We start from the raw sequence: 222,277 nt of genomic DNA on the forward strand, positions 1-222,277 counted from the left end.
CACCGCTGACCTATCGCCAACCTGGCGCACTGGAGATCGCCATCGGCGCCTTCGACGACCGCTCCGATCTGGCGCCGCAAATCCAGGTCAACTACGCGGTCCGATTGCCTTGGGTGGAAACGATCTTTGACCAGCCCGTGCATCAGGATCCGGATTTCTACTCCCGCCAGGAGCAGATCATCTCGTTCCAGCATCCCGACCACGAAACCACGGACTGGCCCGCGCACGGCCTGAAGATATGAGCAATGAAATGAACAGTGAACTTCGTACTCTTTATCCCGAGATCGAGGCCTTCGAGTCCGGCATGCTCGATGTCGGCGACGGCCATCATATCTATTGGGAGCGCTCCGGCACCAGGGGCGCCAAGCCGGCCGTGTTCCTGCATGGCGGTCCTGGCGGCGGCTTCTCGCCAAAACATCGGCAATTGTTCGACCCGAAGCTTTACGACGTCATCCTGTTCGACCAGCGCGGCTGCGGGAAATCGACACCCAACGCCTCGCTCGAGGCCAACACCACCTGGCACCTGGTTGCCGACATCGAGCGGCTGCGTGAGATGTGCGGCTTCGAAAAATGGCTGGTGTTCGGCGGCTCGTGGGGCTCGACGCTGGCGCTGGCCTATGCCGAGACGCATCCTAATCGCGTCAGCGAGCTTGTCGTGCGCGGCATCTACACGCTGACCCGGGCCGAGCTCGAATGGTACTATCAGTTCGGCGTCTCCGAGATGTTCCCCGACAAATGGGAGCGTTTCCTGGCGCCAATTCCTGAAGCCGAGCGCGGCGACATGATGGCCGCTTACCGCAGGCGGTTGGTCGGCGCCGATGGCAAGGCGCAGCTGGAAGCCGCCCTTGCCTGGAGCCTGTGGGAAGGTGAGACGATCACGCTGCTACCGGAGCCGGAGACCAGCGACAAGTTCGGCGAGGACCACTTCGCCATCGCCTTTGCCCGCATCGAGAACCACTATTTCGTCCACGCCGGCTGGCTGGAGGAGGGGCAGCTTCTGCGCGATGCCCATAAGCTCGCGGATATTCCCGGCACAATCGTCCACGGCCGCTACGACATGCCGTGCCCGGCGCGCTATGCCTGGGCCCTGCACAAGGCCTGGCCGAAGGCGGATTTCCACCTCATTGAAGGCGCCGGCCATTCCTATTCGGAGCCGGGGATTCTGGATCGGCTGATACGCGCGACGGATGGGTTTGCGAGGAAATGACAGCGCGTGGCACCCCCCTCTGTCCTGCCGGACATCTCCCCCTCAAGGGGGGAGATTGGCTGTCATCGGCGCTTTCGCAAATCTTCATCGCTGCAGGAAACGATCCGACGCTAAAGCTGCCGATCTTCCCCCTTGAGGGGGAGATGGCCGGCAGGCCAGAGGGGGGTGCTCGCGCGCCAACAGAACAATGACCAAACAACGCCTCTATCTCTTCGACACAACCCTCCGCGATGGCCAGCAGACGCCGGGCATCGACTTTTCCGTCGAGGACAAGATCGCGATTGCCAAGCTGCTCGATGAGTTCGGCATGGACTATGTCGAAGGCGGCTATCCCGGCGCCAATCCGACCGACACCGCCTTCTTCCAGCAGAAGCGCACGGCGAAGGCAAAGTTCGTCGCCTTCGGCATGACCAAGCGGGCAGGCGTGTCGGCATCCAACGACCCGGGCCTGGCAGCGCTCGTGCAGTCCAAGTCCGACGCCATCTGCTTCGTCGCCAAGAGCTGGGACTATCATGTCCGCGTCGCGCTCGGCTGCACCAATGAGGAAAACCTCGACTCCATCAAGGCTTCGGTCGAAGCAGCAATCGCCGCGGGCAAGGAAGCGATGGTCGATTGCGAGCATTTCTTCGACGGCTTCAAGGCCAATCCGGACTACGCACTGGCCTGCGCCAGGACTGCCTATGAAGCCGGCGCGCGCTGGGTGGTGTTGTGCGACACCAATGGCGGCACGCAGCCCTCGGAAGTGCGCGCCATCGTCGACAAGGTCATTGTTTCAGGTATTCCGGGCGGCCATCTCGGCATCCATGCCCATGACGACACCGGCCAGGCGGTGGCCAATTCGCTCGCCGCCGTCGAGGCCGGCGTGCGCCAGATCCAAGGCACGCTGAACGGCATCGGCGAGCGCTGCGGCAACGCCAATCTGGTCTCGATCGTACCGACGCTGGCGCTGAAGCCGGCCTTCGCCGATCGGTTTGAAACCGGCATCTCGGCCGAGGCGCTGACCGGGATATCCCGGCTTTCCCGCGCCTTCGACGAATTGCTGAACCGCGCTCCGGAAGCGCAGGCGCCCTATGTCGGCGCCTCGGCCTTCGCCACCAAGGCCGGCATCCATGCCTCCGCACTGGCCAAGGAGCCGGCGACCTATGAACATGTGCCGCCCGAGGCGGTAGGCAACCGCCGCCGCGTTATGGTTTCGGACCAGGGCGGCAAGGCCAATTTCCTCGCCGAGCTGAAGCGGCGCGGCATCGATGTGCCCAGAGACGACCATCGTCTCGATGCGCTGATCTCGGTGGTCAAGGAGCGCGAGGCCGAGGGCTACGCCTATGAGGGCGCCGATGCCTCCTTCGAGCTGTTGGCGCGCAAAATGCTGCACGGCCTGCCGGAGTTCTTCAACGTCACTTCGTTCCGCTGCATGGTCGAGCGCCGCTTCGATGCCAACGGCCAGTTGAAGACGGTCTCCGAAGCCATCGTCAAGGTGATGGTCGAGGGCGAGGAGAAGATGTCGGTGGCCGAAGGCCACGGCCCGGTCAACGCGCTCGACATCGCGTTGCGCAAGGACCTCGGCAAATTCCAGAGCGAGATCGCCGACATGGAGCTCGCCGATTTCAAGGTGCGTATCCTCAATGGCGGCACCGAGGCGATCACCCGCGTCCTGATCGAATCGCATGACGGCACCGGCGCCCGCTGGTGGACGGTCGGCGTCTCGGAAAACATCATCGACGCCTCCTTCCAGGCGCTGATGGATTCGATCGTCTACAAGCTGATGAAGAACCGCGACATGGCGGGATTGGTGGCGGCGGAGTAAGCTTGCAGGACTTGGGTTCCTCGCCCCTCGAAGTGGGGCGAGGAACTGCCGGCGCCCCTTGAACCATCAGCGGAAGTCCATTGATCCATCATAATTTTGCGATGGTTTTGGATGGCCCACTGGGCCATAGCGTTTGCCATGGCCAGCAACACGATCCAGCCCGACGCCGACTCCAAAGCCCGTAGCGGCTTTCTCCTCGCGCTCGGCGCTTATCTGCTATGGGGGCTGTTGCCCTTCTACATGAAGGCGGTTGCGCATCTGCCGCTGATCGAGGTGATCGCCCACCGCATCGTCTGGTCGGTGCCGATTGCTGCTGCAGTGCTGGTCTGGGCCGGCCGCACAGCCGATTTCAAGGCGGCGATCCGCTCGCCGCGCAGCATCGCCATGGCGGCGCTGACGGCGACCCTGATCTCCGTCAACTGGGCCATCTATGTCTGGGCGATCTCGGTCGACCGCACCGTCGAGACCGCGCTCGGATACTACATCAACCCATTAGTTAGCATCGTCGTCGGCGCGTTGTTGCTCGGCGAGAAGCTCGACCGGCTGCAGATCGCGGCCGTGTTGCTGGCGGCGGTCGCCGTTGCCGTTCTGACCGTCGATGCCGGCAAATTGCCTTGGGTGTCGTTGGCGCTGGCGTTTTCCTTCGCTGCCTATGGGTTCTTCCGCAAGACGCTGCCGATCGGCCCGAGCCAGGGCTTTCTGCTCGAAGTGCTTTTGCTGTCGGTGCCGGCGCTTGCCTACATCGTCTTCCTGGTCGTCAACGGCCAGGACCATTTCATCTCCAGCAACGGCACCGATATGGCTTTGCTCATCGGCTGCGGCCCAGTCACCTCGGTGCCGCTGCTTCTGTTCGCCTTCGGCGCCAAGCTTCTGCGCCTCTCCACCATCGGCATCATGCAGTACATCGCACCGACCATGGTGTTCCTGATCGCCGTGCTGATTTTCGACGAGCCGTTCGGCACCACGCAAGCAATTGCCTTCGCGCTGATCTGGGCGGCATTGGCGATGTATTCCTGGTCGATGTTTCGTGGCCGTGAAATCAGCCCGGTGGCGTTGGCCCCGAAGTAGGGAGCCTTTCGATGTACGTGCTGCATATCGCCAACAAGAACTATTCGTCATGGTCGCTGCGGCCATGGGTGCTGATGCGCACCCTCGACATTCCGTTCGAGGAGCAATTGACGCCGTTTCCGACCGGGCCCAGTTTCGATCTTTACCGGGCGTTCTCGCCCAGCGGGCGCGTGCCTTGCCTGGTGGATGACGGCTGGGCTGTCTGGGATTCGCTGGCTATTGCCGAGTATCTCGCCGAGCGCCACCATGGTGTGTGGCCTGCCGAGGCCAAGGCGCGAGCCTGGGCGCGCTCGGCCGCCGCCGAAATGCATTCTGGTTTCACGGCCTTGCGCGGCGCATGCCCGATGAATTGCGGCTTGCGGGTGAAACCGTTGCCGATGTCGGACGCGCTGAAGCAGGATCTGTTCCGTTTGGGCGATCTCTGGAACGATGGCCTTGCCCTGTTCGGCGGGCCGTTCCTTGCCGGCGGCCATTTTACCGCCGTCGACGCCTTCTTTGCTCCGGTGGCGTTCCGTGTGCTATCCTATGGGCTGTCTTTCGAAGGGGCAGCTGCAGCCTATCCCCCGCAATTGCTTGGCCTGCCGGCCATGCAGGAATGGTATGCGGCGGGTCTCGCCGAGACCTGGCGGGAGCCGGACCATGAGGCGGAGGTCGCTGCCGCCGGCACCATCGTCGAGGATCTTCGCGCTACGGCGTGATGGGCATTCCAGGAAAAGCGCGCCGCGTTCCCTTGGGAATTGCGTGAAAACAAAGGGATCGGGGCGTTACGTCCGCCCGAGCCGCCTTACGAACATGTAGGTCGCCGCGGCGATCACGATCGAAACCGCCGAGACCACCCAGAAGCCCATCGGCGTATTGACCATGGGCAGGCCACCGACATTCATGCCGAACAGGCCTGATATGATGGTCATCGGCAACAGCACCGCCGTCATCACCGACAGCACATAGAGCAGCTGGTTGGACTGCATTGTCAGCTTGGCCATCAACTCGTCCTGCAGCAACCTTGCGCGTGCCTGCAACTGCTCGCCGTCGTGATAGAGCGTGTGTGCCCGGTGCGAGAGCCTTGTCGCCATGTCATTGATCCGATCGGGCAGCTCATTGCGATGCGAATGGTCGAGATGGCGAAAAAGGTTTGTGAGCGTCGCCATCTGCCGGTGGATGACCACCAGTTGACGGCGCGCCTCGACCAGCGACTGCCGCTCGCCGTGCCAGGCATCGCGCACGATACGGTCCTCGATGCCGTCCAGCGTATCGCCAAGACCGTGGAGCTCGGCCGCCATGCCGTCGAGCGACTGGCCCATGACCGCTTCGACCAGGTCGGCGGGGGAGCGGAATTTGCGCGAGCCGCTCTCCACCGCCTTGCGGATGAGATCGACCGATTCCAGTGGCTGCTTGCGCGCGCCGATCAGCGTGTTATCGTTGAGCGCAAAACGGAAATGGCCGAGCCCGCGCGCTTCCGCCGAATAGTCGTGGCGCAGATCCGGCAGGTCGCCATAAAGCCAGGCATCCTCGAGATCGATGTGGCAACCCTGGCTGGCGCCGAGGAAAGCTTCGCGAACCGGCCCGGGCAGAGCCTGCTCGGCGGCGATCTCATGACGGGCGCGCAGGTCGGACAGCTGGTAGCTGCGCCATGTCCATGCAACCTCGGCCGCGTCCTTGGTGCGCAGGCCCTCGGCGGTGAAATGGTAGATGAAGAACAGCCCGTGCTCGTCGGGCAGGCAAGGCGACAGGCCTTCCGTGTTGAGAGCAATGTTCACGGCTCGCCTCGCCAAGAAATTTCGACCAGGTTCAGATTTCGACTATGCCGACGCGCGGATGCCGACCCGTCCTTCGTAACACGAGTGAGGCGGGTTCCGTGTGACGGTTTCTTGACAGGCGATCACAGTTTGTCGAGCAGCGTTTAGAGTGTTTGCTGCTATCGCCGACGAATGGAGCTCACCCATCGCAACGGTCCGGTCAATCGCCAGCCGCGTGACGCAAGCGCCGCATCGCGCTCCGCCACCAGGTCGTCTCGGATCCTGGCCAGCGCGCTACGCTCGGCTACGAGGCCGTCTTGGGCCAGGGCGAGCGCGTCACGCTCCGCCATGAAGCTGTCTCGGGCTTGGATGAGGTCCTGCTGGGCGTGAGCAAGCGCATCACGCTCCGCCATGAAGCTGTCTCGGGCTTGGATGAGGTCCTGCTGGGCGTGAGCAAGCGCGTCACGCTCCGCCATGAAGCTGTCTCGGTCTCGGATGAGGGCCTGTTGGGCGTCAGCGAGGGCGTCACGCTCGACGATGCCCTTTTCCAGTTCGCCGTGTAGCCGTTTAGCGGCCAGGTTCCCTGCGGCAACGGCCTTGCCAACCACATCGCAGCTCTCATCGAACGTCGCCCGCACCCTGTCGAGCTGGTCGCGCAAGTCCTGGCTGTCGCCTTCAGACGCCATACTGCGCAAAATGGCATAGGCACTGCGGACTAACGGCGTGGCATCCGGATGGTTTTGCAGATCAGCGACCGAGGCCCGCTGATGATGCAGATCCTTGTCCAGGAACTCGGCGATTGCGGCGTCGGCGTGATCGGACGTGACAGGCCAGACGATTCCGGTCTCCCTGGCCGCGCGGTCCATCTGATGTCGCCAGTCGCTCAACAGGTCTTCGTGGCGCAGGATACAGCGCGGCATGTGTCGCGAATGATGCTCCGCTTCGAGCACGTGCCTGAGCCACAGCATGAACGCTGTCGGCAGTGCCATTTGATCCCGTTCCTGCAGCGAACAGGCGACTTCGAGCGGGTTGCGAACAGGCAGAAATGCGATCGGGTCAATCCTGAGATCGGCCAGGATCGAGGCTATGAAGGGAAGGAACCGGCAGATCCGCGGATCCTTGACGAAAAACAGGGGGGCATCGCCGAACTCGCTGGCAATGATCGCCGTCATCATGGGCCGAAATCGCTCGGCTGCCGGCGACTGCAGCCACTGCCGATCTAGCGGCAGCCAATCTTGCCAGGAGGAGGCCGCCGCCGTGAGCAGGTGGTCGTCGGCGATGGTGAGTGGGGTACTTTCCCAATGTCCCTTGGGATTGTGGAGGCTCCCGGGCAGCAGATGTTTCGGCGGCGTGGCTCCATGCGCGGCGACGAGGGCGCCGAGCGCCGAGGTGCCGCTGCGGTGCATTCCGAGGACCAGGATCGCCGTCCTTGGTTCCGACGCGATCTCGCCCTTCGCGGCCGTCAATCGCTCGCGCGGATTCATCTCCCCTTTGTCTCGCTCTCCAAATTTCCGTTCCCGCCCAATGTTCTCCGATAACCAACTGCGAAGCGGGCTGCAAATGGAAATCGTCGCCAACGTGCTTACATTGCGCACAAGACGGAGCTCAAGAAAAGCTGGACAGATCGAAGTCAGCTGCCCCAACGCTACAGATCCTTGCCAAGCAGATGCAGTCGATCAGTGGCTTCGCATTGGACTTCTGCTTCTGGGCCAGGCTGGCCTTGTTGCTGTCGCCGATCCAGGTGTTGCCCAGTGTTTCGTAGCCGGCAGCCTTGAGCGCCAGCACGACGCGGCGCAGTTGGTGCGCCAGGCCGACGACACCAACCGGGCTCAATTCCTGGCCGCCTGCGCCAAGGCCGGCTTCGTCCTCACATCTTGTCAATTACAGACTGCACGCCTTCCGTCGGCGCATCGACCGACGACCCCGCCACCATGATGGCGGCGACGATGGCCTCGGGGTCTTCGACCACCAGCGGCTTGACCCGTTGCGCGGTGTGGATGAAGCCTTCGCTGGCCATATGGTCGAGCAGCGCCAGCATCGGATCCCAGAATCCTTGAACGTTGGCGAAGACGATCGGCTTGCGGTGATGGCCGAGCTGGCCCCAGGTCATGATCTCGACGATTTCCTCGACCGTGCCGATGCCGCCGGGCAGCGCCACAAAGGCGTCGGATTTCTCGAACATCTTGTGCTTGCGCTCGTGCATGTTGTCGGTGATCAGCAACTCGTCGAGCCGGTCAAGCGCGGTTTCGGTCGCCTCCTTGTTGATGAGGAAGCGCGGAATGATGCCCGTTACCTTGCCGCCGGCCTTGAGCGCGCCTTCGGCGACTGCGCCCATAATGCCTTTGGTGCCGCCGCCATAGACCAGCCGCAGGCCGGCTTTGGCGAGCGAGCGGCCAAGCAGGTGCCCGGCCTTGGCATAGATTTCATCGCGGCCCGGAGACGAGCCGCAATAGACGCAGACGGATCGAATCGTGTTCATTCGTGATTGGTGATTGGGTCTGAATGCGGGGTCAAGCCCCAAGGGCTGACAAGCCCGGGCTTTTTCTTGTCGGTGCCGGCAAAACACGCTAGACCGGCTTCAGGTGGCTAAGGGGTAGGGGAAATATGGCTGGTAATCCATTGAAGGCGTTTCTGTTCGCGGCCGGTGGGACCGTCGCGGTCGTCGGAACCGCCTATGTATCGGGCGCACTCGACCCGTATCTGAATCCCACGCCGCCTGCGGCGATTGCATCGCTGACGCCGCCGGCTGAAAAGCTGGCCGATCCGGGGACCGAGGGAAGGCTGCCGCCGGCGCCCGCCGCGCCCACCGATGCCAAGGCTCCCGCAGCACCCGCGCCTGCCGACGCAACGGCTCCCGCGACCGAAGCTGCGGCTCCGGCGGCACCTGCCGCGCCCGCTGCTGCCCCAACAACCCCAGCGCCGGCCGCGGCCGGCCCGGTTGCGCCGAGCTTCGACGTCGTGCGCGTCGAAAGCAACGGCTCGATCGTCGTTGCCGGCAATGCTGCGCCCAATTCGAAGATCGAGATCCTCAACGGCTCCTCGGTGCTTGGCTCGACTGTCGCCGGTCCGGACGGCGCCTTCGTCATCGTTCTCGACGATCCGCTGAAGCCCGGCGACTATACGATTGCGTTGCGCGCGACGGCCGGCGATGTGGTTACCCCTTCCGTGCAGACCGCCGTCGTTTCGGTTCCCAAGGACGCCGCCGGCCAGGTGCTGGCGATGGTCGAGGAACCCGGCAAGCCGGCCGAGCTGCTTAGCGTCCCGGCGCCTGAGACCAAGCCCGCGGCACCGGCCGCCGGCGATCAGGCCGCTGCCCCAGCCGCTGAGGCGCCTGCTACGGCTGCGCCTGCCGTGGCCGCTGAAACAGCACCTGCTGCTCCGGCTGTGGAAGCCGCAACTGCCCCTGCAGCGCCAGCAGTACCTGCAGCGCCGCCGGCGGCAGGCGTGGCTGCACCCAAGATCGTCGTCGAGGCGGTCGAGATCGACGGCAACAAGATCTTCGTCGCCGGTCTGGCTGACGCCGGCCGCAAGGTGCGCGCCTATGCCAACGATATCCTGCTTGGTGATGCGGTGACCTCGCCCGACGGTCATTTCCTGGTCGAGGCGACGCGCGACATCCCGGTCGGCAGCTACACCATCCATGTCGACGGTCTCGACGCCGACGGCGTGAAGGTCGTGGCCCGCGCCGCCGTGCCGTTCGAGCGCGAACCCGGCGAAGCGATCGCCGCCGTGGCGCCCGCGGAGGCCAAGCCCACCGAGACCAAGCCCGCCGAAGCAAAGCCTGCTGAGCCGGCCGCACCGGCTGCTGCCGAAGCACCGGCCGCTCCGAAGCCTGCGGCGCCAGCCACTATCGCGGCTGCCCCTGCGAAGCCCGCACCAGCTGCTGCCGCGTCCGCACCAGCCGCTGAAGCGCCGGCTCCGGCTGCCCCGGCGGTTGCCGGGGCACCTGCGGCACCGGCAGCGCCTGCCGCTGAGGTTCCAGCCGTCGTCGCGGCGGCAACGCCCGATGTGCCAGAGACGGTGGCGCCAAAGCTTGAACATGCCGACGGCGCGGTGATCATCCGCAGACACGACACCCTGTGGCGGATCTCGCGGCGCGTCTACGGTCACGGCGTGCGCTTCTCGACCATCTATCTCGCCAACCAGGACCAGATCAGCGATCCCGACCGCATCTGGCCCGGGCAGGTGTTCAAGGTTCCGGAAAAGTCCAAGGAAGGCGAAGCCGCCGACCTCAAGGCGATGGGCGAGCAGGTGACAACGGCGCCGGTGAAGACGCAGTAGCGGCCGAGCGCTTGATCTCCCCCCTTGAGGGGGAGATGGCCGGCAGGCCAGAGGGGGTCGCCGCGCATAGAACGCCGACCTTCTCTTTGCTGCAAACGACGTTGCGTCAGGACGTACCGACCCCCTCTGTCGCCTTCGGCGACATCTCCCTCTCGAGGGGGGAGATTAGGTCGCTCTACCCATCGGGTTAGCTTGCCACGCACCCGTTCATCGTCTATCGCCGATGAACGATGGCAGACTCGCTCGCTGAACCAGACCACGCAAACTGCGCACCGCCCCAAAGCCGCGCCGTTGCCGCCCGCTTCGCGGCACTCTCGCATCCGGCGCGCATCGAGATCCTTAGACATCTCTCGGCCAGCAATTCCTGCTGCTGCCGCGAGGTGGTCGATCATCTCGATCTGGCGCAGTCCACCGTGTCCCAGCATCTGAAGATCCTGGTCGAAGCCGGGCTGGTCCGCTTCCAATCCGACCGTCAGCGCTCGCGCTACGAAGTCGACCGCGCCGCGCTCGCCGACGTTTCCGCATCGCTGACCGCACTCGTCAATTCCTGCTGCTCCGGCCGCTGACCTCTCACCCCAAAGGCAAGACAAGTGGCAGAAAAAACCGTTTCCGATAGCTCGACCTTCGGCACCTTGCGCAATCTGTGGCCCTATATGTGGCCGGCCGACCGCCCCGATCTCAGGGCACGCGTCACCTGGGCGACGCTGCTTCTGGTTGTTGCCAAGCTGACGCTGGTTGCCGGGCCCTATTTCTTCAAATGGGCGACGGATGCCCTAGCCGGCGACGCCAAATCGCCGCCGCCGCTGCCATCCTTCCTGCTGGCGCCGGTGATGCTGGTCGTCGCCTACAATGTCGTGCGGCTGGTGCAGCTTGGCTTCAACCAGCTGCGCGACGCGCTGTTTGCCCGCGTTGGCCAATATGCGGTGCGCCAGCTCGCCTTCCGCACCTTCGTTCACATGCACCAGCTGTCGCTGCGCTTCCACCTCGAGCGCCGCACCGGCGGCCTGTCGCGCATCATCGAGCGCGGCACCAAGGGCATCGAGACGATCGTGCGCTTCATCATGCTGAACACGGCGCCGACCATCCTCGAATTCGCGCTGACCACCGGTATCTTCGCCTACACTTATGGCTGGAAATATGTGGTCGTGGTGGCAGCCACGGTGTGGCTCTACGTCTGGTTCACGGTTCGCGCCAGCGACTGGCGGATCTCGATCCGCCGCGACATGAACGACAGCGACACCGACGCCAACACCAAGGCGATCGACTCCCTGCTCAACTACGAGACGGTCAAATACTTCAACAACGAGGGTATGGAGGCTGAGCGCTTCGACCGTTCGATGGCGCGCTATGAAATGGCGGCGACCAGGATATGGACCTCGCTCGGCTGGCTGAATTTCGGCCAGGGCATCATCTTCGGTCTCGGCACCGTCATCGTCATGTGCATGTCGGCGCTGGAGGTGCAGGCCGGCACGCAGACGGTCGGCGATTTCGTCTTCATCAACGCCATGCTGATGCAGCTTTCGGTGCCGCTCAATTTCATCGGCTTCATCTACCGCGAAATCCGCCAGGGGCTGACCGACATTGAGCAGATGTTCGACCTGCTCGATGTGCCGCAGGAAATCACCGACAAGCCGGATGCCAAGCCGCTCACTGTTACAGCCGGCAAGGTCGAGTTCCGCGACGTGCACTTCGCCTACGACCCCAGCCGCAAGATTCTGAAGGGCGTCTCCTTCGAGGTTCCGGCCGGCAAGACGGTGGCCATCGTGGGCCCGTCCGGCGCCGGCAAGTCGACGATTTCGCGGCTCTTGTTCCGCTTCTACGACGTCCAGGGCGGTCAGGTGCTGATCGACGGCCAGGATGTCCGTGATGTGACGCAGGCGAGCCTGCGCGGCGCCATCGGAATGGTGCCGCAGGACACCGTGCTGTTCAACGACACCATCGCCTACAACATCCGTTACGGCCGCATCGGCGCCAGCGAGGAAGACATGCAGAAAGCCGCCGAGCTTGCCCAGATCGGCCCGTTCATCGAACGACTGCCCGAAGGCTACCGCTCGATGGTCGGCGAGCGCGGGCTAAAACTGTCGGGCGGCGAAAAGCAGCGCGTGGCGATCGCCCGCACCATCCTGAAGGCGCCGCCGATCCTGATGCTCGACGAGGCGACCTCGGCGCTGGACAGCCACACCGAACAGGAGATCCAGGCCGCCCTCGACCTGGTCAGCAAGGGCCGCACCACCATCGTCATTGCCCATCGCCTATCGACGGTGATCACGGCCGACGAGATCATCGTACTCAAGGACGGCGAGATCGCCGAACGCGGCACCCATGCCGAGCTGATGCAAAAGCATGGCCTCTACGCGTCGATGTGGGACCGCCAGCGCGAAGCGACAGAAGCCGAAGAGAGGCTTCGAGTTGCACGCGAGAGCGATGAGCTGGGTGTGGTTGTGCGCAGGCGGACTTCGGAGGTGAGCTAGGCGGCGGAGCGCCGATCTCCCCCCTTGAGGGGGAGATGTCGCCGAAGGCGACAGAGGGGGTCACCGCGCGTGGAGCGCTAACCTTCATCGGTCGCAAGGGGGGCGCATCCAGTCGACCGACCCCCTCTGGCCTGCCGGCCATCTCCCCCTCAAGGGGGGAGATATGCAGCGTCGTCGCCATCATCACCACCGAAAATTTCCCCTTGACCTCAACCTAAGTTGAGATCGCAAACCCTTTCCTGAGCCACCGAACCCAAGTCGTTCAAGAACGGAGACAGATTCAAATGGATAAACTTGCCGAGGCAGCCGTGTTCAGGGTCGACAAATTCGTCGTTCCTGCCGAGGCCCGTGAAGAAATCCTTCGCAAGGTCAGGGCGACTCATGAATTGCTGCGTCTGCAGCAAGGCTTCGTCTAGGATTTCGTGCTCGAGCAATTTTCGGGCCCGGGCGAGTTCAACCTGGTCACCATTGTCGAATGGGAAAACCAGGCGGCCGTCGACAATGTCGTGCCGATCGTCAAGGCAGCCCATGAGCGGGCGGGCTTCAACCCGCAGGAGACCATTGCCCGGCTGGGTGTGAAGGCCGATATCGCCAACTATCAGCGTCTACCCGAGATGTAAGACGGCCAGCCGACGCCATGTGCGGGCGCTTCGACGCTCAGCACCTGGCCAGTGCGGGCATCGCTGATCATGTTCTCGAAACCACGCCATTCGGCGGCGACGATGAACAGTGTCGTGCCATCCGGCCCGCCCAGCATGCAGGCAAAGCAGCCGCGATCGGCATCGACTGTCTGCAACACCTCGCCACCTTCGCGCACCCGCACGCAGCGCTTGTTGGGAACATCCGCGTACCAGGCAGCCCCTTCGGCATCGAGGCAGATGCCGTCGGGAAAGCCATCGAGATCGGCCCAGACCCGGCGGTTGGAAAGCCCGCCATCCTCCGCGATATCGAAGGCGGTCAGCCGGTTGGCATGCGACTCCGCCACGATCAGTGTCCTGTTGTCCGGCGTCACCGCCATGCCGTTGGCGAAAGCGATGTTCTCGGCCACTTGTCGAACCGAGCCGTCCGGCGTGATCAGCACGATGGTGCCGGGCCCGAAATGCTCGCCCGGTGCAGGCGCCGACCCGCCGCCATTGACATAGATGTTGCCGCGCCCGTCGACGACGATCTCGTTCCACGGGCTGTTTGACAGTTCTCTCAAATCGGCATGGGTGGCGAGCGTGCCATCCGCCTCCTGTCGCAGCAACAAGCCATCCCGACCCGAGACGATCAGCAATCGGCCATCCGGCAGCCAGTCGATGGAATAGGGCAGGGTGGCTGGTATCTTGAGCAGGATCTCGCTGTCGCCGTCTGCATCGACGGCGACGATCTCGCCGGTGCCCCAATTGCAGAGCCACAGCCGTCCGTCATGCCAGCGCGGCGACTCCCCGAACGCGAGGCCGGCGGCAACGAGACGCGTCTGGTTCAGCATTTTGGGGTAACTCCTTGTTGGGTGCGCAATCATGGCAAGGAACCATGATCGCCGTCTCACCAAGGACGGGTGAGGGGTGGTTTTGCCGACAGCAAGCCTACTTTTTCTCCGTCAGGAAGAACGTGCCATCGGCATGGCCGTTGGCACCGCATGACAGGGGCTCCGATCTGCCATCCTTGCCGGCGCCGCTCTGCTCGACGACAAGCGCATCGCCGTCGCGTCGGAAGGTAAAGACAAAACCGGTTGGGTTGTCGTTGTCGACGGCACGGTCGACCAGCCGCAGAGTGTTGCGCTCCTCGACCGTGCCGTCGATCTCGCATGACCCACTTCCCGAGACTGGATTGGAAACGACATCTTCCGAGATTTCGACCTTGCCTCCGCCAACAGCCTTGATGTCGACGCTGCCGCGCACGCTGCTCCATGTGCCGATCAAACCTGCATCGGGGGGCTTGCGTATGCCGGACAGGAAGGTTGCGCGGTCGCGCAGGAATTCGCCGAGATCGAAAGTCTGCTGGTCCTTGGGCGTGTTCTCGTTGAAACCGGCGATCTGATCGCGATAGGCGATGAAATCGCTTTGGTCGTCCCGCAGCGCCTTGCCGGCATGAGCATCGAGCCTCTTCAGCAGCGCGGCATAATTCTTCGCGAGGTCGGCATCGGCTTGCGCCAGGACCGGATCGGCGCAAATGGCCTTTTCCGCCACGCTGGCGGCCTTGGCGCAGTCGAAGGATGGCTTGCCTTGCGCAACTGCGTGGTCGCTCGCTGCCACAAGTACGGTCAAAACGGCACCCACGGCTGACGATCGTATGGCAACAAGATACGTTTTGCCTGAATTTGGCGCCATGGCAGTCGGCCTTTTCGCCGCGCGTTCAGCCGGCGTTGGCCCGAATTCTGGCGGCAAAGCAGCCGACAGGCAAGCACGTCACCGTTCCTGCCGGCTGCGGACGATGCGGCCTTGCCCAATGTTGCGTTGCGGCAGCGGAGCCTTTCCGGTATTGAGGCCGGACCTGAAACAGGGACCGCCCCATCCCATGAGCCCCATCCGATGAGCCTTGTCGATTCGATCAAGAATGCCTTCGTTCCGATCCATCGCGAGGGCTATCCGTTCATTGCCGCCTTTGGTGCGGGCACGCTGTTCCTCGGCTATTTCTCCTCGGTGCTGTTCTGGATCGGCCTGATCCTGACCGCCTGGTGCGTCTATTTCTTCCGTGACCCCGAGCGTGTCACCCCGGTCGATGACAGGCTGGTGGTCAGTCCCGCCGACGGCGTCATCTCGGCGGTCGGCCCGGCCGTGCCGCCGCGCGAGCTTGGCCTCGGCAACACCGAGATGACCCGCATCTCGGTGTTCATGAACGTCTTTTCCTGCCATGTGAACCGCGCTCCGGTGCGCGGCCGCATCACCAAAATCGAGCACCGGCCGGGCAAGTTCCTCAATGCCGAACTCGACAAGGCAAGCTCGGAGAACGAGCGCAACGGGCTGGTCATAGACAGTCCCAACGGCATCGTTGTCGCCGTGCAGATTGCCGGCCTAGTGGCGCGCCGCATCGTCTGCTGGGCCGAGACCGGCGGCTCCATTGCCGTCGGCGAACGCTTTGGCCTGATCCGCTTCGGCTCGCGCGTCGATGTCTTCCTGCCGTCGACCGCGGTGCCGCGCGTCGCCGTCGGCCAGACGGCGGTCGGCGGCGAAACCGTGCTCGCCGAATTCGGCGGCGTCGCCGCAACCCCGCTCGTCAGGATTTCGTAAGCGGTGGGCGCGCCGTTCAAAAAGTTCGAGGCCCATGGCAGCGGCGGCCCGCGCATCCGCGAAATTCCGATGCGCATGGTCCTGCCTAATCTGGTCACCGTGCTTGCCATCTGCGCCGGCCTGTCCGGCATCCGCTTCGGCTTCGAGGGCCGTTTCGAGCCGGCCGTGGTGATGGTGCTGCTCGCCGCCTTCCTGGACGGCATAGACGGGCGCCTGGCGCGCATGTTGAAGGCGACATCCAAATTCGGCGCGCAGATGGATTCGCTGGCCGACATCGTCAATTTCGGCGTCGCGCCGGCACTGGTGCTCTACGCCTTCCTGCTCGACCGCGCCGGCTCCTTCGGCTGGATCGCAGCTCTTCTGTTCACCATCGCCTGTGGCCTGCGGCTGGCGCGCTTCAACGTGCTCGACGAAGACCATGACCGGCCGATCTGGCAGAGCGAATACTTCGTCGGCGTGCCGGCGCCGGCCGGCGCCGTGCTGGTTATGCTGCCGCTCTATCTGTCCTTCCTGCGGCTCGGTCTCGAGCCGGACCGCCTGACGGCATTCGTCGCCACCGGCTTCACTGTGCTGGTCGCTTTCCTGCTGGTCAGCCGGCTGCCGGTCTATTCCGGCAAAAGCCTGAAAGTGCCGGGCGACAAGGTGCTGCCGATCATCCTGGCGGTCGTTCTCTACGTCCTGCTGTTGATGACCTATCCCTGGTACACGCTGACCGCCTCTGTCGCAGGCTATCTCATCTTCCTGCCTTTCAGCGTGCGGGCGTATTCGAAGCGCGCCAAGCGCGAGGGCGAAAAAGTGCCGCCGTCGGATATTGGGTAGTTGTTATCTCCCCCCTTGAGGGGGAGATGTCGCCGAAGGCGACAGAGGGGGTCGGTACGCCCCGGACGCGACCTCGTTTGAGCGAAGAGGACGTCGGCGCTTCACGCGAGGCGACCCCCTCTGGCCTGCCGGCCATCTCCCCCTCAAGGAGGGAGATACGCTAAGCCGCCAGGCCCAGCCCCAGCTTCTCGATCGCCAGGTTCCGCGTCGAGACATAATCCGTCTTACCGGAACCCAGCACCGGGATCTCCTCGACCTTGACGATGTCGTTGGGCACCATCAGTTCGGCCGCACCTGCCTTCTTGCCGAAGGCGCGCAGTTCTTCCGGATCGGCGTCGTCGGCGGTGGTGACCAGCACGATGCGCTCGCCGCGCCTCTTGTCCGGCACCGCCACCGCGGCGTGGCGCTCTTCCGGCCACAGCGACTGCACCAGCATCTCGACGGCGCCCAACGACACCATCTCGCCAGCGATCTTGGCGAAGCGTTTTGCCCGGCCGCGAATGGTGATGAAGCCTTCGCGGTCGACCGAGACGATGTCGCCGGTGTCGTGCCAGCCGTCCAGCGGCTGCAATTCGCCGGGCCGGTCAGCGGTCATGTAGCCCATCATCAAATTCGGCCCGTCGAGCCACAGGCGGCCGGCACCCTCGATACCCTCGACCAGTTCGAGCTTCATGCGCATCGCCGGCAACAGCCGTCCGACCGTGCCGTCGCGACCATGGATGGCGGTGTTGACGGCGACGACGGGAGCGGCCTCCGTCAGCCCGAACCCCTCGATCATCGAGGCATCGAAGCGCTCGCGATAAACGCGCCGCGTCTCCGGCTTCACCGCTTCCGCGCCGGCGACGACGAAGCGCAGGCTGGAGAAATCGCCATCCTTGGCGGTGCGGGCATAGTTGGCGAGGAAAGTGTCGGTGCCGAACATGATGGTCGGCTTCACCTTGCGGGCGATCTCCGGGATGATCTTGTAGTGCAGCGGTGACGGGTAGAGGAACAGTTTCACCCCGGTCACCAGCGGCAGGATGGTACCGCCGGTCAGGCCGAAAGAGTGAAAAACCGGCAGCACGTTGAGCAGGATGTCGGACGGCGAAATGGTAATGCGCGCCTCAGCCTGCATGGCGTTGGCGTGGAGATTGCGATGCGACAGCACCACGGCCTTGGGCGTGCCTTCCGAGCCTGAGGTGAACAGGATTGCGGCGGGCTTGGCCGCATCCTGTCGCTGCAGCGGGAACCGCCAGAGCACCGCTGCTGCGAGCTTTTCCAGCGTCGTGACGCTTGCGCGCACATCCTCCAGCCACAGCATTTTGGCGCCGCCGGCCTCGATCGCGGCGATGATGTCGGCAAGCGCCGCCTTCTCGACGAACGCGCGCGAGGAAACCACCGTTCGGATGACTGCCGTGCGCACCGCGGCGGTTACGCTGGCCGGCCCTGCCGTGTAGTTGATCATCGCCGCTACCCGGCCGGCCGAGAGCAGGCCGACGAAGGACAGCACCACGCCATTGGCGTTGGGCAGCAAAACCCCGACCGCTTCGCCGGGCGCCGCCACCGCCTCGAAACGGCGGCCGAGCACGCGCGCGCCGATGAACATTTTTCGATAGCTGAGCGAGCCGCTGATCACATCCTCGATGATCGGATGCGAGGCGCCGGTGCGATCCGCGGCATCGCGCATGGCCAGGAACAGGCCGCGATCGAGGTTGCTGCCATAAAGCCGCGCCTCGGCGATGCGGTCGAACAACGCATTTGTGTTGGAAGCCTGGTCGGGGTTGCGCGCCACCAGTTCGGCAATCGTCATTGACTCCAGCACGCTGATCGAGAGTTTTGGGAACCAGTGGCGCGGCGCCCGGTTCTTTGGCGTCAAGGAAACCGGCAGGTCGCGCGAGCCGGTGACGAATATCGGCACGATGCGGGCGTCGGCCTGCATGGCGATGCGGGTGACGGCGCGGAACAGGCGAAACGTCTTCACATCGGGCTCGACGTCATCGGGCAGATAGACGGCAAGCCGGCCTTTACCCTTCAGCACCCTGACCAGCCGCCGGCTGACGAAGAGATGCTCGGCGTTGAAGGCGATGGTGCGGCCAAGCTCGCGCCAAGGCTCCATCCAGGGCGAGCGCGCCGAGGCCTCGTCGAGAATGTGCAGCGTGTCGTCGGGCAGCAGCGACAGCATCAGCGCCGGCTCGAAGCGTGACTGGTGCGAGACCACATAGATCACCGGCGTCGGCGCGTTGCGGGCAATGCGGATGCGCCGGTCATCGATCCGGTAGGCGAGCTTGAACGGCACATAGAGCAGCGCCTGGGTAAAGCGCAGGTCGAGACGAAACGTCTCGATAGCGCCAATCAGCAGCCAGGCCAGCACGAGGCCTGCAAGCAGCGCCAGTGTCAGGATCATGCCGCGTCTCTCCCAACGGTCCGGTATGCGGCTCTTCGTCCGCTTCGAGAGCAGAGGGTAGCGCAATGGGGAGCAAGGTCAATGCGCGGGTGCGAGGGAGCGGTGTTCCACCTGACCTCACCAGGCAATGACCCAAACGCAGGCCTTGAAATGTTGCGACACGTGTCGTAAATAGAGCGACACGTGACGGAGAGGTAATATGGCCAGTTCCCCGCTGGGTTTTGCCGAGGCACCACATATGGAGCCGGAGTTCGAACGAATGGTCGACCTGTTTGGTGGACGGAAGGTTCTTGGATTCTCGGTAGCCAGTCCTCTTGAGGCACATGAAATGATCCTGCATGGAATTCCGGGCCAGGCGCTCGAAAGCCTCGTCAGGCATCTGATGGTCATTGATCCCGCCGATGCGTTTGAGACCGCATTCGGCATGAGCGAGCGGACATTTCAGCGGCACAAATCGGATCACTCCAAGACCCTCAGTCGGGAGCAAGGTTCCAGAACCTGGAACTTCGCCAAGCTCCTGACAAAGGCCACGTCCGTGCTCGGGACTCAGGAAGACGCGGAAAAATGGATGATCGAGTCTGCCATGGGTTTGGACAATCGCCGGCCGATCGATCTGCTGGCCACGGCGGCGGGCACTGCGCTTGTGCAGGAGTTTCTTGAGCGGCTCGACTATGGTGTCTACGCGTGACGCCTTTGCCGGGCTCCCTCGGAACAGGGCAGTTGTTGGGCTGGAGGCTTGATCACAGACGCTTCAAGGCGAGCTGGGACAGTGGCGAAGGAGCCTTCAAGCTTGGGGGAAGGTGGAACAGCAAAGGGATCAGAGCCGTATATGCGTCCATCGACCCATCGACCGCCATTTTGGAGGTGGCGGTCCACAAGGGGTTTCGCACGCTGGATACTGTCCCTCACGTGCTGACGGCATTCGACATCGTCGATCCATCAGAGATTTATGTGGTCCAAACCGACGATATTCCGAACGCGAACTGGCTGCGTCCCGGCATCCCGGGCGCGGGACAGCAGCAGTTCGGCGATGGTCTGCTGGCAAAGCATCCGTTCTTTCTGATCCCCAGCGCGGTATCCCAGCACAGCTGGAACCTGGTGTTCGATCCCAACCGGGCGGCAGGCCTTTATAGCTTGCATCTCCGGGAAGATTTCGCGCTTGATACAAGGCTTCATCCTCCCGCTGGGTAGCAATCAGGCCGTGGCCTTCAGCCGCCCACTGATGAACCGGAACTCCTGCGACTTGCCGCCATAACCGTAAGCAGCGGCCGGGACTTCATGCACGAAGGCATAGCTTTCCTCGTGCACACCACCCAGCAACTTACCAAAGGCCTCAAAGATCGCCTTCAGATAGGCTTCCAGCTCCAGCTTGGTGTTGGTGCCGTCGACCACCTTGATGTCGAGCCAGAACGTATTGGCGCCATGCTCTGCCAGCGATTTGCCGCCGGCGAACCAGTGCTGCGGGTCGATATAGGTGACAGCGACGGCGGTGATCGTCGGGTCCTTGCGCAGATGGGCTGCGGTCAGGCCGGTGATTTCCTTGGCGATTGTGGCGGACAGCTTGGCGTCGGGCTTGCCGGTGACGCTGATGTTGATGATGGGCATTTTTCTCTCCTTCGTTTGAGCGGCGTCTGTTTGCCGTTGGAGAGACAGTGCCACCGTCTTTAAATCAAAAAAATCGAATTGTTTCGAACAAAAGGTTCTGTATTATCGAAGTATGCAAGCTCTCGATCCCGATCTGCTCAAAACCTTCCTTGCCTTTGTCGATGGCGGCTCGCTGGCTCAGGCTGCGTCTGTTGTCGGCCGCTCGCCCTCGGCGGTGACCGCGCAGATGCAGCGTCTGGAGGAGATCGTCGGCGAACCGCTGCTGGTGGCGCAGGGGCGCGGGCGCGGGCTGACGCCGGCCGGCGAGGATCTTGTCGGTCATGCCCGCCGCATTCTTGCCGTGCACAGCGAGGCCTGGCTGGCGCTCAAGGGCGCGCGTGCCGCCGGTCGCGTCGCTATCGGCACGACACAGGATTTCGCCGATAGCGGCCTGCCGGAGCTGCTGCGCGCGTTCGCGACCAGCCATCCACGCGTCAGGGTCGAACTCCGCGTCGGCCGTTCGGCCGAGCTTGGCGAGGCGCTGCAGGCCGGGCAGCTCGATCTGGCCGTTGTCATGCGCAAGACGCCGGCCAATGACGAAGTCGGGCTGTTCAGTGAGCCGATGCTGTGGCTGTGCTCGCAAAAAGGGCTTGCCGTGCGGGAAGAGGAATTGCCGCTGGCGCTGCTCGACCCCTATTGCGGCTTTCGCGAAGCAGCACTCGCGGCCCTCGATGCTGCCGGCCGCCGCTACCGCATTGCCGCCGGCAGCGCCAGCCTTGCCGGCTTGCGCACGGCGGTCAATGCCGGCATCGCGCTGACCTTGCGCACCGCCCGCTTTGCCCATTCAGGCATTGCCGAAGCACCGCGCGAATTCGCCCTGCCGCCGGTGCCGACAGCGCAATTCGCGATAAAACTCGGCCAGGGCGCCGAGCGGCCGGCGCGCGATCTTGCCATCCTGCTCAGCGACAACCTCGCCTTGCCCGGCTTTGCCGGCTGATGTCCAAAGAAAAAGCCGACCTTTACGGTCGGCTTTGAGGAAGACGGGTCGAGGGGTTTGGGGGGACTTGGGGGGTGACCCGTCGCACATAAAACTGCCTGATCCGCATGATGGTTCCATGACTTGGAAAATAATTATTGGGTTGCCGCACTTTTTCTCGCGGCCAGCCAGTCGCGCACCGCATGGGCGAAAACCGCGCACAGTACTATGGCGCCGCCGATCAGGCTGGCGGCCGGCGCGATCTCGCCGAGGAACAGGAAGGCGAACAGGATCGCAAACGGCACTTCGGCGGCACCGAGAAGGCCGGACTCAGGCGCAGGGATCAGCCGCGAGCCTTCCGTCCACAGGATCGACGCCGCTGCGAACGATCCTCCGAAGGCGACGAGCAGCACGGCGTCGGGAGCAGAAATCGCCAGGGGGTCGGTGACGAACCAGCCGAGCACGAACAGCAGAAGCGCCGAGACTGCGCCCGCCCACACCACCGGCGTGTCGCGGAAGGCGCGCACCATGATCATGTAGAGCGCGCTGCCGGCGGTCATCAGCAGCGCGAGCCCATCGCCAAACAGATGACCGCTGCCGAAGCCGGAGCCGACCATGATCGCTACGCCGCACAGCGAAACGGCGGCGGCGGCAAGCGTCTGCGCCCGGAACGGCTCGCGCACCAGCACGAAGGCGAGCAGCGCGGTGATGAAAGGCGCGGTGGCGTAGATGACCGCGACATTGGCGACATAGGTGAATTTGAACGCCGAGATGAAGGCGATGCTGGCCGCGGCGCCCTCGAGGGCCAGCAGCCAGCCGCGCCAGCCAAGCCGCAAGCTTTCCCGCCCGCCGGAGCGGCGCCGGCGCCACAGCACATAAAAGGTGATCAGGATCGCGCCGACAAAGCCGCGCCAGCAGGTGATGGTCAGCGGGTCGGCGTGGATCGATTTGGTCAGCACGCCGGTGAGGGCGAAGAAAGCCGCCGAGGCCGCCACCAGCATGATGCCGAGCGTACGCTCGGCAGCGGTATCTGTGGTGCCTGGGCCGTCGAGCGCTTCCGTCATCTCAGCAGCCTATCCGTCTTCTCCTGCCACCATGCTGTCAGCACGGGGGTACTCATAGCCGCTTGCGGAAATGCTCGTTGCCGATGATCAGCAGGCCGGCGCCGACGATCAACGCCGCCCCCAGAAACACCTCGCGACGCGGCACGTCGCCCCAGATCGCAAAGCCGAGCCCGAAGGCCCAGACCAATGAGGTGTATTCGAACGGCGCCACGATCGACACCGGCGCCCGCTTCATGCCTTCGAACAGCATAAATTGCGCCACGCCGCCGAGCGCGCCGACGCTGATCAAAAGCAGCAACTGGCGCCAGTCCGGCATCTGCCAGACCAACAGCACCGGCACCGTGGAAAACACCAGGAAGTAGAAATTGTTGAGCACAAGCTGGATCAGCGTACGCTCGGCCAGCGCCGTCTTGCGCAACAGCACCACGGCAATGCCCCACAGCACTGCCGCAGCCAGTACCAAGAGCATCGGCACGGACAAGCCGAGACGAGTGGGATCACAGGCGATGAAGACGCCGACGAAGCCGATGAACACCGCCAGCCAGCGCAACAGCGGCACCTTTTCGCCAAGCATCACCACCGACAGCACGGTGACGATGATCGGGGCGGCGTAATAGATGGTGGTGAGTTCGGCCAGCTGCAGGGAGCGGGCCGCGTTGTAGTAGCAGAGCCAGGCGCCGAGCGTGAAGGCGCTGCGCACCAGCATCGGCCGCACGATGGGCGAGCGCATTGTGTCGGCAAAGATGGGCGGTCCGCCGATTGCAGCACAGCCGATAAGCACAGCGATCGAGCGGAAGAACATGATCTGCCAGACGCTGATGCCGACGACCAGAAGCTTGATCGCGGCGTCCTGCGTCGAAAACAGGAAATAGGCGCAGCCGGTGAACAGGATGCCGGCAAGCACCCTTTCGCGGGTTTCCAGAATGGCAATATCGGCCATGCGGCGTGTCCGGCGCTGTCAAGAGGACGAAGAAGAAGCCTGCCCCAATCAGGCTCCCATTGCAGGCTATACGGGCGAAAGCCTGCGGGGCGCTACGCCAGTGGCAAGCTTGCGTTGGCGCAGCCGCCTGGCCGACAGCGTGGGCACGCCGTTCACTGTGTTGCCTGGTAGAGCTGTGAAGCGGCCTCCTTCAGGGCGCGCCGGCCGCCCGGCCTGAGATACATCATGTGGCCGCCTTCGACGACGTCGAGACGGATGGGTTTTGCCGCGCCCAGCGTCGGGATTTGGCTCACCAGATAGCGTGAGGCCAGATAGGGCGTGACCAGATCGGTGTCGCCGTTGACGATCACCACGCCGAGCCCCGGGTTGAGCGAGCGCGCCCGCTGCAGATCGTCCATCACCCCGGCATAGCCTTGCCGCGAGCCGCCATAGTCCCAGGCGTGGGTCACATCGCCATTGAGCAACCTGTAGCTGACATCGGTGCGAAAATTCAGCTCGTCGCGCGCATAACCGACAAAGGCCGAGGTCAGCGCCGGCACGCTGCGGTCGAGCACCGGATCCGGGCCGGCGCTGCGGGCGCTCTCCGGGGCGATGTCGCTGGTGGCGATGGTGCCGTCATACGGGCTGAGCACTTTTCCACTGGGGCGCTGGAATTCGCGCGCGAACAGGGCGGTCGGGATGCGGGCGAAATTGCGTTGCACGAGGTCGAGCGGCAGGCCGGTGATCTCGGCCACGCGCTGGCTGGCCAGCCGCCCACCCTGTTCCAGCCCGCCGGCCAGAGCGGTGAGGTAGTCACCCATAGCATAGTGTTCGACCTCGGCGAGCTTTTCGCGCAGCGCCTCGCCGCTGAGGCCTTCGCTGCGCAGGCGCACCGCCGCCAGCGAGGGCAGTTCCAGCGCCCAATGCAGTGGCTGGAATTCGTCGGGCAGCACCAGCGTGAACTCCAGTGCAGGCGAGATCAGCACGATGCCGTTGGGGCTCAGGCCGACATCTTCCTGCAGGGTCCTGGCGAGAAGTGCCGCGCGGAACCCGCCATAGCTTTCGCCGGCAAGGAAGAGCGGCGATCCGGTGCGGCCGTTCTGGGCGAGATAGAGCCGGATGAAAGCGCCGATCGAACTGGCGTCCTGGCTGACGCCCCAAAAATCTTTCGTGTCCTGGCCGGGGGCCTCGCGGCTGTAGCCGGTGCCGACCGGATCGACGAAGACGAGGTCGGTCATGTCGAGCCAGCTGTCGGGATTGTCGATCAGCTTTTGCGGCGGCGGCAGGAATTGGCCATCGGCGCCGGTCGCGACGACACGCGGGCCGAGTGCGCCGAGATGCAGATAGGCGGATGCCGCGCCCGGGCCGCCATTGAAGACGAAGGTGATGGGGCGAGCCTTCTCCGCGCCCGCCAGTGGCGGCAGCGTATAGGCGACATAGAAGATTTCCGCGGTGACCTCGCCCTTGCCGGATAGCAGTGACAGCGTGCCGGCCTTAGCCTGATAGTCCAGCTTGCGCCCGGCAATGGTGATTGAATGGCTGGTCGTCTGCGGTGCCGGCAGCAGCGACAGCACGCCGCCTGCCGGTGCGGGGCGCTCGGGCGTTTCGGCGAGGACTGGCTGCGCGAAGGCTGCAAGCACCAACAGGGTAAGCGAGATCAGTTTCAGCTTGAACGGCATGATGTCTCCGCGGGAATGACTCTGCTTAGGTATGGCCGGGGCGGTCGAAGTCAAAGTAACTCTTCGTGAGGTAGCATTCCTTCAGCCCCCTCTGTCCTGCCGGACATCTCCCCCCACAGGGGTGGAGATTGGATGTCGCGACCGCCTTCGCTAATCGCCGGCGTAGAAAGCGCCATCGGCGAAGCTGCAGATCTCCCCCCTGTGGGGAGGTGGCCGGGCCAGAGGGGGGCGCTGTCTCGCTGGCATATCAGTGCTATCAAAGCGCGACGGACTCGAAAAGGAATGCAACATGGACGCCACCGCACTCAAGGCCATGCAGGCACCGATCAAGGAGGCTTATCGCGACGATTCCTCGCGAGCGCTGATCACGCTTCGCGCCAAAGGCTCCATCGACGACCAGTCGATTGCCTGCAAGGTCGAGACGGGCAGGGCGCTGGCGGTCGCCGGCCTGCATCCGGCGACCGGCGGTTCCGGGCTCGAATTGTGTTCGGGCGATATGCTTTTGGAGGCGCTGGTGGCGTGCGCCGGCGTGACGCTGAAGGCAGTGGCGACGGCGCTGGAATTCAGGCTTGGCGCAGCCACCGTCGAGGCCGAAGGCGATCTCGACTTTCGTGGCACGCTGGGCGTGGCCAAGGACGCCCCCGTGGGCTTTCGCGCCATCCGGCTGAATTTCAACCTCGACACCGACGAACCGCAGGAGCGCATCGATGCGCTGATCAAGCTTACGGAACGCTATTGCGTTGTGTTCCAGACCATCAACAGCAAGCCGGAACTGACGGTGAAGGCGCGGCGTTGACGCTGCCAATCTCCCCCCTTGTGGGGGAGATGCCTGGCAAGGCAGAGGGGGGCGCTGTCCCGCCGGCCTTTCAAATTTCTGGAGGCCAAGCTCTATACGTTCGGATCGGCAGATAGGCAAAGTAGCCAAGGTTAGCGTTCCTTCGCGCCCCCCTCTGGCCTGCCGGCATCTCCCCCACTTGGGGGGAGATCAGCAGCGTCGATGCCTCGCCCTACTGCGCCGCCGGCTCTTCCGCATCACCCTCATCGGTGAAAGGCGAGGCGCTCGGCACGCAGTTGACCGCCCAGCCGGCCGGCGTCGGCTGCTTCTGATATTCGGTAATCGCGTTTGTGCACTGTTCGCGGGTGTCGAAGGTGCTGGGCAGCACCACCATGCCGCCTTGCGGGCCGGCGATCACCAGGTACCAGACCAATGCTACGCTGGGAGCAGCCATGGGAATTCCTCGCTTTGCTGGGTGTCGGAGTCGGGTCGACCCTAGCAACTCCCGGCTGATGGCGAAAGCAGGGCGATGGGGGAGGGACCTGCCGGACCATCACAGACCCGTGAACGAACCGCTCCCAGACGTCTCTCAGTTCGCGGCAAAGCAGTAGAACAGGCCGTCGCCGCCGGTGCCTTTCAGCGCCTCCTGGCTGCAGCCGCCGCGCGAGGCATGCGAGGAGTTCCAGGATTTCGCCGCCGCCGACTCATCAAGGCCGGTGCGGTCGTGATGGCCCATCATCGCCGCGCCCTCCGCCCCGCTCAAGGTCCAGTCGCCGCAGGTCTGGTCGGCGATCTTGGTGCCGTCAGGCTTCGAGCCGGTCAATATGTCGTGCCGGTTCGGCTTGTCGCCGCGGCCATTGACCACTTGGCCCTTCTCGGTCAGCGCCGTCTGCTTGTTGATGGCGTTGGCGTCGCTGTGCAGCGAGGCGACGTCATCGGCAATCTTCTCGCCCTTGGCGTTGACCCAGGGACCCTTGCCGATACGGTCGCGCGCATCGACATTGGCGCTCGAGAGATAGGCGTGCCATTCCTTGCCGGTAACCCCAGCCGCTTCCGCCAGCGAGGCGCAATGCGCGTCGGCACCCTTGAGACCGCCGAGATCGGCGCCTTTGCCGGAACCGACGCTGGTGACGAAGAAACTCATCTTTGCGTCTTGCGCCAGCGCCACGCCGGCTGTGGCGGCAATCGCGGCGGCGGCAACGAGAAGAAGTCTACGCATGTCGGTCCTCCGGTTTCGAATGTCCTACATTCGAAGAAACGTAACTGGAGGCCTGTTTAATCCCGCTACAACCCGGTTTATTCCGGCTGCCGGTAGGCGACGAAGCGGTTGTTCTTGACCTGGAAGATCAGCCCCGTCTCTTTCATCTCGGGGCTCGCCAGCGGCACGATGCGTTTTGCCACCTCTGAGGGGTGCGGCAGCGTTTCCGGATCCTCGCCGGGCGCGGCCTGCGCACGCATGGCGGTGCGGGTGGCGCCGGGGTCGACGGCATTGACGCGGAGCGGCAGGCTCTGCGTCTCATGCGCCCAGGAACGCGTCATGGCTTCCACCGCCGCCTTCGACGCCGCATAGGGCGCCCAGAAGGCGCGCGCCGAATGCGCGGAGCTGGAGGACATGAGAATGGCGCGGCCGGCGTCGGACAGCCTGAGCAGCGGGTCGACCGAGCGGATCAGCCGCCAGGTCGAGGTGACATTGATGGTCATTACCTTCTCGAAGGTTTTGGCCTCGACATGGCCGATCGGCGAGATGACGCCGAGCACGCCGGCATTGGCCACCAGAATGTCGAGCTTGCCCCAACGCTCGTGAATGGCCCCGCCCAACCGGTCGATGCCGGCCATGTCTGAGAGGTCGAGAGGCACCAGCGTCGCTTCGCCCTTGCCGGTTTTCGCGCGTTCGGCCTTGATCTGGTCATCGAGTTCTTCCAGCCCGCCGACGGTCCGGGCAACCGCAATGACATGGGCGCCAGCGGCGGCAAGTTCCCTGGCGATGAAGTAGCCGATGCCGCGCGAGGCGCCGGTAACGACCGCGACGCGGCCGGAGAGGTCGAGGGTCATGCGAGCGCTTTCAAGGATAGCAGTTGGGCTTTACGCCCCGTTGTTCGCCAGCAGCGACAGCGTGCGCACATTGTCGTGGCCTTCGAAGTCGAGCAGGCGGGTCGGGTACTGGCCGGTGAAACAGGCGTCGCAGAATTGCGGCTGCTCATTGTCGCGGCTGGCTTCGCCGACGGCGCGGTAGAGCCCGTCAATGGTGAGGAAGCCGAGCGAATCGACACGGATGAACTCGGCCATTTCCTCGATCGACATGCGCGATGCCAAAAGCTTCGACTTCTCCGGCGTGTCGACGCCGTAGAAGCACGACGCGCTGGTCGGCGGCGAGGCGATGCGCATATGCACTTCCTTGGCGCCGGCGTCGCGCACCATCTGCACGATTTTCTGGCTGGTGGTGCCGCGCACGATCGAATCGTCGACCAACACCACGCGCTTGCCCTCGATCATCCGGCGGTTGGCGTTGTGCTTGAGCTTGACGCCCATATGGCGGATCGAATCGCCGGGCTGGATGAAGGTTCGGCCGACATAGTGGTTGCGGATGATACCGAGTTCGAAGGGGATGCCTGCCGCCTGGGAGAAGCCGATTGCCGCCGGCGTGCCGGAATCCGGCACCGGCACGACGATATCGGCCTCGACCGGGCTTTCCTGCGCCAATTCGGCGCCGATACGCTTGCGCACTTCGTAGACATTGCGGCCTTCGACCGAGGAGTCCGGGCGGGCAAAATAGACATATTCGAAGATGCAGAAGCGGGTCTTCTGCGGCTCGAAGGGGAACAGGCTCTCGATGCCCTTCGAGGTCACCACGACCATTTCGCCGGGCTTCAGGTCGCGCACGAAGCGGGCGCCGATAATGTCGAGCGCGCAGGTTTCGGAGGCCAGGATCCAGGCGCCGTCGAGGTCGCCGAGCACCAGCGGGCGGATGCCGAGCGGATCGCGGCAGCCGATCATCTTCTTGGAGGTCATCGCAACCAGCGAGAAAGCGCCTTCAACCTGACGCACGGCGTCGATGAAGCGCGAATTCAAATCGCGTTCCTTGCTGGTGGCAACGAGATGCAGCAGCGTCTCGGTGTCGGAGGTCGACGAGAAGATCGCGCCCTGTTTCTGCAGCGCGCGCTGCACGGTCATGGCGTTGGTGAGATTGCCGTTATGGGCGACGGCAAAGCCGCCATCGGCGAGTTCGGCGAAGAAGGGCTGGATGTTGCGCATGCCGGCGCCGCCCGTCGTGGCATAGCGCGTGTGGCCGATGGCACGGTTGCCTTGCAGGCTGTCGATGACGTGCTGCTTGGTGAAGGTGTCGCCGATCAGGCCGACATGGCGTTCGACATGGAACTGCGTGCCGTCATAGGAGACGATGCCGGCCGCTTCCTGGCCGCGATGCTGCAGCGCATGCAGGCCTAGTGTGACGATGGCCGCAGCGTCCTGCCGGCCGAAAATGCCGAACACCCCGCATTCATCGTGGAAATGATCGTCTGCTTCGGCGGAAAGGACGTCGTCCGCGTCTGCCTTCGAAACTGCCATGGGGCTCAAGCTCCGCTAAAATGGCCATATAGTGCGATAGCACCGCGAAAGCAACGTAGTCAGGCCGGAACTGCCGGGATGGCGCCTGTCCGGCACCATCCGTCCGTATCAGTTTGCCGGCGCGGCCGGAGCCGGAGCAGCGGGCGCGGGTGCGTTATCGGCTGGAGCGTCGGTCTCGTCGTCGGGCGCGGGAGTATCGTCACCGGTTGCCGGAGCATCCGCCGCCGGTGCATCTGCCGCCGGAGGCGTCTCGGCTGCCGGCTGATTCGGATTGAGCTTCTTCAGGATGGCGTTTTCCGGATCTTCGGGCAGCAGGCTTTCCAGCTTGGCGCCGATGGTCTCGAGCAGCGGCTTCGACTTGGCGTTGGCGATCCAGGCAGGCGCCTTGGCGCCGGCCAGCCAGTTGAAGAACAGCAGCGCCACGGCGACGACGAGGACGCCGCGCGCGGCGCCATAGAGGAAGCCCAGCGTACGGTCGAGCGCGCCGATCCTGGAATCGATGATCCAGTCGGCTAGCTTCATGGTGATGACGGAAACGACGATAAGCGCGATGAGGAAGACGATGCCGGCGGATGCCGCCATGGCGATCTTGTCGCTTTCGACATAGGGCTGAACGTAAGGCAGCACCGGCTTGTAGAAGAAGAATGCCGCCGCGGCGGCAGCCGCCCAGGACACGACGGACAGGATTTCGCGTGACAGGCCGCGAACCATGGCGAGCATCGCCGAGACCAGGGTGAAGCCGACGAGAATTCCGTCCAGCAGCGTAATCGGCATGTCTTTCGCCCCACTCAGATTGTCTTTTCACGGCTCGGGCGAGCCGCGTCAATCTTCCACGTCGACACGGCTGCGCCGTGAGCCGGCTATGCGTGCGACGAGATCGGCAAGTTCGGTCGGCTGGAAAGCGCCGGCCCCGATCCCCCCGACAACCTCCTCGCTGCCCAAGGGCAGAACCGCACTTCCAAAACCCAGCTTTTCGGCCTCTTTAAGGCGCTGCTGCGCATGCGCAACCGGCCTCACTGCGCCCGACAGGCTGATTTCGCCGAAATAGACGCAATCGGCGGGAAGGGCAAGACCGGTGAGCGACGAAACCAGTGCAGCGGCAACCGCCAGATCGGCCGCCGGCTCGGAAATCCGGTAGCCGCCGGCGACGTTGAGGTAGACATCGTGGGTGCCGAAGCGCACGCCGCAATGGGCTTCGAGCACGGCAAGGATCATCGACAGCCGTGCGCCGTCCCAGCCGACGACGGCACGGCGCGGCGTGCCCAATGTGGACGGCGCCACCAGCGCCTGGATCTCGACCAGCACCGGACGTGTGCCTTCCATGCCGGCAAATACCGCGGCACCCGGCGATTTTGCGTGGCGTTCGCCGAGGAACAGCTCCGACGGATTGGCGACCTCGCGCAAGCCCTTGTCCGACATCTCGAAGACGCCGATCTCGTCGGTCGGCCCAAAACGGTTCTTCACCGTGCGCAGGATGCGGTAGTGATGGCCGCCTTCGCCTTCGAAATAGAGAACGGCGTCGACCATGTGCTCGACGACGCGCGGACCGGCGATCTGGCCTTCCTTGGTGACATGGCCGACCAGCACGATGGCAGCACCGGTGGATTTGGCGTAGCGGATCATCGCTTGCGCCGAGGCGCGCACCTGGGTGACGGTGCCGGGCGCCGAGTCGGCCATGTCGGTCCACAGCGTCTGGATGGAATCGAGGATGACGAGGTCCGGCCTTCTGCCGTCGGCTATTGTTGCCAGGATATCCTCGACATTGGTCTCGGCGGCAAGTTCGACCGGCGTGTCGGCGACGCCAAGCCGCTGCGCCCGCAGCCGGATCTGCGCGACAGCCTCTTCGCCCGAGACATAGACGATGCGGTGGCCTTTTGACGCCAATGCTGCTGCGGCCTGGGTAAGCAGCGTCGACTTGCCGATGCCGGGATCGCCGCCGACCAGCAGCGCCGAGCCGCGCACGAAGCCGCCGCCGGTGGCGCGGTCGAGTTCGCCAATGCCCGAGATGATGCGCGGCGCGTCCTCGATGTCACCGGACAGGCTGGTCAGCACCACGGCGCGGCCCTTGCGCGCATTGCGCGTGTTGGCCGGTCCCGAGCCTATGCCGCCCGAGGTGCCTTCCTCGACCAGCGTGTTCCACTCGCCGCAGGCATCGCATTTGCCGGCCCAGCGCTGATGCACCGACCCGCAATTCTGGCAGATGAACTGGACGCGCGATTTAGCCATCAGGCGCCGCCTGCTTCGAGCGTTGCTAGAAAGGCTGGTGGGGCACCACCCCCCTCTGGCCTGCCGGCCATCTCCCCCTCAAGGGGGGAGATCAGCAGCTTTGGTCTCGGCGCCCACCGTGCCACGTTGATAATTGGCGAAAGCCGACATGACATCCAATCTCCCCCCTTGAGGGGGAGATGTCCGGCAGGACAGAGGGGGGTGCGAAGGAATGAGGCCTTTCTCAACAGACTACTCGAACCTCTCCGCAATATGATGCTCTTCGGCGAGGTCGGAAAACCGTGTGAACTCGCCATGGAAGGCGAGGCTCACCGAACCTGTCGGGCCGTGGCGCTGCTTGGCGACGATGACTTCGGCCTTGCCGCGCATCTCGTTCATCTCGTGTTCCCACTTGATGTATTCGTCGGTGCCGGGCTTCGGTTCGCGGTTCTTCAGATAATATTCCTCGCGGTAGACGAACATCACCACGTCGGCGTCCTGCTCGATCGAGCCGGATTCGCGAAGATCGGACAGCTGCGGGCGTTTGTCTTCGCGGCTTTCGACCTGACGCGACAGCTGCGACAGCGCGATGATCGGAACGGAGAGTTCCTTGGCTAGCGCCTTGAGGCCGGTGGTGATCTCGGTGATTTCCTGCACCCGGTTCTGCGACGATTTCGCGCTCGACCCCTGCATCAGCTGGATATAGTCGATGACGATGAGGTCGAGGCCGCGCTGACGCTTCAGCCGCCGCGCCCGCGCCGACAGCTGCGCGATCGAGATACCGCCGGTCTGGTCGATGAACAGCGGGATCTTCTGCATGGTCTGCGAGCAGGCGACCAGCTTTTCGAAATCCATCTCTGAAATCTCGCCGCGGCGGATTTTTGACGACGAAATTTCCGTCTGTTCGGAAATGATGCGGGTGGCGAGCTGCTCGGACGACATTTCCAGTGAGAAGAAGCCGACGACGCCGCCGTTGGCTGCCTTGAACGAGCCGTCGGCCTGTTGCGCCGGCTCATACATCTCGGCGATGTTGAAGGCGATGTTGGTGGCGAGCGATGTCTTGCCCATGCCCGGACGGCCGGCAATGATGATCAGATCCGACGCCTGCAGGCCACCCATGCGGCGGTCGAGATCGCGCATGCCGGTGGCGAGGCCCGACAAATGGCCGTCGCGCATATAGGCGGCGTTGGCCATGTCGACGGCGGTCTTGACCGCATCGGTGAAGCTTTCGAAGCCGCCATCGTAACGGCCGGTTTCGGCCAGTTCGAACAGCCGCCGCTCGGCATCCTCGATCTGTTCGGACGGCGCCATGTCGACCGGCGCGTCATAGGCGATGTTGACCATGTCCTCGCCGACGGTGATCAGCGCGCGGCGCGTGGCCAGATCGTAGATGGCGCGGCCATAATCGGTGGCATTGACGACGGTGACGGCTTCGACCGCCAGACGAACCACATATTGCGCCACCGTCATGTCGCCGACCTTCTCGTCAGCCGGCAGGAAGGTTTTCAGCGTGATCGGCGTCGCCACCTTGCCCATGCGGATGAGCTCGGCCGCGACCTCGAAGATTTTCCGGTGCAGCGGCTCGTAGAAATGGCCGGCCTTGAGGAAGTCGGAGACGCGGTAGAAGGCATCGTTGTTGACGAGGATGGCGCCGAGCAGCGCCTGCTCGGCCTCGATGTTGTTCGGCGCTTCACGATAAAGCGGTTGCTGCTCCGCCACGCCGAATTTTCGCGCTGCCTCTGCCATGATGTCCCCGATTTTGATCCCGGCTTCTCGATATCAGAACGAGATAAATCGGTGCTGACCTTTCTGCATCACCGCACGACCAATCAACCTCGATGCCCCGTTGTTCACAGGGGCGGCAAACCGTCCACAGAAGAGTGTTTCCGCGCCCCGATTCCGGTTGACTCAGAAAGGCGCTGACTTTTATCCGAGTCGTTGGAACAGAGCAAGAACAATCTCGGTGATTATCCGCTTCTTCCGTCCAATGTATCGCCCCAGTCCAGTCGCCGCGCTGCCTTGAACAACTCGCCCTCGCGCTTGGTGAAAAGTGTCTCGCCGGCGCCGCCATCCGGCTGGCACAGTTTGAGCAGCACCTTGCCGGAGCCCGATTTCGGCGGCGCAATCACGCGCGGCTGACGTACAGGCGCGGCTTGCCGCGACGCCGCGACGTAGATGAATTTCTCGTCCTCCCACGGCACGTCGGCGTCTTTGGCCAGGCGGTGCAGGCGCGAGCGGGCGACGCGGCGAGAAAAATGGCACCAGTCGGGCGGCTCAAGCGGGCAGGGCGCCTCATGCGGACAAGGCGCCAGCACATGCGCCCCGGCCTCCAGCAATTGCCGGCGCACTGCCAGGATGCGCTGCCAGCCTGCCGGTGTGCCGGGCTCGACGATCAGCAGTGTGTCGCCGGTCAACTGCCAGAGCCGGCCGACAAGCTTCGGCAGCGATGCCGGCGCGATCTCGTCCAGCACATAGGCGCAGGTGACCAGATCGGCAGGCTTAAGATCGGCAAGGTCGATGGTCACGTCGCCGGCGCGCCAGTCCATCCTGGTGGCGATGGTATCAAGGGCGAGCGACTGGCCAACCTTGCGCACCGCGGCGCTTGCTTCAATCAGAACCGCCTCTTCGAGGTCGGGCCACAGGTCTGTAGTGGCCCAAAGCACCGTGCCAGGACCGGCGCCGACATCGAGCAAGCTCGTTGGCTGGAAATCGGGCCGCGCATAGGCGAGTTCGTCGAGACCGGCCCGTACCGCCGCGTAGGTCGCCGGCAGCCGCGTCGCCAGATAGGCTTTTACCGCCATCTCTTCGGCCATGTGCAGGCGGCCGTCGCGCAATTCGGCGCGGTAGCGGTCGGACAGCGTCTTCGCCGCCTGGCGCAGCACCGCCAGCGGTATCGTTTCGAGCAGGCGCTCGACGCCTTGTCGCAGCGAGGCGGGGAGTTCCACGCTCAGGCTCCGCGTGGCGCGAGCACCGAGGCGCCGGCGAACTCGACAAGGGTGGTGGCTATGGTGGGCAGGCAGGTCATTAAAAAAGGTCTCGCGAGAACGAGACCTTTTTTCAGTGTCAGAGCCGTCAATGGCAAGCGGCAATCGCAATCGAGGCGTTATTCGCGATCCGCCACCTTGCGACGGCGCGCTGGCTTGGCCGCAACGGACCTGACAGCAACGGACCTGGCAGGCACAGACCTGGCGACAGCAGGCTCGGCGCCCGCCGTCTCCTGGCGATGCCCCATTTCGCGCATTTCGAGCGCCTTTTCACATTTGGCCATGTAGTCGCGCGTCATCGGCAGCGTGTCGTTCTTCTTGGCGATCTGGATCTGGAAGATCACCAGATCCTGCCAGCGGAAGGCGGCTTCCGAAGCCGCCAGATAGAACTCCCACATCCTGCAGAAGCGCTCGTCGTAGATGGCCTTGGCCATGTCCCGGTTGGCGGCAAAGCGCTGGCCCCAATGCTTCAGCGTATCGGCATAGTGCAGCCGCAGAATCTCGATGTCGGTGACTACAAGGCCCGACTTCTCGATCGCCGGCATCACCTCCGACAGCGAAGGAATGTAGCCGCCCGGAAAAATGTACTTGCGGATGAAGGCGCTGGTCGCCCACGGCACGCCGGAGCGGCCGATCGTGTGCAAGAGCATGACGCCGTCGGGCTTCAACAACGTCGCCGACTTGTCGAAGAAAGTGCGGAAGTGGTTGACGCCGACATGCTCGAACATGCCGACCGAGACGATGCGGTCGAAGCGTTCGTTGAGTTCGCGGTAGTCCTTGAGGTCGAAATGCACGCGGTCCTGCAAGCCTTGCGCATGCGCCCGGTCGGTGGCGACGCCGTGCTGCTCGGTCGACAGCGTCACGCCTTGCACGTCGACATCGAAAGCCTTGGCGAGATAGAGGCCGAGCCCACCCCAGCCGGAGCCGATATCGAGCACGGTCTGGCCGGCCTTCAGCCTGAGCTTGGCGGCGATATGGCGTTTCTTGGCCATCTGCGCCTCGTCGAGCGTCATGTCCGGCTGTTCGAAGTAGGCGCAGGAATACTGCATGTCGTCGTCGAGGAAGAGCCGGTAGAGGTCACCCGACAAATCATAGTGGCGCTGCACGTTGCGGCGCGCCCGTGATGCGGTGTTGATCTGCTGCAGGCGGCGAAAGGCGTGGCGCAGACCCTCGATGGCCTTCGACCAGGTGGCGTCGATACCGCCACTGCCCATGTTCTGGAAGGCGATGCGCATCATACCCAGTACGCCGCCCTCGATGATGTCGAGTTCGCCGTCCATATAGGCTTCCGGCACGGCCAGCATCGGATCGAAGGTAATGGCGCGCTCGGCATGCGCGGTCTTGATGTGCATATGCACCGGCTCGCCGCTGCCGTCGCCGAAAACCACTGTCGAGCCCTTCGGGCCGGTGACTTTCAGATTGCCCGTACGCACCAGGCGGTCGAGAACGCGTTTCAACAGAATATTCATCACCAAATGTCCCCTCACGGTCAGACTGGCGGACCAATTCTGCAACAATATATAGGGGTTCGAAAAGTTCCATTTGGCACAAAAATGCCCGGGCGAGAGGCCCGGGCATTGGTCCAGAAAGGCTGGATGACGACTTGGAGCGCTGCTCCGCTCGCTTCCTGTGCGATCAGGCCCGTGCGAGATCAGGCGTTGTCTTCTTCGCCGCCTTCGAACTCGGTGTTCGGGTCGAAGAAGTTCTCCGGCCGTGCGTTGTCGTTGATGTCATCGCCATAGATGGCTTCGGCGGTGGTCAGCGTCTCGCCCTTGGCCTGGCGTTCGGCTTCGTCGGCCGTGCGGGCGATGTTGAGGCTGATGGTGACCTCGACTTCCGGATGCAGCGCAATCGCCACATTGGTGACGCCGATGGTCTTGATCGGCTGGTTGAGCTGGATCTGGTTGCGGTTGACCGAGAACCCTCCGGCGGTCAGCAGGTCGGCGATGTCGCGGGTCGACACCGAACCGTAGAGCTGGCCTGTCTCGCCGGCCGAACGTACGGCGATGAAGCTCTTGCCGTCGAGCTTTTCGGCAACCTGGCTGGCTTCCGACTTGCGCTCGAGGTTGCGCGCTTCGAGCTGCGCGCGCTGCCCTTCGAACTTCTTCTTGTTGGCTTCGTTGGCGCGCAGCGCCTTGCCCTGCGGCAAGAGGAAGTTGCGGGCAAAGCCGTCCTTGACCTTGACGGTATCGCCCATCTGGCCGAGGCGGGAAACGCGTTCGAGAAGAATCACTTGCATGGTTTTGTTCCTTCGTCTGGGCACCGACCGCGGGATCGGCGCCGAATTGAATGGAACAGGTCAGGAAGCTCTGAGCGCCTTGGCGCCGGTGTCGCTGTCCTGCCTGTCGCGGCAGTTAGAGGCTTTTCACCTCAACTCGGGATTTCAATGCATGTCGCCAAAAGTGGTCCCGGTTTTGGGACAACGACATGCATCATCAAATTACCCCTGCGGCGCCCGTCGCCGTGGGAGAAGGAAGCAGGCGGCGAACCGCCCGCTCGAAAGTCTTAGCGAACCACGTAGGGCAGCAGGCCGAGGAAGCGGGCGCGCTTGATCGCCTTGGCGAGTTCGCGCTGCTTCTTCTGGCTGACGGCGGTGATGCGCGACGGCACGATCTTGCCGCGCTCGGAAATGTAGCGCTGCAGAAGACGCACGTCCTTGTAGTCGATCTTGGGCGCGTTGGCGCCGGAGAACGGGCAGGTCTTGCGGCGGCGATGGAACGGGCGCCGGGTCGGGATCTGATTGATGTCGACCATTATTCTGCACCTCCTTCAACGCCTTCGCGCGGACGGCGCGGACCACGATCACCACCGGCGTCGCCAAATGAGCGCGGCGGACGATCGCCACGGTCGCCGCGATCACGGTCGCCGAACGAGCGCGGACCACGATCACCACGGTCGCGGTCGCCGAAGCCGCCGCGTTCCGAGCGCTCTTCGCGCTTCTGCATCATGGCCGACGGGCCTTCCTCATGCGCCTCGACCTTGACGGTCAGGAAACGCAGCACGTCCTCGGACAGGCCCATCTGGCGCTCCATCTCGTTGAGCGCTGCCGGCGGGCAGTTGAGGTCCATAAGCGTGTAGTAAGCCTTCCGGTTCTTGTTGACCCGGTAGGTGAGGGACTTCAGTCCCCAGTTCTCGACCCGGCCGACGGACCCGCCATTTGCGGAGATGACGCCCTTGTACTGTTCGACAAGCGCATCGACCTGCTGCTGCGAGAGGTCCTGCCGGGCAAGGAACACATGTTCGTATAGAGCCATAGTGGTTCAGTGCCTTTCTTCGTTTCTCTCCCGGATCCTCGCGGCAAAAGCCTCTGCAACTTCTCTGACCCGCTGATCCCGAGGGGGCGGGGAAGAAAGGAGCATTTCGAGACGGTCGAGAGCGGAGACACGGGAGGCGGAAGCGCTTCTGGCTTCACACGAAGGTTTTGGGTAAAACCTCCGGCCCTCCGTTCAGCCCCCAGCAAGGACCGGCAGATTGCGGGCGTCTATATAGCAAATTGGCTGGAAGGCAAGGGTAACGCATGCTCCGGACAGCGTCCTAGCGTCGCAGGGTTGGATAAAGAAGGCATCAACTCGTATGCGGGGTACGACCGTTGATCGTTTCGGGGAAGAAGTCCGGAGCCGCCTTACGCTTGCCGAACATCATATCGTATTGCAGCAGGCGGAAGTCGTTGATCGCCGGATCAACGTCCTTCTGCCGCGCCCAGTCCGGCGTGGCCTCACCTGACGGTGTCAAAAGCAGATTGCGGTCGACGACGCGATAGCGTTCGCGCAGCGCGCCCAGGAAGCCGGTGTAGTAGGGGTGCGTGATCCCGGCCGTTGTCAGGATGTGGTAGGGCAGGAAGGCCGGGCTCACGGCGCCCATATCCTGCGCCGGACCGGTGCGGTTAGACCAGATGACCAGCGGCGTCTGATGATGCTCCAGTGCCGCCGCCGGCGTCGGTTCCTTGCGCGGCGCGACATTGTCCTTCAGGTAACCGGTTTCGACATAGACGGGGCCGAGCGGCGGCAGATGGTCGCCGAAGAAGGCGATGACCGTCGGCCGGTCGCGCTTCTTCGCCCATTCGATCAGCCGCTCGAGGCCGCGATCGGCATCGGCGGAGCCTTCGGCATAGCTGAGCAGCGATTCCCGCGCCCATGTGCTGATCGGCGCCGCGACCTTGTGGGTCGGATTGTAATAGCGGTACGGCTCGTAGGGACCGTGGTTCTGCAGGCTGACGGCGAAGAAGAACACCGGCCGCTCGCTGGCGTCGGCCTCTGCGATGATCTCGTCGGTCATCGACGCATCGGAAGCCAGCGGCCCGCGCTTTTCCAGTGGCGGCAGCGTCTCTTCCGAGCGGAAATCGTTGAAACCGAAATCGGCATAGACGGCGCCTCTGTTCCAGAACCAGTTGGTGCCCGGATGGATGGCGCGCGCCCGGTAGCCCTCGCTTTTCAGGAAGGTCGCCAGCGACGGCGTCGGCGTGCGCACATATTGCTGGTAGGGGATCGAGCCCGCCGGCAGGAAGGCATTGGAAAAGCCGGTCAGCGCCTCGAATTCGATGTTGGCGGTCATGCCGCCGAATTCCGGCGAAAACATATAGCCGGAACGCAGCGCCCGCACATTGGGGATCGGGTCAGGCGTGATTGTGACGCCGGGCAGCTTGGTCGGATCCCAGAAAGATTCGCTCATCACCACGATGATGTCGGGTTTCTCATCCGGTACCGAGGCCGCCACAGCAGGCCTGTCGATCGCGTCGATCGCCTTGTCGGAATAGCCCGCCGGCGCCGAGACATGCGCCATCGGCACGTTGAGTGCGAAGGCCAGCGCAAACCCGTTGGAGGCGTAGTTCTCCTTCTGGTCCCACATGATCGGGATGATCTGCAGCCGGTCGCGGGTCCACGAGAAGGTGGCGTAGTCCATTATCGAGACGAAGAAGGCGAGCAGCGGCACTGCCAGCGTCAGCCGCGCCAGCCGCCCTTTGCGGCTGAGGATCGGAACCTTGCGGCGCCACAACCGCCAGCCATAGATCAGCAGCGACAGGCCGGCGACGATGCCGACCGCCATGGCGAGCGCCGTCCAAGGCCGTTCGCGCACCAGGAGCGGCATCAGTGCCATGATCTGGCGCGAATAAAGAAAATCGGTTGGGTAGAGCGGATCGCCGAGATAATGCGACTTCTGATGCCCGACAAAGGCCAGCGCCAGCGTCAGCGGCGCCACGATCATCAGGCTCTGGTGACTGCGGCCAAGCACGGCGTCCAGTCCCATCAGCACCAATGCAAAGACAATGATGGTGGTCCAGCCCGGCTTGATTGGCTGCAGGAAGAAGTCGACTGTGCCGAAGAAGTCGCCGCGCACGATCCATTCGATGGCGAACACCAGGATGGCGGAGGCAAGCAGCGTGACCAGACCGTAGCGGATGACCGGCCATCTGCGCCCCGGCAGGTAGCCGGTGGACGGATCGTCTTCCAAGAACTGTGGCGCGGGTACGGCCGCGCCCTTCCTGATCCTAGCCACGTCTCTTCCCCCGGCCCAAGCAACGCGCATTTCCACTCGCGCCACCGTTCTGTCATAGAACTGTCATGCAAAAGCTAGCGCCTGTGGCGAAAATAAGAAGAGCCAGCAAACGATTCGTGAGCGGTTTTCATCAGGTGTGATCGGCAAAAAGCCTTTGGGAACAGGGACTCGAGGTCAGCTCCGGTTCAAGCGAGAGCGGAAATGCCGCCTCCGGGCTTGACTTGACGGTCCGCCTTGCGTCACAGGCAGGAAAAATCAGCCGCTGGAGAGCGCCCAAATGGCCGTCGCATTCACCTTTCCGGGACAGGGCAGCCAGGCTGTCGGCATGGGCAAGGACCTCGCCGACGCCTTCCCCGAGGCACGCAGGGTGTTCGAGGAAGTCGATGATGCGTTGGGCGAAAAGCTGTCGAAACTGATCTGGGAAGGCCCGGAAGAGGCGCTGACCCTGACTGCCAATGCCCAGCCGGCGCTGATGGCGGTCTCGCTGGCGGGAATCCGCTCGCTGGAAGCGCGCGGCTTTTCGCTGAAGGACAAGGTTGCCTACGTTGCCGGTCATTCGCTCGGCGAATATTCCGCCCTTGCCGCGGCCGGTTTCGTTTCGGTCGCCGATGCTGCCCGGCTGCTGCGCATCCGCGGCAACGCCATGCAGGCGGCGGTGCCGGCCGGCGAGGGCGCCATGGCGGCGATCATCGGACTGGAACAGCCCGACGTCGAAGCCGCTTGCACCGAGGCCGCAACGGGATCCGGCAAGGTCTGCCAGATCGCCAACGACAATGGCGGCGGCCAGCTGGTGATCTCCGGCGCCAGGGCGGCGGTGGAACTCGCCGCGAAACTGTGCACCGAAAAGGGCGCCAAGCGGGCGCTGATGCTGCAGGTCTCCGCACCCTTCCATTCGGCGCTGATGGCGCCGGCGGCCGATGTCATGCGCGAGGCGCTGGCCGGCGTGACCAAGAATGCACCGGTCGTGCCCGTCGTCTCCAACGTCACTGTAGCCCCGACCAGCGACCCCGACGAGATCGCGCGCCGCCTGGTCGAGCAGATCACCGGCCGCGTGCGCTGGCGCGAAACGGTGGAGTGGTTCGGCGCCAATGGCGTCGCCACGCTCTTTGAGATCGGCGCCGGCAAGGTGCTTTCCGGCCTGGCGCGGCGGATCAACCGCGACATCGCCACATCGGCCGTCGGCACGCCGGCCGATGTCGAGGCGGCGCTGGCCGCGCTTGCATAATCCACTGGCGATTCAACCCCTCCCGTGGGAAGGGTGTTCTCTTAAGATCAGGAGACGAAAATGTTCGAACTGACCGGCCGCAAGGCGCTCGTCACCGGCGCATCCGGCGGCATTGGCGAGGCGATTGCCCGGGTGCTGCATGCGCAAGGCGCCATTGTCGGCCTGCACGGCACCCGCATCGAGAAACTGGAGACCCTGGCCGGCGAACTCGGCGACCGGGTAAAGCTGTTCCCGGCCAATCTTGCCGACCGTGACGAGGTCAAGGCGCTTGGCCAGAAGGCCGAAGCCGAACTCGAAGGCGTCGACATACTGGTCAACAATGCCGGCATCACCAAGGACGGCCTGTTCGTGCGCATGGCGGACGCGGATTGGGACAGCGTGCTGGAGGTGAACCTCACCGCCGTGTTCCGGCTGACCCGCGAGCTGACCCATCCGATGATGCGCCGCCGCCATGGCCGCATCATCAACATCACCTCGGTGGTCGGCGTCACCGGCAATCCTGGCCAGACCAATTATTGCGCCTCCAAGGCCGGCATGATCGGCTTTTCGAAGTCGCTGGCGCAGGAGATCGCCACCCGCAACATCACCGTCAACTGCGTCGCCCCGGGCTTTATCGAATCGGCCATGACCGACAAGCTCAACGACAAGCAGAAAGACGCGATAATGGCCGCGATCCCGACGCGCCGCATGGGCACGAGTGGTGAAGTGGCGTCGGCCGTCGCCTATCTCGCCTCCAACGAGGCAGCCTACGTCACCGGCCAGACCATCCATGTCAACGGCGGCATGGCCATGATCTGACGGGATATTGCCGGGTGATAAGAAGACATGGCCGGCTTGTGAAAAGAGACCATTTCGCCTTGGACCTCAGCCATTTTTCGTGTAATGCGGCCCGCAACCCGGCGGTTCGGGCAAAAACCGGTCCGGCATCGTTGCGTTTCTGGCAGGACCATCTTTCAGCTTGATTAGCGGCATTCTGCCCGCTAACGAAGACAGACAAACAAAAGACGAGGATGCCCCAAATGAGTGACACCGCAGAGCGCGTCAAGAAGATCGTCATCGAACATCTTGGCGTCGATGCCGACAAGGTGACGGAGCAGGCGAGCTTCATCGATGATCTGGGCGCGGACAGCCTCGACACGGTCGAACTCGTCATGGCCTTCGAAGAAGAGTTCGGCGTCGAGATTCCGGACGATGCGGCCGAGACCATCCTGACCGTCGGCGATGCCGTGAAGTACATCGACAAGGCTTCGGCCTGACACTATCCGCAGTCATCACCGGGGAGGACCTGCGATGAGGCGTGTCGTCGTCACGGGCCTTGGCCTGGTTTCGCCGTTCGGCATGGGCTTCGAGCACAGCTGGAAGGAACTTCTGACCGGCCGCAGCGCCGCCAAGCGCGTCACCGAGTTCGAAGTGGAAGATCTTGCCTGCAAGATAGCCCACGTCATTCCGCGCGGTGACGGCACCAACGGCACGCTCAATCCCGAAGCCGTGCTCGAGCCCAAGGAACTGCGCAAGATCGGCGACTTCATCCTTTACGGGATTGCGGCCGCCGACGAAGCGCTGAAGGATTCCGGCTGGGAGCCCAGCACCGAAGCCGAGCGCTGCGCCACCGGCGTCATGATCGGCTCCGGCATTGGCGGCCTCGAGGGCATCGCCGAGAACGCTATCATCCTGAAAGAGCGCGGACCGCGCCGTATCAGTCCATTCTTCATTCCCGGCAACATTATCAACCTGGTATCTGGCCAGGTATCGATCCGGCATGGGCTGAAAGGCCCCAACCACGCCGTCGTCACCGCCTGCTCGACCGGCGCGCACGCCATTGGCGATGCCGCCCGGCTGATCATCTTCGGCGATGCCGACGTGATGCTGGCCGGCGGCGCGGAATCGCCGGTGACCAGACTATCGCTTGCCGGCTTCGCTGCTTGCCGGGCACTGTCCACCGACCGCAACGACACGCCTGAGAAGGCCTCGCGTCCCTATGACCGCGACCGTGACGGCTTCGTCATGGGCGAGGGCGCCGGGGTCGTCGTGCTGGAAGAACTCGAACACGCCAAGGCGCGCGGCGCCAAGATCTATGCCGAGGTCACCGGCTACGGCCTGACCGGCGATGCCTATCACATCACTGCACCGGCCGAAGACGGCGACGGCGCCTTCCGCTGCATGACGGCGGCGCTGAACCGGGCCAAGCTGACGCCCGCCGACGTCGACTACATCAACGCGCACGGCACCTCGACCATGGCCGACACGATCGAACTCGGCGCCGTCGAGCGGCTGGTCGGCAACGCCGCCTCGAAAATCTCGATGTCGTCGACCAAGTCGTCGATCGGCCATCTCCTGGGTGCCGCGGGCGCCGCCGAGGCGATCTTTTCGATCCTCGCTATCAGAGACAACATCGCGCCAGCCACCATCAATCTTGACAACCCGGAACGCGAAACCGCGATCGATCTTGTTCCGAACACGCCACGGCATCGCCAGGTCGACGTGGCGCTGTCCAACTCCTTCGGCTTCGGCGGCACCAACGCTTCGCTGGTATTCCAGCGTTATACAGGCTGATTGCGGTATCGACCGGCGCGCCAGCGGTCTGTCGTCAATTTTGCCATATTCAAGCCTACTCTGCCGCTGGGGATTCGTCGCATCGGCCTGAAACCGAAGGCGCTTTTTTTAAAAGCACGATGCGTGGGCTTGAAATGTTAGGGCACGCTGTGCGTCCAATCGGGCGCATGGTCGCTCTAAGAGATCAGATGGTAGGGCGCTAATGAACACCAATCCGGGCGGCAGCGGACAATTCGGACAAAACCAGCAGACCGGCCCGATCGTGCCGAAGACCGCGGCCGAAGCTTTGCGCCCGGAAGCCGGCACACCACCACCAAAGCGCTCGCGCGCCTCGCGCAGCCAAGTCGTCGTGTTCATGAACTTCGTCATCTCCGCGGTGATGTTGATGATCCTCGCCGCCGGCGTTTCGCTCTATTTCGGCAAGCAGGCATTCAACGAACCGGGCCCGTCGGTGGCCGGCGACACCTTCCTGGTCAAGCCGAGCACCGGCGTCCAGGATATTGCCGACCAGCTCGAACGGCGTGGGCTGATCAGCGATGCCCGCATCTTCCGCATCGCCGTGCGGGTCTATGGCAATGATTCAGCGCTGAAGGCAGGCGAATACGAGATAAAGCCGCGCGCCTCCATGCGCGACATCATGGAGCTTCTGAAGAGCGGCAAGTCGGTGATGTATTCGCTGACCATTCCCGAGGGCCTGACGGTCGAGCAGGCGCTGCAACGCATCGCCGAGCAGGATGCGCTGACCGGCGACATGCCGGCCGCCAAGCCGGCTGAGGGCAGCCTCGCCACCGACACGCTGCGCTTTACCCGCGGCGCCACGCGCCAACAGATGGTCGACAAGCTGCTCGCCGACCAGAAGAAGTTGGTCGACGAGGTCTGGCAGCGGCGCGCGCCCGACCTGCCTCTGGCCAATGTCGACGACTTCGTCACCTTGGCCTCGATCGTCGAAAAGGAAACCGGCCGGGGCGACGAGCGCTCGCGCGTTGCCGCCGTCTTCCTCAACCGTCTGGCCAAGGGCATGCGGCTGCAATCCGATCCGACCATCATTTACGGCCTGTTCGGCGGCAAGGGCAAACCCGCCGACCGGCCGATTTATCAATCTGACATCCAGAAACAGACGCCTTACAACACCTATCTGATCAACGGCCTGCCGCCGACGCCGATCGCCAATCCCGGCCGCGCCGCGCTCGAAGCCGTCGCCAACCCGTCCAAGACCGATGATCTCTATTTCGTCGCCGACGGCACCGGCGGCCACGTCTTTGCCACCACGCTTGCCGAGCACAATGAGAACGTTGCCCGCTACCGGGCACTGCAGAAGAAGCAGGCTGAAGACGCCGCCAAGGGCGCCAAGACTCCGGGCCAGACCGATGCGCCGGCGGATGGCGACGACAACGGTGACGCAAGTGGCGATGCCGCCGGTGACAGCGGTGATGCCGGCGATACGGGTGCCGCCCAGTAGCAGGCCGGCGCTTTCAGACGGATCGACCTTAAGCGATGCGGACGGAGGCGGACGCGCTGCTGCTTTGAACGAGTAGCGCCGTTCGAAGCGTCTTCGGTCTTGCTCGGGTGCCTCTGCTTCGCTCGATTTCAGCCCCGCGAGATCGAAACGACAGCGGAAATCAAGATCTTGCCGGTATTGCGATTCTGACATTCGCGCTGCCCGTGATATCGAACGCATGCGCAATTGTTAGAATCGGACCATCAGGGAGACACGAGCCGCATCATGAATTTGCAGAGCATGACCGGATTTGCACGCACTGTTGCCGAACATGACGGCGCCTCGATCGCCTGGGAGGTCAAGTCGGTCAACGGCAAGAGCGTCGAGGTCAGGTTGCGGCTGCCGCAAGGTTTCGAGCGGCTCGAACCGACTGTGCGGCAGACGCTGCAGAAGCGCTTTTCGCGGGGCAATTTCCAGGCGACGCTGACGGTCGGCCGCGCCGCCGGCCAGCAGGCGCAGCCAGTGGTCAACGAAGCCTTCCTCAGGGATCTGGCGGGCTTGGCCAAGCGGCTGCAGGACCAGTTCGGTGTTGGTCCGGCAACTGCCGACGGTCTGCTTTCCCTGCGCGGCGTGCTCGATATCCCTGAAACCAGCGAAACCGAGGAGGTGCGGGCAGCACTCGACGCGTCAATCCTGTCCGCGCTGGAAACGGCGCTTACAGGTCTCGAGCAGGCACGCCAGAACGAGGGCGAAGCGCTGCGTTCGCTGCTTTCCGGCCATATCGACGCCATTGAGGCGCTGACGCTTCAAGCCGAGGCCGACCCGTCGCGCGAACCGGCGGCGATCCGCGAGCGGATCGCCGAACAGGTGCGGCTGCTGATGGATGCGTCGGCCAATCTCGATGCCGGCCGGCTGCACATGGAAGCGGCGTTCCTGGCCACCAAGGCCGATATCCGTGAAGAGATCGATCGGCTGAAGACGCATGTGGCGTCGGGCAGAGCGCTGCTGGCAAATGGCGGCGCCATCGGCCGCAAGCTCGATTTTCTGGCGCAGGAATTCAACCGCGAATCGAATACGCTGTGTTCCAAGTCGAACGCCGCCACTGTCACCGCCATCGGGCTGGAACTGAAGGCGGTGGTCGACCAGTTTCGCGAACAGGTCCAGAATCTGGAGTAAACCCGAATGGGTGGCAAGGAGCCGATGGTTGCCAGGGATCTCGGATCCCGCATTCGCCGCCGCGGGCTGATGCTGGTCCTGTCGTCGCCGTCGGGCGCCGGCAAGTCGACGATCGCGCGCAACCTGCTGGAAAGCGACGGCAGCCTGGAATTATCGGTCTCGGTCACCACCAGGCCACGCCGCGGCTCGGAGATCGAGGGCGTCCACTATCACTTCCGCACCACGCGCGAGTTCGAGCGGCTGCGCGATTCCGACGCGTTGCTCGAATGGGCCGAGGTGCACGGCAATTGCTACGCGACGCCGCGCGAGCCGGCCGAACTGGCGCTGGCGCAGGGCCGTGACATGCTCTTCGACATCGACTGGCAAGGCGCCCAGCAGCTCAAGGAGAAGATGCGCGCCGACATTGTCTCGATCTTCATCCTGCCGCCGTCGATGAAGGAATTGAAGTCGCGCCTCAAGCGCCGCGCCGAGGACCAGGAGCACGTGATCGAGACCAGGCTGAAGAACGCCCGCAACGAGATCGAGCACTGGAAGGAATATGACTTTGTCATCGTCAACGACGATCTCGACCGCGCCTTCGCCGAAGTGCGTGGCATCGTGACGGCGGAAAGGCTGCGGCGCGACCGCCGGCCCGGGCTGTTCGATTTCGTCTCGGGGTTGCTGGACGAGAAGACGGAATAGCTCGTCCACCGCTGGCAATCTAAATAGCCGCATCAGCTGCCTGGCAGATCGTCCGGCCAACGCTGCGCTCCGTGAAGCACGCGCAGGATTCGAATCGTGCTGTTGGTCAGCTGATAGGCCGCGACATATGGCGTGCCGACGATGACGATCTCTCGTGTCCCTGCAAGCCTGCCGATCCGGCCGCTTTGGGGAAGGTCCCGAAGACGGTTGATTGCGGCGACGATCCGCTCATCGGTGGCGATCGCGGCCGCAGGATTGTCGGCCTCGATATGCGCGAAGATGCCGTCGCGATCTGAAAACGCGAATGGCGACCAGACGATCTTCAAGATTAGGTTCACCCGAACGCCGCGCCGCGGCGCGTCTCTCGGCAAAATGCGCCTCGACTTGATCATCAGGAATGTCTTGTCGGGTGTCGTCGAGCGCTTCGCGAACCTTGGCGCGAAACCATAAATCATACGCCTCGTTGTTTGTGACGAGACCGATGGGCAGCGCACCCTCGTTGGCGGTTCGGGTGAGCAATATCCGCACCGCATCCGAGACCGTCAGCCCCATGCTTTCGAGCACCGCCGAAGCTCGATCCCGGATGTCGGCGTCGATACGCGTCTGGACCAGTGCATTTGCTGGCATGGCAATCTCCTTCGACGTCAATGTAATGCGTTTGAATGACGATTGCTAGGCGGCGCTAGCGCCGCCGGTCAAACCGCGTTTGTCAGCCGCACGAATTCCTCGACGCTGAGCGTCTCCGCACGCCGGGTCGGATCGATGCCGGCGCGCGTCAGCAGTGCCTCGCCACCCAGGCTCTTCACGCTCTGCCGCAGCATTTTCCGGCGCTGGCCGAAAGCGGCTTCGGTGACGCGACCGAGTTTTTTCACGTCGGTTGACAAAGGGCTGGCGCGCGGCACCAGATGCACCACCGAGGACGTTACCTTGGGTGGCGGCGTGAACGCTTGCGGCGGCACGTCGAAGGCGATCCTCGCCTCGGTCCGCCAGCCCGCCAGCACGCCGAGCCGGCCATAAGCATCGCTGCCGGCACCGGCGACAATGCGCTCGGCCACCTCGCGCTGGAACATCAGCGTCATCGATTGATAGAAGGGTGGCCAGTCCGCCACGGTCAGCCAACGGATCAACAGCTCGGTGCCGATATTGTAGGGCAGGTTGGCGGCAATCCTCACCGGGCCGTCTTGTGACGCGGTCTTGGCAAGCGCGGCAAAATCCGTCTTCAGCGCATCGCCGCTGATCACCTCGAGCCGGCCCGGATAGTGGTTGGAGACCTCGGCCAAGGCCGCAAGGCAGCGTTCGTCGCGCTCGATGGCGACGACGCGGCGGGCACCGGCAGCGAGCAGCGCCCTGGTCAGCCCGCCGGGGCCGGGGCCGACCTCGATCACCGTGCTGTCGGTGAGGTCGCCGGCGACCCGCGCGATCTTGCCGGTCAAATTGAGGTCGAGCAGGAAATTCTGGCCAAGCGCCTTCTTTGCCTGCAGTCCATGGCGCTCGATCACCTCGCGCAGCGGCGGCAGCCCGTCAATGCTCATGAATTTGGCTCATGATTTTGGGCTCATGCAGCTGCGGGCTTTGCGCCGGTATCGGCCAGCCGGCGGGCCAGCTTCAGCGCCGCGATCAGGCTGTCGGGACGTGCGATGCCCTTGCCGGCGATGTCGAAGGCTGTGCCGTGATCGGGCGAGGTGCGGATGAACGGCAGGCCAAGCGTGACGTTGACGGCCTCGTCGAAGGCCAGCGCCTTGGCCGGGATCAACGCCTGGTCATGATACATGCAGACCGCCACGTCGTAGCCGGCGCGGGCGCGCGCATGAAACATCGTATCGGCCGGCAGCGGCCCGAAGGCATCGATGCCTTGCGCCCGCAACATGTCGACCGCAGGACGAATGATGCGCTCGTCCTCTGTCCCCATGGCGCCGCTTTCGCCGGCATGCGGATTGAGGCCGGCAAGCGCGAGCCTCGGCCTGGCGATGCCGAAACGGCGTGCAAGATCGCCGGCGGTGATGCGCGCGATGGCAACGATCAGCTCCGTCGTCAGCGTCTTCGGCACCTCGGCCAGCGCGATGTGGATGGTGACCGGAACGGTGCGCAATTCGGGGCCGGCGAGCAGCATCACCGGCGTCACCGTGCCGCCGGTGTGGAGCGAGGCCAGATGCGCCAGATATTCGGTGTGACCGGGAAAGCCGAAGCCGGCATCGTAAAGCGGCTTCTTGGCGATCGGGCAGGTGACGACCGCGGCCGCGTGACCGGCAAGGCAGTCGGCGACCGCGCGATCGATGGCCTCGATGATGCCGGCGGCATTGGCCGGGTCGGGCCGGCCGGGATCGTCGGTGAAGTGGGCCGCCAGCGGCACCACGGGCAAGGCGTGTTGAAAGACACCAGCTGCTTGGGCCGGCACCGTCTCGGCGATTGCCACCGCCGCGCCGAGCCGGCGCGCCCGCGCGGCAATCAGCGCCGGATCGGCGAGAAGATAGAAGGGCGCGGCACCGGAACCGCGGGCGCTCTGCCACGCGGCAATGGCGATTTCCGGACCGACGCCGGATGGATCGCCGACGCTCAGCGCCAGCGGAAGCTCTGTCTCATGCACGGCTGGGCCGGTTCAGCGCGTAACGATCTTGGCTTTCGCCTTCAGCTCTTCGACATACTTGGCCGAGAGCTCGTCGGCGTTCTTGTCGCCGCTGCCTTCGCTCTGGAACACCATCTGGGCCGCCTTGTCGTCGGAAACCTCGCGCGACGAGCAGATGCCGATGAATTCGATGCCGCGATCGGTCTCGCGCACGGCCGTGGCGCCGCCCAGCTTGGTGGCCTTGATCTGCTCGGCCCAGTCCGGCGGCAGTTGCGGCGCCAGCAATCGGGGGAGGTCGCGAACGGTGACGTCGATCAGGCCCTTGGCGAATTCACGCGTGGTGTTGCAGCCATTGAAGCGGGCGCGCATGGCTTCGGCCTCGCGCTTGCGTTTGGCGAGTGTGGCACTGCGCTCGGCCTTCGGCACCACGAAGATCACCTGCTGCAGCATGTACTCGGTGGCGCTTGGCTTGGCGCCGCCTTTTTCGAGCATGCGCTTGACCAGATCCTGTTCGCTCACCTGCCCGCCGCCGCCGCTGTAGCGTGCGCTCAGCGCCTGGTTCCACGCCATCTGGGAGCGGATGAATTCCTTGAAATGCTCCTTGGTCACGCCGGACTGCGCCATGACACCGTCGAGCTGCTTGAGCTGCATCTTGTTGCTCGAGGCAAAGCGCTGATAGGCCGCCTCTACCTGGGCATCGGAGATGCGGATGCCGAGACGCCTGGCCTCCGCCATACGCAGCGTCTGGTCGATCATTTCCTGACCCGCGTCACCCTTCTTGCGCTGCAGTTTCAGGAAGGCAGCCCGGTGCGCGATGTCGCCGGTGGTGATCGGCATGTTGTTGACGACATACTTGATTTCACTGGCGAAGGCCGGCGGTACCATCATGGTGACAGAGACCGAGGTCGCCGCCAACAGGAGCGCGAATCCTGCCGAAAACAGGTATTTCCTCATCGAAAGCATCCCAATTCTAGCCCGGTTTTGGCCGATTCCAGCCCGATATTGGCGAAATCCGTGCCCGCTTTATGCGGCAAAACGATGTCGTCAGCCGGCTCTACTGGATGGAGTCGATCGAGCTTTGGGACGAGCCGAAATCGCCGAGCGTGCGGAACGACAGGTTGAAGCCGACATTCTGCGACACTTCCTTGGTGTTGATGTCGCGTGATTCCGAGTACGTCATCAGGTAGGTGAAGCAGGAATCATTGTAGGCAAAGCCGACGCCGTCCTTGACCAGCACGCTTTGTTGCAGGTCATAGGTGCCGGTGCCGAAGACGCGCCAGTTTTCGGCCAGGTGTGTCGAGGCGCCGAGCGTGACTTCGTGGCGGTCGGTGGTGAAACCATAGAGCGGCTGCGCCTGGATGAAGGCGTATTTGGCGCTCAGCGAAACCGGCAGCCCGGAATAGGCGGCCTTCACCTCGGCACGGCGAACTTCGAAGGTCTGCTCGTCGAAGCGGCCGCTGAGCGAACCGGAGAAGCCGCTCGGGCTGCTGAAGCCGACAAGGCCGACATAGTCGGAGGTCGAAGTCTCCAAGCCGGAATCGGCGCCCGCATTGACCAGATCCGGTGAATCGAACGAGTTGCGCCCGCCCAACTGGTAGGATTGGCCGAAGATCGCGTTGGTGCCCCAGCCATTGTCGTAGGCGCCGGAATAGCGGAACCCGACATTGGCGCGGCTGCCGCCTTCGACGCGGTCGTAGCCGGAGAACTTGTCGCGCTCGAACAGCGTCGTGGCGTCGAAGACGAAGCTCTGTGCATCCTCGTTGGGAACGGCGAGCCCGCCGACATACTGCTCATTCGGGCGCATGAAGACCTGCGCCATCGGCTCGACGATATGGCTGGAGCCGGTCATCGAGAACAGCACCGGCCAGCGCATTTCAAGTCCGGCGGTCGCCATGTACCGGGCGAAGGAAGACCGCATGTCGTCGGCGGCACCGACATTCGTTGCCATCTGGTTTACCGCAGTCAGCGAAGCCGAAGAAGCGTTGAGATAGTCGACGTCGCCCTGCAGAGCCAGAAGGGGCGTCAACTGCAATCCGCCGTCCGTGGTGAAGGTACGCTTCCATTCGGCCTCGGCGGTGAGGCGACCGGATTCGCCCTCGATGCCTCGCACGCGCTGGACGCCTGAGCCCGGCACATAGGGGGTAAAATAGGCCTGATCGAGATCGTCGCGGCGGATGATGCGCGCATTGACGTTGAACGACAGCTGGCCGCCGGCCACCGACATGTCGGGGATGTAGGCATAATCGAGCGACGGCAACACCCAGGGCTGCTTGTCGCTGCGCGATGCGACGTTGCCGTCCGGTGTGTTCTCCTGAACCTGGAAGCGCATGGCGCGCACATCGAAATAATTGCGGTCGTTTAGGCCGGTCAGGTAGACCGACGATTGATGCACGGCGTCGTTGTAGCCTTCGATCGTATAGGTACGCGAAAAATTCTTGTCGGTCTGAAGCAGGATATCCCAGCCGAAGTCCCAGCGCGGATTGATGGCGAACTGGCCCTTGGTGCCCATCATGCCGCGGAACTTGTTCGGATCGCCTGCTGGCCCCGAATTGACATTGTAGCCGCCGGGGAAAGCCGCGAAATCACGGAAAGCGCCAGGGTCCTGCTGGTTGATTCCGGCAAGCTTCAGCGTGTATTGGCCATTGTTGAAGCGCTGGCGCCACTCGGCCTCGCCGAGGAAACCCTGCTTGGTATAGCCGCTGCCGGTAACGGTGAGGTCGTAGGTCGGCGACAAAGCGAAGTAGTAGGGGACTTTGACGCCGACGCCGAGACGATTGTTGTAGCCGATGCTGGGGATCAGGAAGCCGCTTTTGCGCTTGACCGTCGGGTCGGCGATCTCGAACGCCGGCAGATAAGCCAGCGGGAAACCGAAGAATTCGAAATTCGCGTTCTCGAAGCGAACCGTTTTCTTTTCGCCGTTCCAGATGATCTTCCTGGCTTTGATCCGCCAGGTCGGCGCCTTGTCCGGCTTGTCTTCGCAAGGCTCGCAGGCCGTATAGACGCCGTTGTGGAACGTTGTCAGCACGCCGCCCATGCGCTCGGCGCTTTCGGCGGCGAAATAGGCTTTTTCGGGCGTTTCGACGCGCAGCGCATTGACGAAACCGTCAGCGAAATCGTCGGTAATGTCGATATGCTGCGAGTTGATCTTGGTGCCGTCGCTGTTGACGATCTCGACATTGCCGCTGGCAACCAGCCGCTTGGTGTTTCGATCATAGACGACGCGCTGGGCGACGAGCTTGTTGCCGCCATAGTCGATCTGGACGCCGCCGATGGCGGTGACCGTCTGGTTGTCGTTGTTATAGACGAGCGTGTCGGCCGCCAGCAGCATCTGGGAGCCGGAGGGAACCTTCGTTGCCACGTCGGTAACGTCCTGCGCCAGCGCAGGGCCCGTCAGCACGCCGCAGGCGAGCAGGCATGCCAAGGCGCTCGCCGAATAGAGGCGCGCCAAACCGGCCTGCCTATGGCTGCGCAAAGCCGCCTCCCTCACTAGCCGTCTTCCTTGTATAGCAGGAATGTCACCCCAAAGAACATAGCCACGACAACCGGAACCCATGCAGCCACGGCTGTGGGCACGAATCCCGCAACGCCGAATGCCTTGACCAATACCGAAACGACATAAAGCAGAAAGCCGGCGAGGACGCCACCCAGAATCATCGTTGCCGACTGCCCCATCCTCGCAAATCGCATTGAAACTGTTGCCGCAATCAGCGTCATGGCCACAAGCAGGAACGGTAACGCCACCAGCGAATCGAACTGCATGGCGAAGGCATTTGCCTTGAGGCCGAAGGAGCGGGCAACCTCAATCTTGCCGGGAAGGTCGTAAAACGGGATGGTTTCGGGGCGCGCCAGCCGTTCCTGCACGAATTCCGGCTTGAGGTTGGTCGGCAACTGGTCGGTCGTTTCGGAACGGATGTTGCCGTCCTTGAACACCTTGACGTCCTGCAATTCCCAGTAGCCGTCGCGCAGAAAGGCCCGGGCGGCGTCCTTGCGCTCGACGATATTGCCCTGCGGATCGAGGACGAAGAACACGGTGTCGGCCATTTCCAGGCCCTGGTTCAGGATGGCGCGGGCGCCGATGATGGTATCGCCGGAGTTGGTTTTCTGGCGGATCCACGGCGTGGCATCGGCCGCCACCGCGTTCGAATTGCCGGATCGCAGCTGGTTTTCCATCTGCTCCGACCATGAGAAGCCATGCGCGGCGATCGGATTGAGCACGCCGACCGACAATATGCCGAATAACAGCGCACCGATGCAGCAGGGCAACAGAAACTGCCAGGCCGACACTCCGGCCGAGCGCGCAATCACCAGCTCGTATTTTCGGTTGAGCGAGACCAGCGTCGCCATCGCCGAGAACAGGCCGACGAACGGCACCGTCTGCAGCATGATCATCGGCATCCTCAGCGCCGAGATGGCGACCGCCGTGCCGTAGGTGAAGCCCGGCAGGCCGGTGATGCGGCCGGACAGCTCGGTGAAGTCGATCAGGAACACCAGCGCCAGAAGGCCGATGAAGAACCAGATCGTGATCGACACGTAGCGAAAGAAGAAGTAGCGGCCCAGGGTCCAGCCCATCGTCAGGCTCCCTGGCCGGATGTGTAGCGCCGATTGAGGCGCAGCTTGAGCGCCGTCCAGCCATCGCTGACGCGGCCGGCGAAATTCGTCATCCAGTCGGCCCAGCTGCCGGGCAGTTCCATGCTTCGCGAGGTGACGATGAACCAGATGGCGACCGCCGAGGCGATGACCGGCACGCCATAGACCATATAGGCGTATTGCGGGATCTTGTCGGCCTTGCCGGCGGCAAAGAAGCCCAGCCAGCGCACGAACAGCGCAATGGCGATGGCTGTGATCAGCGGGTGGATGCGCGCCTCGCGGTGTGAGCGCGCATCGCCTGCCACGGCCAGCGCGATCAGCGCGAACACCAGCGAATAGGACCATTCGGAAAAGCGCTGGTCGAGCTCGGCCTTGTAGGCGCCGGGCCTGCGCTGGAAGATCTTGTCGTTCGGATCCGGGTTGAGCAGGTATTGCGTCGTTCGGTCCTTGGGCAGGAGCATGATATCGTTCGCCGCCGACATGAAGGCGGAAAGGTCGAAGGCGTAGGACGTGAAGCGAATGACCGACAGGTCGCCGGTCAGCGTCTTGCGATGAATGACGCCGTCATTCATCATCAGCACCTTCTCGTCACCCTTTTCGACGACGCTGCCGCTCTTGGCATAATAGATCAGATTGGCGCCTTCCTCGCGCGAATCGGCCACGAAGATGCCGCCGAGCCGGTTGTCCGGCAGCCGCTCGCCTATCTGCAGGAACAGCCCGTCGTCGATCTTGCGGAACGTGCCTTCCTGGATGATCAGCGACAAGAGATCGGCGCGCGAGGATGCTATCAGCTGGCGGTTCTTCTGCCTGGCATAGGGTTCGACGCCATTGTCGACCGCGAAGGAAAAGACGCTGGCCGCCAGCGCGATCAGCAGGACCGGCCGCACAATCGTCCAGCGCGAGGCGCCGGCGGCGTTGATGACGGCCAATTCCGAATCGGAGTTCATGACGCTGAGCGTCTGGGCCACCGCCACCACCAGGGCGAATGGCACCACGATCGGGATGATGGTGGGGATGATGAGGCCCGCGACCTCGAAAAAAGTGAGCGCCGATTGGCCACTGTCGGTGACCAGGTCGATGCGGGCAAGCACCTGCGTCGTCCAGACAATGGCCAGCGTCCAGATCAGCGCAGCGAGAAACACCGCCAGTGCGCGACGCATGATGTAGCGTTCAACGACCTTCATGTAAGGCTTTTCTCGATTTGCCGAACGGCATCATGCCCGCCGACAAGGTAGTCGTCCGGCTGCGGCTGTACAACTGGGTGCGTTTGGCCATTTCTTTCAGGCGGTTCGATCCGATTCTCCGTCCCACATCGCCCGTTCCGCAGGCCGGAGTGTCGGCGGCAATGAATAAGAAACGGAGAACATCAATGGTTAACAACAGGTTGCGGCAGGAAAGCGGAGCCGTGCCGCGACGAATCGTTATCGATTCCGCTGCGCATATGATCCCTGATTCCGGCAAAGTCTTGCCAAATCAAGGAAAACGACCAAATGTCGCGCATCTTCCCTGAGAATGCATTTTTCCTGAAAATCTGAGCCGTTTCCCGAAAGCAGGACCTGATGACTTTGAGACCATTGATCGCCTTCGCCAAATTTGCCGCACCCAAAAAGGGCAGCATCATCGTGCTGGCGGCCGACGATGGTGGTCTTGGCGAACCGGCAAAGGCCTGCGACCCCTCAGGAACGCTGGCGCGGGCGTTTCCGGTGGCGGAGTTTTCCGGAAAATTCGCCGGTGTCGTCGAAGTGCTGGCGCCGCAGGGAACATCGCTCGACCGACTGGTGGCGGTCGGCGCCGGCAAGGTCGCCGGCCTCGATGACTTTGCCTGGCTGAAGCTTGGCGGCACCATCGCCGCGTCCCTGCGCAAGGCAGCGGAGGTGGCCGTCATCCTCGATGTGCCGGGCGCAAAGATTGGCGGCAGGCAAGCGGCGAACCTTGCCGCCGGCATCATTCTTCGCAGCTACTCCTTCGACAAATACAAGACCAGGAAAGACAAGGTCGATGCCGAGCCGAAGAAACCGGTCAAGGTGACCATCCACACCGCCGATCCTGCCGCGGCGAAAAAGGCCTTCGCCGACGAGGTTGCGGTCATCGACGGCGTGCTTCTGGCGCGCGACCTTGTCAACGAACCGGCCAATACGCTCGGCCCGATCGAATTCGCCGCCCGCGCCAAGGAACTGGAAGCGCTCGGCGTCGAGGTCGAGATCCTCACCGAGAAGGAAATGAAGAAGCTCGGCATGGGCTCGCTCCTCGGTGTCGCGCAGGGTTCGCCGCGCGGCGCCCGGATGGCTGTCATGCAATGGAAGGGCGGCAAGGCCAAGGACGCACCGGTCGCCTTCGTCGGCAAGGGCGTCACCTTCGACACCGGCGGCAATTCTATGAAGCCGGCCTCCGGCATGGAAGACATGAAGGGCGACATGGGCGGTGCCGCGGCCGTCATCGGGCTCATCCAGGCGCTGGCCGCGCGAAAGGCCAAGGCCAATGTCGTCGGCATCGTCGGGCTGGTGGAAAATGCCGTCGACGGCCATGCCCAGCGCCCCGGCGACATCGTCACCTCGATGTCGGGTCAGACCATCGAGGTGCTCAACACCGATGCCGAAGGACGCCTCGTTCTGGCCGACGCGCTGTGGTATTGCAACGACCGCTTCCAGCCGAAATTCATGGTCAATCTGGCGACGCTGACCGGCGCCATCATGGTCGCGCTCGGCCAGCATTATGCCGGCCTGTTCTCCAACAATGACGAACTTTCGGACAGGTTGACGGCGGCCGGCCAGGCGAGTCAGGAGCGGCTGTGGCGCATGCCGCTTGGGCCCGAATACGACAAGCTGATCGATTCCAAGAACGCCGACATGAAGAACATCGGCGGCCGCTATGGCGGCGCCATCATCGCCGCGCAGTTCCTGCAGCGCTTCGTCAAGGAAACGCCGTGGGCGCATCTCGACATCGCCGGCACCGCGATGGGCTCTCCGCCGAGCGAGATCAACCAGTCCTGGGGCTCGGGTTTCGGCGTCAGGCTGCTCGACCGGCTGGTGCGCGACAATTACGAGGGATAAGGCAGGGAATGGCCGATGTCCTGTTCTACCACCTGACCGAATCGACGCTGGAGGATGCGCTTCCCGGCCTGCTCGAGCGCAGCGTCGATCGCGGCTGGCGCGCCGTGGTGCAGACAGGGACCGAGGAGCGGCGCGATGCGCTCGACCTGCATCTGTGGACATTCAGGGACGATTCGTTCCTCGCGCACGCGACCGACCGTGAAGCCCATCCGGCCGAACAGCCAATCCTGCTCACCACGAGCGACGCCAACCCCAACCAGGCGCAGATACGCTTCCTCGTCGATGGCGCCGCACCCGCCGATCTCGCCGGCTACGAACGCGCCGTGTTACTGTTCGACGGCCATGACGCGGCCCAGGTCGAAGGGGCGCGGACGCATTGGAAGGTGTTGAAAGAAGCGGGCCACGCTGTCACCTACTGGCAGCAGACGCCCGACCGTCGCTGGGAGCGCAAGGCGTAAGTCGCGTTATCGGTCGCTGATCGTAACCTTGTTTATCTTCGCGCCCTGCGGGAGATCTTTCACCTGCCGATGGATTTGGCCGGCGATATGCACCTTCACAACGAAAAACGTCGTTTCCATCTCTCGCAGACTCATTTCGCCGCCAAGCACCGGCGGCTTCTTGAAATCATAGCATTGGCCGGCTGCCGGAATCAGTCGGTTCTTTCGGGCGGCAACGACAAGGCCCGCCAGCAGCAACTCGTCGCGGCGCGCTTCATTCTGCAAGTCGGCCTGAAATTCCGCCCAATGACCCGCAATTCTGGTCAATTTCCCGTCGAGCATATCGAGATGACGAACCGACCCGTCGCCGGCACGGAAAAATATGTCGCCGAAAGCTGACACCGCAGCTGGTTCAAGGCCATCCAGTCCGATCCACTTCCAGCCGTCCAACGCTTCCGCGACTTCGTTCGCAGGTGGTTCGATAAAGAGGAACTGATAGTCATGGGGCCATTCGGCTCTGATCAAGCCCCCTGTATTGGCTCTGTTGGCCTCGGCTTTTCCTTCCTGTCTGGCGTCGGACGCGCCAAAAATTGAAGAAATAAAGCGGAAAAAAGATCTGGCCATAATCGCCCCCGTACGGGTCTTTATACTTGCGAGAGATTCTAGCCGCAATCCACTGAAGGCTCCATAGTTCCCACGCATTCGTCTTGATGATGGCCATCACATTGGATCCGTTTTATGGATTGACTGGATGCAGGCTCATTGGGCGGGCTGAGAATGCGGATCAGGATCATCGGAACCGGGCGGGCCGTGCCGGCTCAATGCGTGACGTCGCGCGCCCTCGATGCGCGGCTGGGGTTTGGCGATGGACATTTCGAGGCCGCGACCGGCATCATCGAACGCTATGTCTGCGAGGCCGAATCGCAGGTCGACCTTGCTTGTGCCGCAGCCCGTCTGGCGCTTGCCGATGCCGAACTTGAGGCAGGCAGTGTCGATCTGGTCATCGGCGGTTGCGGCGTGCCTTACCAGCCGTTGCCGTCGACGGCGCCGCTGGTCATGCAGCGCCTCGGCCTTGCCGATGGGTCGGCGGCCGCCTTCGACGTCAACAGCACCTGCCTCGGCTTCCTCACAGCCTTCGAGACCGCGTCGCGCCTGATCGAGGCCGGGCAATGCCGGACGGCGCTGGTGTTCTCGTCTGAAATCGCCTCGCGCGCCCTGCCGTGGCAGGACCAGCCGGAAATTGCGGCCCTCTTCGGCGATGGCGCGGCGGCCGCCGTGCTGCAACAGGCCCCAAGCGAGGGTCGGGTCGCGGCCAACCTGATGCGCACCTACCCTTCCGCCTATGAGGCCTGCAGCATCGGCTCCGGTGGCACCCGGTTCGACTTTCATCGTGAGCCTGAGGAATTCGCCCGCCACAGCCTGTTCCACATGGAGGGTAAGGAACTGTTTCGCGTCACGTCACGCCATTTCAACGGCTTTGTAGCGGAGTTGCTCGATCGCGCCGGCTGGCGGCACGACGATGTCGACCTCGTCGTGCCGCATCAGGCGAGCCCTTTGGCGCTCGCCCACATGGCGCGCCAGACCGGCTTCGCCAGGGAAAAGCTGGTCGACATCGCGGCGCGCTACGGCAATCAGATCGCCGCTTCCATCCCCTTTGCGCTCGACGTCGCGCGCCGCGAACAACGCATTGTGCCCGGCGCCAAAGTGCTGTTCCTCGGCACCTCGGCCGGCGTGTCGTTCGGCGGCATGGCGCTGGAAGCATGACCGTGGGACGCGTCCTCGTCACCGGCGCCAGCGGCTTCCTCGGCGCGCATGTCATGGCGCGGCTGGCTGCACTGGGTACACCGGCGCTGGGTCTTGGCAGGGACGCCAAACGCTGCGCGGCGCTCGAAGCCGCTGGTCATCGGGTCGTTCGGCTCGATTTGTCTCAACCGTTCGATGCAGCTGCCGCGCGCGCTCTCTACGGAGTCGATGCGATCATCCACTGCGCGGCACTTTCCGCGCCCTTCGGCAGGTTGGCGGATTTCCAGACGGCAAATGTCACAGCTACCCGCAACCTCAGCGATTTCGCGCGCGGGCAAGGCGTGCGCCGCTTCGTCCATATCTCCAGCCCGACGGTCTGTTTCGCCTATCGCGACCAGCTCGGAGTTTCCGAGAATGCGGCCTTGCCCCCTCCGGTCAATCACTATGCCCGCACCAAGCGGCAGGCCGAGGAGATCGTGCTGGCGGCGCCTGAGATCAGCCCGGTGGTGCTGCGGCCGCGCGGCCTCTACGGTCCCGGCGATCGCACGCTGCTGCCGCGTCTGCTGCAGGTGGCACGGCAGCGCCCGCTGCCGCTGTTTCGCGACGGCAAGGCGCGCATCGATCTCACTTATATAGAGGATGTCGTCGATGCGGTGCTTGCCGCGCTGTCCGCCGGGAGGGCTGCCGAGGGACAGATATTCAACATCTCCGGCGGCGAAGTGGTGCCGGTCCGCCGCATTGCCGAGGCGGCCTGCGCCCGCGCCGGCGTGCAGCCGCGCTGGCGCAGAATGCCGCTCTGGCCCGCCATGCTGACGGCCGGGATAGCGGAGGCGGTAGCGAATATATTGCCCGGCCGCCCGGAACCGCCGGTGACGCGCTACGGTCTTGGCCTGTTCGCCTATGCGCAGAGCCTCGATCTTTCCAAGGCAGGCCGCATCCTCGGCTGGGCGCCGAAAGTGTCGTTCGAGGAAGGGCTCGATCGCACATTCGGCAAGGCGATGGAAAGCAGGAGGGCAGCGTGAAGATCGTCTTCGCCAACAGCGCCTCTGTCAGCGCAGCCGAGCGCCTGATCCTGCGCGGCGGCAGCTGGGCGAAGGTCAGGCTACGTGTCCGCTACGGCCTGATCATGCATCCGCGAGCCGGCCCCGTCCTGATCGATACCGGCTACACGCCGCATGTGACACAAGGCAGTGGGCGCAGCACGGCGCTGCGTCTTTACAGTGCGATCCTCCGGCCCCAGCTCAACGAAGCCGAGCAGCCGCTCGCGGTACTGGCGCGCTTCGGCCTCTCGCCGCAGGACGTGCGCACCGTCATTGTCACGCATTTCCATGCCGACCACATGTCGGGCCTGTCGCTGTTTCCCAACGCTCGGCTTATCGCCAATGACACCGCCTGGGCGCGGGCGAAGGCCAAGACTTCCCAGCAGAATCTGCGCCATGGCGTCTTCAAGGAACTGTTCCCGTCTGACTTCGAGGCCCGACTCGACGGGCTGTCGTCGAAGCGGCGGATCGAACCTCGCGGCGGCGTGCCAGGCGGCGCCGATCTGTTCGGCGACGGCAGCGTCGTCGCAGTCGATCTGCCCGGCCATGCCGATGGCCAGTTCGGCCTTTTGTTCCCCAATCTGGAGCGGCCGCTGCTCTACGCCGTCGATGCGCAATGGCTGATCAGAGCATTGGTGGAAAACCGAACTCCCGGTCTGCCTGCAACCCTGCTGGCCGAGGATGCCGCCGCGATCGAGCCGACCAGCGTAATGTTGCGTCGGTTTCTGGCGACCGGCGGCGAGGTTGTTCTTTGTCATGATCCGGCGGTGACGGCCTACGATGTGGCCGGAGAGAGCGCGTGAACGGGCCGGCCGAAGCGATCCGTTCGTTTGCGCTGACGCAATGGGTTTCGCGCAAAAGCCGCGAGAGTTTCGAGCGCTGGCAGGCGCAAGCCTTGCGCCGCTTTCTCGACCGCGACCTGCCGCGCGCGCCGTTCTACGGCAAGGCGCCGCGTCTTCTCGGCGACCTGCCGGTGACCGACAAGGCGACGGTGATGGGCAATTTCGAGCGCTTCAACATTCATGGCGTCTCGGCCGCCGAGGCCTGGAAGGCGCAGGCCGGCGATAGCCGCATTGGCGAGCTGACTGTCGGCTCCAGCACCGGCACGTCGGGCAATCGTGGCCTGTTCGTCATTTCCGAGGCGGAAAAATACCGCTGGCTGGGCACCATCCTGGCCAAGGCCGTGCCCGATCTGCTCTGGCGCCGGCAGCGCGTTGCGGTGATCCTGCCGCAAAACACCGGGCTCTACGATAGCGCGCGCAAATCGCGGCGTATCGACCTGCGCTTCTTCGATCTGACGCGCGGTCCGGAGAGCTGGCGCGGCGCTCTCGAAGATTTCGCGCCGACGGTGATCATCGCGCCACCGAAGATACTGCGGCACTTCGCGGCCGAGGGCTTTCGGCTCAAGCCGCAGCGTGTCTTCAGCGCCGCCGAAACGCTCGACCCGGTTGACCGGCCGGTCATCGAGGCATTCTTTGGTGGTCAGGTCGACCAGATCTACATGGCGACCGAAGGGCTGTTCGCCGTCACCTGCCGCCAGGGCGGGCTGCATCTGGCCGAGGATTCGGTGTTCTTCGAGTTCGAACCGGCCGGCGACGGCTTGGTCATGCCGCTGATCACCGCCTTTCGCCGCCGGACCCAGATCATGGCGCGCTACCGCATGAACGACTTGCTGCGGCTGTCCGAAAAGCCATGCCGCTGCGGCTCGCCGCTGCGCACGCTGGACGAGATCGTCGGCCGCATGGACGACGCTTTCCGGCTCTCCTCGCCGCACGGGCAGCTCCTCGTCACGCCCGACATACTACGCAATGCGGTGCTCAAGGCCGACCGGCGCATCGACGATTTCCGCCTGGTCCAGACCGCTGAAGATGCAATCGAACTCAGCCTGGCCCCCGGGCTTGCCGACGAAGCCGCCACCGCCGCCCATCAGTCCGTGCGCAATTTGCTGGCGGCGCGCCAGGCGACAGCTTCGGTCAGCCTTGTTCGCAGGGACCTGCCGTTGGAGACCGGCCGCAAACTGCGTCGGGTCGAATGCCACCTGGGAGCGGCATCATGAACCGGCCCGCTATGTTGCCACTCGATCAGACGAACCGGGTAGAAAACAACCCGCGTGAGGTCGAAGCCTTCGTTCAGCTTTTCAACGAGGTGCCGGTGCGCGACCTCGTGCGCAATCTGACAGTGGCTGTCGAAACCTTCGAGATCGCCGGCCGCTCCTTTCCGCTGACGCTGAACGACAGAAGCGAAGCGCCGAACTGCTACATCTGCTGCCCGTCCAGCGCCTATATCGACTATGCCATCGACGAGACCCGCAATTTCGTCTCCTCGCCCTTGCTGCAAACAACGATGCGGATGCTGATCGGCCTGTGCGCGCCGCTGGTCAGGATGAGCGGCCTCGACCATCAGGTTCAGGTCAACAACTGGCTCTATTCGACCAATCCGGTGCCGCTGCTCGATCGCAACGCGGTCGCTGCGATCCGCGACGATCTCACGGCGCGTTTTCCCGATCGCGCTGTTCTCATCCGCTCCCTGAACGAGATCGCCGATCCCTCGACAATCGCAGCGCTGAAGGCGGAGGGTTTTCGAATGCTGGCGGCGCGGCAAATCTACATCTTCGCCGGCCGCGGTTCGGCCATGACCAACGACATGAAGCGCGACCGCAAGCGGCTGCGCACGACACCGTTCGAGCGGGTCGGCAATGGCGACTTCACCGAGGCCGACTATGCGCGCGCCGAAGCGCTCTACCGGATGCTCTATCTCGACAAATACACGCCGCTCAACCCGCACTACACCGCCCGCTATATCGGCGAGACGCACCGTCGCGGCATCCTGCAACTGGCAGGCCTGCGTCGTCCCGGCGGTGAACTGGTCGCCGTCGCCGCTTTGTCTCAGAACGGCAGGACACTGACGCAGCCCATCGTCGGCTACGACACCGGCCTCCCGGTGAGCGAAGGCCTTTACCGCATGATGATGGCGCTGGCTCAGGATCATGCGATGGCGCACGGCCTGTTCTTCAACATGAGCGCCGGTGCCGCCGCCTTCAAACGCTTGCGCGGCGCCGTGGCGACGGTGGAATACAACGCCGTCTATGCTGCCCATCTGCCGCGCCGCCAGCGCGCGGCAGTGCGTATCATGGAATTTGTGCTCGCGAAGATCGGCATTCCCCTGCTCAGGAGATTTGAACTTTGAGCGACACCCGGCAGCAGAAAGACAAAGACTATTGGCAGGCGGTGATGCGGTCTGCCGACATCAAAGCCAAGCCGAAGCGCATCCTGTTCGACGGCGCGCCACTGGTGCTGTTCCGCTCGGCGAAAGGCATTGCCGCCCTCTTCGACCGCTGCGCTCACCGCCTGGTCGAACTCTCGACCGGCAAGGTCGTCGGTGGCGAGATCGAATGTCCCTATCATGGCTGGCGCTACAATGGGGAAGGGCGCTGCACCGCCATTCCCGGCCATGTCGGCGACGTCCCGCATTACCGTATCCGCCGCTACAGCGCGATCGAGCGCGACGGCGTCGTCTTCGTCTCGGCAGGCACGCCTGAGGGCGAGCCCTATCTCCATTGCATGCAAGGCAAGGATGTCGTCGTGAAGCGGGTGCGAAGCTCGGCGCGATCGACGGTGCTCGACGCCGCCGAGAACATTCTCGACGCCACTCACACCCACTTCACCCACAAGGGTGTGCTGCGCGGCCTGACCGCAAAGCGCCATCTCGTGCGCGTCGAGGTGACCGGCGGCAAGGGCTGGGTCGAAAGCTGCTACACCGGCGAGGACCGCCAACAGGGGCTGGTCAGCCGGCTGCTGGAAGGCGAGCGCGCCAGGACCATCGGCCGCTACCGCCATCCCGGCATCGTCGAACTCGAATATTGGGGCAAGGGCGGCTTGGCGCTGGCGACCACTTTCCATTTGCGTCAGGCGGACGAACGGACCGTCGAAGGCGTCGGCTGGCTGATCGGCCCGCGACAGGGCCTGTTCGGCGAACTCAAGGCGCTTGCTTTCCGGCCGCTCTTTGCCTTTGCCCTGCAGCAGGATCGCCGTGTGCTGAAATCGGCCAGCGACAACGCCCGTATATCGCCGCAGGTTCAGCCGGCGATCGGCCCGCTGGATTTCCTGCGCCGCGACATAGCAGCGATCATCGACGGCAAGATGCCACCGGCGGCGGCAGAGCCGCGGGTGCACCAAATCGAGCTGTAATCTAAAGTTCACGGCACTTGATTCCAGTTCTGCTGTAAATTATAGTTCACGGATGATCGAAGTTCGATCCACTGACGAATTCCGAAAATGGCTCAGAGGGCTCACGGACATTCGCGCCGTAAAGAAGATCACCCAACGGATTGTCCGCGTTCAGGCTGGGCTGGCGGGAGACGCCAAGTTCTTCGATGGCATAGGAGAATTGCGCGTAGATTACGGTCCGGGATACCGCGTGTACTTCGTCCGGCGCGGCAACACGGTCATTATCCTGCTCTGCGGCGGTGACAAAGGCTCGCAGGACAGGGACATCGGAAAAGCCAGGAAAATGGCAAAGGAAGTTTGATATGACCCTCAGAACCACACCATTCGACGCCGCCGAATATCTTGATGATGCTGAGTCTCAAGCCGAACTGCTCGCTGATGCGTTCGAGACCGGGGACGCGACTTATATTGCGCACGCCCTCGGCATTGTCGCGCGCGCCCGCGGCATGACAAGCATAGCGAAGGACGCCGGCGTGACCCGAGAGGCACTCTACAAGGCGCTGAGCGAAAAGGGCGATCCGCGCCTCAGTACATTGCTGGGCGTAACCAAGGCGCTTGGCCTGCAATTGTCCGCAAAGCCAGTTAATCCCGTTTAGGCAACCTTAGCAGGACTTACGCACTCAGCTGAAAACGGGAAGTTCCGCTTCAACTCGACTAGTCCTGCTCCGGCCCATTCCACTCGATATCGCGCGTCGACGCAGCCTGAAGGCTGATGCGCTGGCGCAGTGCTGTGCCGGCGATCTCGGCCAGCGTGCGCCACTGCGCCCGCTTCGGCGCGGGGTCGCCCGGCCAGTCGAGCAGCTCATCGGCATCGTGCATCGCCTGGCGAAAGCTGCCGAGACCACCGGAGCGCAGTGCCGCCGGCATCCCGTAGATCCACATCGCAAGCCTCACCGTCTGCGGCGCCGTCACGTCGGGCTTCACCTCGGCGCCATCCTCCAGGACCGCGTCGGCGAAGCGCCGCGGATCGCGAAAGAAGTGCAGTCCGCTCACGGCGCGCGGATTGCACTCCAGTGGCAGCACCGTGCCGTTATTCTCGCGCATCAGGTCGAAGGAGATCTGGCCGGTCCAGCCGGCGCCGGCGACGAAGGTTTCGACGAAGCGCCGGGCAGCCGCATCCCCGACTGGCTCGAAACAGATGCCGGCGCCCTTGCCGGCGCGATAGAGCGAACTGTAGAGCGCCAGCGCTTTGAGTTCACCCTCGACCGCCACCGCATAGGCGCTGATCTCTTCACCTGCGATGTAGCGCTGCGCCACCCAAGGAGCGGCGGGCGAGGGGCGGACGGCGTCGAGTTCGTCCGGCGATGGCCGCAGCAGTACGTCACGGGCAAAACGTGACCACACAGGTTTGAACACCAATTCGCGCGATTGGCCACGAACGCCGTCGAGATCGGCCTCGCTTTGCAGCAGTATCGTTTCCGGCACGTCGAGCCCAAGGCTCTGCGCCAGCCGGATGAAGGCATGCTTGTCGTGAACGCGGGCGAGCATCGCCATCTCGGGTGCGAAGAGGCGGGCCGGCATGGCGCGGTGCTGCCAGAGACGACCGAGATAAAAGACTTCCTCGCAGGTCGGGATAACGAGTTCGATGCCTTCCGCGCGGACAAGCGCTTCCACCGCCTTGGCATAGGCGTCGGCGGCAAAGCGCGGCGGCGGCAGGCGATTGTAGGCGGCGCAGGCCGTGCTCGCTGCGGCGATCGGCCGGGCCGGGCTGTCGGCCAGGATCACCCGGCAACCGGCGCCATGCAGCAGCCGCGCCAAGTGCAGCGCCACCGGCGCGCGGGCACCGGTGATCAGCACGGTGCTATTGGGCATGAGCCACCGGCATCGGTTGGAAAAGACGAGTCAATGCTTCTGCGGAAGGCTTCATTCGCCATAAGTGCCACATGGCTTGCGTGCCGCCAACGGACTCCACAAAGGTGGCTCCGCTGCGTCAGCCATCGCTTTTTGGCCTTCAGGGCGTTATTGGCAATCTGTCGAACACCCGGATCTCCTCAATGCGCTTTCTGTTTGTCCTGATACTGCTTGCCGGCGCCGCCATTGGCTTCGTGTATCCCTGGGCCATGAGCAATTTCTCCGGCCACGAGATCGGCACCTGGCGCGTCTACGACCAGGGACGGTTTAGGCCTGTGACGGTGACGCTGAAAGCTGGCGACGCGCCGGTCAGAGTGCTGGTCGACCTGACGGCAAAGGCCGAGCGCATTGTCTCGCAGCAGCGCACCGTGCTGACGCTGACTGCCGCCACAGCCGGGCGCACGGTGCTTGCCTCGACGCTGCAATTCAACCACGCCGACAATCCGCGCCAGGTCAGCCCGCAACTGCCCGACAAGATCTTTCGCGACGAGGCCGGCGTGATCGAAACCGTCAGTCCCGGCGCCTATCTCTTCACCGCCGGCCCGGGCGACGCCGACGATATCCCGATACGCGCAGTGGATCTGATACTGCGCTCCGGCGCCGGTGAGATCGATCAACGCGCACGGCCGGTTGGCTATGGGCTGATGGCCGTCGGCCTGATCGGCTTCCTGCTTACTCTGGCTTTCGGCGGTCGCCGGCCGGAGAACCCGAACTCGAAGCCGCCACCGCCGCGTTGGGGCAGAGGCTCCTCGACATGAGCGCGGCATGAACTACCGTCACGCCTATCACGCCGGCAATTTCGCCGATGTCGTCAAGCATGTCGTGCTCAGCCTTCTGCTCGACTATCTGAAGCAGAAGGACAAGGCGTTCCGTGTCGTCGACACTCATGCCGGCATTGACCGCTACGATCTTTCGTCGGCGGAAGCGCAAAAGACCGGCGAATGGCAAGGCGGCATCGGCCGCCTCATCAACGCCCCGATCGAAAAATCGGCGGCTGCGCTGCTTGCCCCCTATCTTGAAGCGGTGCGTTCGCTCAATCCCGATGGCGGGGTGAAGAAATATCCGGGCTCGCCATTGATCGCCAGGCACCTCATGCGAAAGCAGGACCGGTTGTCGGCGATCGAACTGCACGGCGCAGATGCCGCCAGGCTGAAGACGCTGTTTGCCGGCGATTTCCAGACAAGGGTGATCGAACTCGACGGCTGGCTGGCGCTTGGCGCGCATCTGCCGCCAAAGGAAAAGCGCGGCCTGGTGCTGATCGATCCGCCGTTCGAGGAAGCCGGCGAATTCGACCGCCTGGTCGACGGCATGCAGAAAGCGCACAGGCGCTGGCCGGGTGGCATCTACGCGCTGTGGTATCCGATCAAGGACCGCAAAGCGATCATCGCCTTCCGCAAGGCGCTCAAGCAATCCGGCGTCCCAAAATTGCTCGACATCGAGTTCGAGATCCGGCCGGCATCGCGTGAACCAAGCCTCGACGGCAGCGGCATGGTGGTGGTCAACCCGCCCTTCACGCTGGAGCGCGAACTGCGCATCGTGCTGCCGGTCCTGCACAGATTGCTGGCGGTCGAAAAGCCGGCGCACTGGTCGCTGGAATGGCTGGCCGGGGAGTAGCGACGCTTCGCAGCGGGCGACGCCCGCGGCAAAGACACAAAGTCGCTAGAGGTTTTGACGGTGGCGCCATCCGCGAATGCTCAGCTGTGTTCAACGAACCGAAACCATGGAGATGCACATCTAATCGGCTTGGCGTTGACGCTAATCCCAGAATCAGATAGATAGATGTCTAATTATTAGATTTCGAATCGAAGCCAAGATCGACAAAAAAGGAACTGGTCAACGCGATAGGCTTCGCGATGTCGCGCTGGCAGGATGCCGTTGAAACGTTCGATGGGACCGTTGCCGAAATCTATGTGCTGAGCGCTGCCGAGCGCCGCTGTCTCGGCGCGATCAGTCACGGCCCGCGGCCGGCAAACGTCGTAGCGAGGGAGACAAATCTCACGCCGGCGGCGGTTACGACGTTGATTGACCGGCTGGAAAAGCGCGGCTTCGTCAGCCGCCAGGCGCAAGGTCATGGTCGCGGCGGGCAAGAAGACCGAGGAACTCGTCCGGCGCTGCTACCATCCGATCCCCGAGGCGGGCGACGCATTGCTGGAGAAATACTCGGTGGCCGAGATGCAGGTTTTGCTCGGCTTCATCGAAGAGGTCGAAGCGATGCACAATGCGCAGACCGAGAGGCTGCGCGGCAAAGCAAAACCGGTGCCTTGAGAGAAGGCATCGGAGGATGGTCCGGCGCAACGCCGGTCCGGTTTCAACTGTGTACTGTCAAGGAGACCCTATGCCCCGTATGATCTTCGTCAACTTGCCCGTCGCCGACCTCGCTGCGTCGATGGCCTTCTACAAAGCTCTCGGTTTCGACAACAACCCGCACTTCACCGACGACACCGCAGCCTGCATGGTGCTGAGCGAAACGATGAACGTCATGCTGCTCACCCATGCCAAATGGCGTCAGTTCACCGATCGCCCCATCCCACCGGCCACCTCGAGCGAGGTCATGCTTGCCGTGTCCTGCGACAGCCGCGCGGCGGTCGATGCGATGAACGAGGCGGCGGCTAAAAATGGCGGCGCCGCCGACATCAACGCCCAGCAGGATTATGGCTTCATGTACAATCGCAGCCTGGCCGATCCTGACGGCCACGTCTGGGAAGCGATGTGGATGGACCCGGCCGCCATACCGCAGGGCGACGCCAAGCAAGGCTGAACCGGGTTTCGGCGGCCCGCCGGCCATGGGCAGGCCGCTTTTCCTAATGGGCAAGGCGAGCTTTTTCAAAGGTCAGGACGTGGTTTCGCAGCTTCGCACCGGAAAAACCGGTTGCGGAGCGGGAAACCATCGGCAGCGCGACCGCTTGACCGCGCGCCGCCGAATCCGCAAAGTGGGCGCAGTCGACCTTTGAGAGGCTGCCATGACTCGCTTTGCCAAATCCGCTCTTGCTGCCCTGATTTCGCTTTGCACGCCGCTGGCCGCACCCCTCGGCCAGCCAGCACAGGCCGCCGACCTTTCCGTCTATTCCGACGAGGACAGCGGCGTTTGCGGCGAGGCTTGGGTGCTAAGCAAGATCTCCAGCCGCTTCTCCTACCAGGTGCATCACGTGCCGCATCTGCCGGATGTTTCGATCACAGATTTCCAGCGCATCCACCAGCATCGCTATCTCCCGGCCAGCGAAGAATGGCCGATCGGCCGCCGCTATTGCGGCGCCACCGTCAGCCTTTCCGATGGCCGCGCCCGCACCATCTGGTACTTGATCGAGGAAGGCCAGGGTTTTGCCTCGATCGGCGACAATGTCGAATTCTGCGTCTCGGGCTTCGACCGCTGGATGGTCTACAACGGCCGCTGCCGCGTCCTGCGCTAAGGTCGGATAAGAACCGCCGTTGAACCTGCCATCTCCCGCAAGGGGGAGATCTGATGTCGCTCCGGTTTCGCCAATCTCCGAACTGCTGCCGCTGCCTCACACCGCCTTCCCACCAGACACGTAAGCGCAGATCAGCTCGACCAACTGCTTCTGCAGCTCCGGCGCGTCGAGCGTGTCTCGCCGCGCGGCATTGTGGATGACGCCCTCGACCGCCGAGGACAGCACACGGGCCACGGCCTCATTGTCCTTTCTGCGCCTGCGATATTGCGCCACCGCCGTCGTGTAGTGATCGAGATAGCGCGATTGGAACGAGGCATGGGCGGCGCGTGAGCCGCGATCGCCCGGCGCCTCGTCGAGCAGCACCTGATGCAGCGTCGGATGGATGCTGTGCGCATCGATCATGCCGCGCACCAGCTCCTGCGCGAATCGTTTGATCGGCTTGTCGCCTTCTGTTGATTCGGCGATCACCGACAGCACCTGATCGAAATGTCGCCGGCGAATTGCTTCGACCAGCGACAGCTTGTCGGGAAAATATTGATAGAGCGAGCCGATGCTGACGCCGGCCGCATCGGCCACCTTGTTGGTGGTGAAGCCGGCCCAGCCGAGCGCGCTTAGAACATGAGCACCGGCTTCGATGATCGCCTCGACCGTCGCTCTCGAACGCGCCTGGCGCGGCTGCTTGCGCATGCGTGAGCGCGGCTTTGCAATGCGAGTAGACATGTCTGCTCCAGCAGCCAAGAATATAGATAATATACTCACATTTTTTGCAAAGGATACAAACCATGGACGCGCTGGATTTGCTCCGCAGCCTCTTCGTTTATCAAGCCTGGGCGAATGGTGAATTGCTGCAGAAGCTTGCGGGCCTCGACCAGCAGGAGCATGTCGATCAGCGCCACACGGCGACCCGTCTCATCAACCACAACCTTGTCGTATCGAAGATATTCGCCGCGCATCTTTCCGGCACGCGTCATGGCTATGCGTCCGAATTGAGCGCTGGTGTCGCTGCGATGGATCGTTGGTATCTCGACCATATCGAAGCCGTCTCGCCAAAGCTCATGTCAGAGCCTGTGCCTTTCACCTTCACCGACGGCGACAGGGCGATGATGTCACGCCAGGAAATGCTGACACATGTCGTCACGCATGGCGGCTATCACCGCGGCGAGATCGGGCGGATCCTGATGCAGATCGGCATTGCGCCGCCGTGGGATACGTTTGCCGCCCACCTCCACCACGCCGAGCCTTCGCGCCGGCCAGGTGCGCGAGCGGGTTGGCGCTTAGGGGCCTGCACCCCTTGGCTTCCAAGGGATCGCGGCTTCCTGGGAAGGAGGATTCCCCGATCTTCGTTTCCCATTTCCGTTAGGCATCTCTTGCGCCGAAGCTGGCGATCTCCCTTCTCGTCTGGGAAACGTCCGACACAACAGGCTGTCCCTTCAAGTGCTGTCTTTCCTGGCTTCCATCCAACCACTTTCGATATACGAGTAAAAAGCTCGCGTTTAGTTTAGTGCTGTTCCTGCAACCGTGGGGATGAAGCAAGATCAGCCTCTGCGGTGCGATGATTGTTGCCATCCGATAGGCCGCCGATGACCGCGTGAGATCGACGGCGTTGCAAGAGAATGTGAGCTTGACGAGAAGATCGTGTGAGTCGCGATATCAGAGATTTCTCTCGCAATAGTTCGCTGCGAAGCGGGAAGATTCTTTGCCGATTTCTGTGCCGATCATTGCGACCATGCTCTCAGCGTAACCGAAACTTAATCTGCAAAATTCTATGTAATGCTTCGCTGGCTAGATACGCACGAGTCAGATATGCATTAGCTCGCCGGGTCACTCACGGCCATCGGCACAAACGCAAGGGGCATCGCATGGCAAAGACCACGACGAAGGCGCCGGCGGCGAAAGCGCCGGCAAAGAAAGCGGCACCGAAAGCAGCCGCGAAACCTGCAGCAGTAAAGAAGGCAGCACCGAAGGCAGCGGCAAAGCCGGCTGCCAAGGCAGCGGCAAAGCCGGCAGCTAAGGCAGTAGCAAAACCCGCCGCCAAGGCAGCAGCGAAACCCGCCGCCAAGAAGCCGGCCGCCAAGGCTGTGGCGAAGCCTGCTGCGAAGGCAGCAGCCAAGCCCGCCGCCAAGAAGCCGGCAGCCAAGGCAGCGGCAAAACCCGCCGCCAAGGCTCCGATGAAGGCCGCCGCCGCCAAGTCGACGGCCGCTGTGAAGAAGGCTGCACCGGCCAAAAAGCCAGCCGCCAAGAAGAAGTAACAGCGGTCCATCTCAAAGCTCCCGGGAACTTTGCCGACTGGCAGATTCCCGGGAGCTTTTTTGTTGTGATTTAGGTCTTGTTTTGATGCATGTCGTTCTCTCGAAATTGACGCCACTTCTGTGAGACATGCATGGCGATTTCATTGTCGGCGGATTGGCCGCCTGGTTTTGCCCTTCTGGCAGTTGCTCCCTCAGGGAAGATCGGCCAACACTAAGGCGGTCGCATTCGATGGGGTTCAGGCGACACGCTCTAGACCTTTGTTTTACGCGCGTCGTTCTCAAGACCGGAATCGCATTTTTGAGCGACATGCACTGCCCGTCCGAAAACAGGGAACCGATCATGCCGAAGCTGCTCTACGCGTCCTCATCCCCCTACAGTTCCAAGGTGCGCATGGCAGCACTCCATGCCGGCATTGCCGTCGAGCTCGTGCCGGTCAAGACCGAGGACAAGCCTGCTGAACTGATGTCAGCCAATCCTCTCGGCAAGATTCCGGTGCTGGTGCTCGACGACGGCCGCTCGATCCATGACAGCCGCGCGATCACTCAGCATCTCAACCGCGCTTCGAAGAGCCTGTTGTTGCCGCGCAATGCCGACAAGCGCCTCGAGGCCGAAGTGCTGGAGGCGCTGGCCGACGGCATATGCGACTGCGCGCTGTCGATGGTCTATGAGCGGCGCACGCGTCCGGAGGAGATGGTCTATCAACCCTGGCTCGATCGCCAGTGGACCAAGATCACCGCCGCACTCGATTTCCTCAACGCCAATCCGCCGAAGCTGCCGAAGAAGATCACGCTTGGCCAGCTGGCGTTGCGTGCCTGCCTCGGCTACCTCTCTCTGCGCTTCGCCGGCAAATGGGAAAAGGGCCGCGGCCGCCTGACCCGCTGGGCAGCGCGTTTCGATGAGAAGTTTCCGGGGCTGAAGGTGGCTGTGCCGGCCTGACGGGCGAAACAAAAAAAGCCGGGCGCGAGGCCCGGCTTTCTTGTGTCGTGGCTTGAACGACAGTTAGAACTTCATACCGACGCCGAAGGTGACGCGGTTGTCGCTCTCTTTGACCTTGGTGCCGACACTGTCGAAGCTCTTGGAACCGAAGTCGGTGTAGCGGTACTCGACACGGCCGAACACATTGTCGGTGATCTTGATGTCGGTGCCGACGCCGGCCGTCCAGCCGAGCATGGTGTTGCTGTCGCTGTCGCCGGGGACCGAGACCTTCTGGTTCTTCAGGGCGCCGCCGCCGGTGCCGTAGAGCAGGATTTCCGGGGTCACGGCGTAACCCAGACGGGCGCGCAACGAGCCTTCGAAGCCGCCCTTGGAATTGACGCCGCCGCTGTCACCCTTGACGCCATTGTAGCCGAGATCGGCTTCAGCACCGTACACGAAGTTTTCCTGCTGCCACTGGTAGCCGCCGAAAACGCCGCCGACAAAGCCCTTGGTCTTGATGTCGGGGCCGCCGTCCTGGACTTTGGCATGACCGCTGAAGCCGTAGCCGGCGCTGAGACCGGCATACGGGCCGGCCCAGGAAGCGACGGGGAGCTCGGCGATCGGGGCCGGCGCCGGGGGCTCTTCCGAGACGACATCGGCAGCAAAAGCGGTACCGCTGAGGGCGAAGAGCCCGAGCGCAACCGCGAGCGGCGCGAATTTGAGATTGGTTTGCATTGTTGTTTACTCCTTAAGCCACAAGACACGTAGGCTGGTTTGTCCTGAGCGCCATCAACCCGTCCGGGGGGTGAAACGGATCTGGCACTCAACGGTTCCGAATGTCGTGTCAAAATGCGGCGGCAGCGAACCTGAAAATGGGTCATTCCCCGACACGAATGAGGCCGAAGCTTGACGTTGCATCTTCGCAACAGCCAAATGTCAGTACGCAGGCGATGCTGCACTGCACTCGGCTTGGTGCAACGGGTTCAGCGTCCTATATTGCGGTCCTGCCGACCCGAATCCGGGGCGGTGCCGGCGGCGAAAAAGCCGTTTCGCCACATTCCTGCCCCAGGTGGAAACGGCATTTAACCCCTGGACGCGTCACAATGTGCCGCTAGCCGAATTGAGGCGCAGATTGAGGATTGACAGATGATCGAAGCCGCCGGAACGGCGCTGGTGACGGGCGGGGGGAAGCGGATCGGCAAGGCGATCGTCGAGGATCTGGCCGCGCACGGTTTTGCCGTCGCCATCCACGCCAACCGCTCGACCGCCGAGGCCGACGCGCTGGCTGCGAGCATCAGGGACGGAGGCGCCCGCGCCGGCGTGGTAGCCGCCGATCTGACCGACATGGATGCGGTTGGCGATCTCGTCGGCCGCGCCGCGGCAGCGCTCGGCCCGGTCACGCTACTTGTCAACAATGCGTCGCTGTTCGTCGACGATAGCGTCGAGGACTTCGACTGGGCGGCATGGGACCTTCACTTCGCCATCCATGTGAAGACGCCGGCGCTGTTGGCGCAAAACTTCGCCCGCGCCTTGCCGCCAGGGCAGGAGGGGCTGATCGTCAACATCATCGACCAGCGCGTCTGGCGGCCGACGCCGCGCTATTTCTCTTATGCGCTGTCGAAGTCGGCCTTGTGGACGCAGACCGAAATGCTGGCACAGGCGCTCGGTCCGCGCATCCGCGTCAACGCCATCGGTCCCGGTCCAACGCTGAAGAATGCGCGCCAGGAAGATGATGATTTCCAGAAGCAGGTCGATGGCCTGATTCTGAAGCGCGGCCCGCAATTGGCCGAATTCGGCGCCACCATTCGCTATCTCTGGGATGCGCGCTCGGTGACCGGCCAAATGATCGCGCTTGACGGCGGCCAGCATCTTGCATGGCAGACGCCGGATGTGACAGGCATGGTGGAATGAGTCCCGCAGACCAGAAACACAAGACGCGCGCCGGCGCCGCCGACGATATGCCGCCCGACATCGACCTTGAGGATGAAGCGGTCGAGGAGATCGTCGAGCCCGAGGCCACCGGGCCCGATGTCGCCTTCACAGCGATAGACTGGGCGCCGCATGCCGGCGACGCCGACGGCATGGTCGGCGCCGAGGTCATCCAGACATTGGTCAAGCGGCTGCCCAATGCGCCCGGCGTCTACCGCATGATGAACGCTGCCGGCGACGTGCTTTATGTCGGCAAGGCGCGCAGCCTGAAGAAGCGGGTGACCAACTACGCGCAAGGCCGGTTCCACACCGCCCGCATCGGCCGCATGGTGCGCGAGACATCGACGATGGAGTTCGTCGTCACCCGCACCGAAATCGAAGCGCTGCTGCTCGAGGCCAATCTCATCAAGCGCTTGCGGCCGCGTTTCAATGTGCTGATGCGGGACGACAAGTCGTTCCCTTACATCCTGTTGACCGGCGATCACGTCTCGCCCGGCATCTACAAGCATCGCGGTGCGCGCTCGCGCAAGGGCGACTATTTCGGACCTTTTGCGTCGGCCGGCGCGGTCGGGCGCACCATCAATTCGCTGCAGCGCGCGTTCCTGCTCAGGAGCTGCACCAACTCCTTTTACGAAAACCGCACCCGGCCGTGCCTGCTCTACCAGATCAAGCGCTGCGCCGGTCCCTGCACCGGCGAAATCTCGCATGGCGACTATGCCGAGCTGGTCAGCGAGGCGAAGGATTTTCTGTCCGGCCGCAGCCAGAAGGTGAAGACCGAAATCTCTGCCGCCATGCAGCAGGCCTCGCAGGAGCTCGATTTCGAGCGCGCCGCCATTTATCGTGATCGGCTGGCAGCGCTGTCCCATGTGCAGAGCCATCAGGGCATCAACCCGGCCACGGTCGATGAGGCCGATGTCTTTGCTATCCATCAGGAGGGCGGCCAGGTCTGTATCCAGGTGTTTTTCTTCCGCACCGGCCAGAACTGGGGCAACCGCGCCTATTTCCCCAAGGCCGATCCGGCACTGGAGGGGGCGGAAGTGCTGGGCTCGTTCCTGGCGCAGTTCTATGACGACAAGCCGACGCCACGGAACATTCTGCTGTCGCGAGGCGTCCAGGATCAGGAACTGCTGGCCGAAGCGCTGTCCACCCGCGCCGGCCGTAAAGTGTCGATCTCGGTGCCGCAGCGCGGCGAGAAGAAGGATTTGACGGACAACGCGCTGCAGAATGCGCGCGAGGCGCTCGGCCGCCGGCTGGCCGAAACCTCCACGCAAGGCCGGCTGCTCGCCGGCTTTGCCGAGACCTTCGGCCTGCCGAAGCCACCGGTGCGCATCGAGGTCTATGACAATTCGCACATTATGGGCACCAACGCCGTTGGCGCCATGGTCGTCGCCGGGCCGGAAGGGTTTGTGAAGAACCAGTACCGCAAATTCAACATCCGCTCGACCGAGATCACGCCCGGTGACGATTTCGGCATGATGCGCGAGGTGATGGAACGGCGCTTTTCGCGGCTGCTGAAGGAACATGGCGATGTCGTTCCCGACGACGCGGCAGCCGGTGGAGCAGGCGACGACATCGAGGAAGACATCTCCGGCAGCTTCCCGGCCTGGCCCGACGTCATCCTGATCGATGGCGGCCAGGGCCAGATGAGCGCAGTGCGCAAGATCCTCGCCGACCTCGGCATCGAGGATCGCGTGGCGGCCATCGGCATCGCCAAGGGCCAGGACCGCGATGCCGGCCGCGAGCGTTTCTTCGTCAGAGGCAGGGACTCGTTTTCGCTGCCCGTCCGCGATCCCGTGCTCTATTTCGTCCAGCGGCTGCGCGACGAGGTCCATCGCTTCGCCATCGGTTCGCACCGCGCGCGACGCAAGAAGGAATTGGTCAAGAGCCCGCTCGACGAGATCGCCGGCATCGGTCCCGGTCGCAAGCGCGCGCTGCTGCTGGCCTTCGGCACTGCCAAGGCGGTCAGCCGCGCGGCAGTCGAGGATCTGGTCAAGGTCGACGGTATTTCAGAGCAGGTCGCCAAGCTCGTCTACAATCATTTCCATGAGAGCTGAGCGCCGGTGACGCCGCCGTCCCGATGAAATGGCAGCAGCCGTTCTTTTCTCGCAGGCCACTCGAATCCCGGCAATCGCGCGCTATTTTCGTCTGGCCAATCGAATCTCGCCTGTTGACCCCCTACATCCGGTTCTGATTTGAGTACGCAGGCAGAAAGAGTCCCTGAGATATGGCCAAGCGCGCGTTCAACCTGCCCAACATGCTTACCTACGCCCGCATCGTCGCGGTGCCGCTGGTGGTGCTGTGCTTTTTTCTCGAGGGGCATCTGAAATCGAGCGACTTCGCCCGCTGGTCGGCGTTGATCATCTTCCTGCTGGCTTCGATCACCGACTATCTCGACGGCTATCTGGCGCGCGCCTGGCAGCAGACGTCCAACATCGGCAAGATGCTGGACCCGATCGCCGATAAACTGCTGGTCGCCACCTGCCTGCTGCTGCTCGCCGCCGATACGGACCGCCATGCCGGCATCGCAGGCTGGTCGCTGTGGGCGGCAATCATCATCCTGTGCCGCGAAATCCTGGTCTCGGGGCTGCGCGAATATCTGGCGGCATTGAAAGTCTCGGTGCCGGTGACGCAGCTCGCCAAATGGAAGACCGCCATCCAGATGGTCGCCATCGCCTTCCTGCTGGCCGGGCCTGCCGGCGACAAGATCTTCCCGCTGACCACGCAGACCGGACTGGTGCTGCTGTGGATCGCAGCCCTCGTCACGCTCTACACCGGCTACGACTATTTCCGCGCCGGCCTCAAGCACATCATGGACGAGTGAGATGATCACCCGGCTCATTTATTTTGCCTGGGTGCGCGAACGGATCGGCAAGCCTGAGGAAGACGTCGAATTGCCCGCCGGCATCGAGACGGTCGCCGACCTCCTGCGCTGGCTAAAATCGCGCGGCGAGGAATATGGGCACGCGCTGCAATATCCTGATGTAATCCGCGTCGCCATCAATCAGGAACATGTCGAGCATGGCGAAAAGATAGCCGGCGCGCGCGAGATCGCGCTGTTTCCGCCGATGACCGGGGGCTGACACCATGTCCGGCGCGCCGACGGTGCGCATCCAGCGCGACGATTTCGACGTTGCCGCCGAGATCGCGAAACTGACCGAGGGTCGCGCGGACATCGGCGCCGTGGTGTCCTTCTCAGGACTTTGCCGCGACGAGCAGGGCCAGCTGTCGGCGCTGGAACTCGAGCACTATCCAGGCATGGCCGAGGCGGAAATCAGCCGGATCGCCGGCGAGGCGCTTCAGCGCTGGCCGTTGCAAGGCCTGACCGTCATCCACCGCCACGGCAAGATCGCACCGGGCGAAAACATCGTGCTGGTGGTGGCGGCGTCGTCACACCGGCAGGCGGCGTTCGAGGCGGCGAATTTCCTGATGGATTTCCTGAAATCGCGTGCGCCTTTCTGGAAGAAGGAGCACCGCGTGGACGGCAGCGATGGCGGCTGGGTCGAGGCCAAGGACGCCGACGAGCAGGCTGCGGCGCGCTGGAAGGCGCGGCCCGAATAAATCTCGGCGCAGCCATGTATTGACCGCATTCCCTTGGCCAAATCGCATCGGCAAAAAGGGAGCAAGGGCATGCTGGACAGGATCGCCGAATTCTTCGTCTTCGGTTTTGTGCCGCTGGTATCGGCGTTCTGGCCGTTCCCGAGCCTTCCGTCGCCGCCGAGAAAACCCTGAAGGGCGAGGTGATGTATCGCGAGCGCATCGCGCTGCCGCCCAACGCCGTGCTGTCGGTTCAACTTGCCGATGTATCGCTGGCCGATGCGCCGGCCGCCATTGTCGGCGAGCGCAAGGTAGCGCCGGCCGGCCAGGTGCCGATCAAGTTCGAGATCAGCTTCGATCCAACGGTGATCCGGCCCAACATGACCTATGCGCTGCAGGCGCGCATCACCGCCGACGACAAGCTGCTGTTCCTCACGGACTCGCGCTATCAGGTCGATCCGCTCAGCGAGGCGCCGCAGGCCATTGTGCTGAAAATGGTGGCGCCGAGCGACAAGCCGACCTCGGCCTCGCTGTCCGGCCAGAGCTGGCTAGTCGAATATATCGACGGTATCGGCGTGATTTCGGAGCCGCAGGCGACGTTCCGGGTCAGCGAAGCCGGCAAGGCGGGCGGCAGCGGCCCGTGCAACGCCTATTTCGCCACCGCCAAAGTCGATGGCGAGACCATCGTCATCAGCGACATCGGCTCGACCTACAAGGCCTGCGCGCCGGAGATCATGGCCGAGGAAAAGGCCATGTTCGAGGCGCTCGCCAAGGCGGCGTCATACCGTGTCGATGGCGGCAAGCTGATCATCGCCGACAAAGACGGCCGCGACATTTTGCGATTCAACGCAGCGAGTTGATCACGGGCAGCAACGAAAAAGGCCGGCAATGAGCCGGCCTTTTCGATTCAAAGCTGATGGTCGGCTCAGCCGACGATCTCGGTGTCCGAGAACCAGTACTTGATCTCCTGGGCGGCGGTTTCCGGCGCGTCGGAGCCGTGCACGGAATTCTCGCCGATCGACAGCGCGTGCACCTTGCGGATGGTGCCTTCGGCGGCGTTGGCTGGATTGGTGGCGCCCATCACTTCGCGGTTCCTGGCGATGGCGTTCTCGCCTTCCAGAACCTGCACGATGGTCGGCGCCGACGACATGAATTCCACCAGTTCGCCGAAGAACGGACGATCCTTGTGGACGGCGTAAAACCCTTCGGCCTCGCGGCGGCTCATCCATACCCGACGTGAGGCAATGACGCGCAGGCCGGCCTCTTCCAGCATCCTGGTGATGGCGCCGGTAAGATTGCGCCGGGTCGCGTCCGGCTTGATCATGGAAAAGGTGCGTTCGATCGCCATTGGTCATCCTTGTGATGAAGAGAGGAATTGGGTGATGAAGAGAGGAATTGGGTGATGAAGAGTGGAATTGGGAGTGGCGGGCTCTATACAAGCCGCCCGGCCCATTGCCAAGGGGACGCGCCCCGGCAGCGTTATTCGGCCGCGACCGCCCGCATGGCTGTTCGCAACGCTCTGGTCAAAGGCAAGGCTTTGCGGGAAAATGGCGATTGCGCAGGCACGCACGGTTTCGAAGGGAAATCAGCGGAACGGAAAGACATCGGACCATGTTTGACGGGACGCGCTGGCCCTACCACCACCTCAGGCCGGGCGACATAAAAGGGAGCCTATTGGTTATCGGCATTTTTGCTGCCGTGGGCCTTGTTCTGCTGCTCTTTCTGGGTCGCCGCACAGATACGAACTTCGGCTTCGGCCCCGAATGGCAATGCACGCCGATGCCGAAGGGCGACCCGATCTGCGTCAAGCTGGTCGGCAAAGAAGAGACGAAGTGATGGGCAGCCTTACCGCCTGATCACCACCGGCTGCCGCCGCTGCTCCCAGCCCTCGCGTTCCAGCGTCGGCAGATCATGCTCCTCGCTGGCATAGCCGAGGCAGAAATAGCCGATCAGCGTCCACTCAGGCGGGGTGTCCAGGATTGCGGCCATCTCGGCGGCGTCGAGGATCGACACCCAGCCCATGCCGATGCCTTCCGCCCGCGCCGCCAGCCACAATGTGTGCACCGCCATGACGGCCGAATAGTCGATGGTTGCCGGCATCGTCATGCGGCCGAGCCCATGGCCCTGTTGCGTCGTGCGGTCGGCGAAAACCGCGAACTGGCAGGGCGCTTCATTGAGACCGGCGAGCTTCAGCCGGGCATAGAGAGCGGCGCGCTCGCCCGAAAAGCATGCCAGCGCCTCGGCATTGCAGCGCTCGAAACAGTCTCTCACCGCGCCCCGCCGCTCGGCGCTGTCGACCACCACGAAGCGCCACGGCTGGCTGAGACCGACGGAGGGCGCGATGCAGGCAAGCTCCAGCAGCCGCTCCAGCGTACCCTCTGGCAAAGCCGTCCGCTCGAAGCGCCGCACATCCCGGCGCCAGCGCAGCAGCGTGACCAGCCCGGCGCGAAAATCATCGGTGAAATCGGGGGGTGGTGGCATGGCGATCAGGAGACTTGTGTGGGGAATAGGCAGTAGGCAGTAGGCAGTAGGCAGTAGGCAGTAGGCAGTAGGCAGTACAGCGCTCGGACCCTATTGCCTACTGCCTATTCCCTAAGCTGCTGCCGCCGCCTCCTTCCAGCAATGCGGGCTGAACGGACGGGTCGCGTCGTGTCCGACGAGTTCATGGAACAGAATGGTCATTGGCGGCTGCGCCCTCGCGGTCTAATTAGTCGCCTGCGGCTGAAGCGGAACTCGTCGGCGGGAAAAAAGATGAAACAGCATTTCATGATGTTCGCGGCCTACAATCAATGGGCCAATGGCCGCATCTACGATGCCGTGACCGAGCTCGACGAGGAAGAGTTCAACCGCAATGTCGGTGCCTTCTTCGGCTCCATGATGGGCACGCTCAATCATCTGCTCGCCACCGACCGCATCTGGATGAAACGCTTCACCGGCGAGGGTGACGCGCCGACGAAGCTCGACGCCATCCTGCACCGGGCGCTGCCTGGCCTCAGGCTGGCGCGTGAGGCCGAGGACAGGCGGATCGCCGACTGGGTGGGCGCCTTGAGCGACAAGGCCTTGTCCGGCCGCTTTTCCTACATGACCGTTTCCGACATGCGCACCGTCTCGCAAAGACTGGCGCCGGCGCTGGGCCACGTCTTCAATCACCAGACCCATCACCGCGGCCAGGCGCACGCCATCCTGACCATTCTCGGCCGGCCTTCGGTGCAGCTCGACCTGGCGTTTTTCCAACGCACCGACGAAGGCCGCGCCTACGCCTGATTTCTTGACCGCGGTTTGCGTTGAAGACGCCGGACGCGACATCCCTCGGTGCTTTGTGCCATCTGCGACCTGGCCGCCGATCCCAGTGAACCGCCTCTGGACGCGACGGACAGCGCCAAAGCCTCAACCTCCAGCCTGAATCCCAAGCCGGGTTTTTGAAGCCCGTGGTTGCACGACGCTGCCAGGTGGCTTGTGCCGCCCTTTGGCGCCGCCCCTTGCTCGGCCGGCCGCTACAACCGGCTCCATTTTTCAGTAGAGTTTCTATTTAATAAATTCAACAAAGTTTAAATATTGAAGCAAAAACATATTTTTTTTTAGAAACCGAGTACACTGATTGAGAACTACAACGGCCTATGTCGAAAAAAATAAAGAAACTATAAGGAAGACTCGTGCGTAGCTGTGAGTGCATAAGCATATGTCTGCTTTGGTTTGCTGGCATGTTGCAATGCACAAAGCAGAACGGCAACAAGGAGAGTGTCATGGTTAATATCACTCAGAAAATCGCTAGAGCACTGGCGGCGGGTGCAATTATCGTTATTTTTGCCGCTCCCGCGAATGCAGGAGGCGGAATTGGCGTCGGTGTCGGCGCATCTATCGGCGGTGCTGGCGGCATCAATGCAGGTGTTGGCGCTTCGATCGGCGGAAGCGGCGGGGTCAAGGCCGGTGCCGGCGCCTCGGTCGGCGGCAGCGGCGGTATCAAGGCGGGTGCTGGCGCAACGGTCGGCGGCAATAGCGGCGTTACTGCGGGCCTCGGCGCCTCAGTCGGCGGTAGCAGCGGCATCAAGGCCGGCGCTGGCGCGACGGTCGGCGGAGCCGGTGGCATCAAGGCCGGTGTTGGGGCCACGGTCGGCGGCAGCGGAGGTATCAAGGCCGGTGTCGGCGTCAACGTCGGCAGCGGCATCAACGTCGGTGTCGGCGTCGGCATTGGCGGAACGCCGGGCATGCCCGGTACCCCCGGCACTCCAGGAACTCCTGGAACACCAGGCACCCCTGGGACACCCGGTGTCGTCGCCAGCATGTCGAACAGCCAGCTGACACGTATGAAGAAGCGCTGCGTCGATGTGCTCGCCAGCGAGGGCACCTACGACAGCGATCTGCGGCAGCTATGCCTTATGATCTCGCGTCGCTGAGACAGGTTTCGCCGGGAGTGTCGAGCCAACCGTGAGGCTTTACGGCACTCTCCTACCGCATGGCCCAGACTTCCCGAGGGACATGCGCTGACGAGAAGCCTCCGGCCAGTCGGAAAGCCCGCCGCGCAAGTGGCGGGCTTTTTGTCGCCACTCACAAGGCAACCGATCGCGCCTTTCGATTGCCGGAGCGTTTTATCGTTTAACGGAAACGGTGAAACGCGCTATCCCTTTGTCTTGGCAATTCTCAGGGAAAGCGCTGCGCACTTTTCCCGGGAAAGTCGCTAGCGCTTTTGCTGGCATTGATCTGGTTAACCACATTCGAATTGCAGGTAAGATTTTAGGGTTTCATTTGTGTTCCCGCTGCAAAATGGCGAACACAGTGGGAGAAATGGCATGCGGGTCGATCTTTCGCCCACGAGCTTGGGCAGGGTCATAGCAGTCACGGTTGTCGGCACGGCGATCTGTATCGCGGCGGCCTTCCTTGTCGATTCCTACAATTTTCCGTCGCTGTCGCCCGAAGCGTTGCGCTGGGCGCAGCTCACCGACCTGTTGCTGCCGCTCGTGCTGGGTGGATCGTTCTTCTCTTTCCTGATGTACAAGATGCGCCAGCTGGCGATCGCCCAGAAGAATCTGAGCATCGTCGCGGCGACCGACAGCCTGACCGCGGTGTTCAACCGCGGCGCGTTTTCGATGCTGGTCGAGGCCTATCTCGAACAGGCGCGCAGCCAGGCCGTCGTCGATGCCGGCGCCCTGCTGATCGTCGACGCCGATCATTTCAAGACCATCAACGATCGATTGGGCCACGATTGCGGCGATCAGGCGCTCAAGCTGATTGCGCAGACGATCAAGGCCCAGTTGCGCGGCGCCGACATCGTCGGGCGCATCGGCGGCGAGGAGTTCGCCATCTTCCTGCCTGGCGCCGACCCGTCGCAGTCCTGGCTGGTTGCCGAGGGGATCCGGCGGCGCATCCGCGAGGTCGAGTTTGCCCCGGATGGACGGCCCTGTCCGCTCTCGGTGAGCATCGGTGGCGTCGCCTTCAGCGGACCCACCACCTATGCCGACATGTTCCTGACGGCCGACCGGCACCTCTACAAGGCCAAGTCCAACGGCCGCGACCAGGTCAGTTTCGAAACGACCGGGCCGCGCGCCCTGCTGGCCGGTGATCCGACGTTGCATTGAAATGCGGGCGCCAGGCGAGGCTCCGGTCGGGCGCAGGCGCTTTTCAAACGGATCGCGGCAATGCGACCTGGAACACGCAGCGGCGCCGTCAGCTTCCATGGTGTCGACTGCAGCAGGCCTCGTTCCTTAACGCAAGTGTTTCGGTCTAATGGTGGCGCTGCGATCCGTTGGCCTGCCGCATCGATATGATGCCTTCAGATGTACCTAAAATAGTCCTCGCTTGCTGCGTCCGCCGCTGCTTGCGGGTTGGCCGTCCATTTCTGCTTCGAGGTGTGGATCAACCCGATGGCGAAACGGTGGCTGCAGCGTCGCTCGCTATCGCGCGTGGTACCCGCCTCGGCGGCTTGTACCGTTATCCACTGCTCATAGATCGGATGAGTCAGTGATCCAGAAGTCGGCCTAAACTGTTGGAACGACAATTACTTAGAGAACAAATAATCCGTAGAGTTTCCGTTGTTCCATCCTTTCATCAAGATCATGATATATTCAACTTCCTGATCAGCCATAATGGATTTGTGTCTGACGTCTCAAAGGCCAGTTAATATCTCAGAGATGGGCAAGCATCTGCAAAAACTCAAAGGAATTTTAACACGGCATCTAGGCCGGGGGCCTTTTCACTCCTCGAGTTCGCCTCAAGGTATGGATGCGTGACGCGGCACCTTGTAAAGGATGAAGACATCGATCTCGTCAGTTCCGATTATCCACAAGCGATTTCTTTCCTGGCTAACGAATTCAAGATTAAAGCCATTCAGTCGCGATCGATACCGGAGGAGGGTTTTGGCAGGCTCTATGATGCAGTCCTTGCGCTTTCATTCTTTTCCCACATGCCGATAACAACTGGGCGCGATGGCTGGTGCGTCTGTTCAGCTTTGTGCGGCCTGGTGGCATTCTGGTTTTCACAACTCACGGCTCGCGATCCCTGCCTCTTCTTCAAATGGAGACGTACCGAGTGAATTTGGCTTTCGGTTTGCATTGAACAGTGAACAGGCCGATATCGCGGTTGAGAATACGGCATGATGGCCATGGAACTTGGGTTCGTGATCAAACATCTCAAGACGCTTCCAATGCCGAGTTACTCCAAGATGAAGTGGACGCTTGGTGGGATCACCAAGACGTGTTGTCGTTCGACGTCTGCCGGCAAGTCCGAGTGATCTTTTTGCTGGGCAGGCCCGGTCCCGGCCGTCTCAGACGGCGTAGCCGCCATAACCATGTGCGACCGGCTTGACCGAGACGGCCGGCTGGACCGCGGGCCAGAGGATGCCTGCCGTGACTGCAAAGGTGATCAGGGCATCGCGTGCGGCCTCAGTCGAGATTTCGCCGGCGCGTGCCGCCTCGCAAGCCCTCACGGCCGCGCCATAGCTCAGGCGCCGGCGTGACGGCGGAAATTCGGTCAGGAAATCATGCATCTCGAACAGCGAGGCGAGCATGCGTTTGTGGCCGGCGCCAACGCTAACGGCAACCGGGGTGAAGAACATCGCGTCGTGCATTCTGGCCTCTCTGGATGGGCGGAAGGGCGGCGGCCGCCGCCCTCCGATCGCGGGTTGGACGCCAGAAAACGCGGCTGGCGGCCCGAGGTTCCCTGAGAGATGCCATGACAGGACGATTTGCTCTTGAGGTCGCTCCCTGCCGGCATTCGCGGTTGCGGCTATTTCCACATGCCGCGCATGCGGGCGCCGAGGTCGACGCGGACTTCAGGTCTGTGGCGCGGATCGTCCTTGGCGTGGACGCTCGCCCACGACGTCTGCTCGAAGGCGCCGAGGATCGAGGCCGGGATGAAACGGGTTCGCGAGGCATAGACGTGGCGGTCGCCGCGCGCTGCCTGGCCGTGAGTGAAGAAGCGCTGCGGCGTCACCAGATGCAGGCCGTCCTTGGCCCGCGTCATCGCGACGTAAAGCAGCCGGCGCTCCTCCTCGATGTCTTCCTTGGTGCCGACGCCGAGATCGGCCGGGATGCAGCCATCGACGGTGTTGAGCACGAAGACGTTCTTCCATTCCTGGCCCTTGGCCGAATGAATGGTCGACAGGATCAGATAGTCCTCGTCGCGGTGCGGCGGCCCGGCCTGGTCGCTGGTCGCATCCGGTGGATCCAGCGTCAGCTCGGTCAGGAAGCGCTCGCGCGAAGCATAGCCGGAACCGATCTGCTCGAGCTGCATGAGGTCGGCTCGCCGCGTCGTCGCATCCTCGTGGATGCGCTCAAGATGCGGCTCGTACCACAGCCTGACCTGTTCGAGATCGGCCGGCCATTTCCCCGACCGGGCGCGCAGGCCGGAATAAAGCGCAACGAAGGCTGGCCAGTCCTCAGCCGCGCGTTGCGGCGGCCGGTAGCGGGCCAGCCCCATTTCCTCGTCGAGCGATGTCGCCATGGTCTCGACGATGGTGCTCGCCGCCGAAGGGCCGATGCCGGGCAGGAGCTGCAGCACGCGGAAGCCGGCGACGCGGTCGCGCGGGTTCTCGGCAAAACGCAGCACCGAAAGCACGTCCTTGACATGGGCGGCGTCGAGGAATTTGAGCCCGCCGAACTTGACGAAGGGGATGTTGCGGCGCGTCAGTTCGATCTCCAGCGGGCCGCTGTGGTGCGAGGCGCGAAACAGCACCGCCTGCGATTTCAGCACCGTGCCGGCCTCGCGCTCGGCCAGGATGGCCTGGCAGACATAGTTCGCCTGCTCGGCCTCGTCGCGCACGCTGACCAGTTTCGGCCTTTGCGAGGATTTGCGCTCCGACCAGAGGTTCTTGGTGAAGCGCTCCGACGCCTCCGAGATGACCGCATTGGCTGCCGCCAAAATAGTCTCGGTCGAGCGGTAGTTGCGCTCCAGCATAATGACATCGGCGGCTCGCGCGAATTGTTGCGGGAAATCGAGGATGTTGCGCACTTCCGCGGCGCGAAACGAATAGATCGACTGCGCGTCGTCGCCCACCACTGTCAGTCCGGCGCCGTCCGGCTTCAGCGCCGAAAGGATCGAGGCCTGCAGCCGGTTGGTGTCCTGGTATTCGTCGACCAGCACATGGTCGAAGCGCGAGCCCAGATGCGCCGCGATCTCCGGCTCGGCGGCCATCTGCGCCCAGTAGAGCAGGAGGTCGTCGTAATCGAGCACGTTCTGCGCCTGCTTGGCCTCGACATATCCGGCGAACAGCGCCTTCAGTTGTTCGGCCCAGCCGGCACACCACGGAAAGGCCGAACCCAGCACCTCGCCAAGCGGCGCCTGCGCGTTGACGGCGCGCGAATAGATCGCCAGGCAGGTGCCCTTGGTCGGAAAACGGCTTTCGGTCTTCGAGAATCCAAGTTCATGCCGGGCAAGATTCATCAGGTCGGCGGAATCCTCGCGGTCGTGAATGGTAAAGGCCGGGTCGAGGCCGATCGTCAGCGCATAGTCGCGCAGCAGCCTGGCGCCGATGCCGTGAAACGTACCGGCCCAGGCCAGCGCGTCGGCGATGACGGACGCGTCTCGGCCCAGCACCTCGCCGGCGATGCGTTCGACCCGCCTGGCCATTTCGGTGGCGGCGCGGCGCGAGAATGTCATAAGCAGAATGCGTCTGGGATCAGCGCCCTTGACGATTAGATGCGCGACCCGGTGGGCGAGCGTGTTGGTCTTGCCGGAGCCGGCGCCGGCGATCACCAGCAGCGGCCCGGCGATCTGGCCGTCGCCATGTTCGACGGCGAGCCGCTGCTCGGCGTTGAGCTTCGCCAGATAGGCGGGCTGCAAGGACGAATCATTGATGGCGATGGTCATCGCCTATCAAGCATCGTTTCCGCTTTGTTCGCAACGGGCCGAAGTCGCCCCTATCGCCGTGGCGCGACACCCGTCGCCGCCGACTGGCGCCGCAATGTGGCGCGTTCGTCGCCAGGCACCGGCAACGGATCGAAATTGTCGGGCACGTCCTTGATGATCTCCTTGGCGATGCGATAGGTCGCGTAAGCGAAAAGGCCGGTAATGAGCAGACGGATCATGGCGCGATCTCCTTTGGGCAACCAACCTCAGAGCCGCCGTTTGGTTCCAGCCGACGCGGCGTCGTTTGCGAGCGTGCAACCAAAGCCGAACCACCTCGTTGCCTTATGAAGGAGAGGGCAGACCTAGGAGGTCGCCATGAAGAGGCTTCTGATTCTGTTGGCCGCCAGCTTGGCGCTCGCCGCCTGCGACGGTGACATCCAGCCAACCAAAGCCCCGGTGCTCGACCAAACCCCGCAGACGGATTCGGCGCCAAAGCCGGCGGCCAGCGGCGATCAGCCGGCGCAATGATCGTTTTAGCGGGACGATAAGGCTGAGGTAGCCTTCGGGAGAAGAAGGCCGGCGCCGCTTGGGAGGTGAGCTGATAGCGCCGGCCAGGCGGATATCAGGTCCGCCGCAACAACCGAAGATAGCTGAGTCTCTCGCCTGCGTCATGAGGTGGGCCGCATCGACCTGCTTCATGACGGCGCTTCTGCACAAAACAACTTCGATGTCAGATGGCGTGTGGAACGAAACTCGGCGGGAGGACGTCAGGCCATCGCCTGCCGCAGCACCGGGCCGCCGGCAATCCCGGCGTCCAGCTGGCACTGCGTCAGCGCCGCCTCGGCCATGATCCACTGCTTGAACAGTTCCACCTTGCGCGTGTAGGGCGCGGTGACCGGGCAGACGAAATACCAGCCGGCGGTGTTGGGGTGATGCACGGCAAACGGCGCCACCAGCCGCTCTGCGCGGATCTCGCTCGCCATATAGGCGCGGTTGGCGACTGCAAAGCCCATGCCGGCATTGGCCGCCTCATAGGACATCATGCAGGAATCGAAATAGATGCTCTTGGTCTCGCCGAGCACGGAACTCGCGCCGGCAAAACCCAGCCACGACTGCCAGTTCTGTGTGCAGGTGTCGGAATGCAGCAGCGTGAAATGCCTGAGGTCGTCGGGCGTCACCTGTGACGGCGGCGTGTCGCCGAGAACCTCGTGGAACAGCTTCCTGCTGCACACCGGCGTCAAATCCTCCTTGAACAGCAGGTCCGCCTTGAGGTCGGGAAAGCTGCCGTCGCCATAGCGGATCTCGAGGTCGAACTCGGAGGTGGCGAACTCATTGGTGGCGTAGGAGGTCGAGACCCGCATTTCGATTTCGGGATATTGCCGCTGGAACAGCGGCAGGCGGGCAAACAGCCAGCGCGCCGCGAACGTCGGCAGTACCGAAATCTTCAGCACATGCGCCTGCGACTGTCCGGTCGCCTCCATGCTGGCCGCCACGATGCGCTCCAGCGCCTCGCGAACGCGCGACACATAGGTCTCGCCTTCGGGTGTCAGCGACACCGCATTGCCGCCGCGCTGGAAGATCTTGAAGCGCAGCTGGTCCTCGAGGCTTTTGACGCGCTGGCTGACGGCGGAAGCAGTAATAAACTGCTCTTCGCCCGCGCGCGTGAAGTTACGGTGCCGGGCGGCACTTTCGACAATCTTCAGCGAATTGAGGTTGACCTGACTGAGCAGACGCACGCGTTTCGACCTTAAGCTGGGCTTACACTAGCACCAGCATTCCTAATTTTACAGGGGTGGGGAAATTAATCGACAGTTTACCAAGTGATGCCCCCATCCTGGAGAAGTAGAATGAACGCCCATACCATACCTGAACTGCGCTACGCGATGAGCCGAGAAGCCATTATCGGCCATGAGACGGCCTGGAAAGTGTCGGGTTTCGGCGTTGCGCAGTATCTGCATGGCTACGACCCGGCGCTGCTGGCGGCGATCGAAGAGGCGGCGTTGAAGCTCAAGGCCAGCCACGCCGTGCACAAGCACCTCGACCTGACGTTCATCACCGGCGCCGATCGTTTCATCCCGGAGATCAAGGAACTGCTGCACGACAAGCTGCGGCTGGAGCGTCTGTCCGACATGATGGGTACCAAGCTCGAGCCCTATCCGCTGTCGATCGTCGGCTCGACCGTCACTTTCATGAATCCCAAGGACGGCGCCGTCGATTGGCATTGCGACGGTGTCCCGGTCACCGAACTCATTCCGCTGTCGATCAGCAATCCGCTGGTCGGCGGCCATCTCGAAATCTACTGCGACGATTCCGAGACCGGCCGCGCCATCCTTGAATCCGGCCGCGAGATTCCGCGCAACCAGGTCATGCGCATCGACCACAAGAAGAACTACGCCACGCTCGGCCAGTTTCTCGGTGTGCTGCACCGCACCGCGCCGATACAGCTCGGCTCGCGCGTCACGCTGGTCCTCAACCAGCGCTCTGTGGCCAAGCCCTACGTCGACGACAATCGCATGTTCTATCTCGCAGCCGACAATGATCACGATCGCGAATGGGTCAACGAACTGGCCGAAGACGTCTGGACGAACCAGCTGCCGGCCTATCGCCGCTTCGAGGAAGAGCGTCCGGTTGCGGCGGCGACCGATGCGCCGGTCCCGGGCGGATCAAGGGAATCATGGTAGCCAGGGCATAGAAGTGGACGCCGGTTTGACCGTCGGTAACATCATGGTCGGCGATAAGGACAAGGCACCGTCGCGCCGATTCCGGGATGGATCCGGCTCGCCATCGGCCCTGGTCTTCGCCGCCGGCGCGGTCGCCCTGTGGTCGACCAACGCGCTGGTCGGCAAATCCCTGCTGGCCAGCCATCCAGTATCGCTCGTGCAGTTGCTGCAATTTTGTGGAGCGGCTCTGGTGTTCGCCGTCATCCATCTGGCGAGCCGGAAGGGGGACACGCAAGACGCAGCCTTTTCCAAGGGTGCTGACGGCACCCTGGCGCCGGTCGCGGTCGGCTTTATTGGCCTGGTCGGCACCATGGTGCTGCAATACATCGCCTTTGCCTCCATGCCGGTGATCGAGGCCAATCTCGTCGCCTACACCTGGCCGCTGATGGTCGCGGCGGCGGTCATCGTGCTGGGCAAGCGGCAACGCCCCGTGCTGCTGGGGTTGACTGCCGTGCTCGGCTTTGTCGGCGTGGCGCTGGTGATCTCGGGTGGTCGCGGCCAGCCTTTTCTCCAAGGCAGCATCGTCGGCTATCTCGCTGCCTTCGGCTCGGCGCTGTGCATGGCCTTCTATTCGATTGCGGTCGCCCGCCTGGCCACACCGTCGGAGCGTTTGCTTTTGCCTTCGGCGTTGGTCGGCGTCGGCCTGACCTTGCTGTGGTGTATTCACGACGGCGCTGCCTGGCCATCCAGTGAGCACCTCCTGCTTGGCCTCTATCTCGGTGCCGGCCCGATGGGGCTGGGATATTATTTCTGGTCGCGCGCCTTGAAGCTTGAAGGCGGCGGCAAGGTTGCGGTCATCGCCTATCTGACCCCGATCGCATCGACGCTGCTGCTGACACTTTCGGGCGAAAGGCTGACGCTGACCGCGATAGCCGGTGCGGTCCTCGTCATCGGCAGCTGTATTGCGGTGGGCATAGAACGCTCGGAGGCTGAACATGCTTGACGACGATGAACGCCTCGCCAGACAGGAAGCATTCTGGCTGCTCAAGGAGTTCGGCGCCGAGGCGCCGCTCTACGCCGCCATGAAGGCCGAAAAGGCGATAGAGCAAAAAGATTTCGGCCGGTGCGCCCGCTGGAAGCGCATTCTGGACATACTGGCCGACTCTAAACCTGCGGCGTCCGTGCAGTTGAAATCTGCTGGCGCGAAGTGGGCCGTTTCCAAGTATTAGATTTTCTAATTTGCAACGTTGCAACCTGTTGTGGAAACATCCTCCTGTTCCGATTCTTGATCGTTTATTGAGACTTTAGCGACCCGTTGGGGGGTGCAGCTAGGTCGATACATCAAGAGAAGTCTTAAAAAAAGCCGGCAACTTCATGACCGGCGGGAGAAACAGAATTGCACACCATCGACAGCAAGACCGCTATTGAACTGACTGCTGACATCGTCTCGGCCTATGTCGGCAACAATCCTCTCCCTGCGTCTGGCCTGCCGGATCTGATCGCCAGCGTCAGCGCATCGGTGCGCAAGCTGGGCAGCATTGCCGCCGTGGAAAGCCCCGCGCTGAACCCGGCTGTCAATCCGAAGCGGTCGGTGTTTCCCGACCACATCGTCTGTCTTGAGGACGGCAAGAAATTCAAGTCGCTGAAGCGCCACTTGATGACCGACCATGGTCTCAGCCCGGAGGAATATCGTGGCAAATGGGGCTTGCCGTCGGACTATCCGATGGTGGCGCCGAACTACTCCGCGACCCGTTCGGCACTGGCCAAGTCTTCGGGCCTCGGCCGCAAGCCGGCCGTTCCGGCCGCCGCGGCCAAGGTGACGAAGCGCAAACCCAAAGCCTGAACCAGGCAGCCTCTGAAAAGTCAGTCTGCTGTTTGCAATGGACGGCGCGCTTAAGGCGCGCCGTTTTCATGCCTTATGCCCCCGCCGGCGCCCAGGCCCTTGCGAAGCGCCGCCCTCCCGTGCAAAAGCCCCGGCATGCTTATCATCAACGATCTTTCGCTCCGCATGGCCGGACGCTTGCTTCTCGATCATGCCTCGCTGACCTTGCCAGCCGGCACAAAGGCCGGCCTCGTCGGCCGCAACGGCACCGGCAAGACGACGCTGTTCAAGGCCGTCACCGGCGACTTTCCCTCCGAGACCGGCTCGATAAGCCTGCCCAAGAACACCCGCATTGGCCAGGTGGCGCAGGAAGCGCCCGGCACCGAGGAGCCGCTGATCGAAATCGTGCTCAAGGCCGACCTCGAGCGCACCGCATTGCTCGAGGAGGAAAAGACCGCCACCGACGCGCACCGCATTGCCGACATCCATATGCGGCTGGCGGATATCGATGCGCATTCGGCGGAATCTCGCGCGGCCACCATCCTCGCTGGCCTTGGCTTCGACGACGCCGCGCAGCGCCGCCCGGCCTCGTCCTTCTCCGGCGGCTGGCGCATGCGTGTGGCGCTCGCCGCGGTGCTGTTTGCCGAGCCCGACCTTCTGCTGCTCGACGAGCCGACCAACTATCTCGATCTCGAAGGCACGCTTTGGCTGGAAAACTACGTGTCGAAATATCCGCACACGGTGCTTCTGATCTCGCACGATCGCGACCTGCTCAACCGCGCCGTCAATTCCATCGTTCATCTCGACCAGAAGAAGCTGACCTTCTGGCGCGGCGGCTACGACCAGTTCGAGCGCCAGTACACCGAGCAGAAGGAATTGCAGGAGAAGGGCCGCGTCAAGCAGGAAGCTGCGCGCAAACACATGGAGTCCTTCGTCGAACGCTTCCGCGCCAAGGCTTCGAAGGCGAGACAGGCGCAGTCGCGCATCAAGGCGCTGGAGAAGATGAAGCCGATTGCCGCGATCGTGAACGACACGGTGCGGCCGTTCTCTTTCCCCGAACCGGTGAAAACGGTGGCGTCGCCGATCATTGCCTTGAACAACGTCAATGTCGGCTACACCGAGGGCCAGCCGATCCTGAAGAAGATGACGTTGCGCATCGATGCCGACGATCGCATCGCGCTGCTCGGCGCCAACGGCAACGGCAAGTCGACCTTCGCCAAGCTTCTCTCGGGCCGGCTGAAGCAGGAAACCGGCACCATGACGGTGGCGCCGGGCCTGAAGGTGGCGATCTTCGCGCAGCATCAGCTCGACGATCTCAGGCCTGATGAAAACGCCTACGAGCATGTCCGCCGGCTGATGCCGGAGGCGCCGGAATCCAAGGTACGTGGCCGCGTCGCCCAGTTCGGTCTCACCACCGAGAAGATGAACACCGCCGCCAAGGACCTGTCCGGCGGCGAGAAGGCGCGCCTGCTGATGGGCCTGTCGGCCTTTGAGGGGCCAAACTTGTTCATCCTCGACGAACCGACCAACCATTTGGACATCGACAGCCGCGAGTCCCTGATCCATGCGCTGAACGAGTTTCCCGGCGCCGTCATCCTCATCTCGCATGACCGCCATCTGCTGGAAGCGACCGCCGACCGGCTGTGGCTGGTCAAGGACGGGGCGGTCAACCCGTATGACGGCGACCTTGAGGACTACAAGACGCTGGTCACCGGCGTGTCCGGCGACCGACGCGGCAAGCGCGAGGCCGAGAAGGCATCCAAGGCCGATCGCCGCCGCGATGCCGCGGCGCGCCGCGCCGCCTTCGAGCCGCTGGCAAAGGAAATCCGCGCCACCGAAGCGCTGATGGACCGCATCCGCAAGCGCATCGACCTGATCGAGGATGAACTCGCCAATCCGGCGGTATACGAGAAGGATCCATCGACGGCGACCCGGCTGGCCAAGGAGCGCTCGCAACTGGCACAGCAGCTTGCCGGTCACGAGGAAAAGTGGCTGACCATGTCGGCCGAGTACGAGGAAGGCACGGCGGAGTAGGGGGGAGGCGCCGTCTCCGTGCTAGCGGATGCTGTCACGTCTGATTGTGTGTTCTAAAAGAAAGCGCCGCGCGGCAGCACACATTTTTTGTGGCTGGTTGTAGATAGCTCGCGAGACGATGAGTCGGACGTCCCAGCCGTCAACGATCGTGTTTATGCCGCACCTTGGCGTCGAGGAGCATGGATGCACCTGGTCGGCAATTCCGTCTTCCACGATACTGCTGTCGTAATCATCATCGCGGATGCAGTATTCATCGGATTTAACTCTGGGATAGAGGCTACTGTTGCTTAAAGTGATATTCAAAAAATTGTCCTTAAGCCGTGCGGGATCGGACAACACAGCCGGCGTCAATTGATCCATCTTGAGGTCGATAACCGTCTCAAAATCTATGAAAAAGGTTCTTCGCGCGGGCCATTCATACCAGCGGCTTTCTCTTCGTCCTCCCGGGGCGATCGCACCGTTGGTGCCTATCTCTATGGTCACGAACGCTCGTGGCAAGACGACGCGCCACTCAAGGGGCTTTGCCTCAGGCGGAAGACGTTTGCCCCCTTTGAACGGGGTTCGTAGTACGACCCCATAAGGCTCCATGCTTTTGGAAATCATACGAGATGCGCCGAACATTGAAGTGGTGAGGCTTGCGAGAGCCCCGCCCAACAGGAGCAAGGCGCCTGACAATACGACAACCGCAAGAACCAGCCCGACCGCGAGCTTTCGATATTTCATGGATACGGTCCTTCAAAGCCATCTCCATGAATACCCTAGGAAACCAATATCCGCAGTTGAATTTGAGATATGAGCCTAACAGCATGCTAAGCGAGGTGCAGCCCAGCGCCGCGCCGCCTTCGAGCAGCTTGCCGGCCATGAGGAGAAGTGGCTAACCATATCGGTCGAGGATGAGGAAGGCACGGCGCAGTAGGGAGCGGTCCTCCCTTCTCCCCTTGTGGGAGAAGGTGGCCGAGCGAAGCTCGGTCGGATGAGGGGTGTTCCAGGGAACGCCAACGTCTCACTCCGCTGGAACACCCCTCAACCGTCTCGGCGCTGTGCGCCGATCCACCTTCTCCCACAAGGGGAGAAGGAAGAGGTGCCATCTGGCCCTACACGTCGCCGTCATAAACGGTTAGTTTGACCCCATGAACCAGCACGCCAAGCTCCGCATCGGCCACTCCGCCTGTCCGCATGATTGCCCGTCGACCTGCGCGCTCGAGGTCGAGCTGCTCGATGGCAACCGCATCGGCCGTGTCCATGGCGCCAAGTCCAATACGTATACGGCTGGTGTGGTCTGCGCCAAGGTCGCGCGCTATGCCGACCGTGTCCACCATCCCGACCGGCTGCTGAAGCCGCTTGTTCGCGCCGGGGCCAAGGGCGCCGGCGTCTGGAAGGAATCCAGCTGGGAAGCGGCACTCGACCTCGTCGCCGAGAAATTCATCGCGGCCGAGAAAAAATACGGCTCCGAGACCGTCTGGCCTTATTTCTATGCCGGCACGATGGGGCTAGTGCAGCGCGACGGCATCGACCGGCTGCGCCATGCGAAAAAATACTCCGGCTTCTTCGGCTCGATCTGCACCAATCTGGCCTGGACCGGCTGGATGATGGGAGCGGGCGCCTTGCGCGGTCCCGATCCGCGCGAGATGGCGAAGTCCGACTGCGTGGTGATCTGGGGCACCAATGCCGTGGTCACGCAGGTCAATGTCATGACCCACGCCATCAAGGCGCGGAAGGAGCGTGGCGCCAGGGTCGTCGTTATCGACGTCTACGAGAACGCCACGATGAAGCAGGCCGATATGGGCCTTGTGCTGAAGCCCGGCACCGATGGCGCGCTGGCTTGCGCGGTCATGCATGTGCTGTTCAGGGAAGGCATGGCCGACCGCGCCTATCTCGAAAGATACACCGACGATCCGAAGGGGCTGGAAGCGCATCTGGAGACGCGCACGCCGGAATGGGCGTCCGCCATCACCGGTCTTGCCGTCACCGAGATCGAGGCTTTCGCACGCCTCGTCGGCACGACGAGGAAAACCTATTTCCGCCTCGGCTATGGCTTTGCCCGCCAGCGCAACGGCGCGGTCAACATGCACGCGGCATCCTGCATCGCCGCCGTCACCGGCGCCTGGCAATATGAGGGTGGCGGCGCCTTCCATTCCAATTCCGGCATCTTCAAGCTCAACCAGGATGTGCTGGAAGGCACCGCGATGCGCGATCCCAATATTCGCCATCTCGACCAGTCGCGCATCGGTCCGGTGCTGACCGGCGCAGCGGACGCGCTTTACGGTGGCCCGCCGGTGACGGCGATGCTGATCCAGAACACCAACCCGGTGAATGTCGCACCCGAGCAGCGGCTGGTGAAACATGGTTTTCTCCGTGATGACCTGTTCACCTGCGTGCACGAACAGTTCATGACCGACACGGCAAAGCTTGCCGATGTCGTGCTACCGGCAACGATGTTCCTCGAGCATGATGACGTCTACAAGGGCGGTGGCAACCAGCACATCACGCTCGGTCCCAAGCTGATCGAACCGCCGGAAGGGCCGCGCACCAACCACTTCGTCATCGAGCAATTGGCGCAGCGTCTCGGCGTCTCCGACCGGCCGGGCTTTGGCCTGACCGAGCAGCAGCATATCGACATCATCCTCGGCAAGCGCGGGCTGGGCTCCTTCGCCAGCCTCAAGGAAGACAAATGGGTCGACCTGCAGCCGGATTTCGAGGCGGCGCATTTCATCGATGGTTTCGGCCATGCCGACAAGAAATTTCACTTCCGCGCCAACTGGAGCGGGCAGGCGGCGCCCAACCGGCCGCCGAAAAGCATGGGCCTGTTCGGGCCGGTGGCGGAACTCCCCGAATTCCCCGACCATGTCGACCTGATCGAGGTCGCGAATGCCGAGCATCCGTTCCGGCTGACGACATCACCGGCGCGCAACTTCCTCAATTCGACCTTCTCGGAAACGCCGGTGTCGAAGGCCAAGGAAGGCCGGCCGGAATTGTTGTTGCATCCGGACGACGCTGCCGCGCTTGGCTTGGGCGACGGCGACCGTATCGAGGTCGGCAACCGGCGCGGCGAGGTGGTGCTGCACGCAAAGCTGTTCGAAGGCCTCAAGCGCGGCGTGGTGATCGCCGAGGGCATCTGGCCAAACAGCGCCCATGAGCGTGGCGAAGGCATCAATGTGCTCACCGGCGCCGACGCACCAGCGCCCTATGGCGGTGCGGCCTTCCACGACAACAAGGTCTGGCTGCGGCCGGCTGGCTGAAGCAATTCCAGGAAAAGTGTGAGCGGTTTTCCGTCCGGAATTGCGTAAAAGTGACTGGCTATCCCGGCAGAGGCACCGTCAGCCCCACCTTGACACGGTCCATGGCAACGAAGGTGCGGAATTTTCGGACATTCTTGCTGTCGAAGAACAGTCTGCGCGTCAGGGCCTCATAGGCCCCCATGTCGGCCGCGGTGATGACTAGGATGAAGTCGGCCTCGCCGGTGACGTAGTAGCATTGCTGCACTTCGGGCTCTGCCGAGAATTGCCGCTTGGCCGCGTCGATCAGGTCCGAGCGTTCGCTCTCCAGTTCCACTTCGACGAAGATGGTGATGGGATGGCCGACCGCCGCCGGGTCGACCACGGCGACATTGCCCGCAATGACGCCGGACTGTTCCATGCGCTTGATGCGCCGCTGCACCGCCGGCGCCGACAGGTTGACGGCTTCGCCGATCAGCCGCTGCGGCGTCGTGTTGTCCCGCTGCAGGATGGCAAGGATGGCGAGGTCGAAACTGTCGAGCGAAGGCGATCGAGGCAAAGCGCTATCCTGGCGAAACAAACTTGCATTTCGAAGCGCCAATAACAGCGCTATTTGCGCCTCGGCTGCAATATGATTTCGTCACACCCAAAGGAGGCCACCCGTGTTCCTGCTCAACAGCAATGCCTTGCACCGTCGGCCGCTCGATCCGGTCGAGGCCGAAACGCTGGGGAATGCCGGCGCCGATACGGTCGAGCGCTTTCTGGCCCATCGCGACAATCACCTGGCAACTCCGTTGCATGCATTGCCGACGCTGGCCGGCGAACTCGGCCTCGGCGCCGTCCACATCAAGGATGAAGGCTTTCGCCTCGGTCTCGGCAGTTTCAAGGCGCTCGGCGGCGCCTATGCCGTTTTTCGACTGGTGCTGGAGGAGGCGAGCCGATCGCTTCATCGGCCCGTTGACGTGGCCGATCTCAACCGGTTCGACGTCCGGGCGGTCGCTGCCGGCATGACGGTTGCCTGCGCCACCGACGGCAATCATGGCCGCTCGGTCGCGCAAGGTGCACAGTTGGTTGGCGCGAAAGCGGCAATCTTCGTTCACGCCGGCGTCAGCGAGGCGCGCATTGCAGCAATAGCCCGCTATGGCGCCGAGATGATCCGCGTCGACGGCAATTATGACGACTCGGTCAGGCAGGCCGCCGAGGTTTCAGCGGAGCAAGGCTGGACCGTGGTGTCCGACACCTCCTGGCCGGGCTACGAGCGCATCCCCGGTCTGGTCATGCAGGGCTATACGGCGATCGTGCGCGAAGCGTTGGGCCAGTTGCCGCAGCCGCCGACCCATGTCTTCGTGCAGGCCGGTGTCGGCGGTATTGCCGCCGCCCTGGCCGGCCATCTCGCCATCGTGCTCGGTGACGCCAGGCCGACCTTCATCGTCGTCGAGCCGGCCCGCGCCGCCTGCGTTGTCGCAGCCGCCCGGGCGGGCCACGTGGTCAAGGTCGCACACGATCAGCCGACGGTGATGGCGATGCTCGAATGCTACGAGGCCTCGCAAGTTGCCTGGCGCGTTCTGGCGCGGGTTGCCGATGCCTTCATGACAGTGGATGAGGAGGAGGCGGTCGCGGTGATGCGGCGGCTGGCACGGCCGGCTGGCAATGATCCAGTGATCGTCGCCGGCGAAAGCGGCGGCGTCGGTCTGGCCGGGCTGATCCGGGCGGTGGCCGACCACAAGGCCGCGCTCGGGCTCGACGACAAATCCCGCGTGCTGCTGATCAACACCGAAGGCGCCACAGACCCGCATCGCTATACCGAGCTGGTCGGGCAGAGTCCCGCCGATGTGCTGGCCGGCAAGCTGAAGGCCGAGGCATAGCCATGATCGGGATCGATGCACAGCGTCTGCTTGGCCGCATCCGGGAACTCGGCGCCGTTGGCCGCGACAGTGAGGATAGGCTGATCCGGCTCGCCGCCTCCGACACAGACAGACAGGGCCGTGACCTCTTTGTCGGCTGGCTCAGGCAGGCCGGGCTGGAAGTCGCCATCGACCGGGTCGGTAATATCTTCGGCATCTGGCAAAGCCCCGACAATGCCGGGCAGGCGCCGCTGCTCATCGGTTCGCATATCGACACCGTTATCGATGCCGGCATCTATGATGGCTGCTACGGCGTGCTGGCCGGGCTGGAGGTGATCGAGACGCTGCAGGCTTCGGGCTTTTCGCCGTCGCGCCCGGTCGCGGTCGCCGCTTTCACCAATGAGGAAGGCGTGCGCTACACGCCTGACATGATGGGCTCGCTATGCCATGCCGGTGGCGTCAGCGCCGAGGCCGTGCTGGCCGCCATCGGCACGGATGGCAGCGTGCTCGGCCAGGAGCTCGCCCGCATCGGCTATGCCGGCGACCGCGAACCCGGCTTCCTCAAGCCGCATGCCTATCTCGAACTTCATATCGAGCAAGGGCCGGTGCTGGAGCGTGAAGGCGTGCCGATCGGCGCGGTCGAGAATTTGCAAGGCATTTCCTGGCAGCGCATCACCATCGACGGCGCCGCCAACCATGCCGGCACCACGCCGATGTCGATGCGCAGCGACGCCGGCCACGCCGCCGCCCGCATCATCACCTTCCTGCACGATCGGGCCAGGGCTTCAAATGGGCCAACCGTGGCCACGGTCGGCACGATGCGCTTCGAACCCAACGCCATCAACGTCATTCCCGCGCGCGCCGTCTTCACCATCGACCTGCGCGATCCCGACGAACAGCGCCTGCAGGCGCATGAGGCGGCCCTTGCTGCCTATCTCGAGGAGCTTGAGGTTTCGGAGAACGTATCGATCTCGGTCGAGCGGCTCGCCCGTTTCGAACCGGTGCTATTCGACATCGGCATCGTCGAACGGATCGAGGCGGCCGCGAAGAACCGCGGTCTCGGCGTCAGGCGCATGACATCGGGCGCCGGCCATGACGCGCAGATGATGGCCCGCCTCGCGCCGGCGGCAATGATCTTCGTGCCGAGCGCCGGTGGCATCAGCCACAATCCGCGCGAACACACTGAAGATGCCGAGCTTGTCGCCGGCGCCAACATCCTGCTTGATGTCGCCAGTGAGCTTGCAAAATAGGTCGGGGAGAAAATGGCTGAGCTCGATCGTGATGTGCTGAAGCAGGAAATGACCGGCTGGCGGCGCGATTTGCACGCGCACCCCGAGTTCGGCTTCGAGGAAAAGCACACCGCTGCCTTTGTCGCCGCGAAGCTGCGCGAATTCGGGCTGGACGATGTTGCAGAGGGGGTCGGCGGCACCGGCGTCGTTGGCACGTTGAAGCGCGGCAGCGGCAACCGGGCGATTGCGCTCAGGGCCGACATGGATGCGCTGCGCATCACCGAGCAGTCCGCGACAGCCTATGGCTCGCAGAACCCCGGCATCATGCATGCGTGCGGTCATGACGGCCACACCACCATGCTGCTCGGCGCGGCAAAGCTGCTGGCCGCCGAGGGTGGTTTCGACGGCACCGTGCGTTTCGTTTTCCAGCCGGCCGAGGAATGGGGCAAGGGCGCGCTGGCAATGCTCGATGACGGGCTGCTGCAGCGCTTCCCCTTCGACGAGATTTTTGGCCTGCACAACATGCCGGGCCTGCCCGTCGGGCATTTCGAGACCCGTGCCGGCCCGTTCATGTCGGCGGAGTACAATTTCGAGATCGTGCTCAAGGGGATCGGCGGCCATGCGGCGCGGCCACATTCCGGGAACGAGACGCTGGTCGCCGCCTGCGCGCTGGTCACCAATCTGCAGACCATCGTCTCGCGCCGGCTGAGCCCGGCCGACATTTCGGTGGTTTCGGTGACCGAACTGATCACCGACGGCACCCGCAACGCCTTGCCCGGCCCGCCCGCATCCTCGGTGACGCCCGCAGTTTTCGTCCCGAGGTCAGCGCCGAGATCGAGCGCCAGATGCGGGTCATCACAGCGGGTACCGCCGCCGCCTACAATGTCACCGCCGACGTGACCTATAGCAGGGAATTCGTGCCGCTGCAGAACGATGCCGACCTGGTGGACGCGGCCTTTGTCGCCGCAAGGCGCGTGCTGGCCGATGGCGCCGCCAGCATCGCGGCGGAGCCGATGACCGCCTCGGAGGATTTCGCCCGCTTCCTCGATCACGTACCGGGCTGTTTCGTGTTTCTCGGCAATGGCGAGACCTCGCCGCCGCTGCACAATTCCAGCTACGACTTCAACGATGACGGGCTGTTGCACGGCACGGATTTCCATATCGCGATCGTCAGGCAAAGACTGGGCGGCGCGATCGGGAAATGACGCCTGATCGCCTTCGCAACTGGCCCAAGCGGCACTGCTATCGCCAGCCAGCACCCAGGTTTAGGGAGATTGCCTGTTGCCGGAGATCGCACGCCGATGACCAGGGTTTCGCTTCTGGGAATACCACATGACGAGAACTCGTCCTATCTCAGGGGCGCGGCTGCAGCGCCGGCCCTGATCCGGCGGGAACTCAAAAGCGACGCGCACAGCTCGTGGAGCGAAACCGGCTTCGATGTGGCGGACAATTTCGTCGACCACGGCGACATCGACTTTTCAGGCGCCGGCGATCCATGGGAGCGAATCGAGGCCGAGGTCGGCCGCGCGCTGGATGCCGGCCACCCGTTGATCAGCCTCGGTGGCGATCATGCCATCGCCTGGCCGGTGCTGCGTGCCGTGCGCCGCCGCCATGCCAGGCTAACGATCGTCCAGATCGACGCCCATCCCGACATCTACGATGCCTATCAGGGCAACAGGCGGTCCCACACCTCGTCCTTCGCGCGCATCCTGGAGGAGGGGCTGGCTGACCGGCTGATCCAGATCGGCCTGCGCACCCTCAATGATGAGCTTCGTGACCAGCTCAAGCGCTTCGGCGTCGAAATGATCGAGGCGCGGCATTTCAGCGAGGATCTGCAGCTCGATCTCAAGACGCCGGTCTATCTCTCGGTCGATCTCGACGGCCTCGACCCGGCTTGTGCGCCCGGCGTGTCGCACCGCGAACCCGGTGGTCTTACAACCCGGCAAGTGATCAACCTGATCCAGCGGATCGACCAGCCCATCGTCGGCGCCGATGTCGTCGAATACAATGCAAGCCAGGACGTCTCCAATCTCACCGCGCTGGTTGCCGCCAAGCTGGTCAAGGACATCGCCGGCATGATGCTCAAGACGCATGGCGCCGGCTGAATCAATCTGGCAGGGCGGCATGGTAGATCATTGTTGTGACTCGCATTTCCAGTGAAAGCCGCCATGCCGCATCCATTGAAAATAGCCATAGCCGGCGCGCTCGGTCGCATGGGCCGGCAGATGGTCGATGCCGTCGAGACCGATCCCAGGCTGGCGCTCGTCGCCCGCTTTCACAGGCCGGGCAGCGCCGGCGAGGGGCTGGTCGAACGCGACGAAGCACTGGCGCTTGCCGATGTCATCATCGATTTCACCACGCCTTCGGCCTCCGTCGATCTTGCACAAGCTTGCGCGGCCTGCGGCGGCCCGGCGCTGGTCATCGGCTCGACCGGCTTCGAGCCGGCCGATCTCGCTGCCATCGCTACTGCTTCGAAGTCCGTCGCCATCGTTCGCTCCGGCAGCTACTCGCTCGGGCTCAGCATGCTGACCGGGCTGGTCGAGCAGGCGGCGCGAGCACTTGGTCCCGACACCGACATCGAAATCCTGGAAGCGCATCACCGCATGAAGGTCGACGCACCGTCGGGCACGGCGCTGATGCTGGGCGAGGCGGCCGCTCGCGGACATGGCGTCAGGCTGGACGATGTGGCGAAACGCATCCGCGACGGCGTTACAGATCCACGCCCTGCCGGCGAGATCGGCTTTGCCGTGCTGCGCGGCGGCAGCATCGTCGGCGAGCACAGCGTGAGCTTGCTGGCCGAGGGCGAGACGCTCACGCTTTCCCATTCGGCCGGCCACCGCTCGATGTTCGCGCGCGGCGCCATTGCGGCAGCACGCTGGGTCGCCGTCCGGCCGCCCCGCGAATACGACATGCGCGACGTACTGGGTTTCACGACCTTTTGAGGTGCAAAGGGTAACGCAACGAGGGGCGTTGCGAGGTCGGAGCCGCCTAGAGAATAGAATATAGCAACAACTACGCCATTTCGCCCTTCCCAGACCGAACCGAACGGTTCGGTTCGCACATTTTTGTGATTGGCAGTGGCAGCAACGCACACCCATTTCGGGGTGGTCCGAGCGACGCGAATTCCTCCCAAGGCACGCCACTTGACGGACAGAACTGAAAAAAACTGGATTACCTGAAATGACCAAGATCGCACTTACCGCTGCTGCCATCCTCCTTGCCACCGGCACCGCTTTCGCAGGCAGCGACCACTACGGCTCCGACGGCGTCAACCAGCCTGCTGTGACAGCGCCCGCCGGCAACATCGACCACAGCTATACCGCCTCGATCCGCAAGCCGGCCAGCCTCGGCGATTTCACGATCAAGGGCGACTCGAACCAGCCGGAATCCGGCCAGGGCATCTGGGGTCGTTGATTTTCTGAGAAATCGACGACCACAAAGAGCGGTGGGCCTGGCCCACCGCTCTTGTTTTTGTGCAATCGACTCGGGCCGCAAAGATCTTGAATCAATCCGCCAGCAGCTGGTCCTACCTCCTTGTTTGGCCGTGATCTTTTCAAAACACGGTTTGCGGCTGTCACCTGCGGCTAGCCCGTTAGGCAGCTTGGTCTAGCTTAGATCCTTCGGCTTGATACAATGCGTCAACCGGGCCGCGCCGAAGCCGAGATCCGCCCAGTCGCCGTCGATGACAAAGCGGGCAAGGGCGCCGGTCGGGAATTTCTCTTCAAGTTTCCTGAGAGCAGCCACACCCGATCGCGGACCGGCGAACCGGCGGGCAAAATCCTCCAGGCCGGGATTGTGGCCAAGCACCAGGAGACAGCCAGCTGATGCGACTGCCTGCTGCACCTCGGCCAGAATGTCGCCAGCCGTGGCTTCGAAAAGCGCCTCGGCGAACTCCACCGTTACGCTCGCCGACAGTTCCGCCGAGACCAGCCGCCATGTCTCGCGCGTGCGCAGCGCCGGCGACACCAGCGCCAGGTCGGGCAGCCAACTGCGCCGGGCCAGTTCGCGCCCCATCAGCGGCGCCGTCTTCAGCCCGCGCGGCCCGAGCGGCAGCCCGCGCGGCCCGAGCGGCCGGTCGAAATCAGCGAGCGCCGGGTCGTCCCAGCTCGACTTGGCGTGGCGCAGCAGGAGCAATTGTCTCGATGTCGCCATGCCGGCCTACGGCGTGATCCGCGCCAGATGTTCGAGATCGCGCTCTTCGCGCAGCGGGTCGGGGGCCATCACCACCGAAGTTCCGTTTTCGGCATCGTCAGCGAAATGCGCCAGCACAGTGCGGCCGCCTTCCATGCGCGCCTTGCCGTCGGCGACGAGGCCGAGCGCCAGCGCGTAGAGCCGGTGCTCGGCTTTCAGAACGCGGGCGGCCAGTGTGTCCTCATTGTCGCCGACCATCACCGGCACCGCGGCTTGCGCGATGATCGGGCCGTCATCCATCTCAGGCGTAACGAAATGCACCGTGCAGCCATGGATACGCATGCCGGCGCGCAATGCGCGTGCATGGGTATCCAGGCCCTTGAAGGCCGGCAGCAGGGCAGGGTGGATGTTGATCATGCGCCCCTGCCACTTCTCGACCAGGCCGCGGGACAGGATGCGCAGATAGCCGGCCAGCGCCACGATCTCGGCGTTGAATGCAATCAGCGCGGCGTCGATCGCCGCATCATGGGCTTCCTTGCTGGCATGGTCGGCGCGCACGATGACCTTGGTCGGGATACCGCGCGCGGCCGCGATGCCGAGGCCGGCGGCGTTGGCCCGGTCGGAAATGACGCCAACGATCTCGGCCGGATAGGCCGGGTCGCTGGCCGCCGCGATCAGCGCCGTCATGTTGGAGCCGCGTCCCGAGATCAAAACAACCGTGCGTTTCCTGCTCATAGGCCGATCGAGCCCCGATAAATGACGCCGGCGTCGCGGCGCGGCACGATGCGGCCGATCGGCGTCACCGTCTCGCCGGCCTCCTGCAGCACGGCTGCGACCTGTGCGGCCTGGCCGGAGGCGACGACGAGGATCATGCCGATACCGCAGTTGAAGGTGCGCATCATCTCCTCCGGCGCCACGCCGCCAGTCTTCGCCAGCCAGGAAAACACCGCCGGCACGTCGATGGCATTGAGGTCGAGCTCGGCGGAAAAGTCCTTCGGCAGGACGCGCGGGATGTTTTCAGGGAAGCCGCCGCCGGTGATGTGGGCCAGCGCCTTGATGCCATGCGTGTTGCGGATCGCCTTCAGGATCGACTTCACATAGATGCGCGTCGGCTCGAGCAGTGCCTCGGCCAGCGTCGCCTCATCGTTGAACGGCGCCGGATCGCTCCAGGCAAGCCCGCTGACGCCAACGATGCGGCGCACCAGCGAAAAGCCATTTGAATGCAGGCCCGAGGAAGCCAGCCCCAGCAGCACGTCGCCTTCGACGATATCGTCTGTCGGCAGCAACTGGCCGCGTTCGGCCGCACCGACGGCGAAGCCGGCAAGGTCGTAATCCTTGTCGTTATACATTCCGGGCATTTCGGCCGTCTCGCCGCCGATCAGCGCGCAGCCGGCCTGTCGGCAGCCGATTGCTATGCCGCCGACGATTGCCGACCCCTGGTCGGGATCGAGCTTGCCGGTGGCAAAATAGTCGAGGAAGAACAGTGGCTCGGCGCCCTGCACGACGATGTCGTTGACGCACATGGCGACGAGGTCGATGCCGATCGTGTCGTGCTTGCCGGCATCGATGGCGATCTTCAGCTTGGTGCCGACGCCGTCATTGGCGGCGACCAGCACCGGATCCGTGAAACCCGCCGCCTTGAGGTCGAACAGGCCGCCAAAACCGCCGATCTCGCCATCGGCGCCCGGCCGGCGCGTCGCGCGCACCAGCGGCTTGATCTTCTCGACCATGAGGTTGCCGGCATCGATGTCGACGCCCGCCTCGGCATAGGTGAGCCCGTTCTTGCGCTTGGCCCGGTCGCCCTTGCTCATCGTCGGCGCATCCCTGTTTCCCTCGGCGGCTCTTCGCATGAATGGTTTCGGGGGGCAAGGATGACGACAGGATACCGGGCTTTTGCCCAAGATAAATACGTGGACAGTCGCCCCTTCACCGCTGGTCCTTGCAGCCACAATCCATCTCCATCATCTATCTGCAGAACAAGCATGGCGGGACATGCCTTTGACCATTCCCAACCTCGTCACCATCCTGCGCTTCGTGCTGGTGCTGGCGATGCTGAACATGCGCTGGGACTGGGCCTTTGCCGGATTTCTCGTTGCCGGAATTTCCGATGGCGTCGACGGCTTCATCGCCCGCCGCTTCAACCAGCATTCGAAACTCGGCGCCTATCTCGATCCGATGGCCGACAAGGTGCTTCTGGTCTCGGTGTTCGTGGTCATGGGCTTCATCGGGCAATTGCCGCTGTGGCTGGTGGTGACCATGGTGTCACGCGATGCGCTGATCATCTGCGCCGTGCTTTTGTCCACGGTCATGGCGCATCCGGTCGAGATGAAGCCGCTCTATGTGTCGAAGGCCAACACCGCCGCCCAGATCGTGCTGGCGCCGTGGTGCTGGGCGAACTTGCCCTTGGCCTCCACCTCGACCCGCTCAGGCCTGCGCTCATATTGCTGTCCGGGGTCTTGACCGTGGCTTCGGCCGCGGCCTATCTCGTGGCTTGGCTGAGGCATATGAGCGGCTATGGCGAAGGCTCCACCCCGGGTAGTTGACAAGAATGCCGCGACTGCCGCGTTAGCAGACGCGGCTGCGTCCCTGGCGTTTCGCCGCCAGATTTTCTTCTGGCTGGGCACGGCAATCTTCCTGGCGCTGTTCCTCTACATTTTTTCCAGCATCCTGTTGCCGTTCGTTGCCGGCATGGTGCTGGCCTATTTTCTCGACCCGGTCGCCGACCGGCTGCAACGCCTCGGCCTCTCCCGGCTGATGGCGACGGTGGTCATCCTGATTGCCTTCATCGTCCTTTTGGTGCTGGCCTTCGTCATCCTGGTTCCGGTACTGGCCACGCAGATGGCCGATTTCGCCAGCAAGCTGCCGGAATATCTGACCCGGCTGCAGTCGCTGATCACCAGCTTCGATCCGAAATGGCTGGAGCAGAAATTCGGCGTCAATGCCAATGGCCTGCGCGACGGGCTGAATTCGCTGCTCACGTCCGGTTTCGGCCTGCTGAGCACCGTCTTCACCTCGATCTGGAGTTCCGGCGTTGCTCTGGTGTCGGTGGTCAGCCTGTTCGTGGTCACTCCGGTTGTCGCTTTCTACATGCTGCTCGACTGGGATCGCATGGTGGCGGTCGTCGACAGCTGGGTGCCGCGCGATTATGTCGGGACGGTCAGGGCGATCTCCAGGGACATCAACACCGCGACCGCCGGCTTCGTGCGCGGCCAGGGCACGCTGTGCCTGGTGCTCGGCGGCATGTATGCCACCGGCCTGACGCTGACCGGGCTGAATTTCGCCATCCTCATCGGCCTCTTCGCCGGGCTGATCTCGTTCATCCCTTATGTCGGCTCGCTGACCGGACTGGTCCTGGCCGTCGGCGTCGCCTTCGTCCAGTTCTGGCCGGACTGGACCATGATCGTTGCTGTCGCCGTGGTGTTCTTCATCGGCCAGTTCATCGAAGGCAACATCCTGCAGCCCAGATTGGTCGGAAAAAGCGTCGGCCTGCACCCGGTCTGGCTGATGTTTGCGCTGTTCGCTTTCGGCGCCCTGTTCGGCTTCGTCGGCCTTTTGATCGCCGTTCCTGCTTCGGCGGCGGTTGCCGTGCTGGTGCGGTTTGCCATTGCCCGCTATCTCGAATCGCCGCTCTACAAGGGACACTCCACCGAGCCCGTCCCGCCGCTGCCCGCCGCTCGCGGCGGCGGCCACCGGTCGCCGCGCGGCTGAACGTGACGGATCATAAGACCGAACCGCCGCGCCAACTGCCGCTCGACCTTGGCCACGGCACCGGCTACTCGCGCGACGAGTTGGTGGTGTCGGCCACCAACCGCGAGGCGGCAGCCCTTGTCGATCGCTGGCCGGACTGGCCGTCGCCGGTGATCGTGCTCGCTGGCCCGGCCGGTTCCGGCAAGACACATCTGGGCTCGATCTGGCAGGCGCGGGCCAACGCTGTGGCGGTCGATGCCCAGCGCATCGGCAATGCCATCACCGGGCTTGGCGGCAGGCCCGCGCTGATCGACGATGTCGACAAGACAGCCATCGACGAGGCGGGCCTGTTCCATCTCATCAATGAAGTGCGCGGCGCCGGGGCCACCTTGCTGTTGACGGCGCGGCGCTTCCCCGCCGCCTGGAGGGTGACGTTGCCCGATCTTGCCTCGCGGCTGAAGGCGGCGGCAACCGTCGAGATCCATGAGCCGGACGATTTGCTTCTGGCCGGTGTCATCACCAAACTCTTCGCCGACCGCCAGGTCGAGGTCGAGCCGCATGTCGTGCAATATCTGGTGCGCCGCATCGAGCGCTCGCTGGCCACCGCCATGCGCGTGGTCGAGCGCCTCGACCGCACCGCGCTCGAGCGCAAGACGCCGATCACCAGGGCGCTCGCCGCCGAAACCGTCAGCGCAATGGACGAAGGGCAGGGCGAGTTCGAGGTGTAGGCAGTGGAAGGAGAAGACTCCGCTCCTGTCCCATTTCGAGAAGAAACCTCTGGCATCCATCTTGCAACACTGCGTTTGCCGGCTGACCCCGGTCCTGATCGCGTTCCTGATCGGGTTGTAGGCTCGCCGGGAGTGATGATTGGGGTTCTCGCCCGGCGAGCTTACCTTCAGATAGAATCGCCGCAAGGCCTACGATTGCGCGCCAGCTGTCATTCAGACTTCACCAAGCCGCATCTCATCGTCCTGCATTGAAATGGACCATTAGATGGTCTACTTTTTGAGTATGGACCAGAGCATGGTCCATAAAGGAGTGGTCAATGCAGGTATCCGTTACAGACGCCAAGGGGCAGCTCACCGAACTGGTGCGTCGTGCCGAGGCTGGGGATGAAATTATCCTGACCCGCCATGGTCATGCAGCCGTGCGCCTTGTTCCCGTGAAGGCTGCCCCTGACAGGAAAGGCCGCCGGGCATTGCTGGAGGCAATGCGAGCATCCGGCGCTGCCAAGGCGAAGGCCGGGCCGGATGCAGCGCGCAGTCAGGATTTCCTCTATGGCGCTGATGGCCTGCCCGAATGATCGTGGTCGATACCTCGGCCCTGATGGCGATCGTTTTTGCCGAACCTCAATCCAGTGCCTGCATTGCGGCGCTGGAAGCCGAAGACGATATTCTGATCTCGGCTGGCACAGTGGCCGAGGCGCTGATCGTGGCGGATAGGCGCAATGTCGGTGAGGAAATGGCCGGCCTGATCGACGGGCTCGGCTTCGAGGTCACGGCGGTGACACCAGCCTCTGGCCGGCGCATAGCCGAGGCGTATGGGCGATGGGGCAAGGGTATTCATCCGGCCGGGCTCAATTTCGGCGATTGCTTTGCCTATGAAGTGGCAAAGGATCGAGCCTGCCGCTTGCTCTATGTTGGCGACGATTTTTCGAAGACCGATATCGAGAGCGCTCTATAGAGCTACGTTTATGCCCACAACGCCGCCAGATACCGGACCAGCAGATAGACCACCGTATGCGCTGCCACGTAGCACGCGGCAACGACGACAAAGAACAGCACGCTGGCGGGCCACGAGCGGGGAGGGCCTTGCCTCTTGCTCGGCCGGTTGTTCCAGATCCACAGGGCTGCACAGATAATGGCCCAGACTACGACGAACGGAACCGTGATGCCGATCAAGGCGAAGTAGGCAGGGCCAATCAGCGAAAGCCATGCCTCGAGACCAAGCATCCAGAATCTCCCCTTTGCCCGGAGTCTAATGCATGTCGCTCAAAAGTGGTCCCGGTTTTGACAGAACGACATGCATCACCTGGATACGTTTCAGCGCGACGTGCTTTTAGACCGGCGGTAGAGGTGGAAGCGGGGGGATTATCCCTGCGTCGGATTTTCAGCCAAACCCGCAGAAGGGATGCTGTCGATGATACCGGCGCCTGATGCATGTCGCTCAAGTGGCCCCGGTTTTGAGAGAACCACATGCATCAAACAAGACCTCAAGCGCGTCGCGTGAGTCCGTTCGCGCTTTAGGTCAGATTGGTGCTCCGGCCGCCAACTCGGTCCGAAGCGACCGGATCAGCCGCAGACCCTGACCTCTTCGACGACCCTGTGGTGATGGCGCCAGTGCCTGACCAGTTCGATATGGCAGCGGTGATGGCGGTGGTGGCGCCGCCATTGGCCATCCTGGTTGTCGCTGTAGTCGTCGCCATAATCGTCGCTATAGTCTTTGTGGCGCTGGTGATGGCGACGAATCTGTATATCGCCATCGTCGGACGAATATTGATCGTCGTCATCGGACTGGATAGTCAGACTGGCGGCTTGCGCCGGTGCGATCAAAGCCGCCGTTCCGGCGAACGCGATCATCGAGGCGATGAGAAGGGTTTTCATTGTTGGCTCCTTGGTTGAACATACACAACTCTCGGAGCGAACTGGTGTTCCAATGTAGGGTCCGATCGGCGAGCGGCTGCTGCTTGGGCAATGCGTGCCGCCATGCGCTACCGGCGAGGCAGCCATTGGCGACCTTGGGAGTGACCTTGGGCAAGGACTGGCTTTGTGGGAAAAAATGGTCGGAGTGGAGAGATTCGAACTCCCGACCCTCTGGTCCCAAACCAGATGCGCTACCAGGCTGCGCTACACTCCGAGGCCCTGCGGCGTATACGGTTCCGGACCCTGTCGCGCAACCCCTAAATCGTCAAACGGGGCTTGGCGGTCTGCGCTCCCGTGCAATCCTGGCTGCGATCGCCTTGGCCTGGATGCGGGCATTGGCGAAGCAGCCGCGGATGCTTGGCCGCATGCCGGTGAACCACAGGCCCGGCAGTTTCGGGTCGCTGTCCGCGCCGTTGAACAGCGGCACGCCCTTTTCGTCGAGCACGCCGAGCTTGCCCAGCATGGCCTCGAGCCCGGTGCGGTAGCCGGTCGCGGCGATGACGATATCCGGCTGGATCGTCGCGCCATCGTCGAAAACGACCGTGTCGCGGGTAAATTCCCGCACGGTTGGCAAGACGATGATCCTGCCGTCCTTGATGGCATCGACCGCGCCGTCATCGGTGGCGATGGCGGTATAATCCGACGCCAGCCGGCTTGCGCCGCCCGAAGGCGTCGGCGGCACGCCGTAGGCCGTGAGGTCGCCGAAGGCCCATCGCTGCGTCGCCGCCATCACCGCATCGGCGAGCTTGAACGGCAGCCGCGCCAGGATCGGCGAAAACCGATGGACGGCGATCTGGCCGAGGCGCTTGGGCAGCAGTGCCGGACCGTTGCGCGCCGACAGCCAGATCTGTCCGGTGCCGGCTGCCACCAGGTGATTGAGCACGTCGAAGCCGGAATTGCCGGCGCCGACGACCAGCACTTTCTTGCCCGCATAGGCCTTGGCGTTACCGAATGCGGCCGAATGGATGATGCGTCCGGCAAAGGCCTTCATGCCTTTCCAGGCCGGAATGAAGGGCTGCCGGTCGCGCCCGGTGGCGATGACGACATGGCGCGCCAGCCGCGGCCCGGCACTGGTCCGCACAAGCCAGTGGTCGCCCTCGAAGCCTATCTCCTCGACCGCAATGCCGAACTCGACCGGCAGCCGGTGCATGGCGTGGAATTCGTTCAAATGGCCGATGATGGTGTTTCGGTGCGGAAAGGCAGGGGTGCCGGCAGGAAAGGAAACGCCCGGCAGCGCCGAAAGGTCGCGATGCGTGTTGAGATGCAGTCGCTCGTGCCGCCCGTGCCATGGCTCGGCCAGCCGGGCTTCCTTTTCCAACACCATCACAGGCACGCCGGTCTTGAGCAGCGCATGGGCTGCGGTCAAGCCGGCTGCCCCGGCGCCGATCACGATCGCGCCGTCGAAAATCGCTTGGCTGTCGGCCTCGGCGTGCAAAATCCCTGCGTCCATGCCTCTTTGTGTCGCCATCATGACCATGACTTTTGATGCTACGCCAGTGTATCGGGCCGATGCCGCTGCCGAAGCGGCCTGGTTGCAGGCCGCTTCGGCCTTGCCGTCGGCAGTGTTGCACAGTATTGACTGAAATAAGGCGGCGCTACCGCCAACGCAGCTACGAGGTGCCCATGTCCGCGCGAATTTTCAGCCCAGCCAAAACCGCGATGCAGTCCGGCAAGGCCAAGACCGGCCATTGGGTGCTGGAATTCGATCCCGCCCAACGCAAGAAGATCGACCCGCTGATGGGCTACACCACATCGGGCGACATGCTGAGCCAGATCAGGCTGACCTTCGACACCAGGGAAGAAGCGGTGGCCTATGCCGAAAAGCAGGGGCTGGCCTTCCGTGTCGAGGAGCCGAAAGAGACCAAGCGCCGGCAGATTTCCTATGCGGAAAATTTCCGCTATGACCGCAGGATACCCTGGACGCATTGACCGCCGGTCAGCGCCTGGCACATAGACATCAGCCGGCCAAGATATCAAATGCCGGCCAGCGGTCCCGTAGCTCAGCTGGATAGAGCACCGGCCTTCTAAGCCGATGGTCACAGGTTCGAATCCTGTCGGGATCGCCAACAACTTCAAAGAGATAGTGTTGAGGCCTGAGTGGGAATTGAACCCACTACGTCGGTTTTGCAGACCGATGCGTCACCGTCCCGCCCTCAGACCATGGCTCCTTGTGCATTGACCGCGACAGCTAGTCAACTTGGCCGGCCCCTGCTCGCAGGTTCGGGCGGCGATCCGGCTGCCACGAGTCGAGATGTTCGGAACACGGCCGGCGCTCAGGTGTTTATGGCAGATGGCACCGAAAACCCCGACGATTGCGCGCATCTGGCGCGGCAGGACCTTGCCTGACAAGGCCGACGCCTATGAGCGCTACAATTACGAGGCCGGTATCAAGCCGCTGATCGAGAAAGCGCTGGGCGTGCAGACTTTTCGCGAGGACACGCCGACGCATTCGGAATTCATCACCATCTCCTATTGGGAGAACGTCGAGGCGATGGCCGCCTTTACCGGCGGCGATCCGCAAAGCATCCACCATCTCGACCGCGACAAGGAGTTCCTGATCGAATTGCCGAAGGGTGTCCAGGTGCTGCGAATCCGTTCCAGCCACGGAATGGTTGGCGGCAGCTGATGTTTGCGGGCTTTGACGCCAGGACCGTTCAAATGGAGGAGACATCGATCTTCGTCAGGGCCGGTGGCTCAGGGCCGCCGCTGCTGCTCCTGCATGGCTTTCCCGAAACGCATGTTATGTGGCGGGACATCGCCGTGGCATTGGCGCCGCACTTCAGCGTGGTTGCCGCCGATCTGAGAGGCTACGGCCAAAGCGGCTGTCCGGCTTCCGGAGCCGATCATGCCGCCTATTCCAAACGGGCCATGGCGCGCGACATGGTGCAGGTTATGGACGTTCTCGGCTTCGGCCGCTTCACGGTTGCCGGCCATGACCGTGGCGGCCGCGTCGCCTACCGGCTGGCGCTCGACCATCCCGAAACCGTGTCGAAGGTCGCCGTTCTCGACGTCATCCCCACGGCCTCCGCCTGGGATCGTGCTGATGCCAGGCTGGCGCTGGCCTTCTGGCCGTGGAGCCTGCTTGCCCAGCCCGATCCGCTGCCGGAACGCCTTCTGGCTGCCGCACCGGATGTAGTCATCGACAATGCGATCACCGGCTGGGGCTCGGCTCCAGATGCTTTTCCCGATGAGGTCAGGGCCGCCTATATCGAGGCGCTGCGTGATCCCGCCCATGTCCACGCCATTTGCCAAGAATATCGCGCCGCCGCAGGCATCGACCGCGAGCACGACGCGCAGGACCAGGCTGACGGCCGTCGCATCAGATGCCCGCTGCTTGCGCTCTGGAGCGGCGAGGGTGGGTTGGAAAACTGGTATGCGGAGGAGGGCGGCCCGTTGGCGATCTGGCGGCAATGGGCTGATAACGTCGAAGGCGGCTCGGTCAAGGGTGGGCATTTCTTCCCGGAAGAGCACCCCGAAGCCACGGCGGCAAGGCTGTCGAGATTCTTCGCAAGCTGATTGCGGGCCGATTGCTAAAATCCGGGCCTGTGTGTTCCTGTGTCGACTATCTAAGATGGCCGAGGGATTGCAGGATCAAAGTGCTCGAAAGACCAAGCAGGGCGATACCGTAAAACCGGTCGATCCACACGGCGTTTGGCCCAGCCAGAAGCCTTGCAGCCCGCGCGCCAAGGGCTGCGTAAAACGTCAGCACAAACACATCGGCAAGCGCGGCGATAATGGCCAGGATGCCATACTGGATCGCGATCGGCTCATCCACGCGGACAAAATGCGGCAGGATCGCGGGGAAAAGCAGCCAGGCCGCCGGATTTGTGACCGCCACCAGGAAGCAGCGCCCAATGAGTGCCTTGGCTGAATGGCGTGTTTCGGGAAGGTTAGGGTTGAACGAAGGTCGGGATGCTGTGCGCAGGGTACCGATGGCGACGAAAAGCAGATAGCCCGCGCCGAACATCCTGAGAGCCGAGAGATAGAATTCCGAAGCCAGCAGAAGAGCGCCGAAGCCCAGCGCGACGATGCTGATAAGAACGAAATCAGACAGTACGACGCCGGCCATGCCGAGAAACGCGCGTCGAAAACCGTAGCGGGAGCCGTTGGTAATGGCGAGCACGACGTCCGGTCCCGGAACCGCCATTCCGAGCACCGACACGAAGGCAAATGTCACCAGCGGCAGGTTTCCCATGACGCCGCGTAATGTACCCGGCGCTTACCGTCCGTAACGCCCTTCACACAGCGGCTGGGCTATCGCCGTTGTTGGCCACCTTGGCTCAGTGCCCGCCGCGCATCTTCACCACCACCGTCCGCACCGCCAGCACCAGCACAGTGATGATGATCAGGATCACCGAGAGCGCGGCGATCGCCGGGTCGATGTTGTCGCGCAGGCCCATCCACATCAGCCGCGGCAGCGTGATGGCGTTGACAGAGGTGATGAACAGCGTGACGCCGATCTCTTCCCAGGACAGCACGAAGGACAGCAGCGCGGCGGTGACGATGCCGAACTTGATGTTGGGCATGATGATGCGCGTGGCGCGCTCCCACACACCGGCGCCAAGGCCGCGCGCGGCAAGGTCGATGCGGCGGTCGAGCTGGCTGAGCGAGACCAGGATCAGCACCGTGGCGAAAGGCACCGTCATCACCGAATGCGCCATGGCGACGCCAAGCCAGGTGTCGTAGCCGAAGAACGAGCTCATGCCCGAGATCGACGTCAGCAGGAAGTAGAGCGTGATCGCCGAGACCACCGGCGGCACCACCATCGGCAACAGCACGAAGCCGACAAGGGTGGCCGTGAAGCGCGGCTGGAACATCCAGACGCCAAGGCTGAAGCACAGCGCCAGCACGGTGGAGATGACGCTGCTGACGATGCCGATGCGGATCGACAGCAGGATGGCGTCGAGCCAGCGCGGATCCTCGATCAGCGCGCGGTAGTGGCGCAGCGACAGCTCGCCCGTCGGCATCGCCAGCATGCGGCTTGGCGTCAGCGACACCGGGATGACCGCCAACAGCGGCAGCAGCAGGAACAGCGCCACCAGCACGGCGAGGATCAGCGAGACGGGACCGGGGCGATAGGTCGGCATCAGATCAGTTGCTTCGGTCTGACATAGCGGAACAGCAGCGCCATGAGCGCGCCGACGAACAGCACCAGCACGACGCTGATCGCCGCACCCAGTCCCCAGTCGGGACTCTGGAAGATGCGGAGATAGATCAGCTCGGCGATCATCACGCTGCGGCCGCCGCCGAGGATCGCCGGCGTGACGAAGAAGCCGAGCGAGAAGACGAACACGATCATCGCCGAACCGATGATGCCGGAGCGCGTCATCGGCACGAACACGGTCCAGAAGGTGCGCATGCGGCTGGAGCCGAGCCCGCGCGCCGCGAGCAGCACGCGCTCGTCGAGGCTGCGCATGGCGGAGGCCAGCGGGAACACCGCGAAGGGAATGAGGAAATGCGTCATGCCGACGATGACGCCGAACTCGTTGCGCACCAGCGCCAGCGGCTCGGAGATGAAGCCGATCGATTGCAGCCAGGTGTTGATCAGGCCGCGGTTGGACAAAAGCGCCACCCAGCCGAAGGCGCGGGTCAGCACCGAGATCCAGAAGGGGACGAGAATGCAGAATTCAGCGATTATGCGCTGTGCCGGGCTGCCGCGCACCCAAACCATGGTGATGGCGTATGCCGCCGCCACGGAAACCACGGTGACGATCAGCGCGATGCGCAGCGTGCGGATGAACACAGACTGCACCAGGGCATCGGTGGCGAGCGCGCCATACTGGCCGAGCCCCGGTGTCGGCAAGGTGACACTCCACTTGACGACGCCGAGGAACGGCCAGGCGTAGGCCAGCACAAGGAACAGGAGCAGCGGCGCCATCAGCACCGCCGCGCCCATCCTGTCGGAGAGGGCGCCTCTCATCGAAGCTCGTGCCCGGCCTGGTCAGGCCGAGATGATCTTGGTGTATTCGTCGAGTGCTGCCCCGTAATTCTTGGCGTACCAATCCATGTCGAGCGCGATCTGCTTCTTCATGTTTTCGGGATCGACCGGGTTGATGCGCTTCTTGTCGGCGGGGATCAGCGCATCGGCGGCCGGATTGGCCGGACCTTGTCCAAGCTTGTCGAACATCACCAGTTGCTTCTCCGGATCCTGGGCGCTGGCGATGAACTTCATCGCTGCGTCCTTGCCGCCGGGGTTGCCCTTGAGCACGGCCAGCGCGCCGGGCGAAATCAGGCCCTGATCCCAGATGAACTTGATCTTGCCGCCGGAATCCTGCTCGATCAGCGAGGCGCGGGTCGACCACACGATCGCCATCGAGGCTTCGCCGTTGAGCAGCACGCTCTGGCTTTCGGCGCCGCCGCCCCAATAGGCCACGACGTTTTCCTTGAAGGCGGCGATCTTGTCATGCGCGCGCTTCAGGTCGAGCGGGTAGAGCGATGCCGGCGCGATGCCGTCGGCGAGCAGCGCTGCTTCCCAGCTCGACACGCCCCATTTGTAGAGCGAGCGCTTGCCAGGAAACTTCTTCACGTCGAAGAAGTCGGCCATGCCGGTCGGGGCGTCCTTGCCGTATTTCTCGGAATCATAGGCGATCACATAGGAGAAGAAATAGGTCGACGCCGCGTATTCCCAGCCGAACCCCTCGCGCATCTTCTTCTTGTCGACGATGGCGTAGTCGATCGGCTCGAGCGCACCCTGGGCGCCGAGCGTGATTGCCGAGAACGGGTCGACGTCGACCAGATCCCAGGTCGGCGCGCCGCTCTTGAACTGTGCGGCAATCGCGCCTTCGGTCGGGCCCGAGCCGTCCATCTTGACGGTGATGCCGGTTTCCTTGGTGAAGGCCTGGCCGTAGGCGGCGTCATAAGCGGTAAGGGCATCGCCACCCCAGTTGACCAGCACCAGCTCCTTGGCCTGCGCAAAGGCACCGGTCGAGCGCAGCAGCATCGGTGTGCCGGCCAGCACGAGGGCTGCAAGCTGGGTGAATTGCCGGCGCGAAATCTCGCCGCGCACAGCCCGGGCGGATAGCCCGTCCATGGCTTGTTTTTTGCTTTGGTTTGTCATTTTAGTTCCCCTTTTTCGTTGTTGGTTCCGGTGGTTATGGCGCGCTCCAGATTCTTTGCTGGAAGACTTCGCCGTTCTCGTCGTCATCCTCCGTCCGGAAGGAGGAAACCCTTTTCCGCCGGCCAGGTCAGCCAGACGGAATTGCCTTTGCTCAGCGCCGCCGCCGCGACCTCGTTCGGCACCGAGACGGTCACCTTGGCGCCCTGGCGCGTCGTCAGATCGAGTTTGGTCGCCGCACCCAGATAGGTCGAGCCGATGGCGGTGGCGGCGATGCCATTCTCGCCGGCGGCGGCTTCGCGCGCGATCGACATATGCTCGGGCCGGATCGCCAGGATCGCATCGCCACGGACTTTCTCGGCCTTGCAGAGCATGTTGACCGCGCGGTCCTCGCAGAGGCCCGTCGAGCCATTGTCGGCGGGCTTGACCCCCTTCAACGGCAGCATGTTGATCTCGCCCAGGAACTCGGCGACGAAGCGGTTGGCCGGCCGGTCATACACCTCGTCCGGCGCTCCGACCTGCAGCAATTTGCCATGGTTGAAGATGGCGACGCGCGACGACAGCGCCAGCGCCTCGCTCTGGTCGTGGGTGACGAAGACGAAGGTGGTGCCGGTCTCCTGATGCAGCCGCTTCATTTCGGCCTGCATCTGGCCGCGCAGGCCCTTGTCCAGTGCCGAGAAGGGTTCGTCGAGGAGCAGCACGCCGGGTTCGAACACCAGCGCGCGCGCCAGTGCCACGCGCTGCTGCTGGCCGCCGGAAAGCTGCGCCGGCAGTTTCGTCTCATGGCCCTTCAGCCCGACGCGCTCGATCATCTCGGCGACGCGGCGTTTGATCTCGGAGGCCGATTTCTTGCGCACCTTGAGCGGGAAGGCGATGTTGGCCTCGACCGACATATGCGGAAACAGCGCATAGCCTTGGAACACCATGCCGGCGGCGCGCTGCTCTGCCGGCCGATCGGTGATGTCGAAACCGTCGCTGAAAAGCTTGCCGGCGGTCGGTTGCACGAAGCCTGCCAGGATCATCAGGAAGGTGGTCTTGCCCGAGCCGGAGGGGCCGAGCAGCGTCAAAAACTCGCCACGGCCGATATTGAGCGTCAGGTCGTCCAGCGCCCGGAACGAGCCGAAGCTCTTGCCGATCCCGATTGCCTTGATCTCTGCGGCCCGGCCGGGTTGCTGCATCCTGCCTCTTCCTTGGTCGTGGCTTGAGCGTAGGGCAGGGCCCCGGCTCACCGCAACCGAATAGTTTTCGCCTGATCGGCAAATTTGATTCACGGATGGGAGGCTAGTACGGGCTGATCCGGTTCTCCGACAGCTTCGACCTCAACCACCCATTGAATGCTTCCAGCACCGGGTGGCTGGCCTTGGCATGTTCCGACACCAGGAAATACGAGCGCGGCGAGGGGATCGCGATATCGAAGGGGCGCACCAGACGGCCTTCGCTGAGCGCGCGGCGGCTGGTCAACTCGTCGCCCATGGCGATGCCCTGGCCGGCGATCGCCGCGGAAAAAACGAGGTTCATGTCCGAGAAGAAGATGCCGCCTTCGGTGTCGGGGTTTTCCACCTTGGACAGCGCCAGCCAGCGCGCCCAGTCCTCGGTGTCGCCGAGATGCAGGAGATTGGCGCGCAGCACGTCGGCCGGTTTTGAAAAGCCGCCGACCTTGTTGAGCAGTGTCGGGCTGCAAAGTGGCGTGAACGAGATTTCGCACAGCAACTCCACCGAGCGGTTCGGCCAGTTGCCGACGCCGAAGGCAATGAACGCATCGGCGTCCGGATTGCTGACATCGTCCAGCCGCCGCGGCGTCAGGATCGACAGCGCCACGTCCGGATACATTTGCCGGAACTCGCCGATATGCGTGCATAAAAACAGAGAGGCGAAGCCGGGCGTGCAGGAAACGGCGAACGAGCCGCCGACGCCCGTGCCGGCCTGGCGCGTCACCGCATCGCCGAGCACCGTCAGCGCCTTTCTCACATCGGCGGCATAGCGCTGGCCGCGCGGTGTCAGCGCCACGCCCTTGCCGATGCGCTCCAGCAGGTCGAAGCCGAGGTCGCGTTCGAGCAGCCGCAACTGATGGCTGACGGCGCTGCGGGTCAAATGCAGTTCATCGGCTGCGCGCCAGACGCTGCCGTGACGGGCAAAACTGTCGAGGGCGCGCAACGCCTGTGTGGAAGGTATTCGCAAGAGGCCTCAGGTGAACCGAATTTGCATGAACCGGAAAAACATATCACTTTTTGCAATGCCGCTTCACTGCTTTCTTGGGCCGCATGGAGAAACCGGTGACGACCTCGGCGCAAGCCACCGCGCTTGCCTGTCTCGATGGCATCCAGCCGTCGCTGTCGGCGTGGACGCGCACCATTTTCGATTTCGGCGAAACAGCCTGGCGCGAATACCAGTCGGCGGCCTGGTATGTCGCGCGGCTGAAGCATGAGGGCTTTTCGGTCGAGGAAGGGTCGGCCGGCATGCCGACCGCCTTTTGCGCCCACTGGACGAATGGCCCGGGGCCGACCATCGGCATGTACGGCGAATACGACGCCGTGCCTGGCAACTGCCAGGACGCGGCAACGGTGAAGCGATCGCGGCCGGGCCTCGGCAGCGAGGCCGGCGGCCACACCGATCCGCATTCCGGGCTTGGCATTGCCGGCCTCGGCGGACTTCTCGCCACCAAGGCGGCAATGCAACGCCACGGCATCGAGGGGACGTTGCGCTTCACCGGCGAGCCGGCCGAGAAGGTCAGGGGCTCGAAGCCGATCCATGCGGCCAAGGGCTACTATGACGGCCTTGCCGGCATGATCTCCTTCCACCCCTTCTATATGCTGCCGCTCTGCAACACGGCGCGCTGGGACACGCATTGCGGCGCGGCCTACGCGATGATCTACCGTTTTGTCTGCGACGAACCCGAAAACTGGGTTCGCGCAAGCGATGGCGCGCCGATCCCGCAGGCGCATTCGGCGGTGCGGGCGCCCGGTGCCAATGACGCGCTGATGGCGATGTACATGACCTCCAAGGCGCTGCGCGATTCCATGCTGCCTCACCAGGGCGGCTGGTCGATCAGCGAGGCGATCCTCACCGCCGGGCAGGCGACCGCCGACAATCTGCCGGCGGGGCTGGCCGAGATCCAGTACATGATCCGCGTGCCGACCATTGCCATGGCAGAGCAGGTCACCGCGGTGCTCGACCGTAATGCGGCCGCGGCCGCGGCGATCAGCGGTTGTCGCTATGAGCGCCATTGGGTGTCGAAGTCGCGGCCGGGCCTCGCCAATCACGCCATGGCGGGGATTGCCTATGAGGCGCTGTCCACCGTTGGCGCTCCGAGCTGGGACGAGGCGGCGAAAGCGATCGGTCGCGAGGTCCAGGTCAATGCCGGCGGCACCGCGACCGACAACCCTTTCATCGACGAGATGGAGCGGCTGGTTGCGCCGCAAGAGGCCGAGGCAATCCTGCGCCGCGATTTGCCTCCGTCGCAGATCAACTCGACCTCCGACGACTACACCGACATGTCGTGGCACACGCCGACCGCACGCTTCTATGTCGCCCGCCCGGCGCTGCGCTCCGCGAATGGCCATGCCTATCCATCCTGGGCGATGAACGCGCTGGGCGGTATCTCGGCCACCATCGACCCGATGGTCATCTGCGCCGCCAAGACGATTGCGCTTGCAGCCCTCCGCCTGCTCGAGGACAAGGCCGCGCGCGATGCGGCCATGGACGAATTCGTCACCCGCACCGGCGGCGGCATTGGTGGCTCCAACTGGATCGCGCCGCTTTGCGACTATGACCCGCCGATCAATTTCCGCTGGCCGGAATATGTCACCACCGCGCGCGGACGCGATTGGTGGATTCCGAGCAGCCAATCCAATCAAAGCTGCATAGTCAAATCGAGGAGAACCTTATGACCGTCCATGATCGCATCGTCGCCGAGCCGTTTTCGCTGCAGCGCCGCAACCCCGCCGGCGGCACCAAGCCGCTGACATCATGGGGCTTTGCCAACGAGACCGACGTGCTGACAGACGTGTTGCTCGGCTCGCCAAACTTCCTGCGCCACCTCTCGACCAGCTCGCTCTCGCGCAAGCATTTGCGCGAAGCGCCCTGCAACGTTCAGATCGCCCAGGCGCAGCACAAGGACCTCGTCGCCGCCTATGAGCATTTCGGCGTCAACATCCACTGGCACGAGCCGACGCCGGAACTGCCGATGCAGGTCTATTCCAGAGACTCCAGCGTCATGACGCCCTACGGCGCCTTCATCACCGCCATGGCCAATTGGTGGCGGCGCGGCGAGAACTATGCCGCCATCCGCACCTATGAAAAGCTCGGCATCCCGATCTACGACATGGTCACGGCTGGCACCTTCGAAGGCGGCGACTTCAACGTCATCGAGGAGGGCGTGGTGCTGATCGGCTGCGGCAGCGCCCGCACGCAGGAAGAGGGCGCCCGCCAGGTGCAGGACTGGTTCGAAAAGGAAGGCTGGGAAACGCGCCTCGCCTTCATCGACGAATATTACGTCCATATCGACCTGATGGTGGTGCCGATCGCCGAAAAACTCACCGCGGTGTGTCTCGCCTGCACCGAGCCCGGCATCGTCGACTGGCTGAAGGGCAAGGGCCACGAGATCATCGACGTGCCGTTCCAGGACACGATGGCGCTCGGCTGCAACTTCATGTCGCTTGGCAAGGACAGGGTGATCGCGCCGACGTCGAGCCAGTCGCTGATCGGCCAGCTCAAGGCACGCGGCTTCGAGGTTGCTGCCGTCGACATGAGCGAGATTTCCAAGACCGGCGGCGGCATTCACTGCATGGCGCAGGCGCTCAAGCGCGAGCCGGCGTAAGGGCACGAATTGCCGCCGGGACCTGTGACGGACTGCTGCCAGATTTGACAAAACAGGCCCGGCAGAGGAAATTGATGCCGTTAGAGGAGGGATTCTGTGAAGAAAACTTACGAAAAGCCGAGTCTGGCCAAAGCCGGCAAACTCGGATCGCTGGTCGCTTCAAACCCGTCGAAGCCCGCCCCCTGAGCGCAACCAGCCGCTGAGGCCGAAATTCGGTCGTCCTGGTTATCGACGACCGGATCGCGCTGTATGATTGAAGGGAGCCCGCCGGCTTTGAACGGCGGGCTTTTTGCTTTGCGCCAGAGCGCTGCCGCGTCAACTGGCTAGCCCAGTCTTCCCGACCCTGAATTGAACTTGCTCCGGGCGTTTTCCAGATGCGCCCGCATCGCTTGGCCGGCCGCTTCCGGGTCGCGGCGCTCGATCGCCTCGAACACCGCCTGGTGGCCGGCAAAACTCGTGCGGTTTCGATCTCCGTATTGGCCACGTGGATGCGCTGATTGATCAGCCATTCGACCTAGCCGTTGATTTTGAAACCAAGCCAGCTTCCCCAAAAGATCATGCCCAAACAAAGCCATAGCGCGAAGACCACATGCGCGCCGTTCCCGCCCGCCCGGCGATCAGGGAGTGGCTGGCGTGAGATGGCCGCGCTGACGACGGAACGAGATCGCCTCGTCTGGCCGGCCGGACTCGCGACGGCGTGGTCCGGCCGGAGTTCCATCTGCTATGCGGGTATCAATACGGCGATGCGATGCACGCCGACCTCCTTGCTTGTATTCGTCGCTTCATCGGTCTTGCCCTTGGAGCAGGTGTACATATCACCCGTCTTGAGCTTGAATTCCTTGTCCGCTTTCTTGATCGTGAATGCACCTGAGGTAATGGTGCACACCATGTCGTTGTCCATCAGGGTTTGAGGAGCATGTGCTCCGGGCTGAAACACAACGTCGATAATTGCGATGCTCTTGTAGGCGGGAATGTCTGCATTGCCGGTGCCGACCTCCACCACCCTGACACCGGGCGCAATCTCCTTGCCCTCTTTCGGGCCGTATTTCTTGATTTTTGCCGATGCCGCCAAGGTGAACAAAGGCGCTATCGCGGCGGTCGTCAGACCGAGGGCAATTGCAGACCTGCGATTCATGGTTTTCATTGCATCCTCCCGATGCTCGTCATGCATGGATATGCACGATCCTCGATATATTAGCACAAACGAATTTACTTGTATGCAAAGTGACTGTGGCGCAGGCCAGCAAGAAATGCTCCGCCGGATAATGTCGCTTCACTGTACCTTTTGCCGGAATTTCGAATGACAGGTCGAGCAATCCTGCAGGATGAGATGCAGGATATGCTCCGCCGGCAGTTTGGTCGGATCGGCTTCCTCTGGAATCGAGCGCTTGCCGAGCAGGCTGCCGCCGCCCATCGCCAGGCCGGTGCCCATGCGCATGTCATCGGTGATGACGGCCGGCGCGCTTTCGGCCTTGGCGGCCAGAGCGTCGGCCAGCGTTCCGATATGATTTGCCAGGGCCTCGAATTCCGCCCGTGACTGATCGATCTCCAGCCTGGCCTGCGAAGGCGGTCCAAGCGAGCCGCTCGGAAATTCGGCAATCAGGGCAGGGCCGGTGCGCGCGCGCAGCGTGTCCGCTGCCGCCTTGAAGGCTGCCGCGTCATAGGCTTGCCTGCGGTCGAACATGTCGGCAATGGTTTTCGCAGCCGCCGCCATCTCCTTCATCGACGCCTGGCGGGCCGTGACGATCGGTCCGCTGCCGACGGAGGCGCCCATCGTAAGGGCACAGACCAGCCACAGCAGCGCCGCTTTCACAGTCCATCTCACGGCGCCATGTCCTTGCCCCATCCATCCGTGCTCAGCCAGCCGCAGCAGGGGTTCGACCTGCAGTCGGATTCTTCGGTGGTGATGCCGGTTCTCATCGGTAAATTTCCGTCGCCGGAGGTCTCCGTCTCTGAGCAGATAGACCTTCCAGCCACCGGAAGGTCAACTGATTGAGAAGGCCGATCAGCGGGCAATCAGCACAGGCTTGCAGCAGGCTGACGCAGCGTTTCCTTGACTTGGATCGCAAAAACGGGCAGCAAGGCGGGGGTGAGGGAGAGCATTCTACCGTGGCGCAGACCATGGAGTGCTCTTTTTTTCGTATCAGGCGCCGCATAATCGGTGGCTGATGGAGGGATTGGTTAACCAACTTTGTCCATCTTTTGATTCAATCGGCAACAGACGCGAAAGGTGCAGGGGGCACCAGCGAACTGTGGATGTCACGGATGCGAGGGTCGCAAGCCTGCATGCCGATTGAGAGTGGTTGTATGGCGTTTTTGCGTTTGAAAGACCGGGGCGATACTCCTGAACGGGGTTTGACTTCGAAGAGATCCGGCCAGCGCTGGGTGGTGGTGCCGGTTGTCGGCGCGGCCTTGGCGCTGTGGTCGGTGGCAACCATGGCCGGCCTCTATTCGCTCGGTACCTCGCTCACCGCAGCCTCCAACAGCCTTCCGCACAGTCTGCTTCTGCCGAACGCAGCACTTGCCGATTCGCGCCGCAGCCTCGCCAATTCGTGGGCGCCGCGGCTTTCGGCGCAAAAATCACAGGCCTCGCTGCTCAGCCAATGCGACGCCGGCTGCGCGCATGCCGCCGCGAACTTCGCGCATGACGGCAAGATGGCGCGGCTGAAGCCGGCCACGCACGCTGTGGCCCCGAGCAGTGTCGCCTCAAACATTGCGCCAAACACCAGCGTCGCTCTCGCCACTTCGCGCGGCATGCGCTTCGACGGCGTGGTGGCCAAGGCAGAGCTGTCGCCGCAAAAGCTGGCTGCCGCCTTCGCCAAGGCCTCGAATGCGCCCTTCATGCTTGCCAGCCTTCCGGTCGCTGCCCGTTTCGCCGAAGTCCGGCTGCCCGATCAGCATGGCCCGGCCTCGGAACGCTTTGGGCCGGAAGTGGCTGAGATCGAACGCTCATCGCGCCTGGCGCTGGCGCTGGCCAACAGCTTGCCGGAAGACGCTGACATGCTGGCCCCGCCGCCGGCCGTTGAAGCAATCGCCGGAGGGCAGGATCCTGAGCAGGCCGAGGTTCAGGTCGCTTCGCTGCCGCCGCAGGACGATCTGCCCGACAACATTGCGTTGCCCGGTTGGCGTCCACGCGCCGAAACCGCTCAGCCTGCCGAGGCTCGGCAAGCCAGCAAGCCCAGGGCAGCCAAGCCACAGACCGACAGGACGGCCGAGAGCCCCGCACCCCAGTCGCCGGGCAATTCGTCGCCGCGCTCGCCCCGCAGTACTTCGGAGGTCGCCGCACTGCCTGGCGTGCCAGACAGCCAGAGCATCCAATCAAGCCGGATCAAGCCTGGCAAACGGTCGAAGACACAGGCCGGCGAGATGCTGGCCTATGCCAAGCCGGACGTCCCGGCGGGCGGTGTCGGTCGCGCCTTCAAGGATCTGTTCGCCACGCCCGGAATGGGCGGCGGCGTCGCCGTCTACGATATCTCGGCCAAGACCGTCTATATGCCGGACGGCTCGCGGCTGGAGGCCCATTCGGGGCTGGGTTCGATGGTCGACCAGCCGCGCTTCGTGCACAAGAAGAATGTCGGCCCGACGCCGCCCAACACCTATGATCTGCGGCTGCGCGAATCCCGCTTCCATGGCGTCGAGGCGCTCCGTCTCACTCCCGTCAGCGGCGGCAACAAATACGGCCGCGACGGCCTGCTTGCCCACACCTACATGCTGCGCGGAGGCCGTGCGGAGTCCAATGGCTGCGTCGTCTTCAAGGACTATGCCCGCTTCCTTGCCGCCTACAAGAAGGGCAAGATCAAGCGCCTCGTCGTCGTGCCGCGCCTGACCAAGCCGCTGACGCGGGTCGCTCAGGAAGGCCGGGGAGCGTAAGGCAGTAGGCAGTAGGCAGTAGGCAGTAGGCAATAGGCAATAGGCAGTAGGGCCCAGGAGCGTCCATCGCCTGTTCCTTGTTTTTCTGCCCCTATTGCCTATTCCCCACTGCCTATTCCCTTTTGACCCCCAGGCAGATTATGACTGACCCCTGCGGGTCGGCTTCACCACGAGGACATCATGATAATACGCGCTGTCGTTTGGGGCGAGAACATCCATGAGCGGACCAATGAGGTGGTCGCAGCCCTCTATCCCCAGGGCATGCACACGACCATCGCCAAGGCGCTGAATGCCGACGAGGCGATCTCCGCCTCGACCGCCACGCTCGAACAGCCCGAGCATGGCCTGCCCGAGGCGCGCTTGGCCGAGACCGACGTGCTGGTCTGGTGGGGCCACAAGGACCATGGCGCCGTCGCCGACGAGATCGTCGAGCGCGTCGCCCGCCGGGTCTTTGAAGGCATGGGGCTGATCGTTCTCCATTCCGGCCATTTCTCGAAAATCTTCAAGCGGCTGATGGGCACGCCCTGCACGCTGAAATGGCGCGAGGCGGGTGAGCGCGAGCGGCTCTGGGCGACCAGTCCCAGCCATCCGATCGCCGAAGGCGTCGGCGAATATTTCGAGCTCGAGAATGAAGAAATGTATGGCGAGCAGTTCGCCGTGCCCGAACCGCTGGAGACCGTCTTCATCTCCTGGTTCCAGGGCGGCGAGGTGTTCCGTTCTGGGCTGACCTATCGCCGCGGCGCCGGCAATGTCTTCTACTTCCGCCCGGGCCACGAGACCTATCCGACCTATCACGACGCCAATGTGCACAAGGTGCTGCGCAATGCGGTTAAGTGGGCGCACAATCCGCAGGGCACCAAGTCGGCGATCCTTGAGGCGCCGAACGTGCCGGTCGAAAAGGCGCTGGAGCCGATCGTCGAGCGCGGCGGCAAGCTGCACGTTTCGGGCGAGGCCGGCTACCGCTAAAGCAAAGTCCAGGAAAAAAGGCGCAGCGGCTTTCCGCATGGGTTTCCTAGACCGTATCTGCGCCATATGATTGAATCGAACCAATTCGCTCGGAGTGCAGAGAATGCGGCTTTTGATACTGGGTACCGGCTGGATGGCGCAGGAGCATGCCCGCCGCTTCGGCGGTATCGACGGCGTCGAGATCGTCGGTGCTGTCGACGTCGATGAAAAGCGCGTTGGCGAATTTGCCGACGGGTTCAAGATACCGAAGCGATTCACATCGCTGGAAGACGCGCTGGCGTGGGGCGAGTTCGATGCGGTCGCCAACGTCACGCCCGACCGCATTCACCACCCGACCACCATGGCGCTGATCGCGGCCGGCAAGCCGGTGCTGTGCGAAAAGCCGCTGGCCGAAGACTTCGGCAAGGCAAGCGAGATGGCCAAAGCGGCTGAGGCCGCCGGCATCGTCAACATGGTCAATCTCACCTATCGCAATGTCGCTGCCTTGCAGAAGGCGCGGCAGATGGTGCTGGCCGGCGAGATCGGCACCGTCCGCCACGTCGAGTCCTCCTATCTACAGAGCTGGCTGGTCTCGAAATTCTGGGGCGACTGGCGCACCGACCCGAAATGGCTGTGGCGGCTGTCGCGCGACCACGGCTCCAACGGCGTGCTCGGCGATGTCGGCATCCACATCCTCGATTTCGCCAGCTATGGCGCCGCACTCGACGTCGACCACGTGTTTTGCCGGCTGCGCACCTTCGACAAGGCGCCAGGCAACCGTATCGGCGAATACGACCTCGACGCCAATGACAGCTTCGCCATGACGCTGGATTTCTCCAACGGCGCCTTTGGCGTCGTTCACGCCAGCCGCTGGGCGACCGGCCACATCAACGAATTGCGCCTGCGCATCTATGGCGACAAGGGCGGCATCGAAGTCGTGCACAATCTCGAGGGTTCGGAACTGAAGGCGTGTGTCGGCGAGGATATCGAGAACGCCAAATGGCAGGTGCTCGACGCCGGCACGGTGCCGACCAATTACCAGCGCTTCGTCGATGCGGTTCGCAGCGGCGTGCAGGCCGAGCCTTCATTCCACCATGCCGCCGAACTGCAGAAGGTGCTGGATCTAGCCATGGTTTCGGAACAGAAGCGGACGGAACTGAGGGCCAGCGCCGATACGCAGTGATGTGAAGGGGAGGAAGAAACAATGGTCACGCGCCGCGCGCAATGTCTCTGCGGCCAGCTTTCAGCCGTCTGTTCGGGCGAGCCGGTGCGCATCTCGGTCTGCCATTGCCTCGACTGCAAGCGCCGCACCGGCAGCGCCTTCAGCTACAATGTCCGGTTTGCGCAAGCTGATGTATCGATCGAGGGGCGGGCGAAGCAGTTCACGCGCGCCGGCGACGAGGGCGGCCGCGTCATCTACAATTTCTGTCCGGAGTGCGGCGCCGCCGTCCACTATCGCATCGACACGCAGCCCGGTGTGATCGCCATTCCCGTCGGCGCCTTCGCCGACCCGTCGTTCCCGCCGCCCTTCCAGTCTTTTTACCACGAAAGCCGTCGCTGTGAGTGGGTCGAGATCAACGCCGAGCCGCTGGCGACGTTCGACTGAAGGCCGCTTTTTGGATACCCGGAACCGTCCGCACGCTCCGCGCCTTTGAGAGGGCATCGCCCCCTGATTGCCATTGCCGAGCCCTTAGCCACCGCGCTCGGCTGCCCCATGAATAGGCATAAGTCAAGACGAATCCGGCTTGCGGCCCGATTGCTGACATGCTTACCTGACGGCATGTGTTCAATGGGGGTATATGGATGGCTAAGGAATCTTCGAATTCCGCTTCTTCAGAAAAGAAGGCGGACGTAAATCTGATAGGTAACACAGAAGGAAACGGGCTGAACTTCATGGGAGTTCAGGCCCGCGAAAACGGAACCGCCGGCGACGCCGTCGGTGTCGACAAGATCCGTGACCTGCTCTTCGGCAACCAGATGCAGGACTATGACCGCCGTTTTTCCAAGCTTGAAGAACGGGTGTTGCAGCGCTTCAAGGATGTCGAGTCCGAGGCCAAGCGCAATCTCGAAATGTACGAGTCGAATGCAAAGAAGCAGATCGATTCGCTTGCAGGGCAATTGCGGAGCGAAAAAGATTCACGAGCCGATGCCGACAAGGAGATCGACCGGAATCTTCGCGAGCAAAACCAGGCTCTTGAAAAGCAGGTGCGCACGTTGTCGGATCAGTTGAGCGCGCTCGAGCGCGACGTTTCGGACCGGATAAATCGAAACGATCATTTGCTGCGTGAGGAAATCAAGCAGAAGAATGAAGGCGTTCAGATGCTGATCGAGAAGATGTTTGCCGACCTCAGCAACGTCAAGACCGACCGAAATCTTTTGGCTGGCCTGTTTGTCGAGGTTGCAAAATGTCTCAATCAGGATCCCGTCGGGAGCAAGAGCAACTCGGACCGCAGCTGGAAAGTGAGTTGATGGGACCTTGACGTCCACCGTCGACCCATTCAACCTTCCGCAAAGAACAGCCTCGAACGATACAGAGATTGATCGCGAGGCTCTGGCTCGTCTTTTGATCGAAATTGCCCGGAACGTTGATCCGGACTACCGTGCGCAGTTCGAGGCGGTTCCAACCGCCGATCCGCGCATGGAAACGCTGCGGCAGTTGCTGGTCAGCCGCGAAATCTCCGAGCTTTCACGCGTCACGCATCTGCTCGACGAACCCGAGCAGCTTGCGGCGGCCGTGGGCGACGTTCTTCCCAGTGCTGCCGGACGAGCGCCTTACGCGCAACTCGGCGAGGCGCTTGCGCCAGCTGTCGAACGGGCTGTGCAACGATCGATCCAGAAGAGCCCGCGCACGCTGACGGACATATTGTACCCGGTGTTTCTGCCGGCAATTCGCAAGTCGATCGGCGAAAAGATCGACCAGACCTTTCAGTCGCTGAATGAAACTCTAAGGCACATATTCACCTGGCACGGGCTCAAGTGGAGACTTGAAGCCTGGAGAACAGGGGCAAGCTTCTCGGCAGTTGTTCTGAAGCATTCCCTTGTCTACCGTGTGGAACATGCCTTTCTCATTCATCGGAATTCCGGCCTTTTGATAGCGCATGTAACTGCCGACAATGCGACGAGCGAAGATCCTCAGCTCATTTCTTCGATGCTCAGTGCGATTCAGGATTTTGTAAAAGACTCATTTAACGAGAAAGAGCAGAGCGGCCTGGACACAATCCGTTTCGGCGAGCTTCGTCTCTGGTCGGAAGTTGGACCGTTTGCGACACTGGTTTCGGTGATCCGGGGAAATCCGCCGGAGGAATTGCATGAAATCGTTCGCGATGTGTTGCTTCGCATCCATGAGCAATCCTCAGAGGCTTTAGAGCAGTTCGACGGCGACGGTTCGCAGCTGGCCTCCGTAGAGGCGCAGTTGCAGACCTGCGTCGAGCTGAAGCAGGAGGAATCAAACGACGGATTTCCGTGGCTGGTGGCGGCCGTTGCCCTGCTGCTTTTGAGTCTGGCAGGCGGTTGGTACTTTCTTTCCTGGCAGTCAGCGCAGCGCTGGCAGGCTTACGTGTCGCGCTGGCAGGCTTACGTGTCGCGAGTGGAGGCCCAGCCGGGCATCATCGTTGCCGAACAGCAGGTACGCGATGGCCAGTTCTATATTGCCGGCCTGAGGGACCCGCTTGCCGTCGACCCGCAGTCGCTGTTGTCAGGCACGGGAGTCGATCCGGCCGGGGTTCATTCGCAATGGCAATTCTATCAGAGCCTTGAGCCGGAGTTCGTGCTGAAGCGGCTGACGGCGTCGCTGGCTCCGCCGGATTCAGTGCGACTTTCGATTGTCGATGGCCGCATCGTCGCCGAGGGTGAGGCTCCCGACACCTGGATCAGCCGGGCGCGCGCGGCGGCCCAGCAGCTTTCGGCAGGCGGGCCGGTCTTCGATATCTCGGGGGTTCGTGACGTAAGTCCCCAAGTGCGCGAGGCGGAGCGCTGGCACGCCTATGTGTCGCGACTGGAGACCCAGCCGGGCATCATCGTTGCAGACCAAAAGATAAGCGACGGCCAATTCTATATCGCCGGCCTGCGAGACCCGCTTGGCGCCGATCCGCAGTCGCTGTTGTCGGGAACAGAGGTCGATCCCGCCCGGGTTCATGCGCAGTGGCAGTTCTATCAGAGCCTTGAGCCGGAGTTCGTGCTGAAGCGGCTGACGGCGTCACTGTATCCGCCGGATACAGTACGACTTTCGATCGTCGATGATCGCATCGTTGCCGAGGGTGAGGCTCCCGACACCTGGATCGATCGCGCGCGCGCAGCGGCCCGGCAGCTTTCGGCAGGCGGACCCGAATTCGACATCTCCAAGGTTCGTGACGTGAGCCCCGAAGCACGCGCGGCGGAGCACTGGCAGTATTATGTGTCGCGACTTGAGGCCCAATCGGGAATCATCGTCGCCCAACAAAGCGCGAGGGGCGGACATTTCTACATTTCCGGCTTGAGAGACCCGCTTGCCGCCGACCCGCAAGCCCTGCTCTCCGGAACGGACGTTGATCCTGCCCGCGTTCATGCACAGTGGCAATTCTATCAGAGCCTTGATCCGAAGTTTGTGGTGAAGCGGCTGACGGCGGCGCTGTCCCCGCCGAAAACCGTTCAGCTCTCGATCATCCAGGGTCGCATCGTGGCCGTGGGTGAGGCTCCTGCCGGCTGGATCAACCGCGCGCGGGCCGCCGCTGAACAACTTTCGGCGGACGGAGTGGTTCTGGATGTCTCGCAGCTGCGTGAGCTGAACCTTGCAGAACTTAATCATTTGCGGCAGGCGATCCAGACGACCGATATTTTCTTCTCTTCCGGCAAGGTTGTGCCGGGACCGGAGCAGACGCCGGTTCTCGACAGGTTGGCGGATCAAATAAAGGAATTCGCCCAGAGTGCCCGCAATTCCGGCGTAACGGCGCGGTTCATGTTGACCGGGCATTCGGACACCACGGGCCGTGAGACGGCCAACGCGTCGATCAGCGCCGCCCGCGCCGAGACAGTTCGTGCGCTTCTCAACAAGCGCGGCGTTGCTCCCGAACTGCTGCTGGTTCGGGGCGCGGGCACTTTTGAGCCGGCTGTACCTGAAAACAGTCTAACCGGTAGCTCCACCAATCGCCGGGTTTCGATTACGGTAAACCTGGACTAGCGGAGCCCAACATGTTGCAAAAAAAGATCTGCATGCTGGGCGGCTTCGCTGTCGGAAAGACGAGTCTGGTCCGCAGGTTTGTGCAGAGCATCTTCTCAGAAACCTACTTGACCACCGTCGGAGTGAAAATCGACAAGAAGAGCGTCGCGCTCCCGGACAAAACCGTGGATCTGATTTTGTGGGATTTGGCCGGCGAAGACGATATCGGCTCATTCCGCGTCAGCTATGTTCGCGGTGCAACCGGGCTCGTGCTTGTCGTCGATGGAACCCGCGCCGCTACTCTTGCCGTGGCACTCACGCTGCGCGAACGGGTCGAGGCCGAATTCGGCGCCATGCCGTTCGTATTGCTGTTCAACAAGTCCGATCTGGCCGATCGGTGGGCGATATCGGATGGTGAGATCAACGAGTTGAGGCAACGTGGATGGCAAATCTATCTAACAAGTGCGCTTTCGGGCGAGCAGGTCGATGACGCCTTTCGTCAACTTGCCTTGATGGTCACCAAATAGACCATGCACGAATTGCCAAAAGAAGTCAGAAATTGGTTTTTCAATTTCTTCTTCGACGGGCACGCTGTCGCTTATCTGAAAATCGACCCTGAGCTTTGCATAGCTGCCAAGGGCGGTAATGTTGAACATTACGGGCTGTCATCACTTCGCATCGGCAAGCCTGTTGCCGAGCAGCTTGAATTCATGGAGGGCTTGCTGCCTTGCCCGGAGCTTCCGTTTCGCATGGACATGGTTGAACTGCCCGGCGGGCGTGTCGCCGACCTCCATTTTTTTGCTGACAATGCGTTCGTGTGGCTGCTTTTTCTGGACGCCACTGCCGAACGAGACAACAGGCAGCGGCTTCAACAGAAGGCCTATGAAATGACGCTCCTGCAAGAGAGGGAGCGTCAACTCAACGAAAAATTGCAATCGACGAACGAGGCGTTGAGGAAGAGCCAGGAGGGATTGGCGCGTGAATATCAGCGCGCCGAAAACCTGCTCCTCAACATTCTCCCGGCCTCGATCGCGGAGCGATTGAAAGCGCAAAAGAAAATTGCCGACAACCACGCAGAGGTGAGTGTGCTTTTTGCCGACATCGTCGGTTTTACGGAACGAGCGCGCAGCGTCGGAGCGGTGACGACGCTCGCTATTTTAAACTACTTCTTCAAGGCGGCGGATCGGCTCTCTGAGCGATACGGCTGCGAAAAGATCAAAACAATTGGCGATTGTGTGATGGTGGTCGCCGGCCTGCCCACGGCGCGATCCGATCATGCAAGGGCCCTCACGCGCTATGCGATTGAGCTGCGCAAAGCGGTCAAGCGGGAACGCTTCGCAGGAGAACCGATAAGGCTGAGAATTGGAATTCACTCAGGACCGATCGTCGCCGGCGTCATAGGCAAGAGGCGGTTCGCCTATGACCTGTGGGGTGAGACCGTTAATCTCGCCTCACGTATTCAAACGTCCGCGGAGCCCGATGAAATTCGTATTTCCGATGCAACTTGCCAACTGCTTGGACCGAAATTTGCTTGCGACCCACTCGAGGAAACGGAATTGCGTGGTGCGGGTCGTGTGCGAATGTGGCGGCTCCCGAGCTGATCCGTCGCCTGCGGTGCGACCCTGGAGCGCCGATAGCGGCGCCCGACAGGCGTTGGCGTGACCTGATCTTGCGATCGGAAAGCACCCTTTGCGCTTGCCCGGAAGGCCTCTATTCTGGAGCACAGTGGCCGCTGGTGGGATAGAATGTCGGTACTGCCTTTTCTGAGAATCTACGCACCGCTAAATGCGGTGCTGGCTGCGCCTGGGCTTCTGGCGGTGGCTGCGCTCACGATGCCGAACATGTCCGGACGAAGCAGACTGGCTCTGGCTGCCGTGCTCGCTGTCATTTGGGCCGCCTATCTTCTGCAGATGGCCGAGACCCTGCTCAAGCGCTGGGCGGGAGACCTTCGGGACAGGACGCCGGCAATCGCAATCGATGTGCTCGCGGTTTTGGTTCCACTCGCCGCATTCCTGCTCGACGGCACGCCCGACCGCAGCCTCTACTGTGCTGTCTGGCTGCTGAAGCCGCTGCGCGACTCGACGTTCTTCCCGCTGCTTGGCAGGGTTCTGGCCAACGAAGCGCGCAACCTGGTCGGCGTCACCACGGTCTTCGGCCTGGTTCTGTTCGGTGTCGCACTTGCGGCCTATGTCATCGAGCGCGACGTCCAACCGGAAAAGTTCGGCAGCATCCCCGAGACAATGTGGTGGGCGGTGGTCACGCTGTCCACTACCGGCTATGGCGACGACATTCCGCAAAGCTTCGCCGGCCGCGTCCTTGCCGGGGCTGTCATGATGTGTGGCATCGGCATCTTCGGGCTCTGGGCCGGCATTCTTGCCTCCGGCTTTTATCAAGAAGTCCGTCGCGAGGATTTCGTCCGCAATTGGCAATTGATTGCCGGCGTTCCGTTGTTTCAGAAGCTTGGCCCGGCCACGCTGGTCGAGATCGTGCGCGCGTTAAGACCTCGCACGGTGCCGGCGGGCGCCGTGATCTGCCGCAGCGGCGAGACCGGCGATCGGATGTTCTTCGTCGTGGAAGGCCGCGTCAGCGTCGCGACGCCGAACCCGGTGGAGCTTGGCCCTGGCGCCTTCTTCGGCGAGATGGCGCTGATCAGCGGCGAACCGCGTATGGCGACCGTCAGTGCCGCAACTTCTGTCTCACTCCTGTCGCTGCATGCGGCGGATTTCCAGATGCTGTGCAGCAGCAGCCCGGAAATCGCGGAAATCATCCGCAGGACCGCGCTCGAGCGGCGCGGCGCGGCGCCGGTGGCTTGACCGTACAGCCGATGGTGGCCCGGCTGGAACTGGATGGTACGGCTCTATCGACCACGCGCGGAGGTTATGGACGGCACGTGGAAGTTCCCAGAGGCGTAGCCGGAGACCTAAACGTAGCCGATCCACTCTACCGGCGGCTCGTTGTTTGGCGCTGTGCGTCGACAGTTCCTGCCCCGCGGCCTTTCGGACGACCGGCTTTGGCTAAACTCTAATGCCTTAGAATCTTGCTTAGAAAAGCCCGGCTGCGGTCGGTCTTCGGGTCGGAGAAAAACGCCTCCGGCGTGCCGCTTTCGACGATGGCGCCGGCGTCCATGAACACCACGCGCTGCGCCACCTTGCGGGCAAAGCCCATTTCGTGCGTCACCACCATCATGGTCATGCCTTCCTCGGCCACCGCGACCATGACGTCGAGCACTTCGGAGATCATCTCGGGATCGAGCGCGGAGGTCGGCTCGTCGAACAGCATGATCTTGGGCCGCATGCCGAGGCAGCGTGCGATGGCCACACGCTGCTGCTGGCCGCCGGACAACTGTGACGGGTATGCATTGACCTTGTCAGCGAGGCCGACCTTGGCCAGCAAGTCGCGCCCGGCCTGCTCGGCCTCGGCGCGGGGGATCTTGCGCACATGGATCGGCGCCAGCGTGACGTTTTCCAGCGCCGTCTTGTGCGGGTAGAGGTTGAATGACTGGAAGACGAAGCCGATCTCGGTGCGCAACTGCGTCATGTTGGTGGCGGGGTCGCCGAGGCGCTGGCCGTCGACGACGAGGTCGCCATCCTTGATCGCTTCCAGGCCGTTGATGCAGCGGATCAGCGTCGACTTGCCCGAACCACTTGGGCCGCAGACGACGACCACTTCGCGCGGCTCGACGCTGAGCGTGATGTCCTTCAGCACATTGAGCGAGCCGAACCATTTGTTGACGCCGCGAAAGTCGATCATGCCCGTTTTGGTCAGGTTTGGTTTGGTCGGGCTCGGATTGGTCATGGCGGTCAGCCCTTTGGGGTTCGATGTCACAGCTGCACCTCGCCATGCGCCGCGCCCATGCGTCGCTCCAACCGGCGGGCGAGCATGATCAGCGGATAGCAGACGACGAAATAGCCGACGCCGACCAGGAAGAAGACCAGCAGGCCGTTGGGCACACGCTGCACCACAAGCCAGCCGACGCGGGTGAGGTCGGTCAGCCCGATCGCCGAGACGACGGAGGAATCCTTGATCAAGAGTACATATTGCCCGACCAGCGGCGGCAGCACGATGCGCATCGCCTGCGGCAGCACCACCTGGCGCATGCGTTGCCAGCGCGACAGGCCAGACGCCAGAGCTGCCTCAACCTGGCCGGTCGGCACCGAGCGGATGCCGGCGGCGACGATCTCGCAGATGAAGCACGCGGCGAGGTTGGTGAGCGCGATGATGCCGGCGGTGAAGGCATCGAGCTCGATGCCGAATTCCGGCAGGATGAAGAAGATCAGGAAGATCTGCACCAGGAACGGCGTGCCGCGGATCAGGTCGACCCAGGCCCCGATCACGCTCGAGATCAGCCGGTTGCCGCCGGTGCGCAATATGCCGAGGCCGAAGCCAAGCAGCGTGCCCAGCACCAGGCTGATCGCCGACAGCATCACGGTCATGCCAAGGCCGCGCAAGGCGAGGGGGTAGCTGCCGGCCAGGCTTTGCAGCTGTTGCCAGATCATGTGCTGCTCCTTGCCGGCTGCAGACCGAGCCACCGACTGGACAGCCCCGCCAGTCCTTTGAGGCAGTAATAGAGCAGCAGATAGAAAGCGGCGATGGTGAGAAAGCCTTCCGCCGGCATGAAGCGGTCGGACGCCAGCAACTGGCCGGCGCGCGTCAGTTCGGAAACCGAGATCAGCGATAAAAGCGCGGAATCCTTGACCAGCACGATCGCCTGGCCGAGCAGCGGCGGGATCGTCACCTTGAAGGCTTGCGGCAGGATGACCAGGCGCATGCGCTGGACATAGGTCATCCCCGAGGCGACGCCGGCCTCGACCTGGCCGCGCGGGATCGACAGGATTCCGGCGCGGATGATTTCCGCGACATAGGCGCCGCTGTTCAGCGACAGAGCGATGATGCCGACGACCAGCTCGGGCAGGACGAAGCCGAGACGCGGCAGGCCGAAATAGAGGAAGTAGAGCTGCGCCAGCAACGGCGTGGCGCGCACGGCATCGATATAGCCCTTGGCCAGCACGCGAAACAGCTGGCCGCGCTGCAGGTTCATGGCGGCGAGCACGATGCCGACGGCCAGCGCGCCGGCAAAGGACAGCGCCGACAGCCATACCGTCGTGATCAGACCCTGCCCGAACAAAGGCAGATATTCGATGATGGTGCGGAAGCTGAAATTTTCGAGCATGGCGGTGAATGGTGAATGGTGAATGGGCAGTAGTGAGTAGTGAGTAGTGAGTAGTGAGTAGTGAGTAGTGAGTAGTGAAGGGCGTCCGGAATGGCCATTCACCATTCACCATTCACTACTTCCTACTCACTATTCCCTGCTTACCTCTGCTTAGTGATCCTTCTTCCAGGCGTCGGAATTGACCCAGTAGTCAAGGTTCTTCTGCAGGCGGCCGTCGATGCTGACCTGGTTGAGGAACAGGTTCATCCAGATCAACAGGTCCGGCTCGTCGTAGCGGGTGGCGAAGGCAAGCGGCTCCTTCGACAACAGGTCCGGCATGATGGTGAAGGTGCCGGCGGGATAGGCTGTCGACTGACCCTTGACCGCCGAGACGTCGTTGACGCCGCAATCGGCCTGGCCGTTGTTGATGGCATCGAGCAGCAGCGGGCCGCCGCCCTTGTAGCTCTTGATGTCGGCATCCGGGAAGGCGTTCTTGGCTTCCTTTTCGCCGGTGGCGCCCAACAGCACGGCGATCTTGGTGCCCTTGGCCTTGCAGTCCTCGGTGGTCTTGAACTTGCTGTCGGCCTTGGTGAAGACGGTGCTGCCCGTATACATGTAGGGCGTGGTGAAGGCGACCTTCATGCCGCGCGCCAGCGTCGGCGTCATGTCGGCGACGAGCAGGTCGGCCTTGCCCGAAAGCAGCGCCGGGATCAGCCCGTCCCAATCATAGTCGAGGAAGGTGATCTTGACGCCCATTTCCTTGGCCATCAGTTCGGCGAGTTCGACCGAACTGCCGGTGCGTTCGCCATTGGCGCCAACCAGCGAGAAGGGCGGTCCCTGCGTCTGCACCGCGACGCGCAGCTCGCCGCGCTTGGTGATCTCGTCGAGGGTTCCGGCACTGGCAGCAGCGGTCAGGCCCGCAAGCGCAAGTCCGGCGATGAAAAGCTTGGCAATCTTCATTTGGCATTCCTCCTGTTATCGTTGTTGTTCCACTTTGTTGTTCCACCCTTTTGGGTGTTTTTTGAGCGGCGGCACCGTTTGCCGGCGGCAGCCACCGTTCGAAAATCGTCAGTCCCAGGCCGCCGTTTCGGTCACCTTGATGCCACGCTTGGCGAGCTCGTCGAAGAAGGGTTCGTCCGGCACATGCAGCAGCGGGTTGAGCAGGCCAGGTGTGGCGATCTCGCGCCGCGCCAGCATCTGCGCCACGATGCTGGCGGGATAGCCGACGCCAAGGCTCATGCCGAACAGGCCTGATGCCAGGTCGCGTTCGATGATCAGGTCCGACGTCACCGTTTTGGCGCGGCCGCCTTCGAGACCGGAAAAGACATTGCGCATCACGCAAAGGTCCTTCTCGTCGGCGCCATATTGCAGTTGCGGGCCGAGCAGACGGCCGAGAAATTCGCGTGGGCTGGCGCCGGTGCCGGGCACCTTGTCTTCGGAGAGGAAGCCGAGTTCCTTCAGCGGCGCCCAGAACGCCGACCATCCCGGCCAGCGCAGCGTATAGCGGCCCGAGCGTTGCAATCCCTTGGCGGCTGCCAGCATCTCGACATAGTGCAGAGCGTCGCCATTGGGGAAAGCTTCCAGCCGGCCGAGGCCCGCGACCTCGATCTCGTGGATGAAGGCATTGTCGTGCTGTCGGCCGGCCGGCACTTCGACGCGCTTGCCATGCTCGATCATCACGCTGTCGCGGTTCTGGCTGACCAGGACCATGTCGAAATTCCAGCTCACCTTGTAGCAGAGCGGCTTGGCCATCGCCTTCGGTTCGGGGATGCCGCCGCAATAGGATTCGATCGAAGAAATCGTAGAGAACTGCTTTGCGGCGCGCGCGTAGAGCACGAGGTCGATGCCGGGATCGAGCCCGCATTCGGTCATGATCGAAACGCCGGCCTGTTCAGCCTCCGCCGCCAGATCGGCAATCGCCTTGCCGTAATTGGTGGTGACCAGCGGCGTGCGCGTTGCGATCGCGGCCTGCACCGCCTCGCGCATCAATGGCTGCGGCAACAGATCGATGGCGGCGTCGACATCCGCCAGCACGGTGGCAAGCGCCGGACCGATCGCGCCCTCGGGCATGACGAAACGCACGCGGGAAAGGTCGGTCAGCCCGGCAAGCCGGGCAGGGCCGTCGGCCGACGTATCGACGCAGACGACTTCCTCGACGCCGGCGCTGGCGACGAGATCGGCGATGGCCGCCCGTCCCTGCAGGCCGAGGCCGCCGAGAACAGCTATTCTCATGCCGGCTCCTTGCGTGACGGTGTTTCTTCCGACCAGCAGCCTTCGGGAAGGCTGACCCATTTGTTGCATGAAGCCATGACGACGAAGGTTTCGCTGCGCACGACTTCGCCGGGAATGCCGGCGCCCGGAATCAGTTCGCTGGTGATGCGGTAGAGGTCGGCGACATCGCCGGCGACGGTCACGTCGACGATGATGTCGAAGCGCCCGGTAACCACCGAGGCCGAGTTGACGAAAGGCAGTTCGGCAATGCGCTGCGCCAGTTCCCGGGCGCGGCCACGTCCCTGCGCATTGATGCCGACAATGGCCGAGATCAGCTCGGGGCGTTCGGTCAGATTGAGCAGCCCGACGATCTTCAAGAGGTTGCGGTCGAGCAGATTGCGCAGCCTTGAGCGCACCGTCGGCACCGAGATCGCCATCGTCTCGGCGAGCCGGTTGATGCCAGGCTGGGCATCCTGCGACAACAGCTTTACCAGCCGTCGATCGGTTTGATCGAGATGCTCACGCAAAAGGCAAGGCTTTCATAAAGGAGAAAAATGTGGTGAAATTTCTTCCTGATATGAAAATAGCCTACGAGATATTTATAATAACAGCAAGAGGTCAGTTTGTTGCTACGCTGATCGAATGGACTGGAACATCGCCACCGCTGCCGCCGTCAGCGCGGCATTGCCGGCCGCAACCGTGCCATCCGGCAGATGCTTCCCATCCTCCAGCCCGACGCGCGTCGACCAGTTGCGATCCGCCGCACGGCGCACGAACGGCCACACCGTCGCGTTCTCGCCATGCAGCAGGATGGCACGGCGAATGCCGGCGCGCTCCAGGACCTGTTCGATGCCGCCGGCGACCGCAAAAGCCTCGTCTAGCGTCTGCTCGGAAATCTCGATCAGCACGCGCAGCACGCGCCCGCCATGGTCGAGGCTGACGAGGCGCTCGGCGTCGGCGACCGAGGCCAGACCCGCCTCGATGCCGATGCCGCGCTGGCGCAGGCTCTCCATGACGATGGGTGCCGCCGCCTCGCTGAGATTGACGGAGGCATAGTCCGGCAATTCGCGCCAGCCGGCGATGGCGACCAGCGTGCTTGTATCGTCATTCTCGATCCAGGCGCCGGTGGAGACGCCGATCAGCGTACCGGGGCAGGCACGGCGCAGCCCTGCGATGGTCGGATCCATCGCTGCCGGCGCAAGGCTCTCGCGGCGGTCCGCGCTGCGGGCATGGACATGCAGCTCAGCTGCGCCCGCGGCAATCGAAGCCGCCCCGTCGCGCGCCATAGCGTCGGAGTCGAGCGGCAGCGCGGGGTGAAAATCGGCGGCGCGCGCGCCATTGATGCAGGCCTGGACGATCATGGCTCTCGCGATCCTGTTGCGGATCGCGCGAGCCTACCGCAGGGCAGGGCGGAGAGGGAACGGGCGTAGTGAAGATTGCTGACAGGGTGCCGCTTCTGCGGAGGTTGCGGTATCCGCCCAGGACATACCATATAGCGGGACAGGACACGCCACGGGCGATCCTTACCCCTTTGCCGGACTGCCGGCCAGAAGGATTTGCGATGGCTGAGTTGAAGGTCAGGACCCGTGTCACCGGCGCGACGGCGACGCTTCAGCTAGGCGGCTTGCCGGCTGTCACGACGCCGACCGGCGGCGCGGTCGACGTAGTCACCGGCGTGAGCGCGCCGGGCTTCAATCCGCTCGACCTGCTCTACGCCTCGCTCGCCGCCTGCATGGTGCTGAGCGCGCGCATCGCCGCCTCCCGCCTCGGGGTTGCCGCCGCGCTTGGCGAGGTGCGCGCCGAGGTCAGCGGCGAGAAGGCCAAGGACGAGCCGTCGCGCGTCGAAAGGCTCAACATCAGGCTCGACATCTCAGGCGATCTCGACGCTGCGACCAAGCAGCGGATCGTCGAGGACGCCGAAGCGATCTGCACGGTGTCCAACACGCTGCGCGCCGCGCCGCAATTGCATACGACGCTTGGGTGAGGGCTTCGCAGAATGCCTCGCTGCCACCAACCAAGGACCGTCCCATGGCCATGATCCCGCCGATCGACTACGCCTCGGCATCGCATGACATCCGCGCCGAGCACGACAGGGAGCTTGGCCTGCGCGGACGCATGACCAACATGAAGCGCATCCTGCTGCATTCACCGGCGGCCCACCGCATCTATGCCGAATGGTTCACCCTGCGCGATCTGCTCAAGCCCGCACTCGACGACCGCGCTGTCTGGCTGTTGTCGCTGGCGATCTCCGAGAGATGCCGCGCCGAGATACCGCTTACCTTCTTCCGCCGCGCGCTGATCGATGGTGGCCTTGATCCCGAGGCAATCCAGCCAACCTCCGATGAGGCGTTGCTGATCGAATTTGGCAAGGCAGTCGCCGCCGATGCCAATGTCATTCCGAACGACATCTGGGCAGCGCTGAAGGCTCGCTATGACGACACGCTGCTGGTCAACCTCGTCGCCTTCGCCGGCATCATGGTGGCGACCTGCCTGTTCACAAACGCGGTGAGGGTCGATCTGGACCCTGAGTTGGAGGCGTATCGCCGCAAGGGTGCCGATCCGGTCTGATGCGATCGATACGCAGTCGATCTGCAGTGGATATCGCCCGGAAGGATCAGCCGTAGTAGCCGGCTCCAAACAGCAAAAGTGTTTCCACCTGGGAGTCCGCTTCTTTTCCTATGGCTGTCCAGATGCTGATGCCGAGAGCATTCGAAATCGCGCTATCGATCTCGACCTTCACATTGGGGTCGGTTTGTCTCAAGAACCTCAGCGCAACCTCCATGGAAATCGGAAACAGCGACGCGCCACCCAGTTCCAAGATCGCAGGCGAGGTGAATTCTAGCGCTTCGAGTGCGCCATCGGCCTTGTAATAGGCGAATACTCCAAGGTCCGGCCAATAGTCGGCCGGAACGCTGGTTGGGCTCCGCCGGAAGACCTTGAGCTCTCCTGAAAAGAAGGATCTGACAGTCGCCTTAGACGATCCGAGAGGAAGCCCTTTGACGCCATTTAGCGGTTCGATCGAAAGATGCATGTACACAATTAATCGCTGCCGGCAGCAGATGACAATGTTCATCGCAGGAATCGGGTGGCCCGCACCTCTCGTTCGCCCCACTTTGATCACATCAAAGGAGGCATCCATGACCATCCATTCGATGAGCACCAAACGCGCAGCCCATTCGGCCGAAGCGCGCGTCGCAGCGCAGGACTGGAGTGCTCTGATCGGCGAACTGAACAGCCACGGCAGCACCGTCATGCCGGCGCTGCTTTCACCCGAGGAGTGCACCGAGATCGCCGGTCTCTATCCGCATGAGGACCATTTCCGCAGCCATGTGGTGATGGCCCGCCATGGCTTCGGCAAGGGCGAGTACCGCTATTTCCGCTATCCGCTGCCGGATATGGTCGGTGGCCTGCGCACCGCGCTCTATCCCAGGCTGGCCGGCGTCGCCAACGACTGGAACGAACGCATAGGCGCGGCACAGCGCTATCCCGATGACCACGCCGCCTTCCTCCAGCTTTGCCACGAAAGCGGCCAAACGCGGCCGACGCCGCTTCTCCTCCAGTATGGCCCCGGCGACTTTAACTGCCTCCATCAGGACCTCTATGGCGACCTCGCTTTTCCGCTGCAAGTCGCAATCCTGTTGTCGCAGCCGGGCGAGGATTTCGCCGGCGGCGAATTCGTGCTGACCGAGCAGCGCCCGCGCATGCAAAGCCGCGCCGAAGTGGTGCCGCTGACCCGGGGCGATGCGGTGATCTTTGCTGTCCACAACCGCCCGGTGCAAGGTACGAAAGGGCACTACCGCGTCAACCTCAGGCACGGCGTCAGCCGCCTGCGTTCCGGCAGGCGGCATACGGTGGGGATCATCTTCCACGACGCGAAGTAACGTCGTCCGCTTCGGCGCGGCTCCTTCGTTCCACTCCGAGATCGGCTAAGATTCACACTTGGTCGACGTCGAACAGGAGCATCGTCAAGTCATCGTCTCCTGGGGCGAGTATACGCCGGTCAGCGGCGCAGGCAATGCCGATTTCGGTGGCAAATGCGCTCTGCATATCGGCGAGGCTGTCGAAATAGAGTGTCCCGACCAGATACGGAATCTCGCCCGCCGAGCGCTTGATGATGGGCCGCCTGCTGATGTCGTAGCGCCGCAGTCCGGGAAGCTTCTTGGCCAGCGGCACATGAACCTCGAAATAGTGCCGGTCGAACGCCTCCGGATCAGCCGGAGTTTTGTAGATCACGAGCATCTTGGCCATCGTCATATTCCTGCCTGTTGGTGTCGCTGTTTGGGGGCCATGCAGGCCGCCGTGCCAATGTCGTTCCGCGAGGGCGGTTTTCGACAATCGCTGGATTTTTGTTTCGGGCGCGATGACGGGTCCTCGCCACCATCTGTGGCGCTTCTGCCTCTTTCCTCCTTGCGCTCATTCGCGTATGGCCCCGGGCAAATCCCTCAACTTTGCACCAACTCCCCCGGACCGCCTCATGATCCGTCTTGAAAGCATCAGCAAACAGAACGGCCGCCAGCTTGTCTTCATCGAGGCCTCGGCCTCGCTACAGAAGGGCGAGAAGGTCGGCCTTGTCGGCCCGAACGGCGCCGGCAAGACGACGCTGTTTCGCATGATCACCGGCCAGGAACAGCCCGACGAAGGCCAGGTGCAGGTCGATCGCGGCGTCACCATCGGCTATTTCAGCCAGGATGTCGGCGACATGGCGGGCTATAGTGCTGTGGCCGAAGTGATGAACGGCGCCGGGCCGGTCAGCGACGTGGCGGCCGAAATGGCCGAACTCGAGGCGGCCATGGCCGATCCCGAGCAGGCCGACCGGATGGACGAGATCATCGAGAAGTACGGCGAGGCGCAGCATCGTTTCGAGGAGCTCGACGGCTATGCGCTCGATGGCCGCGCCCGCGAAGTGCTCGACGGCCTCGGCTTTTCCCAGGAAATGATGGACGGCGATGTCGGCAAACTGTCCGGCGGCTGGAAGATGCGCGTGGCGCTGGCCCGCATCCTGTTGATGCGGCCCGACGTCATGCTGCTCGACGAGCCGTCCAACCATCTCGATCTCGAAAGCCTGATCTGGCTGGAGCAGTTCCTGAAGGGTTATGAGGGCGCGCTGCTGATGACCTCGCACGACCGCGAGTTCATGAACCGCATCGTCAACAAGGTGGTCGAGATCGACGCCGGTTCGCTCACCGCCTATTCCGGCAATTACGAATTCTACCAGCAGCAGCGGGCGATCGCCGACAAGCAGCAGCAGGCGCAGTTCGAGCGCCAGCAGGCCATGCTGGCCAAGGAGATCGCTTTTATCGAGCGCTTCAAGGCGCGGGCGTCACACGCCGCCCAGGTGCAGAGCCGGGTGAAGAAGCTCGACAAGATCGATCGTGTCGAGCCGCCCAAGCGCCGTCAGATCGTGAATTTCGATTTTCAGCCGGCGCCGCGCTGCGGCGAGGATGTCGTGACGCTGAAGAACGTGCACAAGGGATATGGCAGTCGCTCGATCTATGAGGGGCTGGATTTCCAGGTCCGCCGCCGCGAGCGCTGGTGCATCATGGGCGTCAACGGCGCCGGCAAGTCGACGCTGCTGAAGCTGGTTGCCGGCGCGTCTGACCCGGATGCCGGCACAGTTGCTCGGGGGCCGAGTGTGAAAATGGGCTATTTCGCCCAGCACGCCATGGAGGTGCTGGAGGGCGAGCGCACCGTGTTCCAGACGCTGGAGGACGCGTTTCCGCAAGCCGGCCAGGCGCCGCTCAGGGCACTCGCCGGCTGCTTCGGCTTTTCCGGCGACGAGATCGAGAAGAAATGCCGGGTGCTGTCGGGCGGCGAAAAGGCGCGCCTGGTAATGGCGCTGATGCTGTTCGACCCGCCCAATCTGCTGGTGCTGGACGAGCCGACCAACCATTTGGACATCGCCACCAAGGAGATGCTGATCACAGCGCTGTCGCAATACGAAGGCACGATGCTGTTCGTCTCGCACGACCGCCATTTCCTGGCCGCACTCTCCAACCGCGTGCTGGAATTGACACCCGAAGGCATCCACACCTATGGCGGTGGCTACACCGAATATGTGGAGAGGACCGGGCAGGAAGCGCCGGGCCTGCGCAGCTGACGCAGTTCCTGCGTCCGCTTCTGCATCAAACAAAGCCCCGGGTCCGTCAGCTCGCCGCCAGCCATTTGCGGGACTGAGCGAACGTCTTGAAGGCTTTTGCGTCCATCGGGTAGCCGAAAAGGAAGCCTTGCAGGATATCGCAGCCAAGCTCTTTCAGAATGCGCGCGTGCTCCATCGTCTCGACACCCTCGGCGATCACTTCGATCCCGAGCGACTTGCCGATGTCGATAATGGACGACACCAGCTGCCGCTGTGCGATTGAGCTGGAGATGGGGGTGACCAGTTGGCGGTCGATCTTGAGGCGACGCGGCCGCAACTTCAACAGCGAGACGATCGAGGCATGCCCGGTGCCGAAATCGTCGATCTCGATGTCGATGCCGAGCCCCTTGATGTGTTCGATGTTCCAGCTGACCAGCTCGTCGTTTTCGTCGAGGAAAATCGACTCCACCAGTTCGAACGACACGGTCCCTTCCTTGATGGGAAGCTTGCGCAAACCCTTGATCAGATCCCTGTCTTCCAGGCGCCTGGCGGAAACGTTGACCGAGACGCGCGGGATGTTGAGGTGGCTGCGCGACCAACGCTCGAAATTATCGAGCGCCTGCTCCAGGACGGTGCGGTCGATAAGCGACACGACATTGAGTTCTTCAGCCACCTTGATGTAGGCGTCGGGAGTCAGCATGCCGCGTTGCGGATGATCCCAACGCGACAGCGCCTCGACGCCAACGATCTCCAGCGTCTTGGCGTCGAACTGCGGCTGATAGTAGACGATGAATTCGTTCCGCTCGAGCCCGCCCAGAATCTCGTCGGCGGTCTGCTTGGTCCGCACGATCTCGCTCTGCAGCTCTTCGTTGAAAAACTCGTAGCGGTTGCGGCCGCGGCCTTTCGCCCGGTACAGCGCCAGATCGGCATTGACAAGCAACTGCCTTGCATCGACGCCGCTATTGGCCGCAATGCCGATGCTGACGCCGAACCGGCACTGGTGACCCAGATAGTCGACCGGCTGGCGCATCGCATCGATAATGTGGTCGGCCAGCGCGGCGAGTTCCTTGTCGTCGCGTCCATGGCTCAGCACGACAAACTCGTCGCCGCCGATGCGCGCAACGAAATCGGCACTGCCGACGCTGGCCTTGATGACTTTCGAAGCATGCACCAGCAATGCATCGCCCGCTGCATGGCCGAGCGTGTCGTTGATCTGCTTGAACCGGTCAAGGTCGAGATGCAGCAACGCCGCACGGCCGTCGGCTTCGCGGTTTTCGGCAAGCATCTCGTCCAGATACCGACGGTTGGGCAGACCGGTCAGCGAATCATGCATCGCGACATGCTCGATGCGGGCTTTGGCCAGGTTCAGTTCGGCATTTTTCGATTCTGAAAGGCGACGTTCACGCACGAGATTCTCGTTGAGCAGCACGTCGCCTGTCACATCCCATTCGGCGCCGATCATTTTTGGCGTGCCGTCGATGTCCCGGAAGAAACTGGCGCGGGTGCGCACATGGCGAATGGTGCCGTCCGGCCGCAGGAGCCGATACTGCGAAGAGTAGGGGCCTTGTGTTGCAACAGCCGAATCGAAATCTGCTTTAGCCCGTTCGAAGTCTTGGGGATGGATCGCCAGCGCCCAGTCGTCATAGCTACGGGTCTTGCCGCCGCCGGGTTTGCCATAGATTTCGTTGATGCGGTCGTCCCATACGAGTTCGTTGCTGACGGTATCGTGCTCCCACACGCCTATAGCAGAGGCTTCCAACGCCAACTCCAGCCGCCGGGACAGGCGCCTCAACTCGGCGTCACTTTTCTGCCGCTCACCGAAAAGACGTCCTGCCACGAGGATCGGCAGCACCACCAGCGCGCCGGCAAGCGCCATGAGCAGACGCAACAGCCACTCATTTTTCGGAGCGGTCGGCCAGCCGCCCTTCGGTATGGCTGAAATTTGCCAGGAGCCTGAAGGCAATTGCACCTCTGCCATCACCGGATTGCCGGACACGACATTATCGCCGCCGAAGAACAGTTCCCCGCCGCCGCCGAGCGCATCCTTGCCGATAAGCGCCACATCGATATCCAGATCAGGGTCGGTCAGTCCGCTGGCAGCGTAGAGCCGATCGACATCGATCACGGCCGAGACGATACCCCAGAAACGGTCGCCGCCACCCGCCGTCGGCACGAAGACGGGGATACGGCCGATGAAGCCACGTCCGCCTTGCGCCAGTTTAACCGGCCCGGCGAGCACCAGCGCGCGCTGGTCACGGGCGCGAAGCGCGGCCATGCGTTGCGTATCGCTCTTGCGGTAGTCCAGCCCGATGGCTTTTTCATTGCCTTCCAGCGGATACATCAGCGCGATGACGAGGTCGGGGGCGCCGGCAATATCGCGCAACTGCGATTTTTGCTCGAACAGATTACGGGCGAGTGCCGCAAATCTTTGCTGGCCCATATAGGGCTCGGTAACGATTGTCGAAACGAGACCCTGAACCAGCTGGAGATTGCCGCCTATGTTGCCTTCGAGCTTGGCGCGTATGATGTTGACCTTGGCCAGGACGTCGGCCCGCGCCAGCTGATCGGAGACTTCTCTGTTCCTCTGGTCGGCAACCAGGGCGCAGACGAGAAGCACGACAAAGGCAATCGCCGCCGGCAAGTTGGCGGAAGAAAAAACGGCCCGTTTCAACCGGCCGGAATTGAGCATTGCGCCTGCCAACTCGATCCGAAGACCTTTCCAGGACAGTAGTCCTTCGGTCGACCATAGTAGCTAAAGCTTAAATTTGAGCTTCGAGACGAATCCGAGAACAAACGGTAAGCTTTTGGTTGCCAGGGTCCAGCCGAAATCTGAATGAGTGTCCGAAAGTAGGACGCCAGGTTGCAGAGTTCTGCAACCCAGCGGCGAAGTCATATTCGCCTCAGATTGCAACAAGCCGCCTGATCTTGCCGCGCGGGCCCTTGCGGGAGGCTTACTTCCCAGCCATTTGATCGGCCAGCGCCTGCGCCTGGGCGAGCAGCGCCGGGAAAGCCGGGTCAGCCGGCAGGCGCTGCGCCATGCAGGCCCGGTAGTCGCTGTCGCCCTTGTCCCAGGCGGCGTTGGAGGACTCGAACGCTTTTTCGTCCTTCAGGTCCGATGCCTGGTAGGCCTCCTGGAATTTCTGCGCGGCGGCGTCCGCAGCAGCCCACACGGCGTCGCAGGCGGCGATCTTCGGAACGGCAGGGGCTGCCGGCGCTGCGATAATTCTCACGCTGTTGCCTTTGACGAGCGTAACGATGACTTCCTGCTCATAGATCGGCCCGACGTCCTGCGTCCAGCCGCCGAGCCGTGCGAAGGCGATGTCGGCGCCTTCGGGTTTCTTCAATGGAAAGTCGAGCGTTCCCTCGAAGGCGGCGTCGCTGTTGATCGCCTGGGTATAGAAGGCATCCAGCTTAAGCGCCTCATCGATGCCGGCGGGCAGTTTGAAACTTTCGTCGGTCTCGGCGGTTCTGGACTGGAGCCACCGCTCCAGCAGCCCTCGCGTCGTTGCCACCAGGCTGGGGCCGTCGTCGCCCTTGGTGTATCGCAGCCCATCGAGCATGCCATAGCCGATATCGGAGTCGCTGAGGCTTTCGATATTGATTGTGCCGGTTGGCGGAAAGTCCTTGACCGCCAGCGGCCCGATAATGCCGGCAAGACGCTGCTGGAGGTCGGCCAGCGCCTTCTCGTTCTCAGCGTCGATGGTCTCGATTGCCGCGTTCGCACTGTTCAGCGCTGCGATATCAGCAATCGCCTTGTCACGCGCGGCCACATAGTCGTCCTCCGGCGGGGCCGCGAAAGCCACGCTGCTCACCAGTGCAAACAGAAACGTCCAGACCCACCGCATGATATAAACCCTGCTCTACGTTCGATTCCAAGGATACATGACAACATTGGGCTGAAAAAAGACGGCGTTGGAGCTGCCCCCTTGAGGGGGAGATGGCCGGCAGGCCAGAGGGGGTCGCCCCGCGTGAAGCGCTGACTCCTTTTGCAGCGCGAGACGACGTTAGCGCTTCACGCGCAACGACCCCCTCTGTCGCCTTCGGCGACATCTCCCCCTCGAGGGGGGAGATTGGCGCCTAGTCACGCCTTGCGCTTCTCCACCTCCGCCTTCCTCAGCAGGAAGCGCTGGATCTTGCCGCTCGGGGTCTTCGGCAGTTCGGTGATGAACTCGACCTCGCGCGGGTAGGCGTGCGCCGACAGCCGTTTCTTGACGTGCTGGGCAAGCTCTTCGGCGAGGTCGGGGTTGCCCTTGTAAGCCGGCACCAGCACGACGAAGGCCTTGACGATCTCTGTGCGCTGCGGATCGGGTACGCCGACGACGGCCGCCTCGTTGACCGCCGGATGCTCGATCAGCGCGCTTTCGACGTCGAACGGGCCGATGCGATAGCCGGCCGAAGTGATGACATCGTCGGCGCGGCCGATGAAGGAGACCGAACCGTCCGGCTCGTACTCCACCGTGTCGCCCGTGCGGTAGTAGCCGCCCCTGATCGCCGGCGTCTCGGCTTGGTGATAGCCGTCGAACCAGCGCAGCGGCGACTTCGCGATGTCGACGGCGAGGATGCCGGGCTGGTTGGGGCCGAGCTCGTTGCCGGCCTCGTCCAGTACCACCATGCGATATCCGGGCATGGCGAAGCCGGCCGAGCCCGCGCGAACGACATGCGAGAGCCCATGATGGTTGTTGACCATCATGCCGTTCTCGGTCTGGCCGTAATGGTCGTGAATGGGCGCGGCGAGATTTGCGTCGAACCAGCGGATGACTTCCGGGTTGAGCGGCTCGCCGGCGCTGCTCACCACGCGCAGTCTGCCTTTGACGCGGGCCGCAGCTTCCGCGCCTTCCGCCATCAGCAGGCGATAGGCGGTCGGCGAGCCGGCAAGGCTGGTGACGCCGAGCCGCTCGATGATGTCGTAAGTGCTCTTGGCGTTGAAGGCGCCTTCATGGAAGGTCGTGGCGATGCCGAGCTGCAACGGGCCGGTGATGGCGTAATAGAGGCCGTAGGCCCAGCCGGGGTCGGCGATGTTCCAGAAGATGTCGTCGGGCAGCAAGCCGATGGCGTCACGCATATAGGCGCCGAAGGCGAGCAGGGCGCGGAGCGGCACCGGCACGCCCTTGGGCAGGCCGGTCGTTCCCGACGTCGACATCATCATGAACAAGTCGTCGCCCTTGCGCATCACCGGCTGGCAGTCGGGCGAGGCGGCGGCAAGCGCGGCGCGGAAATCGATGTCGCCTGCAGGCAGCACATCGCCATTGCCAAGAATGGTGGCGATTTGCGCTGATGTCTCGACCTCGTCGAGCTTACCGCGATCGGCCGGGTTGGTCACCACGATCCTGGCGCCGCTATAGCCGAGGCGGTGCTCGATGGCTTTCGGACCGAAGGCGGTGAACAGCGGCTGGTAGACCGCGCCGATGCGCCACGTCCCGAGGATCAGCGCCACCAGTTCGGGGACGCGCGGCAGCATGCCGGCGACGACATCGCCGGCACCGACGCCGGCGGCCTTGAGCACATTGGCGGCGCGCCCCGACATATAGGCGAGATCGTCGAAGCTGAATTCGCGAAGCTCGCCGCCGGCCGAGATCGCGCGCAGCGCCAGCCGGTCTTCTCCGGTGTAGCGGCCGCAGCATTCGACATAGGCATTGATGCCGGTTCCAGGGTTGCCATACAACCGCGCGATCTCATCTTCGATGCGAAAGCGCTGAACGGCATCCTCATAACGCGGCATTTTGCTCATGGCGATCCTCCCTAGGTGTTTGATCCCAGGCTTTGATGGCGCATACTTTTCGTCCGAATCAAAGGATGCGCTATGGGCCAGGTTCTTCATGGGAGCGCCACGACGACAGAGGCGATCCGTCGAGCGATACAGCATAGTCAAGAGAGCCTGAGGGCGCTGGCGAAGCGCTACGGCATCAATCAGAAGACGGTTAGGAAGTGGAGGAACCGGACGTCGGCCGCCGATCTTCCGACTGGCCCCAGAGATCCGAAGTCGACAGTGCTATCGACTGAGGAAGAGGCGGTCATCGTCGCCTTTCGGCGTTATACGCTGCTGCCACTGGACGATTGCCTCTATGCTCTCCAACCGACGATCCCGCATCTGTCGCGGTCATCCTTGCATCGCTGCCTGCAGCGTCACGGGATAGGCAGGTTGCCGGATGTCGAGGGCGACAAGCCGGCAAGGAAGAAGTTCAAGGCCTATCCAATCGGCTACTTCCATATCGACGTCGCCGAGGTCCGAACCGAGCAGGGCAAGCTGCATATGTTCGTGGCCATAGATCGGACCTCGAAGTTCGCTTTCGTCGAGCTGCACGAGAAGGCAACGACAGCGGTCTCCGCCGATTTCCTGCGCCATCTTCTTGATGCTGTCCCTTACAAGATCCACACAGTGCTTACCGACAACGGCATTCAGTTCACGACCCCAGGTGCCGGCGGCTCGGCCGTTCCGCTGATCAAGGAAGCCATGGCGGCGGGAGAAATCATATGGGCGCACGCCTTCGAACATACTTGCGCCAAGGCCGATATCGACCACCGAACGACAAAGCCAAGGCACCCATGGACCAACGGCCAGGTCGAACGCATGAACCGCACGATCAAGGATGCGACCGTCAAACGCTTCTACTACGAGAGCCATGACCAACTGCGCCAGCATCTCGCCGATTTCGTCTTAGCCTATAATTTCGGCCGTCGACTGAAGACCCTCAAGGGCCTCACGCCCTTTGAATACATCTGCAAAATCTGGACAAAAGAGCCCGAACGATTCAGGCTCGATCCAACCCATCAAACCTTGGGACTAAACACCTAGGCGGCGCCCATCTCCCCTTGGAGCGCCTTATCGGTGAGATTGCCTGAAATTGCTGCGCTGGTCGATTACGGCGATAGTCGGGGGATGCGAAGGATCGCAGCGCAGCGACAATCCGCGCCGAGCCACTGCTGTTGACCGAACCGTCCATCCGGCCGATAGCACCGCCAGAATTGCCCCGAGGCCCCAATGACCCCAGACTCAACTTTCGATGACGCGGCCATCGCCGACGAAGGACGCGATGCCGACACCGCCTGGCAAAACGACATCCGCGCGGGCGTGCGCCACGTCCGCGATCTCGCCTCCCTGCCGCTGTCACCCGCCGAGCGCGCGGCGGCGCAGGAGGCGGTCGTACGCCACAAGGTGCGTGCCCCCAAAACCTATCTCGACCTGATCGACTGGAACGATCCCGCCGATCCGATCCGCGCCCAGGTCATTCCATCGCCGGATGAGCTGACGGAAACGGAAGGCGAGCTCGACGATCCGATCGCCGACCGTGCCTTCAGTCCGGTGCCGCGACTGACGCACCGCCACGCCGACCGCGTGCTGTTGTTTGCGACCTACCAATGCGCGGTCTATTGCCGCTTCTGCTTCCGCAAGGAGTCTCTGACCTCGATCGGCCGCGGCTATACGCGCGAGGCGCTCGAAGACGCCTTTGCCTATATCGAAGCCCATACCGAAATCCGCGAAGTGATCCTGACCGGCGGCGATCCGCTTTCGCTGCCCGACAAGGCGCTGGCTGAAATCCGCGCCCGCATCGAGGCGATCGCGCATGTCAGGCTGCTGCGCATCCACACGCGCGTGCCTGTCGTACTGCCCGCGCGCATCACGCCGGGGCTGGTTGGCGCGTTGCAGGGCCGGCTGATGGTCACAATCGTCACCCATTTCAACCATGCGCGGGAGATCACGCCGGCCACCGAATTGGCCTGCCGCGTCATGCGCCAGGCAGGCTTCGTGCTGCTCAACCAGAGTGTCCTGCTCAAGGGTGTCAACGACACGGTCGAAGTGCTGGAGGAACTCTGCCGCGAACTGATGTACCGGCTCGGCGTCAAACCCTATTACCTGCACCATGGCGACCTCGCGCGCGGCATGGCGCACAGGCGCACCACGATTGCGCAGGGACAGGCGCTGGCCGGCGCGCTGCGCGCCCGCCTGTCGGGCATCTGCAATCCGGTCTATGTGCTGGACCTGCCGGAAGGCGGTGGCAAGGTGCCGCTCGGGCCATGCCATGTCGAGGGCCGGGACGGGCAGGACTGGCGCATCCGCGGCCAGGATGGCGAGGTGAGGGTATATCGGGACGTGGTGGTGTAGGCACGGCGCAGCGGCGACGATGACCGCCGCCGTCACATTGTCGATCGGGATGACCATCGCACCAAACTCTCGCCACGACGCGTTCGCTTGCATTCCGTATGTTGACATAAAGATATCCTTATGTGATGGTTGTCGCCTCAAGGATAAAAAATGTCGCAGAATTCTGCATCGCTGGACGCATTGTTCGGCCCCGTCGCGGCCAGACCCGATGGGTCCGAAGTGCTTGCGGCGCTGACGGCAGCGGCACGCGAGCGCATCCTCATCCTCGACGGCGCCATGGGCACGCAAATCCAGGGTCTCGGCTTCGACGAAGAGCATTTCCGCGGCGAGGCTTTTGCCGGCTGCACCTGCCACCAGCAGGGCAACAACGACCTCTTGATCTTGACGCAGCCGAAGGCGATCGAGGAAATCCATTATCAATACGCCATCGCTGGCGCCGATATCCTCGAGACCAACACCTTCTCCTCGACCTCGATCGCCCAGGCGGACTACGGCATGGAGGATGCCGTCTACGCGCTGAACCGGGACGGCGCGCGACTGGTGCGTCGGGCAGCGGCGAGGGCACAGCAGGAAGACGGCAAGCGGCGCTTCGTCGCCGGCGCGCTCGGGCCGACCAACCGCACCGCCTCGATGTCCCCCGACGTCAACAATCCCGGCTACCGCGCGGTGACCTTCGATGAATTGCGCCTGGCTTATAGCGAGCAGTTGCGCGGCCTGGTCGACGGTGGCGCCGACATCATTCTCATCGAGACCATCTTCGACACGCTGAACGCCAAGGCGGCGATCTTTGCCTGCAACGAGATTTTCCTCGAAAAGGGCGTGCGCCTGCCGGTGATGATTTCGGGCACCATCACCGATCTCTCCGGCCGCACGCTGTCGGGCCAGACGCCGACCGCCTTCTGGCATTCGGTGCGCCATGCCAACCCCTTCACCATCGGCCTCAACTGCGCGCTCGGCGCCAATGCGATGCGCGCGCATCTGGCCGAAATTTCAGGCGCCGCCGACACCTTCGTCTGCGCGTATCCGAATGCCGGCCTGCCCAATGAATTCGGCCGCTATGACGAGAGCCCGGACTTCATGGCCGCACAGATCGAGGATTTCGCCAGGGAAGGGCTGGTCAATGTCGTCGGCGGCTGCTGCGGCTCGACGCCGGAGCACATCCGCGCCATCGCCGAAGCGGTGAAAAAATACCCGCCGCGCGCCATTCCCGAGATCGAGCGCAAGATGCGGCTGTCCGGGCTGGAGCCATTCACGCTGACCGACGAGATTCCCTTCGTCAATGTGGGCGAGCGCACCAACGTCACCGGCTCGGCCAGGTTCCGAAAGCTGATCACGGCGGGCGATTATGTCCCCGCGCTCGACGTGGCGCGCGACCAGGTCGCCAATGGCGCCCAGATCATCGACATCAACATGGATGAAGGCCTGATCGATTCGAAGAAGGCGATGGTCGAGTATCTCAACCTGATCGCCGCCGAACCTGATATCGCCCGTGTTCCGGTCATGGTCGACTCCTCGAAATGGGAGATCATCGAGGCCGGGCTGAAATGCGTACAGGGCAAGCCGCTGGTCAATTCCATCTCGATGAAGGAAGGCGAGGGAGCGTTCCTGCATCACGCGAAACTGGTGCGCGCCTACGGCGCGGCGGTGGTCGTCATGGCCTTCGACGAGGCCGGCCAGGCCGACACCAAGGCGCGCAAAGTCGAGATCTGCACCCGCGCCTACAAGCTGCTCACCGAACAGGCCGGCTTCCCGCCCGAAGACATCGTCTTCGACCCCAATGTCTTCGCGGTCGCCACCGGCATCGAGGAGCACGACAATTACGGCGTCGACTTCATCGAGGCCACCGGCGAGATCACCGCCACGCTGCCGCATGTCCATATCTCGGGCGGCGTCTCGAACCTGTCCTTCTCCTTCCGCGGCAACGAGCCGGTGCGCGAGGCGATGCACGCGGTGTTCCTCTACCATGCCATCCAGCGCGGCATGGATATGGGCATCGTCAATGCCGGCCAGCTTGCCGTCTACGACACGATCGAACCGGGACTGCGCGAGGCTTGCGAGGACGTCGTGCTCAACCGCGCGCCCAGGGCCGGCGGCACCGCCACCGAACGCATGCTGGAGATCGCCGAGCGCTTCAAGGGCACCGCCGGCAAGGAAGCCAGGGAGCGCGATCTCGCCTGGCGCGACTGGACAGTCGAGCAGCGGATTTCGCATGCGCTGGTCAACGGCATCACCGAATTCATCGACGCCGACACCGAAGAGGCGCGGCTTGCGGCCGAGCGGCCTCTGCATGTCATCGAAGGCCCGCTGATGGCCGGCATGAATGTCGTCGGCGATCTGTTCGGCGCGGGAAAGATGTTTCTGCCGCAAGTGGTGAAGTCGGCGCGCGTGATGAAGCAGGCGGTGGCCGGATTGCTGCCGCACATGGAGGCCGAAAAACTGGCCAACGCCGCCAATGGCATCGACAATGGCGAGCGCCAGACGGCCGGCAAAATCCTGATGGCGACTGTAAAGGGCGATGTCCACGACATCGGCAAGAACATCGTCGGCGTCGTTCTGGCGTGCAACAATTACGAGATCATCGATCTCGGCGTCATGGTGCCGGCGGCGAAGATCCTGCAGACGGCTCGCGAGCAAAATGTCGACATCATCGGCCTGTCCGGCCTGATCACCCCGTCGCTGGACGAGATGGTGCACATGGCCGCCGAGATGGAGCGTGAAGGGTTTGACATTCCGCTGCTGATCGGCGGCGCCACGACCAGCCGCGTGCACACGGCGGTGAAGATCCACCCGCGCTATTCCAAGGGACAGACGGTCTATGTCAATGACGCCAGCCGCGCCGTCGGCGTCGTGTCATCCTTGCTGTCGAACGAGACCAAGGGCGGCTACGTCGACACAGTGCGGGCCGAGTACAAAAAGGTCGCCGACGCGCATGCCCGCTCCGAGGCCGACAAGCAGCGGCTGCCGCTGGCCAAGGCCAGGGCCAATGCGCACAAGGTCGACTGGTCGACCTATGAGCCGCCGAAGCCGTCCTTCACCGGCGTCAAGGTTTTCGGCAACTGGGACCTGACGGAGCTCGCGCGCTACATCGACTGGACGCCGTTCTTCCAGACCTGGGAGCTGAAGGGGCGTTACCCCAAGATCCTCGACGACGAGAAGCAGGGACCGGCGGCACGCCAGATTTTCGAGGATGCGCAGGCGATGCTGACGAAAATCATCGCGGAAAAATGGTTCTCGCCGCGCGGCGTCATCGGCTTCTGGCCGTCCAATGCCGTCGGCGACGACATCAGGCTGTTCACGGATGAGGCGCGCTCGCAGGAGCTTGCCACTTTCTTCACGCTGCGCCAGCAGCTGACCAGGCGCGACGGCAAGGCCAATGTCGCGCTGTCGGATTTCGTCGCACCGGCCGACAGCGGCAAGCCGGACTATATCGGCGGCTTCATCGTCACCGCCGGGATCGAGGAGGTGGCGATATCAGAGCGCTTCGAGCGCGCCAATGACGATTATTCCTCGATCATGGTCAAGGCGCTGGCCGACCGTTTCGCCGAAGCTTTTGCCGAGCGCATGCACGAGAAGGTGCGCAAGGATTTCTGGGGCTATGCATCAGACGAGAAGCTGGCCCCCGACGAACTGATCGGCGAGCCCTATCGCGGGATCCGCCCGGCGCCCGGCTATCCCGCGCAGCCCGATCATACTGAGAAGGCGACCTTGTTCCGGCTGCTCGACGGCGAGCGCAATGCCGGCGTCAGCCTGACCGAAAGCTATGCGATGTGGCCGGGCTCGTCTGTGTCCGGCATCTATCTCGCCCATCCCGAAAGCTATTATTTCGGCGTCGCCAAGGTCGAGCGCGACCAGGTCGAGGATTATGCGCGCCGCAAGGACATGCCGCTCGCCGAAGTCGAGCGCTGGCTCGGCCCAATCCTCAACTATATCCCGGTGGATTATGCGGAGGCGGCGGAGTAGGCGGCGGCGCTCTGGCCGGCTCGACGAATCCGGACGCGCAAGGTCGGTCAGACCTTAGTCCGTCGCGCTCACATCTCTGGAACAAGCGCTGATGTCCCGCATTCTATCAGCAGGGACAGAAGGAGTGTCGAATGAAAGCCGTTCTCGGATTGGTCGGCGGCTTCGTGCTGACCCTGGCGGTGTTCAGCAGCGGGCTGGCCTTTGCCACTTGGCTGCTTGCCGCCAAGCCCCCGCGCGAGGCAAGACCCACCGTCAGCGTGGCGGAGCTGTGGACCCGGAAAGCGCTTCCGGTCAACAAGGGGGCGCAGGACTTTGAACGTCTGCCGGCCGAGCAGCCCGCGCCTGCGGACATCGCCGTCATGGAACCGGAGCAGGACAAGCAGCAGCCCGATCCCGCCGTCACCGGCGCTATCGCGCCGGTCGAGCTGCCGCCGCCGCATCTCGCCTGGTGCGTCAGCCGCTACCGCTCCTACAACCCTGATGACAACAGCTACACGTCCTATAGCGGACAGCAGCGCACCTGCGTCTCGCCCTATCTCGGCGCCGAGCGCGCCGCGCCGCGAGCCCCTGAGGCGCGTGCCACGGAGGCAAGCTATGTCGTGGGCGCGGGCGCCTACGCGGCCACCAGCGGCGACCATGTCGCCTCCTGCTTCAGCCGCTATCGCTCCTACCGTCGGGAAGACAACAGCTACCAGCCATATTCCGGCGGGCCGAGACGGCAATGCGAATAGCCAGCGCGAAGGGCGCCGCGAACGATTGCGACCGCGCGATTTCTGGGGTCGTTCGGATCGTCCTCAAAGCCCAGGGGAGGAACCACCATGGAAGACGACCGCCATCATAAGATACAGCAGCGCGCCTACCAGATCTGGGAGCGCGAAGGCACTGGCGACCCCGAGCACCACTGGCACCGGGCCGAGGCCGAAATCGACCGCGAAGCCGCTCTGCCGCTGACCACCGACGACGCCCTGCCGCGCGAGATCGCCAGCACCGACGTGCTGACCGTCGAGGAACTCGCCGTGCGCACCGGCATATCGGGCGACGAGGCACAGGAGCTGATCGACAGGCTGGGCGCGGACAGGGCGGCGGTTGAGCAGGCGGCGCGGGGGATTGAGGGAAAGAGGCGGGCGACGTCCTGATCAGAGGCCTAGGACGATCTTTCAGAGTGTCTTGTTGACACTTATCACTTTGGCAGTCGCGACAGAGGCCGTCATTCTCTGACAGCTTTGCGCCTAAATTGATCCGTGCTGGCCATAGCAACATCCGTAAGCGGACGGTGCCGATGCCGGCGAAGCAGCCCAGATGCCGCGATACGAAGTGCCAACCACTTCGCGGCACCAGCGTGCCTGTAGACACTCTCGCCACTTTCTCTATACGACGTCGAGACGGGGTGGCGAGCAACGATGATCACAGTGTTGGTGCACGAGTTGAATCAGACGCCGATGCGGCGGCTGATTTCGTCGGCAGGGCACTTGTTGCCGCTTTTGCGCATGGAAACCTATCAGTCAGTCTTCCGCCGACTAAACTTTCCCGCGGGTACCTTGGTTTTTACTGATTTTGAGTATCTGAATGGCATGGAAATGATGGCGGCGGCGGATATTGCCGAAGCCGCAAAGCGCGCCGACCCTGATGCTCGAATTCTAAACCATCCCGCGACTGTCCTGGAGCGGTTCGCCCTGCTCCGCCGGCTTCGTATTAGAGGAATCAACCCGGTCGAAGTATCGCGTCTGGAGCAGGATGAGCGACCAACCCGTTACCCTGTTTTTATCCGGATGGAAGATGGCTTTTGGGGGCCGGAAACCAAGCTTCTGGAAAACCCACGCCAACTTGAAGAGGCGATCGCCGTGCTCCAGGGCAACGCCAAGCCGATGAAGCGGCGCATCGCCGTCTCCTTTGAAGCCGATCGCGATTCGAACGGCTACTATCGAAAGTATGGCGCATTCCGCATTGGGGACGCGATTGTGTCCCAGCACATACTTAGGTCCGTCGACTGGAACGTTAAGTCATCGGCAAGCAGCACCGACCCGGATTTCGTGCGCGAGGAACTCGCCTTCGTAAAGGACAATCCGCACGCTGAGGACCTGCTTCGCGCCTGCAATACGGGCCATATCCAGTTCGGCCGCGTGGACTACACGTTGCGAGACGGCGCATTGGTGATATTCGAGGTCAACCCCAATCCGACTTTTCCGAAGTTCAAAGGTGGCGCAGCCGCCCGTGAGGAACGACGTGGCCACATTATCGCGGCGTTGAAAGTTGCATTCGAGGCAATCGACAGTTCCGGCACCGGGAGAATCGACTTCCTGCCTTCAGCCGGATCTTACCAATTCATTCAGTCGGGCCGCTGGATATGGCCGGTGAGATGGCTTTGGAGAACAAGAATGGCCCGGCGAAGGAAGATGCAATCGCAATGAACGGCCCGCGAGAAAGCCCACCGGCAGGACAACGGCTCTCGATTTACACCGACGAACCACTCACGCAACTTGCCCGTTTTTCGTTTGATTGGGCTGAGGTGCTGTGTGACCCGAGCCATGGGTGTATGCCCTACCATCGCACGTGGAGCATGATCCGCCTGCTGGAATCGAAAGGTGCCAAGCCGGCCGGCGGGGCGTTCTTTGGACGTGAATTGGCTGCCGTGGCCCAGGAGGGACGCTGTCGGATTCTCCTGTCGGGCGCGGCCGACACCGGCCTGGCGGCAATGGTTCTGGGCCAAACGAGGCCGGTCGGCATCGAGCCCGAATTTGTGCTGATCGATCGCTGTGAAACGACGGTCGAACAGAACAGGCTGTTTGCCCGCTCCGCCGGTTTTGCGCTCGAGACCCACCGCGCCGACATTCGCGGTTGCGACTGTGCGCCGGTGCAGGCAGTTGTCGCCCATAGCGTTCTTAATTTCTTCGACCGCAGCGCACGCCAGCAGGTGGTCGACAGTTGGGCGCGTAGTCTCAAGCCTGGCGGACGCCTGCTTCTCTCCCAGAGGTTGCTATCGGAAAAAGACCAGCCGAGGGGGCCTCGCGGCAGCGCTGAAATCGGCCGCAGGCTTTCGACCATCGAGAAGGCCGCCGTCGCGGCGCATTTTCCTGCCGCTGCCGTGGCGGAGCTGAAGACGGCCGTCGAAGCGCTCTGGGGTGAACCGCTGCATGAAGATCGCACTACATATTCAGACCTTGCGGATATGCTGAAGCAATCCAACCTGACGATTGTCGGCTCGGAGCAGCATCATACCGGGAAAAGCGTTTCCCCGCTTGCCGCTGCCGACAGCGTCCAGACAATTCCAAGATACGAAATCGTCGCCGTCAGGATGTAGCCCGACCACTAGAATAAGTGCGACATCGCAGAAGCGGGAAGGTCGATAGCGGCTATCCGATCGAGATAAAACCAGGTCGCGACTGCGACCGCAACCGAGGTGCAAGATGCCAGTGTCGCCGACTTCAAGGTCAGCTTCTGACCGGCTGCAATCCATGCCAGGGTAAACAGGGACAGCGCCGCCGGGACGCCCGCCAGCCAGACAGCGACCGGCAACAGGAGCATCATCATCAACGGCACACGATGGCTTTCCGGGATCGTATAGGTCCGTTCGCCTCCCTGTTTCTCGTGGCCAACAAGCGAGATCGTTTGCACAAGGGCGACCGCGAGCATCGCAAACAGACAACACCAGGCCACGGCCTGCGCGAAGATCGAATAGCCTGGCTGCCCTTGGAGCGATATCGCTGCCAGCACAGCGCATCCACCGGTCAACAGCCATGCGACTGCGGCATCGGCACGCTTTGGCTTGACACGTCGCGGCGGCAAAACACCACCGCGCACGATCCATGCGAGGGAAAGCGCGATTATGACCATGATCGTCAACGACGCCGGCCGTTGTAGAGGGTTCAGCCTGCCGACACGGGCCAACTCCACACTGAGCGCCAGGTTTCGCTCGATGAAGCCGCCCAGGACGAATGATATGACAAAAGGAATTTGCGGCCAGTCGAGGCGCTTCAGCATGTAGCCGGCCAGCCCGAAAGCGACGGCTACGTACAGATCGATCAGCAGCCCGTTTAGCTGCACGATCGTCACGAAGCTGACGACAATGATCGGGAGCGCGATGCGGTCGATCCTGAGAGCAGTCAGGCGCGCAAAATATGGTGTCAACGCCAATCCCACTGCGGACGTCAGCAGGTTCGACACCAGCAGCGCGGTAATCAACGTGAACGTCAGGGGCAAGCCGGTCGTCAGCATCGGTATGCCCGGAACGATGCCGTGTACCGTCAGGACTGTCAGCAGGATCAAGCCGCCCTCGCTGCCGGGAAGGCCGAAGGCAACGGTCGGCAGAAGCGAGCCTCCGTCCTTCGAATCGACGGCCGCTTCCGGCGCAATGATGCCCCTGATGTCACCAGATCCGAACCTTGAGCGCTGGTCCTTGGGGGTTGTCTGGATCGCCTGCCCGTAGGCAACGAAGCTGGCGACCGTTCCTCCAACACCTGGAATGATGCCGACCAACACGCCGATGGCCGACGATCGCATTGTCAGTCCCCAATGACGAAAGACAGCAAGCATACCGGTCCAGATCGAGTCGTTCGCGTTTTCCAGGCCAGCCGCTTTTTCAAGCTGCAATCTTTTTCGCCACGAGATGATTTCAGAAACGGTGAAAAAGCCAAGCAGCAGCGCGACCATGTCGACGCCGTCGAAGAGAGCGATGCTCCCAAACGTCCAGCGTGGTTGGCCATAGGTCGGATCAGTTCCGACAAGACCGACCAAAAGTCCCAGCAGCGCCATCGCCAGCGCTTTCAGACGGGACGCGCTTGGAACCGCAATGATCGTCGACAGGCCCCACACGCCGAGCAGCACGTATTCAAACGGTCCGAATTGCAGGATGAACGGCCGAATGATCGGCATGAGCGCTATGAGGACGAGGACGCCAAAAACCGATCCGACGGCCGAGGCCGTTGCCGCGGCGGCTATCGCGGTGCGAGGCAGGCCGGCCCTGGACATCGGATGGCCGTCGAGCAGGGTTGCCGCGCTTGGCGCGTTGCCAGGTATGTTGAAGAGGATAGCCGTTATAGATCCCATGAAGGTCGCGCCGCCGGTCAGGGCGCCAAACAGCAACAACACCGATACCGGATCCCAATGCACGGTTGCGACCAGCAGAAGGGTTGCAAGGCTGGCGCCGCCAATCCCTGGAAGAAAGGACGTAGCCATGGCAACCAAGGTGCCAAGCACCGGGATCAGTATGTTCGGCCAGGAGAATACATTGCCCAGTCCAGTGCCGAGGGCAGCCCAATATCCGGTCATCAGCGCGTTGCTCGCGCATCCCGCTCGAGTTCCGGGTGTTTTTTCAGATACGCTTCCGCCTCATGGAAGGCACTGAGCATATCGTTGATCACGATGACGGTCTGGTCGGCGTCGCGCGGCTCGATTGGACGTTTCTGAGCTTCAAGCGCCACCTTGAACCCATCGCTCTTGACCGCGGCGGAGACGGCGTCACGAAGACAACCTAGCGATTTCTGCTCCATGTCGGCAGGGGCAAAAAATCCCCGCGCTGTCGCCGAAGCTTTCGCGACGGCGATGGCCAACCGCAATCGTTCTTCCTGCTTCTCCTTGGAAAGGCCTTGGCTGCGCTGCCACACCAACCCTCCTTCACCCGCCAGGAAAGCCACGCCTGGCGCGTTCGGGTCAGGTCCCTCCGTGAGAACCAGACCGACTTTGGCTTCGCCTGCGGCGGTCGAGCGCAAGCCTGTCGTCAATGAATTGGATGTCATATCGCCTTCGCCACGCAGGAGCGCGGACATGAGTGCGCCGCTGCCTTCATAGCCCGAGACCACGTCGACCTTGATATCGAGGAGGTGCGCGGTGAGCACTATCGGCAGGATGCCGGCTTCAAGCGATGAAACCGACGCGACCAGATGTTTGGCGCTTTGCAAATCGACATCGTTCCGAACGATCCACGCTTCGGGATCGATGTGAATCAGTCCTATCGGATTTAGCCGATTCATCCAGTTGTCGACGCCAGCCGGAATGTCACCTTGCGAAATTATGTCGGAGACGCTTTCAATCATAAGGACCAGTTCGTCGGATGGCGCATTGGTTACACGCTTTAGCGCCGCAAATCCGCCTGCCGCGGGCATATTCACGACCCTGACATCGAGCTCGGTCGTGCTGGCAAGGGCCGGCGCAAATGCACGGGCATAGGTATCATAGCCGCCGCCGGCAGCGTTGGGGACAACGAGGGTGATTCGCCGGCCGGCGTAGGTGGTTGCGCAAGCGATCTCGCCGCCGCTTGCCGCGGACGGCAGGTAGATTGCCGCGGCGGTGATTGCCGCCAACGCCACACGAAAGAACTTCATCTCGCCAAGCCCCAGATTTCACCCAGTGGTGATACTTTAGATAGCCCTTGCAACGCCAGCGTTGTTCCTTAGCAATCGCGCTTAGTTTCGTGAATGTCGCGGTCTGTGTCGCCAATTGGCGTCCGATCTGCCATGCGGTTATTCAGTTCATTAACCTTTCATTAACCATACCACGGCTAGCGTTTACCTCTCAGTAAGGAATCGCCCGCCGTGACCTTTGCCGCTCCCCTCGAGGCCAAGTCCATTCGCTTTCGCGCCCGCTCCTTCGTCGCTTTCACGCTGACGCCAGAGGCGCCTTTGGATGTTTGGCTGGAGAGCCTCGATCGCTGGGTCGGCAATTCGCCGGGCTATTTTGCCGGGCGCCCGGTGGTGCTCGACCTGAACGTGCTGAAGCCCGATGTCGTGGCCATCGAAGCGCTGGTCGATCTGCTCGGCCAGCGCGGCATTCGCATCTACGCCATCGAGCTCGACGGCGGCACTGAGCTTGGCGCGCATCTGCCGCCGGTGCTGGTCGGCGCCAAGGAGGCGACCACCGACGGGCTGCTGCTGCAGCCGAGCCGCAAGGCGGGCAGGGCGGAGGACGCCACGCCGGCAGGCGATACGAAGGCGGCCGGTGACATCAAGGCAGAGGCCGGCGATTTGAAGGCGGGCGATTTGAAACCGGCGAGCGATGCCAGGGCACAGCCGAAAGATGCCAAAATTGCCGCACCCGACGCTGGCACGTTGATGATCCGCTCGCCGATCCGTTCGGGCCAGCTCATCTTCCATCCGCATGGCGATGTCATCGTGCTGGGCTCGGTCGCGTCCGGATCCGAGATCGTCGCCACCGGCTCGATCCATGTCTATGGCACGCTGCGCGGCCGCGCTTCGGCAGGCGCTCAAGGGAACACGGCGGCGCGCGTCTTCTGCCGCAGGAACGAGGCCGAGCTTCTGTCCGTGGATGGCTGGTATTGCACGGCCGAGGAGATGGACCCGTCAGTCCGGGGCAAGCCTGTGCAGGCATTTCTCGACAACGGCATGCTGCGCATCGCCCCTTTCAGCTAATGCGTCTCGCCCGACAACGACATAACGAACAACAACGGAGGCTTTATTGATGGGCAAGGTAGTGGTGGTCACCTCGGGCAAGGGGGGCGTCGGCAAGACGACCTCTACCGCGGCTCTGGGGGCGGCGGTCGCCAAGACCGGCAAGAAGGTGGCGCTGGTCGATTTCGATGTCGGCCTGCGCAACCTCGATTTGATCATGGGCGCCGAACGGCGCGTGGTGTTCGACCTCGTCAACGTCATCCAGGGCTCGGCAAAGCTGTCGCAGGCGCTGATCCGCGACAAGCGGGTCGAGACTTTGTTCCTGCTGCCGGCCTCGCAGACGCGCGACAAGGATGCGCTGACCGAGGAGGGCGTGGCCGAGGTCATCGGCAAGCTGCGCTCGGTGTTCGACTATGTCTTCTGCGACAGCCCGGCCGGCATCGAGCGCGGCGCGCAACTCGCCATGCGCTTTGCCGACGAGGCGGTCATCGTCACCAATCCGGAAGTGTCGTCGGTGCGCGATTCCGACCGCATCATCGGCCTGCTCGATTCCCGCACCTTGCGGGCCGAGGAGGGCGAGCAGATCGCCAAGCATGTGCTGGTCACGCGCTACGATGCGGGACGCGCCGCGCGCGGTGAAATGCTGTCGATCGACGATGTGCTGGAGATACTGTCGGTGCCGCTGCTCGGCATCATTCCGGAAAGCCAGGATGTGCTGCGCGCCTCCAACCTCGGTTCGCCGGTGACGCTGTCGGAGCCGCTGAACGCCGCCGCCAAGGCTTACATCGACGCGGCCAAGCGGCTCGAGGGCGAACAGCTGCCGGTCATCGTGCCCTTCGAGCGCAAGGGCTTCCTCGATCGTCTTTTGGGAAGGAGGGCGGCATGAACCTGCTCGACATCTTCAAGCGGCGCACCAGCGCGCCGGTGGCGCGCGAACGGCTGCAAGTGCTTCTCGCCTATGAGCGCCGCAACCGCAGCCAGCCCGATCTCGTCTCCATCCTGCGCGAGGAGATCATGGCGGTGATCGCCAAGCATGTGCAGATCGACCAGGATTATCTCCAGGTCTCGATGGACCGCGGCGAGACCATGTCGACGCTGGAGATCGACATCCAGATCCCCAACAAGAGCGCAGTGCCGCTGGCCATGGCTGGGTGAGGGCACTTTACCCTCCCCCTTGTGGGGGCCCGAAGGACGGGCGAGACCCGTGGCTCGCCCCGGCAAGTCGATCCGCAAAGCGGATCGGGGTGGGGGTCTGCGCGGACCTCCGCCATCTTGGGTTCCTCTCCCAGACTTTCGTGAGGGAAGAGGAAATCCACATCCCCCACGGTCAGCGCTAGTACCCCCGCCCGGACCTACGGTCCGACCTCCCCACAAGGGGGAGGTAGGGGGCCAGCGCCTCTCCCCAAAAAACATTCAACCAACTAGTTGACTATCTAAAATCTCGCCTCTATATTCAACTACATGGTTGAATTAGAGGCGCCCCAGATGGACCAGGTTTTTCACGCCCTCGGCGACGCCACGCGCCGGAACATGCTTAACCACCTCGCCGGCGGCGAGCGTACGGTGAGCGAGTTGGCGCAGCCCTTTGCCATGTCGCTGGCCGCCGCCTCCAAGCACATCAAGGCGCTGGAGCATGCCGGGCTGATCCGGCGCGAAGTGCGCGGGCGCACCCATGTCTGCCGCCTCGAGGCCCGCCCGCTGGCCACCGCCTATCAGTGGCTCGGCCAATACGCGCGTTTCTGGAACAGCCGCCTCGATGTCCTCGAACAGCTTTTGCGCGAGGAGGCGGGGCGCAAAACGTCGACAACGCCGGCACCGGCAAATCCAGAACCATCGAAGCCGGAATCACCCAAGCCAGACACATCCAGGCCAACATCATCCGAGGGAGACGACCGATGAACCAGATGAACAGCTTCGACGGCTACGCCCAGCTGATCCAGCCGGCCACGTTGAGGATCGAACGGCTTTTGCCCGGAACCAGGGAGCGCGTCTGGGAATATCTGACGCAGAGCGATCTGCGCCGCCAATGGCTGGCGGCCGGCGACATGGAGATGGAGGAAGGCTCTTCCTTCGATCTGGTCTGGCGCAATGACGAACTGACCGACCCGCCCGGCGACAGGCCGGCCAGCTTCAGTGGCGGGGAGCAGCGGATGCACAACCAGATCGTCGAGTGCGATCCGCCGCGCAAGCTCACCATCACCTGGAACGGCAGCGGCAATGTCACCTTCGAATTGGCGCAGCGCGGCGACGACGTCCTGCTCACCCTGGTCCACCGCCGCCTGCCGGACCGCTCAAGCCTGATGATGCATGCCGCCGGCTGGCACGTGCATCTCGACCTCCTGGTTGCCCGCGTAGCGGCCGAGAAGCCCGAACCGTTCTGGGACAGCTTTAGCCGTATCGTGGCGGAATACGACCGGCGCCTGCCGGCCTGACCTGACCTAACGCATCGCCCGGTCCAACCGGGCACCATCGATCCCTTGCGCCGGATGCCGGCGCAAGGGCCGGCGAAACACGCGCCTTCGCCAGACACCGCGGCGCGCCAGCGGAAATGAAACCAGGCAACGTGCTTGCATCCCGCAAGCCCGAAGGAGGAAGTCATGCGTAAATTGATCACCGGAATGAAGATCTCCATCGACGGCAAGATGGAAGGCCCCGAAGGCTTCGCCGACTGGGTCGACAACTGGTCGGAGGAATACGGCCTGATGCCTGAGATCGACGCCTGCCTGCTCGGCGGCGTCATGTATGCCGGTTATGAGCGCTACTGGAGCGCGATCCAACAGAACGAGCCGGACCAGCCATTGCCGATGACCGGCAGACTGGTCGACCCGGCCGAACTCGAATGGGCGCGCTTTGCCGCGAAAACCCCGCACTATGTGCTGTCGAACACCATGACGACGTCAGCCTGGGCCTCGACGCGCTTCCTGCGCCGCCTCGACGACGTCGCGGCGCTGAAGCGCGAGCCCGGCAAGGACATCTACCTCATGGGCGGCGCCCGCATCACCGCCAGCCTGATCGAGGCGGGGCTAGTGGATGAAATGCGGCTGATCGTCTATCCGCTGCTCGCCGGCGACGGCAAGGCGCTGTTCGGCACGGTGCACGCCCGGCACGGACTGGAGCTGCGCCAGGTCGGCCAGCTGTCGGATGGGCGGGTGAGCCTGGTGTATGGGCTGGCGAGCTAGCCTCTTTTCCTCTCCCTCCGGAGGGGGGAGAGGTGGCGCCGGTGTCCGAACCGGATAGATAGGTAACAGAATGGACCGATAGCATGGGTGACAGTTTTCTTGTCCGCCGGAGGACCGGCGATGGTTTGGCGAGAGACTGGCATCATGGACGAGCGGCTACGGTTTGTTGTGGAGTGTCTTTCTGGGGATGAGACGATGGTTGCGCTTTGTGCGGCCTACGGGATCTCACGCAAGAACGGCTACAAATGGCTAGGACGCTATCGGACGTTTGGGCCTGAGGGTTTGCACGACCTGCCGCGAGCCCCGCTCAATCATGGCCGGGCGACAGCTCAGGATCTGGTTGAGCGGATTGTGGCGGCCAAGGAGCTGCATCCGCTTTGGGGTCCAAAGAAGATCGTGGCACGGCTCAGGCGCACGGCTCGCGAGTTCATGTGGCCTTCAGCCTCGACGGTCGGCGCGATCCTTGCGCGGCATGGGCTTGTCCGCGCCCGCAAGCGACCCCGCCTGCGGGCCTGCGGCAATGGACCCTGGCCACAGCCGCTGGAGCCGAACGCGGTGTGGACTGGCGATCACAAGGGCTGGTTCCGGACCCGCGACGGCTGGCGTTGCGAACCCTTGACGGTGATGGATGCGTCGAGCCGCTATCTTCTGGCGCTCGAAGCGACGGGGTCGACGGCCGATAGCGAAGCCTGGCCGGTGTTTGAGCGGCTGTTTGAAGAGCATGGCCTGCCGGATCGCTTCAGAAGCGACAATGGCCCGCCCTTCGCATCGGCCGGCGTCACCGGGCTGACGCCGCTTGTCGTGCGCTTCATCAAGCTCGGCATCACCTTGGAGCGGATCGCACCCGGCAGGCCACAGCAGAACGGACGTCACGAGCGCTTTCACCTGACCATGCTGCCGATGGCCGAGGCACCGGAAGCCGACCGAACGGCACAGGGCCAGGCCTTCGAGACCTTCCGCCACAGCTACAATGAGGAACGTCCCCATGAGGCGCTGGGCATGGATACGCCCGCCCAGCACTACCGGTCCTCACAGCGCGCCATGCCCAGGACACCACCCGAGCCCGTCTATCCGGCCGAGGCCTCGGTCCGCCGCGTGCGCCACAATGGCGAGATCCGATGGAATGGCGGCTTCATATATGTCTCGCAAGCGCTGGCGGGCGAACCGGTCGCTGCGTTGGAGACCGAAGACGGACAATGGACACTCTCATTCCATGCCCACCCGCTCGGCATCATCGACACACGGCACATGAAGCTTGTCCGCCGCAGCGCCGCGCCAACCAATCCGCTTGGCGCTGCGGCGGACGCATAGGGGGAGAGAAGTGTCACCTATGTATCCGGTTCAAAGTGTTACCCATCTATCGGCTGGACACCGCGAAGCGGCGACGGAGTGGGGGAAGGCGCTCATGAAACCCACGGTCGCCGCAAAACAGGAGCGACGGAGCGAGGGGCGAAACGCCTGCAAGCAGGCAATCAGGCGGATGAACGGTCGACCCCCACTCCGTCGAGCTACGCTCGACACCTCTCCCCTGATCGACGGGGGAGAGGAAATGCGTCGGCGTTCGCCTCCCACCCTTGCCCTATCAACAGCCCGCTCGTGCCACACGACAGCCAGGCCCTTTATCCCTATCTCCGGCCTGCGCTACGGCCGGCTGGTCGCGCGGGGAGGGACTGGAATTGACGTCGACGCCGATTGCCGCAGCTGAAGCGAAGGGCTTGCCGATCGGCGCGTTGCTTGGCGCCATGGTGTCGATCCAGATCGGCGCCACCTTCGCCAAGGGCCTGTTTCCACTGATTGGCGCCAACGGCACCACGGCGCTGCGGCTGGTCGTGGGGGCGCTGATGCTGGCGGCGGTGCTGAGGCCGTGGCGGGTGCGGCCGTCGCGCGCCGTGCTGCCCTGGCTCATCGCCTACGGCGTCAACCTCGCGGCGCTGAACCTGCTGTTTTATGCAGCGCTCGCCAGAATTCCGCTCGGCGTCGCGGTGGCGCTCGAATTCTCCGGCCCGCTGCTCGTGGCGACGCTGTCGTCGCGGCGCGCCACCGACTTCGTCTGGGTGGTGCTGGCCGTTGCCGGCATATTGCTGTTGTCGCCCTTCATCCACTCCGGCAGTGCACTCGACCCGATCGGCGTGATGCTGGCGCTGGCCGCCGGCGGCTGCTGGGCGCTCTACATCGTCTTTGCACAAAAGGCCGGCGCGGAGCTTGGCAGCCAGACCACGGCTTACGGGCTGGTCATTGCCGCTGCCGTCGGCCTGCCGTTCGGTCTGGCCGAGGCGGGCACGAACCTCATCGCACCCGCGATCCTGGTCAGCGCGCTGCTGGTCGGGCTGTTCTCCAGCGCCTTGCCGTTCTGGCTGGAGATGGTGGCGCTGACCCGGATGCCGGCCAGGCTCTACGGCACGCTGACCTGTCTGGAGCCGGCGCTGGGCGCGCTGGCCGGCTTCCTGTTCCTGCACGAGATCCTGAGCCCGTTGCAATGCGCGGGCATCGCCGCCGTGGTCGTCGCCGCCTTCGGAGCCGCGCTGACCACCAAGCCGCCGGTGCCATCGCCGGAATAGGTGCCTGAAATGGGTATGTGACGCCGATGCCGTGGTCCGCCGGTCCCGTGTCCGGTTGCTCAAGCGCCTGCAGCATCGATATATGGATCGATGTATGTGCAGGAGATCCAGATGAGCAGGGCCGACAGCATTGCTTGAGCCGTCCGTGATCAAGGCAATACTCCTTGTCGGGTTCGCCGCTGTCGTTGCGGCTCTCGCCTGGCGGCTGGCGCGGTCTCGTCTCAGAGCCCGGCTTCGTGAAGATCCGGCCAACGACTACGCCGTGCGCCGGGACTGGTCGGGCAACCACGGCAAGCTCAATCATTCGACCTTTGTCTACTTCGATGCCGATCGTGACGGCCGCTACGGGCTCGGCGACCGCCCGATGGCCGGCATCATGGTCAGACTGCATGATGGCGACGGCTGCTTCGTCGCCGCGGCGCGGAGCAATCGCGGCGGCTTTGCCAATTTCCTGGCGTCGGCGAAACGTCGGGCCGCGCCCATCCATGTGCCGGGCAGCTACCGCTTCACCGTGTCGGTTCCGCCCGGCTGGCGCTCCAGCAGCGCCAACGAGGTCCAGTCGCAGCACCTCCGGCCGCTGCCGGGCTCGCCCACCGGGCTGGTCTCGGAAGCAATGCTGCAGCCGGTCGGCCTGTTTGCGATACGCCGGCTCAGCGGCCGCGTAGCGGACGGTGCTTCGGCGAGCATCTCGGTGATGGCGAAAGGGCAAGAGGTGGCAGTGCATCCGCTAAGTGCTGGGGCTGGCTTCCGTCTCGATCTGCCCGATGACGCCGACGCGATCGAAGTCACCGGCGATGGCATGGAACGACGACTGGCCTTGTCGGCCTACCCGACCGAACTCGGCCTGCTGTCGCCCGAGAACGCGGCTGTCGACAGCGCCGCGTCCTCGCAGGCCATCGGTTTCGACGACATCACCACGCGCGGTCTGCGCAAGGTGCCGTCCGGTTATGCCGGGTTGACCTGGTTCAACCTGAACGCACTTGCGCGCGATCATACCGAAGGCAGTGAAGGTTACGTCAACGGCAATATCTCGGGAGACCATGTCTGCTATACGAGCAGCGGACATCCGGCCGAATTCTCGAGCGACAAACCGTTCGGATTCCATTCCGTGATGCTGACGGCGGCATGGTTGAAGTCCGAAGGCGAAACCGCACTGGTCGAGAGCTGGCTTGGCGACCGGCTGATCGCCAGCGACACGATCGTCCTGTCGGCACTGGCGCCCGTCCACTACGCGCCGATGCTGGCGGCGGTGACGCGCGTGCGCCTTTCAACGAGCCACTATTGGCAGCTCGTGCTCGACGATCTGGTGGTTGTGCGCTGAACGGTCCCGCCGCCTGCGGGAGATCATGCTCCGGAAACGATCAAGCCGCCCGACTCTGTCAGGAGGATCTCGATCTACCGGGGGAACGAGTTTAGCCCGGAATAGGAGCAGAAGCGCCGTTCGCGGTGATCTGCGAGAGCTTTCCCTTTTTTACCAGCACCGGCTTGGAATAGATCTTCCTCATTTTCCACTCTCCACGTCGGGCAAAGCCCTGTTCCCGGCCAGACGGCACGAGGCGTCCGGATGATCGGCTGTTAGTCGGCGACCGGCCCGGAGCCGTTACCATTATCGGCTGTAACCTGCGAGAGCTTGCCATGCCGCATCTCCAGTGTCAGGCGAGGCCGCCAGATCAGGCGACAGTCCGAACTCAACAACTTCACTCGATCGGGCCGGAACCCGCGCCATTGGCGACCGCTGTAACCTGCGAAAGCTTGCCTTTTTTGACCAGAACAGGCTTCGAATAGTTTTTCTTCATAGTAAATCCTCCAAGCTTACGCGATAATGCCAGACGGATCGGCACTGTCAACCTTCGCGGCGCCGTCGTCCCGCCCCGGGTTTTCTTGGTCCCGATGCACTAACCGCAAGTCCACCTTCATCGACAAAGCGTTGTTCTTGGGCGTGCATGGCGTGGCCGGGTTGCGGTGCGAAAAATGTCCGAAACTGCGGCGGGTCTGGCCTGGTTGGTCGGCCTGCTCAAACAGAGCGGCAATGCAGCGCGGACGGGCCCAGCCTAAACATTGGCCTTGCCGTCGCGCCGCACTCACAGTTCCCTCTCCGCCAGTTCCCTGAAAGCATCGGGAACCGAGCGCCGGGCTTCCAGCGCCACGGCGCCATAGCCGACAGCCTCTCTGCCAAAGCGCTGGCGGATCTTGTCGATGGCGCGGTCGGCGCCAAAGCGCGCCAGGCCTTGCCTGCTGCCGGGTCGCTGCTTTTCATCGGCAAGCCCGAGCGGCAGCTCCAGCTGCAGCTCGGCACTTTCTTCCAGCTGCGACACCGAGATCGCCAGCAGCGAGATGGTCTTCTCCCGAGGGTTGGCGGCCAGCACGCCGCGCACCAGCTCCCCGGCGATTTCGGCCAGCATCGCGGTTGCCGAAATCGGCTGATCGAGCGTCAGCGAGCGTGTGACGGCGTGCAGATCGGCGAAACGCACGCGCACCGTCACCGTGCGCCCGGGCCGTGATTTCGCCCTGGGCCGGCTGGCGACCCGGTCTGCCATATGCAGCAGCACGGGTCCGAAGATACGCGCTTCGGCCGGCCGTCTGCCAAGCGCCGACTGCGCGCCGGCGGAATGCGACCGCCTGTGGGTTTCGAGCTTTCGCGGGTCGCGGTTCCATGCCAGCGACGCCAGCTTTTCGCCGGCGGCGGGCCCGAGCAACCTTCGCAGCGCCCCGCTATGCGTCTTTGCCAACTGGCCGATGGTCTCGATGCCGATCTCGGCCAGCCGCGCCTTGGTCGCCGGGCCGACGCCCCACATCAGGCCGACCGGCAGATCATGCAGGAAGGCAAGTTCGGTGTTCGGATCGACCACCACTAGGCCGTCGGGCTTGGCCACCTGCGAGGCGATCTTGGCCAGATGCTTGGTGCGCGCCACGCCGATCGAGATCGGCAGGCCGAGCTCTGCCCGGACGCGCCGACGCACCGTGGCGGCGATCTCGGCCGGCGGTCCGAACAGATGCGTGCAGCCGGCCACATCGGCAAAGGCTTCATCGATGGAAATCCGCTCGACCAGCGGCGTGAAATCGTCGAGCACCTTGATGGCGGCGTCGCCCAGCCGCTGATAGTCGGCGAAATGGCCGCCGACGAAGATCAGTCCGGGGCAAAGCTCGCGCGCGCGTCGTCCGGGCATGCCGCCGCGCACGCCGAAAGCCCTGGCTTCGTAGGAAGCGGCAAGCACGACGCCGCCGCCGACGGCGATCGGCTTGCCCCTGAGCGCCGGGTCGAGCAGCTGCTCGACCGAGGCGTAGAAGGCGTCGAGATCCGCATGCAGGATGGTGGGCTCCATCCCGACCGTTCCCTTTGCGGCGTTGCAGCATTAGCCGCGTCTGTTGTGAGAGGCGTTTTTGCCGAACAAATAGAGAACAAACAGGGCCTATTGTCAAGCGAAGCGGTTGTCGCCGGCCGGCCCGTTCCAGGGCGGGCTGTCGAGTGCTCCGCCTGGGCATCGGACCTGCGGAACATTGTCTCTCGCCTCGGCGTTCATATCCGCGACGGGACGCTGTTTTTGTGGAGGCCGGTATGGGCCAGTTCGAGATGATCGACCTCGTCAGCGTCATTGACGCCTGCACGAGCGATCGCGTTGCCGGGCACTGCGTGTCAATGGCCAGGGCGGTGGAGGAGTTGCGAGTGCTGACCGGTGATTTCGTATCGCCGGACGAGACGGTGGCCAACGCGCTGTCGGCAGTGGCGCTGGGGCGCGGCTGCGCGGTGGTGTTCGACGAGCGAGCGGGCGCCGACATCTTGCTGACGCCGTAGCGCGGCGGCGCCGGGTTGTGGCAGCCAGAAAAGTCGAACAGCGTGCAAAAAGCTGTGCAGGCATGGCCCCATAACCGGGGCGTGGAAAAGTTCTGCGCGTGGGTGTATTCTCCAGGTCGCAAGCGGTCGCAGACCGCATAGGGGGAGAAATGACATGCCGAGGGTTTCAGAACTCTTTTTCAAAACTGCCATCTTGTTCCTGATGTTGGGGATTGCGGCCGGCCTGCAGATGGCGATCTCGGGTGACCACGCCGCTTTTCCGGCGCACGCGCATATCAATCTGCTCGGTTGGGTGACGAGCGCCATCTTCGGCGGCTACTACGCGCTCAATCCGCAAAAGGCGGCGCGTCGCATCGCCATGATCCACTACGGGCTCTACACACTCGGCCTGGTGATCATGCTGCCGGCGCTGTATGTGATGCTGCAGGGAAACCCGGCGCTTGAACCGATCGTCGCCGGCGGCTCGGTCATTATCGCCGCTGCCGTTCTGGTTTTTGCTTTCGTGGTGTTTTCGCCCGAAACGGCGCGCTCGGTGTCCGGCGTGGTTCCGGCCTCTCGCTGACTGTTCGCGCGCGGCGATCAAAGTCCGACCCGCATTCGCGACCCGCGACACGGGTTGGCCAGGCCGATGGCCGCAGCCGCTGGCTGCGGTGTCTATCGCCGCGTCGGCGCTTAACATACCCGAGTCCCACCACGTATTATTTCGTGACTATTTGGCGCCGGAACCTTCCCAGATATCGCGCGTTGCGGCGACTGTATTCGCGCTGCCTTATATATAGGCAGACTTGAGTACGTCCACAGCATGGGTTGGGGGAGGAGCAGGCCACCATGTCGAACAGAGAAATCGGAACGTCGGCCTCACTGGGCCGACGCATCGCCGATCTGAAAGCCAGGATGCGAGACGCCAGCGTTACTGAACACGAGATGCAGACCTTCCAGAAGGTCGCGGCCATCATGGGGGGTGTCGAAGGCTCCCTACGCCTCGACGCCGACGACCTGATCGCGGCGTCCTTCGTCACCGAGGCGCTCGGCGATCCCGGGTCGAATTGAAGGTCAGAGCCCGTCGGCACTCAAATGCCGGCGGGCGATGGCCCGGTTCGCAGCGTTGCGATGCTGGAGCGTGTCTACGCCGCCCGCGGCGGGGATATCTTGCGCACTTTGAAGATTCAGGCGAGCGGCCTCAACGGCGCTTGAGATATTGGGCTTCGCGTTCGTGCTTCTCGGCTGCCTCGCGGCTGTCGAACGTGCCGAGATTGCGTCGCCGCCGGCCCTTGACCACAAGGGCTAAATTTAACCAAACCGCCAAGGCGCCTTAAACGAAGGATCAGACCAGCCGGATCCTTCGAAATATCAATCGCGATGCTCCGGCATCGCCTTCAGCTCATCCTTGGTCCAACTGGTGACGGCGTGGACGTCCCGGGAAACCTCTCGAAAGTCCGCGGTCGCTGCCCTTACACCTCGTCGAACGGGCCGCCGCGCCTCGCCAGGTCGTGACCAATGGCGGCTTCCTCGGCGTCGTCGGGCAAGGCATCGTCACTGTCCTGGTAGGGGTTGTCGTCATCCTCCTCGGGCAGTTCGCCTTCCTTCTCGACTCCGGTGGTGTCCGGCAGGCTTTCCTCATCTGCTCCGTCGGGCAGGACCGTTGCGCCACGCAGCGCATCCCAATCCTGCCGGCGCGGCGTCGGCGCCTCCACCTCGTCATTGGCGATCGTGTCGCGGGCATCGTTTTTGCTCGGTGGCGCCTCGACCTCGTCATTGGGTTTTCTGTTTCGTTCTTCCATGATTGCCTCCTCTGGGCGGCTTTGCGTCGAGAAGGTGGAACTCACTTCCGGCTGTCAGGTTCCGGCAACCACTCCATCTCCGTGGAACCAATTGCCGCCAGTCTGCTTTGCCAAGGACTAGTCTGTTTTGCCAAGGAGATGAATCCAGAGGAGCTGGACCATGAAGACTTTCCCCCTCATCCCATGCGTGCTGCTCTTGGCGCTGGCCGACCCGGCGGCTGCGCAGGACAATGGCGACCGGAACGGCCCTGCCGCGCCTTGCCAGGCGCAGCCTCAGGACGATGCTCGGAAGCCGCCGGTCGCCAATGGCGGTGGCGAATCGACCAGCACGCTCGGTCCCTGCGGCGGCGTGCTGCAGCCGCCGCCCAGTGGTGACCAGGGTATGACGCAGCCGCCGCCGGACCAGGGCAAGACGCCGGTGATCAAGCCTGGCGAGGTGCCTGCGCAGCCGCCGAAGCAATGACCTTTGCTTGAAACTTCACGGCGTGGCACGAAGGCGGTCGGTTCCGGTCTTGGCCGGGCGACGCGGTCACCGGATCAATGCCGGCGCCGGCCGCGATCGCCACCGGAATTTGGAGCCGTGCATCGTCCACGTCGAAGGTCTCCTGAGGGATTGTGCTTCAATGCGAATCTTGCGGGTGCGGGTTCTGCTGGCATGACCGGGAAGCCGATCAATTTAGTCTCCGCTTGCGGAACAAGACCGTACCGGCTGCGTTTGCCTCCAGGAGCCCGCCACCTCGATCTGCGCTGTTTTCGCCTCATGCGGGAACACGGCGGAGCTCGCCAACAACGACAGGAGACGAAGATGAAAACCATCCTTATTCCCGCCGTCGCCGGGCTCGCCATGATCGCTGGTATCGGCATTGCCGCCGCCGACGAGGTCATCGTCACGCAGCCGGCACAGCAGCAGGTGATCATCACCCCGGAACAGCGCACGGTCGTGCACCAATACGTAAAGAAACATCCGCTTGCCTCGGTCAATCTGCTCGGCGTCGAATTGAATGTCGGCACTGCCTTGCCTGACACTGTCGAGCTGCAGGAGGTTCCCGACGTTCAGTACAGATACGCCGTCGTCGACAACCATACCGTGTTGGTCGACCCCAGCACGCGCAGGATTGTCGAGGTGGTCGAGTAACGCTCGACAACCTAACCATTCATCGGTGATACGGCCCTGTCGTTCTTCCTAAAAGGGCGGCAGGGCCGAATGATGAACATGATGAAGGAGAATTGCCATGTTGCCGCATGTCGAGACCCCGAACTCCGCCAATGTTGCGGCGTGTTGCGACAAGTTGCTGGCCGAGCGCAACACGGCGCTGTTATCGATGAAGGAAGCGATCGCGCTCCTGCGGGAGCGCACCGGCACCGATCGTTCGGATGCCGACCTCGCGGGGCTGATCGTCAAGAAGGCGGCGCTGCTCGGCGTTGCGGTGATTTCCGACCCGCGCTGAGATGTCTCGTCACTCAAGACGCCGGCCGAATTTTCGGCTAATGTTTTCGTGGAATCTGGACCAACCGACCGGACCCAACCACGGAGGCTTAAGTGACGGACGACAAACAGGACCGCATTCGCCAGCGCGCGCACGAGATTTGGGAAAAGGCCGGCCGGCCTGAAGGCGCGCATCAGGAACACTGGGAGCAGGCCACGGCTGAAGTCGATGGCGCGGTCGCCAAGCCAAAAAAGGCGGCGAAGAAAGCTGACGCCAAGCCCGCCAAGGCAGCCGCCAAGCCAAAGGCAGCGAAGCCTGCCGCCGCAAAGTCCGGCAAAGCCAAATCGAAATAAGGCCAAGTTGAAACGAGGCCAGTCGAAATAGAGCAAGGCCGGAATTCGCTGGCCGGGCCATCCTTGGCGCCCGCCGTTCAGGCGCGCCCGAGCCTCTCAACCTGACGAATTGCGCCTGCGACGGGCAGCGCAATTCCTTGTGTTTGGCGACAGCCGCCCCTCATGCCTCCCAGGCATAACTCGACAGCGCAAAGCGAATCCCGGCAGCTGTCATAGCCAGTTCGCATTCGGTGATCTGGCGCAGGTGGCGCAGATAGCGCGTCACGGTCTGTGGCAGCCAGCCGGCGCAGGCCTCGACATAGGCGCGGCTGTGAACAAGGGTGCCGGTCGACAGCCTCTCGTTCTTCTCGGCAACGACTTTCAGATATTGGCGGATGAAGCGGATGTCGTCGGCGATGTCCTGGCTAGCCATTCGCCAAGCCCCGGCGAGGCGTTCGCACTGATCGAATGACAAGGGCAACAAAGGGGGCGGCAACAAAGGCGGCGGCAACGACGGGGGTGACAGCAAAGGACGAGAGAGATCGGCGAAGGCAACATGGTTCGCTGTGCTCAAGGACATTCCTCTCTGCGAAAAGAGATATCGTACTTTATGTACGAATCAGCGTCAAGCCAATTTCGTACGGTTGGGACGATGGCAATGAATATAGCAGCGGTCGCTTCAGCTAATCACGCATCGTGAATCCTTCAGGAGTCGCACCAATTTCGCGGAGGGCTTTTCCCAGGATGGTGTTGACTGTTTCCCTCGTGTCGGCGTCGAACAGGTTCAAGCCGCGCCGGATCGTCTCGCGCCAGTTTTCGCCCTTGTCCCACGCTTCCATGAAGGCGAAGGCAAGGTCGTCCTGGCGACGTGTGGCTTCGAGCGCTTGGGTCAGCAGGCGCGCTTGATGGAGATCCTTCTCCCGCTTGGCGCCAGCGCTCGGCCCGCGTCGCGAGGCGACGATCAGCTTGTGGATGGCTTAGCGCTGGGCGAGGGGACCAGCACAGGCAAGCCCGAGCGATGCAGCAGCACAGTTCGGATGGGGTCGCGGATAAGGAAATCCAGAAACCGTAAGGGCTGGGCGGAGGCTCTGCCGTTTTCTTATAATTACGTTTATCAGCTTGAATTCCAACGCAGTTATAAGAAATTCGTGGAAATCTTATAACGCAACGAACTGACGAGTCGCTCTGAACGCCCGGGCGCCCGGCCCGTCTGGCCCAAAACACTTTGCCGCAGTGCCTTCAACAAACGGCTTCCCCAATGTCGCGAACAATGCTTTAACCCGCTCATCCACAGGGGTGCTCCGTATGGTCGGGGCTGAGATGAGGGCGGCAAGCCTTCGGACCCTAAAGCTGATCTGGATAATACCAGCGGAGCGAGGCGGGCGATGTTTTCAGGCGCACAGATTTCCCTTTATCCCATGACCGACGATTTCGTCGGCGTCATCCTTGGCGCGCTCGGCGCGCTCGATCCGTGGCGCGACCGGCTGCGGATCGAAACCGACGACATCTCGACGCTTATGGTCGGGCCGCCCGAGGTGCTGTTTCCCGCCATGCGCGACCTGTTCGTCGCGGCGGCCAGAAGCGGCAAGCACTGCGTGCTTTCGGCAGCGGTCTCGCGCGGCTGTCCGGGCGAGCCCGACGATCCGATCTGCCGCTCCGACGAGACCGGCGGCCCCGCCATTCCGCTGGACGAGCGCAAGATCGCCGCGATCCGCGCTGTCCAGGCCACGCCGTCGACCGGCCAGCCGGTGGCGGCGCAGTTCTCGCTCTACGTTATGGGCACGGGCGACCATATGGACGAGATCTACGGCTGCATCGATTTCCTGAAACAGTCCGGCGTCTTTGAGCGCTCAAAGAACTTCTGCACCAAATTTCGTGGCGATGCCGGTGCCGTGTTTGCCACGCTCAACGAGGCCTTCTGCCGCTTCGGCCCCGGCGCCGGCCACGTCACCCTCGACATCACGATCTCGGCGAACAGCCCGAGCGCCGTCTGAGCCGCGGCTCAAGCGTCGTTCCTTGAGGATGTTGCCGTGGCTGGTTTATCTGACCCATTGCGTGGAGGAGATGCCCCTGACCCCTCAGCACAAAGAGGAGGGGAGCCATTGGCGATTGGCGAAGACCGCGATGCCCACGAATCTCCCCCCTCGAGCGGGAGATGGCCGGCAGGCCAGAGGGGGTCCCACCGCGTGGAGCGCCGACGTCCTTTTCGCATCGGCAAGGCGTGGCCGCTCTATGCGAGACGACCCCCTCTGTCGCCTTCGGCGACATCTCCCCCTCGAGGGGGGAGATTAGCCGCAGCCATCGCCAAGACCATCCCCGCCGCCTGCGCCTTCGCCCTGCTCCTCGCGGCCTGGGAGCTCTACGCCCGCTATGGCGGCGCTGCCCCCATCATGCTGCCGGCGCCGTCGCGCGGTTGTGTGCGTCAAGTTCTGCAAAATGGGGCGGCCATGATGCTGGTCATGCGGCTTGGCGCAGAGCGAGCTTCTTGTGCTCGCGCAGGACGTCCATATTGATGTATCGGTTGGCCTCCATCCAGTTTTCATTGGTCTCGACGGCCAACGCCCTGACCAGGCGCAGGCAGCTTTCGGTGTTGGGGAAGATGCGCACGACATAGGTGCGCCGGCGGATTTCCTCGTTGAGCCGCTCCAGCATGTTGGTGGATTTGAGATGCTTGTGGTGCTGTCTCGGCAGCCTGAAGAAGGTCAGGGTTTGTTCGATGGCATCCTCGGCCCAGCCTGTCAGGCGCGGATAGCGTGCCGACCATTTGGCAAGCCATGCGGCAAGATCAGCCCTGGCCTCTGCGAGATCGCGCCGGTCGTAGAGCCAGCGCAATTCCTGCAGGCAGTCGTCGCCGTGCTTCCTCGGCAGATGATCGAGCGCGTTCCTGAGGAAGTGCACGTAGCAGCGTTGCCAGGCGGCTTCGGGGATCACCTCGCCGATCGCTGCCACCAGGCCGGCGTGATCGTCGGACACGACCAACTCGACGCCCTTGAGGCCGCGCGCCTTGAGGCCGACGAGGAAGTCCCTCCAGGCCGAGCGGCTCTCGCGATTGGCCATCTCCACGGCCAGGATCTGGCGCCTTCCGTCCCAGTCGATACCGACCGCTATCAGCACCGCCTGGCTCATGACAACACCGGCTTCACGCACCTTCTCGTAGCGCGCATCGAGGATGAGGTAAGGAAACGGCTCTTGAAGGGGGCGCCTGGCAAAGGCAGCGAGGCTCTCGTCCAGCCGCTTGTTGATGGCCGAGATCGACGAGGCCGAGAAGGCATGGCCGCACAGTTCTTCCGTGATCGCCTTCACCTTGCGGGTCGACACGCCCTGCACATACATCTCCGCCAGCGTCGCCACCAAGGCCCGCTCGGAACGCTGGTAGCGCTCGAACAGCTCGGTGGAGAAGCGCCCGGCACGGTCCTGCGGAACCCGCAGCTCGAGCTTGCCGACCCGCGTCACAAGGGTACGGCCGTAATAGCCCGAGCGATAGCCAAGCCGTTCGGGCGTGCGCTCGCTCTTCGAGGCACCCAGCGCCTCGTCCATCTCGGCCTCAAGCACCTCCTGCATCACCGCACGGAGCACCTCGTGCAATCCATCCGGGTTCGAAAGCAAAATGTCTTTGACGGCAGCGCTGGCGGTCTTAACTTCAGTCTTGGTCATGGTGGCGTTCCTTCGCGGGAATCAGGTGACGTGAACAATCACCAGCCTGCCATGACCGCCCCCTCTCAGCGAATTTGCAGAACTCTCAGCACACTACCCGTCGCGCGTGCTGCAGCAGGCCTGGGAGCATCGCGCCGCCCTGGCCGACAACACGCTGCCTACCATCCGCGCCACATCAGCCGGCTTCGCCTGCTCGTTGGTCGCTGCCTTCGTGTTTTCGGCGCTGGTCGATTTCTTGGCCCCGCTGCGCCGCGCGCTGTTTCCGCTGCTGATCGTCAGCCAGACCTTGCCGCTGGTCGCGATCGCGCCGCTCATCGTGCTGTGGTTCGGCTTCGGGCTGATGCCAAAGATCCTGCTTGTGGCGCTCGTCACCTTCTTCCCGATGATGGTCGCGCTGGTCGAAGGTTTTGCTGCGACCAGCAAGGAGATTTCGCAGATGCTCGCGGCCATGGGGGCAGGGCGCTGGCGTATCTTCTGGCTGGCGCGCCTGCCTTCGGCGCTGCCCTATTTCTTCGCCGGGCTGCGCATCTCCATCACCTACGCCGTGGTCGGCGCGATCTTCGCCGAATATGCGGGGGCGGCGAAGGGGCTGGGCATCTACATGCTCAATGCCAAGAACAACTTTCGGCCCGATCTGGTGCTCGCCGCGGTCGCCGTGAGCGCCGCGCTCACGCTTGTCTTGTTCGCCATTTCGGTGCTCGTCCAGCGCTTCGCCATGCCTTGGGAGAATGCAGGGAGCGAAAGCCGCGACGGCAAGGTTGAAGCTGCAGAAGAGAACCGTCAATGACGCGGCTCGAACTCCGGGACATCAGGAAGAACTTCGGCGCGCTTGAGGTGCTCGCCGGCATTTCGCTTCATGTCGCGGCCGGCGAGTTCGTCTCCATCCTCGGCCCTTCCGGCGCCGGCAAGTCGACGCTGTTCCAGTTGCTGACCGGCGCGCTGAAAGGTGAGGGCGACATGCGCTTCGACGGCGCGCCATTGCAGGGCAGCCCCTTCGCCTTCATGCCGCAGCGCGACGCGCTGATGCCGTGGCGACGCGTCATCGACAATGTGACGCTGGGGCTGGAGGTGCAGGGCATGAAGCGCCGTGAGGCGCGCGCGTCCGTTGCGCCATTGTTCGCTGAGTTCGGCCTTGCCGGCTTTGAGCGCGCCTGGCCGGCCGAGCTTTCCGGCGGCATGCGCCAGCGCGCCGCCCTTTTGCGCACCGTGGTGCAGCAGCGCGACATGCTGCTGCTCGACGAGCCCTTTGGCGCGCTGGATGCACTGACCCGCGCGGGTATGCAGCGCTGGCTGGAAGGCATGTGGCAGCGCCACCGCTGGACCGCGCTGCTGATCACCCATGACGTGCGCGAAGCCGTCTACCTCTCCGATCGAATCTATCTGATGTCGGCGCGGCCGGCCCGCATCGTCAGCGAGATTGCCGTGCCGCTTCCGCGCCCGCGCACCACCGGCAGTGATGCCGCGCACCAGGCGGCAGCACTTGAAGCCGAAATCCTCGACACGCTGCTCGATCCGCCGATCGACCGTGTCTCGTCCCCGCAGACCGCTCAAAGGAGTTTTTCATGACCGAATTCACCCGCCGACAAGCCCTGCTTTTGACGCTGGCAGCCGGACTGCCGCTGGCCTCGCGCGCTCATGCGGCTGCGCAAAAAATCACCGTCGCGCTCGACTGGACCGTCAATACCAACCACATCGGCCTGTTCGTTGCCCGCGACAAAGGCTTTTATGACGAGGCCGGGCTTGCCGTCGACATCCTGCCCTATGGCGATACCGGCGCCGGCACACTGGTCGCCAACCGGATCGCCGATTTCGGCATTGCCGGCGTCGGCCTGTTCACCCAGCGCGCCGCGGGCGCCGATCTCAGGGCGGTCTACGCCGTGGTGCAGCAAGAGACCGGCCGGCTGGTCTTCAACGCGGATCGCGGCGAGATCAAGAGCCCCAGGAATCTCGACGGTCTGACCTATGGCGGCTTCGGCAGCGCCTGGGAAAACACGCTGATCTCGACCATCATCCGCCACGATGGCGGCAAGGGCAGTTTCGAGACGGTGACGCTCGGCACCTCGGCCTATGAGGCGCTGGCCAACGGCTCGGTCGACTTCACGCTGGAAGTCTCGACCTGGGAAGGCGTCGATGCCGAACTGAAAGGCATCAGGCAGCGTGGCTTCCGCTACGCCGACTACGGCGTGCCCGACGAGCACACCACCGTCATTGCCTCAAGCGATGCCTATCTCCAGGCAAACCCGAAAGCGGCGTCGGCCTTCGTCGAGGCAACGCGGCGCGGCTATCAATTCGCAGTCGACCATGCGCAGGAGGCCGGCGATCTGCTGATCGCTTCCAACAAGGACGCGCTGACTGATCCGGCGCTGATCCACGCTTCGCTGAAGATGCTGGTCGACGGGCACTTCTTGCGCAGCCAAGACGGCGTTATAGGCACCATCGACAAGGGCAAGATAGAGGCGATCGGAACCTATCTCTTCAACGCCGGCATCCTGCTCGACGCCGACGGCAAGGCGCTGAAGGAGCGGCCGGGTTTTGAAGGATATTTCAGCAACGCGTATCTAGGGTAGGGTTCGAACTGCTGATCTCCCCCGCAAGGGGGGAGATTAGCTGTATGGCCGCCGGCGCCACTCCTCACATATCGATCATCGAGCGCTTCACCCGGCCGATGATGGTGATGGCGCCTTCGAGCGCCGGCGGCGGGATGTCCATATAGGAGGCCGGCTGGAAGGGCGGGTTCTCATTGGGGCGATAGCGCTTGTAGGTGGCCTGGCCGGTTTCGTCGGAGATGACGTAGCAGCCATTGGTCACCAGCCGCTTGTCCCTGAGGTTGACGAAGATGATCGAATCCGGCGGCGAGATCTTGTTCATCGACGGGCCGTCGACGCGCAGCGCGATCCATTCGCCCTGCTCGAGATCGGTGGTGGGGATGGTGGGATAGTCGCTGAGATTGACCACCATGTCCTGGCCGCCGAGTTCGCCGGCGCTGATCCACGAGACGATGGGCACGTCGACCGTGGCCAGCGACGGCATCGGGATCTGCCGGCCCGTCTCGTCAAAGCCGAAATGGCCGCCCGCGAGGCTGCCGCCATCGCCATTGAACAGCAGCCAGCCGGGATCGACGCCGAACAGGCGGCCATATTTCTCCGCCGCCTTGCGCGACAGCGGCCGGTTGCCGTTCTCATGGCTGATCAGCGTGTTCTTGTTGATGTCGCGCAATGCCCGTGCGGCATCGCTGGGCGAGGCATAACCCGCCTCCGCCCGCGCCTGCTGCAATCTGTGCCTCGGTTCCTGCATCGTACAAATTGCCCGATATTTATCGTCCAATACGTACGATTTCGCTTGCGTACGTTTCGTACATATCGTACGCTTAGCGCATGATCGAACAAATCGCAAGCGTTTCCGCAGGCATCGTCAGCTTTCTCGAATCGTCCGGGCTGTCCTCCTCCCCGGTCCGGACGCAAACCGGGGCTTTTGCCCCGGATCCGGTCGACCTCCCCCTGTCGATCGGAACGGCCGGAGCCGTTCCTCTCCCGGCTCCGGCCACCTCTTTGCCTCAGGGCACCGCCGGTGCGCCAAGGGCTGTCTCCGGCGGGCAGGGTATTTCCTGCATCCGCACGGAAGATGGCACCGTCATCCTGTTCGACCGGCTGACGGGCAGGGCGGTTTCCGCCCTCACCAAAGCGGCCGCAGAAGCCGCCTTGCGGCATCTCGCCGGCTCGCTGCCGGCCGCCAGTATCGGCTGACCGCACCGACCATCCGCTCTGATTTTTCCCGTGGGCCCTCGGGGCCGGCGCTCGGCCTTTGCGCGCGCAATCAATGGATACCGACATGACTGCCTATACCGAGACCGAACTGCAGGAGATCGCCGTCTGGCTGAGGGATGGCCTGTCGGCAACAGGGATCGCCGTCCGCTTCACGGCGCTGCGCGGCAGTCCGGTCTCGCGCAATGCCATCATCGGCATCGTCCACCGCAACAGCGCGTTGAAGACCATCGGCTTCGCCAACCCCATAGGCGGCAGGTCCGGCGGCCGACCGAGGAAGAATGCGACGGGGAAGACTGCGGCAAACGAGAATACCGCCAAGAGGAATCCGCCGGCGCAGCCAAGCAAGCTCGTAAGGGAAGTAGGAGTTTCGAAGCAGGCCGCGCCGGTCAAACCGGCCGCCAAACCGAGCCGTCAGCCATCGGCCAGGCCTCTGTTGCCAGCCCGTCCGGCGCCCTCGATCCCGGGCGAAGGACGGCTGGTGGTGGACGGCGAAGTCTATCGTTTCAATGTGCCGGCGCCGCGCCCTGCTTCGCTCGGGCGTCAGCCGCATGTCGCCGCCATGCGCTTCATCGACTGCCTGTTCAACCGCTGCCGCGCGCCGCTCGACTTGACGCTGGAGGAAGACCCCGACAACGATGCTCCCGGTAGCCGGCCAGGGCCGGAGATGCTGTGCTGCGGCCTGCGCACAAGGGCGCTGAAAAGCTACTGCGAATATCATCAGACGCGTTTCCACCGACCTGTGGCGGAGATGGTGTGAGCGGCTGGGCTCCGTTCCTCGCCTCCGGACGACCCCACCAATGATCGAAAGCCGGCGGGACAGCGCCCCCCTCTGTCCTGCCGGACATCTCCCCCACGCGGGGGGAGATTTGCAGCTCGCCCGCACTGCCTTCCAACGGCGGTGGTGATTGGCGAAAGCCGACGCGACATCCGATCTCCCCCCAAGTGGGGGAGATGCCCGGCAGGGCAGAGGGGGGCGCGAAGGAACGCCAACCTTCCGGCTCAACAACCCAATCCCACAAGGATCCCCCGATGAGCAAAAAAACCGCGCAGAAAGCCAAACCGCCGAAGCTGCCGGCGGGCGAAGTCGAGCAGGTGCGCATCCGCCGCGAGATCGGCCATGATTTCGCGCTGAAGGACGATCGCTTCGGCCGCAAGCGGTTGAGCGTCGGCACCGAAGAGGCGCGGCGCGTCTACGAGGTCTCCAATGACGGCTACACCGCGACCGGCGGCATCGTGCGGGTGCGCAATGTCGATCCGCTGGTCGGCATCACCTCGCTGACCCGCCAGCAGCGTGAGGCCGGCCAGCGGTTTCGCGACGATTTCGAGCGCGCCTCGCGTGACGGGCTGCGGCCGATGCCGTGGGAAGAGCGCATTGACGGCGGCCGCATCAATGGCGGCATCCCCGACCGCGTGCTCAACGCCAGCCGCGCCCACACCCATGCCATCGCCGCCATGGCCCACTGGGAAGTGGCGGAGGTGGTTCGCAAAATCTGCCTCGAAGGCCAGTCGGTGAAGGCGCTCGCCGAACGCACCGGCGAGGGACGAGATGTGGTGGTGAAGCTGTTGAAGGTCGGGCTCGACCTTTTGGCCGTTGATTACGGGATGATGATGCGGAAGCCGCGATAAGGCCGGCAGCCGCGTAGTGAAGCGGCCGGCCGGCAGATGCCGGCCGAACCGGTTTCACCCTATCGGATCACCGTTCGCAAACGCGAATTTCCTCGACGATCCTGTGATGATGGCGCCAATGCTTGACCAACTCTATGCGGCAATGGCGATGGTGCCTGTGATACCTGTGGTACCTGAAGCCGTTATCGTAGGCATTATACTGGTAGTAAGGGCGAGGAGCGTAGCGATCGTAATAGTCGCCATAGCTGTCATTGTAGTCATCGTCATAGTAGCCGTTGCCGATGCCGATCACGACGCGCCCGCCGGCATTCGCCGGAGCGATCATCGCCGCCGCCGCAGTGATAGCGATAGCCGAAGCAAGCAGGAGCTTTCTCATAGCTGCCTCCTATTCAAGGTTGCGCTAATATAACTCGCTGGACACGACCTCGTTCCATAATTTTGCAAGATGCGAACGACCCCTGCGCCGTGCATTGCGAGGAAAGTCAGCGTCACCTCCTGTCAGCATCGTCCCCCGATTTTTGAACCCTTCGCCGCCCCAGCCATTAATCCGGCATGAATCAGCAAGGGAAGGACGAGACCATGCATGTCATTCTTGGAGGTACCGGCCATGTCGGCTCGGCGGCGGCAATGGCGCTGTTGCGGCAGGGCGAGGATGTCACGGTGGTGACGCGCGACGAGTCGAAGGCCGCATGGTTGGTTGAACAGGGCGCGGAGGCCGCGGTTGCCGATGTGCTCGATGTCGAGGCGCTGCGTGAAGTCTTGCGGCGCGGCAAGCGGGCGTTTCTGCTCAACCCGCCGGCCGATCCATCGACCGACACCGACGCCGAGGAGCGCAAGACGGTTGGCGCCATTGCGACGGCACTGGAGGGGTCCGGCCTCGAAAAAGTGGTAGCGGAATCGACCTATGGCGCGCAGGCCGGCGAGGGTGTCGGCGATCTCACCGTCCTTTACGGCCTCGAGCAGAAGCTGAAGGCCCAGGCCATTCCGGCAAGCATCAACCGCGCCGCCTATTACATGAGCAACTGGGATCAGGCCCTGGAGACGGCGCGGCGCGACGGCGTCATCACCTCCTTCTTCCCGGCGGATTTCGAGCTGCCGATGGTGGCGCCGCAGGATCTCGGCGAGGCTGCGGCGAGACGTCTGCTGGAGCCGGCGGACAAGACCGGCACGCACTATATCGAGGGTCCTCGGCGCTACTCCGCCGCCGATGTCGCCGCAGCCTTCAGTGCGGCGTTGCGCAAAAACGTGCGCGTGGTCACGGTGCCGCGGGAGCGCTGGACAGAAACCTACGAAAAACTAGGCTTCTCCAAAGCGGCGGCCGAGTCCTATGCCCGCATGACCGGGGCCACGCTGGACAAGCCGATGCAGCCGGAAAACCCGGAGCGCGGCACGACCAGCCTGGAAAGCTATATTGCTGCGCTCATCGAGGGCCGGCCGGAAGACCTGTTGAAGGGCGCAGCGTAAAGTGAAGGGTTGCTGTTGAGAAACAGGCGCTTCGACGACCTACGTGGCCCGCTATTCCTATTGCCTGACCGTTCGGCAGTTGCCCGCCGGCGGCGTGGTCTTGCAGATATCGATGGAGGTGCGCGTGTCGCCGTGACCGGTTTCGGTTATCAGATTCAGGCCAAAAGTTCGTATGTCACGAGGTATCGTATGCTGTCGTCGGGTATTTTTTGCATGGCCGATACGATCCACGAACCTGCTTTCATCTCGGTGAAATAGCTGTCGACCTTGCGTTCATACCATTTGGGTATCGGAACGAGGACGATGGTCTTCTTGCCGTGGATTTTCTTGGCGGCCGGCAGCATGATCCGGTGAATGCCGACAAAGGCGCGGCTGTCTGCCAGGCGCCGTACGCCGCCCGCAAGAACCATCGTACAAGCTGACGAACAGACTGCGCCGACGGGGTTGGCGACGCCGAAGCGGAGGTCGCCCGGCCCGCAGGCTTTTGTGTCTGGCGCGCATTCGGAGAACTCCGTCTTGCCAACCATCGTGTCGAGCCCGCTGGCGCGGATCATATGGCCAAGCGCCATCGCCGCATCGGTCTCGCCGCCCGGGGAATTCAACGCCAAAGGCAATTTGCGGGGGCCGAGTTTTTTCAGCAAAGCCTTCAGCAAAGCTGGCGTGCCGGCCACGATGTGACCTTCCGCCGAAATCCATTCCGGGCATGTCGGCTCGCATCCTGGCGTGCTGTTGCGTACAACGACGAAGTGCATCGGCGGTGTATATGCCAGTATGGCAGGCTCAGGCGTCGTTTGGGCGATCGCGCCGCCAATCGCCAGCAGCACGAAAACCAACGTCCATGCGAATGTCTTCATGCCGAGCCTCGCCTGGCAGAGCATCACTTGAGAAATGGGTCTTTGCAAGCATTATCAAAACAAGCCGAGCACGTGTTTCTATGGGCCGCGCACTATCTCTGCATGATGGACAGGCAGCTACTGGCGGCCCCTGTCTGAACCGTCGTCGCTTTCCGCCGCCCCCTCCCACCCGAACACACTGCGCCCTCCAAGCAGATGCGACTGGTCGAACTCGCCGGCGACGATCTCCTTAAGGCTTGGCCCGGTGACGTAGCGCTCCAGCCGCCGCGCTTCGCCATCCAGCCGCTGCAGCGCGCCGAGCTCTTCCTCGCGGCCGAGCTTGGCCTTGCCGACGGCCGATTTCAGCACCGCGATCGTCTCGTCATAGACTTTCAGCGGCACCGGGAAGGGGTGGCGGTCCTTGCCGCCATGGGCGAGCGAGAAGCGCGCCGGATCGGAGAAGCGGCAGGGCGCGCCATGCACCACTTCCGCCACCATGGCCAGCGCCCGCACCGTGCGCGCGCCGACGCCGGGCACCAGCAGCAGCTCGGGAAAGTCGGCCGGCCCGCTTTCGATGGCGGCGGAAATGTTGCCGTGCAGCCGGTGCATGACGATGTCGCTCTCGCGCACGTCGTGATGCGCCGGCATCACCAGATTGGGCAGCATCGGCTGCGCCGCCGGTTTCGCAGGCGCTGCTTTCGGCGGCGGCTCCAGCACGGCAAGCTCGTCGAGGATCCGTTCCGGGCTCATGGTCTTCAACAGGTCGATCTGGCCGCTACGTGACGGCGCGGCGCGATGGTCGGTCAGGTTGACGATCTCGCCCTGCCGCTCGCCCTCGATCGCCGCATGCGGCTGGTCGACGAAGCTTGTCAGCCCTTCCGACAGCCAGTGATAGCGCCGCGCCTGGCGGCTGTCGCCGTTCATGCCTTGCTGCACCACCACCCAGCGGCTGTCGTCGGTGACGATGAAGCCGTGCAGATAGAGGTCGAAGCCGTCCTGCACGGCCGCACTGTCCACTTTGGCGACCAGGCGGCTGGCGGTGGCGAGTGCCGCGCCATCGATGCCGACGCGTTCGCCGATCGCGGTCAGCTCCTGCGGCGTCTTGCGCGAATGCGCGCCGCGCCCGCCGCAGACATGGATGCCGAGCTCGCGCGACATCGGGTTCAGCCCGCGCTTCAGCGCGCCGACGACCGAGGTGGTGATGCCCGAGGAGTGCCAGTCCATGCCCATGACGGCGCCGAAAGACTGGAACCAGAACGGATGCGCCAGCCGCCGCAACAGCTCGTCGCGGCCATAGTGATGGATGATCGCCTCGCACAGCACAGCGCCCAGCCGCGTCATGCGATCGCCCAGCCATTTCGGAACCCGCCCGCCATGCAGCGGCAAATCCGCACTGCCGCTTCGCTGCGTCAAGTGAAAGCTCCGTGGCTAAGGCGCACCGGCGGTGCGCCTGTGATCTAGATGGCATTTGGGGGGCGATTTGCAAGTGGGGTGGGGGCGGCGACTATCGTCGCCCTACGCTCTTCTTGGCGTCTCGCCGAAAGATGCAGTTACGCCGCCTGTCGCACCTGGCAATAAGGTCGGCTCCATGCTTGTAGGCGAGACAGGTCTCGAATAGAGCTTACCCAGCCGACGGCAACTATTAAAATCAAAAACGATGTCGCAATTCTGGTGGGTAAATCACAGTCAGACCGCCTGCCAAGAGATCGACGGGCAATATCTCTGGTCGCCCAAAACTCAGAAGAATGGGGCACGCAGCGAGTTCTACAAAAATATGCGTCGGGCGACACCTGGTGACCTCGTGTTGTCTTTTTTCGGTCAAGCCGTGCGCTATATTGGTCGGGTAGCGGAGTTTGCATTCACAGCACCGAAACCACCGGAGTTCAAGAACACTGGAGCCAATTGGAACGAGGAAGGTTGGCTTCTCCCGGTGTATTGGGCGCCGCTCCTGCCGACGGTGCGCCCGTCGGACATAATTGGCGAATTGGGTCCGCTTCTGCCTGCCCGATACTCGCCCATCGACCCAAACTCCGGATCAGGCCGTCAAAACGCCTATCTCGCGAGCGTATCGCAAGAGGTGTTTCACACAATTGTCGCGGGTACAGCTTTCGACCGCGAAGCTTTGAGGCGTGGTGGCGCAAACAGTCTCACTTTCGAAGTCGTCAATGAAATTTTAGAGGACGTCGTTGAGCGCCGTATCCGAGACGACCTCCAACTCGAGGACACTGTAAAGACGAGCGTCATTCAAGCTCGTCGCGGCCAAGGTAAATTTCGTTCCAATGTCGAAGCCATGGAGCGCTCGTGCCGACTCACAGGGGTCACCAATCCCTCGTTGCTGATTGCAAGCCACATCAAGCCTTGGCGCCTATGCGCTTCCGCGCAGGAGCGCTTGGACGGCATGAACGGGCTGCTCCTCACGCCTGATGCCGACCACCTCTTTGACCGTGGCTTCATCAGTTTTGAAGATAGCGGGCAGGTCCTCATATCCCAGCGCGTCGACAAGACTGATTTGCGGCGGCTCGGATTCGAGCAATTGGTGATGCAGAGTTTCGGCTTTGCCGAAGCCCCCGCCGTCTGGCGCACTAGCACCTTCACCCCGCCGCAGCAGGCTTACCTCGCTCACCATCGAGAGGATGTGTTTGTGGCATAGCTCGCATCAACTGAGCGTCAGCCGTCAGGTCCCCCTACCTCGCCGCCCCCTAAAACACCGCCTTCTCCAAGAGCGGCTCCAGTGATTCAGCAAATGGCGTCGCCAGGTGGTGCCGGTCGCGGAAGGCGAGTTGGCCGTTGATGAACACGTGGCAGGTTTGGGCGTCGCAGAACTGGCTGGTCAGGTCGACATAGGTGGCGCCGGGCACGCTGCGCACGACGTCGCGCTCGGCCGCGGCGATGTCGTCGTTCGCCGCCGCGTCCCTCGGCGTGTCGCAGACTTCAGGCACCTGCCCGCGCCACAGCGCCCGCGCCACGCATTTGTCGGCATAGCTTCCATTGTAGGGAACGTCCCGGATTACCGCGACCTTGATCCCGGCCCGGCTGAATGCCGCCAGCGTCCAGCGCAGGCCGGTCTTCCACTCCTCGTTCCCATCGGCGTGCTTCAGTTCCTCGGGCGATTCCTTCATCACATTGCCGATCGAAAATTCCGAGATCACCACCATGTGCGGGTGCAACGCGATAATGTCCTTGACCGATTGCTCCCGCCACTGGTCGCATTCGGTGTAGTCGCGCTTCAGCCGCCAGTTCCAGGTCGTCACCCGCGAGGCACGGCAGGACGATTTGAGATAGGTGACGAGGCGATAGTTGTTCTTGGCCGCCGCCTCGATCAGCGGCGTCGACCAGTGGTCGGCATGCGAATCGCCGAACAGCGCAATCGAGCGCGGGGCGTCCTTGTTGCCGAACACGCAGGCCTTCGGCGTCACCGTCTCGAAGGAAAGAATACAGCCGGCCGCGCGCGCCGTGGAAGGCTGCGCGGCGCTGGCGGCAATGCTGCGCTGCTCAGGGTCCAGATCGTGGACGGCCAGCCTGGCATTGGCATATGCGGCTGCGACGCTGGTGCCGGTCAGGAGGACGGCCGGCACCAGCGCCCGCGCCGCACTGGCCATCAGCCAGCCATTGCGACGGATCGGGTTCTCGATGACATGATAGGTGAAGACCGACAGCGCCAAAGTGAGCGCCAGGCAGGCGAGGCGTCCGAGCGGCGACAGCTCGGGCACCACCATCGTGGCATAGACGATCACCGGCCAGTGCCAGAGATAGAGCGAGTAGGAGAGTTTGCCGACCCATTGCAGGGGCGGCAGCGCCAGTGCCGCGCTCGGGCTTTTCTCAGCGCTCTGCCCTTGCTGCGCATGCGCTGAACCGGCGAGCAGCAACAGCACTGTGCCGGCCACCGGCACCAGGGCGAGGAAGCCGGGGAAGGGGGCTTCCTCGCTGAAGGAGAGATAGGCGCCGGCGATCAGCGCCAGGCCGAGCCACGCCAGCGGCGCGGCGAGCCGCGGGCGGTTTTGCCAGACTTGTTGCGGCACCATGCTGGCCAGCCCGCCGGCGGCGAACTCCCAGACGCGCAGCGGCGAGAAGTAGAAGGCCCAGGGCTGTGAGACCGTGGTGAGCCAGGCGCAGACGGCGAACGAGACGAGACCGGCAATGCCGATCACCAGGATCGCGCCGCGCTTGCCGGGGCGCAGCCATGCCGCCAGTGCAAGCAGCGCCGGCCAGGCGAGATAGAACTGCTCCTCCACCGACAGCGACCAGAAATGGACAAACGGGTTGCTGGCCGCATCTGCGGCGAAATAGTCGAACGACCAGCGGATCAGCCACAGATTGATCATGTAGGCCGAGGCGAACATGGCGCCCCTGGAATAGAGCGATTGTTCCTCCGGCGACAGGATGAAGGCGCCGGCCACCAGCGTGGCGAGAATGACGAACAGCGACGCCGGCAACAGCCGCCGCGCGCGCCTCGCGTAGAAGCGCCACAGGTTGAGCCGCCTGGTCTCGGTGATTTCGGCAAGCAGGTGTTTTGTGATCAGATAGCCCGAGATGACGAAGAAGATGTCGACGCCGGTAAAGCCGCCGGGCAGGCCGGTGAAGCCGAAATGAAAGGCGATCACGCCTGCCACCGCCAAGGCACGCAGTCCTTCAATATCGGGCCGGAACGATGCTGACACGATTTGCCACCTCGTGCTGGTGCATGACCCCGCCTCGGCGAGTAACGATCGCGCCGGGATCATACGTGCGGCAGCTTTGCGCCCAACGGGACACGGCGCTGCAACCGTTCACAGTCGGACCAAGACTCCGCCCTATGGGTCGATATCGCAATGCAACAAATCTAACGCAGTGCAACATTGGAGGAGGCGACGCCGCTGATCTCCCCCCTTGAGGGGGAGATGGCCGGCAGGCCAGAGGGGTCGGTTCGACCGGACTCGGCCCAATCCTGCAAGTGAAGGCAGGCGCTCCACGCGCGGCGACCCCCTCTGTCGCCTTCGGCGACATCTCCCCCTCGATGGGGGAGATTAGGTCCCCGCCTCCTTCGCCAAATCTCCGACATCCGGGGTCGGCCCTTGCGTTGCCCCCGTCACACGCATCGGCTATCCAACCGGCAGCCATGCAATTCAAACGGAGCCTCCCATGACCAACACCACCATTTTCAAATTCGGCGCTGTCGAGCATGCCGAGGGCGGCGACTTGCCGGGCTGGATCGTTGTCGCGGGCCGGCCGACCATGCAGACCGCCGTGCAGCACACCACCGCCGACGGCAAGGTGCTGTCGGGCACCTGGCGGGCCTCGCCCGGCACTTATCACGCCACCTACACCGACTATGAGTTCGTGCACATGATCGCCGGCCGCATCATCATCACGCCCGATGGCGGCACGCCTGTCGAGGTCGGTCCGGGCGATGCGTTCGTGGTCGAAGCCGATTTCAAGGGCACCTGGCAGATCCTCGAGCCGGTAACCAAGCACTTCGTCGTCAAGCTTGCTTGATCGACGTAGTCAAGCTTGCTTGATCGACGTCGCCAGGGTCGCCTGATCGGCTCGTCGTCAGGCTTGCTTGATCGCGTCGTCAGGAGTGCCTGATCGGTGCCGATACACGTCGGCCGGCGCGGTTCATCGCCAGCGTCCCCCTCGCCCAGCAGGGGGAGGGGGACGTAGCGAAGCGAATATCGGTTAAGAGGGCGTCACCTCGTTCGCTTCGAACCGATGCGGATCGAAAAGCTGAGACGATGGCGTTCTGCGGAGCCTGGTCGAGATAACGCAGGCCAGGACTGCTGCCGGGTCGCCGGCGCGTCAGCCAAGAGCGAGCGGCGCACTTCGAGAGTGCATGCCGCCCGTCCGGCGCCGGGCCGTCAATGCTGTTGTTACGAAACCCCCCAGCCCCGTCTCAACCGCCACGGCCATGGCGTGACCCATGGCTTGCTATACGCATGCAGCACCGCGGTCTGTCAACGCCGCCCGCGATGGCCGCGGGGGGTCGCCTTTGCACCTCCCGGCCAGCTTCCAACCGGCCGCGCGGACGCCATTCGCCGCTACAAAATGCGCTTGAAATGGCGGTTTTCCGGGTGTTCCGGCCGCTCCGGAGCGGACCTTTGGCGCGACAGAGGTCGCGATCTAGGCGATTGGATGAATTTGTCTTTCGCGGCTGAAACGTTTCAGGAGCCGGATTGTAGACCTGACTTTTTTTGGGTGTATTTCCCTCACGTCAGTTTTGCACTCCAGCCGGCCCGATCGACCCGCCGGAGGGCAAGCCTCAGGGGCCGGCGTCGGCGCTCTGAGTCTCTCGGACCGACGGGCGCCGGACCATGCCGCTGACGACATAGGCCGCCGCGCCCAGCGCCGTGATCCAGAAGCTCGTCGGCCAGTCGGTCAGGAAGGCGAGCGTCAGGCTGATCCAGGCGATGATCACGGCAAGCGCGATGGACGTCAGCACGCCGGCTCCGACGCCGCTAGTAAGCCTGAGCGCGGTGGCTGCAGGCGCCACCATCAGCGCGAAGACGAGCAGCACGCCGACGATCTGCACCGCCTCGGACGTGGCGACGGCGACCAGCACCATGAACAGGGTCGAGACAAGAGTGAGCGGCACGCCGCGCGCTTCGGCGAGTTCCGGCTGCAGGCTGGCGAACAGCAGCGGCCGCGCGATCAGCAAAAGCGCGACAAGGATCGCCACCGCCAGCACCGCAAGCACGATAACGGTGCGCAGGCTGATGCCCAGCACATTGCCGAACAGCACGTTGGTCGCCTGCGAGGCGAAGGCGGTGTAGAAATGCAGAAACAGCAAGCCCAAGCCGAGCGACAGCGTCAAAACGATGCCGATGGCGACGTCGCGATGCGCGCGTTCGCCGAGCAGGCCGATGCCGATGCCGGCGGCGACGGTAAACACGGTGAGGCCGAGAAACGGCGACAGCCCGATCAGGCCGGCGCCGGTGGCGCCGGGAAAGCCGACATGGGAGAGCGCATGACCGGCGAAGGTCTGGCCCCGGAGCACGAGGAAATAGCCGACCGCGCCCGAAACGATGCCGACGATGGTGCAGGCATAGAAGGCGTTGCGCATGAATTCATAGTCAAAGATCGTGGACATGCGCCCCGCTCTCCAGTTCGACATCGTCGGCCATGACGAAGATGCGGCCGGCAACCCGCACCACATTGATATGCGTGCCATAGAGTTTCGACAGCACCGGACCGCTGATGACCTCGTCGACGGAACCGATCGCCGCCTTGCGGTTGCCGAGATAGAGCACGCGGTCGACGGCGCGCAGCAGCGGGTTGATCTCGTGCGAGCAGAACAGCACGGCAATGCCGAGCCGCTCGCCGATCTGATGCACCAGGTCGATGATCGCGCGCTGATGGCCTGCATCGAGGCTGATCAGCGGCTCGTCGAGCAGCAGCAGTTGCGGATTGCCGATCAAGGATTGCGCGATCAGGATGCGCTGGCGCTCGCCTCCGGAAAGCTCGCCCAGCGGCCGCCGCGCAAGGTCGCCGGCGCCCACCTCTTCAAGAGCCTTCCACGCCGCCTCCTTCTCGGCAGCCGATGCGACGGGCCAGCCCCAGCGATGCCCGCCGGCGGCACTCAGCACGAAGTCGAGGCCGCTGACGCCGACATCGCCAAGCGCGCGCCGCGCCTGCGGCATATAGCCGATGTCGGCGTTGCCGCGCGTCGGCGATTTGCCAAGCACCGAAATGGCGCCGCCGGCCGGTTTGATCAGGCCGAGAATGGCGCGCAGCATCGTCGTCTTGCCGGCGCCATTGGCGCCGAGCAGGCCGACAAAGGCGCCTTGCGGTAGAGAAAAGGAGACGTCGGATAAAACCCGGCGTCCCCCATAGGTCAGCGTGACCTTGTCGAATTCGATTGCGTTCATTTAGTCACATTCATTCGCAGTCACATTCATTGTGTGCGGGCGGCGAGCGCCTTCTGGACCGCGTCGATCTGGCCGCCGAACCAGGTCTGGATCGTCTGGCCCGCCGGTTCCGTCTCGGTGACGCCGATGACCGTGACCTTGTTCTGCTTGGCGATGTCGAGCAGCCTTGTCGTTGCCTCGTCGGTCACCTGCGAATTGTAGAACAGGATCTTGGCCGAGCCGTCCTTCAGGCTGTTTTCGAACGCCGCCACCTGCGTGGCGCTCGGCTCCGCATCGTTCATCAAGGCCACCTGGAAATCGTAGTTCAGCATCTTGAGACCGAGCGCTTCCGCCATGTAGCCGAAGACCGGCTCGGTAGCCGTCACCTCGGTGCCGGCATAGGTGTTCTTGACGTCGGTGATTTCCTTGTCAATGGCCTCGAGCGAGGTCTGGAATGCCTTCAGGTTCGTCTCATAATACACGGCATTGGCCGGATCGCGCTTGGCAAGGTCGGCGCTCAGCGCCTTGGCGATGGCCGGCAGCGTCGCCGGGTCGTACCACAGATGCGGGTTGTCGCCCGACTTCTTGCCGATCAGGTCGGCGGCGACGATGGTCGTGCGATCCTTGGCTGTCGAGGCCGACAGCAGCTTGTCCATCCACGGATCGTAGTCGGCGCCGTTATAGATGACGATCTTGGCGTCGGCGATGGTGCGCGCCGTCGACGGGCTGGTCTCGAACAGATGCGGATCGTCATCGGGATTGGCCAGGATGCTGGTGACGGTGACGTTGCTGCCGCCGATCTGGCGGGCAAGGTCGCCATAGAAATTCTCGGCCGCCACGATGGTCAGCTTGTCTTCGGCGCGGGCAGCCGTGCCGGTCAAAAGCGGCACCGCGACGAGCAGCGCGGCGAGAAAGGGAATGCGACGCATCCGTGGTCTCCTTGCAGTCTGAAATGTATGTCGCCGGAGAGGCGGGCTGTGTAACTGTATAACAGTAACAATATAACGTTTGCGTCGAAAATACGGCTGATGTCAATGGGCTTTTCGAGCCGCGCAGTTTTTCACGCGCACAAACCGTGAGCGGCCTGCGCCGATCAGGCGGAGCCACTCATGCGTGTCGGCTATATGCGAAAGGGCAGGCGATCGCCGGCACCGCGAGGCCGCCGCGAGCACACCGTCGTGGCGGTATCCTGATGAATTCGCGGCGGGTAAGTTCCTTGCTTGTTGCCGTCAGTTTTGCGGGCGCCTTCCCTCCCACGCGTCCTGCAACAGGGCGCGGATTGCGGCGCGGTCGAAAGGCCGCGGATTCCAGTATGGGTTCCTGGTCGCAATCTCAGCGGCGCGGTCGAGATCGGCCTGCTTGAGGCCGAGTTCTTTCAATGTAAGGGGCGCGCCGATCGCCTTGGCGAAATCCTGGAGACCGCTACCGGCGCTGCCGCCAAACAAGTCGGCGACCGGCTTCAACAAGTCGGGCACCGCGACGGCGTTGAAGCCGATCGTGTGCGGCAACATCACCGCATGCGTCTCGGCATGCGGCATGTCGAAAGAGCCGCCGAGCGTATGACAGATCTTGTGATGCAGCGCCATGCCGACGGCGCCGAGCACCGTACCGCACAGCCAGGCGCCGTAAAGCGCATCGCCGCGTGCATCGATATTTCCAGGCTCCTTGGTCAACACTGGCAGCGCCGCCGTCATGGCGTGCAATCCTTCTTTCGCCATCAGGGTGGAAATCGGATTGCGATCCTGCGCGTAAAGCGCTTCGGCCGCGTGCGCCATGGCGTTGAGTCCTGACGCGACGCTCATCGCTATCGGCAGGCCGACGGTCAGCTCTGGATCGTAGATCACCACTTCCGGCAGGATCCTTGCGTCACGCATTGTGGTTTTTTCGCCGTTCTCGGTCTGACCGAGGATCGGCGTCACCTCCGAGCCGGCATAGGTGGTCGGGATGACGATCTGCGGCAGGTCGGTGCGCCAGGCGATCGCCTTGCCGAGACCGGTGGTCGAGCCGCCGCCAAGCGCGACAACGCAGTCAGCCTTGACCTCGGTTGCCTTGGCCATTGCCGTTTGGGTTACCTCGACCGGCGTGTGCATGGCGGCGCCCGAAAAGATGCCGGCCGCCAGCGCGCCGAGGGACTTGGCAAGCGCCTCGCCGTCGGCAGCCCGATGCGGCGTCGACAGCACCAGCGCGCGCTTGCAGCCGAGTTTTTCGATCCAGGTGCCCACCTCGGACGACGCGCCATTGCCGAAGACAATATGCGCAGGGCTGCCGGAGTAGGTGAACGTCCTTGTCATGCCGATCCGCTCCCTTTGCATATTGTCACTGTGACGGAGCCGAAATCGAGCGACCAGCTCTCGCCGCCGGCGACATCGTTTGCGTCGTCACCGTCTCGCAAGCGGGGCCTGATCTCTCCCGCGTACTCGCAAACGTATCGCCTTGACCACAAAAACGTCAAAAAAGTATCAGTGAGGTGGACACACCGTGGTGGCGGCTGCATGAATTGCCGCCTAAGCTTCGATCACTGCAGAGAGCGGCAAACGCGGCCTGCGGGAGATGGCACTGCAACTGGTCGCATGACCGGACCGGCGCCGGGAGGAACTGACATGAATCCGGACTTGGAAGTCGTCCAGATCAGACGCGGCGAGTCGTTCAAGGCCTGGGCCCACGGCTACCCCTTCCACACGGTGCGCTGGCACTTCCACCCCGAATACGAAATCCATCACGTCGTCGCCACCACGGGCCATTATTTCGTCGGTGACTTCATCGGCGAGTTCGAGCCCGGCAACCTCGTGCTCACCGGCCCGAACCTGCCGCACAACTGGGTCAGCGACGTGCCGGCAGGCGCCAGCGTGCCGCTGCGCGGCCGCGTCGTGCAGTTCTCGCAAGAGTTCATTGCCGACGCCACCGCCGCGTTGCCGGAACTTGCCGGTTGTGAAAACATTCTCGAGCTCAGCCGCCGCGGCGCGCTGTTCTCCACCGCTACCGCCAAGCTCGCCGCACCTGTGCTGGCCGAACTGGTCGAAGCGCAAGGCGTTCGCCGCATCGCTTTGTTCATGGAACTGATCGATATTCTGAGCCGCGCCGCCGATGTGCGGACGCTCACCAGCGCCAGCTATCTGCCAGATCCCTCAGGCTTCATGTCGGCCGGCGTCAACAAGGCGCTTGCCTATATCAACGCCAACCTGACCGAGCCGTTCAGCGAAAGCGATCTGGCGGCGATTGCCGGGCGCAGCCCGAGCGCGTTTTCGCGCAGCTTCCGCCGTCATACCGGCATGGCGCTGGTGCAGTACGTCAACCGGCTGCGCATCAACCTTGCCTGCCAGTTGCTGATGAGCGAGGCCGACATGCCGATCACCGAGATCTGCTACGCCGCCGGCTACAACAACATCTCGAATTTCAACCGCCAGTTCCTGACCCAGAAAGGCATGTCGCCTTCGCGCTTCAGGGCCCTGCTGGCGGAAAACATCAGCGCGGAGATTGCCGCCTAACAGGGAGGACCGGGAGGAGCCTAGACGTTTACTGAGGTAAGAACGCGGGGTGCGTTGGAGGCGCCCCGTGCTGGAGATCGCTTGTCCCGAAATCCAGAGATATCAAGAGGATGCGCAGCACGGATCAAGTGCTCCGTTGTTCCTCGCAACAGCCCGACTGCAGTCAAGGCCCGGCGCCATGTGGTGTCCAGGGCTTCATGAAACCATTCCTTGAAACGGAGCTATCGAAATGACCAGATTTGCCTGGAAATCGACGGGAGCCATCGCGCTCACTCTTTCTCTTCTTGGCGGCACCGCTGCCTTTGCTGCCCCGGTTACCGACGCCACGGTCGCCTTCTTGATGCCCGACCAAGCCTCGACGCGCTACGAGCAGCACGACTATCCCGGCTTCGTCGCCGAGATGAAAAAACTCTGCCCCGGCTGCAAGGTGATCTACCAGAACGCCGATGCCGACGCCTCGCGCCAGCAGCAGCAGTTCAACTCGGTGATCTCGCAAGGCGCCAAGGCGATCGTGCTCGACCCTGTCGACTCGACCGCCGCCGCCTCGCTGGTCAAGCTGGCGCAGAGCCAGGGCGTCAAGGTCATCGCCTATGATCGCCCGATCCCGACTGCACCTGCCGACTTCTACGTCTCGTTCAACAATGAAGGCATCGGCAAGGCCATTGCCGACTCGCTCGTCGAACACCTCAAGGCGCTGAAGGTCGACCCCGCCAGCGGCGGCCTGCTGCAGATCAACGGATCGCCGACCGACGCGGCCGCCGGGCTGATCAAGAAGGGCATCCATTCCAGCCTCGACAACAGCGGCTACAAGATCCTTGCCGAATACGACACGCCGGAATGGGCGCCGCCGAAGGCGCAGCAATGGGCAAGCGGCCAGATCACCCGCTTCTCCACGCAGATCGTCGGAGTCGTTGCGGCCAATGACGGCACCGGTGGTGGCGCCATCGCCGCCTTCAAGGCCGCCGGTGTCGATCCGGTGCCGCCGGTGACCGGCAACGACGCGACGATCGCCGCACTGCAGCTGATCATCGCCGGCGATCAGTACAACACCATCTCCAAGCCGAGCGAGATCGTTGCGGCGGCTGCCGCCAACGTCGCCGTCCAGCTTCTGTCGGGCGAGACGCCGAAGGCCGAAATGACCCTTTACGACACCCCATCGCAGCTGTTCACGCCGGCGGTGGTGACGCAGGAAAACCTCAAGGCCGAGATCATCGACAAGAAGATCAACACCGCCGAAGAGCTCTGCGTCGACCGCTATGCCGAAGGCTGCAAGAAGCTCGGCATCACAAAGTGACAATGCAGGTCGCCCAAAATCGCGCAGCGGTTTTGGGATAACGACATGCATAAAACGATGACCTAGAATCCTGATCCTGCTTTCCGGCCGCCCTTGCGGTGGCCGGAAGTTCGCAGTCACTCTTGACCGCCCATCCGGAAAGGTTTGCCACCATGTCTGACATCTCTGACGGACCGGTTTCGGCAGGCGAGCTGGTGCTCAGCCTGCGCGGCATCTCGAAGAATTTCGGCGCCGTTTCGGCGCTCACCGATATCGATCTCGATGTCCATGCCGGCGAGGTGGTGGCGCTGGTCGGCGACAATGGCGCCGGCAAGTCGACGCTGGTCAAGATCCTGGCCGGCGTCCACCAGCCGAGCTCGGGGACCATCAATTTCCGCGGCAGGCAGGTGACCATGCCTGACCCGAGTGCCGCGCTGACGCTCGGCATCGCCACCGTTTTCCAGGATCTGGCGTTGTGCGAAAACCTCGACGTCGTCGCCAACATCTTTCTCGGCAAGGAGATCAACCCGCTGCGGCTGGACGAGGTGGCGATGGAAATTCGCGCCTGGACGCTGCTCAACGAATTGTCGGCGCGTATTCCAAGCGTCCGCGAGGCGGTCGCCTCGCTTTCCGGCGGCCAGCGCCAGACCGTGGCGATCGCCCGCTCGCTGCTGCTCGACCCCAAGGTCATCCTCCTCGACGAGCCGACCGCCGCGCTTGGCGTCGCCCAGACGGCGGAAGTGCTGAACCTCATCGACCGGGTGCGCGAGCGTGGGCTCGGCGTGCTGATGATCAGTCACAATATGGAGGACGTGCGCGCCGTCGCCGATCGCATCGTGGTGCTCAGGCTTGGCCGCAACAACGGCGTCTTCGAACCCGACGCCTCGAACCAGGAACTGGTCAGCGCCATCACCGGCGCCGCCAACAATGCAGTGTCGCGCCGCGCCGAACGGCGCAAGGCCGCCGAACAAGCGCACAACCAGGAGCAGCGGCCATGAGCGCGGAGCCCAAGCAGGACACCTCTTCGTCGACGGCGCTCGACCGCAGCGACGTCCGCGTCAAGCACCAGGCCGGCGTCGGTGGCGCCATCAGCGCCTTCTTCGACCGCGTCCGCTCCGGCGACCTCGGCTCGTTGCCGGTCATCGTCGGCCTGGTCATCATCTGGAGCGTGTTCACTGCCCTCAATCCGGTCTTCGTCTCGTCGAGCAATCTGGTCAATCTCCTGTTCGACTGCTCGACCGTCGGCGTCATCGCGCTCGGCATCGTCTGCGTGCTGATGGTCGGCGAGATCGACCTGTCGGTCGGCTCGATCAGCGGCTTTGCCTCGGCCATGGTGGGCACGCTGTGGGTCAACCAGGGCTGGCCGGTGGCGCTCGCCATCCTCGCCGCGATTGCCGTCGGCGGTTTCATCGGCGCGCTCTATGCCTTGCTGTTCAACCGGCTCGGCATGCCAAGCTTCGTCTCGACGCTCGCCGGCCTGCTCGCCGTGCTCGGCCTGCAACTGTATATTCTGGGCTCCACCGGCTCGATCAATCTGCCCTATGGCTCGAACCTGGTGAATTTCGGCCAGTTGCTGGTCATGCCGGACTGGCTGTCCTATGCACTGGCGGCATTGCCCGGCATCGTCATGCTGATAACCGGCCTGCGCACCGTCAGCCGCCGCCGGGCCGTCAATTTGTCGGCGCCGTCGGTCGGCGGCCTCATCGTGCGCGTCGCCGCCCTGACCATCCTGCTCGAACTGATCGTCGGCTATCTCAACCAGGCGCGCGGCATACCGTGGATGTTCGGCCTGTTCGTCGGCCTGGTGGTGGCGATGAACTATGCGCTGACCCGCACCCAATGGGGCCGCTCGATGACCGCCGTCGGCGGCAACCGCGAAGCGGCGCGCCGCGCCGGCATCAAGGTGCGCTCGATCTACCTCAGCGCCTTCGTCATGTGCTCGATGTTTGCCGCCCTCGGCGGCGTGCTGTCGGCGGCGCGGCTGGCCTCCGCCAGCCAGCAGGCCGGCACCGGCGACGTCAACCTCAACGCCATTGCGGCGGCGGTCATAGGCGGCACCAGCCTGTTTGGCGGCCGGGGCAGCGCCTATTCCGCGTTGCTCGGCATCATCGTCATCCAGTCGATCGCCAGCGGGCTGACCTTGCTCGATCTGTCATCGTCGCTTCGCTACATGATCACCGGCGCCGTTCTGGCGATTGCGGTCATCGTCGACTCCCTGGCACGCCGCTCGCGGGTTTCCCACGGCCGCGCCTGAACCAACAGAGAATACGAGGATAGAAGAATGGCTCAGGATTTGAGTGGAAAAGTCGCGGCGATCACCGGCGCCGCGTCGGGCATAGGCCTGGAATGCGCCAGGGCGCTGATTGCCGCGGGCGCCCGCGTCGTGCTCGTTGACCGCGCCGAAGACGCGCTGAAGAGCGTCTGCACCGAACTCGGTCCCAATGCGATCCCGCTGGTGATCGATCTGATGAAGCCGGTCAGCGTCGCCACCATGATGCCGCAGATTCTGGACAAGGTTGGCCAACTCGACATCTTCCACGCCAATGCAGGCGCCTATGTCGGCGGCCCGGTGCTCGACGGCGACCCCGATGCCTGGGACCGCATGCTGAACCTCAACATCAATGCGGTGTTCCGTTCGGTGCACGCCGTACTGCCGCATATGGTCGAGCGCAAGACCGGCGACATCATCGTGACGTCCTCGATCGCCGGTCTGGTGCCGGTGGTCTGGGAGCCGATCTACACAGCGTCGAAACACGCCGTGCAGGCCTTCGTCCATACGGTGCGCCGCCAGGTCGCCCCGCATGGCCTGCGCGTCGGCGCGGTGCAGCCGGGGCCGGTGGTGACAGCGCTGATCAGCGACTGGCCGAAGGACAAGCTTGAGGATGAACTGGCCAAGGGGGGCCTGATTCAACCGGTCGAGGTCGCCGAAGCCGTGCTGTTCATGCTGACGCGGCCAAGGAACGTCACCATCAGGGATCTGGTGATCCTGCCGCAGAGCAATGATTTGTGAGGCAGTAGGCGTTAGGCGCTAGGCGTCAGGCAGTAGGGAATGGGGAGAGGCTCTTGCAACTGACCATTCACTGCCGACCATCTCGCCTACTCCCTACTCCCTACTCCCTACTCCCTACTCCCTACTGCCTAACTTCTGAGGTTCCCCATGTCCCACTTCCTCGGCATCGACGTCGGCACTGGCAGTGCCAGGGCGGGGGTGTTCGACAATAAGGGCACCATGCTTGCCTCGGCGAAGCGCGACATCGCTCTGTTCATCGAGCCCGGCGAAATCGCCGAACAGTCGAGCGAGGACATCTGGCGCGCGGTTTGCGCCAGCGTGCGCGAGGCGGTGACGAAGTCGGGGCTCGCTGGGCGCGACATTGCCGGCATCGGCTTCGACGCCACCTGTTCGCTGGTCGTGGTCGGCAAGGACGGCGCGCCGTTGCCGGTCGGCAGTTCCGGCGACAGCCAGCGCAACATCATCGTCTGGATGGATCACCGAGCGCTCGATCAGGCGCAGCGCATCAATGCCGGCAAGCACGCCGTGCTCGACTATGTCGGCGGCACCATCTCGCCGGAAATGGAAACGCCGAAGCTGCTGTGGCTGCGCGAGAACCTGCCCGCCACCTTCGATGCGGCCGAGCATTTCTTCGACCTCACCGACTATCTGACCTGGCGCTCAACCGGCAGCCTAGCGCGCTCGATCTGCACGCTGACCAGCAAATGGACCTATCTCGGTCATGAGCGGCGCTGGGACGATGCCTATTTCCGTGCCATCGGCCTCGGCGCGCTCGCCGATGAAGGCTTTGCCCGCATCGGCACCGAAATCGTCGAGGGTGGCACGGCACTTGCCCAAGGCCTCACTGAGGCCGCCGCGGCCGATCTCGGTCTGCTGCCGGGAACGCCGGTTGCGGCCGGCCTGATCGATGCCCATGCCGGCGGCGTCGGCACGGTTGGCGGGCAGGGCTCCGTCGGCACCTTGCAGTCGCGCATGGCCTATGTTTTCGGCACCTCGGCCTGCACCATGGCCAGCACCAGCGAGCCGGCCTTCGTGCCCGGCGTCTGGGGCCCGTATTTTTCCTCGATGGTGCCGGGGCTTTGGCTCAATGAAGGCGGGCAATCGGCGGCGGGTGCTGCAATCGACCACCTCGTCGCTTTCCATCCGGCCACGGCTGAGGCATCCGCAAAAGCCAAGGCGGAAGGTCTCGGCCTCACCGCTTGGCTTGGTCAGCAGGCGGCGAAGCAGTCCGCCGACCTGTCCGCCGTAGCGCACCTGGCCGATGGACTGCATGTCGTGCCGGAATTCCTCGGCAACCGCTCGCCCTTCGCCGATCCCGAGTCCAAGGCCTTGATCGCCGGGCTTGGCATGGACACGTCCCTCGACAGTCTGGTCGCGCTCTATGTCGCCGGCCTGCTGGGCATCGGCTATGGCGTTCGCCAGATCCTGGCGGCGATGGCCAAAAAAGGCATTGCCATCGACACTATCGTCGTCAGCGGCGGTGCGGCGCAAAGCGAGCTGGTACGTCAGCTTTTGGCCGACACCACAGGCCTGACCGTCGCCGGTTCGACCTCGCCCGAACCGGTGCTGCTCGGCTCGTCCATATTGGCGGCGGTGGCGGCGCAAAAATATCCCGATGTGATCGCGGCGATGACCGGCATGTCGCGCATCGGCGACATCTATCGCCCGGCCGGTGGCGACCTCGTGCCCTGGCACGACAAGCGCTTCGCCGCCTTCGAATTGCTGCAGCAGGCAGGCCGCGCCATCCGCGATTGAACGGCTTCGCTCACGTCCAGAAATAGCGGACGATGTGGAAGAACACCGGTGCGGCGAAGACCAGGCTGTCGGCGCGGTCCATCATGCCGCCGTGCCCCTCGATCAGGTGACCCCAGTCCTTGACGCCCTGGTCGCGCTTGATCGCCGACGCCACCAGCCCGCCGAGGAACCCCATCAGGCAGGCGATGAAGGCGACGCCTGCCGCCGCGAGCGGCGAGAACGGCGTCAGGAACGACAGCAGCGCGCCGAGCAGGCTCGATGACACCAGCCCGCCGATCAGCCCTTCCCAAGTCTTTGATGGCGAAACGGACGGCGACAAAAAATGCCGGCCGAACAGCTTGCCGAAAATGTATTGCAGCACGTCGCTGCCTTGCACGGTGATGATCAGGAAGGCGATGAGCAGGAGGTTGCGGCCCTCGAAACCGGGCACGTTGAGCGTCAGCAGCGCCGGCACATGGCTGACGCAGTAGACCGAGATCATGACCGCCCATTGCTGCGCGGACACGCGCTCGAGGAAGCGCTCGGTGTCGCCGTTGAGCGCGGTGATCGCCGGCATCAAGAGGAAGCAGTAGACGGGGATGAAGATGGTGAACAGCCCGTACCAGGCGGTCCACACCAGCCAGTACTGGAAGGGAATGATGATGCCGAACATGCCGAGCAGCACCCAGTGGTCGCTGCGCCGGCTGTGCGTCAGCGTCACGAACTCGCGCAGCGCGGCAAACGAGATCAGCGCAAACAGGATGGTCATGCCGGTGCGGCCGAAGAAGAAGGCGACGGTGATCGCCAGCACCATCACCCACCAGGCGTTGATGCGCTGGTTCAAGTTGACGAGCGTCGAGGGCAGCGGCTTCGGCGCCCGCCATGAGAGGATACCGGCAACGATGCTCGCCATGGTCAGCACGCAGATCAGGCCGGCCAGCAGGATGACGGTTTCATGCATTGGCGGCAGTGTCATACGAAGTCTCTTTGCCTGGTCATGCTAGTGGTCCCGATCGGGACGCGGGTTGAGCGACAGCAGCGTCTGGCGCGCGCGCTCGAGGAAGGTGCGGCGTTCTTCGCCGGGCGCGATCGCCACCGGCGGACCGAAGACGACGCGGCACAAAAGCGGCACCGGTAGGAACTGGCCCTTGGGCAGCACGCGCGACATGTTCTCGATCCAGCACGGGATGAGTTCGACATCCGGCCGCGCCATCGACAAATTGTAGAGGCCGGAGCGGAACGGCAGCAGATCCGCCTCCGTCGTGTTGCGAGTGCCTTCGGGAAACAGGATCAGCGAGTGGCCGTCGTCGAGCACCGACAGCATGATCGAGATCGGGTGTTGCGTTTCGTCGGTCCACTGCCGGTGGATGAGCACGGACGACAGCATGTCCTGCGCGATGAAGCGGCGCAGCCGCGACTTGCTCCAATATTCGGCCGCCGCGATCGCATGGGTGCGGGCGCGCACCTTCTCGCTCAGACAGGCCGACAGCAGGATGAAATCACCATGGCTGGCATGGTTGGCGAAGTAGATGCGCTGCCGCTCCGACGGCTGGCTGCCGTTCCAGATTGGCCTGACGCCGGTCACCACCCAGGCCGCCGCCGACAGGCCGACCGAGGTCACCGTCTGCAGCAAGGTGAAGGTGTTGGCGCGAAGGTGGAGCTTTGTCATGGCTCAAACAAACGCTGCGAAAAGGGATGCCGCAGCAAACATGGCGAGTGCTATGCGCTGCCTTGTCAGCAGGCGGCGCGTGCCTGCAATGCGACGGTCAAGCGAGCGGCCGCCGGCAGCGGTGGGCTTCAGGCGCATGCGCGTCAGCACATCGTCGACCGCGGCACCCCCGGCGGCCTCGCTGGCGTGGCTTGCCATCAGCCGGAACAGCAGCGCATCGAACAAAAGCAAGGCCGAAAGTGCCAGCGTGGCCACGGCGCTCGCCGCCGCGACCAGCCAGGCCGCCGCCGACAGCGCTGTCGTCTGCGGTCCGGCCACCAGGCCGATGACCGGCGCTGCCATCACAGCCGCGACCACCAGCAGGATCGGCCACACCGCCTGCACCATCAGCCCGGCGGCGAATATTTCGGCCTTCTCGGGAAAATTGTCGCCACTCATGCCGGCCAACTCATGTCGGTTCTTCCAGCCCCGGTTCTTCCAGCCCCGGTTCATCCAGCCCGATCTGAAGGTGCACGGGCCTGCCCGACGCGGCGAGTTTCTTGCGCGCCTGTGCATCTGTGTGCGAGCGTCCGGTCACAACCAGCCAGTCGGCGACGACGGCTGCACTGCGCTGAAAGCCGAGCGCGCAGCAGACCAGAACGGTGCCGCGCCGGCGCGCCAGCTCGATCGCCGCCACGGCCCGCTCCAGCCTGTCGTGAGGCGGCGCCACGAGGTCGAGCATCGCGTAGCTGATCCAGCGGCAGGTCACGCCGCGCGGCCGTTCCATCTCGCCGGCAAGGTCGATCACTGTGCCGAAGCGGTTGGCCTCGTCGGCACTCGGAAACCGGCCGAGGAAAACACCGTCGGTGATCTCCGCTTGCGGCGCCAGTTGGCGGGTCCATACCCACACATTGATCCGGGCGCCAAGCCGATAGGGCAGGAGCAGGATACGTTTGGCCAGTGAGACGCTACCATCGGCTGCCTTCTGGAACACTTTGGCCCCGGCCCCAGCATAGGCGAAGGCGACGATGGCCAGCGCCAATGCCGGCCACAACAGGATGAGAAAATCGGCGGAGACCAACGCGCCCTCGGCAGCGCCGGCCAGGGCAAGGGCCGCCCCCAGCCCGTAATAACACGCCAGCCGCCGCGCCCTTGGGTCGGCGGTCAACCGAAAACCCCAGAATGGCAGCTCGCCCTTGGACGGAAACAGCCACAGCGCAAACAGGCCGAGCAGGGCGCCGGTCGGAATGTCGATGAAATGATGCTGCCAGGTCGTCAGCACCGAGGCGCCGATGAGAAAACACCAGACGTGCCAGACGGGGCGGAGAATGCCGCCGAGACGGTGACGTGCCAGAACGTGACGCCAATGGTCCCAAATGATCACCAGCAGCGCGATGTGCAGGGACGGCGCCTGGTTGAACGGTTTGTCGAAGCCGCCGAGCACCGCAAACAGGAAGCCCGGCAGGCCGGTGGTTGCCGGCCGCACGAAGGTCGCCGTCAGCGGGAACGCGATGAAGCAGGCGACGGCAATGATCTGCGCCGAGAGATAGCGGCCGGCGAGCCGGTCGACGCCGCGCCTGGTCGTGTTGAGCAACAGCGATAGGCCGTAGAACAGATTGATCGACCAGTAGGGCACGATCGTCCAGGCGACGAGCGGGACGGCGTGCTCCCAAGCGTAGACGATGCTGCCGACATGGTCGCGCCGCGATGCCAGCCAGTTGGCAAAGCCGTAGGTCGCGTAGAAGAACGGCGCCAGCAGGACCAGCCAAAGGGCGGCCCTCAGCACGATGCCCAAATAGGGTTCCCGCGCCGGGGCAGGGTCAGTGACAGGCAGGGCCATGGTCTCAGACGCGCCGTGCGACCGAGACGGTGAAGATGCCCCATTGGTCGATGCGCTGGTCGATCTTCTCGAAACCGGCCGCCCTCACTAACTGGTCCATCTCGCCTTGCGTGCGCCGCCGCATCACCCAGGCCTGGCCGCCGCGATGCGAGGTCAGGCTGCGCGCGATCATCTCCAGCTGCGGATGCCATGGCTGATTGGTGTAGACGAGCAGGTTGCCGGGCTGCATGGCGCTCGCCAGTCCACCGAGCGAACGGGAAATCAGTGCATTGTCGGCGAACAATTCGTAGAGCCCGGAGACGATGGCGAGGTCCGGCGCCGGCTTTTGCCCGGCCAGCATGTCGGCATCGAAGGCGTCGGCCTGATGGAAGGTGACGCTGGTCGGCAGCTGCCGCTCGGCGATCAGCTTCGAACCCAACCCGACATTGAGCTCGGAATAATCCTGCAGCCGCACGCTTGCCGGCGGTTCAGTGCATTTTGCGACGGCATCGAGCACATAACGGCCGTGACCGGCGGCGATGTCGAGCATGTGGACGGGACGGCCGGCTGCCTTCAGGCTGGCGGCGGCGTTGCCGATCAGCTCTTCCAGATGCAGCTTGCGCTGGCGGATGCCGCGCCAGCCGATGGCGTCGAGGAAGGTGCGGTCGATCATGCGGCCGATGAAGCCGATGCCGCGCGCGTCGTTCTCGTAGACATAGTCGAGCGTCGAGCCGGAATCGAAGCCGGTGGCGATGCCAATCTTCATGCCCGAAGACAGCCAGGCGCCGATGCCGATCGAGGCGCGGCTTATCGCCCAGTAGATACCCTTTGGCGACAGCAGCGCCAGCGGCGAGGCCAGCCTCTCGGCCTCGTCGCGGGTGTAGCCGGCGCGGTCGGCCTGAAGCAAGTCGATGGTTTTCTCCGGCGTGGCAAATTGCTTTTCGAGGAATGGCCGGATCAGGTCCAGCGCCTGCTTGCGATCGCGCTCGCCCAGCGTGTCGTGGAAGAAGCCGGGCAGCACATGCCGCTCCTTGGCGCTGCTGCCGAGATTGACGAAGAACTCGTGCTGCGGTCCATGCCGCACCACCCAATCGCTGCCGGAGATCAAGAGCTGCGTCGGCACGGTGATGGCGCGCGCGTCCGAGACGATGCGGGCAGCGTGGTCGTAAAGCTCGACCAGGATGTTGGAGGCGATCGGTCGCGTGATCAGCGGATCGGCGTCGAAGGAAGCGATGCGCTCGGCATCATGCGTCAGGAACTTCGCCTTGACGTAGGAATTGACGAAGAAGCGGCCCTTGAGCTTCTGCCACAGCGCAATGCCCTCTTTGGCGAAGGGCACGTAGAGCTTGACCGAAAAGGCCGGTGAAGCCACCACCAGCGCGCGGATGTCGGGCGCATAGTCATGCACCCAGGCAGCAGCCAGCACGGCGCCGAACGACTGCGCGATCAGCGCGATGTCGCGCTGGCCAAAACCATCCCGGCCGATCTCACGCACCAGGCAGTCGATGTCACGAACCAGGGCGGCAAAGGATGGCGCATAGCCGCGCTCGCCGGCCGAGCGGCCATTGCCGCGCACGTCCCAGGCGTAGAAGGCATGGTCGGGCATGGCGAGTTCGTCGACCAGATGCGCCATGCGGCCGCCATGCTCGTGGCCGCGATGGAACAGAAGGATCGCACCCTTTGGCGTCGACCCGGCGGCCGGCCAGTAGCGGTAGAAGATCTCGGTGCCGTCATGGCTCTTGAACGTGCGCTCCAGCGCGATGCGCTCGAGGCTTGCCGGTGCTCCGGCTGCAATGGTCTGGTGGATCATGGTTTCCCTCTGGCGGTCGGGCGCCTGACGCTTTGGCATCATGCGCCGCCCGCTCTAAGGCCGCCGCGTATCCGGTTGATGGCGGTTACGACTGACAGTGTAGCCATGACCGGAAACACAAAGGGCACAATCGCTTGGAACCACAGGCCGCAGGCGATGAGGAAGGCGATGACGCCGAGCGCCAGGGCCCGGTCGCTCTTGCCGAACGGCCCGGCATAGTTGCGCCCGCTGCCTGCGGCAACGCCAAGCACGCCGGCGAACTCGACCAGCATGGCGGTAATAGCGAAGGCGACGACACTCCAGGCCGGGAACAAGGTGGCAAAGGCCAGGATCAGCGCCAAGTCCGAGACCACGTCGCAGAGTTCGTTGAGATACATGCCGAGTTTTGATGCTTGCCCATGTTCCCTGGCCAGCATCCCGTCAATGGCGTTGAGCGCCATGCGCACGAACAGCACCACCGGCATCAAGAGGAAAACCAGGGGATGGAAGGCAAAGGCCGCGACCACCAGGCCGGTGGCGATGGAGAGCGCGGCGGCGAGAAGCGTGATCTGGTTGGCGGTGACGCCGGCATCGGCCAGCCGGTCGGCCAGCGGCCGCAGCCTGGCCTGAAAGGCCGGTTTCAGTTGATAAAGCGTTGGCATGTGCGATCCCCCAACCGCGGCTCATGACAGTGTCGGCGAGATTGGTCAATCGGCAGGCAGGGCGCAAGGGCTCGCACCAGCATCCGCACCGTTGCGGGACTCGAAACTCCCGGCATGGATGCAGAGGCGCAGCCGAAGATCTCGGCCAAGCAGGATGTTGCGCGCTACAAACCGCCTCGCAAAGGAGAGCTTTACAAATATTCGTACTTATGTGAAGTAAATCACTGAAAGGTCGATCATGACAAACAGTCGCTTCGCCACCCGCCTGAATTCCTTCGCCTCGCGGCCGCAAGCCGAATGGCCTGATCTCACCGGCAAGCCGTCCATGCTGCAGATGGCCACTCGCGCGGCCAAGGTCGACGGGTTGACCGATCTTGATCTTAATTTCCCCGACCATGTCAGTGAAAAGCCGGCTGAAATCGCCCGAAAGCTCGGCGGTCTCGGGCTTTCCATCAATGGCTTTGCCATGCGTTACTACTCCAATCCGGCCTTCAAGCTCGGCGCCTTCACCAATCCGGACCCGGCGGTGCGCCGCGAAGCCATCGACTTGACCAAGGCCGGTATCGATGCGGTGCGCGCGGCCGGCGCCAGTCTGATGACGCTGTGGCTGGGCCAGGATGGCTTCGACTATGCATTTCAAACTGACTATGCGACGCTCTGGCAGCACGAAATCGAGGGGATTCGTGAAGTTGCCGCGCATGATCCCGGCTGCCAGATCAGCCTGGAGTACAAGCCTAACGAACCGCGCTCCTACTCGCTGATGCCGGATGCCGCGACCACCTTGCTGGCGATCCGCGAGGTCGGCCTACCCAATCTCGGCGTCACGCTTGATTTCGCCCATGTGCTCTATGCCGACGAACAGCCGGCTTTCGCCGCGGCGCTGATCGCTCGCCACAGCAAGCTGCTCGGCGTCCATCTCAACGATGGCTATGCCAAGCGCGACGACGGCCTGATGGTCGGCGCGGTGCACACGCTGCAGACCATCGAACTGCTGCGCCAGATCCGCCGCGACGGCTACGCCGGCGCCATCTACTTCGACACCTTCCCCGACATGACCGGGCTCGATCCGGTGCGCGAATGCGAAGTCAACATCGCCACCGTCAAGCGCCTGCTGCGCGTTGTCGACCGGCTGGAGAAGGATAACCGCCTGTCCGCCGCCATGGACAGCCAGGACGCCGTGACGTCGCAGGCTATCGTCCAGGAAGCCATGCTCGGGTCGTGACGAGGGGACGTGGATGACGTTGAGCAATCTCGATCCGAAAGCCGTGGGGCCGCGCATCCGCATGATGATGCCGCATCTCACCCCGCTTGAGGCCAAGGTGGTGGAAACCGTCTTCGGCCGGCGCGGTTTCGACGAGACCATTCCGCTCAAGCAGATCGCCGAGGAGGCCGGCGTGTCGGAGGCGATGGTGGTCAAGATCGCCAAGAAACTCGGCTTCTCCGGCTACCGCGACTTCCGCACCGCCGTCTATGAATACAGCCGCCTCCCGACCGCCGAGATGCACCAGGAACTGTCGGTCGACGACAGCTCGGCCGAGATCGTGCAGAAAGTGTTCCGCACCTCGATCCAGGCGCTGGAGGAGACGCTCGCGATCCTCGACATGGACGATTTCGACCGTGCCGCCGATCTGCTCTACCGCGCCAGGAACCGCGATTTCTATGGTGTCGGCGGCTCCGCCCAGATCGCCCGCGACGTCTCGCACAAATTCCTGCGCATCGGCATCCGCGCGTCTGTCTATGACGACTCGCACATGATGCTGATGTCGGCCTCGCTGCTCGGCGCCGACGACATCGCCGTCGGCTTTTCGCATTCCGGCAACACGTCGGCCGTCATCGACGCCATCCATCTTGCCCGCAAGAGCGGCGCCCGCACGCTGGCCATCACCAACTACGACAACTCGCCGCTGGCCCGGATTGCCGACATCGTGCTGTGCTCGACCGCGCAAGGCTCGCCGCTGATGGGCGAAAACGCAGCGGCGCGCATCGCGCAACTCAACATCCTCGACGCTTTGTTCGTGGCGGTGGCGCAGCGCGACTACCAGGCGGCGGAGCGCAATCTCGGCCGCACCATGTCGGCGGTCACCTCGAAACGAAAAGACCGGGGCACATGACGGTTCCGCTGGTCACCGTCTTCGGCAGCCTGCACTACGACATCATGGTCGACGCGCCCGACCGTCCACGCAAGGGCGAGACGGTGACCGGCCATGCCTGGCAGCCGAAATGCGGTGGCAAGGGCGGCAACCAGGCGGTCTCGGCGGCACGCGCCGGCGTGCGTGCGGCGATGATCGGCGCCGTCGGCGACGACGATTTCGGCACGGCGCTGCTGGCCAATCTAGATCGCGCCGGCGTCGATCGCCGCTTCGTGCGCGTGGCGGCAGGCGCAGGCTCCGGCATGAGCGTGGCGATCTTCGACAGCGATGGCGACTATGGTGCGGTGATCGTCTCCGGCAGCAATCTCACGCTGGACGATGATGACGTCGTGGCAGCAAGGGAGGTGGTGGTACAGACGGCAGTGCTGTTGCTGCAAAACGAAGTGCCCGACGCCGCAAACATCGCTGCCGCGCGCGCGGTGAAGGCATCCGGCGGCCGCGTCGTGCTCAACGCCGCACCGGCGCGAACACTGTCGGCCGAATTGACCGCGCTGATAGACATCGTCATCGTCAACGCCATCGAAGCGGAATTTTTGGCCGGCGTTCCGGTCGTCGATACGCTCGCCGGCGCAACCGAAGCCGCGCGGCGGCTGATCGATACCTACCCCTCGGCGATCGTCACCGCCGGCGGCGAAGGCGTCGCCTATTGCGACCGGATCGGCGCGGCCTTCGCGCTGGCGGCCATTCCGGTAAAAGTCGTCAGCACCCATGGCGCCGGCGACGAATTCGTCGGCGCCTTCGCGGCAGGCCTCGCCCGTGGCCATCCGATGGAAGCGGCGATCGCCACGGCCAATGCCGCCGCCGCCTCGCTGGTGGCGACACCGGAGGGAAAGCGCAGCTCGCGTTGAAAACTCAGGCCGCATATTGCCGCCTCCAAACCCGTGCCCCCGTCGATGAGCGAAACGGCAAACCGGGCGCGGCGAGAACCTGCTTGGCTTTGCCCTGATGGAGGCGCGGGACCAAGCTGCGTGGTCGAAAGTAGGGAGCTTCAGTCCGCTTCGCCGGCCGAACTTTTGCCGCACTGCGCCAGCACCTTACCGATCGCAGCGCTCGAGCCCGTCAGCGGAAAGCTGTTCTCGCCATATTTGTCGGCCGTAACCGTGACGTCGCCCTTGCTGCGCAACAGGCCGAGCAGTGGATCGTCTTTGCTCAGCTCAGCCGTGAAGTAATTATACATGGCCTCGAGGTCGAGCTTTTTGGTCACGCTCTTGTCACCGCCCTTGAAGGTGAAGGAAGCGCTGATGCCGGGTTCCAGCTGCTGGCCGGCCGCACCCAGATCGTAGCTCAGCACCGGCTTGTCGAAACAGACGAGCATCAGATGCGCATCGGCCTTCGGTCCGCCGCACACCGAAGCCGTCAGCACGCTGCCGCCTTCGTCTTCTTCCATCTTGGCGCTCCAGTTGCAGGACGCGGCAAAAGCCGGCTGCGCGGCTTGCAGCGCGGCCAGAACGGAACCTGCCATCATGAACTTCGCCAATGCACTTTGCATGATCCCCTCCCAAGCTACATTCAACGAGATCATACAGGACAAAAGGCCTGGTGACAGCGGCATATGCCGTCTTAGCCCCCGGCGCGCCCCATTGATCAAGCCTTTGAGACCGGCCTCGACGTCCAGGGCGGCTCCGGCGCGAAGCGCTTGCCGATCCACTCGGCGAAGGCGCGTGTCTTGGCGGCTTGTCCCTTGGCCGAGGGCATGACGACATAGACCGCGCCTTCGTCGGCCAGCGTCCAGTCCGCCAGCACCGGCACCAGCCGTCCGTCGGCGAGTTCGCGTCCGACAAGCCAGTCGGTGCTCATCATCAGGCCGAGGCCTTGCACCGCGGCTTCGACCAGCACCTCGGCATCGTCGCACACCATCGGCCCCGAGACGTCGACGTTGACGCGGCGTCCCGAACTGTCGGTCATCTCCCAGGTTGGAAAGGTCTGGAAGCCGGAGAAGCCGAGGCAGGCGTGTTCTGTGAGCGCTTCCGGCGCTTCCGGCGTGCCCCGGCGGGCGACGTAGGAGGGAGCAGCGCACAGCAACCGCCGCCGTGTCGCGATCTTGCGCGCCACCAGGCGCGAGTCCTCCAGCGCGCCGAGACGGACGGCGACATCGAAGTTCTCTGCAACGAGATCGACGAACCGGTTGGAGAACTTGGCCTCGATGCTGACATCCGGGAACGTCGCTAGAAATTGCGGCAGCAGCGGCCCGATCCACATACGGCCAAAGGTTCCCGGCAGCGCCAGCCGCAGCAAGCCGCGCGGCGTCCCGCTGGCATGCGCGGAAGCAGCAGCCTCGGCTTCGTCTACCGAGGCCAGGATGGCGCGGACGCGTATCAGGAACTCCGCTCCCGCCTCCGTCAACGATACGCTTCGGGTGGTCCGGTGCAGCAGCCGCACGCCGAGCCGCTGCTCCAGCGATTGCAGGCGGCGTGACAGAACCGTCGAGTCGCGCCCGACGCGCAACGCTGCCTTGGTGAAGGAGCGCGCTTCGGCGATGGCCGCAAAGGCGGCCATTTCGGCAAGGCTGGCGGGGTCGTGTGATTGCTGCATAAAGCACAGGACTCAAATGTAAAAATTCCGGATTATCTGCTTGTAGCGCAGCAGATAGCTTCACTCAATCCTGATGATTGACCCCTTAAACAGGAATGCGTGAGCCATGAAAGCCATCGAACTTACCGCCGCCAAGCTGGACGCCTTTCGCGCCACCACCATTGCCACGCCTGAACCGCAGCGCGGCGAAGTGCTGATCCGCCAGCGCGCCGCGAGCCTGAATTTCGTCGATATGGCGGTGGCCAGCGGCAATTATCGCGTGCCCGGCTTTCCGCTCATTCCCGTCGCCGACGGCGCCGGCGAGATCGTCGCGCTGGGGGAGGGCGTTACGGATTTCGCCGTCGGCGATCGCGTCGTTGCCCATGCCAAGCCGCGCTGGATCGGCGGTCCGCCCCGGCCTAACGAGATGACACAGATGCGCGGAATTTCGCTGCCGGGGTCGCTCGCCGAATATGTCGCGCTGCCGGCCAACTCGCTCGTGCCGGTACCGGCTCGTCTCTCCTTCGAGGCGGCGTCGACGCTGCCGATCGCCGGGACCACCGCCTGGAACGCCGTCCGCGCCGCCGATGTCGGGCCGGGCTCGGTCGTCGTGCTGCTCGGCACCGGCGGCGTCTCCATCTTCACCCTGCAACTGGCGAAAGCCGCCGGCGCCACCGTCATCATCACTTCTTCGTCGGACGAGAAGCTGGGGCGGGCGAAGGCACTCGGCGCCGATCATCTCATCAACTACCGCGCGACGCCCGACTGGGACGGCAAGGTGCTGGAACTGACCGGCGGCCTCGGCGCCGACCTCGTCGTCGAGACCGCCGGCACCGCCACCTTCGCCCGCGCCGTCAACGCCACCGCGCCTGGCGGCACGCTGTTCACCATCGGTTTCGTCACCGGCGCCGAGGCCACGGTCGACCTGCTGCCGATCATCATCAAGGCGCTGAAGGTGGTCGGCAATAACACCGGGTCGGTATCTGACCTTCGCGCCGCCGTCCGCGCCATCGCCGCCGCCCGCATCGACCCGGTCGTCGACAAGGTGTTCAGCCAGGAGCAGGCGGCCGAAGCCTACGCGCACATGTCGGCAGGCGGGCAGCATTTCGGCAAGCTTGCCTTTTCGTTGGAGTGGTAGCCCACGGCTGGTGCGACGTTTTGGGTTGGCGAAAGCGGTTGAGCGCGTAATCTCCCCACTCGAGGGGGAGATGGCCGCGAAGCGGTCAGAGGGGGTCGGTCCGACCGGGCTCGACCTACTGCGGCGGAAGGAGGTTGGCGCTCTACGAGAGGCGACCCCCTCTGTCGCCTTCGGCGACATCTCCCCCTCGAGGGGGGAGATTACGCACGCCGCTTCCTAGATCAACTTCTCCAGCGTGATCGGCAAGTCCCGCACTCTTTTTCCCGTCGCATGGAACACCGCATTGGCGATCGCCGGCGCTACGCCGACGATGGCCAGTTCGCCGACACCCTTGCCGCCGAGCACCGAAGAGTGCAGGTCGGGAACGCCGACCGAGATGACCTCGATATCGGGGATGTCGGCATTGGTCGGCACCAGATAGTCGCCGAGATTGTTGTTGACGATGCGGCCATGCCTGCGGTCGACAATGCCTTCTTCAAGCAGCGCCTGGCCGATGCCCATGATGATGCCGCCCTTCCACTGGCTTTCGGCCAGCTTGGGGTTGTAGAGCCGGCCCGAATCCAGCGCCGATACCACGCGCGACACGCGCACGGTGCCGAAATCCTCGTCGACGCGCACCTCGATGAAATGCGCGCACCAGGAGTGGCGCGAATAGTCGCCCTCGGTGTGCGGCAGCGCCGCCGCGATGGTGGTGTAGTTCTTGTAGCGATCCTCGGCGGTCGAGTTCGCCGGCATGGTGTCGCCGGTGGCCTCGATGCGGTCGCGGCCGACGCTGGCCAGCAGGTCGGCGATCGAGACATCGGGACCATCGCCGCGCGGCGACCTGATGCGGCCATTGGCGACGACCAGCGTGTTGGCCTGCAGCGCGTGGAAGGGCGAGCGCGGATCGCTGATCGCCAGCCCGACAAGCTGGTCGAGCGCCGATGTCGCCGCCTTGTAGACCGCGCCCGTCATGACGCCGGCCAGCCGCGACCCGCCGGCGACGCCGGCGCGGGGATACCGGGAATCACCGAGCTTCACCACGACATGGTCGGCCGCCACGCCTACCGTTTCGGCCGCTGTCTGCGCCAGGATCGTGTAGGTGCCCTGGCCCATGTCGATCGAGGAGCTTTCGACCTCGACCGAGCCGTTGGCAAGGATACGCACGATGGCCTCGCCGTAAGCGCGCCGTACCGGATAGGTGCCGGCGGCGACGCCCCAGCCGATCAGCTGGTTGCCGTCGCGCATCGAACGCGGTTTGGGCGTGCGCTGGGCCCAGCCGAAGCGTTCGGCGCCAGCCGCGAAAGCCTCGCGCAACTGCCGCGTCGACCAAGCCTTTTTTGCGTGCGGATCCTGCTCGGCGTAATTCCTCAGCCGGATCTCCAGCGGATCGATGCCGACCTCGTAGGCGAGCTCGTCAATGGCGCTTTCGATGCCGAAGGCGCTAGGGTTTTCGCCCGGCGCGCGCATCGCGCCAGGCACCACCGAATTCACCCGCACGACATTCTGCTTCGAGGAGAAGTTGGGCGTCGCATACATGATCGAGGTGACCACGCCCAAAGGCTCGACCCACATGCCGTCGATCGACGTTTCATTGACGCCGCGATGCACGATCGACTGGATCTTTCCGTCACGGTCGGCGCCGATCGTCACCGTCTGGCGGGTCGCGGCGCGGCCGCCATAGCCGGTAAAAGTCTGCGGCCGCGTCATCACGACCCGCACCGGACGTCCCAGCATCTTGGCTGCGGCAGCAGCCACCGCGCCATGGCCGAGCGCCAGCGCCTTGGAGCCGAAGCCGCCGCCAATATAGGGCGAGACCAGGCGCACATTCTCGAACGGCACGCCGAACCATTCGGCATAGGTGCGGGCCATGCCGTCGAGCCACTGGCTCGGTTCCCACACGGTGAGCTTGTCGCCCTCCCAGCGGGCGATGAGGCCATGCGGCTCCATCGGCGCCTGGTATTCGCGCGGCGTGTTATAGGCGCCGCAGACGCGCACCGGGGCAGCGGCGAAAGCGGCCTGCGCATCGCCCCATTCCTTGGTCATGGCGGCGATCGGAATGCCGTCGCCCGCCTTGGCGTCGCTGAGGTCGACGATGGCCGGCGTCTCGTCATAGCTGACCTTGACCAGGGCTGCGGCCGCAACGGCCTGCTCGAAGGTCTCCGCGATGACCGCGGCGACATGCTGGCCCGAAAAGGTGATATCGCGCGCCAGCGGGCAGTAGGGCTTGTCCGGCGGCGGTGTGCCGAACCAGTCCGATGCAGTCTTCAGCGGCATGATGGTGTCCGGCGTCAGCACCTTGAGCACACCAGGTGCCGCCTCGGCGGCTGACGTGTCGATCGAGCGCACCTTGCCTGACGCGATCGTGCTTTCGACCAGGACGCCGTAGGTTAGCCCGTCGAGCTGCTGCTCGACGGCATATTTTGCCGCACCGGTAATCTTGGCCGGGCCGTCGACGCGCGACAGCCGCCCGCCAACCTGATCGGCAGTGCCGTCCGAAGCGTCGCCGTGCCGTGTCCTCGGGTCGTGAATGGTCATGACATGGCTCCCGTCTTGAGGATGGCGCGGGCAACGACGCGCGGCGCCAGTTCGATCTTGTAGTGGTTGGCGCCGTGGTCGATCGCCCCTTCCATGGCGAGCAAGCTGGCTGCCCGCACCCTGTCTTCGCTGAGCGCCTTGCCCTTCAACGCCGCTTCCACGGCGTGCGCCCGCCACGGCTTCGTCGCGACGCCGCCCAGCGCGACGCGTAGGTCGCGAATGGTGCGGCCATCGGCTTCGAAGTCGATGCCGACTGCGGCACTTGCAGCCGCGAACTCATAG

General features: G+C 63.4%; 226 protein-coding genes, 3 tRNA genes, 8 pseudogenes and 1 riboswitch (2 of these 238 running past the window's edge). Of the genes and pseudogenes, 132 read left to right on the plus strand and 105 right to left on the minus strand.

Annotated features, from left to right (window positions below; genetic code table 11):
* The 5 genes from AC3CCE_RS28515 to AC3CCE_RS28535 all read left to right on the plus strand — a co-directional run.
* Positions 1–242 carry the 3' portion of a GFA family protein gene (locus AC3CCE_RS28515; RefSeq protein WP_023684470.1) on the plus strand. It extends 235 nt beyond the left edge of the window, so 242 of the gene's 477 nt are visible here — the last part of the coding sequence; the start codon falls outside the window, past its left edge; its stop codon occupies positions 240–242.
* An 8-nt stretch (positions 243–250) separates the two neighbouring features.
* A complete protein-coding gene (gene pip, locus AC3CCE_RS28520; protein ID WP_023824156.1) occupies positions 251–1,207 on the plus strand; it encodes a prolyl aminopeptidase in 957 nt (318 codons plus the stop codon).
* Between the two features lie 187 nt (positions 1,208–1,394).
* Positions 1,395–3,011 carry a citramalate synthase gene (cimA, locus tag AC3CCE_RS28525; protein ID WP_023709768.1) on the plus strand — a complete coding sequence of 539 codons (1,617 nt, stop codon included), beginning with the start codon at positions 1,395–1,397 and terminating at the stop codon, positions 3,009–3,011.
* A gap of 138 nt (positions 3,012–3,149) precedes the next feature.
* A complete protein-coding gene (rarD, locus tag AC3CCE_RS28530; RefSeq protein WP_023824155.1) occupies positions 3,150–4,079 on the plus strand; it encodes an EamA family transporter RarD in 930 nt (309 codons plus the stop codon).
* Between the two features lie 11 nt (positions 4,080–4,090).
* Positions 4,091–4,777, plus strand: a complete 687-nt coding sequence (locus tag AC3CCE_RS28535; RefSeq protein ID WP_023673578.1) for a glutathione S-transferase family protein — start codon at positions 4,091–4,093, stop codon at positions 4,775–4,777.
* 66 nt (positions 4,778–4,843) lie between these two features.
* Here the strand turns inward: AC3CCE_RS28535 and AC3CCE_RS28540 are convergent, their stop codons facing one another.
* The 4 genes from AC3CCE_RS28540 to AC3CCE_RS28555 all read right to left on the minus strand — a co-directional run bounded on the left by AC3CCE_RS28540 (position 4,844) and on the right by AC3CCE_RS28555 (position 8,294).
* The gene (locus AC3CCE_RS28540; protein WP_023824154.1) at positions 4,844–5,836 is read right to left on the minus strand and encodes a transporter; all 993 of its coding nucleotides are present in this window, start codon (positions 5,834–5,836) and stop codon (positions 4,844–4,846) included.
* A gap of 158 nt (positions 5,837–5,994) precedes the next feature.
* Positions 5,995–7,299 carry a sulfotransferase family protein gene (locus tag AC3CCE_RS28545; RefSeq protein WP_352625986.1) on the minus strand — a complete coding sequence of 435 codons (1,305 nt, stop codon included), beginning with the start codon at positions 7,297–7,299 and terminating at the stop codon, positions 5,995–5,997.
* Between the two features lie 121 nt (positions 7,300–7,420).
* Positions 7,421–7,696, minus strand: a complete 276-nt coding sequence (locus AC3CCE_RS28550) for a hypothetical protein (RefSeq protein ID WP_023727585.1) — start codon at positions 7,694–7,696, stop codon at positions 7,421–7,423.
* A complete protein-coding gene (locus AC3CCE_RS28555) occupies positions 7,683–8,294 on the minus strand; it encodes an LOG family protein (RefSeq protein WP_023673582.1) in 612 nt (203 codons plus the stop codon). The genes AC3CCE_RS28550 and AC3CCE_RS28555 overlap by 14 nt, the downstream gene beginning before the upstream one ends.
* A 125-nt stretch (positions 8,295–8,419) precedes the next feature.
* Here AC3CCE_RS28555 and AC3CCE_RS28560 point away from each other — a divergent pair, with 125 nt between their 5' ends.
* The 4 genes and pseudogenes from AC3CCE_RS28560 (at position 8,420) to AC3CCE_RS28575 (ending at position 13,187) form a co-directional block, all read left to right on the plus strand.
* Positions 8,420–10,096, plus strand: a complete 1,677-nt coding sequence (locus AC3CCE_RS28560) for a LysM peptidoglycan-binding domain-containing protein (RefSeq protein WP_352625987.1) — start codon at positions 8,420–8,422, stop codon at positions 10,094–10,096.
* Positions 10,097–10,326: 230 nt separating this feature from the next.
* The gene (locus AC3CCE_RS28565; protein WP_352459640.1) at positions 10,327–10,662 is read left to right on the plus strand and encodes an ArsR/SmtB family transcription factor; all 336 of its coding nucleotides are present in this window, start codon (positions 10,327–10,329) and stop codon (positions 10,660–10,662) included.
* Positions 10,663–10,686: 24 nt separating this feature from the next.
* The gene (locus AC3CCE_RS28570; RefSeq protein WP_352625988.1) at positions 10,687–12,567 is read left to right on the plus strand and encodes an ABCB family ABC transporter ATP-binding protein/permease; all 1,881 of its coding nucleotides are present in this window, start codon (positions 10,687–10,689) and stop codon (positions 12,565–12,567) included.
* Between the two features lie 284 nt (positions 12,568–12,851).
* Positions 12,852–13,187 (plus strand): annotated as a pseudogene (locus tag AC3CCE_RS28575) (antibiotic biosynthesis monooxygenase family protein).
* Here AC3CCE_RS28575 and AC3CCE_RS28580 read toward each other — a convergent pair.
* Together AC3CCE_RS28580 and AC3CCE_RS28585 are read right to left on the minus strand one after the other, a co-directional pair.
* On the minus strand, positions 13,166–14,038 hold the full coding sequence (locus AC3CCE_RS28580) for an SMP-30/gluconolactonase/LRE family protein (protein WP_352512290.1): 873 nt from the start codon (positions 14,036–14,038) through the stop codon (positions 13,166–13,168). The pseudogene AC3CCE_RS28575 and the gene AC3CCE_RS28580 sit on opposite strands and share 22 nt — an antisense overlap.
* Positions 14,039–14,135: 97 nt before the next feature.
* Positions 14,136–14,816 (minus strand): lysozyme inhibitor LprI family protein, encoded by a 681-nt coding sequence (locus tag AC3CCE_RS28585; protein ID WP_352512288.1) that lies wholly within the window; start codon positions 14,814–14,816, stop codon positions 14,136–14,138.
* 213 nt (positions 14,817–15,029) lie between these two features.
* Here AC3CCE_RS28585 and AC3CCE_RS28590 point away from each other — a divergent pair, with 213 nt between their 5' ends.
* Together AC3CCE_RS28590 and pssA are read left to right on the plus strand one after the other, a co-directional pair.
* On the plus strand, positions 15,030–15,779 hold the full coding sequence (locus AC3CCE_RS28590) for a phosphatidylserine decarboxylase (RefSeq protein WP_280802221.1): 750 nt from the start codon (positions 15,030–15,032) through the stop codon (positions 15,777–15,779).
* Positions 15,780–15,782: 3 nt separating this feature from the next.
* Positions 15,783–16,598, plus strand: coding sequence for a CDP-diacylglycerol--serine O-phosphatidyltransferase (gene pssA / locus AC3CCE_RS28595; protein WP_023672701.1), 816 nt, complete (start codon positions 15,783–15,785; stop codon positions 16,596–16,598).
* A gap of 160 nt (positions 16,599–16,758) precedes the next feature.
* Here the strand turns inward: pssA and AC3CCE_RS28600 are convergent, their stop codons facing one another.
* A complete protein-coding gene (locus AC3CCE_RS28600; RefSeq protein ID WP_352625989.1) occupies positions 16,759–18,981 on the minus strand; it encodes an AMP-binding protein in 2,223 nt (740 codons plus the stop codon).
* Positions 18,982–19,180: 199 nt separating this feature from the next.
* Between AC3CCE_RS28600 and parS the strand changes: the two genes are divergently transcribed.
* Positions 19,181–19,669, plus strand: coding sequence for a type II RES/Xre toxin-antitoxin system antitoxin (gene parS, locus AC3CCE_RS28605; RefSeq protein ID WP_023727360.1), 489 nt, complete (start codon positions 19,181–19,183; stop codon positions 19,667–19,669).
* Positions 19,666–20,172: an RES family NAD+ phosphorylase gene (locus tag AC3CCE_RS28610; protein ID WP_023689127.1), complete on the plus strand. Its 507-nt coding sequence runs from the start codon at positions 19,666–19,668 to the stop codon at positions 20,170–20,172. The genes parS and AC3CCE_RS28610 overlap by 4 nt, the downstream gene beginning before the upstream one ends.
* Positions 20,173–20,175: 3 nt before the next feature.
* On the opposite strand, the gene AC3CCE_RS28615 is transcribed toward AC3CCE_RS28610, so the two are convergent.
* The gene (locus tag AC3CCE_RS28615) at positions 20,176–20,586 is read right to left on the minus strand and encodes a tautomerase family protein (protein WP_352521082.1); all 411 of its coding nucleotides are present in this window, start codon (positions 20,584–20,586) and stop codon (positions 20,176–20,178) included.
* Positions 20,587–20,698: 112 nt separating this feature from the next.
* Between AC3CCE_RS28615 and AC3CCE_RS28620 the strand changes: the two genes are divergently transcribed.
* The gene (locus AC3CCE_RS28620) at positions 20,699–21,562 is read left to right on the plus strand and encodes a LysR substrate-binding domain-containing protein (protein ID WP_023689125.1); all 864 of its coding nucleotides are present in this window, start codon (positions 20,699–20,701) and stop codon (positions 21,560–21,562) included.
* Positions 21,563–21,696: 134 nt separating this feature from the next.
* Here the strand turns inward: AC3CCE_RS28620 and AC3CCE_RS28625 are convergent, their stop codons facing one another.
* The 3 genes from AC3CCE_RS28625 to AC3CCE_RS28635 all read right to left on the minus strand — a co-directional run bounded on the left by AC3CCE_RS28625 (position 21,697) and on the right by AC3CCE_RS28635 (position 25,203).
* A complete protein-coding gene (locus AC3CCE_RS28625; protein WP_352625990.1) occupies positions 21,697–22,605 on the minus strand; it encodes a DMT family transporter in 909 nt (302 codons plus the stop codon).
* Between the two features lie 52 nt (positions 22,606–22,657).
* Positions 22,658–23,545: a DMT family transporter gene (locus AC3CCE_RS28630; protein ID WP_352625991.1), complete on the minus strand. Its 888-nt coding sequence runs from the start codon at positions 23,543–23,545 to the stop codon at positions 22,658–22,660.
* A 152-nt stretch (positions 23,546–23,697) separates the two neighbouring features.
* A complete protein-coding gene (locus AC3CCE_RS28635) occupies positions 23,698–25,203 on the minus strand; it encodes a S10 family peptidase (protein WP_352625992.1) in 1,506 nt (501 codons plus the stop codon).
* 289 nt (positions 25,204–25,492) lie between these two features.
* Here AC3CCE_RS28635 and AC3CCE_RS28640 point away from each other — a divergent pair, with 289 nt between their 5' ends.
* Positions 25,493–25,999, plus strand: a complete 507-nt coding sequence (locus tag AC3CCE_RS28640; RefSeq protein WP_352625993.1) for an OsmC family protein — start codon at positions 25,493–25,495, stop codon at positions 25,997–25,999.
* Between the two features lie 211 nt (positions 26,000–26,210).
* Here AC3CCE_RS28640 and AC3CCE_RS28645 read toward each other — a convergent pair whose 3' ends face one another.
* The 13 genes from AC3CCE_RS28645 to AC3CCE_RS28705 all read right to left on the minus strand — a co-directional run bounded on the left by AC3CCE_RS28645 (position 26,211) and on the right by AC3CCE_RS28705 (position 40,224).
* Positions 26,211–26,432, minus strand: coding sequence for a hypothetical protein (locus AC3CCE_RS28645; RefSeq protein ID WP_023689120.1), 222 nt, complete (start codon positions 26,430–26,432; stop codon positions 26,211–26,213).
* A gap of 135 nt (positions 26,433–26,567) precedes the next feature.
* Positions 26,568–27,197 (minus strand): hypothetical protein, encoded by a 630-nt coding sequence (locus AC3CCE_RS28650; protein WP_023708609.1) that lies wholly within the window; start codon positions 27,195–27,197, stop codon positions 26,568–26,570.
* A gap of 77 nt (positions 27,198–27,274) precedes the next feature.
* Positions 27,275–28,030, minus strand: coding sequence for an SDR family NAD(P)-dependent oxidoreductase (locus AC3CCE_RS28655; protein WP_023829035.1), 756 nt, complete (start codon positions 28,028–28,030; stop codon positions 27,275–27,277).
* Positions 28,031–28,060: 30 nt separating this feature from the next.
* Positions 28,061–29,542, minus strand: coding sequence for an amidophosphoribosyltransferase (gene purF / locus AC3CCE_RS28660; protein ID WP_023672714.1), 1,482 nt, complete (start codon positions 29,540–29,542; stop codon positions 28,061–28,063).
* Positions 29,543–29,650: 108 nt separating this feature from the next.
* Entirely contained in the window at positions 29,651–30,316 is a 666-nt protein-coding gene (locus tag AC3CCE_RS28665) for a CvpA family protein (RefSeq protein WP_023672715.1), read from the minus strand.
* Positions 30,317–30,364: 48 nt separating this feature from the next.
* Positions 30,365–31,768, minus strand: coding sequence for a DNA repair protein RadA (gene radA, locus AC3CCE_RS28670; RefSeq protein ID WP_023672716.1), 1,404 nt, complete (start codon positions 31,766–31,768; stop codon positions 30,365–30,367).
* Between the two features lie 231 nt (positions 31,769–31,999).
* The gene (locus AC3CCE_RS28675) at positions 32,000–33,493 is read right to left on the minus strand and encodes a replicative DNA helicase (RefSeq protein WP_023672717.1); all 1,494 of its coding nucleotides are present in this window, start codon (positions 33,491–33,493) and stop codon (positions 32,000–32,002) included.
* A gap of 221 nt (positions 33,494–33,714) precedes the next feature.
* The gene (locus AC3CCE_RS28680) at positions 33,715–34,692 is read right to left on the minus strand and encodes a small ribosomal subunit Rsm22 family protein (RefSeq protein ID WP_352512281.1); all 978 of its coding nucleotides are present in this window, start codon (positions 34,690–34,692) and stop codon (positions 33,715–33,717) included.
* Positions 34,693–34,850: 158 nt separating this feature from the next.
* Positions 34,851–36,200 (minus strand): cyclopropane fatty acid synthase, encoded by a 1,350-nt coding sequence (locus AC3CCE_RS28685; RefSeq protein ID WP_352512279.1) that lies wholly within the window; start codon positions 36,198–36,200, stop codon positions 34,851–34,853.
* Between the two features lie 182 nt (positions 36,201–36,382).
* Complete coding sequence (rplI, locus tag AC3CCE_RS28690) at positions 36,383–36,970, minus strand: 50S ribosomal protein L9 (protein ID WP_352625994.1); 588 nt, start codon at positions 36,968–36,970, stop codon at positions 36,383–36,385.
* Between the two features lie 266 nt (positions 36,971–37,236).
* A complete protein-coding gene (gene rpsR, locus AC3CCE_RS28695) occupies positions 37,237–37,485 on the minus strand; it encodes a 30S ribosomal protein S18 (protein WP_006203718.1) in 249 nt (82 codons plus the stop codon).
* Entirely contained in the window at positions 37,485–37,985 is a 501-nt protein-coding gene (gene rpsF, locus AC3CCE_RS28700; RefSeq protein ID WP_023672722.1) for a 30S ribosomal protein S6, read from the minus strand. Before rpsF ends, rpsR begins: the two co-directional genes overlap by 1 nt.
* A gap of 310 nt (positions 37,986–38,295) precedes the next feature.
* A complete protein-coding gene (locus AC3CCE_RS28705) occupies positions 38,296–40,224 on the minus strand; it encodes an LTA synthase family protein (RefSeq protein WP_352625995.1) in 1,929 nt (642 codons plus the stop codon).
* Between the two features lie 277 nt (positions 40,225–40,501).
* On the opposite strand from AC3CCE_RS28705, the gene fabD reads away from it, so the two are divergent.
* The 7 genes from fabD to gmk all read left to right on the plus strand — a co-directional run bounded on the left by fabD (position 40,502) and on the right by gmk (position 47,297).
* Positions 40,502–41,449: an ACP S-malonyltransferase gene (fabD, locus tag AC3CCE_RS28710; RefSeq protein WP_352625996.1), complete on the plus strand. Its 948-nt coding sequence runs from the start codon at positions 40,502–40,504 to the stop codon at positions 41,447–41,449.
* Between the two features lie 60 nt (positions 41,450–41,509).
* On the plus strand, positions 41,510–42,247 hold the full coding sequence (gene fabG / locus AC3CCE_RS28715; RefSeq protein ID WP_352625997.1) for a 3-oxoacyl-[acyl-carrier-protein] reductase: 738 nt from the start codon (positions 41,510–41,512) through the stop codon (positions 42,245–42,247).
* A gap of 221 nt (positions 42,248–42,468) precedes the next feature.
* Complete coding sequence (locus AC3CCE_RS28720) at positions 42,469–42,705, plus strand: acyl carrier protein (protein ID WP_006203723.1); 237 nt, start codon at positions 42,469–42,471, stop codon at positions 42,703–42,705.
* A 34-nt stretch (positions 42,706–42,739) separates the two neighbouring features.
* Complete coding sequence (gene fabF / locus AC3CCE_RS28725; RefSeq protein ID WP_023685687.1) at positions 42,740–44,002, plus strand: beta-ketoacyl-ACP synthase II; 1,263 nt, start codon at positions 42,740–42,742, stop codon at positions 44,000–44,002.
* Between the two features lie 202 nt (positions 44,003–44,204).
* Positions 44,205–45,461, plus strand: a complete 1,257-nt coding sequence (gene mltG / locus AC3CCE_RS28730; protein ID WP_023715070.1) for an endolytic transglycosylase MltG — start codon at positions 44,205–44,207, stop codon at positions 45,459–45,461.
* Between the two features lie 264 nt (positions 45,462–45,725).
* Positions 45,726–46,616: a YicC/YloC family endoribonuclease gene (locus AC3CCE_RS28735; protein WP_023685689.1), complete on the plus strand. Its 891-nt coding sequence runs from the start codon at positions 45,726–45,728 to the stop codon at positions 46,614–46,616.
* A gap of 6 nt (positions 46,617–46,622) precedes the next feature.
* Positions 46,623–47,297 carry a guanylate kinase gene (gene gmk, locus AC3CCE_RS28740; RefSeq protein ID WP_023672729.1) on the plus strand — a complete coding sequence of 225 codons (675 nt, stop codon included), beginning with the start codon at positions 46,623–46,625 and terminating at the stop codon, positions 47,295–47,297.
* 32 nt (positions 47,298–47,329) lie between these two features.
* On the opposite strand, the gene AC3CCE_RS28745 is transcribed toward gmk, so the two are convergent.
* The 8 genes and pseudogenes from AC3CCE_RS28745 to lptF form a co-directional block, all read right to left on the minus strand.
* Positions 47,330–47,623, minus strand: coding sequence for a type II toxin-antitoxin system RelE/ParE family toxin (locus AC3CCE_RS28745; protein WP_352626446.1), 294 nt, complete (start codon positions 47,621–47,623; stop codon positions 47,330–47,332).
* Between the two features lie 16 nt (positions 47,624–47,639).
* Positions 47,640–47,924: pseudogene (locus AC3CCE_RS28750) on the minus strand (type II toxin-antitoxin system RelB/DinJ family antitoxin); the annotation flags it as partial.
* 68 nt (positions 47,925–47,992) lie between these two features.
* Positions 47,993–48,829, minus strand: coding sequence for a 16S rRNA (adenine(1518)-N(6)/adenine(1519)-N(6))-dimethyltransferase RsmA (gene rsmA, locus AC3CCE_RS28755; protein ID WP_352626448.1), 837 nt, complete (start codon positions 48,827–48,829; stop codon positions 47,993–47,995).
* Between the two features lie 23 nt (positions 48,830–48,852).
* Positions 48,853–49,881 carry a 4-hydroxythreonine-4-phosphate dehydrogenase PdxA gene (gene pdxA, locus AC3CCE_RS28760; RefSeq protein ID WP_031202010.1) on the minus strand — a complete coding sequence of 343 codons (1,029 nt, stop codon included), beginning with the start codon at positions 49,879–49,881 and terminating at the stop codon, positions 48,853–48,855.
* A gap of 12 nt (positions 49,882–49,893) precedes the next feature.
* Positions 49,894–50,823: a peptidylprolyl isomerase gene (locus tag AC3CCE_RS28765; RefSeq protein WP_023738609.1), complete on the minus strand. Its 930-nt coding sequence runs from the start codon at positions 50,821–50,823 to the stop codon at positions 49,894–49,896.
* Between the two features lie 91 nt (positions 50,824–50,914).
* Positions 50,915–53,347 carry an LPS-assembly protein LptD gene (locus AC3CCE_RS28770; protein ID WP_023819176.1) on the minus strand — a complete coding sequence of 811 codons (2,433 nt, stop codon included), beginning with the start codon at positions 53,345–53,347 and terminating at the stop codon, positions 50,915–50,917.
* Positions 53,347–54,429, minus strand: coding sequence for an LPS export ABC transporter permease LptG (gene lptG, locus AC3CCE_RS28775; RefSeq protein ID WP_023695591.1), 1,083 nt, complete (start codon positions 54,427–54,429; stop codon positions 53,347–53,349). Before lptG ends, AC3CCE_RS28770 begins: the two co-directional genes overlap by 1 nt.
* A 2-nt stretch (positions 54,430–54,431) precedes the next feature.
* Positions 54,432–55,631: an LPS export ABC transporter permease LptF gene (lptF, locus tag AC3CCE_RS28780; protein WP_023672737.1), complete on the minus strand. Its 1,200-nt coding sequence runs from the start codon at positions 55,629–55,631 to the stop codon at positions 54,432–54,434.
* A gap of 32 nt (positions 55,632–55,663) precedes the next feature.
* On the opposite strand from lptF, the gene AC3CCE_RS28785 reads away from it, so the two are divergent.
* From AC3CCE_RS28785 to AC3CCE_RS28795, 3 genes are read left to right on the plus strand one after another with little or no spacing between them, the layout of a single operon-like run.
* Positions 55,664–55,957: a hypothetical protein gene (locus tag AC3CCE_RS28785; protein WP_352626451.1), complete on the plus strand. Its 294-nt coding sequence runs from the start codon at positions 55,664–55,666 to the stop codon at positions 55,955–55,957.
* Positions 55,958–56,006: 49 nt separating this feature from the next.
* Positions 56,007–57,497 (plus strand): leucyl aminopeptidase, encoded by a 1,491-nt coding sequence (locus tag AC3CCE_RS28790; RefSeq protein ID WP_352512275.1) that lies wholly within the window; start codon positions 56,007–56,009, stop codon positions 57,495–57,497.
* An 8-nt stretch (positions 57,498–57,505) separates the two neighbouring features.
* Positions 57,506–57,955: a DNA polymerase III subunit chi gene (locus AC3CCE_RS28795; protein WP_352512273.1), complete on the plus strand. Its 450-nt coding sequence runs from the start codon at positions 57,506–57,508 to the stop codon at positions 57,953–57,955.
* A gap of 6 nt (positions 57,956–57,961) precedes the next feature.
* Here AC3CCE_RS28795 and AC3CCE_RS28800 read toward each other — a convergent pair whose 3' ends face one another.
* The gene (locus AC3CCE_RS28800) at positions 57,962–58,558 is read right to left on the minus strand and encodes a T6SS immunity protein Tdi1 domain-containing protein (protein WP_023693959.1); all 597 of its coding nucleotides are present in this window, start codon (positions 58,556–58,558) and stop codon (positions 57,962–57,964) included.
* 153 nt (positions 58,559–58,711) lie between these two features.
* On the opposite strand from AC3CCE_RS28800, the gene AC3CCE_RS28805 reads away from it, so the two are divergent.
* From AC3CCE_RS28805 to AC3CCE_RS28840, 8 genes are read left to right on the plus strand one after another with little or no spacing between them, the layout of a single operon-like run.
* Positions 58,712–59,698: a 3-oxoacyl-ACP synthase III family protein gene (locus AC3CCE_RS28805; RefSeq protein WP_352626453.1), complete on the plus strand. Its 987-nt coding sequence runs from the start codon at positions 58,712–58,714 to the stop codon at positions 59,696–59,698.
* Positions 59,695–60,699 (plus strand): NAD-dependent epimerase/dehydratase family protein, encoded by a 1,005-nt coding sequence (locus AC3CCE_RS28810; RefSeq protein WP_027048815.1) that lies wholly within the window; start codon positions 59,695–59,697, stop codon positions 60,697–60,699. Before AC3CCE_RS28805 ends, AC3CCE_RS28810 begins: the two co-directional genes overlap by 4 nt.
* Positions 60,696–61,520, plus strand: coding sequence for an MBL fold metallo-hydrolase (locus AC3CCE_RS28815; RefSeq protein WP_027048816.1), 825 nt, complete (start codon positions 60,696–60,698; stop codon positions 61,518–61,520). The genes AC3CCE_RS28810 and AC3CCE_RS28815 overlap by 4 nt, the downstream gene beginning before the upstream one ends.
* A complete protein-coding gene (locus tag AC3CCE_RS28820; RefSeq protein ID WP_027048817.1) occupies positions 61,517–62,773 on the plus strand; it encodes a F390 synthetase-related protein in 1,257 nt (418 codons plus the stop codon). Before AC3CCE_RS28815 ends, AC3CCE_RS28820 begins: the two co-directional genes overlap by 4 nt.
* The gene (locus AC3CCE_RS28825; RefSeq protein ID WP_352512271.1) at positions 62,770–63,903 is read left to right on the plus strand and encodes a GNAT family N-acetyltransferase; all 1,134 of its coding nucleotides are present in this window, start codon (positions 62,770–62,772) and stop codon (positions 63,901–63,903) included. The genes AC3CCE_RS28820 and AC3CCE_RS28825 overlap by 4 nt, the downstream gene beginning before the upstream one ends.
* Positions 63,900–64,904, plus strand: a complete 1,005-nt coding sequence (locus tag AC3CCE_RS28830; RefSeq protein ID WP_023731126.1) for a Rieske (2Fe-2S) protein — start codon at positions 63,900–63,902, stop codon at positions 64,902–64,904. The genes AC3CCE_RS28825 and AC3CCE_RS28830 overlap by 4 nt, the downstream gene beginning before the upstream one ends.
* Positions 64,905–64,956: 52 nt before the next feature.
* On the plus strand, positions 64,957–65,244 hold the full coding sequence (locus AC3CCE_RS28835; protein ID WP_023727340.1) for a type II toxin-antitoxin system RelE/ParE family toxin: 288 nt from the start codon (positions 64,957–64,959) through the stop codon (positions 65,242–65,244).
* A gap of 1 nt (position 65,245) precedes the next feature.
* The gene (locus AC3CCE_RS28840) at positions 65,246–65,539 is read left to right on the plus strand and encodes an addiction module antidote protein (protein WP_023672747.1); all 294 of its coding nucleotides are present in this window, start codon (positions 65,246–65,248) and stop codon (positions 65,537–65,539) included.
* A gap of 58 nt (positions 65,540–65,597) precedes the next feature.
* Here AC3CCE_RS28840 and AC3CCE_RS28845 read toward each other — a convergent pair whose 3' ends face one another.
* Positions 65,598–66,755 carry an ATP-grasp domain-containing protein gene (locus AC3CCE_RS28845; protein ID WP_352512270.1) on the minus strand — a complete coding sequence of 386 codons (1,158 nt, stop codon included), beginning with the start codon at positions 66,753–66,755 and terminating at the stop codon, positions 65,598–65,600.
* Between the two features lie 182 nt (positions 66,756–66,937).
* On the opposite strand from AC3CCE_RS28845, the gene AC3CCE_RS28850 reads away from it, so the two are divergent.
* The 5 genes from AC3CCE_RS28850 to AC3CCE_RS28870 all read left to right on the plus strand — a co-directional run bounded on the left by AC3CCE_RS28850 (position 66,938) and on the right by AC3CCE_RS28870 (position 70,201).
* Positions 66,938–67,552: a hypothetical protein gene (locus tag AC3CCE_RS28850; RefSeq protein WP_023684715.1), complete on the plus strand. Its 615-nt coding sequence runs from the start codon at positions 66,938–66,940 to the stop codon at positions 67,550–67,552.
* Positions 67,553–67,559: 7 nt separating this feature from the next.
* On the plus strand, positions 67,560–68,408 hold the full coding sequence (locus AC3CCE_RS28855; protein ID WP_352626458.1) for a 23S rRNA (adenine(2030)-N(6))-methyltransferase RlmJ: 849 nt from the start codon (positions 67,560–67,562) through the stop codon (positions 68,406–68,408).
* A gap of 332 nt (positions 68,409–68,740) precedes the next feature.
* The gene (locus AC3CCE_RS28860) at positions 68,741–69,142 is read left to right on the plus strand and encodes a MarR family transcriptional regulator (RefSeq protein WP_352512401.1); all 402 of its coding nucleotides are present in this window, start codon (positions 68,741–68,743) and stop codon (positions 69,140–69,142) included.
* Positions 69,130–69,552: a VOC family protein gene (locus AC3CCE_RS28865; RefSeq protein ID WP_352512268.1), complete on the plus strand. Its 423-nt coding sequence runs from the start codon at positions 69,130–69,132 to the stop codon at positions 69,550–69,552. The genes AC3CCE_RS28860 and AC3CCE_RS28865 overlap by 13 nt, the downstream gene beginning before the upstream one ends.
* 202 nt (positions 69,553–69,754) lie before the next feature.
* The gene (locus AC3CCE_RS28870; RefSeq protein ID WP_023673457.1) at positions 69,755–70,201 is read left to right on the plus strand and encodes a hypothetical protein; all 447 of its coding nucleotides are present in this window, start codon (positions 69,755–69,757) and stop codon (positions 70,199–70,201) included.
* Positions 70,202–70,297: 96 nt separating this feature from the next.
* On the opposite strand, the gene AC3CCE_RS28875 is transcribed toward AC3CCE_RS28870, so the two are convergent.
* Positions 70,298–70,921 carry a TetR family transcriptional regulator gene (locus AC3CCE_RS28875; RefSeq protein ID WP_031253531.1) on the minus strand — a complete coding sequence of 208 codons (624 nt, stop codon included), beginning with the start codon at positions 70,919–70,921 and terminating at the stop codon, positions 70,298–70,300.
* 62 nt (positions 70,922–70,983) lie between these two features.
* Between AC3CCE_RS28875 and AC3CCE_RS28880 the strand changes: the two genes are divergently transcribed.
* The 3 genes from AC3CCE_RS28880 (at position 70,984) to AC3CCE_RS28890 (ending at position 73,387) form a co-directional block, all read left to right on the plus strand.
* The gene (locus AC3CCE_RS28880; RefSeq protein WP_352512267.1) at positions 70,984–71,703 is read left to right on the plus strand and encodes a DinB family protein; all 720 of its coding nucleotides are present in this window, start codon (positions 70,984–70,986) and stop codon (positions 71,701–71,703) included.
* Between the two features lie 357 nt (positions 71,704–72,060).
* A complete protein-coding gene (locus AC3CCE_RS28885; RefSeq protein ID WP_023673454.1) occupies positions 72,061–72,450 on the plus strand; it encodes a hypothetical protein in 390 nt (129 codons plus the stop codon).
* A 340-nt stretch (positions 72,451–72,790) separates the two neighbouring features.
* The gene (locus tag AC3CCE_RS28890; protein ID WP_023689091.1) at positions 72,791–73,387 is read left to right on the plus strand and encodes a glutathione S-transferase family protein; all 597 of its coding nucleotides are present in this window, start codon (positions 72,791–72,793) and stop codon (positions 73,385–73,387) included.
* Between the two features lie 63 nt (positions 73,388–73,450).
* On the opposite strand, the gene AC3CCE_RS28895 is transcribed toward AC3CCE_RS28890, so the two are convergent.
* Positions 73,451–74,101 carry an outer membrane protein gene (locus AC3CCE_RS28895; protein ID WP_023673452.1) on the minus strand — a complete coding sequence of 217 codons (651 nt, stop codon included), beginning with the start codon at positions 74,099–74,101 and terminating at the stop codon, positions 73,451–73,453.
* Between the two features lie 411 nt (positions 74,102–74,512).
* Between AC3CCE_RS28895 and AC3CCE_RS28900 the strand changes: the two genes are divergently transcribed.
* The 6 genes from AC3CCE_RS28900 (at position 74,513) to AC3CCE_RS28925 (ending at position 79,689) form a co-directional block, all read left to right on the plus strand.
* Positions 74,513–75,277, plus strand: a complete 765-nt coding sequence (locus AC3CCE_RS28900; protein WP_023738625.1) for an SDR family oxidoreductase — start codon at positions 74,513–74,515, stop codon at positions 75,275–75,277.
* Positions 75,274–77,349 carry an excinuclease ABC subunit UvrC gene (gene uvrC, locus AC3CCE_RS28905; protein ID WP_023752534.1) on the plus strand — a complete coding sequence of 692 codons (2,076 nt, stop codon included), beginning with the start codon at positions 75,274–75,276 and terminating at the stop codon, positions 77,347–77,349. The genes AC3CCE_RS28900 and uvrC overlap by 4 nt, the downstream gene beginning before the upstream one ends.
* Before the next feature lie 170 nt (positions 77,350–77,519).
* Positions 77,520–78,116, plus strand: coding sequence for a CDP-diacylglycerol--glycerol-3-phosphate 3-phosphatidyltransferase (pgsA, locus tag AC3CCE_RS28910; RefSeq protein ID WP_023673449.1), 597 nt, complete (start codon positions 77,520–77,522; stop codon positions 78,114–78,116).
* Between the two features lies 1 nt (position 78,117).
* A complete protein-coding gene (moaD, locus tag AC3CCE_RS28915) occupies positions 78,118–78,375 on the plus strand; it encodes a molybdopterin converting factor subunit 1 (protein ID WP_352512265.1) in 258 nt (85 codons plus the stop codon).
* Positions 78,376–78,379: 4 nt separating this feature from the next.
* On the plus strand, positions 78,380–78,853 hold the full coding sequence (locus AC3CCE_RS28920; protein WP_352512263.1) for a molybdenum cofactor biosynthesis protein MoaE: 474 nt from the start codon (positions 78,380–78,382) through the stop codon (positions 78,851–78,853).
* 182 nt (positions 78,854–79,035) lie between these two features.
* On the plus strand, positions 79,036–79,689 hold the full coding sequence (locus AC3CCE_RS28925; protein WP_352512261.1) for a YbaY family lipoprotein: 654 nt from the start codon (positions 79,036–79,038) through the stop codon (positions 79,687–79,689).
* 65 nt (positions 79,690–79,754) lie between these two features.
* On the opposite strand, the gene ndk is transcribed toward AC3CCE_RS28925, so the two are convergent.
* Positions 79,755–80,177 carry a nucleoside-diphosphate kinase gene (ndk, locus tag AC3CCE_RS28930; RefSeq protein WP_192259008.1) on the minus strand — a complete coding sequence of 141 codons (423 nt, stop codon included), beginning with the start codon at positions 80,175–80,177 and terminating at the stop codon, positions 79,755–79,757.
* A 263-nt stretch (positions 80,178–80,440) separates the two neighbouring features.
* On the opposite strand from ndk, the gene AC3CCE_RS28935 reads away from it, so the two are divergent.
* Positions 80,441–80,665, plus strand: a complete 225-nt coding sequence (locus AC3CCE_RS28935) for a hypothetical protein (RefSeq protein WP_023747895.1) — start codon at positions 80,441–80,443, stop codon at positions 80,663–80,665.
* Between the two features lie 9 nt (positions 80,666–80,674).
* Here AC3CCE_RS28935 and bluB read toward each other — a convergent pair whose 3' ends face one another.
* Together bluB and AC3CCE_RS28945 are read right to left on the minus strand one after the other, a co-directional pair.
* Positions 80,675–81,310 (minus strand): 5,6-dimethylbenzimidazole synthase, encoded by a 636-nt coding sequence (bluB, locus tag AC3CCE_RS28940; RefSeq protein ID WP_352512260.1) that lies wholly within the window; start codon positions 81,308–81,310, stop codon positions 80,675–80,677.
* Positions 81,311–81,424: 114 nt separating this feature from the next.
* A pseudogene (locus tag AC3CCE_RS28945) lies at positions 81,425–81,511 on the minus strand (glutathione S-transferase family protein); the annotation flags it as partial.
* Positions 81,512–81,580: 69 nt separating this feature from the next.
* Between AC3CCE_RS28945 and AC3CCE_RS28950 the strand changes: the two are divergent.
* The 4 genes from AC3CCE_RS28950 (at position 81,581) to AC3CCE_RS28965 (ending at position 85,355) form a co-directional block, all read left to right on the plus strand.
* The gene (locus tag AC3CCE_RS28950; protein ID WP_023747893.1) at positions 81,581–82,093 is read left to right on the plus strand and encodes a DinB family protein; all 513 of its coding nucleotides are present in this window, start codon (positions 81,581–81,583) and stop codon (positions 82,091–82,093) included.
* Between the two features lie 479 nt (positions 82,094–82,572).
* Positions 82,573–83,223 (plus strand): hypothetical protein, encoded by a 651-nt coding sequence (locus AC3CCE_RS28955; RefSeq protein ID WP_352512258.1) that lies wholly within the window; start codon positions 82,573–82,575, stop codon positions 83,221–83,223.
* A 393-nt stretch (positions 83,224–83,616) separates the two neighbouring features.
* On the plus strand, positions 83,617–84,402 hold the full coding sequence (locus AC3CCE_RS28960; RefSeq protein WP_023705331.1) for a GGDEF domain-containing protein: 786 nt from the start codon (positions 83,617–83,619) through the stop codon (positions 84,400–84,402).
* 647 nt (positions 84,403–85,049) lie between these two features.
* On the plus strand, positions 85,050–85,355 hold the full coding sequence (locus AC3CCE_RS28965; protein WP_352626465.1) for a hypothetical protein: 306 nt from the start codon (positions 85,050–85,052) through the stop codon (positions 85,353–85,355).
* A gap of 231 nt (positions 85,356–85,586) precedes the next feature.
* Here the strand turns inward: AC3CCE_RS28965 and AC3CCE_RS28970 are convergent, their stop codons facing one another.
* The 3 genes from AC3CCE_RS28970 to AC3CCE_RS28980 form a co-directional block, all read right to left on the minus strand.
* Positions 85,587–85,889, minus strand: coding sequence for a DUF982 domain-containing protein (locus AC3CCE_RS28970; RefSeq protein WP_023670262.1), 303 nt, complete (start codon positions 85,887–85,889; stop codon positions 85,587–85,589).
* A gap of 158 nt (positions 85,890–86,047) precedes the next feature.
* Entirely contained in the window at positions 86,048–88,129 is a 2,082-nt protein-coding gene (locus AC3CCE_RS28975) for an ATP-dependent helicase (RefSeq protein WP_023735480.1), read from the minus strand.
* 50 nt (positions 88,130–88,179) lie between these two features.
* Positions 88,180–88,347 carry a hypothetical protein gene (locus AC3CCE_RS28980; RefSeq protein ID WP_023670264.1) on the minus strand — a complete coding sequence of 56 codons (168 nt, stop codon included), beginning with the start codon at positions 88,345–88,347 and terminating at the stop codon, positions 88,180–88,182.
* Between the two features lie 136 nt (positions 88,348–88,483).
* Here AC3CCE_RS28980 and AC3CCE_RS28985 point away from each other — a divergent pair, with 136 nt between their 5' ends.
* Positions 88,484–88,636, plus strand: coding sequence for a hypothetical protein (locus AC3CCE_RS28985; protein ID WP_023693936.1), 153 nt, complete (start codon positions 88,484–88,486; stop codon positions 88,634–88,636).
* Between the two features lie 239 nt (positions 88,637–88,875).
* Here AC3CCE_RS28985 and AC3CCE_RS28990 read toward each other — a convergent pair whose 3' ends face one another.
* Positions 88,876–89,844 carry a LysR substrate-binding domain-containing protein gene (locus tag AC3CCE_RS28990; RefSeq protein ID WP_352518949.1) on the minus strand — a complete coding sequence of 323 codons (969 nt, stop codon included), beginning with the start codon at positions 89,842–89,844 and terminating at the stop codon, positions 88,876–88,878.
* Between the two features lie 111 nt (positions 89,845–89,955).
* Here AC3CCE_RS28990 and AC3CCE_RS28995 point away from each other — a divergent pair, with 111 nt between their 5' ends.
* The 5 genes from AC3CCE_RS28995 (at position 89,956) to AC3CCE_RS29015 (ending at position 94,624) form a co-directional block, all read left to right on the plus strand.
* Positions 89,956–90,789, plus strand: coding sequence for a hypothetical protein (locus AC3CCE_RS28995; protein WP_352518950.1), 834 nt, complete (start codon positions 89,956–89,958; stop codon positions 90,787–90,789).
* Between the two features lie 25 nt (positions 90,790–90,814).
* The gene (locus tag AC3CCE_RS29000; RefSeq protein ID WP_352560211.1) at positions 90,815–91,771 is read left to right on the plus strand and encodes a DMT family transporter; all 957 of its coding nucleotides are present in this window, start codon (positions 90,815–90,817) and stop codon (positions 91,769–91,771) included.
* A complete protein-coding gene (locus tag AC3CCE_RS29005; RefSeq protein ID WP_352626468.1) occupies positions 91,764–91,997 on the plus strand; it encodes a hypothetical protein in 234 nt (77 codons plus the stop codon). The genes AC3CCE_RS29000 and AC3CCE_RS29005 overlap by 8 nt, the downstream gene beginning before the upstream one ends.
* Positions 91,998–92,164: 167 nt before the next feature.
* Positions 92,165–92,611, plus strand: coding sequence for a Ros/MucR family transcriptional regulator (locus AC3CCE_RS29010; protein WP_023670270.1), 447 nt, complete (start codon positions 92,165–92,167; stop codon positions 92,609–92,611).
* A gap of 135 nt (positions 92,612–92,746) precedes the next feature.
* Positions 92,747–94,624, plus strand: coding sequence for an ABC-F family ATP-binding cassette domain-containing protein (locus AC3CCE_RS29015; protein ID WP_352518952.1), 1,878 nt, complete (start codon positions 92,747–92,749; stop codon positions 94,622–94,624).
* 21 nt (positions 94,625–94,645) lie between these two features.
* Here AC3CCE_RS29015 and AC3CCE_RS29020 read toward each other — a convergent pair whose 3' ends face one another.
* Entirely contained in the window at positions 94,646–95,347 is a 702-nt protein-coding gene (locus AC3CCE_RS29020) for a hypothetical protein (protein WP_352626471.1), read from the minus strand.
* Between the two features lie 407 nt (positions 95,348–95,754).
* On the opposite strand from AC3CCE_RS29020, the gene AC3CCE_RS29025 reads away from it, so the two are divergent.
* Positions 95,755–97,863, plus strand: coding sequence for a molybdopterin-containing oxidoreductase family protein (locus tag AC3CCE_RS29025; RefSeq protein ID WP_352626473.1), 2,109 nt, complete (start codon positions 95,755–95,757; stop codon positions 97,861–97,863).
* 58 nt (positions 97,864–97,921) lie between these two features.
* Here the strand turns inward: AC3CCE_RS29025 and AC3CCE_RS29030 are convergent, their stop codons facing one another.
* Positions 97,922–98,398 (minus strand): Lrp/AsnC family transcriptional regulator, encoded by a 477-nt coding sequence (locus tag AC3CCE_RS29030; protein WP_023689068.1) that lies wholly within the window; start codon positions 98,396–98,398, stop codon positions 97,922–97,924.
* Between the two features lie 103 nt (positions 98,399–98,501).
* Here AC3CCE_RS29030 and AC3CCE_RS29035 point away from each other — a divergent pair, with 103 nt between their 5' ends.
* The 6 genes and pseudogenes from AC3CCE_RS29035 to AC3CCE_RS29060 all read left to right on the plus strand — a co-directional run bounded on the left by AC3CCE_RS29035 (position 98,502) and on the right by AC3CCE_RS29060 (position 104,326).
* On the plus strand, positions 98,502–99,704 hold the full coding sequence (locus AC3CCE_RS29035) for a diaminopropionate ammonia-lyase (RefSeq protein ID WP_023705323.1): 1,203 nt from the start codon (positions 98,502–98,504) through the stop codon (positions 99,702–99,704).
* Positions 99,705–99,706: 2 nt separating this feature from the next.
* Positions 99,707–100,933, plus strand: a complete 1,227-nt coding sequence (locus AC3CCE_RS29040) for a Zn-dependent hydrolase (protein ID WP_352626475.1) — start codon at positions 99,707–99,709, stop codon at positions 100,931–100,933.
* Positions 100,934–100,945: 12 nt separating this feature from the next.
* A pseudogene (locus AC3CCE_RS29045) lies at positions 100,946–102,117 on the plus strand (amidohydrolase).
* A gap of 96 nt (positions 102,118–102,213) precedes the next feature.
* Complete coding sequence (gene speB, locus AC3CCE_RS29050) at positions 102,214–103,017, plus strand: agmatinase (protein ID WP_352626477.1); 804 nt, start codon at positions 102,214–102,216, stop codon at positions 103,015–103,017.
* A gap of 63 nt (positions 103,018–103,080) precedes the next feature.
* Complete coding sequence (dapB, locus tag AC3CCE_RS29055) at positions 103,081–103,854, plus strand: 4-hydroxy-tetrahydrodipicolinate reductase (RefSeq protein WP_352626479.1); 774 nt, start codon at positions 103,081–103,083, stop codon at positions 103,852–103,854.
* 238 nt (positions 103,855–104,092) lie between these two features.
* Positions 104,093–104,326 (plus strand): DUF680 domain-containing protein, encoded by a 234-nt coding sequence (locus AC3CCE_RS29060; protein WP_023684758.1) that lies wholly within the window; start codon positions 104,093–104,095, stop codon positions 104,324–104,326.
* Between the two features lie 192 nt (positions 104,327–104,518).
* On the opposite strand, the gene AC3CCE_RS29065 is transcribed toward AC3CCE_RS29060, so the two are convergent.
* Genes AC3CCE_RS29065 through purM form a run of 3 tightly spaced genes read right to left on the minus strand, consistent with a single transcriptional unit; the run spans position 104,519 to position 106,854 of the window.
* Positions 104,519–105,064 (minus strand): SixA phosphatase family protein, encoded by a 546-nt coding sequence (locus AC3CCE_RS29065; protein WP_352626481.1) that lies wholly within the window; start codon positions 105,062–105,064, stop codon positions 104,519–104,521.
* Positions 105,065–105,070: 6 nt separating this feature from the next.
* Complete coding sequence (purN, locus tag AC3CCE_RS29070; RefSeq protein WP_023684759.1) at positions 105,071–105,778, minus strand: phosphoribosylglycinamide formyltransferase; 708 nt, start codon at positions 105,776–105,778, stop codon at positions 105,071–105,073.
* Complete coding sequence (purM, locus tag AC3CCE_RS29075) at positions 105,775–106,854, minus strand: phosphoribosylformylglycinamidine cyclo-ligase (protein ID WP_352626483.1); 1,080 nt, start codon at positions 106,852–106,854, stop codon at positions 105,775–105,777. Before purM ends, purN begins: the two co-directional genes overlap by 4 nt.
* Positions 106,855–107,041: 187 nt before the next feature.
* Between purM and AC3CCE_RS29080 the strand changes: the two are divergent.
* The 5 genes and pseudogenes from AC3CCE_RS29080 (at position 107,042) to AC3CCE_RS29100 (ending at position 110,413) form a co-directional block, all read left to right on the plus strand.
* Positions 107,042–107,586: pseudogene (locus tag AC3CCE_RS29080) on the plus strand (CDP-alcohol phosphatidyltransferase family protein).
* Positions 107,558–108,751 (plus strand): AI-2E family transporter, encoded by a 1,194-nt coding sequence (locus AC3CCE_RS29085; RefSeq protein WP_023711891.1) that lies wholly within the window; start codon positions 107,558–107,560, stop codon positions 108,749–108,751. Before AC3CCE_RS29080 ends, AC3CCE_RS29085 begins: the two are co-directional and overlap by 29 nt.
* Before the next feature lie 2 nt (positions 108,752–108,753).
* Positions 108,754–109,458, plus strand: coding sequence for a DnaA regulatory inactivator HdaA (hdaA, locus tag AC3CCE_RS29090; RefSeq protein ID WP_031209584.1), 705 nt, complete (start codon positions 108,754–108,756; stop codon positions 109,456–109,458).
* A gap of 317 nt (positions 109,459–109,775) precedes the next feature.
* Positions 109,776–110,033, plus strand: a complete 258-nt coding sequence (locus tag AC3CCE_RS29095; RefSeq protein WP_023705316.1) for a type II toxin-antitoxin system Phd/YefM family antitoxin — start codon at positions 109,776–109,778, stop codon at positions 110,031–110,033.
* Positions 110,030–110,413, plus strand: coding sequence for a type II toxin-antitoxin system VapC family toxin (locus AC3CCE_RS29100; protein ID WP_352510922.1), 384 nt, complete (start codon positions 110,030–110,032; stop codon positions 110,411–110,413). Before AC3CCE_RS29095 ends, AC3CCE_RS29100 begins: the two co-directional genes overlap by 4 nt.
* A gap of 8 nt (positions 110,414–110,421) precedes the next feature.
* On the opposite strand, the gene AC3CCE_RS29105 is transcribed toward AC3CCE_RS29100, so the two are convergent.
* The 4 genes from AC3CCE_RS29105 to AC3CCE_RS29120 form a co-directional block, all read right to left on the minus strand.
* Entirely contained in the window at positions 110,422–110,682 is a 261-nt protein-coding gene (locus tag AC3CCE_RS29105; protein ID WP_023738658.1) for a hypothetical protein, read from the minus strand.
* A gap of 339 nt (positions 110,683–111,021) precedes the next feature.
* A complete protein-coding gene (locus AC3CCE_RS29110) occupies positions 111,022–111,333 on the minus strand; it encodes a hypothetical protein (protein WP_352510921.1) in 312 nt (103 codons plus the stop codon).
* Positions 111,334–111,509: 176 nt separating this feature from the next.
* Positions 111,510–111,586 (minus strand) — tRNA-Pro (locus tag AC3CCE_RS29115).
* Positions 111,587–111,637: 51 nt separating this feature from the next.
* Positions 111,638–112,822 (minus strand): flavin-containing monooxygenase, encoded by a 1,185-nt coding sequence (locus AC3CCE_RS29120; RefSeq protein WP_352510936.1) that lies wholly within the window; start codon positions 112,820–112,822, stop codon positions 111,638–111,640.
* Between the two features lie 173 nt (positions 112,823–112,995).
* On the opposite strand from AC3CCE_RS29120, the gene AC3CCE_RS29125 reads away from it, so the two are divergent.
* Together AC3CCE_RS29125 and AC3CCE_RS29130 are read left to right on the plus strand one after the other, a co-directional pair.
* Positions 112,996–113,301 carry an ETC complex I subunit gene (locus AC3CCE_RS29125; protein ID WP_023670294.1) on the plus strand — a complete coding sequence of 102 codons (306 nt, stop codon included), beginning with the start codon at positions 112,996–112,998 and terminating at the stop codon, positions 113,299–113,301.
* Between the two features lie 60 nt (positions 113,302–113,361).
* Positions 113,362–113,438, plus strand: a tRNA-Arg gene (locus AC3CCE_RS29130).
* Positions 113,439–113,461: 23 nt separating this feature from the next.
* On the opposite strand, the gene AC3CCE_RS29135 is transcribed toward AC3CCE_RS29130, so the two are convergent.
* Positions 113,462–113,532, minus strand: a tRNA-Cys gene (locus tag AC3CCE_RS29135).
* A gap of 130 nt (positions 113,533–113,662) precedes the next feature.
* Between AC3CCE_RS29135 and AC3CCE_RS29140 the strand changes: the two genes are divergently transcribed.
* A complete protein-coding gene (locus tag AC3CCE_RS29140; protein WP_352510920.1) occupies positions 113,663–113,998 on the plus strand; it encodes an antibiotic biosynthesis monooxygenase family protein in 336 nt (111 codons plus the stop codon).
* Complete coding sequence (locus tag AC3CCE_RS29145; RefSeq protein WP_488377233.1) at positions 113,998–114,888, plus strand: alpha/beta fold hydrolase; 891 nt, start codon at positions 113,998–114,000, stop codon at positions 114,886–114,888. Before AC3CCE_RS29140 ends, AC3CCE_RS29145 begins: the two co-directional genes overlap by 1 nt.
* Positions 114,889–114,934: 46 nt before the next feature.
* Here AC3CCE_RS29145 and AC3CCE_RS29150 read toward each other — a convergent pair whose 3' ends face one another.
* The 6 genes from AC3CCE_RS29150 to AC3CCE_RS29175 all read right to left on the minus strand — a co-directional run bounded on the left by AC3CCE_RS29150 (position 114,935) and on the right by AC3CCE_RS29175 (position 120,604).
* The gene (locus AC3CCE_RS29150) at positions 114,935–115,549 is read right to left on the minus strand and encodes a LysE family translocator (protein WP_245261757.1); all 615 of its coding nucleotides are present in this window, start codon (positions 115,547–115,549) and stop codon (positions 114,935–114,937) included.
* 103 nt (positions 115,550–115,652) lie between these two features.
* Complete coding sequence (locus tag AC3CCE_RS29155) at positions 115,653–116,459, minus strand: ABC transporter permease (RefSeq protein WP_023689053.1); 807 nt, start codon at positions 116,457–116,459, stop codon at positions 115,653–115,655.
* Positions 116,459–117,292 carry an ABC transporter permease gene (locus tag AC3CCE_RS29160; RefSeq protein WP_352510918.1) on the minus strand — a complete coding sequence of 278 codons (834 nt, stop codon included), beginning with the start codon at positions 117,290–117,292 and terminating at the stop codon, positions 116,459–116,461. Before AC3CCE_RS29160 ends, AC3CCE_RS29155 begins: the two co-directional genes overlap by 1 nt.
* A gap of 21 nt (positions 117,293–117,313) precedes the next feature.
* Positions 117,314–118,429, minus strand: coding sequence for an ABC transporter substrate-binding protein (locus tag AC3CCE_RS29165; protein WP_352626488.1), 1,116 nt, complete (start codon positions 118,427–118,429; stop codon positions 117,314–117,316).
* A gap of 83 nt (positions 118,430–118,512) precedes the next feature.
* A complete protein-coding gene (locus tag AC3CCE_RS29170; protein ID WP_352626490.1) occupies positions 118,513–119,604 on the minus strand; it encodes an ABC transporter ATP-binding protein in 1,092 nt (363 codons plus the stop codon).
* A 103-nt stretch (positions 119,605–119,707) separates the two neighbouring features.
* A complete protein-coding gene (locus AC3CCE_RS29175) occupies positions 119,708–120,604 on the minus strand; it encodes a LysR substrate-binding domain-containing protein (RefSeq protein ID WP_023684774.1) in 897 nt (298 codons plus the stop codon).
* Between the two features lie 83 nt (positions 120,605–120,687).
* Between AC3CCE_RS29175 and AC3CCE_RS29180 the strand changes: the two genes are divergently transcribed.
* Both AC3CCE_RS29180 and AC3CCE_RS29185 read left to right on the plus strand, forming a co-directional pair.
* Positions 120,688–122,313, plus strand: coding sequence for a zinc-binding metallopeptidase family protein (locus AC3CCE_RS29180; protein WP_352626492.1), 1,626 nt, complete (start codon positions 120,688–120,690; stop codon positions 122,311–122,313).
* Positions 122,310–123,242, plus strand: a complete 933-nt coding sequence (locus AC3CCE_RS29185) for a dimethylarginine dimethylaminohydrolase family protein (protein WP_352626494.1) — start codon at positions 122,310–122,312, stop codon at positions 123,240–123,242. Before AC3CCE_RS29180 ends, AC3CCE_RS29185 begins: the two co-directional genes overlap by 4 nt.
* Before the next feature lie 323 nt (positions 123,243–123,565).
* On the opposite strand, the gene AC3CCE_RS29190 is transcribed toward AC3CCE_RS29185, so the two are convergent.
* From AC3CCE_RS29190 to AC3CCE_RS29200, 3 genes are all read right to left on the minus strand, one after another.
* Complete coding sequence (locus AC3CCE_RS29190) at positions 123,566–123,751, minus strand: FCD domain-containing protein (RefSeq protein WP_352626496.1); 186 nt, start codon at positions 123,749–123,751, stop codon at positions 123,566–123,568.
* 212 nt (positions 123,752–123,963) lie between these two features.
* On the minus strand, positions 123,964–124,386 hold the full coding sequence (locus AC3CCE_RS29195; protein ID WP_352626498.1) for a hypothetical protein: 423 nt from the start codon (positions 124,384–124,386) through the stop codon (positions 123,964–123,966).
* Positions 124,387–124,515: 129 nt separating this feature from the next.
* On the minus strand, positions 124,516–125,067 hold the full coding sequence (locus AC3CCE_RS29200; protein ID WP_352626500.1) for a cytochrome c: 552 nt from the start codon (positions 125,065–125,067) through the stop codon (positions 124,516–124,518).
* A gap of 482 nt (positions 125,068–125,549) precedes the next feature.
* Between AC3CCE_RS29200 and AC3CCE_RS29205 the strand changes: the two genes are divergently transcribed.
* From AC3CCE_RS29205 to AC3CCE_RS29245, 9 genes are all read left to right on the plus strand, one after another.
* Positions 125,550–127,112, plus strand: a complete 1,563-nt coding sequence (locus AC3CCE_RS29205; protein WP_488377234.1) for a DUF2778 domain-containing protein — start codon at positions 125,550–125,552, stop codon at positions 127,110–127,112.
* A gap of 180 nt (positions 127,113–127,292) precedes the next feature.
* Positions 127,293–128,078 carry a ThuA domain-containing protein gene (locus AC3CCE_RS29210; protein ID WP_352626504.1) on the plus strand — a complete coding sequence of 262 codons (786 nt, stop codon included), beginning with the start codon at positions 127,293–127,295 and terminating at the stop codon, positions 128,076–128,078.
* Positions 128,079–128,181: 103 nt separating this feature from the next.
* On the plus strand, positions 128,182–129,240 hold the full coding sequence (locus AC3CCE_RS29215) for a Gfo/Idh/MocA family protein (RefSeq protein ID WP_023684783.1): 1,059 nt from the start codon (positions 128,182–128,184) through the stop codon (positions 129,238–129,240).
* Between the two features lie 21 nt (positions 129,241–129,261).
* Positions 129,262–129,663, plus strand: a complete 402-nt coding sequence (locus AC3CCE_RS29220; RefSeq protein WP_023715108.1) for a GFA family protein — start codon at positions 129,262–129,264, stop codon at positions 129,661–129,663.
* A gap of 197 nt (positions 129,664–129,860) precedes the next feature.
* Positions 129,861–130,526, plus strand: a complete 666-nt coding sequence (locus AC3CCE_RS29225) for a hypothetical protein (RefSeq protein WP_023670314.1) — start codon at positions 129,861–129,863, stop codon at positions 130,524–130,526.
* A gap of 7 nt (positions 130,527–130,533) precedes the next feature.
* Complete coding sequence (locus tag AC3CCE_RS29230) at positions 130,534–133,212, plus strand: OmpA family protein (RefSeq protein ID WP_031214979.1); 2,679 nt, start codon at positions 130,534–130,536, stop codon at positions 133,210–133,212.
* Positions 133,213–133,223: 11 nt separating this feature from the next.
* The gene (locus tag AC3CCE_RS29235; RefSeq protein WP_023670316.1) at positions 133,224–133,718 is read left to right on the plus strand and encodes a Rab family GTPase; all 495 of its coding nucleotides are present in this window, start codon (positions 133,224–133,226) and stop codon (positions 133,716–133,718) included.
* A gap of 3 nt (positions 133,719–133,721) precedes the next feature.
* Positions 133,722–134,792: an adenylate/guanylate cyclase domain-containing protein gene (locus tag AC3CCE_RS29240; RefSeq protein WP_023670317.1), complete on the plus strand. Its 1,071-nt coding sequence runs from the start codon at positions 133,722–133,724 to the stop codon at positions 134,790–134,792.
* A 144-nt stretch (positions 134,793–134,936) separates the two neighbouring features.
* Positions 134,937–136,004: a cyclic nucleotide-gated potassium channel gene (locus AC3CCE_RS29245; protein WP_023670318.1), complete on the plus strand. Its 1,068-nt coding sequence runs from the start codon at positions 134,937–134,939 to the stop codon at positions 136,002–136,004.
* A 208-nt stretch (positions 136,005–136,212) separates the two neighbouring features.
* Here AC3CCE_RS29245 and AC3CCE_RS29250 read toward each other — a convergent pair whose 3' ends face one another.
* The 7 genes from AC3CCE_RS29250 to AC3CCE_RS29280 all read right to left on the minus strand — a co-directional run bounded on the left by AC3CCE_RS29250 (position 136,213) and on the right by AC3CCE_RS29280 (position 141,912).
* Positions 136,213–136,941, minus strand: coding sequence for an amino acid ABC transporter ATP-binding protein (locus tag AC3CCE_RS29250; RefSeq protein ID WP_023670319.1), 729 nt, complete (start codon positions 136,939–136,941; stop codon positions 136,213–136,215).
* A 71-nt stretch (positions 136,942–137,012) separates the two neighbouring features.
* Entirely contained in the window at positions 137,013–137,687 is a 675-nt protein-coding gene (locus AC3CCE_RS29255) for an amino acid ABC transporter permease (RefSeq protein WP_023684787.1), read from the minus strand.
* Positions 137,684–138,361 carry an amino acid ABC transporter permease gene (locus tag AC3CCE_RS29260; protein ID WP_352538126.1) on the minus strand — a complete coding sequence of 226 codons (678 nt, stop codon included), beginning with the start codon at positions 138,359–138,361 and terminating at the stop codon, positions 137,684–137,686. The genes AC3CCE_RS29255 and AC3CCE_RS29260 overlap by 4 nt, the downstream gene beginning before the upstream one ends.
* A gap of 150 nt (positions 138,362–138,511) precedes the next feature.
* Complete coding sequence (locus tag AC3CCE_RS29265) at positions 138,512–139,300, minus strand: ABC transporter substrate-binding protein (protein ID WP_023742357.1); 789 nt, start codon at positions 139,298–139,300, stop codon at positions 138,512–138,514.
* Positions 139,301–139,408: 108 nt separating this feature from the next.
* Positions 139,409–140,572, minus strand: a complete 1,164-nt coding sequence (locus AC3CCE_RS29270; RefSeq protein WP_352626508.1) for a saccharopine dehydrogenase family protein — start codon at positions 140,570–140,572, stop codon at positions 139,409–139,411.
* On the minus strand, positions 140,569–141,078 hold the full coding sequence (locus AC3CCE_RS29275) for an Lrp/AsnC family transcriptional regulator (protein ID WP_023670324.1): 510 nt from the start codon (positions 141,076–141,078) through the stop codon (positions 140,569–140,571). Before AC3CCE_RS29275 ends, AC3CCE_RS29270 begins: the two co-directional genes overlap by 4 nt.
* A 102-nt stretch (positions 141,079–141,180) precedes the next feature.
* Positions 141,181–141,912, minus strand: a complete 732-nt coding sequence (locus AC3CCE_RS29280; RefSeq protein WP_352626510.1) for a 3-keto-5-aminohexanoate cleavage protein — start codon at positions 141,910–141,912, stop codon at positions 141,181–141,183.
* 200 nt (positions 141,913–142,112) lie between these two features.
* Between AC3CCE_RS29280 and AC3CCE_RS29285 the strand changes: the two genes are divergently transcribed.
* Together AC3CCE_RS29285 and AC3CCE_RS29290 are read left to right on the plus strand one after the other, a co-directional pair.
* Positions 142,113–142,535: an OsmC family protein gene (locus AC3CCE_RS29285; RefSeq protein WP_352626512.1), complete on the plus strand. Its 423-nt coding sequence runs from the start codon at positions 142,113–142,115 to the stop codon at positions 142,533–142,535.
* Between the two features lie 44 nt (positions 142,536–142,579).
* On the plus strand, positions 142,580–143,119 hold the full coding sequence (locus tag AC3CCE_RS29290; RefSeq protein ID WP_023684792.1) for a carboxymuconolactone decarboxylase family protein: 540 nt from the start codon (positions 142,580–142,582) through the stop codon (positions 143,117–143,119).
* Between the two features lie 46 nt (positions 143,120–143,165).
* On the opposite strand, the gene AC3CCE_RS29295 is transcribed toward AC3CCE_RS29290, so the two are convergent.
* Positions 143,166–143,690, minus strand: coding sequence for a hypothetical protein (locus AC3CCE_RS29295; protein ID WP_352626514.1), 525 nt, complete (start codon positions 143,688–143,690; stop codon positions 143,166–143,168).
* Here AC3CCE_RS29295 and AC3CCE_RS29300 point away from each other — a divergent pair.
* The gene (locus tag AC3CCE_RS29300; protein WP_352626516.1) at positions 143,689–144,432 is read left to right on the plus strand and encodes a 2OG-Fe(II) oxygenase; all 744 of its coding nucleotides are present in this window, start codon (positions 143,689–143,691) and stop codon (positions 144,430–144,432) included. The two genes, AC3CCE_RS29295 and AC3CCE_RS29300, sit on opposite strands and share 2 nt — an antisense overlap.
* 52 nt (positions 144,433–144,484) lie before the next feature.
* Here AC3CCE_RS29300 and AC3CCE_RS29305 read toward each other — a convergent pair whose 3' ends face one another.
* Complete coding sequence (locus AC3CCE_RS29305; protein ID WP_023705197.1) at positions 144,485–144,799, minus strand: EthD family reductase; 315 nt, start codon at positions 144,797–144,799, stop codon at positions 144,485–144,487.
* Between the two features lie 226 nt (positions 144,800–145,025).
* On the opposite strand from AC3CCE_RS29305, the gene AC3CCE_RS29310 reads away from it, so the two are divergent.
* Positions 145,026–146,648, plus strand: coding sequence for an ABC-F family ATP-binding cassette domain-containing protein (locus AC3CCE_RS29310; protein ID WP_352626518.1), 1,623 nt, complete (start codon positions 145,026–145,028; stop codon positions 146,646–146,648).
* A 46-nt stretch (positions 146,649–146,694) separates the two neighbouring features.
* Here the strand turns inward: AC3CCE_RS29310 and AC3CCE_RS29315 are convergent, their stop codons facing one another.
* From AC3CCE_RS29315 to AC3CCE_RS29325, 3 genes are all read right to left on the minus strand, one after another.
* Positions 146,695–149,316 (minus strand): bifunctional diguanylate cyclase/phosphodiesterase, encoded by a 2,622-nt coding sequence (locus AC3CCE_RS29315; RefSeq protein ID WP_352626520.1) that lies wholly within the window; start codon positions 149,314–149,316, stop codon positions 146,695–146,697.
* Positions 149,317–149,578: 262 nt separating this feature from the next.
* Positions 149,579–150,430 (minus strand): hypothetical protein, encoded by an 852-nt coding sequence (locus AC3CCE_RS29320; protein ID WP_352626522.1) that lies wholly within the window; start codon positions 150,428–150,430, stop codon positions 149,579–149,581.
* Between the two features lie 278 nt (positions 150,431–150,708).
* A complete protein-coding gene (locus AC3CCE_RS29325; RefSeq protein ID WP_352626524.1) occupies positions 150,709–152,355 on the minus strand; it encodes an acyl-CoA synthetase in 1,647 nt (548 codons plus the stop codon).
* 72 nt (positions 152,356–152,427) lie between these two features.
* On the opposite strand from AC3CCE_RS29325, the gene AC3CCE_RS29330 reads away from it, so the two are divergent.
* The 7 genes from AC3CCE_RS29330 to AC3CCE_RS29360 all read left to right on the plus strand — a co-directional run bounded on the left by AC3CCE_RS29330 (position 152,428) and on the right by AC3CCE_RS29360 (position 161,986).
* On the plus strand, positions 152,428–153,420 hold the full coding sequence (locus AC3CCE_RS29330) for an IS481 family transposase (protein ID WP_352513790.1): 993 nt from the start codon (positions 152,428–152,430) through the stop codon (positions 153,418–153,420).
* A gap of 186 nt (positions 153,421–153,606) precedes the next feature.
* Positions 153,607–154,728 (plus strand): KamA family radical SAM protein, encoded by a 1,122-nt coding sequence (locus AC3CCE_RS29335; protein WP_352510906.1) that lies wholly within the window; start codon positions 153,607–153,609, stop codon positions 154,726–154,728.
* Between the two features lie 150 nt (positions 154,729–154,878).
* Positions 154,879–158,688: a methionine synthase gene (gene metH / locus AC3CCE_RS29340; RefSeq protein ID WP_352510905.1), complete on the plus strand. Its 3,810-nt coding sequence runs from the start codon at positions 154,879–154,881 to the stop codon at positions 158,686–158,688.
* Between the two features lie 131 nt (positions 158,689–158,819).
* Entirely contained in the window at positions 158,820–159,419 is a 600-nt protein-coding gene (locus AC3CCE_RS29345; RefSeq protein WP_352627429.1) for a BA14K family protein, read from the plus strand.
* Positions 159,420–159,506: 87 nt separating this feature from the next.
* Positions 159,507–159,824, plus strand: a complete 318-nt coding sequence (locus AC3CCE_RS29350; protein WP_352510903.1) for a DUF2934 domain-containing protein — start codon at positions 159,507–159,509, stop codon at positions 159,822–159,824.
* Positions 159,825–160,088: 264 nt separating this feature from the next.
* Positions 160,089–161,096: a hypothetical protein gene (locus AC3CCE_RS29355; protein WP_023695521.1), complete on the plus strand. Its 1,008-nt coding sequence runs from the start codon at positions 160,089–160,091 to the stop codon at positions 161,094–161,096.
* Positions 161,045–161,986: a class I SAM-dependent methyltransferase gene (locus tag AC3CCE_RS29360; protein ID WP_352510902.1), complete on the plus strand. Its 942-nt coding sequence runs from the start codon at positions 161,045–161,047 to the stop codon at positions 161,984–161,986. Before AC3CCE_RS29355 ends, AC3CCE_RS29360 begins: the two co-directional genes overlap by 52 nt.
* A gap of 8 nt (positions 161,987–161,994) precedes the next feature.
* Here the strand turns inward: AC3CCE_RS29360 and AC3CCE_RS29365 are convergent, their stop codons facing one another.
* Together AC3CCE_RS29365 and AC3CCE_RS29370 are read right to left on the minus strand one after the other, a co-directional pair.
* Positions 161,995–163,953 carry a tripartite tricarboxylate transporter permease gene (locus tag AC3CCE_RS29365; RefSeq protein ID WP_352510901.1) on the minus strand — a complete coding sequence of 653 codons (1,959 nt, stop codon included), beginning with the start codon at positions 163,951–163,953 and terminating at the stop codon, positions 161,995–161,997.
* Positions 163,953–165,005 (minus strand): Bug family tripartite tricarboxylate transporter substrate binding protein, encoded by a 1,053-nt coding sequence (locus AC3CCE_RS29370; RefSeq protein ID WP_023754659.1) that lies wholly within the window; start codon positions 165,003–165,005, stop codon positions 163,953–163,955. The genes AC3CCE_RS29365 and AC3CCE_RS29370 overlap by 1 nt, the downstream gene beginning before the upstream one ends.
* 210 nt (positions 165,006–165,215) lie before the next feature.
* On the opposite strand from AC3CCE_RS29370, the gene minC reads away from it, so the two are divergent.
* From minC to AC3CCE_RS29415, 9 genes are all read left to right on the plus strand, one after another.
* Positions 165,216–166,049 (plus strand): septum site-determining protein MinC, encoded by an 834-nt coding sequence (gene minC, locus AC3CCE_RS29375; RefSeq protein WP_352627425.1) that lies wholly within the window; start codon positions 165,216–165,218, stop codon positions 166,047–166,049.
* A 49-nt stretch (positions 166,050–166,098) separates the two neighbouring features.
* The gene (gene minD / locus AC3CCE_RS29380; protein ID WP_023670342.1) at positions 166,099–166,914 is read left to right on the plus strand and encodes a septum site-determining protein MinD; all 816 of its coding nucleotides are present in this window, start codon (positions 166,099–166,101) and stop codon (positions 166,912–166,914) included.
* Positions 166,911–167,183 (plus strand): cell division topological specificity factor MinE, encoded by a 273-nt coding sequence (gene minE / locus AC3CCE_RS29385; RefSeq protein WP_023684809.1) that lies wholly within the window; start codon positions 166,911–166,913, stop codon positions 167,181–167,183. Before minD ends, minE begins: the two co-directional genes overlap by 4 nt.
* A gap of 306 nt (positions 167,184–167,489) precedes the next feature.
* Positions 167,490–167,927, plus strand: coding sequence for an ArsR/SmtB family transcription factor (locus tag AC3CCE_RS29390; RefSeq protein ID WP_352627422.1), 438 nt, complete (start codon positions 167,490–167,492; stop codon positions 167,925–167,927).
* Complete coding sequence (locus AC3CCE_RS29395) at positions 167,924–168,460, plus strand: SRPBCC family protein (RefSeq protein ID WP_352627420.1); 537 nt, start codon at positions 167,924–167,926, stop codon at positions 168,458–168,460. Before AC3CCE_RS29390 ends, AC3CCE_RS29395 begins: the two co-directional genes overlap by 4 nt.
* A 165-nt stretch (positions 168,461–168,625) precedes the next feature.
* Entirely contained in the window at positions 168,626–169,207 is a 582-nt protein-coding gene (locus AC3CCE_RS29400) for a dihydrofolate reductase family protein (RefSeq protein WP_023727785.1), read from the plus strand.
* Positions 169,208–169,327: 120 nt separating this feature from the next.
* A complete protein-coding gene (locus tag AC3CCE_RS29405) occupies positions 169,328–170,518 on the plus strand; it encodes an integrase core domain-containing protein (RefSeq protein WP_488377155.1) in 1,191 nt (396 codons plus the stop codon).
* A gap of 365 nt (positions 170,519–170,883) precedes the next feature.
* Positions 170,884–171,765 (plus strand): EamA family transporter, encoded by an 882-nt coding sequence (locus AC3CCE_RS29410; protein ID WP_352627435.1) that lies wholly within the window; start codon positions 170,884–170,886, stop codon positions 171,763–171,765.
* A 145-nt stretch (positions 171,766–171,910) separates the two neighbouring features.
* A complete protein-coding gene (locus AC3CCE_RS29415) occupies positions 171,911–173,086 on the plus strand; it encodes a hypothetical protein (protein ID WP_352627437.1) in 1,176 nt (391 codons plus the stop codon).
* 91 nt (positions 173,087–173,177) lie between these two features.
* Here the strand turns inward: AC3CCE_RS29415 and AC3CCE_RS29420 are convergent, their stop codons facing one another.
* The 3 genes from AC3CCE_RS29420 to dinB all read right to left on the minus strand — a co-directional run bounded on the left by AC3CCE_RS29420 (position 173,178) and on the right by dinB (position 175,088).
* Positions 173,178–173,270: a putative RiPP precursor gene (locus AC3CCE_RS29420; protein ID WP_352627439.1), complete on the minus strand. Its 93-nt coding sequence runs from the start codon at positions 173,268–173,270 to the stop codon at positions 173,178–173,180.
* A gap of 192 nt (positions 173,271–173,462) precedes the next feature.
* Positions 173,463–173,561 (minus strand): putative RiPP precursor, encoded by a 99-nt coding sequence (locus tag AC3CCE_RS29425; RefSeq protein ID WP_352627441.1) that lies wholly within the window; start codon positions 173,559–173,561, stop codon positions 173,463–173,465.
* Between the two features lie 285 nt (positions 173,562–173,846).
* Positions 173,847–175,088 (minus strand): DNA polymerase IV, encoded by a 1,242-nt coding sequence (dinB, locus tag AC3CCE_RS29430; RefSeq protein ID WP_352627443.1) that lies wholly within the window; start codon positions 175,086–175,088, stop codon positions 173,847–173,849.
* Between the two features lie 233 nt (positions 175,089–175,321).
* Between dinB and AC3CCE_RS29435 the strand changes: the two genes are divergently transcribed.
* From AC3CCE_RS29435 to AC3CCE_RS29445, 3 genes are all read left to right on the plus strand, one after another.
* Positions 175,322–175,558, plus strand: coding sequence for a hypothetical protein (locus AC3CCE_RS29435; RefSeq protein ID WP_023670353.1), 237 nt, complete (start codon positions 175,322–175,324; stop codon positions 175,556–175,558).
* A gap of 154 nt (positions 175,559–175,712) precedes the next feature.
* Positions 175,713–176,120, plus strand: a complete 408-nt coding sequence (locus tag AC3CCE_RS29440; protein WP_023749548.1) for a heme-copper oxidase family protein — start codon at positions 175,713–175,715, stop codon at positions 176,118–176,120.
* Positions 176,121–176,386: 266 nt separating this feature from the next.
* Positions 176,387–176,608, plus strand: coding sequence for a hypothetical protein (locus tag AC3CCE_RS29445; protein ID WP_023670355.1), 222 nt, complete (start codon positions 176,387–176,389; stop codon positions 176,606–176,608).
* A 300-nt stretch (positions 176,609–176,908) separates the two neighbouring features.
* On the opposite strand, the pseudogene AC3CCE_RS29450 reads toward AC3CCE_RS29445, so the two are convergent.
* Together AC3CCE_RS29450 and AC3CCE_RS29455 are read right to left on the minus strand one after the other, a co-directional pair.
* Positions 176,909–177,043, minus strand: a pseudogene (locus tag AC3CCE_RS29450) (PRC-barrel domain containing protein); the annotation flags it as partial.
* Positions 177,010–177,339, minus strand: a complete 330-nt coding sequence (locus AC3CCE_RS29455; RefSeq protein ID WP_023740113.1) for a hypothetical protein — start codon at positions 177,337–177,339, stop codon at positions 177,010–177,012. The gene AC3CCE_RS29455 and the pseudogene AC3CCE_RS29450, both read right to left, overlap by 34 nt.
* A 160-nt stretch (positions 177,340–177,499) precedes the next feature.
* Here AC3CCE_RS29455 and AC3CCE_RS29460 point away from each other — a divergent pair, with 160 nt between their 5' ends.
* From AC3CCE_RS29460 to AC3CCE_RS29475, 4 genes are all read left to right on the plus strand, one after another.
* Positions 177,500–177,802 (plus strand): hypothetical protein, encoded by a 303-nt coding sequence (locus AC3CCE_RS29460; protein ID WP_352538142.1) that lies wholly within the window; start codon positions 177,500–177,502, stop codon positions 177,800–177,802.
* A gap of 342 nt (positions 177,803–178,144) precedes the next feature.
* Positions 178,145–178,474, plus strand: a complete 330-nt coding sequence (locus tag AC3CCE_RS29465) for a DUF1236 domain-containing protein (RefSeq protein ID WP_023670359.1) — start codon at positions 178,145–178,147, stop codon at positions 178,472–178,474.
* Between the two features lie 97 nt (positions 178,475–178,571).
* Positions 178,572–178,787 carry a hypothetical protein gene (locus AC3CCE_RS29470; RefSeq protein ID WP_023670360.1) on the plus strand — a complete coding sequence of 72 codons (216 nt, stop codon included), beginning with the start codon at positions 178,572–178,574 and terminating at the stop codon, positions 178,785–178,787.
* Between the two features lie 92 nt (positions 178,788–178,879).
* Complete coding sequence (locus AC3CCE_RS29475; protein ID WP_023684825.1) at positions 178,880–179,119, plus strand: DUF2934 domain-containing protein; 240 nt, start codon at positions 178,880–178,882, stop codon at positions 179,117–179,119.
* Between the two features lie 160 nt (positions 179,120–179,279).
* Here AC3CCE_RS29475 and AC3CCE_RS29480 read toward each other — a convergent pair whose 3' ends face one another.
* The 4 genes and pseudogenes from AC3CCE_RS29480 to AC3CCE_RS29495 all read right to left on the minus strand — a co-directional run bounded on the left by AC3CCE_RS29480 (position 179,280) and on the right by AC3CCE_RS29495 (position 180,161).
* Positions 179,280–179,531, minus strand: coding sequence for a hypothetical protein (locus tag AC3CCE_RS29480; protein WP_023670362.1), 252 nt, complete (start codon positions 179,529–179,531; stop codon positions 179,280–179,282).
* A 250-nt stretch (positions 179,532–179,781) separates the two neighbouring features.
* Positions 179,782–179,937, minus strand: coding sequence for a hypothetical protein (locus AC3CCE_RS29485; RefSeq protein WP_488377235.1), 156 nt, complete (start codon positions 179,935–179,937; stop codon positions 179,782–179,784).
* A gap of 45 nt (positions 179,938–179,982) precedes the next feature.
* A pseudogene (locus AC3CCE_RS29490) lies at positions 179,983–180,072 on the minus strand (GSU2403 family nucleotidyltransferase fold protein); the annotation flags it as partial.
* The gene (locus AC3CCE_RS29495) at positions 180,060–180,161 is read right to left on the minus strand and encodes a hypothetical protein (RefSeq protein WP_488377247.1); all 102 of its coding nucleotides are present in this window, start codon (positions 180,159–180,161) and stop codon (positions 180,060–180,062) included. The pseudogene AC3CCE_RS29490 and the gene AC3CCE_RS29495, both read right to left, overlap by 13 nt.
* Before the next feature lie 219 nt (positions 180,162–180,380).
* Positions 180,381–180,493, plus strand: a riboswitch (TPP riboswitch).
* Here AC3CCE_RS29495 and AC3CCE_RS29500 point away from each other — a divergent pair.
* Positions 180,484–181,092 carry a YkoF family thiamine/hydroxymethylpyrimidine-binding protein gene (locus tag AC3CCE_RS29500; RefSeq protein WP_352627448.1) on the plus strand — a complete coding sequence of 203 codons (609 nt, stop codon included), beginning with the start codon at positions 180,484–180,486 and terminating at the stop codon, positions 181,090–181,092. (Overlaps the previous riboswitch by 10 nt.)
* 463 nt (positions 181,093–181,555) lie before the next feature.
* Here AC3CCE_RS29500 and AC3CCE_RS29505 read toward each other — a convergent pair whose 3' ends face one another.
* A complete protein-coding gene (locus AC3CCE_RS29505) occupies positions 181,556–182,752 on the minus strand; it encodes an IS256 family transposase (RefSeq protein ID WP_488377099.1) in 1,197 nt (398 codons plus the stop codon).
* Between the two features lie 97 nt (positions 182,753–182,849).
* Here AC3CCE_RS29505 and AC3CCE_RS29510 point away from each other — a divergent pair.
* From AC3CCE_RS29510 to AC3CCE_RS29520, 3 genes and pseudogenes are all read left to right on the plus strand, one after another.
* A pseudogene (locus tag AC3CCE_RS29510) lies at positions 182,850–183,539 on the plus strand (ABC transporter permease); the annotation flags it as partial.
* Complete coding sequence (locus AC3CCE_RS29515; RefSeq protein WP_352625822.1) at positions 183,536–184,318, plus strand: ABC transporter ATP-binding protein; 783 nt, start codon at positions 183,536–183,538, stop codon at positions 184,316–184,318. The pseudogene AC3CCE_RS29510 and the gene AC3CCE_RS29515, both read left to right, overlap by 4 nt.
* Positions 184,315–185,319 carry an ABC transporter substrate-binding protein gene (locus AC3CCE_RS29520; RefSeq protein WP_352625823.1) on the plus strand — a complete coding sequence of 335 codons (1,005 nt, stop codon included), beginning with the start codon at positions 184,315–184,317 and terminating at the stop codon, positions 185,317–185,319. Before AC3CCE_RS29515 ends, AC3CCE_RS29520 begins: the two co-directional genes overlap by 4 nt.
* Positions 185,320–185,383: 64 nt before the next feature.
* On the opposite strand, the gene AC3CCE_RS29525 is transcribed toward AC3CCE_RS29520, so the two are convergent.
* Entirely contained in the window at positions 185,384–186,046 is a 663-nt protein-coding gene (locus AC3CCE_RS29525; protein ID WP_352625824.1) for a LexA family transcriptional regulator, read from the minus strand.
* 80 nt (positions 186,047–186,126) lie between these two features.
* Here AC3CCE_RS29525 and AC3CCE_RS29530 point away from each other — a divergent pair, with 80 nt between their 5' ends.
* The 3 genes from AC3CCE_RS29530 (at position 186,127) to AC3CCE_RS29540 (ending at position 188,142) form a co-directional block, all read left to right on the plus strand.
* Positions 186,127–186,495, plus strand: coding sequence for a hypothetical protein (locus AC3CCE_RS29530; protein WP_352625825.1), 369 nt, complete (start codon positions 186,127–186,129; stop codon positions 186,493–186,495).
* Positions 186,496–186,580: 85 nt separating this feature from the next.
* The gene (locus tag AC3CCE_RS29535; protein ID WP_352625826.1) at positions 186,581–187,273 is read left to right on the plus strand and encodes a GcrA cell cycle regulator; all 693 of its coding nucleotides are present in this window, start codon (positions 186,581–186,583) and stop codon (positions 187,271–187,273) included.
* 272 nt (positions 187,274–187,545) lie between these two features.
* Complete coding sequence (locus AC3CCE_RS29540) at positions 187,546–188,142, plus strand: DUF6456 domain-containing protein (RefSeq protein WP_352625827.1); 597 nt, start codon at positions 187,546–187,548, stop codon at positions 188,140–188,142.
* 67 nt (positions 188,143–188,209) lie between these two features.
* On the opposite strand, the gene AC3CCE_RS29545 is transcribed toward AC3CCE_RS29540, so the two are convergent.
* The gene (locus AC3CCE_RS29545; RefSeq protein WP_023672486.1) at positions 188,210–188,518 is read right to left on the minus strand and encodes a hypothetical protein; all 309 of its coding nucleotides are present in this window, start codon (positions 188,516–188,518) and stop codon (positions 188,210–188,212) included.
* Between the two features lie 203 nt (positions 188,519–188,721).
* Between AC3CCE_RS29545 and AC3CCE_RS29550 the strand changes: the two genes are divergently transcribed.
* The gene (locus AC3CCE_RS29550; protein WP_023814870.1) at positions 188,722–189,606 is read left to right on the plus strand and encodes an NmrA family NAD(P)-binding protein; all 885 of its coding nucleotides are present in this window, start codon (positions 188,722–188,724) and stop codon (positions 189,604–189,606) included.
* Between the two features lie 155 nt (positions 189,607–189,761).
* On the opposite strand, the gene AC3CCE_RS29555 is transcribed toward AC3CCE_RS29550, so the two are convergent.
* Together AC3CCE_RS29555 and AC3CCE_RS29560 are read right to left on the minus strand one after the other, a co-directional pair.
* Entirely contained in the window at positions 189,762–190,460 is a 699-nt protein-coding gene (locus tag AC3CCE_RS29555) for a COG3904 family protein (protein ID WP_352625828.1), read from the minus strand.
* A gap of 117 nt (positions 190,461–190,577) precedes the next feature.
* Entirely contained in the window at positions 190,578–191,852 is a 1,275-nt protein-coding gene (locus AC3CCE_RS29560; RefSeq protein WP_023689001.1) for a DUF763 domain-containing protein, read from the minus strand.
* 244 nt (positions 191,853–192,096) lie between these two features.
* Between AC3CCE_RS29560 and AC3CCE_RS29565 the strand changes: the two genes are divergently transcribed.
* Positions 192,097–193,089 carry an HNH endonuclease gene (locus AC3CCE_RS29565; RefSeq protein ID WP_023685451.1) on the plus strand — a complete coding sequence of 331 codons (993 nt, stop codon included), beginning with the start codon at positions 192,097–192,099 and terminating at the stop codon, positions 193,087–193,089.
* Between the two features lie 49 nt (positions 193,090–193,138).
* Here AC3CCE_RS29565 and AC3CCE_RS29570 read toward each other — a convergent pair whose 3' ends face one another.
* Positions 193,139–195,097 (minus strand): acyltransferase family protein, encoded by a 1,959-nt coding sequence (locus AC3CCE_RS29570; protein WP_023695501.1) that lies wholly within the window; start codon positions 195,095–195,097, stop codon positions 193,139–193,141.
* A 460-nt stretch (positions 195,098–195,557) separates the two neighbouring features.
* Between AC3CCE_RS29570 and AC3CCE_RS29575 the strand changes: the two genes are divergently transcribed.
* Positions 195,558–195,911: a cupin domain-containing protein gene (locus AC3CCE_RS29575; protein WP_023688994.1), complete on the plus strand. Its 354-nt coding sequence runs from the start codon at positions 195,558–195,560 to the stop codon at positions 195,909–195,911.
* Between the two features lie 763 nt (positions 195,912–196,674).
* Here AC3CCE_RS29575 and AC3CCE_RS29580 read toward each other — a convergent pair.
* The 4 genes from AC3CCE_RS29580 to AC3CCE_RS29595 all read right to left on the minus strand — a co-directional run bounded on the left by AC3CCE_RS29580 (position 196,675) and on the right by AC3CCE_RS29595 (position 200,550).
* On the minus strand, positions 196,675–197,502 hold the full coding sequence (locus AC3CCE_RS29580) for a metal ABC transporter permease (protein WP_023685454.1): 828 nt from the start codon (positions 197,500–197,502) through the stop codon (positions 196,675–196,677).
* Positions 197,486–198,280: a metal ABC transporter ATP-binding protein gene (locus AC3CCE_RS29585; RefSeq protein ID WP_023685455.1), complete on the minus strand. Its 795-nt coding sequence runs from the start codon at positions 198,278–198,280 to the stop codon at positions 197,486–197,488. Before AC3CCE_RS29585 ends, AC3CCE_RS29580 begins: the two co-directional genes overlap by 17 nt.
* Before the next feature lie 26 nt (positions 198,281–198,306).
* The gene (locus AC3CCE_RS29590) at positions 198,307–199,188 is read right to left on the minus strand and encodes a metal ABC transporter solute-binding protein, Zn/Mn family (protein WP_023712495.1); all 882 of its coding nucleotides are present in this window, start codon (positions 199,186–199,188) and stop codon (positions 198,307–198,309) included.
* 300 nt (positions 199,189–199,488) lie between these two features.
* The gene (locus tag AC3CCE_RS29595) at positions 199,489–200,550 is read right to left on the minus strand and encodes a maleylacetate reductase (RefSeq protein ID WP_352625829.1); all 1,062 of its coding nucleotides are present in this window, start codon (positions 200,548–200,550) and stop codon (positions 199,489–199,491) included.
* Positions 200,551–200,859: 309 nt separating this feature from the next.
* Here AC3CCE_RS29595 and AC3CCE_RS29600 point away from each other — a divergent pair, with 309 nt between their 5' ends.
* The 6 genes from AC3CCE_RS29600 to AC3CCE_RS29625 all read left to right on the plus strand — a co-directional run bounded on the left by AC3CCE_RS29600 (position 200,860) and on the right by AC3CCE_RS29625 (position 207,782).
* On the plus strand, positions 200,860–201,744 hold the full coding sequence (locus AC3CCE_RS29600) for an AraC family transcriptional regulator (RefSeq protein WP_023672497.1): 885 nt from the start codon (positions 200,860–200,862) through the stop codon (positions 201,742–201,744).
* A gap of 229 nt (positions 201,745–201,973) precedes the next feature.
* A complete protein-coding gene (locus tag AC3CCE_RS29605; RefSeq protein ID WP_023672498.1) occupies positions 201,974–203,038 on the plus strand; it encodes an ABC transporter substrate-binding protein in 1,065 nt (354 codons plus the stop codon).
* 152 nt (positions 203,039–203,190) lie between these two features.
* Complete coding sequence (locus AC3CCE_RS29610) at positions 203,191–204,015, plus strand: ATP-binding cassette domain-containing protein (protein ID WP_023688990.1); 825 nt, start codon at positions 203,191–203,193, stop codon at positions 204,013–204,015.
* Positions 204,012–205,271: a sugar ABC transporter permease gene (locus tag AC3CCE_RS29615; protein WP_023821252.1), complete on the plus strand. Its 1,260-nt coding sequence runs from the start codon at positions 204,012–204,014 to the stop codon at positions 205,269–205,271. The genes AC3CCE_RS29610 and AC3CCE_RS29615 overlap by 4 nt, the downstream gene beginning before the upstream one ends.
* Positions 205,272–205,298: 27 nt before the next feature.
* Positions 205,299–206,027: an SDR family oxidoreductase gene (locus tag AC3CCE_RS29620; RefSeq protein ID WP_352625830.1), complete on the plus strand. Its 729-nt coding sequence runs from the start codon at positions 205,299–205,301 to the stop codon at positions 206,025–206,027.
* A gap of 147 nt (positions 206,028–206,174) precedes the next feature.
* Positions 206,175–207,782, plus strand: a complete 1,608-nt coding sequence (locus AC3CCE_RS29625; protein WP_352625831.1) for an FGGY-family carbohydrate kinase — start codon at positions 206,175–206,177, stop codon at positions 207,780–207,782.
* 10 nt (positions 207,783–207,792) lie between these two features.
* Here the strand turns inward: AC3CCE_RS29625 and AC3CCE_RS29630 are convergent, their stop codons facing one another.
* Genes AC3CCE_RS29630 through AC3CCE_RS29655 form a run of 6 tightly spaced genes read right to left on the minus strand, consistent with a single transcriptional unit; the run spans position 207,793 to position 213,679 of the window.
* Positions 207,793–208,722: a phosphatidate cytidylyltransferase gene (locus tag AC3CCE_RS29630; protein WP_031201228.1), complete on the minus strand. Its 930-nt coding sequence runs from the start codon at positions 208,720–208,722 to the stop codon at positions 207,793–207,795.
* Positions 208,723–208,761: 39 nt separating this feature from the next.
* The gene (locus tag AC3CCE_RS29635; protein WP_352625832.1) at positions 208,762–209,430 is read right to left on the minus strand and encodes a lysophospholipid acyltransferase family protein; all 669 of its coding nucleotides are present in this window, start codon (positions 209,428–209,430) and stop codon (positions 208,762–208,764) included.
* Between the two features lie 3 nt (positions 209,431–209,433).
* Positions 209,434–209,868: a hypothetical protein gene (locus AC3CCE_RS29640; protein ID WP_023751873.1), complete on the minus strand. Its 435-nt coding sequence runs from the start codon at positions 209,866–209,868 to the stop codon at positions 209,434–209,436.
* A gap of 10 nt (positions 209,869–209,878) precedes the next feature.
* Positions 209,879–211,249: a phosphatase PAP2/dual specificity phosphatase family protein gene (locus AC3CCE_RS29645; protein ID WP_352625833.1), complete on the minus strand. Its 1,371-nt coding sequence runs from the start codon at positions 211,247–211,249 to the stop codon at positions 209,879–209,881.
* Between the two features lie 4 nt (positions 211,250–211,253).
* Entirely contained in the window at positions 211,254–213,035 is a 1,782-nt protein-coding gene (locus tag AC3CCE_RS29650; protein ID WP_488377248.1) for a bifunctional alpha/beta hydrolase/class I SAM-dependent methyltransferase, read from the minus strand.
* Positions 213,036–213,076: 41 nt separating this feature from the next.
* Positions 213,077–213,679, minus strand: a complete 603-nt coding sequence (locus tag AC3CCE_RS29655) for a CDP-alcohol phosphatidyltransferase family protein (RefSeq protein ID WP_352625834.1) — start codon at positions 213,677–213,679, stop codon at positions 213,077–213,079.
* Positions 213,680–213,917: 238 nt separating this feature from the next.
* Here AC3CCE_RS29655 and AC3CCE_RS29660 point away from each other — a divergent pair, with 238 nt between their 5' ends.
* The 3 genes from AC3CCE_RS29660 to AC3CCE_RS29670 are packed head-to-tail and all read left to right on the plus strand — an operon-like array spanning position 213,918 to position 216,677.
* Positions 213,918–214,901 (plus strand): TIM barrel protein, encoded by a 984-nt coding sequence (locus AC3CCE_RS29660; protein WP_352625835.1) that lies wholly within the window; start codon positions 213,918–213,920, stop codon positions 214,899–214,901.
* 13 nt (positions 214,902–214,914) lie between these two features.
* On the plus strand, positions 214,915–215,790 hold the full coding sequence (locus tag AC3CCE_RS29665; protein WP_352625836.1) for a MurR/RpiR family transcriptional regulator: 876 nt from the start codon (positions 214,915–214,917) through the stop codon (positions 215,788–215,790).
* Positions 215,787–216,677: a ribokinase gene (locus tag AC3CCE_RS29670; RefSeq protein WP_023814860.1), complete on the plus strand. Its 891-nt coding sequence runs from the start codon at positions 215,787–215,789 to the stop codon at positions 216,675–216,677. Before AC3CCE_RS29665 ends, AC3CCE_RS29670 begins: the two co-directional genes overlap by 4 nt.
* A 140-nt stretch (positions 216,678–216,817) precedes the next feature.
* Here the strand turns inward: AC3CCE_RS29670 and AC3CCE_RS29675 are convergent, their stop codons facing one another.
* Both AC3CCE_RS29675 and AC3CCE_RS29680 read right to left on the minus strand, forming a co-directional pair.
* The gene (locus AC3CCE_RS29675; protein WP_245260094.1) at positions 216,818–217,318 is read right to left on the minus strand and encodes a hypothetical protein; all 501 of its coding nucleotides are present in this window, start codon (positions 217,316–217,318) and stop codon (positions 216,818–216,820) included.
* A 95-nt stretch (positions 217,319–217,413) separates the two neighbouring features.
* The gene (locus tag AC3CCE_RS29680; protein ID WP_352625837.1) at positions 217,414–218,361 is read right to left on the minus strand and encodes a LysR family transcriptional regulator; all 948 of its coding nucleotides are present in this window, start codon (positions 218,359–218,361) and stop codon (positions 217,414–217,416) included.
* Between the two features lie 106 nt (positions 218,362–218,467).
* On the opposite strand from AC3CCE_RS29680, the gene AC3CCE_RS29685 reads away from it, so the two are divergent.
* Positions 218,468–219,478 carry a zinc-dependent alcohol dehydrogenase family protein gene (locus AC3CCE_RS29685; protein WP_352625838.1) on the plus strand — a complete coding sequence of 337 codons (1,011 nt, stop codon included), beginning with the start codon at positions 218,468–218,470 and terminating at the stop codon, positions 219,476–219,478.
* Between the two features lie 216 nt (positions 219,479–219,694).
* Here AC3CCE_RS29685 and AC3CCE_RS29690 read toward each other — a convergent pair whose 3' ends face one another.
* Positions 219,695–221,995, minus strand: a complete 2,301-nt coding sequence (locus AC3CCE_RS29690; protein ID WP_352625839.1) for a xanthine dehydrogenase family protein molybdopterin-binding subunit — start codon at positions 221,993–221,995, stop codon at positions 219,695–219,697.
* Positions 221,992–222,277 carry the final stretch of an FAD binding domain-containing protein gene (locus tag AC3CCE_RS29695; protein ID WP_023703067.1) on the minus strand. The gene runs 698 nt beyond the window's last position, so 286 of the gene's 984 nt are visible here — the last part of the coding sequence; its start codon lies beyond the right edge, outside the window; its stop codon occupies positions 221,992–221,994. Before AC3CCE_RS29695 ends, AC3CCE_RS29690 begins: the two co-directional genes overlap by 4 nt.

It is taken from the genome of Mesorhizobium sp. P160187 (genome assembly GCF_057766425.1).

Coding starts and splice junctions, on each gene's coding strand:
- rpsF (WP_023672722.1), bottom strand. CDS start 37,985: ATGGCTCTATACGAACATGTGTTCCTTGCCCGGCAGGACCTCTCGCAG.
- AC3CCE_RS29625 (WP_352625831.1), top strand. CDS start 206,175: ATGTCCCACTTCCTCGGCATCGACGTCGGCACTGGCAGTGCCAGGGCG.
- AC3CCE_RS29315 (WP_352626520.1), bottom strand. CDS start 149,316: ATGCTCAATTCCGGCCGGTTGAAACGGGCCGTTTTTTCTTCCGCCAAC.
- AC3CCE_RS28950 (WP_023747893.1), top strand. CDS start 81,581: ATGAAACAGCATTTCATGATGTTCGCGGCCTACAATCAATGGGCCAAT.
- AC3CCE_RS29395 (WP_352627420.1), top strand. CDS start 167,924: ATGAACCAGATGAACAGCTTCGACGGCTACGCCCAGCTGATCCAGCCG.
- AC3CCE_RS29600 (WP_023672497.1), top strand. CDS start 200,860: ATGAATCCGGACTTGGAAGTCGTCCAGATCAGACGCGGCGAGTCGTTC.
- AC3CCE_RS29120 (WP_352510936.1), bottom strand. CDS start 112,822: ATGGACGCAGGGATTTTGCACGCCGAGGCCGACAGCCAAGCGATTTTC.
- rpsR (WP_006203718.1), bottom strand. CDS start 37,485: ATGGTCGACATCAATCAGATCCCGACCCGGCGCCCGTTCCATCGCCGC.
- AC3CCE_RS28635 (WP_352625992.1), bottom strand. CDS start 25,203: ATGCCGTTCAAGCTGAAACTGATCTCGCTTACCCTGTTGGTGCTTGCA.
- AC3CCE_RS29575 (WP_023688994.1), top strand. CDS start 195,558: ATGACCAACACCACCATTTTCAAATTCGGCGCTGTCGAGCATGCCGAG.
- AC3CCE_RS28785 (WP_352626451.1), top strand. CDS start 55,664: ATGCCCGCCGACAAGGTAGTCGTCCGGCTGCGGCTGTACAACTGGGTG.
- AC3CCE_RS28625 (WP_352625990.1), bottom strand. CDS start 22,605: ATGACGGAAGCGCTCGACGGCCCAGGCACCACAGATACCGCTGCCGAG.
- AC3CCE_RS28650 (WP_023708609.1), bottom strand. CDS start 27,197: ATGCGTAGACTTCTTCTCGTTGCCGCCGCCGCGATTGCCGCCACAGCC.
- AC3CCE_RS28880 (WP_352512267.1), top strand. CDS start 70,984: ATGGACGCGCTGGATTTGCTCCGCAGCCTCTTCGTTTATCAAGCCTGG.
- AC3CCE_RS29165 (WP_352626488.1), bottom strand. CDS start 118,429: ATGACAAACCAAAGCAAAAAACAAGCCATGGACGGGCTATCCGCCCGG.
- AC3CCE_RS28865 (WP_352512268.1), top strand. CDS start 69,130: ATGCCCCGTATGATCTTCGTCAACTTGCCCGTCGCCGACCTCGCTGCG.
- AC3CCE_RS29015 (WP_352518952.1), top strand. CDS start 92,747: ATGCTTATCATCAACGATCTTTCGCTCCGCATGGCCGGACGCTTGCTT.
- AC3CCE_RS29605 (WP_023672498.1), top strand. CDS start 201,974: ATGACCAGATTTGCCTGGAAATCGACGGGAGCCATCGCGCTCACTCTT.
- AC3CCE_RS28655 (WP_023829035.1), bottom strand. CDS start 28,030: ATGACCCTCGACCTCTCCGGCCGCGTCGCGGTCGTTACCGGCGCCTCG.
- AC3CCE_RS28580 (WP_352512290.1), bottom strand. CDS start 14,038: ATGCTGAACCAGACGCGTCTCGTTGCCGCCGGCCTCGCGTTCGGGGAG.
- AC3CCE_RS28985 (WP_023693936.1), top strand. CDS start 88,484: ATGAAGAGGCTTCTGATTCTGTTGGCCGCCAGCTTGGCGCTCGCCGCC.
- AC3CCE_RS29520 (WP_352625823.1), top strand. CDS start 184,315: ATGACCGAATTCACCCGCCGACAAGCCCTGCTTTTGACGCTGGCAGCC.
- AC3CCE_RS28630 (WP_352625991.1), bottom strand. CDS start 23,545: ATGGCCGATATTGCCATTCTGGAAACCCGCGAAAGGGTGCTTGCCGGC.
- AC3CCE_RS29095 (WP_023705316.1), top strand. CDS start 109,776: ATGCAGGTATCCGTTACAGACGCCAAGGGGCAGCTCACCGAACTGGTG.
- AC3CCE_RS29595 (WP_352625829.1), bottom strand. CDS start 200,550: ATGACAAGGACGTTCACCTACTCCGGCAGCCCTGCGCATATTGTCTTC.
- AC3CCE_RS29245 (WP_023670318.1), top strand. CDS start 134,937: ATGTCGGTACTGCCTTTTCTGAGAATCTACGCACCGCTAAATGCGGTG.
- AC3CCE_RS29635 (WP_352625832.1), bottom strand. CDS start 209,430: ATGACAAAGCTCCACCTTCGCGCCAACACCTTCACCTTGCTGCAGACG.
- AC3CCE_RS28615 (WP_352521082.1), bottom strand. CDS start 20,586: ATGCCCATCATCAACATCAGCGTCACCGGCAAGCCCGACGCCAAGCTG.
- AC3CCE_RS29170 (WP_352626490.1), bottom strand. CDS start 119,604: ATGCAGCAACCCGGCCGGGCCGCAGAGATCAAGGCAATCGGGATCGGC.
- AC3CCE_RS29205 (WP_488377234.1), top strand. CDS start 125,550: ATGGCGTTTTTGCGTTTGAAAGACCGGGGCGATACTCCTGAACGGGGT.
- AC3CCE_RS28900 (WP_023738625.1), top strand. CDS start 74,513: ATGATCGAAGCCGCCGGAACGGCGCTGGTGACGGGCGGGGGGAAGCGG.
- AC3CCE_RS29555 (WP_352625828.1), bottom strand. CDS start 190,460: ATGAAGACATTCGCATGGACGTTGGTTTTCGTGCTGCTGGCGATTGGC.
- AC3CCE_RS29215 (WP_023684783.1), top strand. CDS start 128,182: ATGCGGCTTTTGATACTGGGTACCGGCTGGATGGCGCAGGAGCATGCC.
- AC3CCE_RS29190 (WP_352626496.1), bottom strand. CDS start 123,751: ATGGCTGATCAATCAGCGCATCCACGTGGCCAATACGGAGATCGAAAC.
- AC3CCE_RS28825 (WP_352512271.1), top strand. CDS start 62,770: ATGAACCGGCCCGCTATGTTGCCACTCGATCAGACGAACCGGGTAGAA.
- AC3CCE_RS29180 (WP_352626492.1), top strand. CDS start 120,688: ATGGAGAAACCGGTGACGACCTCGGCGCAAGCCACCGCGCTTGCCTGT.
- AC3CCE_RS28620 (WP_023689125.1), top strand. CDS start 20,699: ATGCAAGCTCTCGATCCCGATCTGCTCAAAACCTTCCTTGCCTTTGTC.
- AC3CCE_RS29310 (WP_352626518.1), top strand. CDS start 145,026: ATGATCCGTCTTGAAAGCATCAGCAAACAGAACGGCCGCCAGCTTGTC.
- radA (WP_023672716.1), bottom strand. CDS start 31,768: ATGGCTAAATCGCGCGTCCAGTTCATCTGCCAGAATTGCGGGTCGGTG.
- pgsA (WP_023673449.1), top strand. CDS start 77,520: ATGGCCAAGCGCGCGTTCAACCTGCCCAACATGCTTACCTACGCCCGC.
- AC3CCE_RS29285 (WP_352626512.1), top strand. CDS start 142,113: ATGGCTGAGTTGAAGGTCAGGACCCGTGTCACCGGCGCGACGGCGACG.
- ndk (WP_192259008.1), bottom strand. CDS start 80,177: ATGGCGATCGAACGCACCTTTTCCATGATCAAGCCGGACGCGACCCGG.
- AC3CCE_RS29020 (WP_352626471.1), bottom strand. CDS start 95,347: ATGAAATATCGAAAGCTCGCGGTCGGGCTGGTTCTTGCGGTTGTCGTA.
- AC3CCE_RS29355 (WP_023695521.1), top strand. CDS start 160,089: ATGATCACAGTGTTGGTGCACGAGTTGAATCAGACGCCGATGCGGCGG.
- AC3CCE_RS29140 (WP_352510920.1), top strand. CDS start 113,663: ATGGCACCGAAAACCCCGACGATTGCGCGCATCTGGCGCGGCAGGACC.
- lptG (WP_023695591.1), bottom strand. CDS start 54,429: ATGGGCTGGACCCTGGGCCGCTACTTCTTCTTTCGCTACGTGTCGATC.
- AC3CCE_RS29515 (WP_352625822.1), top strand. CDS start 183,536: ATGACGCGGCTCGAACTCCGGGACATCAGGAAGAACTTCGGCGCGCTT.
- AC3CCE_RS29425 (WP_352627441.1), bottom strand. CDS start 173,561: ATGAAGAAAAACTATTCGAAGCCTGTTCTGGTCAAAAAAGGCAAGCTT.
- AC3CCE_RS28805 (WP_352626453.1), top strand. CDS start 58,712: ATGCGGATCAGGATCATCGGAACCGGGCGGGCCGTGCCGGCTCAATGC.
- AC3CCE_RS29325 (WP_352626524.1), bottom strand. CDS start 152,355: ATGAGCAAAATGCCGCGTTATGAGGATGCCGTTCAGCGCTTTCGCATC.
- AC3CCE_RS28720 (WP_006203723.1), top strand. CDS start 42,469: ATGAGTGACACCGCAGAGCGCGTCAAGAAGATCGTCATCGAACATCTT.
- AC3CCE_RS29440 (WP_023749548.1), top strand. CDS start 175,713: ATGCCGAGGGTTTCAGAACTCTTTTTCAAAACTGCCATCTTGTTCCTG.
- AC3CCE_RS28555 (WP_023673582.1), bottom strand. CDS start 8,294: ATGAACACGATTCGATCCGTCTGCGTCTATTGCGGCTCGTCTCCGGGC.
- fabG (WP_352625997.1), top strand. CDS start 41,510: ATGTTCGAACTGACCGGCCGCAAGGCGCTCGTCACCGGCGCATCCGGC.
- AC3CCE_RS29305 (WP_023705197.1), bottom strand. CDS start 144,799: ATGGCCAAGATGCTCGTGATCTACAAAACTCCGGCTGATCCGGAGGCG.
- AC3CCE_RS28665 (WP_023672715.1), bottom strand. CDS start 30,316: ATGCCGATTACGCTGCTGGACGGAATTCTCGTCGGCTTCACCCTGGTC.
- AC3CCE_RS29335 (WP_352510906.1), top strand. CDS start 153,607: ATGACCCCAGACTCAACTTTCGATGACGCGGCCATCGCCGACGAAGGA.
- AC3CCE_RS29675 (WP_245260094.1), bottom strand. CDS start 217,318: ATGCAAAGTGCATTGGCGAAGTTCATGATGGCAGGTTCCGTTCTGGCC.
- AC3CCE_RS29615 (WP_023821252.1), top strand. CDS start 204,012: ATGAGCGCGGAGCCCAAGCAGGACACCTCTTCGTCGACGGCGCTCGAC.
- AC3CCE_RS29350 (WP_352510903.1), top strand. CDS start 159,507: ATGGAAGACGACCGCCATCATAAGATACAGCAGCGCGCCTACCAGATC.
- AC3CCE_RS29485 (WP_488377235.1), bottom strand. CDS start 179,937: ATGGAAGCGTGGGACAAGGGCGAAAACTGGCGCGAGACGATCCGGCGC.
- AC3CCE_RS28800 (WP_023693959.1), bottom strand. CDS start 58,558: ATGGCCAGATCTTTTTTCCGCTTTATTTCTTCAATTTTTGGCGCGTCC.
- AC3CCE_RS29100 (WP_352510922.1), top strand. CDS start 110,030: ATGATCGTGGTCGATACCTCGGCCCTGATGGCGATCGTTTTTGCCGAA.
- minE (WP_023684809.1), top strand. CDS start 166,911: ATGAACCTGCTCGACATCTTCAAGCGGCGCACCAGCGCGCCGGTGGCG.
- cimA (WP_023709768.1), top strand. CDS start 1,395: ATGACCAAACAACGCCTCTATCTCTTCGACACAACCCTCCGCGATGGC.
- AC3CCE_RS29060 (WP_023684758.1), top strand. CDS start 104,093: ATGACCAAGATCGCACTTACCGCTGCTGCCATCCTCCTTGCCACCGGC.
- AC3CCE_RS28885 (WP_023673454.1), top strand. CDS start 72,061: ATGGCAAAGACCACGACGAAGGCGCCGGCGGCGAAAGCGCCGGCAAAG.
- AC3CCE_RS29645 (WP_352625833.1), bottom strand. CDS start 211,249: ATGGCCCTGCCTGTCACTGACCCTGCCCCGGCGCGGGAACCCTATTTG.
- AC3CCE_RS29040 (WP_352626475.1), top strand. CDS start 99,707: ATGATCGGGATCGATGCACAGCGTCTGCTTGGCCGCATCCGGGAACTC.
- AC3CCE_RS28870 (WP_023673457.1), top strand. CDS start 69,755: ATGACTCGCTTTGCCAAATCCGCTCTTGCTGCCCTGATTTCGCTTTGC.
- AC3CCE_RS29270 (WP_352626508.1), bottom strand. CDS start 140,572: ATGAGAATAGCTGTTCTCGGCGGCCTCGGCCTGCAGGGACGGGCGGCC.
- pip (WP_023824156.1), top strand. CDS start 251: ATGAACAGTGAACTTCGTACTCTTTATCCCGAGATCGAGGCCTTCGAG.
- dapB (WP_352626479.1), top strand. CDS start 103,081: ATGCCGCATCCATTGAAAATAGCCATAGCCGGCGCGCTCGGTCGCATG.
- AC3CCE_RS29360 (WP_352510902.1), top strand. CDS start 161,045: ATGGCTTTGGAGAACAAGAATGGCCCGGCGAAGGAAGATGCAATCGCA.
- AC3CCE_RS29420 (WP_352627439.1), bottom strand. CDS start 173,270: ATGAGGAAGATCTATTCCAAGCCGGTGCTGGTAAAAAAGGGAAAGCTC.
- AC3CCE_RS29365 (WP_352510901.1), bottom strand. CDS start 163,953: ATGACCGGATATTGGGCTGCCCTCGGCACTGGACTGGGCAATGTATTC.
- AC3CCE_RS28920 (WP_352512263.1), top strand. CDS start 78,380: ATGTCCGGCGCGCCGACGGTGCGCATCCAGCGCGACGATTTCGACGTT.
- AC3CCE_RS28935 (WP_023747895.1), top strand. CDS start 80,441: ATGTTTGACGGGACGCGCTGGCCCTACCACCACCTCAGGCCGGGCGAC.
- rsmA (WP_352626448.1), bottom strand. CDS start 48,829: ATGAGCATTGACGGGCTGCCGCCGCTGCGCGAGGTGATCGAGCGCCAT.
- AC3CCE_RS28875 (WP_031253531.1), bottom strand. CDS start 70,921: ATGTCTACTCGCATTGCAAAGCCGCGCTCACGCATGCGCAAGCAGCCG.
- bluB (WP_352512260.1), bottom strand. CDS start 81,310: ATGCCACCACCCCCCGATTTCACCGATGATTTTCGCGCCGGGCTGGTC.
- AC3CCE_RS29065 (WP_352626481.1), bottom strand. CDS start 105,064: ATGGCGACATCGAGACAATTGCTCCTGCTGCGCCACGCCAAGTCGAGC.
- AC3CCE_RS29670 (WP_023814860.1), top strand. CDS start 215,787: ATGACGGTTCCGCTGGTCACCGTCTTCGGCAGCCTGCACTACGACATC.
- AC3CCE_RS28795 (WP_352512273.1), top strand. CDS start 57,506: ATGGCCGATGTCCTGTTCTACCACCTGACCGAATCGACGCTGGAGGAT.
- AC3CCE_RS29655 (WP_352625834.1), bottom strand. CDS start 213,679: ATGCCAACGCTTTATCAACTGAAACCGGCCTTTCAGGCCAGGCTGCGG.
- AC3CCE_RS29640 (WP_023751873.1), bottom strand. CDS start 209,868: ATGAGTGGCGACAATTTTCCCGAGAAGGCCGAAATATTCGCCGCCGGG.
- purN (WP_023684759.1), bottom strand. CDS start 105,778: ATGAGCAGGAAACGCACGGTTGTTTTGATCTCGGGACGCGGCTCCAAC.
- AC3CCE_RS28970 (WP_023670262.1), bottom strand. CDS start 85,889: ATGCACGACGCGATGTTCTTCACCCCGGTTGCCGTTAGCGTTGGCGCC.
- AC3CCE_RS28535 (WP_023673578.1), top strand. CDS start 4,091: ATGTACGTGCTGCATATCGCCAACAAGAACTATTCGTCATGGTCGCTG.
- AC3CCE_RS29145 (WP_488377233.1), top strand. CDS start 113,998: ATGTTTGCGGGCTTTGACGCCAGGACCGTTCAAATGGAGGAGACATCG.
- minD (WP_023670342.1), top strand. CDS start 166,099: ATGGGCAAGGTAGTGGTGGTCACCTCGGGCAAGGGGGGCGTCGGCAAG.
- AC3CCE_RS29685 (WP_352625838.1), top strand. CDS start 218,468: ATGAAAGCCATCGAACTTACCGCCGCCAAGCTGGACGCCTTTCGCGCC.
- AC3CCE_RS29260 (WP_352538126.1), bottom strand. CDS start 138,361: ATGCTCGAAAATTTCAGCTTCCGCACCATCATCGAATATCTGCCTTTG.
- rplI (WP_352625994.1), bottom strand. CDS start 36,970: ATGCAAGTGATTCTTCTCGAACGCGTTTCCCGCCTCGGCCAGATGGGC.
- uvrC (WP_023752534.1), top strand. CDS start 75,274: ATGAGTCCCGCAGACCAGAAACACAAGACGCGCGCCGGCGCCGCCGAC.
- AC3CCE_RS29660 (WP_352625835.1), top strand. CDS start 213,918: ATGACAAACAGTCGCTTCGCCACCCGCCTGAATTCCTTCGCCTCGCGG.
- AC3CCE_RS29445 (WP_023670355.1), top strand. CDS start 176,387: ATGTCGAACAGAGAAATCGGAACGTCGGCCTCACTGGGCCGACGCATC.
- AC3CCE_RS29680 (WP_352625837.1), bottom strand. CDS start 218,361: ATGCAGCAATCACACGACCCCGCCAGCCTTGCCGAAATGGCCGCCTTT.
- AC3CCE_RS28790 (WP_352512275.1), top strand. CDS start 56,007: ATGACTTTGAGACCATTGATCGCCTTCGCCAAATTTGCCGCACCCAAA.
- AC3CCE_RS29290 (WP_023684792.1), top strand. CDS start 142,580: ATGGCCATGATCCCGCCGATCGACTACGCCTCGGCATCGCATGACATC.
- fabD (WP_352625996.1), top strand. CDS start 40,502: ATGGCCGTCGCATTCACCTTTCCGGGACAGGGCAGCCAGGCTGTCGGC.
- AC3CCE_RS29125 (WP_023670294.1), top strand. CDS start 112,996: ATGTCCGCGCGAATTTTCAGCCCAGCCAAAACCGCGATGCAGTCCGGC.
- AC3CCE_RS28890 (WP_023689091.1), top strand. CDS start 72,791: ATGCCGAAGCTGCTCTACGCGTCCTCATCCCCCTACAGTTCCAAGGTG.
- AC3CCE_RS28835 (WP_023727340.1), top strand. CDS start 64,957: ATGATCGAAGTTCGATCCACTGACGAATTCCGAAAATGGCTCAGAGGG.
- dinB (WP_352627443.1), bottom strand. CDS start 175,088: ATGGAGCCCACCATCCTGCATGCGGATCTCGACGCCTTCTACGCCTCG.
- AC3CCE_RS29255 (WP_023684787.1), bottom strand. CDS start 137,687: ATGATCTGGCAACAGCTGCAAAGCCTGGCCGGCAGCTACCCCCTCGCC.
- AC3CCE_RS28600 (WP_352625989.1), bottom strand. CDS start 18,981: ATGATCCTGACACTGGCGCTGCTTGCAGGCCTCGTGCTGGCCTGGCTG.
- AC3CCE_RS28975 (WP_023735480.1), bottom strand. CDS start 88,129: ATGACCATCGCCATCAATGATTCGTCCTTGCAGCCCGCCTATCTGGCG.
- AC3CCE_RS29110 (WP_352510921.1), bottom strand. CDS start 111,333: ATGAAAACCCTTCTCATCGCCTCGATGATCGCGTTCGCCGGAACGGCG.
- AC3CCE_RS29525 (WP_352625824.1), bottom strand. CDS start 186,046: ATGCAGGAACCGAGGCACAGATTGCAGCAGGCGCGGGCGGAGGCGGGT.
- AC3CCE_RS29225 (WP_023670314.1), top strand. CDS start 129,861: ATGGCTAAGGAATCTTCGAATTCCGCTTCTTCAGAAAAGAAGGCGGAC.
- AC3CCE_RS28560 (WP_352625987.1), top strand. CDS start 8,420: ATGGCTGGTAATCCATTGAAGGCGTTTCTGTTCGCGGCCGGTGGGACC.
- AC3CCE_RS29265 (WP_023742357.1), bottom strand. CDS start 139,300: ATGAAGATTGCCAAGCTTTTCATCGCCGGACTTGCGCTTGCGGGCCTG.
- AC3CCE_RS29610 (WP_023688990.1), top strand. CDS start 203,191: ATGTCTGACATCTCTGACGGACCGGTTTCGGCAGGCGAGCTGGTGCTC.
- metH (WP_352510905.1), top strand. CDS start 154,879: ATGTCGCAGAATTCTGCATCGCTGGACGCATTGTTCGGCCCCGTCGCG.
- AC3CCE_RS29465 (WP_023670359.1), top strand. CDS start 178,145: ATGAAAACCATCCTTATTCCCGCCGTCGCCGGGCTCGCCATGATCGCT.
- AC3CCE_RS28955 (WP_352512258.1), top strand. CDS start 82,573: ATGGTTAATATCACTCAGAAAATCGCTAGAGCACTGGCGGCGGGTGCA.
- AC3CCE_RS29480 (WP_023670362.1), bottom strand. CDS start 179,531: ATGGCTAGCCAGGACATCGCCGACGACATCCGCTTCATCCGCCAATAT.
- AC3CCE_RS29025 (WP_352626473.1), top strand. CDS start 95,755: ATGAACCAGCACGCCAAGCTCCGCATCGGCCACTCCGCCTGTCCGCAT.
- AC3CCE_RS29505 (WP_488377099.1), bottom strand. CDS start 182,752: ATGACCAAGACTGAAGTTAAGACCGCCAGCGCTGCCGTCAAAGACATT.
- AC3CCE_RS28545 (WP_352625986.1), bottom strand. CDS start 7,299: ATGAATCCGCGCGAGCGATTGACGGCCGCGAAGGGCGAGATCGCGTCG.
- AC3CCE_RS28640 (WP_352625993.1), top strand. CDS start 25,493: ATGGACGCCACCGCACTCAAGGCCATGCAGGCACCGATCAAGGAGGCT.
- speB (WP_352626477.1), top strand. CDS start 102,214: ATGACCAGGGTTTCGCTTCTGGGAATACCACATGACGAGAACTCGTCC.
- AC3CCE_RS29240 (WP_023670317.1), top strand. CDS start 133,722: ATGCACGAATTGCCAAAAGAAGTCAGAAATTGGTTTTTCAATTTCTTC.
- AC3CCE_RS28840 (WP_023672747.1), top strand. CDS start 65,246: ATGACCCTCAGAACCACACCATTCGACGCCGCCGAATATCTTGATGAT.
- AC3CCE_RS29435 (WP_023670353.1), top strand. CDS start 175,322: ATGGGCCAGTTCGAGATGATCGACCTCGTCAGCGTCATTGACGCCTGC.
- AC3CCE_RS29545 (WP_023672486.1), bottom strand. CDS start 188,518: ATGAGAAAGCTCCTGCTTGCTTCGGCTATCGCTATCACTGCGGCGGCG.
- AC3CCE_RS29105 (WP_023738658.1), bottom strand. CDS start 110,682: ATGCTTGGTCTCGAGGCATGGCTTTCGCTGATTGGCCCTGCCTACTTC.
- fabF (WP_023685687.1), top strand. CDS start 42,740: ATGAGGCGTGTCGTCGTCACGGGCCTTGGCCTGGTTTCGCCGTTCGGC.
- AC3CCE_RS29295 (WP_352626514.1), bottom strand. CDS start 143,690: ATGGATGCCTCCTTTGATGTGATCAAAGTGGGGCGAACGAGAGGTGCG.
- AC3CCE_RS29585 (WP_023685455.1), bottom strand. CDS start 198,280: ATGAACGCAATCGAATTCGACAAGGTCACGCTGACCTATGGGGGACGC.
- AC3CCE_RS29460 (WP_352538142.1), top strand. CDS start 177,500: ATGAAGACTTTCCCCCTCATCCCATGCGTGCTGCTCTTGGCGCTGGCC.
- AC3CCE_RS29665 (WP_352625836.1), top strand. CDS start 214,915: ATGACGTTGAGCAATCTCGATCCGAAAGCCGTGGGGCCGCGCATCCGC.
- AC3CCE_RS29235 (WP_023670316.1), top strand. CDS start 133,224: ATGTTGCAAAAAAAGATCTGCATGCTGGGCGGCTTCGCTGTCGGAAAG.
- mltG (WP_023715070.1), top strand. CDS start 44,205: ATGAACACCAATCCGGGCGGCAGCGGACAATTCGGACAAAACCAGCAG.
- AC3CCE_RS29195 (WP_352626498.1), bottom strand. CDS start 124,386: ATGAAAACCATGAATCGCAGGTCTGCAATTGCCCTCGGTCTGACGACC.
- AC3CCE_RS29470 (WP_023670360.1), top strand. CDS start 178,572: ATGTTGCCGCATGTCGAGACCCCGAACTCCGCCAATGTTGCGGCGTGT.
- AC3CCE_RS29330 (WP_352513790.1), top strand. CDS start 152,428: ATGGGCCAGGTTCTTCATGGGAGCGCCACGACGACAGAGGCGATCCGT.
- AC3CCE_RS29155 (WP_023689053.1), bottom strand. CDS start 116,459: ATGCCGACCTATCGCCCCGGTCCCGTCTCGCTGATCCTCGCCGTGCTG.
- AC3CCE_RS28995 (WP_352518950.1), top strand. CDS start 89,956: ATGAACGCCCATACCATACCTGAACTGCGCTACGCGATGAGCCGAGAA.
- AC3CCE_RS29370 (WP_023754659.1), bottom strand. CDS start 165,005: ATGAAGTTCTTTCGTGTGGCGTTGGCGGCAATCACCGCCGCGGCAATC.
- AC3CCE_RS28980 (WP_023670264.1), bottom strand. CDS start 88,347: ATGATCCGTCTGCTCATTACCGGCCTTTTCGCTTACGCGACCTATCGC.
- AC3CCE_RS28960 (WP_023705331.1), top strand. CDS start 83,617: ATGCGGGTCGATCTTTCGCCCACGAGCTTGGGCAGGGTCATAGCAGTC.
- AC3CCE_RS29535 (WP_352625826.1), top strand. CDS start 186,581: ATGACTGCCTATACCGAGACCGAACTGCAGGAGATCGCCGTCTGGCTG.
- rarD (WP_023824155.1), top strand. CDS start 3,150: ATGGCCAGCAACACGATCCAGCCCGACGCCGACTCCAAAGCCCGTAGC.
- AC3CCE_RS29185 (WP_352626494.1), top strand. CDS start 122,310: ATGACCGTCCATGATCGCATCGTCGCCGAGCCGTTTTCGCTGCAGCGC.
- AC3CCE_RS29580 (WP_023685454.1), bottom strand. CDS start 197,502: ATGTCCACGATCTTTGACTATGAATTCATGCGCAACGCCTTCTATGCC.
- AC3CCE_RS28765 (WP_023738609.1), bottom strand. CDS start 50,823: ATGCTTTCGATGAGGAAATACCTGTTTTCGGCAGGATTCGCGCTCCTG.
- AC3CCE_RS28735 (WP_023685689.1), top strand. CDS start 45,726: ATGAATTTGCAGAGCATGACCGGATTTGCACGCACTGTTGCCGAACAT.
- AC3CCE_RS28645 (WP_023689120.1), bottom strand. CDS start 26,432: ATGGCTGCTCCCAGCGTAGCATTGGTCTGGTACCTGGTGATCGCCGGC.
- AC3CCE_RS29500 (WP_352627448.1), top strand. CDS start 180,484: ATGTTTTCAGGCGCACAGATTTCCCTTTATCCCATGACCGACGATTTC.
- AC3CCE_RS29085 (WP_023711891.1), top strand. CDS start 107,558: ATGGCGAAGGCTCCACCCCGGGTAGTTGACAAGAATGCCGCGACTGCC.
- AC3CCE_RS28685 (WP_352512279.1), bottom strand. CDS start 36,200: ATGAATATTCTGTTGAAACGCGTTCTCGACCGCCTGGTGCGTACGGGC.
- AC3CCE_RS29345 (WP_352627429.1), top strand. CDS start 158,820: ATGAAAGCCGTTCTCGGATTGGTCGGCGGCTTCGTGCTGACCCTGGCG.
- moaD (WP_352512265.1), top strand. CDS start 78,118: ATGATCACCCGGCTCATTTATTTTGCCTGGGTGCGCGAACGGATCGGC.
- AC3CCE_RS29390 (WP_352627422.1), top strand. CDS start 167,490: ATGGTTGAATTAGAGGCGCCCCAGATGGACCAGGTTTTTCACGCCCTC.
- AC3CCE_RS29620 (WP_352625830.1), top strand. CDS start 205,299: ATGGCTCAGGATTTGAGTGGAAAAGTCGCGGCGATCACCGGCGCCGCG.
- AC3CCE_RS29160 (WP_352510918.1), bottom strand. CDS start 117,292: ATGAGAGGCGCCCTCTCCGACAGGATGGGCGCGGCGGTGCTGATGGCG.
- AC3CCE_RS28565 (WP_352459640.1), top strand. CDS start 10,327: ATGGCAGACTCGCTCGCTGAACCAGACCACGCAAACTGCGCACCGCCC.
- AC3CCE_RS29540 (WP_352625827.1), top strand. CDS start 187,546: ATGAGCAAAAAAACCGCGCAGAAAGCCAAACCGCCGAAGCTGCCGGCG.
- AC3CCE_RS29280 (WP_352626510.1), bottom strand. CDS start 141,912: ATGATCGTCCAGGCCTGCATCAATGGCGCGCGCGCCGCCGATTTTCAC.
- AC3CCE_RS29005 (WP_352626468.1), top strand. CDS start 91,764: ATGCTTGACGACGATGAACGCCTCGCCAGACAGGAAGCATTCTGGCTG.
- purF (WP_023672714.1), bottom strand. CDS start 29,542: ATGGCAGTTTCGAAGGCAGACGCGGACGACGTCCTTTCCGCCGAAGCA.
- AC3CCE_RS29455 (WP_023740113.1), bottom strand. CDS start 177,339: ATGGAAGAACGAAACAGAAAACCCAATGACGAGGTCGAGGCGCCACCG.
- AC3CCE_RS28925 (WP_352512261.1), top strand. CDS start 79,036: ATGTATCGCGAGCGCATCGCGCTGCCGCCCAACGCCGTGCTGTCGGTT.
- AC3CCE_RS29550 (WP_023814870.1), top strand. CDS start 188,722: ATGCATGTCATTCTTGGAGGTACCGGCCATGTCGGCTCGGCGGCGGCA.
- gmk (WP_023672729.1), top strand. CDS start 46,623: ATGGGTGGCAAGGAGCCGATGGTTGCCAGGGATCTCGGATCCCGCATT.
- parS (WP_023727360.1), top strand. CDS start 19,181: ATGGCCAGTTCCCCGCTGGGTTTTGCCGAGGCACCACATATGGAGCCG.
- lptF (WP_023672737.1), bottom strand. CDS start 55,631: ATGAAGGTCGTTGAACGCTACATCATGCGTCGCGCACTGGCGGTGTTT.
- AC3CCE_RS29630 (WP_031201228.1), bottom strand. CDS start 208,722: ATGCATGAAACCGTCATCCTGCTGGCCGGCCTGATCTGCGTGCTGACC.
- AC3CCE_RS29220 (WP_023715108.1), top strand. CDS start 129,262: ATGGTCACGCGCCGCGCGCAATGTCTCTGCGGCCAGCTTTCAGCCGTC.
- AC3CCE_RS29400 (WP_023727785.1), top strand. CDS start 168,626: ATGCGTAAATTGATCACCGGAATGAAGATCTCCATCGACGGCAAGATG.
- AC3CCE_RS29690 (WP_352625839.1), bottom strand. CDS start 221,995: ATGACCATTCACGACCCGAGGACACGGCACGGCGACGCTTCGGACGGC.
- AC3CCE_RS28895 (WP_023673452.1), bottom strand. CDS start 74,101: ATGCAAACCAATCTCAAATTCGCGCCGCTCGCGGTTGCGCTCGGGCTC.
- AC3CCE_RS29250 (WP_023670319.1), bottom strand. CDS start 136,941: ATGATCGACTTTCGCGGCGTCAACAAATGGTTCGGCTCGCTCAATGTG.
- AC3CCE_RS29565 (WP_023685451.1), top strand. CDS start 192,097: ATGTCGCAATTCTGGTGGGTAAATCACAGTCAGACCGCCTGCCAAGAG.
- AC3CCE_RS29530 (WP_352625825.1), top strand. CDS start 186,127: ATGATCGAACAAATCGCAAGCGTTTCCGCAGGCATCGTCAGCTTTCTC.
- AC3CCE_RS28675 (WP_023672717.1), bottom strand. CDS start 33,493: ATGGCAGAGGCAGCGCGAAAATTCGGCGTGGCGGAGCAGCAACCGCTT.
- AC3CCE_RS28850 (WP_023684715.1), top strand. CDS start 66,938: ATGCGCTTTCTGTTTGTCCTGATACTGCTTGCCGGCGCCGCCATTGGC.
- AC3CCE_RS29590 (WP_023712495.1), bottom strand. CDS start 199,188: ATGCGTCGCATTCCCTTTCTCGCCGCGCTGCTCGTCGCGGTGCCGCTT.
- AC3CCE_RS28855 (WP_352626458.1), top strand. CDS start 67,560: ATGAACTACCGTCACGCCTATCACGCCGGCAATTTCGCCGATGTCGTC.
- AC3CCE_RS28845 (WP_352512270.1), bottom strand. CDS start 66,755: ATGCCCAATAGCACCGTGCTGATCACCGGTGCCCGCGCGCCGGTGGCG.
- AC3CCE_RS29405 (WP_488377155.1), top strand. CDS start 169,328: ATGGTTTGGCGAGAGACTGGCATCATGGACGAGCGGCTACGGTTTGTT.
- AC3CCE_RS29210 (WP_352626504.1), top strand. CDS start 127,293: ATGATAATACGCGCTGTCGTTTGGGGCGAGAACATCCATGAGCGGACC.
- AC3CCE_RS29300 (WP_352626516.1), top strand. CDS start 143,689: ATGACCATCCATTCGATGAGCACCAAACGCGCAGCCCATTCGGCCGAA.
- AC3CCE_RS28810 (WP_027048815.1), top strand. CDS start 59,695: ATGACCGTGGGACGCGTCCTCGTCACCGGCGCCAGCGGCTTCCTCGGC.
- purM (WP_352626483.1), bottom strand. CDS start 106,854: ATGAGCAAGGGCGACCGGGCCAAGCGCAAGAACGGGCTCACCTATGCC.